Below are 174,872 nucleotides of genomic sequence, written 5' to 3'. Positions count from 1 at the left end.
GCGCCTTTTAAATCCGGTGTAATGTCCCGTTCGGTTCTGCCAGTGGCCACCGCGTACCTGAAAACCTGCCCCACGATCTGTAAAACCCTGTGCGCTGTCTCAATAGTGCCCCGATCTTCAACACGTCTTAAGCACTCCAATATGGCCATAGGATTAATATCGGTAATGGGTGTATTGCCAAGCCACGGGAAAATGTTCCGTTCTAACATGCGCTTTGATCGGTTGTTCTTATCCGCCCATGTATCAACTTTCTTCAATCCCCATTCACGGGCTATTACTTCAAAGCTGTTTGTTGCGCTGGCTGCTTTCGATGATTTAACGGCTTTCCGGTTCTCGCTTGGGTCTATACCGTCAGCAATTTGTTTTTTGACGGTATCAAGTTTTTCACGGGCTTGTTTTAAAGTAACGTCTGGATAGACACCCAAGGCCAATGTTTTTCGATTGCCGTCAAAGCGGTAATCCAGCCGAAAGTATTTTGATCCGTTCGGATGTACCAATAAATACATGCCGTTGTTATCTGTCAGTTTGTATTGTTTATCAGTGGGTTTAGCGTTCTTTATGGCGGTATCGGTTATGCTCATGACGGTATAAGGTTGTAGTGGGGGAGGTTGTACCGTCATTTATACCGTCAATAATATTGGATGTAAACGAATATCGTTGTACTTCATTGGACATAAAAAAACCCTTAAAGCCAGAAGCTGAAAGGGTTTTTGTACTTCGTTGAATCTCTTCGAATCTTCATTTGGTGGAGGCGGCGGGAATTGAACCCGCGTCCGCAAGCACTCTGCCACAAGGTCTACATGCTTATCTCGTTCTTTTAGTTTAACCGATGACTACCCGACGAGCCAAGAAAATCACCAGCGATTCCGTAAGGTTTTTGCGCATCCACACCGGACAGATTTCAGCGCGATCTTATGTATATGACCTCTGAGCGTTCCGCTACCCTAAGGCTTAAGAACTCCACCCGCATAAGCACAGATGGTCAAAGGAATGGTGCTGTGTTTAAGCAGCTAATGCCATTGAGTAGTTTTCGTCATTTGCGAATACTTTTTTTCTGTAGATTTTACGAGGTGTACAGTCCTCGGCATGCACTCAAGGTTTTGCTACCCACGTCGAAGCCATGTCGCCCCCTTGGGTTATGATTATAACCGAAAAATAATGACTGGCCATGATATTTCAAAATATTTTTGGCTACCCGCTAAAACACAATAATGCACACTAAGTTGTTTTGCTTTTCGGAATTACCTTAAAGAGCCACCGTGTCCCACTACATTGCAAAAATGTACCCACGGTTTTTTCAGGATAATAAACCTTACTCGATTGAATGACGTATCATGTTGGGCTAATTAACTGTGCCCAAACTCTATGTTTTCTCTCTATAGTTCCCATAAAACTGAAACGCTGTTGGCCAATTTAGTCACGGTAATTAAAGATCAGCCCTTATCATCACTTTTTGAAAAAGAAGTGTTCCTGGTTCAGCAGCCAAGTATGGAACGCTGGTTATCGCAACAACTGGCCAGCCAGTTGAAGGTATGGGGAAATTATCAGTTTTTAGTGGGTGATAAATTCTTTAATACGATGGTCCAAAAAATAAACAGCCGCTTAAATGATGCTGTATTTGATCGCGATGCCCTGTTGTGGCGTATTGAAAACCTATTACGTGATGATCTTCACGGAAGCCAATTTAACGCAATAACCCAGTATTTAGCTGGCGAAAATACCGCGTTAAAACGTTATCAATTGGCGCGTAAACTGGCACAGATTTTTGATCAATATCAAATATTGCGCCCGGATATGATGGCTGCATGGCAACAAAACCAATTGCTGTATGACAATGAAACCGAGCGCTGGCAAAAGGCGCTTTGGCAACGTATTTCGGTACAGCTAGGCGAGCAAGATAAAGGCATGTTATGGCGCAATGTTATCGCCAAGCTTAATGATGCTGAAGCAGGAAAATTTACTCCGCACTTACCGGAACGCATTTTTATTTTCGGCATTCATCATCTGGCACCGGTCATGCTGGATTTTTTTCAAGCCTTATCCCGTCATTGCCCGCTGCATTTTTTCTTGTTCAACCCAATGTCGAATGTAGCTGATCAAGCCCATAGTTTGCGGCATTTGCAACATCCTTTGTTAACTAGCTTGGGTCAGCAAGGTTATGAATTTCAGGAGATGTTGTTAGAACGGGGTTTGCTTAACAATGAGTTAGGCAATAGCACAAACACAGAAAGTACCAAAAATATTTTGCAGCAGTTACAAAACGATATTTTGAGCCCCGCGTACTGCGCACAAAAGCTCGCTAAAGATGATTCTATCTGTATTCATGCCTGCCATTCGCGGATGCGTGAAGTGGAGGTGTTAAAAAATCAGTTGCTTAAATGTTTGGAGCAAGATGCCGCCTTGGAGCTGCGTGACATTATTGTCATGTCGCCGGATATTAAGCACTATGCGCCGTTTATTTCTGCGGTATTTGGCGATATTCAACATATTGTCGCTGATAGCGCATCGTTAGCTCATCATGCGTTTAATGCCTTTATTGATTTTTTGCAGTTAAGTCAGGGTCGGTTTGGTTGGAAAGCTGTGCTGGATTTATTGGAGCGGCCCATAATTTATCCGGGCTTTGATCTATCTGATAGCGATCTGGACTTAATTAAGCACTGGTTGCAAGATACCCGCGTGCGTTGGGGGCAATCCGCTGAACACAAGCAGGAACTGGGCGTGTTCGCCTGTGCTGAAAACACCTGGCAGGCAACGTTGGATAGGTTGTTAATGGGCTATGCGCTGGGCGAGGACAGTGAATTTGTTGATGGAATATTGCCTTATAAAGACATTGAAGGCTCGTCGGCACAGGCTTTAGGTGGGCTGCATGATTTTTTACAGTTGCTGTTTGATGCCAGTAGTCAGCTTAAGCAGTCGATGGCATTGGCCGATTGGGGCGCTGTGTTGTATGGCTACGCTGATCAGTTATTGATGGCATCTGAAGTGAGTGAGCGTCAACCACTTAATGACTGTTTGCTGGAATTATCCGCACTGGCGAGCGTGCATCATGAATGCGTTGATGTGCAGGTGGTTATTGCCTGGTTGCAAGATCGCCTGAATACGCTGTCGCAGCGTGATGCAGGGAGCGGCTTTTTACGTGGACAACTAACGTTTTGTTCGTTGCAATCTATACGCGGCATTCCGTTTAAAGTGATGGCTTTGTTGGGTATGAATGAAGGTGATTTTCCCCGTATCGATCAGCGCCCCACCTTCGATTTAATCGCACAACACACCCGCAAAGGCGATAACTTACAGCGATCTGAGGATCGTTATCAATTTTTGGATATTATATTGTCGGCAAGGCAGCAGCTAATTATTACTTATGTTGGGCAATCGATTAAACACAATAATCGTATTGCACCGGCTATTGTCGTTAGCGAGTTACTGGAGGTGTTACGCGATAGTTATCAACTTGCTGATCTTGTTGTTGACCATCCTTTGCATGCGTTTTCGGCGCGCTATTTTAAAGGTGAGGGCGATGTATACAGTTTTTCAGAAGCCGATTGTGCTACAGCGCTTGCCTTGTCTCAGCCTAGAGCCGATCGTGCCGTATGGTGGCAAGGCGCATTAATAACCCCTGAAGAAAATGTCATTGAGCTGACTGATGTATTCCGGTTTTTTCAGCATCCACAGCGATTTTTTGTGCAACGGCAATTAGCTGTGCGTTTGAATGGCATCGAGTCTGAGCCGGAAGAAAGCGAGGATTTTGTACTGGATACGCTGGATAAATACGGCAGTTTGAATCAGGGTATAAAGCAAGGCCTGCAAGGCAAATTGTTATCGGTAACTAAGTTGCAAGCACAAGGGCGCTGGTTATCGGGTGTAATGGGTGAGTTGGAAGCGCAGCGGCAAGGCGATATTATCGATAAGTTTGTTGGGCGCATCAATGCGCTGCAACTGGGTGAAAAAGTCGATGATGTACCGGTTGACATTAATGTAGGCGATTATCGTCTAGTGGGTACACTGGGCAATGGCTACGAAAATGGCAGTTTGTTTTACCGCTACGCCGCCTTGAAAGGTAAAGATTTTATGGGCGCAGTCTTACATCATTTAATTATCAATCGATTGCAGCCACAAACCACGATTTTGCTCAGTGCCGATGACGATATTGTGTTGTTGCCCGAATATTGTCAAGACAGTTACTTAGAAGTGTTGATTGATCTTTATCAGCAAGGTCTGCAACGTCCTGATGTTTTTTTTGTAGAAGCGGCCTTAGCTTACGTACAGCAAGCCAGTAAATTCAGCGCTAATGCCGATGAGCAAGCGTTGGAAAAGGCTAAGGCGCAACTGGCTAAAGCCATTAATCAACCTCATGAGCTAGCACTTAAGCGTTTATATGGCGCGGTGACCGACCTAGATGCTCTTTTAGGCGCAGCATTTGAGCAATCTTGCAGAGTCGTTCTATTACCGTTATGGCAAGTTACGCATCAAAATGATTCATGAGTAGAGATGCAATATCTACGGAATAAATCAGGAAAACACTTCCGCCAAGAAATTTTGCATGGCCAACCAGGAGCGTCTATTAGCATTGGCCTGGAAATAAAAGCCACTGTCCCGGTCATTCAGTGCCGGATTAGTAAAGGCATGGCCGGTATTGCCATAGGCGTGTAATTGCCAATCAGCATCGGCTGCGGTCATTTCCTGTTCAAATGCGGTAACATCCTCACGGGGTGCAAGTGGGTCGTCATTGCCGTGTAGTACCAGGACTTTGGCTTTAATAGGCTGGGTTTTGATGTCATCCGGTGCGTGCAACATACCGTGAAAACTCACTACCCCTTTGATATCAATGCCGGAGCGAGCCAAATCCAGGGCGCATAAGCCGCCAAAACAAAATCCGATAGCGGCCATAGCGTGGCCATCTACCCATGGCATTATTTTTGCGTTGCGGTAGGCGGCCATGAGCCGTCGTTTCAGTAGCAATCTATCGTCTATAAAAGGTTGCATCAGCGCAGCGTTTTCTTCAGGGCTAGATCCTAAAACACCTTTACCATAGAGATCAACAGCAATGCCCACGTAACCCAGTTCGGCAATCTGTATGGCTTTTTTAGCGACAAAACCATCACGGCCAGACCAGGTAGGGTGGATTAGCACCGCAGGTCGGTAATCGGTCAAGGAATCATCGTAGGCAACAAGCGCCTCTAATAAGGTTTCGCCGTCGCGGTAATTTGCTGTAGTTGTAATGATTGCCATAGTGTTCTCTGTGCTCGCCGGAGGTGGATTTATTTTACACGAGTTGTTTTTTTTACGTGGGCTAAAAATCCCAAAGAAGCTGCTTCAATCATATCAAGGACTTTTTCAAAGCCGTATTTGCCGCCGTAGTAAGGGTCAGGCACTTCGCGCGTGCCCAATTGCGGTGCATAATCAAGAAAGTATTGGACTTTATTTTTATGAGGTTCTGGGCAAAGTGCCAGCAAATTAGCATGGTTTTCGGCATCCATTGCCAGAATAAAATCGAATTTTTCAAAATCATCTCGGTTGACTTTTCGGGCGCGCAAATGGCTTAGGATAACATCTCGATCACTGGCGGCTTTTTGGGAACGCAAATCCGGTGCATCCCCAATGTGGTAGGCATGTGTGCCTGCTGAATCAATCATAAAATGTTGGTCAACATGGTGGTCTTTAATGAGTTTGGCAAAGACACCTTCGGCGGTAGGGGATCTGCAAATATTACCCATGCAGACGAAAAGCACGTTAGTTGTTGTCATGTTATTTTAATGCTAAAAATAGCTAAGGTATCGAAGTAACGCATTGTAACGCCAGTGCATTAAAAATGGACAGTGCCGGCTCAGAAAAAATCAATATGTAATGTTTGTTATCGGTCGGCGTAAACTAGATGTTATTATTGGGCGTCGATTTTTAACCTTAATGTGAAATATATTATTATTGATCTATAATCATGTTTCTAATGTTAATTAATTTTTGGGTTGTAGTATGTCAGCCGTAATGGAAGAAAAAACGTTTCGTGGTTTACGCGAAGTTGCTGTGTTTGGTCTTGTGGCCGGCGCGGTGTTTTTTTTGATTTCTTTGGTCAGTTTTAATATTGAGGATGCCGGCTGGACACACAGTGGCAGCACGCAAATCGTTCGTAATGCGGGCGGAGTGTTGGGTGCGTGGCTGGCTGATTTTTGCCTTAGTTTTTTTGGATTGGTAGCGTATTTGTTTCCGGTGTTGTTTTTTTGGCATGGCTACCTGCTGTATAAGCAAAATAAAAAAACCAAGGGAAATATCTGGTTGGCATTGCCTTGGCTAGGATCGCTAATCTCGATTATCGCGGCAACCGCGTTGTTATCCTTGTATTTTCTGCGCATAGGTATAGAGCTACCTGACAGCACCGGCGGAATCATCGGACGTGAAGTTGGTGATGCCTTGTTAATTTTACTCGGCAACTCGGGTGCAACTTTACTGCTTATTGTCATATTGTTAGCCGGTGTGACCATGACGACAGGGTTATCCTGGGTTATGTTCATTGATTTTATTGGCCGATATTCTTTATCGGTGTGTCGTACCGGTGGTGGCGCCGCTAAAACGTTTTGGCAGCAGCATTTACAAATGCCTGTTCGTGCCACACCACCTCCGGTTAAACAAGAAAAACCGGCAAAAAAAGCCAGCCCAAAAATGTCAATACTGTCGACCATTACCCCGCCGCGTGTTGAGCAGTTTGTGGAAAAATTGGTCGCTAAATCGACAGCAGCCGTCGCAACAAAAGTGACCATAGAAAAAAACAGCGGTGTTAAGCCTTTAAAAAATCCGGTTCGGGCCAAATTTAATGATGGTCAGTCGGTATTGCCTTCCCTGGAGTTGCTGGACCATCGCGATACCCGCGTTAAAGGCTATACACAAGCTGAACTTGAGGATATGTCGCGTTTGGTTGAGGCTATTCTTGCCGATTTTAATGTAGCAGTAACCGTGGTGGGTTTTCATCCAGGACCTGTGATTACCCGGTTTGAATTACAGCCTGCCGCAGGCGTTAAGGTTAGTAGAATCAGTACCTTGTCTAAGGATTTGGCGCGGGCGTTGTTGGTAACCAGTGTACGTATCGTTGAGATTATTCCGGGCAAATCGGTTGTGGGTCTGGAAATCCCTAATCGCGAGCGGGAAATGGTGACTTTGCGCGAATTGTTGGTTTCTGCACCGTTTGAAAAAGCAAAATCGTTGTTAACGTTGGCGATGGGCAAAGATATTTCTGGTATACCGATGGTGGCTGATCTGAGCAAGATGCCCCATGCGCTGGTTGCCGGTACTACCGGTTCTGGTAAATCCGTCGCTATTAATACCATGATTTTGAGCTTGCTGTATAAGGCTACGCCAGAACAAGTGCGTATGATTATGATAGACCCGAAAATGTTGGAATTATCGGTGTATGAAGGTATTCCGCATTTGTTAACGCCTGTCGTTACTGATATGAAAGAGGCCAGTAATGCCTTGCGCTGGGCAGTGGGCGAAATGGAACGGCGTTATAAGCTGATGTCCAAAATGGGCGTTAGAAATCTGGCCGGTTTTAATGTTTTAATTGAAGAAGCGGCAGCACGCGGTGAAGCGATCCGCGATCCCATGTTTCAAATGGTTAACCCGTTAGAAGATGGCGAGGATTACCCTACTTTATCAACATTACCCAGCATTGTTATTGTCATCGACGAATTAGCCGATATGATGATGATTGTTGGTAAAAAAGTGGAAGAGCTGATTGCCCGTTTAGCGCAAAAGGCCAGAGCCGCCGGGATACATTTAATATTGGCCACACAGCGGCCATCAGTAGATGTGTTAACTGGCTTGATTAAAGCTAACGTACCAACGCGTATTTCCTTTCAGGTGTCATCGCGTATTGATTCACGTACTATTTTGGATCAGGGCGGTGCGGAAGCTTTATTGGGTAACGGTGATATGTTGTTTTTGCCTTCGGGGACGAGTATACCCATACGCGCGCATGGTGCGTTTGTTGATGACCATGAAGTTCACCGCGTGGTTGAGTTTTTAAAACAAACTGCGCCACCTAATTATCTGGAAGCTATTACCCGTGAAGCCTCTGACAGTAATGACGGTTTTAGTGCGGGTGGTAGTTTTAGCGGTGGTGGTTCGGAAGGCGAGTCGTTATATGATCAGGCGGTGGCTTTTGTTACCGAGACCCGTAAAGCGTCTATATCCAGTGTTCAACGCAAATTTAAAATTGGTTATAACCGTGCGGCGACCATGATTGAAGAAATGGAGGCGGCCGGTGTTGTCAGCGGTGCTGAGTCTAATGGTTCACGTGTGGTGCTGGCTCCAGCGCCGGTTAGGGATTAATGATTTAACATTATTCCTAAATGCGGCGATATAAGCTAATGAATGGCTACCAATTTAAGACGGGACATCCGTTCGCGCTTAGCTTGTCGAAGGGTTTGTTGTTCATGGTTCGACAATTTCACCACGAACGGCTTTTTAAAGTGTCCCGTCTTGGTAGCTAAAATAATTAGTTAAACTTAAACAAGGTATAAAAATTCTCAGTGGATAAATCCGCGATTTTATTCACTGTAGTGCCGCGTAGTTCTGCAATATGTTCAGCAACATAGCGCACATAGGTAGGATAGTTGGTTCTGCCTCGAAACGGTACAGGTGCCAAATACGGCGAGTCCGTTTCAATTAAAAAACGATCTGCCGGCATTCTTTTTGCCGTGTCTTTAATTTCTTTGGCATTGTTAAACGTGACAATACCGGAAAAAGAAATATAAAAATTCAAATCCATGGCTTTTTGGGCAAACGCCCAGTCTTCGGTAAAACAATGAATGATACCGCCCACTTCACCGGCATTTTCTTCAGCAAGAATTCTTAAGGTATCTTCTTTGGCTTCGCGGGTATGGATAATAAGCGGTTTTTTTAGTAGTTTAGCCGCACGGATATGGTTTCTAAAGCGTTGCTGTTGCCACTCTAAATCGCCCTCACTACGAAAATAATCCAGTCCGGTTTCTCCTATGCCAATCACCCGTTTATTTTGTCCTAAACCAACCAGCTCATCAACGCTAGGATCATGGCAATCCTGAGTATTAGGGTGTACGCCAACGGTTGCCGATATTTGCGGGAAACCGTCAATTAAATCCAGCATGGCGGGATAATTTTCAAGATCAATCGCAATGCACAGCAAGTGTTCAATTTTGCTGTGGGTGGCTTCGTCCATGAAGCATGAAAAATCATTTTGGTAAGGCGCCAGATCAATACGATCCAGATGGCAATGAGAGTCTATAAGCATTATAAGTTCAATAAGTTACATAGTGTGGGTGGAACGGTCGGAAGTCAGTGCGCCAGCCAAATAGTTTTCTATTTTATTACGCGCCATCCCTCCGTCTTGGTCGCTAAATTGGACGCCTACACCGCAGGCACGATAACTGCCTGAACCTACCGGTGTCTTCCAAATAATTTTACCGGCAATCGGTAAGCGTTCGGGTTCTTCCATGAGGTTAAGTAACATAAAGACCTCTTGGCCCATCTCATAGTCTCGGCTGGTGGGGATAAATAACCCGCCGTTGGCCACAAAAGGCATGTAAGCAGCGTATAGGGTGCTTTTGTCTTTTATTGCAAGGGATAGAATGCCTTGTCTGGGTGTTTGTTCTGCCATAGTTGCTTCTATTTAAGATTAAGATTTGACCAGCTGATTAAAATTTCTTCCAGCAGTAATTGTTTGTTAATTTGCGTAGTTATGCGTTGTTGGCTGAGAAGCAGCAAATCATATAAGCTATACAGACCTCTTAATTCTAGTTGTCCTGCAAGTTCTTGCAAGGCTTTACTTAAATCCGGATTGTATAAATATTCGGGTTGAACCGAATAAACGCATTTTATTAAGTCCATTACCCAGCTGATTAACCAAAATAATAACGCAGATTCCGGTGCACCAAGCCATTGTTCAGCAACGATTACCGGATGATTTTGGCGTTTTGCGATTGCTGTCCATTGCTTAAAGCATTCGCTGCGAATGGGAATATGTTGATCGGTAACAACCTGTTGCGCAAGTAATGGCGCACCTTTAGTCAAATTGCATAATACGTCAAGATCATCGTGGATGTTATTTTGTTTTAACCAGTCCAGCAGGGTGGATTTATCGGGCGCTGTAATAGTGAGTTTTTGACAGCGACTGATAATGGTGGCCGGTAAACGACTGGGCTTATCGGTAATCAAAATCATACAGGTACGCTCGTTAGGTTCTTCCAAACACTTCAGAAAGGCATTCGCGGCGGCGTTATTCATTGCATCAGCAGGGTTGATAATTACCATCCGATAGCGTTCAAATTGAGGTTTTAAACTCAGCTTGACTATTAAATTTCGAATCTGGGCAATGGTGATATTTTTTCCGGTTTCTTCAGGTACAACGTGCAAAAGATCAGGGTGTGTTCCCGCGTTAATCAATAAGCAACTTTGGCAGTGTCCGCAAGCGCGGCCATCATTGTCAGTTGTTTTGCACAGCAGAGCAGCAGCATATTGATCGGCTAATTGCTGCTTGCCAAGACCCTTATTACCCATAAACAGTAACGCTTGTGGGATGCGATTTTGCTGCACATAACGCTGTAAATGCGCCCAGTTTTGCTGTTGCCAAGGTAATATTGGCATTGATGTATTCATGTTGGTAGCAGTTCGTCAATTATTGTAATAAGTGCTTGTTGCACTGCTAATAACGATTGCTGTGCATCAATGATTTTGATACGTTTAGCATCTTGCTGGGCGCGTGTTAAGTAAGCTTGTCTCACCTGTTCAAAAAAATTGAGTTTTTCTGCTTCAAAACGATCTGCTTTTCCGCCTCTTTGCGCTGCACGCGTCATGCCGACTTCTACAGGAGCGTCAAATAATAACGTTAAATGCGGTCTTAATTCACCTTGTACACACTGTTCCAGCCAGGCGATGGTATCTGTGTTTATGCCACGTCCTCCGCCTTGATAAGCATAGCTGGCATCGGTAAAGCGATCACATAATACCCAGTGGCCTTGTGCTAAAGCGGGTTTGATAACGTGCGTGATATGCTGCGAGCGTGCGGCGAACATTAGCAATAACTCGGTGTGTTCGGAGAGGTTTTCACCCTCGGTATTAAGCAGTAACTGGCGTATTTTTTCCGCAAGTGGCGTGCCGCCGGGTTCACGGGTGCTGACAACCTTAATGTTACGGCGTTGTAGATAATCTTGTATAAAGGGAAGATTGGTGGTTTTACCGAGCCCTTCGCCGCCTTCAAAAGTGATAAATTTCCCAGGTAGCACAGTCAATTTTTGTTCCTTTGGTGAGTATCTACCGCTGAATTATGGTCTTTTAGCGATGCTGAAAAAATATGTGTACCTGAATTATCGCTACGCGCTACAAAATACAAACTGTCACCGGCTTCAGGGTGCAGAGCCGCCGCTATGGCATCACGACCAGGTAAAGCAATCGGCGTAGGCGGCAGGCCTTTTATGGTGTAGGTATTATAAAGCGTTGCGGTATGTAGGTCTTTAAGGGTTATATTACCTTTATAATTATCGCCCATACCGTAGATGACGGTTGGATCGGTTTGCAGCATCATACCTGTTTTAAGCCTGCGGGTAAAAACACCGGCAATCGTTGGTCTTTCAGTTTTTGCACCGGTTTCTTTTTCGACGATGGAGGCAAGAATCAGCGCTTCATACGGCGATTTTAGCGGCAAATCGGCTGCTTTATTATTCCATTCTTCAGCCAATACAATTTGCATTCTATCGTAAGCACGCTTGAGCAAAGCAATATCGGTGGTATTTTTTTCAAAGAAATAGGTATCAGGAAAAAATAATCCTTCAGGATGCTGGGTCGTCGCGCCTAATGTCGACATTAAGTTAGGGTAATCGATTGTGTTATCAGCCAAGGTGTGTTCAAGATTGGGGTTTTTAGCGATTTCCTGCAAAATTTCTTTAAATGCCCAACCTTCAGGGAACGTGATGGAATACTGCCGCGGTTTTCCTGTTACCAGTACGGCCAACAGTTCCGGTACTGTCATGCCACCTTTAAGGTCGTATTCACCGATTTTAATTTTTGTAGTCGCTTTTTGTTGCAAGGCAATAATTTTAAACCACAGGGGTGTAATATTGACATTTTTGGCGATTAATTTACGGGTTATCGTGTCAAAAGAATCACCTTTTTTTATTTCGATAGTGATTTGCTCACCTGGAATTACCTGCGCCTGCCTTGCATTTTGGTAGGTCGTCCAGGACCATGTACCCGTAATGGTTAACAGCAGTAATAGGCCCACTAAAATTTTATAACGCATGGTCGTCCTGTTGTTTTTTGAATTGATCCAGCCAAATTTGCAGTTGTTGGGTTAACGAACCTATTGGATAGGAATGTGTTTCAAGTTGTTTGACCGGCCATATACCGATGATGGAGTTGGTAATGAAAATTTCATCAGCTGACAATAACACCTCTGTAAAAAATAAATGTTCCGATATAGCAAGGTGGTTGCGGTGAGCCAGCTCAATAATAATGCCACGAATAATGCCAGCAATACCGGAATGACACAATATCGGCGTATGTAACGTCCCGTCTTTAACAAAGAAAATATTGCTCATGGTGCCTTCGATAATATGCCCGTTAATATCCAGCATAAAACCTTCCTGGATATCAGGATCGTGCCATTCGGCACGCGCCATCACCTGTTCCAGACGATTTAAGTGTTTAATACCTGCTAATAATGGATTTAAACCAACACGGGTTTGGCAAATACGCGCGCTAATACCTTGCTTGGCATAGTCTTGAGGGTAATGAGGCCAGGGATGCACGCTGATGATGCGGGTAGGTTCAATGCTGTCGGGTTGACGGTAGCCTCGTCCGCCAGAACCTCGGGTGATGATGATTTTAAGGATGCAGTCCCCCGTATTTTCCGGGGATGTGTTGAATTTGTTGCACAATGCTGTTATTTCAAAACGCAGAACTTCAAGGCTAGGGGCGGGGATGTGTAGCTTTAAACAGCCTTGATACAGGCGATTTATATGTTGGTCGAGAAATACGGCTTGTCCGCGCCTAACTTCTATGGTTTCAAATAATCCATCGCCATACTGAAAGCCACGATCGGTAACTGGAATATGTGTCTTGTATTCACCGTTTACCAGAATCATGGCGAGCAGAGGGGTTGAGCATTAGAGGTAACGTTTAAATATTAACGTTCCGTTAGTACCACCAAAGCCAAAGGAATTGGACATGGCAATATCTATTTTCATATTTCTGGCGACATTGGGTACATAGTCCAAATCGCATTCAGGATCTGGATTGTCCAAATTAATAGTCGGTGGTGCAACCTGGTCTTGAATACTTAATACCGACAATACTGCTTCAATACCACCCGCTGCGCCCAACATGTGGCCGAGCATGGATTTTGTTGAACTGACGGCAACTTTATAAGCGTGTTCACCTAAGGCCGCTTTCATGGCCTGTGTTTCGCCAATATCGCCAGCAGGTGTTGAGGTGCCGTGCGCATTGATGTAATCAATAGCGTCTGCATTGAGCCCCGCATCACGCAAGGCATTGCGCATACAACGTGCTGCACCTTCACCGCCTGGGGCAGGGCTGGTCATGTGGTAAGCATCGCCACTCATGGCGTAACCAATGACTTCGGCATAAATTTGTGCACCACGGGCTTTAGCATGCTCGAGTTCTTCTAGCACCACAACCCCTGCGCCATCACTTAATACAAAGCCATCCCGATCTTTATCCCAAGGCCTGCTTGCCGCTTGCGGATCATTATTACGGCGTGACAAGGCTTTGGCTGAGGCAAAACCACCCATTGCGGTAGGTGATGATGTGCAGCGTTCTGCGCCGCCTGCAACCATAACGTCGGCGTCGCCGTATTGGATCATGCGCATGGCATCGCCAATATTATGGGTTCCCGTTGCACAGGCAGTAACAATCGCGAAATTCGGGCCTTTTAAGCCGTATTTGATCGACAAATTACCCGAAATCATGTTGATAATATTGCCAGGTACAAAAAATGGGGAAATTCTGCGTGGGCCACCTTTTTCATAAGTGGCATAACATTCTTCAATGCCGGTAATGCCGCCAATACCTGCCCCTATAGCCACACCAATACGCTCGGCATTGGCTTCGGTGACTTCAATGCCGGAGTCGTCAATCGCCTGACAGCCTGCTGCAATACCGTAGTGGATAAAACCATCCATACGTTTGGCGTCTTTATCAGGAATGTATTGGTTAATATCCAGATTTCTGATAACACCACCAAAGGTGCTTGCGAAAGGAGAAATATCAAAGGAGTCTATTGCGCTTATTCCGCTTTTGCCATTGATAATACCATCCCAAGTTTCTGCAACCGTATTAGCCAGTGGGGTGATTGCCCCCAATCCAGTTATTACAACTCGACGTTTACTCAATGTAGTGTACCGTAGGAAAAACAAATAAAAGAGAATGATAAAGAGGGTGTTACATAATAGTGGATGAAAAAATTTCATCCACTACTAATTCAGCTTAAGAAACGTGAGCCTTTACGTAATCAATAGCTTCTTGAACTGTGGTTATCTTTTCAGCCTCGTCGTCTGGAATTTCACATTCAAATTCTTCTTCAAGAGCCATGACAAGTTCAACGGTATCCAGTGAATCAGCACCAAGATCGTCAACAAAAGAGGACTCATTAGACATTTCTTCTGGTTTTACGCCTAATTGCTCTGAAACAATCTTTTTTACTCGTTCTTCAACATTACTCATAATTATTATCCTCAAACAATGTAAGCTCAATCAGTGGTTAGCGTGATACTCACAAGGGTATTGTAATTAGTTTTACTAGAAACCCCGTCTCTGGCAATCCCAGGCGGCGGGGGAATTATACTTGATATTGCAATAATGTCACAATATTAAGCCATGAACATACCACCGTTTACATGCAGGGTTTCACCTGTTATGTAAGCAGCGCCTTCAGAGGCTAAAAAAGAAACCGCGTGGGCAATTTCTTGTGCCTGCCCCAATCGAGCCAACGGAATGGACGCTAACAGCGTGTTTTTAATGTCATCACTGAGCTCTTTGGTCATATCGGTATCAATAAACCCGGGTGCTACCGTATTGACAGTAATATTACGGGAGCCGACTTCTTTGGCCATGGATTTGCTAAAACCCACCATGCCGGCTTTAGCCGCTGCATAGTTAGCCTGACCTGCGTTGCCGGTTGCACCGACAACAGATGAAATATTAATAATTCGTCCGGTCTTGGCTTTCATCATGCCGCGCAGCACGGCTTTGCTCATACGGAACACCGATGTTAAATTGGTATTGATAATATCATCCCATTCATCGTCTTTCATGCGCAGGAGTAAGTTATCGCGGGTGATGCCGGCATTATTGACCAATACTGTCGGTGTACCAACGCTATCGGTAATGGTTTTGATGACTTGGGCAATCGATTCAGGATTTGAAACATCCAGCTTTAAACCGGTGCCGTTGTCGCCTAAATACGTTGAGATTGCCTCGGCGCCGCCGTCAGAAGTGGCGGTACCCACTACATAAAAACCGTCAGTGGCCAATTTTTCGGCGATTGCTCGGCCTATGCCACGGCTAGCGCCGGTTACTAAAGCGACTTGCTTAGTCATTAAGTTGCTCCATTACATTGTTTAAGGTGTCAGTATCATAAAAAGTGAAGTGTTCGGCTTCTTTGACGATGCGTTTATTAAGGCCAATCAACACTTTGCCAGGGCCACATTCAACAAAGCGGTTCACACCTTGTTCGGACATAAATTTAATGCTGTCAACCCAGCGAACCGGTTGATAAAGCTGTTGTTTTAATGCTAGGCGAATGCTTGCAGGGTCGCTGTGGGTAGCGACATCGACATTGTGTACCAACTGAATTTCAGGGGTACGAAAGGCGGTGTTTTGTAGATAGCTATCCAGCTTCTCTGCCGCAGGCAGCATTAAGGCACAATGCGACGGCACGCTCACGGGTAAAAGCACAGCACGTTTAGCGCCAGCAGCTTTAACGGCAAGCATGGCGCGTTCAACGGCGGCGACATTACCGGCAATAACCACTTGTCCGGGCGAATTAAAGTTAACGGCAGAAACCACTTCGTTTTCAGCGGCTATTACGCAAATTTCGATGACTTGTGTGTCATCCAGCCCTAAAATAGCCGCCATGGCACCGATGCCAGCGGGCACGGCTTCCTGCATCAACAATCCCCGTTGTGCAACCAGCTTGATGCCGTCTTCAAAAGACAGGGCGTTTGCACACACTAATGCCGTATATTCACCCAGGCTATGGCCTACAAACCAGGCGGGACGGAGTGTGCTTTGTTTGCACCAGACTTGCCATAGGGCAACGCCAGCCGCTAATAGGGCAGGTTGGGTGTTATGGGTTTGATTCAGTTCTTCCGCAGGGCCCTCTGAAACGAGTTGCCACAGATCTTTGCCTAAAACATCGGAGGCGACAGCAAAAAGCTGACGCACTTCAGGATGGCTATTGGCCAGCTCTGTTATCATGCCGACAGACTGGGATCCTTGGCCAGGGAAGAGGAAGGCTAGATTATTGAGTATTTGGGTCATGAGTTTGATTAATATCTGATTAGGGCGGAACCCCAGGTAAAACCTGCGCCAAAGGCTTCCAATAATACAATTTGCCCGCGTTGTATACGGCCATCACGCACGCCTTCGTCAAAGGCGAGCAGCACTGATGCAGACGAAGTGTTACCTTGGCCTTCAATCGTCACAATAACCTGATCCATCGACATGTTTAATTTTTTAGCGGTAGCAGCGAGAATACGAATATTTGCTTGGTGAGGCACTAACCAATCAACATCCGATTTTTGCAAATTATTGGCTTCCAATGTTTCATCCACAATACGACCTAAGGTGTTAACAGCCACTTTAAACACTTCGTTGCCGCGCATTTGAATAAAACCCGCTGCATCGGAATTTTCAGGGACTGCTGCTTGAGGATTTGGACAATAGAGTAGATCTTCATATTCACCGTCGGAATGAATATGAGTTGAAAGAATGCCGGGTTTATCAGTGGCTTCCAGCAAAACTGCGCCAGCACCATCACCGAATAAAATGCAAGTACCGCGATCTGTCCAGTCGGTAATCCGCGAGCACAGCTCAGTGCCGACCACCAGGATTTTTTGTGCGGCACCGGATTTAATATATTGGTCAGCAATGCTTAAGGCAAAGATAGCGCCAGAGCATGCCGCTTGTACATCAAAGGCAACACAGTTTTTAATGCCCAAGCGTTTTTGTAACAGGCATCCTGTACTCGGGTAAACACGATCGGGTGTGCCCGTGGTAACAATAATCATATCAATCTGTTCAGGATCGATTTGAGCGGCGGCAATCGCTTGTCTGGCAGCGGCTTCGGCCATGCTGGATGCTGTCTCATGGGATGCTGCAATCCGGCGGCTTTTGATGCCGGTGCGCTCAAAAATCCAGCTGTCAGAGGTGTCGACCATTTGCGAAATGTGCTCATTGGTGCGAACTTCTTCCGGCAAGTAACCCCCCGTGCCGATAACTCGTGCATAACGCTTCATGCGATTTTCCTTATCGCCAAGGTTTTTTCAATTTGTTCGCTAATTTTGCGTATCACGTCTTTTTTAATTTCAATTTCAGCTAGTTTTATGGCGGTTTTAAACGCCAAGCTGTCAGCGCCACCGTGGCTTTTAATCACCAACCCGCGCAAGCCTAGAAAACTGGCGCCATTGTATAGTCGTGGATCTATACGGTTTTTAAAAGATTTCAGCACAGGATAGGCAATTAATCCGACCAATTTGGTCAACAAGTTTTTTGAAAATGCCGCTTTCAATGCGGTACTGATCATTTTAGCGGCGCCTTCTATGGATTTAAGCGCAACATTGCCGACAAAGCCGTCAGCGACAATCAAGTCAACGGCAATAGTACCGGCGTTGAGAGAATTGCCTTCTACATAGCCGATATAATTTAAATGCGAGCCTTCCAGCAGTTTGGCGGCCGCTTTCACTTGCTCATTACCTTTGACATCTTCTTCGCCAATATTGAGCAAACCCACTTTTGGATTTTCAATATTTTCAACGGCCTTGACCAGTTCATTGCCCATGACGGCAAACTGAAACAAATGTTCGGCGGTGCAATCCACGTTGGCGCCTAGATCAAGGACATGGGTATGGCCTAAGGTAGACGGCAAGGTTGAAATAATCGCAGGGCGATCAACGCCGGGTATCATTTTTAAAACAAAACGGGCCGTAGCCATTAAAGCGCCGGTGTTACCTGCGCTGACACAGGCATCCGCCTGGCCGTCACGCACCAGATTGATAGCGACACGCATTGATGAATCTTTTTTGTTTTTTAACGCCTTAGAGGGCGACTCATCCATTTCCACGCGCTGGGAGGCATGCCGGATGATCAGCCGATCTTGATAGTCGTGGGGGAGTTGTGACAAATGTTGCTGGATAACTGTTTCATCACCCACCAAAATGAGCGTCAGTTCTGCGTTGTCTTTTAAGCAGTCCAGTGATGCGGGTATTGTCACTGCTGGGCCAAAATCCCCGCCCATTGCATCAATAGAAATTGTTAGGCTCACGCTTACGAATGACTCCTGAAGTATTTTAAAAACGCCGAATCAGTTAGATTCGGCTGTCCATCATTCTAAAGCTAAGGAATGATTGTTATTCGTCGTCAGTATTGTTGACGATTTGACGACCTTTGAAAAAACCATCCGGGGTCATGTGATGACGCAAATGTGTTTCACCGGTAATGGCATCCTGAGATAATGCTTTTGCGGTTAATGCATCGTGTGAACGACGTTGTCCACGTCTTGAACGTGATATTTTACTTTTTGGTACTGCCATTTAAATCTCCAGTATTTTTTAAGTTAGCTAAAATGGAAAAAGGGTTTTTTTTATGCGCTTGCCCCGTGTCTGTATCACTGTTTTTAATGTCTTTGTGTAAAGCCAAACAATCATAGGGGTGCTTAGGGTACGTAGGCAAAGTTAGCAATAATTCGTCTTCGATAATTTCTTTGAGAAATACAGTGTCAGTGGTAATTAACAAGGGTTCAAAGTCTTCGGGTAGTCTGTCCGCCTGCTCTATGGTCTTGACAATGCCGAGTTTTACGGTGTGTTTAACAGGCCAGGCTACAGCTTGTAAACAGTTTTGGCAACACAGGTTTAATTCTGTTTCCAGCGTACCTTCAATTTTGGGAAGGCGTCCTTCGCGGCCAAAAAAAAGCGCTACTGTCACAGAGCCGGTGTCGGCTATCAGCAGATCATTTAAGCGATCCAGTTCGCTTACGGGTATTTGTCCTTTTAGCTCGCCACGGTTATCGGCAAGTTGCAAAGGATCTATATATTCAGGTAATCGATATAACATAACTTGATAATGATATATGGAAACTGAACATGCGTCAAACCAACGAAGTACCCCGACGCTATAGTTAGTGGTAAAGTAGGCGATAAGTTTATTATTTTGGGTAATTTTTAGAGGTATAAACAGCCGTGAGCAGTAATATTAACGCGACAACCGCCGCGAAAAATGAGGGAGTGAAAGCCCTTATTAACACTTTGAATGACGCGCAGTGCCAGGCAGTGACTACACCATCACAGTCGGTACTGGTTTTGGCCGGTGCAGGTAGCGGTAAGACGCGGGTTTTGGTGCATCGTATTGCTTGGCAAATTCAAGTAATGGGAGTGTCAATGCACAGTATTTTGGCGGTGACTTTTACCAATAAAGCCGCCAAAGAGATGCGCGGCAGAATTGAAAACTTATTGCATGTCTCTTCACGCGCCATGTGGATAGGGACTTTTCATGGCATCGCGCATCGCTTATTGCGTAGCCATGCCAAACAGGCAAAATTGCCGGAAACTTTTCAGGTAATGGACAGCGCTGATCAGTTAAGGTTAATTAAACGCTTGCTGGCAACGTTAAATCTGGATGAAGACAAATGGCCGCCTCGGCAAGTGCAGTGGTATATCAATGCCCAGAAAGATGAAGGCATAAGAGCCAAAGATTGTGTTGCCGGTTATGATCTGTATGAGCAAAACCTGTTAAAGATTTATCAGGCTTATGAAGCGTTGTGCGAGCGTTCAGGGTTAGTTGATTTTGGCGAATTACTGCTGCGTGCCTATGAATTACTGCGTGATAATCCTGATGTGCTGAGATTTTATCAGCAACGTTTTAATCAGGTTCATGTTGATGAATTTCAAGATACCAATACCATACAATATGCGTGGTTGCGGCTATTAACGCAAGGTCAGGATAATATTTTTGTGGTCGGGGATGACGACCAATCTATTTACGGTTGGCGGGGTGCAAAAGTTGAAAATATCTATAGTTTTCAAAAGCACTATCCAGATCATCAAGTGGTCAAGCTGGAACAAAACTACCGTTCCACCGGCATGATTCTTAAGGCTGCGAATGCGGTAGTGGCTAACAACGAAGGCCGGATGGGTAAAGTGCTGTGGACGGCTTCGGCTGATGGTGATCCTATTGCTTTATACGCGGCATTTAATGAGCAGGATGAAGCTTATTTTGTGGTTGAACGTATCCGATCCTGGTTCAATGACGGGGGTAAATATAGCGATGTGGCTATTTTGTACCGTTCTAATGCGCAATCGCGCCAGTTTGAAGAACGCTTAATGACCGCCGCTATTCCTTACAGGGTTTATGGTGGTTTGCGATTTTTTGAGCGGGCGGAAATTAAAAATGCGCTGGCTTATTTACGCTTGATTGCCAATCGCCATGATGATGCGTCATTTGAGCGCGTTATCAATACCCCAACCCGTGGCATCGGTGCGAAAAGCCTGGAAGATATGCGCACTATAGCGCGGGAATTGGCTATATCAATGTGGTCGGCGATGTTGGTATTGCTGGATCAGGGGCATTTGGCAGCACGGGCAAACAATGCTTTGCTGACTTTTGCGCAGCTGATTAAAAACCTGGATCAACTGGCCGAAGGCTTGGAACTTTACGAAAAAGTGCAGTTGGTGATTGAAAAAACTGGCTTGATTGAATTCCATGAAAAAGAAAAAGCCGATAAGGGTGATGAAAAAGTAGAAAATTTAAAAGAATTGGTCAATGCAGCACGATTGTTTGATTTTGATAGTAATCTTGAGGGCATGGAAAACCTCAGTGAGCTGGATATGTTCCTGGCGTATGCGACCTTGGAATCTGGCGATATGCAGGCCGACGATTTTGATGAATGCGTACAATTGATGACCTTGCATTCAGCCAAAGGTCTGGAATTTAAACTGGTTTTTTTGGTGGGTTTGGAAGAAGGCTTGTTTCCGTCCCAGCAATCGCTTGATGATGTCGGGCGTTTACAGGAAGAGCGCCGCCTGTGTTATGTGGGCATTACCCGTGCGATGCAGTATTTGTACTTGAGTTATGCAGAATCCCGGCGGTTATACGGGCGCGAAAGCTACCCCAGGCCGTCACGGTTTTTACGTGAGATACCCGCTGAATGTATTCAGGAAGTGCGGCTACGTGCCGAGGTGAGTCGTCCGGTTACCGCTATTAAATCTCAATCTGCTAGTTTGCAAACAGCCGGCCAATACGGTTTAGGGCAGCGCGTAAGCCATATTAAATTTGGCGAAGGGGTGATATTGCAAACAGAAGGCACGGGTGATCAGGAACGGGTGCAGATTAATTTTAAGCAACTGGGTATTAAGTGGCTGATGCTGGCTTATGCCAAGCTGGATGCTTTGTAGCTGTTAAAAGACATTAAATGCTGAGGTTTATTTTATGCCGCAGCGTTAGTCATCCAAAAGATCAAAGTATGACTGCCGATCCAGTGGCATAAACCAATCGCCATTATCAAAATGCGAAACCAGCGTGGCGCTGGCATATTTGGAAAAACCGCTGTGTTGTAGTTCAAAGGTGCGAATTAAATCCAGCATCCAGTAAGGCACTTCACCGACCAGACACTTCAGTTCCAGCACTACGCTGGCATCGCCACTTTTCGTGTTGGTGGCATAAATAGTTTCGTTGTCATAATGGGTCATGCCGTAGGTGGTAAGAAGATTATAGTCATCCTGAACACGATATTTCATGTGGACATCCATGGTCACCCGTGAGTATTCGTCTATGGTAGAAAAAAAAGCCCGTCGACGGTAAGTAGTTAATATTTTCGGTTCAATGGCATAAGTGGTCGCTAAACGTAAAAATAGCTCTTTGTTGGTTTTTTCATCGTGAGCATCAGATTCAGGTGGCCGAAATGCAGGGTCAGTTAAGATACAAGGCCATTGATGTGCTTCTGCCGTAGCGCGGTATTTGGTGACCACGCCAGACGCGCCGGTGCGGTGTTTGACTTCCAGAAAATAAGGGCCTTTGTCGCCATCGCCGTAAAAACGGGTACGCATGTTAAAGCGTATTTCCTTGCCGCCTATGCGCTGCTTTAAAAACTCATAGCCCGGGGAGTCAAAGTACAAGCTACCCACTTTATAAAAATAATTATCTGCCTTGGTCTTAACGGAAAAAGCATCTAAATCGCAATACAGGCTGATGAAGTCACTGATGGGTTCAACATAAGACCAGGGAATTTGGTATTTCAGTTCATAACGTTCCAGTACCGGTGGCAGTAAATTAATCTTGGACATCGTCGATTTAACCCTGGGTACGTGGGCGAGGTGCTATTTTTTGGGGCGTCGCCGTTTGTAATGTGGGTATTTTGGCATGCAGCCAATTACGCAGTGGCTGTGCGGTTAATTGTCCGGCAATGGTCAGGTAGCTGACATAAAGCGTGAGTGCCTCCTGGTGTATATCCAATAATTCTTTAAGCTTTTTGGCGTGTTCAATATGTAAGGCCAGTGCCAATTGCGGGTTGGATTTCGCGTAGTCTTTTTCTAAACGGGCGTTGAGTTTATCCATTTGTTTTTGCGTTACTTGCCATTCTTCCAACAGCCATTTCATTTTGGTACGCTTTTCATCAAGGCCTTGTGCGGTCGTATACGTGCTGTCATGGAGCTTAAAATGGGCGTCATACATATCATGGCGGGTTTCAGTGGTTTGAAAATTTTCTGAGCCTAACGGAATATTCACGCCTACCAAAAAACCCAGTTTTAGGTCTTTTTTAGGGTCATCACTGTCATCCACCTGAAATCTAAGTAAATTTATGCCTAATTGCTGCGTGGATTTTTTATGTTGGTTTTCAGCTTTGGCTTGTTCCAAATTCAGGCGAGATTTAATAACCTCAGGAATCTGCTGGGGTTCAATGGCTTGAGACATGATGCCGTACATTTGTGGTACAGAAATTAGCCAATCCAGAGCATTGTTTGCCGTCATTAAGGTTTCTTTGCTGTCGGCTGGCATTTTTAATTGGCTTTGTAAATCATGCAACCGGCGCACATTTAAATCAACGAGGTCTTTGGTTTGCTCAAAAGCGATTTCAACATCCAATAGGTTTTCTTCATTAAATTCAGTGCTATTAACCAAGCTGCGATTCAATTGCACTTGCTTGTTCAATAAGGCATCCGATTCCAGTAAAAAATCCGTCTGGTTACGTTGTGCAATAAGTTCCAGTATCAGGTTGTAACGTCGGTTTAATTCGGTATTTAAGGATTCATTGTAAAGAGCATCTTCCTGGTGCGAGCGTAGTTGCAGAATTTTTTGTTCGGCATCCCGTTGCCCCCATGCTTTGGGCTTTACCCGAATGCCGTAAGTTTTGGTGTACACATCGGAGATGCCTTTGTTTAAGTCGGCAGGTTGGTTTTCATCAGCGACATTCACGCGAACCTGGGATTCTTCAATCCAGGAACTTAAGCCGTTGAGCTCAGGAATACCCTTGCGAGTGGCGTTAACATTGTCATATTCAGTCTGTGCCGCCAGTAGAAATGTGTTAATGGCAGGTAATTCGGTTGCAGATACAGGTGGGAGGGCACTGAAGAGTATCAGTGCAATCAAAAATAGCCTTAAATTCATGGTTACTGTGCAACACCGTCTAATGTAAGCTTTTGATATTTTGAAATGTTGTTTTTGCCTTCATCAAAGACGACAACAAGCGAGGTTGTATCAGGGCGATAGGTAATACCTTCAGCATTAACATCAGGAAAATGCGTCAGGTTTTTAAGGCTGTTGTCTTTAAGCATAACACGCCACAAATAGCTATTTTTTGCCGATGTCCGTGCCACACTTAACAAGAACAGCTTATCATCCACTAACACCATATCCGATAATTGTGTGGGCTCACCGGTGTTGGGATCTTTTAAGGCAATGGTTTGCCACACCTCGGCAGCTGTGTCTTTACCTGCAAAAATAGCTTCAACGTTATTCAGTTTAAGGATGACAGCGGAGGAGCCATCCATAAAAGGTGCTTTAAAACCCAGATACAGAGCATTATCTTTAACAAAATGCGATTCAATATCAATACTGTGGTCACTCATGGCTTGCGTTAAAAAAGTGGCTACTTTAGATTCGGGTTGCTGGTCTTTGATTGCGGTTAACACATCAAACAAATCAATTTCTTGTTGTGTGCTGACTTGGTTATGTTGATATTTAAAGCGCAATAGTTTTTTACGTTTGGATTTTAATTCATCATTTTTATTATAAGACAGTGAGCTACTGACGTAAATATACTCACCATCGGTGCTGATGCTTTCCAGGTCATCAATCGAGATGTCGTCTTGCATGACTAATTTGTCCGTTACCGCGGCATTTTTGTCTAATATAAAAATGCCAGGCTTATCTCCATCCTGCTCATCGCTAAGCAATAAATAATGGCTTTCTTTAGGATTCCACAGCAATGCGGAGGCTTCTATGTTTTTCATATTAATAGTAGGGTTGGCAGTAGTAAGTACATTTAAGGGTGTCGCCTTACGCGCATCTGGAGCTCCGGCATGAACCTTCCCAATTAAGGCTAACCATTGAAATGGCGCTTCCTTTTGGTTTAAAAAAATATCAACTTTTTCGCCAAAAAGCAGTGAGCTTTTGGTTGTGAGCCGTATCACGACTTCCCGGCCCCAAGCATTGATCAACGGATCTTTTTTAATGCGTTCCGGGTATTCGACAATACGGTTGCCTAAGCTTTCCACAACACCTTCAAGGGGGGGCTCATCGTGATTAAGTGTAATTGATTTTACCCAAACTGTTTGGCCTATGCGAACTTCGTTAAGAATATTTTCCTGAATAAAACCTTTGACATTGGTGGGTGTTGCGCTATTTACAGTCATAATTGGTTGAAATGCGGCCACCAGATCGCCGGGTTTAAAATGAATGCTGCCTATGCGGCCATTAAATTGGGCATTAACGGTTAGGCTTTTATTTTGCCGCTGCAATTCGGTTTTATTGCCTTGCAGCTCAGCAATTTGGGCATCGACCGGTCTGCGTGTTGCATTCAGTTGCCGGGTTAAATTATTAATTTCCGCTTGTATGGCTTCAGCCGCATAGTGACTTTTTTTGTGCAGATCGGCAATTTCAAGTGTTTCTGATGCGATCGTTTCTTGGGCTATACGTGTTCCAGAAATGCTTTCAGCAAGCATTTTATTGTGTTGTATCAGCTGTAATCGCGCCTCAACCTCATGAATTTTTTGATCTATATCTGCTAATGTGGATTGTTTGTTAGCAACTAAACTTTCAATTTGGCTGGTGATGGTCTGCTGTGCTTCATTTTTTTCCAGCTTAAGTTTTTTGATTTGCTCATCCAGAGTATTTTGGTTTGACACTAAATCATGGCGCTTGACTTCCAGTATAGACATGCCTTGGCTAACATCTTCACCTTCTAATGCGAGTGTCTGGATGATTTCAACAGGGTATTGAAAGCTGATATTTTGCTCGCGATTATCCGCGATACCGAAAAAATGCTCAGATTTACGGTTAAAGGCATCGGCTAATTCGAAGATGCCAATCATGGCTAAAATCCAAAATATAGGCAGTATTGCTTTTTTCATCCCAATTCCCTTATAAGTCAACAGTTGCTTCTTGCATCATCAAACTCAATCCTTGGAGTTCTTTAATGGTTTTCAGTTCGATCATAAAGTTGTCATAACTCATTTTTTTGCGTAATTTAATATGGTAGGCATAATCCAGGCGCTGGCCTTGGGCAATTTCTCTCAGGGTTACCAGTGCAAAAGCGCGGCAATATTTATCCAGCAAAATTTCTAGCTGTTTTTTGTCTTCATTGTGGGTGGTGGGTAAATTAAATCTGAGCATACCGTCAAAATAACTGTTAGGGCCTAGCGGCGAGTAGTACAAAATAATGGTAGCCAAGGCGAAACCTATTGTTCCGGTAATGGCAACCGGGAAGGCATAAGCGCCACAGGAAATCCCTTCAGCAAGTGATGCAAACATAAACAAAGTGTCGCGCGGATCTTTAAAATTGGTTCTAAACCGGATGATAGACATGGCGGCCATAATGCCTATACCACGTGACATGCTATCGCCCACCGACTGAATAACTACTGCGGCAATAATTGAAATTAATACAATCGATTGCACATAGTTACGCGAATACGATAAGCCTCTAAAGGTTTTTTGATAAACATACGCCAACAGTGTGGATAACACAAACGCCAATAGAATAGTAAATATTAACGTCCAAATGCTGGCATTTTCAGCCGCAGTTTGGACGGTTATGGCGTCAAACATAAAGATCCTTACATGATGGTTGTGATAAAAAATCTCAATAAAACTACTACGACACTAATATGCTTATAAAAAAGCATTGCCGCCGAGCGTTTGCAATTCTTGGATTTAAATGAGTTTTTACCAGCTTAGCCCCGCAATTACACTAAACAAGGTCGTTAATATGTGGAAGCTGGAATGGGCATCGGCGGTATTTTAGATGCGCTGTCATCATATTTTAATATTTCAATGGTAAAGCGCAAGCTATTTTTAATAATGTCAAATATATTTACAGCTATTTATTTATTATATTGGACATCAAGTAGATGTGTTAAGAAAATGGCTTGTGAATAACCTGTGTTTTGTAAAAAACAGACTATTTTGGATGTGCAAAAGTCGAAATCTGTACTTTTATGGGTGTTGTCAATGGCTTACTTATATCGGCATTTGTGCAATTTGATGAAAATGAATAAGGCCAATAATTTATGTAAGAATTTTTGAGTTTGAATCTGTGGGAAGCTAGTTGAAGCAAAATTGATATATATCAATTTAGGATTTAGCAAGAATGTGAGAATGATCACCAGCCGATAGAGGCTGTTGAGTCTACTTGTTATCTAAGCCAAGATTAAGAAGACAGATATTTAAATTATGCACGAGAGAATATTATGAAAACTATAAGCCAATTATTATTGTTATTGACCGCTGTTGTTAGCTTGGCAGCGTGTGTAGATGCCGATGCAGGTAAGATGCAAGGTGGGGCTCAGGCAGACAAGGTGACCGGTTATAAGCATACCCAAAATAATACAGCTGAATAACCCCATTATTAGGGCTTATGAGCGGTTGGTGAGAAGCAGCAAGGCTGTTTCTCACTGTGTTGGTCGCTTGTGAATGATTCTGTCAGGCAATAAAAGACAATTGATCATCAGGTAGACAAGGCTTAACAATGCCCTTGAGGGATGCCATATTGTTGATTTGAATGCCACGTTGCTTGACGGTAATAACGCCGTCTTTGTTTAACTCGGTAAATTGACGGCTCACTGTCTCGTTCGATAACCCCAGGAAATTAGCAATGTCCTGGCGGCTCATGGTTAAGTTAAATTCTGTGCTGGAAAAGCCCAGGCCTGCGTACCTGCGTGACAATAACAATAAAAATGTGGCGATTTTTTCTTTGGCTGTGCGATGGCTAAGCATGATTATTTTGTCATGGTCGGAAGTGATTTCTTTTCCTAAAACCCGCATCATTTGGTGTTGCAGGTTGGGTATTTGGCTGCACAGTTCATTGAGGCGGGATAATGGGAGTTCACAAACCGTGCTGGTTTCCAATGCAATAATAGTGCAGGTAGATCGGCCATGCTGCAATGCATCCAATCCCATTAATTCGCCAGGTAGATAAAAACCTATGGTTTGTTCGCTGCCATCGTCATCTGTTATAAAACTGCGAAAAGAACCCGATTTAACCGCATAGAGGTTTAAACACGCATCACCTTGAAGATAAAGGTATTCATTTGAGTGAATGGGGCGTTTGCTTTTAACGATGGTCGCCAGTTGCTGTACTTCCTTTTGTTGTAACCCGTAAGGCAAGCATAACTCAGACAGCCTGCAATCCGGGCAAGAAATCTTGTGTACGTTGGATTCCACTGTTTTTCCTTCTATTGACATAGATCAAGGTATCATCAAATCGCTACTATATAGTAGTCGCGCTATAAAGTGAATGAGGTATCGAAAAACGGGTAGCGCTGAGTTTGCTTGTATTCAATTCACCTGGATTTATATCAGATCATGAAAAACATAACATTTCATCAATGGATTTCGGAAACTGCTTATTACAGGGCAGAAGTCGCACATTTTGCCCACGATAAGGCGCTGGATGACGGGCAGATTGCTGAAAATGAATATGTGAAAACTCAAATTGCACGCTATCTATCTGCTGTTGAAGAAGATGGCACCATAACCCTTTTGGGTTTGCAGCAGTTGGCAAGGTCGGTTGGTGTTAAAGGCGCTGAAAATATCACCCTGGAAATAGACCTGGTTCAGGCCATTCAAAATATAACTTACCAGAACCCCTGCTTCCGCTCTGAGTATTTTACAAATTGTCATGAACGCGATGGTTGTCAATGGCGGGCTGAATGCCGGAAATTGATTGCGGAATGGTGTCGATGACCGGAGGGAAATTTACTAGATATTTTACGTTGTTAATAGTGTTAGTGGGAATCATGAATAAAATAAGCGAAGAAGAACGTCAACGTATTCTCGAAAGCTCACCTGTCGGTACGTTTGCGTTGATGGCGGCAGTTGTGGGTAGTATGGTTATCGGTTGGTTGTTTTTATACTTTGGCGTGTTTATTCCACGCGGCATAATCAATTAGGTTTAATCATGCAAACCGAAACGATTGTCAAAAAATGTCATGCCTTAACAGGCCAATGTACCGATTTTATTAAGGATTTTTATCTTCAATTGCGCTCGATCCATGTCGAACAGCTGGAGCGAAAATGGATCAATATCTCACTACTGGTTGTCAGCCTTTTGGTGGCTATCATTACCATTGATGCTTTTTTTCATGGGGTTAACCCACCCAGTAAGGTTGAAACCATTGATTCTGCCAAGCTGCATTTAAGCAAAGAGTTTGCAGAAAGCAATTTGGGCGTGCAACTTGACGCCAAGGGTGACATTGTCGTCCGCATGGTGGCAGGTCGGTATTCGTTTTTCCCTAAACATATTGCCGTTCCGGCAGAAACCAAAATAACGTTCCGCTGGGTGAGTATGGATGTATTACACGGCGTACATATCCCGATGACCAATATGAGTACCATGATTGTGCCGGGTTATGTCGCAGAAATAACCACCTCGTTTCCCAAACCCGGTGAATATCCGGTGTTATGTAATGAATATTGCGGCTTAGGACATAATCACATGTGGAGCAATATTTCTGTGGTTGCCAAAGAAGACTGGATTGTACCTTCGAATATTGCCGCTGCCAAAAAGGAATCAAACAATGAATGATGCAGCAGAGCGAAAGCTGGCATTAAGCCATTTATGGGTGGCTTTTATAGCCTTTATTGTGGCTTGTTTTATGGGCGAATATCAGGTGCTGGAACGCAGCGGTTTGATTCCCGCGCTCGATTCCCCCACTGTGTATTTTGCCTCGGTCAGTACCCACGGGGTGTTGATGGGCTTTGTATTAACCACTTTCTTTATTATGGGTTTCGGTTATTACACCGCTACCACCAGTTTAAAAGTACCGGTATGGAATAACACGCTGGCCTGGTCTGGCTTCTGGATTTCTTTATTGGGTACGGTGATGGCGGCTATTCCGCTACTGACGGGTAATGCGTCTGTTCTGTACACCTTTTATTTGCCGATTCAGGCGCATGTTGCGTTTTACTTTGGGGCGACATTACTGATTGTCGGCTCATGGATCTGGTGTGGCATCATGGTGGTGATGTTCAATCAATGGAAGCAAGCCCATCCTAAACAACCCGTGCCTTTGGCTATGTTTGCCACCACGGCTAATGCCTTATTGTGGTTGTGGGCGAGTGCAGGTGTTGCATTAGAAGTGTTGTTTCAGGCGATACCGCTGGCATTGGGCTGGATTGATACGGTTGATCCGGGCTTGGCCAGGACCTTATTTGCCTGGACGTTACATCCCATCGTGTATTTTTGGCTGATCCCTGCTTACACGGCCTTTTACGTGTTTGTTCCCAAACAAGCGGGTGGATTTTTGTTTAGTGATGAAGCGGCGAGAGGCGCGTTTATCGTGTTGGCGGTATTCTCTCTACCCATCGGCTTCCACCATCTGTATATGGATCCTGAGCAAGCGAAGGGCTGGAAATTATTGCACGGCATTGGCACGTTTGTCGTCTCCATTCCGACCTTGGTAACCGGCTTTACCGTGATTGCCTCTCTGGAGGTTGCCGGGCGCTTACGGGGCGGTAAAGGCTTGTTCGGCTGGATAGGGTGCTTGCCTTGGAGTAACCCGATGGTACTGGCGGTCATTTTGTCGTTGTTGATGCTGATTCTTGGTGGCTTTGGTGGGGTGATTAATGCCAGTTACGCCATGAATGCAATGATACACAATACCGCTTGGGTATCAGGCCATTTTCACCTGATTTTTGCCGGCACGACCGTCATCATGTACTTTGCGATTGCTTATTATTTATGGCCGATGCTTGTGCAAAAGCCGTTGTTTTCCAATTCAATGGCATTAATTCAGTTATGGACGTGGTTTATTGGCATGGGTATTTTAACCACGCCTTGGCATGTCCTGGGATTACTAGGACAACCACGGCGTATTTCCAGTGTGGTGTATAACACCTTGCTGACTTTGGCCTGGAAACCCTACGAACTGGCCATGATATTTGGAGGCTTAATTCTGTTGGGTTCGGCGTGTTTGTTTATCTACAACCTGGCCAAAACGCACATAGCTCCAGCACCCACAGGAGCATTTACACAACAAGTTGAATATGCCGAGCCTATCCATCCTGTTAAAGAGCTGCCCGAATATCTTAATGATTTTAAACTCTGGAATCGGGTGATTGCCGTATTGATGCTGATCAGTTTTGGTGTGCCTATCTTGCAGTTCTTTTTTATGGATACTTTTGGTTCACCGGGCTGGGGATATTGATGATGACACGAATGCTTGTATTACTGGCGGCACTGGCTGTTCCTGTTTTTGGGTTTGCTGTTGAATCGGGGTCGCAAGTTGCCTGGACGACGGAAGCCTTGAGCTTGGTCAAGCAAGGCAATGTTGAAAAAGGCAAGAGTCTGGCGGAGTCTTGTAAGTCTTGTCATGGTGAATTTGGGCAAGGTATGCCAGCCGAGGTTGTTGATGATGAAACTATCCCGGCAATCCCCGCATTAGCAGGTCAAGTGGCGAATTATACGTTTAAACAGTTGCGTGATTATTTTAACGGTGATCGTAGCAATGATTCGATGACTTCAATCGCCAAGGGTTTAACCGAGCAGGATGCTGCTGATTTGGCGGCGTGGTATGCGTGGTTGCCAGCACCGAAACAGAAAACGGCTAATAATGAGAAGCTTGCTATTGCCGAAAAAATGGCAAAAGAAGGTGATGGTAAGCGCATTTTGCCGCCTTGTTTTGTCTGCCATGGGGCTAATGGCCAAGGCGAAAAGATGGATATTCCAAGTTTGGCGGGGCAACACGCAGATTATTTTGAACGCACGCTAATGGCTTATAAAAACGATCAGCGTCACAATGATATTTACAGTCGTATGCGCTTAATTGCCAAGCAGCTCAAAGATAATGAAATTAAGGCGCTGGCGCGTTATTATCAAAATATTCAATAGCGGCTGTTATTTTTGTTCATAGAAAGTATGAAACGTTTGTTCTTCGTTCACGTTATGATCGATTTAGCCTGAAGATCAGCATGATAAGACGACCGAACCATTGGCGCACTGGCAACTTGCTTAAAGCCTAATGCGGTTGCCATTGCAGCGTAATCATCAAATTGTTGCGGCGTTATGTATTCTTTAACCGGTAAATGCACTTTACTGGGTTGCAAATACTGACCTAAAGTTAGCATAGATGCACCATGCGCCAGCAAATCTTTCATCACTTGATGGACTTCTTCGGGTTCTTCACCGACACCCAGCATTAATCCGGATTTAGTCGGTACATCTGGCAAAACTTGCTTATATTGGCGCAGTAAATCCAATGAACCCAAGTAATCAGACCCCGGACGCACTTGTTTATACAATCTGGGTACAGTTTCCAGATTGTGATTAAACACGTCACACGGTGCTTGCGCCAGAATATTAATGGCTTTTTCAATACGGCCACGAAAATCAGGCACTAAAACTTCTATTTTAGTTGCTGGGCTTTGTTGGCGAATCTTATTGATGCAGTCTGCAAAATGGCCCGCGCCGCCATCGCGTAAATCATCACGATCCACTGAAGTAATCACCACATATTTCAATGCCATTGCACTGATGGCATCGGCCAGATGTTGCGGTTCATTGGCATCTAAGGGCAACGGTTTGCCGTGCGCGACATCACAAAACGGGCAGCGCCGTGTACATAAATCACCCATAATCATAAAAGTCGCTGTACCGTGATTAAAACATTCAGCGAGATTAGGGCAGGCGGCTTCTTCGCAAACCGTGTGTAATTCGTATTGGCGTAGCAGTTGTTTTATGCGGGTAATTTCGCTGCTGGCCGAGACTTTTACGCGTATCCATTCGGGTTTACGTAACACGGTTTCCGGCTGTTCCACTTTAATGGGTATGCGCGACAGTTTTTCGCTATTACGCTGATGCGATTGCGGTGTAGAACGCGAGGGTGCTTGATAAGTCATGTGTTTAACGCCTTAATGAGTGCGTGGGCAACTTGGTTGGCAAGTTCGCCAGTATTTATAATTATACCTAGATCGGCCAGTTGCGTGACTTTTAGATCCGCATAGCCGCACGGGTTAATGCCAGAAAACGGGCGTAAATCCATATTGTTATTAAGGCTTAATCCATGATAACTACAGTTTTTTTTAATACGGATGCCAATGGAGCCGATTTTTTTAGCGCCGACATACACCCCGGGCGCATCGGCTCTGGCTTTGGAATCTATGTCGTAACTGCTTAAGACATCAATCATGGCTTGTTCTAACAGGCTAACCAGTTGGCGGATATTGAGTTTTAAACGGGTTAAATCCAACAGCGTATAGATAACGACTTGGCCTGGGCCGTGATAAGTGACTTGGCCGCCACGATCGCTTTGAATGATGGGAATGTTGCCGGTATTTAATAAGTGTTCGCGTTTGCCGCTCAGCCCTAGCGTGTAGACAGGTGGGTGTTCGACTATCCACAGTTCATCTTCGGTTTCAGGTGTGCGATTAACAGTGAATTGCTGCATGTCGCGCCAGATGGGTTCGTAGTCTTGGATGCCTAGATGGCGGATGGCAGTCATTGCTTAGGCGATACAGAAAGGGGCGCTACAAAACCATCAAAATATGCGGGTGGCCACTTAAATCTTGATAAATAGCATCCAATTGCGGCTTGCTGGTGGCGGTAACAGTAACGGTTATTGAAACATAAGTACCGTTTTTGCTGGGGCGTGTGTTTACACGGTCTTGCGTAACGCTATCAGTATGGCGACGGACAATATCCAGCACCAGTAAATCAAGTTCCACATCCGCTTTGCCCATTGCTTTAATGGGAAATTCGCACGGGAACACTAACAGCGTTTCTTCGCTCATGCTAATGATTGCTTGTAAGTTTGAAACAGTTGATTCATTTTGTGCCAGATAGGGCCAGGTTTACCATCGCCAACTTTTTGTTCGTCGCATTCAACTACAGGTATGATTTCACGGGTAGAACTGGTGATCCAAATCTCGCTGGCAGTTTGTAGCGCTGTCAAACTGAAACTCTCTTCTTTACAGGGAATACCATGTTCTCGCGCCAAATCCAAAATGACATCACGGGTAATGCCAGGCAATATTTCAGCGCTTTTGGGCGGCGTCATTAACACGCCATCAATGACTGCAAACACGTTACTGGCGGCACCTTCTGTAACATAGCCATCTTTTACTAACAAGGCTTCTGCGCAGTTTTGGTCAATGGCTTCTTGGCGGTGCAAAATATTGGCCAGCAAGGTAATGGCTTTGGTGTTGCACAGCTTCCATCGACTATCCGGCATAGTCAGTACTTTAACACCGGTATCGCGCTCTGCCATAGGTACTATAGGCGAACCCATGGCAAACACAGTAGGTACAGTGTTTTCCGGAAAGCCATGGTCTCTTTTAGGGGCAGTGCCTCTAGTGATTTGCAGGTAAACGTATTGATCCTGTGTGCCGATTAATAGCGGCGATAAAATTTTCAGCCATTTTTTATGGCTATTAGGATTGGCCAAACGTATGGCGGCAAGGCTATTATCCAGTCTCTCCATGTGCGCTTCGAAATGGAAGAAGCGTCCAAAATAAGAGGGAATGACTTCATAAATACCATCTCCAAACAAGAAGCCGCGATCCATAACCGATATTTTAGCGTCGCTTAAAGGAAGATAGTGCCCGTTTAGATAAACTGTATTATTTGTCATCTGATTTGTCCATCATTTGTAACATGCTGTCAGTAAGTCGTCTAAAAATGCTGCCTTTTTCCACGGCTTTCAGTGCGATTAAATCCTTGTTGGCAATGACTTCGCCTTTTAAAGTCACATTGACAGAACCAAATTTGTCGCCGGCTTTAACGGGAGCAAGAATTTTTTTGTCAACATTCACGGCGGCTTTTAAGTCTTGGTAATGGCGGCGTGGCACGGTGACATATAAATCTTCCGCTAACCCCAAGGGTAAGGTTTTTTCTTGGCCTTTCCATATTCTGGCTTCGTTTAAGGCTTTTTTGCCTTCGTATAAACGATGTGATTCGAAGAAGCGGAAGCCGTAATTCAGTAGTGTTTGATTTTCGACCGCTCTGGCCATTTGACTTTTGGTACCCATAACGATGGAAATAAGGCGCATGTCATCCCTGAGTGCAGAGGCAACCAGGCAATAGCCCGCTTCTTCGGTATGGCCCGTTTTAACGCCATCCACTGTACCGTCACGCGACAGCAATAAATTTCGGTTTTGTTGGGTAATTTTGTTGTAGGTAAACTCTTTTTGAGAAAACCATTTGTAATATTGCGGAAATTCTTTAATCAGAGCGCGAGTCAGAATGCTGAGATCACGTGCCGTGGTGTAATGATTTTCAGTTGGTAAACCGTCGCTGTTTTCAAAATGGGTGTTGATCATCCCCAGACGTTCGGCATTTTGGTTCATCATCTGGGCAAAGGTCGCTTCGTCACCCGCTACGTGTTCTGCGAGTGTAACACTGGCATCGTTACCGGATTGAATAATCACACCTTGCAGCAAATCCTCCACTTTGACACGGTCGTTAACCTGAACAAACATTTTGGAACCGCTGGTTTTCCAGGCTTTTTCACTAACGGTAGCGACATCATCTAAATGCAGGCGGCCACTTTCGATTTCTTTAAACACCACGTAGGTGGTCATAATCTTGGTCAGGCTAGCCGGAGCCAGTTTAGCATCGGCATTATTTTCTGCCATCACCTTGCCGGTGTGAAAGTCCAACAAGATATGGCTGGTGGCCGCTATGGTAGGTGACGAAGGCGTCATCACCTTGGCATCTTCTACTACAGCAGGGGGTGAGGCAATAGGTAGGGGTTTTGTATCTTCCGAAAGTGCCTGAATGGAAAAGCTCAGTAAGCTAATGCATAAAACAGGGTAAATACGGGTAAATTTTTTAGCAAGTATCATTAATTTTATAGGGAAAGTTCAAGTAAAACATTCCCTATATTGTAGCATGAGCTTTTACATTTGTTTGGCGTAAGCCATAAATTGTGTATTTTTGATGCCTATTTTTAACAGCTTGTTAGTCAGTTGGTCAGCGTGTTGTTCTGATTTTAAAGGACCGATTTGTACAGTATAAAACGTGGATTTTTTATAACTTGCTTGCTTGATGCTAGGTTTGGGCAAATGTTGCGCTGAAATTGTACTTTGCATAGCTTGTGCTGATTTTTGGCTAGGGAAGCTGCCTACTTTTACATAAATACTTTGTTCAGGCGTTGGGTCGGGTTGTTCGTTCTGTGCAATATGACGTGGGTTTCCTATGGCTTTAATTACCACAGAGCCGGCACCTTTACTGTGAATGCCGAGTTTTTTGGCAGCGGCATAAGACAAATCTAAAATTCTGTTGCCGTGAAAAGGGCCTCTGTCGTTGATGCGGACAATGACGCTACGGTGATTGGCAGGGTTGGTAATTTCGGCGTAAGACGATAAAGGCAAAGTTTTGTGCGCGGCGGTCATGGCGTACATATTAAAGCGTTCGCCGGTGGCGGTTTTTTTACCCTGAAATCCAGGGCCGTACCAGGAAGCTACGCCTTTTTTGATGTATCCAGTGAAGCGGGGGAAGAAACCGTCTTGGTCAGAAGAGCCGGTGGATTGAACATTGCCTGAAGAGGCGGGGGGAATTAGCGTACTATGGTAATCTTTTCGAGAGGCTTGAGCGGTTAGGCTGTGGGTGAAAATAAAACATAACAGAACACTGGTAACAACGGCTTTTAATTTGTTCACGGGAAAGAACCTTTTTTATTTAAGATAGATTCACTTAACTGAAAAACCGCCATGGCGTATAAGGGGCTGTGGTTATATCGGGTAATGACATAAAAATTGTTCAATCCCGCCCACAACTCGTTGCCCTGTGGCTGTTCAAAGCTAAGTAGCTTTACTTCGGTGTCTAAAGGTAATGGTCTCAATGGAGTCAAGTTGACCGATTCTAACTCAGCTATTCTTAAGTCGGGCTTAAGGCCTTTGGTAAGTTTGGCTTTATATTGCTCATCTTTGGCTGTTATCGGTATAGCAATAGGTTGATTGGCTTGCCAGTGATGTTTGGCCAAATAATTGGCAATACTGGCGATAGCGTCTTCTGGCGTGTGCCAAATGTCTGCATGTTTATCGTTATTAAAATCAATGGCATAAGATAAAAAGCTGCTGGGCATGAACTGCGGCATTCCCATAGCGCCCGCGTAAGAACCCGTTGGATTTAATGGGCTAATATTGTCTTTTTTGCACAGCACTAAAAATTTTTCTAATTCACCCACAAAAAATTGACTACGCGGCGGGTAGGCAAAGCTGAGTGTAGATAACGCATCAATCACGCGGTAGTTGCCGGTTTTTTGGCCATAAAGCGTTTCAACACCTAAAATAGCAATGATAATTTGTGCCGGTACACCGTATTGCTGTTCTGCTTTTGCTAAGGCCTGTGCGTTGTCCTGCCAGAATTTTACGCCTGCATTAATGCGGGCATCGGTCATAAATATTTTTCGGTATTTATACCAGGGCATGCCTTCGGCAGGTGATGATATTTTCTTGATGATCTCCTGCTTTATCTCAACATTTTGAAACAATGCCTCCAGTTCCGCTTTATTGAATTGATGACTTGTCGCCATGCGCTCAATAAAGTTAGTCATGGCATCAGGTTGTTTAGGCGAGTTGGCACAAGATGCCAGCATAAAATAGGTGCAACACAAGGCGCTACGAAAAACAAATTTTGATAGTTTCATTTTAACGAGGTAGAAGTTTTCTATGGGTGTGTATAGACATCAAAATGCCAAAACCACATTGCAAGGTAACGGCTGACGTGCCGCCGTAACTGATTAAAGGCAAAGGAACACCCACTACAGGCAGTATGCCGATAACCATGCCAATATTAACAAAAACGTAGACAAAAAAAGTAAAGGCCAAGCTACTGGCTAACAGTCGGCAGTAAACATCTTGTGCCTGCACTGAAATATACAGGCAGCGTCCGATAATAAACAAATACAGTGACAATAAGCCTAAGCAGCCAAAAAGCCCGAATTCTTCAGCAAACACGGCAAAAATGAAGTCGGTATGGCTTTCAGGTAAAAAATTGAGCTCGGATTGAGTGCTGCCCGTCCAACCTTTGCCATAAATGCCACCGGAGCCAATGGCGATTTTTGACTGAATAATATGATAACCCTTACCTAAAGGATCAGCTTCCGGATTTAGCAAGGTAATGACCCGTGCTTTCTGATACGGAATCATAAAATGCCAAATAATAGGTGCCAAAGCTGCCAGTACGCCAATAATGCTTAATATAAACCGCCAGGATAAACCCGCAAAAAATAATACCCCCGCGCCAGCGCTGGCCACTAATATGGCGGTGCCCAAATCCGGCTGTTTTGCGATTAATAAGGTGGGTATCATAATCAACAGGACAGCCGTAAATAAATGCTTGGATTTAGGCGGTAAAGGGTGTTCTGACAGATACCAGGCTATCATCATGGGCGTGGTGATTTTAATGATTTCTGAGGGTTGAAAGCGGAAAAAGCCTAAATCCAGCCAGCGTTGTGCGCCTTTGCCAATGGTACCCATAATTAATACGGCGAGCAGTAAAAAAATACCTAAACCAAATAATCCAGCGGAAAAACGTTTAAATTGATTGGGATTAATTTGTGCCAATAATATCATCAGGCTAAAAGCCATCAGCATACGCGTGGCTTGGCGGGATAATACCCCCATATCCTGCCCACCTGCGCTATAAAGGATGAAAAGACTTAATAACGAAGTAAGTACCAGAGCGATAAATAAGGGGATGTCGATATGCAGCCTTCTAAGGATATTGCCCATGAGCGAAGGTTGTCGAAAATGCTCATGGCGTGTTTCGGTTCTCACCATTGTCTCCTAAATATTGCTTGATAACTTTGGCTGCGATGGGAGCCGCCACTGAACCGCCGTGCCCACCGTGTTCGGCAATAACGGCAACGGCAATTTGGGGATTATCGGCTGGGGCAAATGAAATAAACAAGGCATGGTCATGCAGCTTAAAGCCTATGCTTCTTTCGTTATATTTTGCACCTTGTTTAATATTAAACACCTGGGCAGTACCGGTTTTTCCGGCAATATGATAGTTGATGCCGTGGCTGATGCCTTTTGCAGTCCCGCGCGCGCTGTGTACTACGTTAACCATGGCTGAAATAATATTATTGATGTTGTCAGGCTTGAGATTAATCACGTCTTTATGTATTTCCGGGCCTTTGGTGGTGGCGCTAGCGGATACAATTTTATCGACCAAAAAAGGCGTGACGACATGGCCTTTGTTAGCCAGCGTTGCGGTCGCTCTGGCCAGCTGTAAGGGCGTTACTAGGTTAAAACCTTGGCCAATGCCGGTAATTAAGGTTTCTCCAGGATACCAGCGTTGCTTTTTTTCTTTAAGCTTCCATTCTTTGGAAGGGAATACGCCCGCTTTTTCACCCATAAGATCAATGCCGGTTTTTTCACCAAAACCCATTTTTTGCATAAAATTATGCATACGTTCAATACCGAGCAGATTGGCCAGACGGTAAAAGTAAACATCGCACGATTGCGTAATCGCTTCGTTCATACCCACAGAGCCATGGCCGGATTTTTTCCAGTCGCGGAAACGATGTTTATCATTGGGTAATTGGTAAAATCCTGGGCAATGTAAGCGTTGTTGTTTACCAATGGCGTTGTACTCAAGCCCGGCCAAAGCAATAAACGGTTTAACCGTAGAACCTGGAGGATACAAGCCACGTAAAGCCCGATTATAAAGCGGTTGGTCATCTAATGAAGTTAATGCCTTATATTCGTCGCTCCCGATGCCGGAGACAAAAGGGTTGGGATCAAAGCCGGGCCTACTCACAAAGACAAGTACGCCGCCCGTTTTAATGTCTATGGCCACGACAGCGCCATTAAATTTGTCTAAGGCATCGTAAGCGGTTTTTTGTAAATCAATATCCAGGGTAAGGTAAAGATTTGCTCCCGCGATTGGATTGACTTCATTTAGCGTTTTAAGCTCGCGTGCCTGCACGTTAGTTTCCATTTCTGCATAACCGGTTTTGCCATGCAGGGTGGTTTCATACGAGCTTTCAATACCTAGTTTACCGATATAAGTGGAGCCACTGTATTCTGTCACCGGTAAGGATTTGAGGTCTTTTTCGTTAATGCGGCCTACGTAGCCAACCACATGGGCGGTTAAATCCTTGAAAGGATAGTTTCTGACCAAATGGGTTTTAATATCAACGCCTGGAAAATAAGGCCTGACCACAGCAAACTTCACCATGTCTTCATTGGTCATGTTGGTTAGCAATGTTGTGGGAGCAAAGCGTTTTTGCCGGATTTTAAGCTTATGGAACTGCGCAATTTTTTCGTCGGGAATGTTGAGTAGTTTTTGCAGTCGCAGTAAGGTGTCGTTGAGAGCTTCTGGATCGTCGCCCATTTTATCTGTGGTTATTTCCAGTTTAAACGTTTGGGTGTTTTCAGCCAGAACGCGCCCGTGGCGATCATAAATCATGCCGCGTGTAGGTACTAACGGTGTAATTTTAATACTGTTTTCTTTTGCCAGGGTTGCATAGTGAATGTGGCCGACAATTTGTAAATAGATCAGCCGCACTATTAATCCGGAAGTTAACACGGTAATGGCAATAAAAGCGCTCACTATCCGGTTAAGAAACAAACGTTCCTCCAGAAACTTATCCCTCATGGTGTATGAACGAGATGACATGGCTAATTTTTCACTTGTTGCTACGTAACAGTCGGATAAAACGCAGTGATTTGTACACAATAGGCCAGCACAGCGTACCGCTTACTACGGGTAGCCAGAAGCTGGCGCTCAGTTGCCCGGGCGTTTGCAGGTTTTTTATCCAAAAAAGCAAGAGCTGGGATAAAAGCAGAAATAGAAAAATGAACAATTCTTGTTGGATCAAAGGGAATGGACGAAGCCGTTTATGTAATTTTATGCACACATAACTGACTAGCGAGTAGGTTAGGGCATATTGTCCAAATGATCTGCCGGTTAACACATCGGTTAAGAGTCCAAATGTCCATGCGTGAAAAATGCCAACACGTTCCGGTATGGCAAGCGTCCAGTAGATTAGTGTCAGTAAAACCCAGTCTGGATTGATAGTAGCGATAAAATCTGGCCAGGGTGCTATTCTCAAAATCATAGCCATAATGATGGTGCTAATAATACGGCCAAACCTGTAGTAGTTATTCATCTTTAGGTTTTGCGGGTGCTGGTGTGCCTGGTGCTGGTGTCATTGATGTTGATGTGCTTGGTGTAGGTGGCATTGGCGGTGCGCTTAAGAGTACGGGACTGGATTTGCTCCACACGATCATCAGTTCTCTATTTCTATCCAGCATAGCTTTGGGTGTTGCGGTAATAGTTGGAAAAGGCTTGGTCGCGTCTGGGGTAAAGTTATCCACTACGCCAACCGGATAACCTGGAGGAAAAATGCCGCCCAGCCCTGATGTGATCAGCAGATCGCCAGGACGAATATCGGCATTATTGGGCAAGAAAGGCAGATTAAGCCGATTAATTTGGCCACTGCCTACCGCAATGGTTAGCAAGCCATTACGATTAACTTGTACAGGGATAGCATGGTTTAAATCAGTAATCAGCATTATTTCTGAGCTAAACGGTAACGCTCTAAAAACCTGTCCCACTACACCGTTGGTATCGAGCACGGGCTGCTGCGGATGCACACCAAAACGCGTGCCTTTGTTGACGACGACAATATGTTCGTAAGGCACCATTTTAATGGACAGCAACTCAGCGATTAACACCTGCTCACCGAGTTTGAAAGAATTCTCCAGTAGCGCCCTAAGATGAATGTTTTCTTTTTCTAGCGCATCAAACTTAAGCAGCTTGGATTTGGTTATAAACTGATCTTCACGCAATTTTTTATTTTCTTCTTTCAAGCTTGAATAAGAACTGACTGACTCTTTAGCATTGTTCAATGCCACAATAGGCGTATCAACCAGGTATTTTATGGGGTCAACCAAAACAGACAAGCTTGAACGCAATGCGTCCAGGCGTGGACTTTTTTGTTCAGTTACCAGTAAAGCGATAGACGCAATAAGGGCGACAATTAGGCGGGTGGTGATGGAGGGGCCGGTAGCAAATATAAGTTTTATAGCGGGTGATCTCGTATTTGGTTAACAAAGCCAAGCGGCCGGATTGAGTCATTTCGGCCGCTATCTGAATGTGCAGTTACTTTTTTCGACTACCAAATTAAGGTGGGACATTCGCTCGCCCTGAACTTGTCGAAGGGTTTGTTGTTCATGGTTCGACAAGCTCATATCACGAACGGCTTTTTTTAAATTGCCCCGTCTTAAGTTAGTAGCCCTTTTTTCTATTCTAAAGAAAATGCCGAAACGCCTTTTTTGTCCAGCATTTCTAAAACCATACCGCCGCCTCTGGCAACGCACGTCAGAGGATCATCGGCAATATAAACGGGCAGGCCGGTTTCTTCGGATATTAATCTGTCGATGTCTTTGAGTAAAGCACCGCCGCCGGTTAAATAAATACCCCGACTAGCAACGTCCGAGCCAAGTTCGGGCGGTGTTTGTTCCAGAGCCAGTTTTACCGCGCCCACAATGCCGGAAAGCGGTTCTTGCAGGGCTTCTAAAATCTCATTACTGTTTAAAGTAAAGCTGCGCGGTACACCTTCAGCCAGATTGCGTCCCCTGACTTCAATTTCCCTGACTTCACTGCCAGGGTAAGCCGCACCAATTTCAATTTTTATTTGTTCAGCAGTCGCTTCACCAATTAACGTGCCGTAGTTTCTGCGCACATAACTAATAATCGCTTCATCGAAACGGTCACCGCCAATACGTACCGAGGATGAATATACAATGCCATTAATTGAAATAATGGCCACTTCTGATGTACCGCCACCAATGTCCAGTACCATAGAACCAGAGGCTTCATCTACGGGCAAGCCAGCGCCGATAGCCGCAGACATAGGCTCTTCAATCAAATAGACTTCACGCGCACCCGCCATGGCGGCAGATTCACGGATAGCGCGGCGTTCAACTTGCGTTGATCCACACGGTACGCAAATTAGAATGCGTGGGCTGGGACGCAGCCATTTGTTCTCATGCACTTTATCGATAAAATAACGTAACATGCGCTCAGTCACTGCGAAGTCCGCGATAACGCCATCTTTTAAGGGGCGTATTGCCGTAATGTTGCCAGGAGTTCGGCCTAGCATTTGTTTGGCTTCAGCACCTACAGCAGCAATGGTTTTGTGACCTCGAATTCTATCCTCCTTAATGGCAACAACTGAGGGCTCATTGAGTACAATTCCTTGCCCTGGCATATAAATCAACGTGTTAGCGGTTCCTAAATCGATGGATAAATCGTTGGAAAATAAGCCACGAATTCTTTTGAACATTTCTACCGGTATCCTTTAGCTAAGGTATGAAAAATAGGGTTACTTTATCAATCAAGCGGGTATTTGAGCAAGATATAAAGTATCATATAGCTCAAATATGTGTAAAAACTTTGTCTGGAAGTAAAGTGCTTTTATTAAAAGACGGTGTAGGTGTTAAAAAATACTATTATCTTTCAATAAGTAGTTAGATGAGTGTAAAAGCAGAGTCTTAATGTGCTTTCTTAGGTAAAGCGATAATCCTAAATTAAAGCAAAAATCATGCCTTTTTTATACTGTGTTGAATATTAACAAGTTATGTTTTTTATTGCACATTGTTATCGATAGGAAATTTTTAAAAGGCAAAAAAGCTGACAATAAGCACGCTAATAAGGTGAAGTTTTTATACACTTTATCAGATAAGTCGCTACGGTTAAGTTTTGTATGATGAGTAACCTGTATTGATCAATAAATTTTGTTTCTTGATAGGAAAAAAAATGTCGTTAACGGCAAGTGATGTAAAGAAAATTGCGCATTTGGCGCGGCTAGGCATTGATGAGCTTGATATTGAAGCTTACACCCAAGATTTATCAGGCATGTTAAGTTTAATGGAGCAAATGAGCGACTTAAACACCGACGGTATAGAGCCTATGGCACATCCTATGGAACAGGGACAGCGCTTAAGGACAGATGAAGTCACCGAATACGATCAGCACCAACAATTTCAATCGATAGCCCCGCAAGTTGACGCTGGGTTGTATCTCGTCCCTAAGGTTATTGAGTAACAAGTCCCCTAAATATATGCACAGTAAAACCATTATTGAACTGGCGCAGGGTTTGCGTGCCGGTGAGTTTTCCAGCGTTGAGTTAACGCAATCCTACTTAAATAGAATTAAGCAGCACCAAGCACTGAATGCTTATATTACCGTCACCGAAGAACTGGCTTTGCAAACGGCCAAAACTGCCGATTTAAAACTGGCATCGGGCGACAGCAATCTACTCACTGGCATTCCCATTGCGCAAAAAGATATTTTTTGTACACAGGGCATTAAAACCAGTTGCGGCTCTAAAATGCTGGATAATTTTTTGGCACCCTATAACGCCACGGTAATAGACAAGTTTAATGCGGCAGGTGCGGTCATGCTAGGCAAGCTCAATATGGATGAGTTTGCGATGGGTTCATCTAATGAGAACAGCTATTACGGTGCGGTCAAAAATCCTTGGGATCTGAACGCTGTACCGGGCGGTTCATCCGGTGGTTCAGCGGCGGCGGTAGCGGCGGGATTGGCGGTATGCGCCACCGGTACCGATACAGGCGGTTCTATTCGTCAACCGGCTTCGCATTGCGGCATTACCGGTTTAAAACCTACTTACGGTCGCGTATCCCGTTACGGTATGATTGCCTATGCCTCCAGTTTGGACCAAGGCGGCCCGATGACGCGCAGCGCGGAAGATGCCGCTGTTGTGTTGCAAACGATGGCAGGATTTGATCCAAAAGACTCCACCAGCGTCGATAGCCCTGTGCCGGATTATCTGGCAGGGCTTAATAATAGCTTGCAAGGCCTAACCATCGGTTTGCCAAAAGAGTTTTTTGGGGAAGGCTTAGCCCCTGATGTCGCTGTGGTCATTGAAGCGGCGATTAATGAATATCAAAAGCTCGGCGCAACCATCAAGGAAATTTCCATTCCCAACTTAAATTTGGCGATTCCTGCCTATTACGTGATTGCCTCCGCCGAATGTTCCGCTAATTTGTCGCGTTTTGACGGCGTGCGCTTTGGCTATCGCTGCAAAGATCCGGTCGATTTAACCGATTTGTACGTGCGTTCACGCGGCGAGGCATTCGGCAAGGAAGTTAAGCGCCGTATCCTGATGGGGACTTATGCGTTATCTGCCGGTTACTATGATGCTTATTACTTAAAAGCCCAAAAAGTAAGGCGCTTAATCGCCGAAGACTTTAAACGCGCCCTGCAAGAAGTGGATGTGATTATGGGGCCGGTCGCGCCGTCGGTGGCGTTTGGTATTGGCGAAAAAATCAACAACCCGATTGAAATGTACCTGTCCGATATTTATACCATTGCCATTAATTTGGCAGGTTTGCCTGCGATGTCAGTTCCGGCGGGCTTTGCCCAAAACAAGCCGGTCGGCTTGCACATCATCGGTAATTATTTTGCCGAACAGCGTTTGTTAAATATTGCCCATCAGTACCAAAAAGTGACTGATTGGCATCAAAAAAGACCTAAAGGCTTCGAGTAGGGGATGAATATGGAAAATTGGGAAGTCGTAATAGGTCTGGAAATTCATACTCAGTTAGCAACAAAATCAAAGATTTTTTCGGGCGCAGCGACAGCATATGGCGCAGCGCCCAATACCCAAGCTTGTGCGGTTGACTTGGGTTTTCCAGGCGTATTGCCCGTATTAAATCAAGAAGCCGTGCGTATGGCGGTTATCTTTGGCATGGCGATTGAGGCGCATATTGCCCCGTATTCGGTGTTTGCCCGCAAAAATTATTTTTACCCTGATTTACCGAAAGGCTATCAAATCAGCCAGATGGATTTGCCCATTGTTGGCATAGGTCATCTGGATATTGAGGTCGACGGCGAAACCAAGCGCATCGGTATTACCCGCGCCCATTTAGAAGAAGATGCCGGCAAGTCGCTGCATGAAAACTTTCAGGGCTTGAGTGGCATTGATTTAAACCGTGCTGGCACGCCGTTGCTGGAGATCGTCTCCGAACCGGATATGCGCTCGGCCAAAGAAGCGGTGGCGTACATGCGCAAGCTGCACGAGCTGGTGCGTTACTTGGGGATATGTGACGGCAATATGCAGGAAGGCTCATTCCGCTGTGATGCCAATGTCTCGGTGCGCCCAAAAGGCCAGGCAGAATTTGGTACGCGTGCCGAAATCAAAAACATCAATTCCTTTAAGTTTGTCGAAAAAGCCATTAACCATGAAGTCGAGCGCCAAATCGAGTTGATCGAAAGCGGTGGCAGGGTGGTGCAGGAAACCCGTTTGTACGATTCGGTCAAAGATGAAACTCGTTCCATGCGCAGTAAGGAAGAAGCCAATGATTACCGGTATTTTCCCGATCCCGATTTGTTGCCGGTCATCATCAGCGAAGAGTTTAAAGCGCAGATTAAGGCGCAGTTGCCTGAATTGCCGGTAGCCAAAAAGCAGCGCTTTAAAGACAGCTATGGCTTGGATGAGGACAATGCCACGCAATTAACGTCATCTCGCCCGTTGGCGGATTATTTTGAAGCCACGGTTGCAACATCCGGTTGTGATGCTAAGCTGTGTGCCAACTGGATTACCGGCGAACTGTCTGCGGCGCTGAATAAGGCGGGCCTTGAAATTTCTGCTTCGCCAGTGGATTATCAAGGTTTGGCGGGGTTATTGCTGCGTATCAGCGACGATACCATTTCCGGAAAAATCGCCAAGCAGGTGTTTGAAGAAATGTGGCAGCATCCTGTCAGTGCTGATGAGGTTATTAGTGCTAAAGGCTTAAAACAGATCAGTGATAGCGGTGCGATAGAAGCTATTATTGATGGCATTATGGCTGCTAATATGGATCAGGTTGAACAATACCGCAGTGGTAAAGAGAAGGTATTTGGTTTCTTTGTAGGGCAGGTGATGCGGGAAATGCAGGGTAAGGCTAATCCGGCTGAAGTTAATAAAATGCTGATTGAAAAATTGAAATAGTGTTGCTGGATTAGTGCATCGTTCGGGAGTGTGCGTTCCCTATTTTCAGGGCTAATACGTTCATGGTGTGCGCGTATAGTTTAACTTAACATTAACAAACCTTGCCATGTCGCACGACAACAGCTATAAACTACTGTTTTCCCATCCAGAAATGGTTGCCGACCTGCTCAAGGGCTTTGTTAAAGAGGCGTGGGTAGAACAATGCGACTTTGCCACCCTGGAAAAAGTCAGCGGCAGTTATGTCACTGATGACCTGCGTGATCGGGAAGACGACCTGATCTGGCGGGTACGTTGGGGCGATGAGTGGCTGTACGTGTATTTGCTGCTGGAATTCCAGTCCACTGTCGACCACTTTATGGCCGTGCGTATTTTGGGCTATCTGGCACTGCTGTATCAGGACATTATCCGCACTGGCAACTTAACAAAAACAGATAAATTACCACCTGTGTTACCGGTAGTGCTCTACAACGGCGAGCGGCGCTGGCAAGCCCCGGTAGATCTGGATTTTCTAATCCATCCGGCACCGTCCGGTTTGGAAAAATACCGTCCGCAGGTCAGTTACTTATTACTGGATGAAGGCAGCTTTAGCAAAGATGAGTTAAGCAGCCTGCATAATTTGGTGGCGGCCTTGTTCCAACTGGAAAACAGCCGGACAGCCCAGGATATTCAAGGTGTATTATGGCGGTTGATTGACTGGTTGAAAGCGGCGGAACAAACCAGCCTGAGGCGTGCTTTTACAGTGTGGATTAACCGTGTGTTATTGCCAAGAAAAGCTCCCAATGCTGACATTAAAGAATTCAACGATCTTCAAGAGGTACATGACATGTTAGCTGAAACCGTTAAACAATGGACACAACAAGCAGAACAGGAAGGGCTGCAAAAAGGATTGGAAAAAGGACTGGAAAAAGGATTGCAAGAAGGACGACAAAAAGGGCGACAAGAGGGAATGCATCAAGGGCTACAAGAGGGCCGAAAACAAGAAGCGGCTAAGCTTTTTTTATTGTTGCTCGAATCCAAATTTGGCACGGTGAGCCAGTTGTTACAAGATAAGGTGCGCAGTGCCAGCCCTGAGCAAATTGAAGCCTGGACTAAACAGATTTTTCAGGCTAAAACCCCTGAAGAGTTACTGAACGGTTAGAGCCAGCATCGTTCGCCATTCCAGTTGTCGTGGTTTTCTGGCGCGGAATCACGAGTTGATTATTAATGATTGTTTCATCAAGGGTGTGTATTGTCAGATGAAAAAAATAATAATACGGATATTATTAAAGCCCACAAATATTCTTCAGGTCATCGCGATGAGATTGAAAAAAGTGCATAGGATGTGCTGAACGAAGTGAAGCGCATCGTTCGTGAGTGATGCGCCTCCTATCGTTGGCACATCCTATGGTTCTACTGCGCCATTCCGCGATGCATCTCAGCCATTTTCCGGTTAGAGGCGACGACTTTTTCATAATCATCAACCAGCCTTTGACAATGCGCCTTAAAATCTTCCGCCTGCCGACCGTAGAGATAGGCTTTTGATTCGTACTGGCTAAGCAGTTTCTTGTGTTCATCCACCTTAAGCTGCATTTCGTCCGCTACCTCATCATAGTGTTTCGCCAATGCGGCATGATCGGCTTTGGTTTCAGCATTTAGCACGGCTTGGCTCATATCCATTGGATGCGGGTTCATTTCGGCACAGGCGGTCAGTAAACCAAGCACCAAAAATGGGGTAATCAGTAATTTCGTTTTCATGGGTTTTCTCCAAGATAATTCAATAGGTTAGTGATATTGTTTTTCAGTTTGTTAATGTATCGTTCAGTTGTCTCCTTCATCGGGGTTGTTTATTGATGGAATATTGTTTGCACAGGGCATAAAGCGCCGGAATGACGATCAAGGTCAACAGCGTTGAAGACACCATGCCGCCCACCATCGGCGCGGCGATGCGGCGCATGACTTCCGAACCCGTGCCGGTGCTCCAAAGAATGGGCAAGAGACCAGCCATAATTGCGGTGACAGTCATTATTTTCGGTCGCAAACGTTCTGCCGCGCCGGTCATTAGCGCATCGTAAAGATCAGTCTCGGTGAAAGCCCGTTTTTCTTCCAGGCATTGCCGTTGCTTGTCAAGATACGCATGATCCAGATAAATCAGCATCACCACGCCAGTTTCTGCGGCGACTCCCGCCAAGGCGATAAAGCCAACACCGACCGCCACGCTAACGTTGTAATCCAGAAACCACAGTAGCCAAATGCCGCCAATCAGCGCGAAGGGCACGGACAACATGACAATCAGGGTTTCGGTCAAGCGCCCGAAATTGAGATACAGCAGGATGAAAATAATACACAGTGTAAGCGGAACAACCAGTTGCAGACGCTGTTTGGCGCGTTCCATGTACTCGAACTGGCCACTCCAGGCAATGTAGTAACCGGTAGGGAACTTGACCGCTTTTTGTACCGCCCGTTTGGCATCCTGCACATAACCGTCAATATCGCGGCCACGCATATCGACATAGATATAAGCGGACAACAAGGCATTTTCGGTACGTATTGACGGTGGGCCTTTGTCCAGGCTCAGATGCGCCAACTGCCCCAAGGGAACCATCGCCCCGCCGGATGTGGGGACAAGAACATGCTCGGCAATGGCTTGCGGGGTATCCCGCAGTTCGCGCGGGTAACGGACGGTGACGGCGAAACGTTCGCGTCCTTCCAACATTGTCGTGACGGTCTCGCCACCAATGGCGGTGGCAATGACATCTTGCACATCGCCAATTAACAGCCCATAACGCGCCAAAGCCTCGTAGTCCGGCGTGATGTTCAGATAAAAGCCGCTGGTGATGCGTTCGGCATAAGCACTGGTGGTGCCGTGGACAGTTTTAACGGCCTGTTCAATCTGTTGCGCCAGGCGTTCCATTTCCGCCAAGTCTTTGCCGAACAGCTTGATACCGATAGGTGTGCGGATACCGGTGGCCAACATATCAATACGGTTTTTGATCGGCATCGTCCAGGAGTTGCTGACACCGGGGATTTGCAGCGCCAGATCCATCTCTGCAATCAGCTTATCGACCGTCAGGCCAGGTCGCCAGCTGGATTCTGGTTTCAGGTTGACAATGGTTTCCGACATTTCCAACGGTGCCGGGTCGGTGGCAGTCAGGGCGCGTCCGGCTTTACCGAACACCGACTCAACTTCGGGAAAACTTTTGATAATGCGATCCTGGGTTTGCAGCAATTCGGCGGCCTTGGTCGGGGGCAAACCGGGTACCGTCAACGGCATGAACAACAGCGTGCCTTCATTCAGCGTCGGCATGAATTCACCACCCAGACGCGAGGCCGGATACCAACTTGCCGCCAGCATCAGCAGCGCGAAAGCGAGCGTCAGCTTTTTGTGGCGCATGACACCGGCGATGACTGGGCGGTAAATCCAGATCAAGACCCGGTTGATGGGATTGCGCTGTTCCGGCAGAATTTTTCCGCGTACAAACAGCCACATCAACACCGGCACCAGCGTCACCGACAGCAATGCCGCACCCGCCATTGCGAACGTCTTGGTGTAGGCCAAAGGATGAAACAAGCGGCCTTCCTGCGCTTCCAGCGCGAACACCGGCAGGAATGAGACAGTGATAATCAACAGGCTGAAAAACAGCGGCGGACCGACTTCCTTGCAGGCATTGAGCAATATTTCAAAACGCGGCAGGCGGCCGGAATCGCGCTCCAAATGTTTATGGGCGTTCTCGATCATGACAATGGCGGCATCCACCATCGCACCGATAGCGATGGCAATACCGCCCAGGCTCATAATGTTGGAATTCATCCCTAGCTCCTGCATGATGATGAAGGCAAAAAGTACGCCAACTGGCAGCATCAAAATCGCCACCAGGGCGCTACGCAAATGCAGCAGGAACACCACACAAACCACGGCGACCACCGCGCTTTCTTCCAGCAAGGTATGGCGCAAATTGTCAATGGCGCGATGGATCAGTTCGGAACGGTCATAAACCGTTTGTATACGAACACCGATTGGCAATCCGGCGCTGATTTCATGCAAGCGGTCTTTTATATTGCTGATGACTTCCAGGGCATTTTGGCCGTAACGCGCCAGCGCAATGCCGGAAACCGCCTCGCCTTCACCGTTCCATTCGGTGATGCCACGGCGTTCATCGGGAACCAGTTCCACGCGAGCCACATCACGCAGCAACACAGGGATACCACGCTCAGCTTTCAGAACCAAGCGTTCCAAGTCGGCCTGGCCGCGCAAATAACCGTGTCCACGTACCATGTACTCGGTTTCGGCCAATTCGATAATCCGTCCACCGACATCACGGTTACTGTTGCGGATGGTGTTGCTGAGCGTCGATAAAGCAATGCCGTAAGCTTGCAGCTTATGCGGATCGACGGTGACTTGATATTGCTGCACAAAACCGCCGATACTGGCGACCTCGGCCACACCTTTGGCTTTGGTCAATTGGTAACGTACAAACCAGTCTTGCAGGGTACGCAATTCTGCCAGCGAATAATCCTTTGCCAACAGCGCATATTGATAAACCCAGCCGACACCGGTGGCATCCGGCCCCAATTTCGGCGCCACGTTGGACGGCAAGCGTCCGCTGAGCGTGGTGAGATATTCCAGAACCCGTGAACGCGCCCAGTAAATATCGGTGCCGTCCTCAAAAATGACGTAAACAAAAGATGCACCGAAGAAGGAAAAGCCACGCACGACTTTTGAGCGTGGCACGCTCAGCATGGCGGTGGTCAAAGGATAGGTGACTTGATCCTCGACCACTTGCGGCGCTTGTCCTGGAAATTCGGTGTAAACGATCACTTGTGCATCGGACAGGTCGGGCAGCGCATCCAGCGGCATTCTCGACAACGCGTAAACCCCGCCAATTACGATAGCCAGCGTTGCCAGCAGCACCAGAAATACGTTGCGTAAAGACCAAACAATGACATGGTTCAACATGGCTAGTGGCCTCCGTGTTGTGTTTCGGTCATAACCCGATTCGCATCAGCACCAGGACTGTTAAAACTGTCCAAGGCCGACTTGAGGTTACTTTCGGCATCAATCAGGAAATTAGCCCGGGTCACGACTTCATCACCTGCTTTCAGCCCCGTCAATACTTGCCGGTATCCATCGGCCTGTAGCCCCAGTTTCACGGCACGCGGCTCGAACTGTCCATCACCCCGTTGTAGTAGCACAATCTGCCGAGTGCCACTGTCAATGACCGCCGAATCGGGAACCGCCAAAGGCGTATTTTTATTTTCCCGTGCGGTTAGCGTCACGCTGCCATACAGTCCAGGCTTCAGCAAACCTTCGCCATTAGGCAACTCGATACGCACTTTAACGGTGCGGGTTTCCGTTGCCAGCGTCGGATAAATAAAGCTAACCTTGCCGCTGAACACCCGATTAGGGTAAGCGTTGATGGCCACTTGCGCGGTTTGGCCTGGGCGCACTACGCCGCTGTCTTGCTCAAACACGTCCGCCAACAGCCACACCGTGCTTAAATCGGCAATACGAAACAACAACTCGCCGGGCATGAAACGCATCCCTTCAATGGCGGGTTTGTCCAGCACCACGCCATTGACCGGCGACAACAGCAGCAGCGTCTCCAGCGGTTGTTCCAGATGTTGTAAGCGCTGTAATTGAGTCTGGCCAATATCCCAATAATGCAAGCGCTGCAAGGCGTTGTCAGCCAAACGCGCCGCCGTATCTTGCGCCTGGTCGCTAGCCTGTTGCAGCGCCCGTTGTCCTTGCCGGGCGATGAGATATTCCTGTTGCGCGGTCATCAGTTCCGGGCTGTAGATGTCCAGCAGCGGCTGGCCGCGTTTTATGGTTTGTCCGGTTGCATTGGCATACAAATGCTGAATCCAACCTTCAAACTTCGGTGTCACGGCGTGGACACGCCGCTCGTCCACCTGAATGCTGCCCAACGCACGGATGCTGCGGGTCAGCGTTCGCTTTGCCACAGTTACTGTTGTTACGCCCAGTTTCTGGATTTTTTCAGGGCTGATCTGAATCTGCCCAGGTGCGAACTGTTCACCTTCATAAACCGGAAGATAGTCCATGCCCATTTCATCTTTTTTCGGCACAGGTGACGTGTCCGCCGCACCCATCGGATGCCGGTAATAGAGAATTTTTCCGGATTTTGGCGGTGGTGCGGTTGAGGCTGGCGGTTCTGCGTAAACCGCCACATAGTCCATCCCCATCTCGTCCTTGGCGGGCGTTTGTGAGGTGACTTTGGGATTCATCGGATGGCGGTAATACAGCGGCTTTTTTTCGCTGACGGCGTTAGCGTCCCAATTTAACGATAAACCTTGATGTCGTGCGGCCAAAAATCCAAGACCAGCGCCCAGCATCAAAATCAAACTTGCCAGAAAATATTTAATCATGGCCTACCTCTTCGCCCACTTCGGCGGACAGCTCAGCCAGGATTTGTTGCGTGTTGGTCAATGCTTGCCAATACTGGGTCTGGTATTGGAAAAAACTTAATTGCGTGCGGAGCAGGTCGGTAAAGTTGGTTTGGCTGACTTCATAACCCGCCAGAAGCGCATCCACGGTTTGCTGCGCCTGTGGGATGATTTCCTGTTCGAGCAACAGCAGCTTTTCTTTGGTCTGTTGGTACTCGGCGGCTTTGGCGGCGATCTCGGCCTGAATTTTGTGGTGGTCGTCCTGTAAGGCATATTGGGCTTGCAAGAGTTCGCCCTGGCGCTGAGCAACCGCCTTGGCTTGCTTGCGGTCGGCATAAATCGGCAGGTTCATGCTTAATTGGACACTGGCGAAATCGCTACGCGACTGGCCTGACGGCGTACTCTGCCGGACATCATAAAACGCACCCACGGTGAAGTCGGGGTAAAAAGCCTTTTTCGCCAGAGCAACCCTGTCCTTCGCCGCCCCAAGCATGTTGCGGTGTTGGGTAAATAAAGGCCGCATTTTTAGCGCCTTGTCTTGTAAAGCAGACCCGATAATGACCGGCAACTTGAACTCGACTTTCTCTGGAATCTGCACAAGCATTTCCGGTGTTCGATCCAGCAAGGCATTGATACGGGCGTTCTGGCCGTGGCGCATACTGGCCAGATCCAGTTTTTCATTTTTAAGTTTGGACAGCTCAAGCTGGGCTAGCAGCACATCTTGCTGTGTGCCTATGCCCACCTTGTATTTTTCCTGGGCGATGTCGATAAGCTGCTGGAAAAAGTGTTCGGCTTCGTCCAGTAGCGTCAAGGCATGGTCGTAATAAAACAGCCGCCACCAGCCCTGTTTTACATCACGCGTCAACCGCAACCGCGCTTCATCAATGGAATCAGCGGCGGCCAGTGCTTCCTGTTTGGCGATTTTTTCCCGCAATGCCAGTTTGCCTGGAAAAGGAATGTCCTGGCTGATGCCGACTTCCATCATCGTGAAATCATCCTGCCGAGGATTAAAGCTGCTGGTCGGCAGGTAAAGGGCACCGAACCTGAGCGTCGGATCGGGCAAAGTGCCTTCTTGGGAAGGTACGGCAGCCATCGCCTCGGCTCGCGCCCTGATTTCCGCCAGTCCGGGGTTGCCGGTGAGGGCGAGTTCAATCGCCTGGGTTAGTGTCAGGATGGATTCATCGTTGTTAGCGAGCCGGGTTTCGGCTACTGCCTCAGCCCAACTAACGCGGAATGTGCCAGTTGAAATATGAAAGACCAGGCCGGGCGAAAACAACGCCAGCCCAAAAAACACAGCCGTCCACGCCGAATAAGTGCGACGCAATGGCCACGGACAAATAACAAGAAACATTGAGTTTCCCTCTCAAATCAGAACAAAACAGGCTCCGCAGACGCAGAACTCCAGTATGCCAAACCGGTTTAAAGGTGTGGCACGGTGATTTAAAGGGTTGGCTAATTCAGCAGTCTGCAGAATCGATAAATGAGTGGAATCCGTCGCCAAAGCGGCGGATCAAATTTTTTACGAGGAATTTTTGTGGGTGGATAACTTAGAAATAAGCACAAAAACGTGCAAATGAGACTCAAAATAAAAACAGGTAGATCTGGCTTCTCCAGACGATTTAGATCGGTGAGCGAATCGGCTTGCGAGTCAAGGCAAGGCTTGAATGCACAATCTTGCATAGTATTGGATGTATGCTTAGGTGTGCCAGAATCCGAACATCCCGGCATATTATCGGGCATCGCCGACGATACCGTAAGCATTGGCATGGTACAGGTCGCCGAAATGGCAAAAGAAATCCAGCTCACCAACAGCAAGAACACTATCGTGTGCAGGTAAGGGCGGTTTCTTTTGGAATGCAACGCTGTTATCACAATGCCCCTCTGAGTTGAAAATCAATGCCCTTACAATCTAGCATACGAGAAACCGAACAGCAATTAAATGTACAATTCCGAGCCTTACCAAGCTCGATATTGCTGTGAAGGGGGCGATTGAGTTTATCGAATAGTTTGCCTAAATTTAGGTGTCCATTAGGCTGATAGCATCAATCTGTCAATTAGATTGAAAGAAATAATATTTTTTTGTGAATGACAACTTTTTTATGTAAAACAAAAACATCAACACCAAAATTTTTTGGGTAGGTTCGTAAATTTAAACTTTAACCCGCATTCGCAGTTGTCTTAACAAGCTCATCGTCAGCAGCGGTATTATCAATAATATGGATCAGGTTGAGCAATACCGCAGTGGTAAGGATAAGGTGTTCGGTTTCTTTGTTGGGCAGGTGATGCGGGAAATGTAGGGCAAGGCTAATTGGGCTGAGGTTAATTAAGATGCTAATTGCAAAATTAAAATAAATTGTGAAAGACATTGAATCCGTAGCATAGGTTAAACAGCTTACTAGTCTGCCTAAACTGTAGCTAAGCCCAATTTAAGCGGCGTTACAGATCCAGTGGTTCTATTGCAGAAGTTGATAACTCTATAAATTTAAGTTGCGTATTTCCAAAAACTGTCTATAATGGCTCAAATCAATCGCGGGGTGGAGCAGCTTGGTAGCTCGTCGGGCTCATAACCCGAAGGTCGTAGGTTCAAATCCTGCCCCCGCTACCAGATTTATAGTGTACGGATATGTAGTATAGGCAAAAAATGGAACTTGCCTGGAGACCCCTTTTAGGGGTTTTTTGTTTTCTGGCCTTTGGAAAAAAGGTTGGCATTGGGTATCAACGGAAGAGCCTTGGGCTCTTTTTTTATGTGCGGAAATAAGTGATAAAAAAATGAGACAGCCCCCAGAACATTTGAGTGCGTTGATTGAGCCAATTATTGTAGGTTTAGGGTATGAATGCGTAGGGATTGATTACAGCCCACATCCAAAACACGGCCTATTAAGAATTTATATCGACAGCGAAAATGGCATCTTGGTTGAAGACTGCACTAAAGTCAGTCATCAAATTAGCGGTGTTCTGGATGTTGAAGATCCCATTAAAGATGAATATCAGTTAGAAGTGTCGTCGCCAGGTGCGGACAGGCCGTTTTTTAAAGTCAGTCAATTTGAGCGCTTTATCGGCAGCAAGGTAGCAGTGCATCTATACAAGTCGATAGCGGGTCGTCGTAAAATAACTGCTGAGATTGTCGGTGTTCAAGGTGATGTGATACTGCTGAAAGATGCAGATCAGGTTTTTGAAATCCCGTTTGATGCCATGAGCAAAGCGCGTTTAATGCCTGAGTATTTAATTTAGAAAGGAGGATACAATGGCAAATAAAGAAATTTTGTTGGTAGCTGAAGTCTTTTCAAATGAGAAGGAGATTGACAAAGAAATTGTTTTTCAGGCAATTGAGTCAGCATTGGAAACGGCAACTGTAAAACGTCATGTTAACCAGATTAGAGCGCGGGTTTCTATTGATAGAAAAACCGGCGATTATTCAACCTATAGACAGTGGGAAGTGGTTGCTGCAGATGATCAGGTTGATGGCGATGTGGAATTTCCAACCACGCAAATTCTACTGGATGTGGCGCAATTTGATAACCCCGATGCCCAGATCGGCGATATAATCGAAGAAGAAATTGACTCTGTCGATTTTGGTCGTATTGCTGCGCAAACTGCTAAACAAGTTATTATCCATAAAGTTAGGGAAGCGGAACGCAAAAAAATTGTTGAAGCCTATCAATCGCGTGTTGGCGATTTGATAACCGGTATTGTTAAACGTATCGAAAAAGGCAGTGTCTATCTGGATTTAGGTGGCCATGTTGAAGCCTTTATTGCTAAAGAAGACATGATTCCCCGTGAGCCGGTTCGTATTGGTGATCGCATCAGAGGCTACCTGAAAGATGTTCGCTCTGAACCGCGTGGGCCACAACTGTTTGTTAGTCGTACTGCACCGGAATTATTGATAGCGCTGTTCCGTCTTGAAGTGCCCGAGGTAGGTGAGGGCATGATTTCAGTGATGGGTGCTGCGCGTGATCCAGGTTCCAGAGCCAAGATTGCCGTCAAAGGTAACGATCCAAGACTCGACCCCGTTGGTGCATGTGTAGGCATGCGAGGGTCTAGAGTGCAATCGGTAACTAATGAGTTATCCGGCGAGCGTATCGATATTATTTTATGGAATCCTAACGAAGCGCAATTTGTTATTAACGCCATGTCACCCGCTGAAATTCAATCTATTGTTGTCGATGAAGATAGGCACAGCATGGATTTGGCAGTGAGCACTGAAAACTTGTCTCAGGCGATAGGCCGTGGCGGCCAAAATGTAAGATTGGCCACTCAGTTAACCGGATGGGAATTAAATGTTATTGATGCGTCTAAGGCAGAGCAAAATAGCGAGGCTGAAGCTGAAAAAATTACTCAAATGTTCATTGAGCAATTGGATGTTAATGCCGATATTGCCGCCATTTTAGCTGAAGTAGGCTTTAATTCCGTTGAGGAAATTGCTTACGTTCCGGTCAGCGAAATGCTGGAAATTGAAGGTTTTGATGAAGAGTTGGTCAACGAGCTGAAAAGTCGAGCTAAAGATGCTTTGCTGATTATTGCTATTGCGGCAGAAGAAAAGATAGAAACAGCCACGCCGGCGCAAGATTTGCTGGAAATGGAAGGCATGGATAAAGATCTGGCTTATGATTTAGCCAGTGGCGGGGTTATTACGATGGAAGATTTAGCAGAACAGTCAATAGATGACGTGCTTAAGTTTTCCGGTATGACTGAAGAGCGGGCGGCACGGTTGATTATGAAAGCGCGTGAGCCTTGGTTTGCTGAGGCTAAAACGAAGTAGGGTAGGGGTGAACATGAGTGATAAAACAGTACGGCAATTGGCTGAGGTAGTGCGTATACCTCTGGAACGATTATTGGAACAGCTGAAAGAAGCGGGGTTATCTGCAAGTTCTCCTGATGATGTTATTTCCGAAGATGAAAAAATGCGCTTGCTCAGTCATCTGCGCAAACGGCATGGCAAGCTTGAAGTGGGTGGAGAAGATGCGCCTAAGCGAGTGACTTTAGAGCGTAAAAAGTTTATTGAAATTAAACAAACCCATGCGCCAGGCAGTGCACCAAAAACAATACAAGTTGAAGTGCGTAAAAAGAAAACTTACATAAAACGCGAACCGGATGAATTGAAAGAAACCGTTAATCCTATTGCTGAATCGGCAGTATCTGATGAAGTCGAATTGCCGCAAGAGCAAACGATAGCTGTTGAGGCGACAGTTGAAACGCTTACTGAAGCCGTAAAGTCCGTGCCAGAAAAATCGGTTCCCGATGACTTCCAGGATGAGGCGGTAACTGCAACTATTGATGCTGATCTTAAGCCTGAAATTGATCTAGAAGATAAATTTTTAGTTCAACCTATCAAGGGCGATACGAAAGTTAAAGTGCCTGTTAAACCCAAAGAGCTGGATGAAGTAAAAAAGAAGCAGGACGATAAAGATCGTCGCCTTCAGGAATCTATCAGTAGAAATCAGGAGAGGGTTAGACAGCAAGCCGAAGAAAAGCAAGCCGCTGCCCATAAAAAGAAACAACAAGATGAAAATAATCGTGGCGGCGGCGGTAGAGATACCAAAAAACTTAAGAAAAAAGGTAAGCAGCCACAGCGCGTAGCGCCCGTCTCTGATAGTAAGCATCAGTTTGAAATGCCAAGTGCGCCGATTGTTTATGATGTGACCATTCCTGAAATGATCATTGTGTCTGACCTCGCGCAGAAAATGAACATTAAAGCAGCATTAGTGATCAAGCATTTGATGAAGTTGGGCATTATGGCCACCATCAATCAAAGCATAGATCAAGACACAGCCGCCATTTTGGTGGAAGAAATGGGGCATAAAGTTATCATGCAAAGTGATGACGATCTTGAAAAAGAAATGCTGGCTGAAGCGCAAATAGAAGATGTCCGCGTTGCTTTGCCGCGTGCGCCGATTGTGACCATTATGGGTCACGTTGACCACGGTAAAACCTCGCTGCTGGATTATATCCGTAAAACGCGTGTTGCTGCTGGCGAAGCCGGTGGTATTACTCAGCATATCGGTGCGTATCAAGTTAAAACCGATCATGGTGCGGTCACCTTTTTAGATACTCCGGGCCATGCAGCGTTTACCGCTATGCGTGCTCGTGGCGCTGATATCACTGACGTGGTTATCGTGGTGGTTGCGGCTGACGATGGTGTGATGCCGCAAACCAAAGAAGCGGTTGAGCATGCGAAAGCAGCTAACGTGCCTATCATTATTGCCATGAACAAGATGGACAAGCCCGATGCCAATCCTGATAAGGTAATGCAAGAGCTGTCGGTTATTGGGGTTCTGGCAGAAGAGTGGGGCGGCGATGTACAGTTCCTGAAAATATCCGCCAAAACCGGCGCCGGTATTGATGAATTGATCGAAGCCCTGATTGTTCAAACTGAAATTCTGGAATTAACTGCGCCTGTTGAAGGTGTGGCTTCCGGTATTGTCATTGAATCACGTCTTGATAAAGGCCGTGGTGCAGTAGCCACGGTATTGATTCAAAAAGGCACGCTGGAAAATGGCCAAATGGTGTTGTGTGGTCATGAATATGGCCGTGTCCGCGCCATGTTTAATGAAAATGGCAAGCCGATTAAAGACGCTGGACCTTGTGTACCGGTGGAAATTTTAGGGCTTTCTGGCACACCGAATGCCGGTGATGAATTTTTGGTCGTGCAAAATGAGCGCATCGCCAAAGATTTGGCCAAGCATCGTGAAGACCGTAAAAAATTCACCCGTCATGCCGCACAACAAGCGTCTAAACTGGATGAAGTGTTCTCACGCATGACCACCGGTGAATTGGCCAGTGTTAATCTGGTGATTAAAACCGACGTACAAGGCAGCTTAGAAGCCTTACGCGGTTCATTGGTGAGCTTGTCTAACGAAGAAGTTGAAGTAAAGGTTATTTTTGGCGGTGTCGGCGGCATTAACGAAGGCGATGTCAATTTGGCATTGGCTTCTGGCGCTATCCTGATCGGCTTTAACGTGCGTGCTGATGCTACCGCTAGACGCCTGATTGAAGAAAAAGGCGTGGACCTGCATTACTACAGCGTCATTTACGATGCGATTGATGAAGTCAAGAAAGCCATCAGCGGTATGTTGGCACCTGAAATCCGCGAGCAAATTGTTGGCCTTGCGGCTGTCCGTGATGTATTTAAGTCACCGAAATTTGGCGCAGTTGCTGGCTGTATGGTCATCGATGGTTTTGTCAAACGCAACCTGCCGATCCGTGTTCTACGTGAAAACGTGGTCATCTATGAAGGCCAGTTGGAGTCACTGCGCCGCTTTAAAGACGATGCCGCTGAAGTCAAGATGGGCATGGAATGTGGTATTGGCGTTAAAAACTACAACGATGTTAGAGTAGGCGATCAAATCGAAGTCTTTGAGCGCACCGAAATCAAGCGGGTACTGTAGGCATTATGGCAAGAGAATTTGGCCGCAATGCCCGTGTGTCATCACAGATGCAAAAAGAGTTGGCAACCATTTTTCAACGCGATGTACGTGATGCACGACTGGGTTTTATTACCATCAATGAAGTCGTGGTGACCAAAGATTTGGCCTCGGCAAAGATTTATGTGACGGTGTTAAACGTCGATGAACAAGGCAAGCGCGACAATGTGAAGCGCTTGAATGAATTGTCGCCGATTATCCGCCACGAATTGGCCAAGCGTATGCGCCTGCGGCATATCTCGGAATTGCGGTTTTTTTACGATGATTCGTTTGATACCGGTATGCGCGTCGCTGAGCTGTTGCGCGATTAACTAGCGTCACTTTATGAGTAAACGCACTTCGGGACTCAATGTCCACGGCATTATCTTGTTGGATAAACGTTTAGGCGTGTCGTCCAACAAGGCGCTGCAAGAAGTGCGGCGCTTGTTTAATGCCAATAAAGCAGGGCATACCGGCAGTCTTGATCCTTTAGCCACCGGTTTATTACCGTTGTGTTTTGGTGAGGCCACCAAAGTGTCAGGCATGATGCTGGATGATGACAAGTGCTACCAAGTGTTGGTTCAGCTTGGCGTGATGACCGACACCGGCGATTTGGAAGGCGAGGTGATAGCCACCAAGCCTGTACCTGAATTGACGCTGGATGCTATTACCGCGTGTTTGGCAAAGTTTACCGGTGCGATTGATCAAGTGCCGCCGATGTATTCGGCCTTGAAACAAAATGGCAAAAAACTGTACGAACTGGCCAGAGCCGGTATCACCGTTGAGCGCAAAGCCCGTCGCATCACGATTTATGATATTCAGTTATTGGCGTTTACCCACAATGAGCTAAGCTTGGAAGTGGCGTGTTCTAAAGGCACGTATATTCGCTCATTAGCAGAAGACATCGGCCATGATTTGGGTTGTGGCGGCACAGTAAAAGCCTTGCGGCGTTTGCAGGCTGGGCAATTTAGCTTGAGCGATGCCTATACGATAGAGCAATTGATTGCGATGTCAGCAGCCGAATTATCCGAGTGCTTAATCGCCGCCGACAAGCCCTTAGCCGGATTGCCAGCGGTGCAGTTGTCGGAAGATCAGGCGCTGCGTATTAATTATGGCCAGAGCATTGACTGGCAAGACAGCTTTTTAGGCACGGTGCGTTTGTACCGTGACAGTGATTTTTTGGGGTTGGGAGAAATCCTTTTGGATGGTAAACTAGCGCCCACACGGTTGTTTAATTTAAATAAACCGTAGTACTCTGGTTTCTGCACCCTATTGTGGAAGCCAAGTTTTATCGGTCGTGACAACACGACTTTCAATTTTAATCTTAACTAAAAAATACTAGGGATTACCATGCCATTTACAGCAGAACAAAAAAAAGCGGTCGTTGAAGCCTATCGTTTAACCGAAACCGATACCGGATCACCAGAAGTGCAAGTTGCGTTATTGACTGCGCATATTTTGCATTTGACCCCGCATTTTGCGGCGCACAAAAAAGACAACCATTCCCGTCGTGGATTGCTGCGTATGGTTAACAGCCGTCGTAAATTGCTCGACTATCTTAAAAACAAAGACAGCGCCCGTTACCGTTCATTGATTGAACGCCTTGGTTTGCGTAAGTAAAATCCAACCCAACAGTCGGCCCTTGCAGCACACAGCTGCGCATAATCTTAGCAAAGGAACCTTATAGTGACTCCTATTAGGAAAGAATTTCAGTACGGCGATCAAAAAGTTACGCTAGAAACGGGTGAAATAGCGCGTCAAGCAGACGGCGCTGTTATGATTGATGTCAACGGCACGTCGATTTTAGTGACGGTAGTGGCTAAAAAGAAACCCAGTGACGGCGATTTTTTTCCATTAACCGTTAACTATCAAGAAAAAGCTTATGCAGCGGGTAAAATACCCGGTGGTTTTTTTAAGCGGGAAGGTCGTCCTAGCGAACAAGAAACTTTGACCTCGCGGTTAATTGATCGACCGATTCGCCCGTTGTTCCCTGATGGCTACACCCACGAAGTTCAGATTATTGCGACGGTTGTGTCGTTAAATCCGGCGGTTAATCCAGAAATCCCTGCTTTACTGGGCGCATCTGCGGCATTGGCGATTTCAGGCCTGCCGTTCAATGGCCCGTTGGGCGCAGCTACTGTCGGTTATAAAGACGGCGCGTATCTGTTAAACCCATCTCCAGCTGATTTAAAAGAATCGCAACTGGAATTAGTAGTTGCAGGTACAGCGCATGCGGTATTAATGGTTGAATCGCAAGCACAGGGCTTATCTGAAGAGATTATGCTGGGCGCGGTGTTGTTTGGCCACGAGCAAATGCAATTGGCGATTACCGCCATTAATGAATTTGCCGCTGCTGCGGGCACTGGCAGTGTTGAATGGACAGCACCTGCGGTTGATGCCACACTTAAGCAACTGGTTGTTGCAGAGCTTGAAGCAGATATTAAAACCTCGTATCAAATTGTTGAAAAACTGATCAGACAAGAGCGCTTAAACGGGCTTAGATCAGCCGCTGTTGAAAAGATCATGGCACTGGGTGAGTATTCTGAAAAGAACATCCGCGGCATTATCGAACATTTAGAATCTGACATCGTGCGTAATGCCATTTTGGATGAAGGCAAACGTATTGATGGCCGTGACGTGTTCACTATTCGCCCAATCAGCATTAAAACCGGTGTATTGCCAAGAACCCACGGTTCGGCATTGTTTACCCGTGGCGAAACCCAAGCTTTGGTAGTGGCGACATTAGGCACACAACGTGATGCACAGATTATTGATGCATTGGCCGGTGAATACAAAGAACCGTTCATGCTGCATTACAATTTCCCTCCGTATAGCGTGGGTGAAACCGGCTTTGTCGGTTCACCTAAGCGCCGTGAAATTGGTCATGGCCGTTTGGCCAAGCGCGGTGTGGCAGCCGTATTGCCGAATATGGAAGATTTTCCGTATACCATCCGCGTGGTGTCTGAAATTACTGAATCCAACGGTTCAAGCTCTATGGCTTCCGTGTGTGGCAGCAGCTTGGCACTGATGGATGCAGGTGTACCGCTTAGCGCACCGGTTGCAGGTATTGCAATGGGCCTGATTAAAGAAGGCGAGCGTTTTGCGGTGCTGTCTGACATTTTAGGTGATGAAGATCACTTGGGCGATATGGATTTTAAAGTCGCAGGCTCTGAGCATGGCATTACTGCATTGCAAATGGACATCAAGATTGATGGCATTACCGCAGAAATTATGAAAGTGGCTCTGGCTCAGGCCAAACAAGGCCGTTTGCATATTTTAGGCGAAATGAACAAAGCTTTGGCGGCGACTCGTGATGAAATGTCTGATTTTGCCCCGCGCATTATCACTTTCAAGATTGATCCGAGTAAAATTCGCGAAGTGATTGGCAAGGGCGGTGCAACTATCCGTAGCATTACTGAACAAACCGGTGCCAGTGTCGATTTGACTGATGACGGTGTTGTCAAAGTGGCATCGGTTGATAAAGCGGCCGGTGAAGAAGCGCGTCGTTTGATTGAAGAAATTACCGCTGAAGTTGAAGTGGGTAAGGTTTATGAAGGTAAAGTGGTTAGATTAATGGACTTTGGTGCATTTGTGACCATTCTTCCAGGTAAAGATGGCTTGGTGCATATCTCGCAAATCTCTGATGAGCACGTTGATAAAGTCAGTGATAGGCTGAACGAAGGCGATGTGGTTAGAGTGAAGGTACTGGAAATTGACCGTCAAGGTCGGGTTAGGCTGAGTATTAAAGAAGTTGATAAAGACTAAGTTTAGGTTTTATTAATGCTGTAGTAAAAAAGAGCCGTAAGGCTCTTTTTTTTAAGTGTAATTTTAACTGTTCAGTTAAATTGTTCATGCTAGGCCGCCTTGTCTTAGCCATCGTTGCTTTAAAATATTTTTGCTTATGCTTAGTTATAGGTAAGCTTGAATTCTGGTTATCCTGCTATTTTGTAATCTGAAGTAGGTAATTTTTAAAAACAAACCCATAACTGACGCTATACTTTCGACTGTTATTGACGCGTTATTGCCCATTGATCAAAAAATAACAATGCGCTCGCTTAACGTATCAATTTTAAGTCATACAGGTACGATATGAATTTCACAGAAAACTATGGTTTTTACAGTTATTTGATAGCAGCAATAACCTATCTGCTGTTGCTAATTTTGTTATTAAAAAAAATTAAAAATAACTACTACGTCGTCCCTTTTATACTTGCTATTGCCCTTTCCCTAGCGTGGTCTAGTTACACGGCATTTGCCATACCCAGTGAGAAATACTTTATTTCGGGGACATTATCCATTGAAACTTTACGGGATGGTGCATGGCTATTTTTACTGTCGGCATTGATTTCCAGGCAATACTCTAACAGTAACTACTTTTTTCTGGTTAAATTTAAGTCCAGTATTCTTATTATTTTGTTGATTGTGTTTGTTTTCGCAATCGAATTTTTTAATGATTTTCGCTACCAATTTCAGGAATTTTTAGGCCGGGATATTCGCCTTGTGGCGCATGTTATTTTTGCAATTTTAGGACTGATATTAGTTGAGCAGCTCTACCGTAATGCGTCTATAGAGTTGCGATGGGCCGTTAAGTTTTTGTGCATGGGTTTGGGTGGGTTGTTTTTTGTTGATTTCATTGTATACAGTAAATCGCTGCTGTTTTTCCGCCTGGATTCTCTGCTTTGGTATTCCAGAGGATTGATGAATGCAGTCGTTGCGCCTTTATTAGCCTTATCGATTTTGCGCTTGCAAGAAGAAAAGCCGCGTATCAGTTTTTCTAGAAAGTTGGTTTTTCATACCACGGTACTATTTTGTTCGGGTGTTTATCTGGTATTGATGTCCCTGGCGGGATTTTATATTCGGGATTATGGTGGTAATTGGGGTGAAATCGCCCAGATAGTTTTCATTTTTTTAGCTGTTTTGGTATTTTTGATTTTTTCGTTTTCGGGAAAAATGCGTGCACTTACCAAGGTTTTTTTAAATAAACACTTTTTTCATTACCGGTATGATTACCGAGATGAGTGGATTAAACTGAGTAAAACCATTTCGCAGCTAAATTCTATTGATGAATTGTCTGGTTTTATTATCAGGACCATGGCCGATTTGGTCGACAGTTCAGGGGGGGGCTTGTGGTTAAAAAATGACCAGGGCGATTTTTATCTGGCTGAAAATTATTATCTGGGTTTTGATGCGCCACCGGTGATTGGAGCGGAATCATCATTAATAAGTTTTATCAAAGCTAAGCGCTGGGTGATTGATTTTTTCGAGTTCTCTTATAAGCCGGAACTATATGAGGACGTCGATCTTTCAATTTGGGATGCAGAAAAAAATAATGTCTGGTTACTTATTCCATTGTTTCGTCAAAACGAAATCGCTGCGTTTGTGGTGCTGACTAAAGCACGGGTCATTCGAAGATTGAATTGGGAAGATCACGATTTGCTAAAAACGGTCGGTATGCAGTTGACCAATGCTCTGGCACTGAACCGAGCCAGTGATGAGTTAGCCCGTTCACGGCAGTTTGAGGCTTATAACCGCCTATCGGCTTATCTTGTTCACGATTTAAAAAATTTGGTTGCCCAGATAGCGCTTATTGTAAAAAATGCCGAAAAACATAGGCATAATCCAGAATTTATTGATGATTCTATTGAGACACTGAAAAATGTAGTGAATAAGATTGATTTTTTGTTGAGTCAGTTAAGGCAAGGTGAAATTAAAGATACCGGCAAAACTATCATTAATCTTGTTGATATTATGAGTGACGTCGCTATACAGCAGGCCGGTAACAAGCCGACATTGCAGTTGGTAGCTCATAAAAATCGTGTTGAAATCATGGCCGAAAAGGAAAAAATGGCCGCTATCTTAGGACATTTAGTGCAAAATGCACAAGATGCCACGGCTGATGATGGATTTGTTAAAATGGAGCTAAGTACAGATAAGCACCATGCCATTATTAAGGTGAGCGATAATGGCACTGGCATGGACAGCAAGTTTATTGCCGAACGCTTGTTTAAGCCGTTTGATACCACAAAAGGTAATGCCGGTATGGGAATTGGTGTGTATGAAGCAAGAGATTACATACTTAAACACACGGGGCAGATTACGGTTGATAGCGAATTGGGTAAAGGTACAATGTTTACCATTAAGTTGCCACTTGCGCCTAACAAATAGCGGTTTCGATTTGAATTAAAAAACCCATACAGGTTCAAAGCCTCTCATGTATCGATGCCATCATGCAGCATCCGCTACGCTATCTATAATTGTTATTAGTGTTTACGTTGTCAAAATCAAATAAAGCTAAAAAAAATACCCAAACTCAGCCGCTATTTATTAAAAACATGCTCAGAAACCTGGTTTTTTACGGTATGTTTATTGTTATTATTTCCTCGGTAGGTTCATGCGTGTTGCTGCGATGGCTACCTGCGCCCACTTCAATGTTTATGCTGTATCGGCATTATGAAGATTTGATAACCGGGCAAGGCTACAATTCAATTGATTACCGATGGGTTGCGGGCAAAAATATCTCTCCTAATGCCTCTGCCGCTGTTATTGCCGCAGAAGATCAACAGTTTTTTTTTCACGCTGGCTTTGATGTGCCTTCAATAGAAAGGTCGATTGACGTTTATTTGAATGGTGGCCGACTGCGAGGTGCGAGTACTATTTCGCAGCAAGTGGCTAAGAATCTGTTTTTAACACCGTCAAAAAGTTTTATCCGTAAAGGTTTGGAGGTATGGTTCACTTTCTTGATTGAGCGGCTCTGGAGTAAAGAGAGAATATTGGAAATGTACTTGAATATTGCCGAATTTGGCGATCATATTTTTGGCATAGAAGCTGCCAGCCAACGGCATTTTGGTATTTCTGCAAAACAGCTGAGTAAATCTCAAGCGGCGTTACTGGCCGCAACATTGCCCAATCCCATACGCTTTCAGGTTAGGCATCCCACCAGTTATATTTTGAAAAGACAACGCTGGATTTTAAGACAAATTCATAATATGGGCTACAATACGCACAGTATCCTTAAGTAATGCTTACGTTAAGATTCAGTTCAGCGTTGCAATGTATAATGTTTAAATAGGCTATCCACTTTTAAGGTGGGACAAAAGGTAATGTTACTGGTGTAGGTTGGGGTGACGCTAGGAACCCCAACACACCATGTGCCGTATGGTTGGGGTTTGTTACCTCACCCCAGCCTACAACGTGTCCCGTCTTAAATGGGTAGCCCTTTGTTTTGGTCAGAGTTGTGTTTAAGCATCGTGAACTGTAAATAACCCACTTATAAATTACCCTTATTATTGTTCCTTGAGAAATCTACTGTAATGAAAATTCGCAAATTACTCGCAGTTTCCGTTTTATTACCCTGTATAAGCGGGAATGTACAGGCTACAACATACCAACTGCCTGAAAACCCTAACGATACCGTTATTACGCAATACCCTAACAAAATGGCTTTGGAGCGCGCTGAGCTGGATGAAACCTTGTTAGATGTCGCATTGCGCAATACGCTTGGACAAAATGAAATCGTCCGGCTTAACCCAAAGTTAGATCGCTGGGAAATTAAAAAAGGCGAAATGGTTAAATTGGCCAACAAACGCATCTTGCCTGATACCCCGCATAAGGGTATCACTCTTAATATTTCTGAGTTTCGTATGTATCAATACCCCGCCAATCAGCCGGGTATGGTCATGTCTTATGCGCATGGTATTGGCCGGCAGGATTGGAAAACACCGCTTGGGGAAACCAAGATAGTCCGTAAAGTTAAAGACCCATCCTGGCATCCCCCTGAATCAATTAGGGCAGAACACGCCGCTAACGGTGATCCTTTGCCAGAAGTCGTTTTACCTGGGCCGCATAATCCTTTAGGTGCGCACGCTCTGTATTTAAACCTGCCGGGTGAATACCGGATACATGGTACAGATATCGACAAGATTTTTGGTATAGGCATGCAAATTACCCATGGCTGTGTGCGTATGTATCCTGAAGATATAGCACAGCTGTTCAATTCCGTGGATGTGGGTACTCCGGTTTATCTGGTTAAACAGCCTATTAAAGTGGGCTGGTTAGATAATACTTTGTATATTGAAGCGCATCCTGATTTACAAGGTGAAGAGATCAGCGATGATCAGCGTCATGAAGATGCTTTCAAATTAATACAAAAAGCCACTCAACAGGAAACGCCTGAAATCGACCAAAAAGCCTTAAGTCAGGCGCTCAAAGAATTAACCGGCGATCCTGTAGCGATTTATGAAGGTGTACCGCCTAGTTTAGAAACGACCACACCGGAAGCTTCTATATCAAGACCGGTAGAAGATATTCAGATACCTGATGAGACTTTAAAGCCAGAGCCTATGTCTGAGCCCGTTAGAAAAGGTTCACCGGATGGCTATTACCACGGTGGCTAGAGTTCAATGCCTTGTTGAGCTAGCCATGGCTTGATAAAAGACAAGAGTACTCCTGCTGAGGCACACGCTGCTATCACCGCAATAACCCCGACTTTATAGCGCAACAGTGCCAACAGCGCAGCAGCGAAAATCAGTAAGGCAGGATAGTCTGGCGTTCCAGCTAGGCCTGCTGGCCAAAATACATGCCAGGCAAAAAATACTGCCAGATTCAAAATAACACCCACCACGGCAGCGGTAATCGCTGTTAGTGGTGCGGTAAATTTTAGTTTTCCCTGCGTAGATTCTACTATCGGCCCACCTGCCAGAATAAAGACAAAGCTTGGAAGAAAGGTGAAATAGGTGGCCAGGCACGCGGCTATAGTCGCTCCGAGCAGCGATGCATTGTCTCCTAACGGCAGCTGAGTCCATCCGGACAAAAAACCGACAAAAGTGACAATCATGATTAAAGGCCCAGGTGTGGTTTCGCCAAGCGCCAAACCATCCATCATTTGTGTAGCGCTAAGCCAGTGATAATGCTCCACAGCACCTTGGTAAACATAAGGTAAGACAGCATAAGCGCCACCAAAAGTGAGTAACGCGGCTTTGGTAAAAAACCAGCTTATCTGGGTGAACGTGCCGTTCCATCCATAGTGCCAACATAAAAACCCTAACACGCTGCCCCACAATATTAAACCGACAAATACGATTATTAATAGGCGCGGCCAGCTAAAGTGTGCGTGATCTGGGGTTGGTGTATTATCATCAATAACAGCAGAGCCATAACTTTTTTGGGATGCGCTATGCCCACCGCCCGTAGCGAATTTTTCAGGCGCAAATCGCCCACCGATAGCCCCCACTAAAGCAGCCAGTAGTACAATCAACGGAAAGGGCAGGTGCAGTACAAAAATGGCCAGGAATGACGCACCCGCAATCCCCCACATAACACTGTTCTTTAATGCGCGTGAACTGATGCGATAGGCGGCAAATAATACAATCGCAGTCACAGCAGGTTTTATGCCGTACAGTACAGCGGCAACCTCAGGAATATGGCCAAAGCGCACATATAATCCGCTTAAAAATATTAACAAAAACAACGAGGGTAAAATAAAAAACAGCCCAGCAATAATGCCGCCCCAGGTACGGTGCATTAGCCAACCCAGATAGGTTGCTAATTGCTGTGCTTCAGGCCCTGGCAGTAACATGCAATAATTAAGTGCGTGTAAAAATCGCCGTTCGGATATCCAGCGTTTACGTTCTACCAACTCTTGGTGCATGACGGAAATTTGTCCGGCTGGCCCACCAAAACTAATAAACCCTAACTTAAACCAAAAAAGACAGGCGCTTAAAAAAGTGATTGTAGCGGGTGATGCGCTGCGGTTAGGAGTGTCAGCGAGTTGTTTTTTCATAAACCTGATATTAAAAGCCATTTGACATTAAAATGAACTTTGATTTTACTATAGACACCCTATTAGTAACGAGACAGTTTTAGTGGTAAATAATCATGGGTTAATTAACCTATGGTTTTTCTGTTTGACAAACCAGTCACTATAGGTATTTATACGGATTGTCAAAGTAAGGCTTTTATTCGACTATGGGCTTATATTTTTTTGTTTAGGGCTTCATAAACTCTACCGCAAACGAATTAAATGTTTGTGTTCTGCGCCCATTGATATAATTTGCCTGCCATTAATTACAGCTTAGGGCTGTTATAAGCGAATGAATTTGAAATGGATGATATGAAAAATAAATTTAGATTAACGTCAATACTTAGATTTTTACTGTACGCGCACCTTAGTTTATCAACGAGTTTTGCGATAAGTGCCGATAAGCCGCTAAAAGCGCCTGAGCCTGCATCGGTAACATGGTTACAGCAGGATTTGAAATTAAATGGTATTGGGGTCGGTGTTGAATGGGCGCATAAAAATGTGTTTTTCTCGTTGGGTAATGGTTTTGATAAGCCCGTCGACTATTACATGACCTTTAATTATAAATATGCCGATGCGGGCTATCAGTTTGCCATTAACGGCATTCCCGTTAGTAACGGTAGTCTCTTTCGATTTAAGCGTGTCAAATACGGGGCTAAAATTCCCATACAACGTTCTCGGAATGGTGTAGTGGAGGCGTATACTTTAATTTTCACCAACCTGCCTGTTTTACAGCTTAATGCAGCGAAAATTGTTGATGAGCCAAAGTCGCTAGGTAGTTTTCGATTGATGAGCCAGCGCTTTAAGCAAGATACCGGTGTGCTAAAAATGGGGGTTGAATTTCGCGGTGCAGGTACGCAATCCTATATTAAAAAATCGCTGGGCGTACAAATTGGTAAGGCAACGGACTGGACAAAAGCATCGGATATAAAATTACTAGATTTAAACAAGGATAATGACTGGATGTTGAATGCAGTCTATGTCGACACTTCTTTTTTTCGCGACCTGGTGAGCTATGATATTTTTCGGGCTATACGTCCTGGAGCTTATATTGATGCGCATGGCGTTGCCCGTGGACAGGCATCCCTAAGAGGTCATCTTATAGAAGTCATTAAGAATGGAATTTACGACGGGGTTTATTCTTTAAATGAAAAACCGAGTCGTAAAATGTATGACCTGCAAAAAATTACCGTACCTCTCGATACAAAGGGTCTGCCGCAGTGGCGTACAGTTAAATTTAGTGTTCCTGAAAATGGCAGTGTGTTTTATAAAGCGGCGGCTTTTGAGGATGTTTTTTATGATTCGGCATCTGTTAAAGCAAATTTTGATCAGGTTTATCCTAAGCCAAAAGATGTTGTAAGATGGAATCCACTTGTTGAATTTGCCAATTTCGTTGCAACGTCAACCGATCAGAAGTTTACTGCGGATATTGCCAAAAAGATTGATCTTGATAGCGTGGTGGATTGGTGGGCGCTGGTGTTGGCGTCACATGGTGAGGATAATATAAAACATAATTTTTCACTGGCTAAAAGTGGCTCGGGTAAATTTTATTTATTGGCGTGGGATCATGAAGGTTCTTTTGGGATTAATTGGTTCGCATTTGAACCCGATACCAATAATCTGATCAAAAGACTGACCAAGCTTCCGGCTACCCATTTTAATACTAAGTTAAAAGCGCGCTGGAAAGCATTGCGCCTTACTGAACTCAGTCAGGGCAAAATGGTAGCCCGCTTCCAGCAGTATTTAAATGAATCAAATAAGGGCGGTGCCAGGGCAAGAAATACCGCGCGTTGGCCTGAGAGAGGCGAGGAAAATATGGGTACGGCGAAATATATTAATGCTTATTTGGCACAGTGGTTGCCACAAGCCGATAAACTTATCGCGGGCTTACCTGAAAAGTAGCTAATACCGAGTGTTGTTTTGAACTTTTTTCCCGATATTTTTTCTAATTAGTTTGTAATGTCGCGGCATTCAACGCACGCAAATGCAACGCACTGTCCTCGAAAGACACGAAAGGTACAAAAAAATGGGTGGAGCATTTATACAAAAAATGCTCAAAAAACTTGAGTAAATTTTGTATACAGGATGTCGATGTGTTTGCATTTCTGCCCTGCGGCTACCATGCGAATGACTTCGCACCTACCGTTGTCAATTGTTTCATGCACGTTTATAAACACCGATGAACGCTCACTATTACTAAATAACCTTCACCTCTACTGACTTAATTGACAGCTCAAAACAACCCTAGATGTTAGCTATATTTGCCACAAAAACATAACGATATAAAAAATCCTCACGCTGTAATCCGTTTGGTTATTGCTTGCGAGTAAATCAAATTTAACCCGTAAATTGCACGTATGCCTGTTACTTAGCAAGTGCAGATAGTGTGTTTGGCCGTTAATTTTTTCACGTCTTTTGTGTAAATACTACACATAACATTAGTGTAACCGTTCAGCCCCCCTCTTTGAAAAAGAGGGGTTAGGGGAGATTTTTAAAATAAATCCCCCTTTTTCAAAGGGAGAGGTGAACGCATACACATTAGTTAGGATATTTACTAAGAAACTCACAATAAAGTAATGCATAAAAATCAATATCCATCTGTCCGCTTAAGAAATCTTAGGCTGCCCGCCTTTAGATCCTTCTGCGAATTATTCGCTTCGGCTTTAGCCTGGCGAATAGGAGTGTAAATGTGGGACGTTTATGGCGCCTTATCTCGTGTCAGCAAATTTTAAAAATATGCCCGACAAATAAACACTGACTAAATGCTAGGTTATTAGACAGTAGAAAAATCATCGAATTTAAGAGGAATGGTATGAAAAATAAATTCAGATTATTGTTAATACTCAGCTTGGGGCTTGGTGTGCTATTAACGTCATCGGCGGGTTTTTCAGCAGCTTTAGCTAATCCGTTAAAATATAAAATCCAGCAAGAATTAGCACCGCCTGTAAAATGGGCGCAGCATAATTTAAAGTTAAATAATATTGGCGTAGGGGTTGAATCAGTTCAAAAAATCTTGTTCGTCCCCCTGGGTAACGGTTTTAATACGCCCACTAATTATGATATGACCTTTACTTATAAACCGATTGATCCGGATTATCAGTTTACTATTAAAGGGACTGTTATTAACAATGGCAGTCGCTTTCGCTTTAAGGGCATTAGCTATGGGTCGATGATTCCATTGCAACGTTCTTTAAATGGAGTAGTGGAAACGTACACGTTACTTTTTACTAATCTGCCTGTTTTACAGCTTAATGCGGCGAAAATTATTGACGAACCAAAGTCGCCTGGTACTTTTCGTTTGATGAGCGGGCAATTTAAACAAGATACCGGTATTTTAAGGATGGGGATTGAATTTCGAGGCATGGGTACGCAAAAGTATGCTAAAAAATCGCTTGGTGTACAAATGGTTAAGGCAACTGCCCGGACGAAAAGTTTGAATGTTAAATTATTGGATCTGAACAATGATAGCGACTGGATTCTGGATGCCGTCTATGTTGACACCACTTTTTTTCGTAATGTGGTGAGCCAGGATATTTTTCGTGCTATTCATCCGGGTGCTTATAGTGATAAACAGGGCGTTGCTCATGGACAGGCAGCACTTAAAGGCCATCTGATTGAAGTCATTAAAAATGGTAGCTACGATGGCGTTTATTCTTTAAATGAAAAACCGAGCCGTAAGATGTATGAGCTGCAAAAGATTAACGTCCCTGTTGATGCAAAGGGCCTGCCGCAGTGGCATAAAGTTGATTTTACAAAACCCGAAAATGGCAGCGTATTGTATAAATCAGGTGTTTTTAAAAAAGTTTTTTTTGATGCGATATCTGTTAAAACTAACTTTGAACAGGTCTATCCAAAATTAAAAGATGCTGAAAGATGGTTGCCACTGATGAGATTGGCCAACTTTGTGGCGAAAGCCGATGATCAAAAATTTGCCACAGATATTGCTAAATGGATTGATATTGACAGTGTGGTGGACTGGTGGTCATTGGTATTAGCGTCACATGCCGAAGATAATATAAGGCATAATTTTATGCTGGCCAAAAGCGGTTCCGGCAAATTTTATCTATTGCCCTGGGATCATGAAGGTTCTTTCGGGGTAAAATGGTTTGCATTTAAACCCGATTCAAATAATCTTATTAAGAGGCTGCTCAAGCTTCCGGCCTTTAACGCCAAGTTAAAGGCACGTTGGGAAATATTGCGAGCTACTGAACTCAGTCAAAAAAAGATGGTTGCCCGCTTTACAGCGTATATTAATGAATCGAATAAAGGCGGAGCCAGGGGGAGAAATGTAGCCCATTGGCCTCAACACCCAACAGATGCCTATATGGGCACAGCAACCTATATCAACCGGTACTTAGCAAGTTGGTTACCTGAGGCCGATAAATTTATTCAGGCTTTGCCTGAGAAATAAAAGCCAAATTCAATGAGCTATTTTATAGGCTATTGAACTTTTACGAGGGTTAATGAATGAGTAGATTTAAGTTATCTTCAACGTTAAGTTGGGTTCTTTACGGCTTATTGATGTTATCTGCAAGTTTTACGGTAGCTGCTAATAAGCAACCCGAAAACGTAGCGCAATCAAAATCAGCTGCACCTGTAAAATGGTTGCAGCATGATTTGAAGTTAAATAATATTGGCGTGGGTGTCGAATCGGCGCATAAAATCTTGTTTGTTCCGCTAGGTAAAGGTTTTGATAAGCCTGCGAACTATGATGTGAAATTGAGTTATAAACAGGTGGCTGGTTATACGTTTGTCATCAAAGGAAAATCCATTAAAAATGGCAGTCGCTTCCGTCTTAACGGCATCAAATACGGTGCGAAAATTCCTTTGCAACGTTATCGAAATGGCCGGTTGCTGGATACTTACACCTTGCTGTTTACTAATCTGCCGGTCTTACAACTTACTGCGGCGAAAATTGTTGATGAGACAAAATCGCCTGGCACTTTTCGCTTATTGAGTGGACAATTTAAGCAAGATACCGGTGTCCATAAAATGGGCATAGAATTTCGGGGCAGTGAGCTTTCGCAAACCTTGCCGAAAAAATCACTGGATGTAGAAATCGCTAAAGCCACAAACTGGACCAAAGGCGATGATATTAAACTATTAGATTTGAACAAAGACAGTGACTGGATTCTGGATTGTGTCCATGATGCTGACAGTAGTTTTCATCGTAATTTGGTAAGCCATGATATTTTTCGCGCTATTCGTCCTGGTGCTTATCGGGATAAGTTGGGTGTTGCTCATGGCCAGGCATCCTTGCGCGGACATTTGACAGAGGTGATTAAGAACGGTGCTTATGATGGCGTTTATGTTTTAAATGAAAAACCAGGTCGTAAGATGTACGACCTGAAAAAAATTAGCGTTCCTGTCGATGCTAATGGTAAGCAACAGTGGGGAAAGGTTAATTTCAAAAACCTAGAAAATGGTAGCGTACTGTATAAAGCAAATATTGATGAGGATACCCTTTTTTTTGAATCACGCTCTGTTAAAAATAATTTTGTGCAGGTGTATCCCAAACCCAAAGACGTTAAAAGATTTGAGCCCTTAGTTGAATTTGCTGACTTCGTGGCCAAGGCCAATGATAAAACGTTTGCTACCGGTATCGCTAAGCGGATTGATCTTGACAGCGTTGTTGACTGGTGGGCACTGGTTTTAGTGTCGCATGCCGAGGACAATATTAGACATAATTTTATGCTTGCCAAAAGCGGTTCTGGCAAATTTTATATGCTGTCCTGGGATCATGACGGTTCTTTTGGGGTTAATTGGTTTGCATTTGAGCCAAATACCAATAATCTTATCCGGCGATTGACCAAAATTCCCGCCACCGGTTTTAACAAAAAACTAAAAGCACGGTGGAAAAAATTACGAGCCACCGAGTTCAGGCAAGCTAAAATGGTGAGTCGTTTTAAAGGCTATATTGATGAATCGAATAAAGCAGGGGCCAAGGCAAGAAATACAGCACGCTGGCGCTGGCCTGTCGATGAGGCGGGTGTTGCTATGGGCACAGCAAAATATATCAACAGTTATTTGGCGGGTTGGTTGCCGCAAGCCGATAAGATTATTCGTGACCTGCCTGAAAAATAAAAGCGTGTGATCAGTCGTGAGTGGTTAATATTTGTCAGCCCCCGCAACAGCAAAAATGACTAATCCCATTATAAGTACAGCGTATAAATTTCAACTTAATCAGGGTAAAAATCCAGGGACATAATCTGTTCATTTGACCAAGGGCAAATTTTAGGAAACACCTTGCGTGCAATCCCTGTTTCTTTTATCGCATCGTCCACTGCATCATCCCACACATCGGCTTGCCAATCGGCATCAGTCAACGATGTTTTTAAGCTGGGGGTTTATGAATGCGCCGCGCGATTCTTTCCCGTTGGGTATGGATGGTATCTTCAAAGCTGCTACCACGCCGTTCGGGTTGATATTCCCATTTTAAAAGGTGCGCCAACAACACCGACATGCGACTGGCCAGTTCGCGCTGTTCACTTTTACCCACGTCTTCGATCTCCTCAGCAATATGTTCAATGTCCAAAAGGGAAAATTGCCCCGAACGTAACAAGTTGGCTTGTTCTTGCGCCCAGGCAATTACATCATTGTCGTAATTGGTATTCATAGCCTGCCGTATTATTGGGTGGAGTGTGGGCTAATTATATATTTTGAGACTGGTCATGTAACGAGTTTTTAACGAAAAACTCGGTTTAGGTACAGTTTGCCCACCGTAACCAACATAAAATGTTTTGAAATCGGCAAGGCGTTGGTGCATAAATTAATCGATACGGACATTTTCCCTTACCCCATTTTTTTAGGACAGAGCTATCCCTACCCGAACCGAAACCGGCATACCCAGGTAGGTCATAATGTTCATCGCCGCGACAAATCGGCAATGCAATGATGGCAGTTTTTCAAGGGTCGAATCAAGCCCATATTTAGGGCGTGGATTTTTACTTTATACTCATTTGATGGGGCAATTTAGACTCTGGTCTGGGTATGTTTTCTGGAATCATTGTATTTATCTTAGGGTGAACTACATTTCTTAAATGAATGCCAGGCATTAATTAGCGCTTTAATGCAATATTGGCGGTAGACCACCAAAAAACCATTCACTAAGAGAAAATATGCACAACAATGTTTGCCGTAAACTCGCTACTTTTACCCTATTTTCGACCCTTATACCAACCATAGGTTTCGCTGCACCGCACGCCATGCTGGAAAAAGCTAAAACATATGCTTTAGACAGCCAAGTTAGAGCATTTCAAGTGCCAACAGTGGATAACACTGGCAAAATTAAATATTACGATATGACCATCAACCTAACCGTTAAAAATGACGGTTCGCCTAATCCTATTGCTAGTGTTGTTGCCAAGCCTTCACCCATTATTAACGCTAAAGCTATTGTAGCGGGTACTTATAAATCGGTTGTTGATGGCACAGTATGTAAAGCTATCAATATGACGCTGACCAATGGACGTATTCAAAGTTTCTTTACTTGCCCAGAGTTTGAATTTTCTTTAGCAACAGGCGGAGTAACAGCTACCCATCCTTATTTTCCTATATTAAATTCTAATGGTATCACTAAAAGATCAGACATAAATACCCAAGCATGGGGTAATGTTACAAGCATAACAAGCACGGATACCTATAGGCTCATCGATACCTTCCATATAGATCGTTGCAAATCTGGTTGGATAATCGGCGCAAAAACCGATGGCAAGACCCTTATATTATCTGCATACGGAAATGGTATTAATGGTGACGGCAGTTTTCAATGTACTGCTACCTTTACTAAACAGCCTTAATACATTGTGCGCTTTTACTTCACTAGTGAAATTTAATATATCACAAGTAAATTAAGGCACACTTTAAGCATTGCATAACACTAGGCCATCATCAAGAGAAAAAGATGCAAAAAAATTTTAATCGTAAACTTATTATCGTTACTCTATTATCGACATTTATCCCCGCTACGGGTTCTTCTACACCGCGTGTTATGTTAGAAAAAGCTCAGACATACGCTTTGGATAATCAAGTTAAGGGGTTTCAAGTACCTACAATTGATAACACTGGAAAAATTAAATATTACGATATATCCATTAAGCTAACTGTCAAAAATGACGGTTCGTTTAATCCTTTACCGAGTTTTACTGCCAAACCATCAATATCTATTAGTACTCGATCTATTTTGCCAGGGACTTATAAAGAAGTCGGTGGTGACGTGTGCAAAGTTACCAATATAATGCTCAGTAATGGTCGTGTTCAAAGTTTTTTTACTTGCCCATCATTTGAGTTTTCTTTAGCAACCGGACCAATAACAGTAGATCATCCAGACTTTGCCGCCTTAACTGCTGCTGAGATACAAAAAAAACCAGACGTAACTACCCAGACATGGGGTGCTATCACAAATGGACACTTTGACCTAACAACTTGTAGTCCCTACTCAGGAACAGGATTTTTGGATGTGGGTGGGCCAATAGGTGCAAAGACGGATGGTAAAACCCTTGTATTGTCTGCTTATTCTTCTCCTGCGTTCGCAAATAATTCTGGTTCATTTATTTGCAGCGCTACTTTTATTAAGCAGTCTTAATGTGTTGTATGTTTAAAGTTTACTTTTTTATTTAATTTTCAGGAATATTATGACCCTTGTGCCTTCCAATTTATATTCACCAATTCAAATAGTAAAAAAATCTAGTTGTTTGAGTAAAAGAAAATCTACCCTTAATTATGAAGTTGGAAAAAATTCACATGATGTTTTATTCGTTCGGATTAACAACTCTAATGGGGGTGGTAGTACCTTTAACAAATGGTTTGCGATCTGTGATTTGGCTCAACTATATGCTAATGGAACGGTAGTAGTATCTTCAAGCCTAGAGCCATTTGACCAAGTCGGCAATCCATTGCCACAACCAAAAAACAATAATACCAAGGCTTTTTTAAAAGCTGTTTTACATGATGTCATTAAATAAAGTCTTTGTTAATAAAAAGGTTCTCACTATGAAAAAAACTAACTTAATAATTTCAATATCATTATTAGCCGCATGTTTTTTGGTTAATGATGTCGCCATTGCACGAGGAAAGCTACCATTTATTGGCACAAAATCGTTTAATTTTTCCGGTGGAACAGGAACAGGGGAATCAATCACCATCAACAAAAATGGCAGCGCCATAATAAAACATTATGGAACAAGTGGGAGTTCAGTTTTATATAAGGGTAAATTTTCGAATCATATTAAATCAAAAGATGGTGAAGAATGGCTTTTAAAAGGTGACAAAATTTATTCATTAACTAACGGAAAAATAGATAAGGATTGCATGGGCGACGGCAAACCCTGTGTTTCAGATCTTTATGGCGATGATCCAACCCCACCAGTTGCATCTGACGCGGGTAAGCTTAAAAAAATGACTGTAACCGGTAAGATATTGTACGGGACACTTGATTCAGGTATCGAGGACATCAACGGTGGACCGGGCCTAACTTTTCTCTCTGATAGCAAAATGGCCGCCAAAATATTTAAAAAATGCCAACAGGACGATATATGCAAGATTTCTGGATTGGTAAAAGTTAGCTACGACGACGGGGGAGGAGTTTTAAGTAAACTTGTATCTGTGAAACTCATAAAGGACAACACACCAGCTTATTAAGACATCAGCTACTAAATGGCATTATAGCATCAAGCAATATCAGCATTTGGTAAAAAATAAATTTGGGAGAGGGATCTCCGAAAATATTTTTAAAGATGACGTGCACAGTTAAAGATGCGCAAATTTGTATTTAAGGAATTAGCGTAATGGTTGCAACTGTTTTTTCGGCAGAACTGTTTCTTTATTAGTCTAGCGCGGTAGGTAGCTTTTTTGTCTACCTACCGCGCTTTTTATCGGCACACAACTTTGCTTTAAAAACAGTGCGTTAAAGGTTGCAGTAAAACTTAGATATTCGAGATCAATAATTAATTCATAAACTGGGTTTTTATTAGCAAACTACCAAAAATCGGCTTCAAACTTAAGTCGGGACAGGTGAAGGTGTGCCGTTCGTGGTGAGCCATTCGACTAGCTCATGAGAGCCTTGTCGAACTATGAGCGGCAAACCTTCACCCCTTCGACAAGCTCAGGCCGAACGGCGTGCCTTATTGAGCGTCCCATCTTATGTGTGTAGCCCAAAAATCAAAGTTAATAAAGCCGGTTCCGACTTAAGATGTCCTGCATTTATGGAAATGTTGGCGTATCGAACTTTCTAGCTACTCACAGTTGTTATTGGTAGTCCAATGAACTACACTCTCGCTATGAATTTTGAATGGGATGAAAATAAAAGTGAGGCTTGCTTCGTACAACGGGGCTTTGATTTTGATTATGTGGTGCAAGCCTTCATTGATCAAAATCGCATTATTAAAAAAGATACCCGCTGGGATTACGGTGAAGAGCGTTATCAGCTTTTAGGCTTAATTGAGCAACGCACATTCGTTGTTGTTTACACACTGCGAGGCTCTACCATTCGAATTATTTCAGCACGAAAAGCTAACCAACGTGAGATAAAGCATTATGAAAACAATCAAAGTCAGTATTGACCCAAACAATCCAGCAACCCTCCCCAAAGGACGGATTGACCCTGAGCGTTTAAACGCTACTAGCGAACAGGACATCGCCGCGCATCAACACATCGACGAAACTATTGCTTTATTAGATGCGGCTCAATTTGCACGTCGGGTTCGTAAACGGCTTGGTTTAAGCCAAACAGAATTTTCTCATCGCATAGAGGTATCACTCGATACTATTCGAAACTGGGAACAAGGTAAACGTCGTCCGACAGGGGCAGCAAAAACCCTGTTAAAAATACTCGATAAAGCACCTGAAGCTGCTTTGGCAGCACTAAAATAATCAGTAAGATTGAGGCAGTTTGCTTATGTAGGAGGGTGAGGTAAAAAACGATACCTTACTTTGTTCTCTTCAAATTAAAATACCTTATCCACTAAAGTCATTGCAATTTCAAAGGCAATCAAGCCAATAATAATCAATTCTAAAATCGACGAATGCCGATGCTTTTGTTCATCCGCCAGCATCTCAAACAACTCATGTATGGTTTCCAGTTTTTTTGACAACACACTGGTGCGCGGCGCTACTTCCAGATATTTTGCCATGATGCTGTAGTAGTTTTCGTATTCGGGGTATTCCCAAAAGAAATCAGGTGTATCAAGTAAATCATAATTGAGAATAATATCGCTTTTGGTTAAAAACAATTGGCCACGAATTTGGGCGATTTTATGTCGGCTAAGATTGATTTTGCCTTTTTCCGCCAATGATTTAGGAATATAACGCGTGTTATTGATGGTGGTAATGGCATTGGTTTCAAAGGAAGCCAGTTTTATGGATTGCGCCAGACCTTGCGATAGCGAGAACAAGACAATAGGATCAGACGATTCAATTTCAATATAATCTTCAACTATGCGTGTGCTGGCACAATCCAGTTCAAAGGTGAAGTTATCTTCTTCGAGTGTGGTCAGCGGATTTTCGGCATGATTTAATAGCAGCTGATGTAATTTTCCTTGCTGCTCTGCACTGACATTCCAATGTACAACCGCGCCGTAAGAAAACACCACTGACCAAGCGAGCGTATCCTCAATCATTAATGCGCCTTTAATAATGCGAATTAACGTGGTCTCAGACAGCAATTTTGCTAACGCGCTAATATCAAAACTTTGCGCGAGACAAAAAGCGGTGCATTGCATGACAGCAGGTTGTTCAGACATAAATCACTCTTAAAGGTAATCAAGATAGTTATTTTAGGGGTGGGTATTTAATGTCCCAATTTCTTGTACTTTTTAAATGGGTTCGCCCGATAAGATTAGCTATGGCTTAGACTGGCAAGCAAGCTTTTAATTTCAATCTTTTTTGGGTTATGCGGGTAATAAATAGCATAAATCTTACGGCTAATTTCTGGATTACACAGGTAACGGCACTGCACATCGTCTGCATTTAAAGGCAAGCTGTACTCAGGCATTAACGCTACACCCATACTAGCGCGTACCAAATTAATAATCCAGTCTTCACTATTGCTACGGTAAGCCGCATAAAGGTTGATTTCCTGATCCTGACAAATAGCCCGCAAACTTTCTCTTAGTTCACAATTTAGCCGATCCAGATAAGGCTCTAACTGAATTTCTTTCAAATCGATTTTAGTCAGCTGATTAAAACGGTGGTTAGTGCTAAAGGCCACCACATAACGTTCCGTATACAATAATGTTGATTGATAAGGTGCGCTGAGTAATTGTAGCGGGGCGCTAATCACTAAATCCAGAAAATCAGCTTCCAGTTGGGTCAGCAAATTGGTTTCGGTGTCAATAATCAGTTCAAACTCAATATTGGGGAATTCTTGCTGGTACTGTGCAAAGACCGGGCTTAACCGCTGTGCGCCGATGGTTGCCATTAGGCCAATGCGTAAGGGAATGTTATTGAGATGGGTAAAGCGAATGGCATCCGCTTTGGTGGTGACTGTTGTCTTGTAAATTTTGCGAAAATTAGGTTCAACTACACGGCCAAGCGAGGTTAACAAACAACCGGAGCGGTCACGGGTGAACAATTCCCCGCCTAATTCATCTTCCAGTTTTTTGATGGCCTGGGTTAATGAGGGCTGGGAAATGTAACTAAATTGAGCAGCGCGGGTAAAACTGCCATGATCACACACCGCTAAAAAGTAACGGATTTGGTGCATCTCCATAAAACCAACCTGAACTTATATAGACAAAACCTATTCTTTCATAGAAAGTTAGTATTTTACAAGCCTTATAAATAGGTAATATGATGGCTCCCAACATAAACAAACCCTATGAAGAGGCTTTGCCATGAAAGAAGCAAAATTAATTGTCATGTACCCCACACCCACCGATCTTGAAACCTTTGAACGTCTGTATGAGCAAGAACACGTACCGATGGCCGTGGAAAAGTTGGCGGGTAAAACCCGCTTTGTCGCCTCTTTAATCACTTCAGCACCCGGTCAAGCGCAAGCGCCCTATCATCGTATTGCCGAAGTCTATTTTCCTTCCATGCAGGCATTGGAAACCTGCCTGAATTCACCCGGTGGACAAGAAACCGCTGGCCATGCGGTTAAAATTTCCAGCGGTGGCGCACCTTTGTTTATGACAGCTGACGTTGAGAGTTTTGATTTTTAAATCTGATCTTTAATTAATCTACGCTAGGTCGTTGCTATTCATCCGAGAGCTAAGACAGCTTAGCTCTCCAAATATGCAGGCAGAATTTGCCATCTTGGCAGTAGTTGCTCTTGGTTTTCGTGTTCTTTGTGCTTGTGGACAATGCATAACATCAGTTAGCATTCCAGTGGATATTTTCGTAACCCCGTATCTTTCGTTAAGGCTAACCCCATGAATACATTATTCCTGTATTTTTTCAGATTATTGATTGTCGCTTCGTTTGTTGTTTTTTTTGTGGGTTTATTCAAGACAGAATGGTTGCGTTTTCGTGGCAAACAAATGGAGGTCATGTCGGCGGTGGTATTATCTATAGCCTTGTTTATGATTGGGTTTACGGGCGCGAGCCGGACATATTATACCGTTGATGAGCATGTCACTGAGGCGGCTAAAGAAGGCATCGTTTTAAGTGAGGCAACTTACAGTAATGATGTGGCGACAGCGGGATGTCAGGCGGGATCAAAGTCAGGTAACGCGGGTGCCAGTGACGATGAAAAAACCGATGACGGTGTTTATTATTCCGTTAGAACGCCAGCTAATTATAACGACACCATCGCGCATCCTTTACTGATGGTCTACGCACCAGCCGGAAAAGATCGGAGCCAAACGGAAGATTTTACTTATCTTACTAAAGAAGCGACAGCGGCAGGATTTATTGTGGCCTATGCTGATCATCGTGCCTTGTCACCTGAAGCGGTGGTCCAATTGGCTAACATACCTAAGGTTGTTGAAGAAAAATGGTGCATCGATAAAAAAAGAATATTCATGACTGGTCATTCGGACGGTGGCACGATTGCTATGGGCATCGCTTTTTTTAACGGTACCAAGCATATTCCAACTGCCATCGCACCTAGCGCCGTGGGTATTACCGGCGAGGATCTGGCTGACCGTAACTGTGTGAAGCCTACGCCAGTTATGCTCATGCACAGCAGCCGCGATAAGCTATTTCCAAACTTTGGCAAACACGCGATTGAATGGTGGGCAAAATGCAATAAATGCGACACTAAAACTTATAAGGTAACTGATCGAAAGGCCATATCGGGGGCTGGCGGTTGGGAAAGCTATTATCAGCAAGAGCTGGCACAAAAAGCCGAAGATCTTAAAGCCGGAAAGCCTTTACCCCATACTACGCCAGTAGAGGGTGTTGAAGGTTGCGTTGCTTACAGTGGCTGTAAAAACGGCGTACAAACCTGGTACTGTGAAGGCACGGGGATGCATCCGGAATGGCCTGGAAAAAATAAAGATATTATTGGTTTTTTCAAGGCTGTGCAAACTAATTAAGTTCGGCTTTACGATGCAGAGACGCAAGATTTTGCGTCTCTGCATTTTATTTTCCTTAGGATTATTGGCTACACACATAAGACGGGACACTCAATAAGGCACACCGTTCGGCCTGAGCTTGTCGAAGGGTGTGCTGTGTGCCGCTCATGGTTCGACAAGGCTCTCATGAGCTAGTCGAATGGCTCACCACGAACGGCACACCTTCACCTGTCCCGCCTTAAGTTGGAAGCCGGATTATTTAGCTTTCTCATCCTGAAACTTGCGGTAATTAATCGATATTTTAAGCCCTGCAAACCGTCCCGCCATTCTTACCAGTTCGTGGCTTTTTTTATCGAAGGATAGCTTAACTTCACTTAATGCCCTGTCTTCATAGCCTTTGTCGATATGCGGCGTGTCCAGCAAAAACAGATAGGTATAAATTTCCTGGCCTTTATCCGGTTTAATTTCAAAAGGTTTACCCAATTTTGCGATTATCGTGTCTTTTTTAGGCAAATCGTCGGCAATTTTTTCTACTGCAGCGCTATTGCCCTGTAACTGCATCTCGGCTTTGTTGATTTCTGCACCCCCTAGCGAGCGCAAAGAAGCTTCCAGAAATTTCGGCGGTGCTATCTGTAAAAACAACGACGAAAATGTCCATGCAGTGAGTTGGTTTTGTTTGTTGAAGGTTAAGTCTGAATAAAATTTCACTTCGGGCGTAACGGGTTTTTTATAGCCGTTAACTTTACGAAACCAGTAACGCCATTTTTTGCCATCGGCTAAAGCGGTTTCTTCGCTGGCATGAAGTTTGGACAACGATACAAAATCTTCACTGAGCATAATTGGCTTTTTGAAGTGCAAACTGAAATCGTCGCTAACCACGACATCAAAATAACGGTCAAACTCGCTCATCTGCAAATAAACTTGATAGGCGCGCATCCAGTAAACACACGCCGACAAAGAACAGGCTATTAATATCAGGCAGATAAAACGCAGACTACGATGGGTAAGCGATGTCATGGTCATAATACCTCAGTGCCGTGTGGTAGAGGACTGTGCAAAGTCCTGCGAAGAAAAAAGCTTGGTAATATCTATGGCGTCAAAATGATAATTGGTGTTGCAGAATTCACAGCCAACTTCAACATTACCGCGCTCACGCAAAATACTATCCAGCTCTTCTTGTCCCAGATTTTTTAGTATGGTTTCGATTCTGGCCTTCGAACAAATACATTGAAAACTGACGGGCTCTGCCTCAAACAAGCGTATATTTTCTTCATGAAACAAACGATATAATATTTGCTGGCAATTTAGCGTCATTAATTCGTGTTCTTTAAGGGTGTTCGCCAGTATTTCGATATGTTCCCAATGGCTAGAATCGGTGTTGCCGGGCAATTGCTGTAATAAGAAACCTACGGCCTGAGTGTCATTGGCAAATAACCACAGACGGGTTTTAAGTTGCTCGGATTGGCTAAAATAACCTTCAAATGCCATTGCCAAATTTTGCCCCTGAAGCGCAATAATGCCTTGATAAGGATCGGCATGATCAGGCTTTATGGTCAAGACGAGATTACCTGATCCAAACATATCCTCCAGCGAGCCGGTGGGCACAAAAGCGTCGCTTCTTATCAGGCCTCTTATTTTTCGATCATGAGTCGCCTGCGCCACCAATGTTTTAATCGCGCCATCGCCTTGGGCTTGTAAAATTAACGAGCCTTCAAATTTAATGGTTGCCGATAACATGGCCACGGCGGCCAAGGCTTGGCCTAGCAGTTGTTGTGCTGGTTCAGGCCCCTGTTGGTTTTTTTTAATAGCCTGCCAGCTGTCAGTCAGTTGAATCCATTCGCCGCGAATACCCTGTTCTTCAAATAAAAATCGGTGTAAAAAATCTTGGTTGCTCATGCTGCTCCGATGAAAAGTTTCAAGCTTTGATTATGAATAGGAATCATAGTAACCTTTAGCTTAACACAGTGTTAATGGGCTCAAAAATTATGATTTTTTCGACAAAAAAAACCGTCATGCCCTCGCAAGACAGTGCTTTACCTGGGCGAGATGCACCTATGGTCATCACCAACCGGCATTTTGTAAACGGCAATCCGATAGTGCCGCCTTTCCCCGAATCTATCCAACAGGCCGTTTTTGGTTTAGGGTGTTTTTGGGGTGCTGAACGCAAGTTTTGGCAACTTCCCAATGTGTTCAGTACAGCGGTTGGCTATAGCGCCGGTTTTACACCTAACCCCACCTACGATGAGGTTTGTACAGGGCTTACAGGCCATAACGAAGTGGTATTGGTTAATTATGATCCGGCTTTGATTACTTACCAGCAACTATTGATATTATTTTGGCAAGCACACAATCCCACGCAAGGCATGGGGCAGGGCAACGATGTCGGCACACAATACCGATCGGGCATTTATACCTACGGCCAAGAACAATTTGATGAAGCTAATAGCTCAAAAGTACATTATCAGCAGTGCTTAACAGACGCTGGTTTTGGCGAAATTAGCACCGAAATTATGGCTGCCGACCCGTTTTATTATGCTGAAGATTATCATCAGCAATATCTGGCTAAAAATCCACAAGGCTATTGTGGTCTGGGCGGTTTAGGTGTTGGGTTCTGTTAGCAAAAGCTCGTTGTCATCATTGAATTCGGCGTTTTACCTGATTTTTTTCACTGTTGTGTTACTCCTAAATATTTTATGCTTTCACACGTTTCAGACTTATCGGAAGATGTTGTCCGTAAAAATTTAAAATGGCTGTTTATCCTCAGAAACTTGATGATACTCAGCGAAGCTATTTTGATTATTTTGTGCATTTACGGTCTTAATATTCGCATACCTGAACAGCAATTGTGGCTGGTTATGGTATCGATTATTATTGTCAATGTGTATACCTCAATGCGCATACAATCCGAAAAACCGGTGACCGATGTAGAGATTTTTTCGCATATCTCTATTGATGTCTTTGCCATTACCTCTTTGTTATACCTGACCGGCGGCGCATCAAACCCGATTACCTGGGTGTTTTTATTGCCGCTGATTATTACCGCAATCATGTTGCCGCAAGCTTACGCATGGTATATGGTGATTTTGACATCATCCATGTACACCATGCTTATTGCCTTTAATGTGCCGTTGCCCTCAATAGAACCGCACATGATTAATCCTGCCATGCTACATCCCGATATGGAGCATTTTGTAGAGTTGCAAATGACCCACGAAATGCGCGATATGGAATATTTTAATCTGCACATGTTCGGTATGTGGTCGGGTTTTGTGTTTAGTGCGGGTTTAGTTGCATTTTTTGTTGTTGAATTAGCAAGAACGCTAAAAAATCAGGAACGAAGCCTGGCAGAAGCGCGAGAAAATGCCTTAAGAGATGAGAAAATAGTCGCGTTGGGTACGCTGGCAGCCAGTGCGGCGCATGATATGGGCACGCCGTTAGGCACGATAGCCATTGTTGCCCATGAGTTGGAGCAAGATTTTCCGGTTCACCGGTTTCCTGATTTACATGAAAAAATTATTATTGTGCAGCAGCAAATCAGCCGCTGTAAGCAGGCGTTATCGCTAATGTCAGCTTCGGCAGGTGAAATGCGTGCGGAATCTGGGCGAATTATGTCGGTCATTGACTATATCGATGGAGTGCTGGAACAATGGCGCACCCATAAACCCGGTGCAAAACTCTGCCTTTTTATTAGCCCGGATATCGCCAGTGAAGCCAGTATTATTGCCGAAAGAACGCTGACTCATTCCATCATTAACGTGTTAAACAATGCTGCTGAGGCAACAAACCCTGAACAAGGTTTAGAATTTCATGCCGCTTGGGATATGCACTATATTCATCTTAAAATTCGCGATTTTGGTCCAGGGATGCCGCCAGAATTGGTTGAGTTTGCTGGAAAAACGCCTGTTATCAGCCAAAAACGGGGTTTGGGTGTCGGCTTGTTTTTAACTTATTCGACCATTAAGCGTTTAGGGGGGCAAATTAATTTCGGTAACCTGGATTCCGGAGGCGCATGTGTGGAAATAACGCTTCCACTTTTACAGACAGAGGAAAGTGATGATAGAGAATGAATTGGATAAGCCGCGCCTTTTACTGGTGGACGATGACGAAACTTTTTGCAATGTGTTAAAAAGTGCGCTGGAAAAGCGAAATTATGAAGTATTGGTTGCCAATAATGTAAAAAATGGTATTCTTTTGGCCGAACAGAACTTACCAGAATATGCGGTGATTGATTTACGCATTGGTCATGAATCTGGTTTGGAGTTGGTAAAAAAGCTTATTTCGCTGGATGAAAAAACTGTGTGTGTGATGCTGACGGGTTTTGCCAGTATTGCCACAGCGGTTGAAGCCATAAAGCTTGGCGCAACGCATTATTTAACCAAACCAGCAAATACTGAAGAAATTATTAATGCCTTGTATAAAAACGTAGGTGATTCGTCGGTGCTACCCAGGGAACAGCCATTTTCGGTAAAGCGCTTGGAATGGGAGCATTTGCAAAAAGTGCTATTGCAACACGAGGGTAATATAGCCGCGACAGCTAGAGCATTGAATATGCACCGGCGTACTTTGCAGAGAAAACTGGATAAAAGACCGGTAAAAGGATAGGGTGAAATCATCATTTGGGTTTGCGTGAAAGGCATGGCCTAGATAATGGGCGTGTTATAAAGAATGAGGTATGACTGAAATCATGAAAATTTTTCCATTATTTTTCAAGAGCCGAATAATCACTATTTTGCTTGGACTGATTGCTATGGTTAATCTGCCGGTTTTTGCTGATGAAAATTATGTGGGTATGGTGAAAACTTATCAGCCACCTGCGGCTGTCATCCATAACAGTGTTGAAGCCGCCATTAATATTGGCACTAAATTATATCTGGGTGATATCGTCGTGACTAAAGCGGATGCAGCGGTTGGCATTATTTTTATGGATGGCTCGGTTTTGTCGTTGGGGCCTGAAACCCACTTTGAGATTGTCGATTTTCTGTTTAAACCGGCTGAGCGTAATGTGTCATTTATCTCAAAAGTATCTCAAGGCACGGTTGCTTTTACCTCAGGCGCAATCGGCAGGATTTCTCCAGAATCAGTTAAGTTTATAACGCCGACATCAACGTTGGGTCTACACGGTACCAAGGTGTTGATCGAAGTAAAATAAGGCTCGCTCACTTTTGGGCATTCGGTAAGGATGTCGGGGGATGGAATGAAACGCAGCACAGTATTTTTTGCAATGTTTGGCTTTATGCTGGCAGGGTGTTCCGGCACAACCGTCGTTTTGGTTCCCGATGCCAGCGGTAAAGTGGGCAAGGTATCGGTAAAGACCAAAGCCGGAGAGCAACTGCTCAGTCAGGCGGGTGCAAGCACTTTTGCTGGGAAAGCCGATAAACTGCCAACCCAGGTAGAAGTTTTCGATAACACTAAAATTCAGGACATGTTTGGCACGGCGCTGGCGAATGAGCCAGCACCGCCCTTGCATTACACGCTTTTATTTCCTTCAGGTTCCGCCGAGTTACCGTCTGATGCCACAGCGCAATTAAAGACGGTCTACCAGTCAATACAGACCCGTAATTCCTGTGATACCAGCGTTATTGGCCACAGTGATCGCACCGGTGATAATAATACCAACAAGGGGATTTCTCTACAGCGTGCTGAATCTGTGGCCAACGTGCTGAAAATGGCGGGGCTTAAAGGTGATTGTTTAGATGTACGTTATTATGGCGAAAATGATCCTGCTGTACCCACTGCCGATGAGGTTGCCGAGCCGCGTAATCGACGTGTAGAAATAGAAGTGCGTTAACTAAGAATGCTGTATAAAACAAGTTGAACAACTGTAGCTGCTGAACAATTATTTCGGAGTAAACTTTGTACATTGTTTAACTTGATCCATTCATTTATGACCGATTTGCCCTTTAAGTCGCCGACGCGATTTGTCATTCCAGGACTTTTTTTAACAGGTTCTTTTATTACTGAGCTTTTTGGTATTGCGTTTATTATTGCCTCGTCATGTGGCCGCTTTACCGAAAACTTAGGCATCTGCTAAACAACAAAACTACTTTTAGTGCAGCCGCTGACTGCAATTATTGAAGCCGTCACCCGCTTTATTGATAGTGTGGGTGCTGATATTAATGTGCTGCAAAAAGAAGAGTTTGAAAAGCTTACCTTGAGCTACGAATGAAACCAGACATCATGAAAAAAAATCCCCGACTGATCAATATCTCTGGTATACGCTGACACAAGATGAAACTTGTTCGGCTTTAAATTGCACAGAACACGGCTTAAGCGCAAAAGAAGCCCAGCAGCGCTCAACGCAATACGGGCTTAATAAGCTAACATCGGTGGATAATCAAGGTGTTTCTGTCAATAGACTTTAGATCCTACAAGATGATGCTTATGACTGTAAGCCTTGATTTAGCAGAACTCTCTAAAGTCAAGAATTAAAAACTTGAACATCAAGTATATACTGTGTAATTAATCGAACTTACCTAGTTTTACACCAATATAAAAATGATATTCACATTTATCATCAATAGCATTATTGTCGGCATTGCCGTTTTGATTCATTTTGAGGCACTGAATGGTTTATCCATTTTGCTGCCTTGGCTTAACATAAAGCCTCGTTTGCGGGTCTTGGTCGGCGTTTTTGGCGCGTTATTTGCCCATGTTATCGAAATCTGGCTGTTTGCTTTTGCGTATTATTTTAAAATACGCTCAACTTACTTTGGCACATTAGAGGGACACTTTAATAATAGCTTGATGGATTGCAGTTATTTTTCCTTTACCACCTACACCTCGTTGGGCATAGGTGATATTAAACCAACCGGTGACCTTCGCTTTCTGGCAGGGCTGGAAGCATTAACCGGCTTGGTATTAATAAGCTGGACAGCTTCTTTTATGTTTTTGGAAATGCAAAAACAGTGGAAAGCCATGTAACCTTAGACTAACGCATTGACTTAAAAATTCTCAATAATGATCACGTTTTTATACACTGAATCAGGAGTTAAACATGCTTAGCTTTATGAAATCCAGCTTGAAATATTTTATCGTCGGTATTTTGGCGGTCATTCCGATTGTGATCGTCCTGCAAGTGCTGGCGTTTTTGGAAACCATCCTCAGGAACTTGTTTATTTACGTTTACGGCTACTCCAACAATATCTTTGTGACAGTTTTAGCCTTTACGCTGTCTTTTAGTGCCATCGCCTATATCGGCTATCGGGTCAGCAAATCTGAAAAACTCTGGTTATTGTCACAGATGGAAGTGTTCATTAACCGCATCCCCATGATTAAAACCATTTACCGCGTTAGCCAAAAGCTGGTCAATCTGCTCGGTAATCAGGAAAAAAGTCTCGCTAAAGAAATTGTGTTTCTTGAATACCCCAAGGATGGTTTATGGGTACCAGGTTATGTCACCAACAAAGCCGGTGAAATGCTGGTAGTTTACGTGCCCACTTCACCCAATCCGACATCCGGCTTCACCTTGGTTGTCCACCGCTCAAAAGTCGTTAAATCGAGCATGGATATTGAAGCCGTCACTAGCTTTATTGTCAGTGTCGGGGTGGATTTGCTGCAAAAAGAAGAGCTTGAAAAATTGGCTGACCTAAACCACGCAGGGGCATCGTCATGAAAAAAACCACCTCAACAGAGCGTAATCTGTGGCATACGCTGACACAAGATGAAACCTGTGCCGCTTTAAACTGCAATGAACAAGGCTTAAGCAGCCAAGAAGCCCAGCAGCGGTTAGCAAAATACGGCTTCAATAAACTGACTTCCGTTGGCAAACGGGGTGTTTTTAAACGCTTTATAAGCCAGTTCCATAATGTTTTGGTGTATGTATTGCTGGCGGCGGCTGGCGTAACGGCGGCCATTGGCCATTGGACGGACAGCGGCGTGATTATCTGCGTGGTGGTCATTAATGCGCTGATTGGTTTTATTCAGGAAGGCAAGGCAGAAAAAGCGCTGGATGCCATACGCAATATGCTCACCCCAACGGCCACCGTGTACCGTGACGGCCACTATTTTACCGTACCCGCCGAACAACTGGTGCCAGGCGATGTAGTCAGTCTGGAAAGTGGCGACAAAGTACCGGCCGATTTACGGTTGTTGCAGGTTAAAAATCTGCGCGTTGATGAATCCATGCTCACCGGCGAATCTTTACCGGTTGAAAAAAACATCGCCACTACCGACAGTGCAGCCCCCTTGGGTGACCGATTTTGTCTGGCTTACGCAGGCACTTTAATTACTTACGGCACGGCGGGTGGGCTGGTTATCAATACCGGCGACAACACCGAAATTGGCCGCATCAGCACTCTGTTACGTACCGTGTCAAACTTGACCACGCCGTTACTGCGGCAGATTGCCGGTTTTAGCACTTGGCTAACGGTGGCCATTTTGGTGGTGGCCTCGGCTACGTTCGCTTATGGCTGGTATTTTCAGCATTCGTCAGTCACAGACTTGTTTATGTCCGTGGTAGGTCTGGCCGTGGCTGCCATCCCAGAAGGCTTGCCTGCTGTGATGACCATTACCCTGGCGATGGGTGTACAGCGCATGGCCAAGCGTAAAGCCATTGTGAGACGTTTGCCCGCCGTAGAAGCATTAGGCTCAGTCACAGTGATCTGCTCGGATAAAACCGGTACACTCACCTGTAACGAAATGACGGCCAAATCGGTATTTGTCAACAATACGCTGTTTACCGTGTCCGGCGTGGGTTATGAACCCATCGGGGACTTTAAAATAGAGGAAAAAAGCACTGATGTCAGCACACAGCCCGCTTTACATGAGCTGCTGCGTGCCGCCGCCTTATGCAATAACGCACGCCTGGAGCAGCAAGCGGGCAATTGGCTGGTACACGGCGACCCTACCGAAGCGGCGTTAATCACCTTGGCGCACAAAGCCAGTATCAACACCGATTTGCTAAATCACGCCCTACCGCGTACCGACACATTGCCGTTCGAGTCCGAGCATCGCTACATGGCAACTTTACACCATGACCACAGCGGCGAAGCGTTTATGTTTGTAAAAGGGGCACCAGAACGGGTGCTGGCGATGTGTGCCTGGCAACGCTTAGCGGGCAAAGACCAGCCACTGGATAATGGTCATTGGCAGCAGATCATGATGCAAATGGCCAGTAACGGCCAACGCTTACTGGCCATTGCCGTTAAAACCCTACCCGCCACACAAAAGCACCTTACGTTTGGCGATGCTGACAACGGGCTGACCTTGCTGGGTATTATTGGCATGATTGATCCGCCGCGTGCTGAAGCGGTTAATGCGGTACGTAAGTGTCAAAACGCCGGTATCCGCGTCAAGATGATTACCGGCGACCATACCGTCACCGCCTCAGCCATTGCCACGCAGATCAATATTGGCGATGGCTCGGTACTGAGCGGCGAGCGGGTAGATCGCATGACTGACAGCGAACTTACAATCGCGCTTCGTACAGTGGATGTGTTTGCACGCACCAGCCCAGAAAACAAGTTGCGCTTAGTCTCCGCCCTGCAAGCCGATGGCCATACCGTCGCCATGACCGGTGATGGCGTTAATGATGCCCCTGCCTTAAAACGTGCCGATGTCGGCATATCGATGGGAAAAAAAGGCACGGAAGTGGCTAAAGAAAGCAGTGAAATCGTCTTGGCCGATGACAATTTTGCCTCCATCGCCGCTGCCGTTGAAGAAGGCCGTGGTATTTACGACAATTTGAAAAAGTCGATTATTTTTATCTTGCCGACCGGTGCGGGTGAAGCCTTTATTATCATTGCGGCGATTATTATGGGTGAAATATTGCCTATCACTGCCGTGCAAATACTGTGGGTGAACATGATTACCGCAGTGACGCTATCGCTCACCCTGGCGTTTGAACCGCCTGAGCGCAACATTATGAGCCGACCGCCCAGAAAACCGAATGAGCCATTGCTGTCCAAGTTTTTAGTATGGCGCATCGTGTTTGTCGCCTTCATTATGCTGATGGGTACTTTCGGGCTATTTCTCTGGGAACAATCACGCGGCGCGTCAATTGAGCAAGCACGGACAGTAACAGTGAATACACTGGTGCTGTTTGAAATATTTTATGTCTTCAACAGCCGCTATCTGCATCACTCTGTACTTAATATACAGGGCTTGTTTGGCAATCAGCTGATATGGCTGGCTGTTTTTGTGTTGCTGGACTTGCAAATGGCCTTTACTTATTGGCCGCCCATGCAGGTGTTATTCGGCACGGCGGCTATCGACGGTCTTGCGTGGCAAATGATTATCGCCGTGGCATCAAGCGTGTTTATACTGGTTGAAATTGAAAAATTTTTCATGCGTTTGTTTACACCTAGAGCATCTACCGAAAATAGCAAAAAATAAATCAGGGAATCGTATTTTCTTAATAGGGTTGCTGTAATTTAAAGGACTCTTTATACATAAATATTTGCAAAAAGGTGACGTTATGATAAATGCTAGTTTTGTCTTTAAATGAATAACTTTTCCGTTAAACCACCCATACGCTTGCTTATCCCTCTCATTTTATTAGCGGGTCTGTTACTGCTCAGTTTTATGGTTTTACGTGGGTTTTTAGTCTCCTTGATTTGGGCATTTATTATTAGTTATGTGGCCTGGCCGCTGTATATAAGGCTGAGACATTGGCTTAACGACAAGCCCACGCTCAGTGCAGCGCTGATGACGGCCATCATCGCGGCAGTAGTCATTTTAACGGTATATTGGCTGGCGGCCATGTTGCAAGCTGAAATCGTTATTGCCTATCAAACCTTGGTCGATAATGCAGCTGACGGGCCTTTTCGGCTACCCGAATTTCTCAGCCGTATCCCTTGGCTAGGCAACTATTTACAGCAGGGGCTAGATCGGCTGAACAGCGACCAGGCCGGGGTAAGCACGCAATTTGCCAATTGGGCAAAACAGTGGTTGGGGCAGTTCGCGCAATTTCTTGGCGGCATAGGCCGTTATGTGATGAACCTAGGCGTAATTTTAGTCACCGTGTTCTTTTGCTTTCGGGATGGCGACGAAGCCATCAAGCAATTGCGCTTAGGCCTCATTCATTTTCTTGGCAAGTACCAGGAGGTTTATCTGCAAGCGGCGGGAGACACCACCCGCGCCGTCGTCTACGGTTTGGTGCTAGCAGCATTGAGCCAGGGCATGTTAGCTGGCGTTGGCTATGCCGTAGCAGGGGTCAAAGCGCCAGTGCTGTTTGGGGCAATCACCGCGTTATTGGCATTGGTTCCTATGGGCGCGACGCTGGTGTGGTTGCCATTGGCTACCATGCTATTGCTTAATGGCCAGACTTGGCCTGGCGTAGGTTTATTGCTGTGGGGGTTTCTGGCGGTCAGCACTGTGGATAACGTGATCCGGCCTATCATCATCAGTGGTGCCAGTCGTGTGCCATTTTTAGTCGTGTTGTTTGGCGTACTGGGCGGACTTACTACATTTGGGGCAGTGGGTCTGTTTTTAGGACCAGTGATCCTGTCAGTATTACTATCGGTATGGCAGGCATGGATTAAGCAGCAGCAAGTTTAGGACAGTAGCCTTAGCAGCAGGCTCCGCAACCCAAATGGACTGGCTACGCTGCCCGCAGAACAAGCCCTGAAAAACCAGGCTTCTGAAATTGCCTTGGGTTTAAGCCAAACAAACGGAGGCCACACAGCATTTAAAACGCTACGGGCACATCAACTTGCCGAGAAACCGCCGCCTCCATCAACACAAGCCTTGTTTCATACCACAGCATTAACACAAACGGATGGGCTAATGACGACCGGTGTTACTGTGTCGATCATTATTTTTGAAGAGCTGCGCAAGTTGTTATTCAGGTAGTAAAATAAACGCCTTAAAAATTAACGTTTCCAGCCCATTCATTAGCTCAACACTAGGAACTTCGCCCATGGCTTCATTAGCAGCGTTGCTAGCTGAAATTCGCGGTTGCACCCTATGTGCGGCGCATTTGCCACACGGTGTTCGGCCGGTATTACAGATCCATTCAAAAGCGCGTGTGTTGGTGGTAGGCCAAGCACCGGGCAGAAAAGTCCACGAAACCGGCATACCTTTCAACGATGCCAGCGGTGATCGTCTGCGTGATTGGATGGGCGTAACACGCGAGGTTTTTTACGATCCGCAGCAGATCGCCCTGCTACCCATGGGGTTTTGTTATCCTGGTACGGGCAAATCTGGTGATCTTCCTCCACGGCCTGAATGTGCAAAGGCGTGGCGTCATCAGTTGTTGCCCCACTTGCAGCATCTTGAGTTGACCTTGCTTGTAGGGCAGTATGCGATTGGCTATCACTTGGACGATAAAAAACCTTCACTGACAGAAACGGTGCGAGCTTGGCAATCCTATTGGCCAGCCATTATTCCGTTACCGCATCCAAGTCCCCGCAATAATATTTGGCTGAGCCGAAACCCGTGGTTTGAGCAAGAGCTAGTCCCGATGCTTCGGCAGCGCGTGGCGCAAGCACTTACAGTTGAAAGCCATTATTTTTAGACAAGCTATGTCATTATTTTACAAATAAAAACAAGACACAGCTTTTAAATTCATAGTTTTGATGCACTAGGTATTTATACAGATTGCACTCTAAACGGTTTTATTTGATGATGCGTGTTATTAACGATAACCGTAACCGGTTCAGTCCCCCTCTTTGAAAAAGAGGGGTTAGGGGAGATTTTTTAAATAAATCCCCCTCCACCCCTCGTAAACTCTCCCCTTTTTAAAGGGGGAGGTGAACACATACCGATGACTTGACTGTCACGAATCTATAGCTGATAAACCGATCATAGTTCGACAGGCTCACTACGAACGGTCTAACCTGAAACTGTTCCGCTTAAAGTAGATAACCAAAAAATGAGCTCAATTGGATCAGGAAATTAATGTTTGTTTTTTTACGTAAACATATTGAACTTGAAAAACCTTTTGGCTTACTAACCACCAACACACGACAAGGAAATCGACTCATGAACCGCTTTAAAGTCACAAATAACCAGGCTTTTGAAATTATTCCATCCCCATTTTTGGCGATGAGATCAGATAAAGTAATAGATGGCCAAACGCAAAAAATAAAACACATCGGGCAAGCCGCCGGTTTAGTATTTTGTGTATTTTTGTCCGGTTGCGCCACCACTTCTCATCATTCCAATGATCCTCTGGAAGGCTGGAATAGGGGGGTGCAATCGTTTAATGATGAGTTTGATGATTATGTCATGAAGCCAGTCGCCAAAGGCTACAACTGGGTAATGCCCGAGTTTGCAAATCAAGGGGTATCCAATTTTTTCAGTAATCTTAACGATATTGGTGTCACTATCAATGATCTATTACAGTTTAAGCTAGCGCAAACCGGGCAAGATGGGTCGCGTTTTTTGCTTAACACCACAGCAGGATTAGGCGGCTTGTTTGATGTCGCCTCAATGGTCGATCTCCCCAAACATCAAGAAGATTTTGATCAAACACTGGGAGTTTGGGGTCTTCCAGCCAGCCCTTATATTGTGTTGCCTTTACTGGGGCCAAGTTCACCTAGAGGTATTACCGGTTTGATTGGCGATGCGGCATTAAACCCAGTAACCTACGTTGGCTTTGGCGCTTTTCCAGGGCTTGATAGCGCCGCTGAAACCGGCATTAGCCTGGGTTTATATGGGTTAAATGCTGTTGATAAACGTGCGGATAATATCGGGGCAGAAAAGGCGTTATCAGAAGCGGCATCAATAGATCGATATGAATTTATAAAAAATGCATATTTTCAAAGACGTAAATATCTGGTCAATGACGGCAATCTACCTGAAGGGGAAGATGATCCGCTTGGGAACCCTAAGGATGGAAAGTTAGCGCCTCTTGATCCGTATTAAGAATTTTGCCTATTGCACAATCGCATCTTGAAGTTAAGGGTATTGAGAGGAAAATAACATGAAAACCAGTCTATTTTTATTAATGGTGGGTATTGTTGCTACCTTTGCTGTAAACAGCTATGCAGCGGCAACCAGCCAACAAAGTACGGTGACATCAGCCGCTGAAAAGCTTTCTGTTGCCACTTTTGCAGGGGGCTGCTTTTGGTGCACCGAATCTGATTTTGAAAAACTGCCCGGCGTAGAAAAGGTTATTTCCGGCTATAGTGGTGGCCACGTCGTTAACCCCAGTTACGAGGATGTTTCTAATGGGGGCACGGGACATGTGGAAGCTGTGCAAGTGTATTATGATCCCAATAAAATCAGCTACGACAACTTGTTAAATGCTTTCTGGCGCATGATTAATCCTACTGATAATGGCGGCCAATTTGTTGACAGGGGGGAGCAATATCGTTCGCTGATTTTTTACCAAACTGAAGAAGAGAAAGCCAAAGCCGAGCATTCGCGCCAGTTACTGAATGAATCAAAACGTTATAAAGAGCCGGTTATTACCGAAATCAAAAAGTTTGAGGCTTTTTATCCCGCTGAAGACTATCATCAAGATTATTACAAAAACAATCCTGTGCGTTATAACTATTATCGCTACAGATCAGGCCGCGATCAATATCTGGAAAAAACCTGGGGCAAAGATTTGCATTTAAATCTAAACCAAGATCAAGGAAAAGCTGACGTTCAATACAGCAAACCCGCCGATGACGTGTTGCGCAAAACTTTAACGCCATTGCAATATCAGGTAACGCAAGAAGAAGCCACCGAGCCGCCCTTTAAAAATACTTATTGGGATGAAAAACACGATGGCATTTATGTGGATGTGGTTACCGGAGAGCCGCTGTTTTCATCTAAGGATAAGTATGATTCTGGTACGGGTTGGCCCAGTTTTTCGCGTCCTTTAGTGCCTGAAAACGTTACTGAGAAAAAGGATTTTCTTCATATTTTTCCGCGCACGGAAGTGCGTAGCCGTTATGGTGATTCGCATTTGGGACATGTTTTTACTGATGGCCCCAAACCAACGGGGCTGAGATATTGTATGAACTCTGCGGCGTTACGGTTTATTCCGGTGGAAGAAATGCAGGCGGCGGGCTATGGGGCGTTTTTGGCGGGGTTTAAAGCTGAAATTCACAAATAAAGCTTAGAAGGAGTCTGCTTTTAAATTTCGTTTGGCTCAAACCAAACCATTTACGAACCCAACGTGCAAATTGAGCCGCATCTAATAAAGCCACAGTTTGTTGGCCGTGTGTTGGGGATAAATGCGGTCATTGGTTTTCATGGCGAAACAGTCGTTGACTTGCGTTCTGATTTTGAGGCAGCCATTGATTTTATGTTGAATGATTGCAAAGTGCAGGGCGAAACTCCCGAAATACCGGCCAGCGGAAAATTGATGTTGCGCGTACCGCCGGAAATCCATTCTGCGGCATTGGTCGCGGCAAAAGTCGAGGGCAAAAGCCTCAACAAAATGGGCAGTAGATATCTTGGCTAAGGCGGTGCATAGCTGACTATGCCATAATAAGCGCATTTTTTATTGCCAATAAAGCCATCATGTCCAACAGAAAAATCCTCGTCACTAGCGCCTTACCGTATGCCAATGGCCCCATCCATTTAGGTCATTTAGTTGAATACATCCAGACCGATATCTGGGTGCGCTTCCAGAAACAACGCGGCCATCAATGTTACTTTGTTTGTGCCGACGACACCCATGGCACCCCCATCATGCTCAAAGCCGATAGCTTAGGCATTAGCCCAGAAGGCTTGATCGCCCAGGTCGGCAAAGAACATCTGGACGATTTCACCGCCTTTGATGTGGCGTTCGACAATTACCACAGCACGCATTCGGTAGAAAACAAAGATTTTTCGGCACTAATCTACACGCGTTTACGGGATGCAGGACATATCAGTTCGCGCACTATTACCCAAGCTTACGATCCCGTTAAAAACATGTTCTTGTCGGATCGCTTTATCAAAGGCGAATGCCCTAAGTGCGCTGCGTTAGACCAATACGGTGATGGCTGTGAAGTGTGTGGTGCGACTTACGCACCCACCGAATTGAAAAATGCGGTCTCCGCTATTTCTGGTGCAAAACCTGTTGAGAAAAATTCCGTGCATTACTTTTTCAATCTGGCCGATTTTGCCGACATGCTCAAAGATTGGACGACCGCCCCTGGCCATTTGCAGCCTGAAGTACGCAACAAAATGGGCGAATGGCTGGACGGCGGCTTGCAGCAATGGGATATTTCCAGGGATGCGCCGTATTTTGGCTTTGAAATCCCTGATGCGCCGGGCAAGTATTTTTACGTGTGGCTGGATGCACCGATAGGTTATATGGCCAGTTTTAAAAATCTGTGTGACAAGCAGGGCTTGAATTTTGATGCTTTCTGGGCTAAAGACAGTACTGCCGAGTTGTATCATTTCATCGGCAAGGACATTATTTATTTCCACGCCCTGTTCTGGCCAGCCATGTTATCCGGCGCGGAACTTAGAACGCCTAGCGCAGTGTTCGCACACGGCTTTCTAACTGTTAACGGCGAGAAGATGTCCAAGTCGCGCGGCACGTTTATTAAAGCGCGGACTTATCTCGACCATTTAAACCCCGAATACTTGCGCTATTATTTTGCTGCTAAATTAAGCGCTGGCGTGGATGATATCGACCTTAACTTCGATGATTTCAGTCAGCGGGTCAATTCGGATTTGGTCGGTAAAGTGGTGAATATCGCCAGCCGTTGCAGTGGCTTTATGGCTAAACGTTTTGCTAACCAACTCTCTACAACGTGTTCCGAGCCAGTGTTATTTCAAGACTTCATCGATGCCAACGTGCAAATTGCCGAGTTCTACGAAGCCCGCGAATTCGGTAAAGCCATGCGTGAAATTATGGCGCTGGCGGATAAAGCCAATCAGTATATTGACGAGAAAAAACCCTGGGTGATTGCGAAGGAAGAAGGCAGGGATACAGAATTGCAGGATGTCTGCACCATGGGTATCAACTTGTTCCGTTTGCTGGCGGTGTATTTAAAGCCGGTTACGCCGCGTTTGGCTGCCGGTGCCGAATTGTTTTTGAATGCTCCGATCACCGGGTGGGCTGCCGAACTACGGCCATTGTTAAACCATGCACTCAACGACTTTGTACCGTTAATGACCCGTGTAGATACCGATAAAATTGCGGCGATTATTGAAGATTCCAAAGAAAATCTGGAAAAAACCGTCGATAAACACGCGGCTGTTGTACCAGTCATTGAAAAGCAGTTTGAGCCGGTAGCGCCGACCATTGAATTTAACGACTTTGCCAAACTGGATTTACGCATTGCTAAAATCGTAAAGGCGGATTATGTTGAAGGTTCCGACAAGTTATTGCAACTTACAGTAGATATTGGCGATGAAACGCGTAATATCTTATCGGGCATCCGTTCGGCTTATCAACCTGCTGAGTTGGAAGGTAAGCTAACCTTGGTGGTTGCCAATTTAGCGCCCAGAAAAATGCGCTTTGGTGTCTCTGAAGGCATGGTATTAGCGGCTGGCCCCGGCGAAAAGGATATTTGGTTGTTAAGCCCTGATGATGGCGCGGTTGCAGGGCTTCGGGTTAACTAGCCCGTGAAGTTAGAGATGCAAGATTTGCGTCTTTAATAATATAAAGGTTATCCACGAAAGACACGAAATAATTACAGCGTTTTCCTATCTGGTCAGATGAATAACATTAATTATTTAGCAATGGAGTAAAAAACCTAGGTTTTTTACTCCAGCGCATATAACTAATCGATACTGAAAACGCTGGATACTGATACTAATCACTAAATGAGCAGGTACAGCTATGAATCAAGACAAAAAATGTCGTTGGGGAATTTTAGGCGCGGCACGCGTTAATGAGCGTTTACTACCTGCTATTGTTGAAGCCGGCAATTCAGAACTGGTCGCTATTGCCAGCAGACGACCGGGTGCTGCTGTCGAAACCTTGGCTAAATATTCCCCGCAATCCCAAAACGTGCGTACTTACGATAATCTGGATGCCTTATTGGATGATGCCAATGTCGATGCGGTTTATCTGCCGCTGGCAAATAACGAACATGCCGAATGGACATTAAAAGCCATCGCCAAAGGCAAGCACGTTTTATGTGAAAAACCGATGGCGCTAGCTGTTGCCGATATTGATGCGATTGAAGCCGCTGCCAAGCAACATAACGTAACTGTTATGGAAGGCTTTATGTACCGCTTTCATCCGCAACATGCACGGGTTTTGGAGTTGATTAGCTCAGGATTAATTGGCGAGATTAGAACGGTACGTGCCAGTTATTCTTTTATGATGCGCCCAGCCCGTATGTACCGCTTAACGGAAAACATTGAAAACGGCGGCGGCGCTTTGTGGGATATTGGTTGCTATGCTATTCATTCTGCAAGGATGTTTTTTAATCAGCCAGCGCTGGCAGTTACGATGATGTCCAGTTATACCGACAGCGGCGCTGATATGGGTAGTTCTGGGATTATTGATTATGGCAGTGGAAAATTCGCCCATTTTGATTTCAGTTTTGAACGGGCGCGGCGCTGTGAATATGAAGTTACCGGCACGAAAGGCGGCATAAAATGCCATGTGGTTTGGCAGTTGCCGGGTGATGCCCCCGTGATTTCCTGGTGGACAGAAGACGGTAGACAGGCTGAAGAACGCATGTCCGCACAAAATCATTTCACACTGGAAATTGAGCATTTTAGCGATTGTGTTTTAAACGGCAAAGCCCCCGCGTTATCCTTGCAAGATGCCAGAGACAATTGCAAGATTTTGGTGGCGGCGTTGCAGTCTTCTGCGCAAGGACAACGGATTAAAATAGCTTAAGCATAAAACCATCAACCTGAAAAGTTGTTTGAACAGCATTTTTTGATCACACAGGACTTATCATGACTGAAATTTACGGACAGCAGCATCGGCATCTGCAAGATAGTTTTGGCACGAGAAATTTGGCTGATCGTTTGGATCAAATCATTGTGGCCACGGAGATTGCCGAAGATCGCAAGGGCTTTATCGAAACGCGCGATATGTTTTTTTTAACGACTATTGACCACCGAGGTTTTCCTACTTGTTCTTATAAAGGCGGTAACCCTGGCTTTGTTAAGGTGCTGGATAATAAAACCCTGGCATTTCCCAGTTTTGATGGCAACGGCATGTTTTTGTCCATGGGTAATATTACGGCAAATAATAAAGTTGGCCTGCTATTTATTGATTTTGAAACCCCGCATCGCATCCGTGTACATGGCACTGCCAGTATTGATGTGGATGATCGCTTGCTTGATGAGTTTCATGGCGCACAATTAATAGTCCGCGTTGCGATCACTGAAATTTTTGTTAACTGCCCACGTTATATCCATAAATACCAGCGTGTAGATAACTCAAAATATGTCCCGCAAAAAAGCTGCGTTACCCCATCGGCGCAATGGAAACGCATTGATGCTGTGCAGGATGTGCTACCTGAGCAGGATAAAAATGTCGCCGAATTATGTGGTGGAATTATAACCCCGGATGAATATGGCGCTATGCTCATAAAGGGTGATGCTTAGCGCCCTATCTTGTTTTACAGAGAATGGGATTTATCTTTGACGATGAAATTTTGGTAACTTCTGGGCGGATGCCCCAATAAATGGGAAAACGCGGTGCTATCTGCCTCATTACCTGCATTGAGCATAGCCAGCGTATCGCTGCATAAAGGGCTGGCGGGGATAACATCGCCCATTAATGCGGTTAATTTTATTAAAATGCCAGGAATATAAACATGCACTGCTTCAGAATGATGCAGCTGTTTTCGGTAGCTATCTAGCATGCCGCGCATATCGGTGGCTTCTAACCCTACCGCAGAAACGGTTTGGCTTTGCGCGTGGTCATCTGCTATCCAACGGGTAACGGCTATGCAAATGTCATCAATATTAACAGGTTGCAAGCGTTGTTTGCCACCAGCAGGTAAACTATGTACAGGCAATTCTGCCAGAAACCGGAACAATTTTGCGCTGGCACCATCCTCGCCGTAAATAACCGACGGACGCAATATAAGATGACGTATGGCATGAGGCATGTTATTTAAAAACGCTTCTGGCGCGCGGCGTTTTTGAAAATAAGGCGTTTCTATGCCTTTATCAATACCTAATGCGGATATTTGCACGATACGTTTAACGCCGGCTTCCTCACAAGCTGAAAATAGTGCAATAGGGGTTTGTTCCAGCAGCAGAGCCATCGGTTGAGCGGCGCTATCACGCAATACGCCAACGGCATTGACTACTGCATCAATTCCAGCCAGTTTGGGTAACCAATCCTCCTTTATCGTATCTTTACAATAATCTACCGCAATGTCATCAGGGTGTGAGGGCTTACGCACACCCCGCACCACGGTATTGCCTGTGGCGCGTAAAGCGGAGGTTAAATGGCGGCCCACAAAGCCGGTTGCACCACAGACTAATATCTTCATGATTACTCTCCTAATTTACAAGTGTTGATTCAAATAGAACAGGGGTAAAACCGATTAGACGGGTTTAAGCGGATTTGTTACATTTTTTTGTAAATAGCCATTAAGTTTCTGTAATCTCTCAGCATACTTATTTTAAATCATTGATAGAACAACGGCCTTCGCTGCATAAGCGGCTGCGCTTTTCCGCGCGTTTTGCCATAAATTTCAGCGTAAGATCAAACAATTGCGGGACACCAAGTTTTGAAAGGGCATTTCTATGTTTAGCGATGAATGGATATAGCCAAATTCGAGTAATGGGCAGTCGCCAAATTTTAGCCACAAAATCCATACCTATGGTTTGATAGATCAGTTCAAACGCTGTTACGCCAATAAGCCATTTTCCTTGAGCATCTTGCACATGAAGGCGAATCATCATATCTTCCAAATTAATATTGTTGATTTTGCAAACGTTATCATCAAAATCCGGCGCAGAACAATCGATAAGTATTAATTGATTATTGATATCATGCAGCTTGATGTTTTGCATTTCGCTGTTGCATAAGCGGCATGAGGCATCGTAATAAACACTGAGGGGATAGGTGATTGCCATGATATTTCCAGTAATTATGGTTATTTATGTTTTAAGCCGACAAAGATAAATCTCAGTGTCAAGCAGTTGGAGCTTAAAAGCATTAGTGATGTTAAAACATCAGGAGGTTCATTAAAGCCTTAAAAGACGAGTTTGTAGGTGGTTTTATATTAGCAAGGTGTAAAATAATTCCATTAAAAATCCATTTGCAATCGGGGTAACACTATGTCGAAACACGACTTATCTAATTCCAAGCCATTATCACGTAACTTAATGATTTTGTATGGATTGCCGCATTTAACCCATGCAATCGTCATTTTGCCGTTGGCGCTTTTTATCCCTTCATTTTACGCAGATGAGTTAGGCTTACCCATGGCCAGTGTGGGGTTGGCGATAGCGGCATCGCGGTTTTTGGATATTTTGATAGATCCTATTGTCGGGGTAATGAGCGATAAGATGCGCACACGCTGGGGCAGACGTAAACCGTGGCTTGCTGTCGGTACACCTTTATTAATAGTGTGTGCGTGGATGGTTTTTGTTCCCGGCAAGGATGTGTCGATAACTTATTTATTTGTCTGGTCGAGTTTGCTTTATTTAGCTTATACCTTTGTTGATTTGCCTTACAAAGCTTGGGGTGCAGAGCTTTCCACCGATTACGCAGAGCGTTCGCGGGTAACGGCATGGCGCGAGGCATTCGGATTTTTTGGCCAGATGCTGTTTTTAGCCATTTTGATTGTGATGACAATAAAAGGCGTTACGGATGTGCGCTTGCAGCTCATGGCCATTGCTATATTGATTGTTGTCATCCAGCCGTTGTTAGTGATGGCAACACTTTGGAAAGTGCCGGAACGTGAACCGGAAATTTTAGCGACTGTTGATTTACAGCCCGTGGCAAACGAAGCTATCTTTAAGAAAACCTGGCAAGCGTTGAGGGTGATGGCGCAAAACCAGGCTTTTTTGCGTACTTTGGCGGCCGTTGTATTATTTGGCACAGCGGTATTAATGCAGGCAACTTTGCACCGTTTTGTGTTGAATCATGTGGTTAAAGCGCCGGATTTATTTGCGCCGATGATTATGGCGGAAAATTTTATTTCAATACTGTGTTTGCCGGTATGGATTTGGGTGTCTGACAAATTAGGTAAGCATCGGGCGATTTCTTTGTGTGCGCTTTGGATAGCGTTGTGGAGTGTTTTTCTGCCGTTGGTGGGGGAGGGCGATACGGTGTTGTATGTCGCTCTTATTTTGCTGCGTGGTAGCAGTTTGGCTTCTATTTTCTTTTTGTCCAGCTCCATTGGTGCCGATGTAGTGGATTTTGATACGGTAGCTTCAGGCAGGCAGCGCACAGGATTGTATTTTTCGATATGGGGTGTGGCGAGCAAGTTGGCTATCGGTTTGGGCGTTTTGTTGGGTACGTCTTTGCCGTCGCTGTTTGGCTTTGATCCGACACAAGCTATCCATACATCCTCGTCTATAACGGCATTGTTGGCTATTTATGGCTGGGTGCCCTGTGTGATTATGCTATTTGGTGTGCCGTTTTTGTGGAATTTTCCGATAGATAAACAGTTGCAGCAGGCGTTGCGACATAAAATTTCGGCTGGGGGTATTGCTGAGGATTTAAATGATATTGGTAAATAATGCGGGTTCACTATTTGTCAGGCCGTCCAAGTTTGTTCTGTCTTCCCTTGCGTATAATACGTAATTCTTCTTCTACAGAGGCAATACTACTGTCTTTGTGTAACCCAAAAAAGGCGTTCATTGCGGCTTCTTGTTCTTGGGTGTTGATAGTATGCGTAGCTGGATGCACAATGCCGAGTGTTTGGCCATGATAGGTGATTTCTACCATTTCGCCACGTTTAAGTGCCGCCACCAGTGCTTTATGCTTGGATTGTAGTTGGGAGATGGTAAGTTGCATTGCTTTAAAAGTAACTATTTTAAAATAGATATTTTAGTTTATTTTTGGGATAGAAGTATTGGAAATTTGTTTGAGTAAAACTTTCCGGAAAAATATAAATTCTTAAGATATTGTTTTTTAAATGATTAACGCTAATGTGCTCTGGTCAGTTGGTTGCGAAAGTTGAATAACTGATGGTATCCATTGTTAAAATCCAAGCTGATCTTTAAGTGCGTATTAATGAATTAATGAATTAACGGATGAGATATTACTGCCTGTTTGCAATTGGAGCGGATCGAAAACACCAGCTGGTAACCCTTAAACACCTAATTACTTTTTGAAATCAACAATAGTTACTGAGCGCAAAGAAGCAAAAATATCTTTAATATCTACATAAATAAAATAAAATACCGGCTGATCAAAAAGTAAAATTTCGTCATACCGGATTTGCGTTTTCTCGCAGGTTTTACTGCAATTGGTTTCGTCTAACGTGATGCAATACTTAACAATGGCTTCAACATCATCACCATTTTTGTTAATATCACTGACAATAAAATCATAAAAATGCGCGAAGAAATTATCAAATTTTTTTCGATTAAAATCTAAATCTGAAATGGCTGCTTGCTCGTTAATAGGCTTGAATACGTGAATGCCTCGCACTTCAAAAAACTTCCGAACAGTGGGTAAAATCAAATTTTTTTCGATTTCTGAATAATTTTTAACACCCAAGTAGCCGACAAAGTGGCTTCTAGCTTGTGATTTTATTTCAATCATGACTTAAATATGCTGCTTGGATTTCTAAAAAGTTAGCTTTAAATACCTTAATTTTATTTGCTAGAAGGCTTGAGTGTAATATTGCATTGTCCATAAAATTACCAATAGCATCTTCTAATTCATCGGGTTCAGCGTAAAACGAAGGAATCACAAAGTGATTTTCAATTGATGTGTCCGCTTGAGATTTTTTCAAACAGAGTTCATAGCAAAGCTGTTTTGTTATATCAACCTGTACTTTTTTATTAAAATGAATAAAACAATCTGCATCCATATATTTCCAATCAAGCAAAAGAACTCCGTGTGGTAATTTAGGTTGGGATCTATACATGTCTTTTATTTTATTTTTTTGTTTTTCAACTTCTGAATTACGATAGCACTTGAAACTATTCTCGCCTATAACTTTTGATCCTGGTGTCATTGCTGTTTTTAAGTTTGAACACAACAATTGATATAGTTTCACTTGTTTTTTATCGATTAGCTTCACATCAAAGTCAATTGCAATCCCATGATTATTTTTAATTATTATTTCTATTGCTTTGTTAAATATCCAATCACTTGCATTTTTCTTTTCATCTAATGATATACCGCGAACCAAATCAGGGCGCATCCAACGTTTGTTACCACGGAACTCAATAAAAAACGAGTCTGTAAAATTCTCTTTTTTATAAATCGGGTAATACCCTGCTGATGTTGTATTTGCAACACGGCATCCATTAAAAACAATATTTGTATCAGCATAAGCAATATCATTAAAATTTGCGAAGGCATAGGCACTACACATGTCTTCCCAAATGGATGAAAAGTTACTAATTCCCCAAAACGTGCCATCTTCGCGTGGACATTCCATATCTAACTCGCCATAAAGAAAAGTCTCTATTGCTTCGTAAAGCCGCCAATAATCATCGTCTTTATAGGTTGTATGCTTGTCAACATCGTCCAAAATGTCTTTCAATGTGCTGAGAGTAATTTCAAACGTTTCTTCATTAAACAAGGATTGTTCGTAACCTAAATGCTGTTCGCTAAAACGATGCGCTAATTCTTGCACACGAGTATCAGTTTCTTGCTCCAATTCATTTTGTAATTCCGATAAGATGAAACAAAATAAATCAATCAACGTTGCAGATTCATATTGTAATGTCTGCCTCGCCAAATCCATTTCGTCGATATAAATCACGTTATTCGGCAAATAAATCGCTTTGTGTAAATAGCGGTCAATTTTTGAATAATCTACTTTTTCGTCTGTACCAATTCGCCTTTCAATCACATCCAGTGCTAAATCATGGTAAGCCTCAAGCAAATTTTCTATTAACGCAATTTTGCTATATAACACAACATCGTTTTCCTCTTTATCTTTAAAACTATAGCCATTATTTTGTTTTTCAATGTTATCTTTACCTGATGCGTATTGATCTAAAATATCCCTTGTGCTGTCACGTTCAAATTTTTTAAACGTGCTATACATTCGGAAAAACAATTTTTTGGTTGCGTCAAAATTATCATCGGGAAATTGTTCAAAACCACGGGGCAAGCGAAACTCTAATCCATTACTCAGACCACGTCGAATGCCAACAAAAGAACTTAAATTGCTGGGATCTGCACGTTTATCCAGCGTTAACGTTTTAAAGTTAAGCATGCCTATAGAAGGTTGATTTTTTCGATGAAATTATTAACTTGTTTCGCAAAATCTCCAAACGTAATCAATTCGTCATGGTGTTTGCTGCTTTCACCAAATAACAAGGTGATTAGCGGCTTTTTATCGCGGTTAAAAACGCTATCCCACAAAAAAAACATTAATTTATTCTGTACACTGGATTTTTTAATTTCATCGTCAGTAATGAAGTAATGTCCGACCTGCTTGTCTTCGATACCACGAATGTATTTGTGATTACTTTTAATAAATATGTTCAACTTACCAACAAATGCTTTCCATTCCTCACGATTTCTAAACGCAACACCTTTTTCTGAAACAGTCGTGGAGTCGATGTCAATAAACTCCCATTCCCAACGGCGTTTAAATGCGCTATCCATGTAATAAATAGAACTATCGGAAGTATTCATACTGGCAACAATCGATAAATTGGGCGGAATTTTTACCGTTTGGTTGATTAAATCAAACTTCAAAAAGTTTAACTTGGTTTGCAACGTCGCCAAATTTTTTACGCTGTCATGTGGTTTTAAACGGTATTCATCAATTCTTTGATTTGAATCGTAGCTGAATGTTACGCCAATTAGCTCTAAAATTTTATGAAAAATAATCTCGTTCACGCTCACACAATAACTTGACCAACCGCCAGTATTTCTATCAAGCAATTGAAATGTGGTGCCGAAAATTGCCGCTGAATTGCCACGATTGATTTCGTCAATCACCAACACGACGTTTTCGATTTCTAAGCCTTCAATGCGATTACCATGTTTATCATGCGCGGCTATGATGTTTTTATAGGCTTGTCCGAGTGCTTTTAAAAAATGACCTTCGTAAAAATTGTATTCGACTTTACTGGAACGAGTTATCGGCATGAGTTTACCGACAAAATCGCCGTAAGTGTATTCAGGATGAAATACTGTTTTAATGATGTTTGCAGGAGTTTTTTCAACATCAATACTTAATTCGTAAGGAATAATCTCTTGGTCAATTAGATGGCTTTTACCTGTTCCAGGGCTACCGAACAGAATTTTTTGAAGGTATTTCATCTTAGATTTTTTCTTGTGATTTGGGTGAACTGCTAATGTAAAATGATTATTTCCAGAATTTTAGGCTAGAAAAGTTCATTGTTCGTGAAAGAGATGCGGTACACCAATTGTCTCACAAATATTCGGCTGTCAATATTCTATAAATTTATTAAGCGTATTCTGTGAAGGTGTAAAGTTTTTATTGCGAACTCAAAATTGTTTAAACCAAGGTTTTAGATGTTTTTTTCGAGAAGAAAAATCATGAGTATTATGACTATACGACTGGCGGATGATCACCACGAACGTTTTAAAATGCTGGCATCCCGCAAAGGCATCAGCCTTAACAAACTATTTAAAGAGTTTTCAACCCGAATATTAATGGAATCTGATGCTGAATCCCAGTTCCGACTGAGAGCAGCAATTCCAGACCCAACGCCAGCCAAACGTTGTTTATAAGCCTGTTTTTGTACGAGCACGTAAATGATCAAATACTGCGTTATCCGTCATTTTCAGACTGATCGAAAACAACAATACCCTGCCTGAATTCATCCATATCTTCATTTTCAACACGATCATAAATATCTGCAACCGAAAGCGTTAAGGCAATTGACTCAAAAGTAATTGAATCACCCAGAAAATAAAACTCATCTTTCCAATCCGTTTTTTTCCGAAAAACATGTATCTGAACAAAATCTTGCTCCACCACAACATATTCCAACAAAGACGGCAGATTAATATAGCGCAACAATTTTGTAGTCAGATCACGTTTTCGGGTCGATTTAGATAACACTTCAACAATAAGCAAAGGCGAGTTTGAAAAATAACTCTTACCCTCAATTTTAGAGCAATCAACCAATACATCGGGATACACATAATTATTTCCTGAAGATACCTTTAACGGCACTTTAATGTCGGACATAAATGTCACGCAGGGCGTACCTTTCAGATGGTTTCTGAATTCACCAAAGATATTGCCGGATAAAATATTGTGGTTGGCACTTCCGCCAGCCATAGCATAAAGTTGGCCGTTAATATATTCACGGCGCACCTCAGAGTCCGGCTCTGTGACCAGATATTCTGCTTCGGATAGGTAGGCATTTTCAGGTTCTGACTTTGCACTTAAGGCCATTGTGGTATTCCCTTGCTTATTGCTGGACATTTTGAATAGCTTAAACTTTTTCTGCCCCAACTGCCAAGCCTCACTTTTTTACTGAGTAAACAAGTGAGCACTGCAAATCAGCAAGAGAGCGAGCTATTTTAGTTATCGGTTTTTATCGCCTTAAAGCCAATATCCGTCCGGTAATAAATACCCTCCCAATCTATAGTTTTAGCTAATTCATAAGCTTTGGTTTGTGCTTCCAGAACAGTATCCCCCAACGCACACGCACACAACACACGCCCACCCGCAGTAACGACATCATTGCCGACCATCTTAGTGCCGGCATGAAACACCTTTCTATCCGCAGCTTCATCTGTCGTCAAACCCGAAATAACCGCTCCAGACTGGAAAGCATCAGGATAACCGCCAGCCGCTAAAACCACACCCACAGCAACTCGGTCATCCCAATCACTATCAATCTTGTCAAGTTTGCCAGCTAAAGCAAACTCACACAGCTCTACTATATCGCTGTTCATCCGCATCATAATGGGCTGGGTTTCAGGATCACCAAAACGGCAGTTATATTCCAACACTTTAATCGTGCCATCAGGACTAATCATCAAACCCGCATACAGAAAGCCAGTGTAAGGATTACCATCGGCCATCATGCCTTTTAAAGTCGGCATGATAATATCGCTCATTACCTTTTGGTGGATTTCTGGCGTAACCACCGGCGCAGGCGAATACGCACCCATGCCACCGGTATTAGGGCCTAAGTCGCCATTGTCACGCGCTTTGTGATCTTGCGAAGTGGCCATTGCCAGCGCATGTTTGCCATCGGCCATCACGATAAAACTGGCTTCTTCACCGGTCAAAAACTCTTCGACCACCACACGGCTACCGGCAGCACCAAACACATTGCCGGATAGCATGTCTTCAACGGCGGTAATAGCCTCCTGTTCAGTTTGAGCGACGATCACCCCTTTGCCCGCAGCAAGGCCATCGGCTTTAACGACAATCGGTGCACCTTCGGCTCTAATATAAGCGATAGCCAACCTTTTATCGGTAAAACTCCGGTATTTTGCGGTGGGGATTTTGTAGCGGATCATGAAGTCTTTACAATAGGTTTTTGAGCCTTCCAGTTGCGCCGCTTTGGCCGTAGGGCCAAAACATTTGAGTCCGGCTTGTTGAAATCTGTCGACAATGCCGCGCGTCAAAGGTATTTCAGGGCCAACGATGGTCAAATCAATCGCTTCACTTTTTGCAAATGCCAATAAGCCGGTAATATCATGGGCAGCGATGGCGACATTTTCAATAGCTGGCTCCAGTGCTGTGCCAGCATTACCGGGCGCAACAAATACGTGGCTAACTTTAGGTGATTGTTTGGCTTTCCATGCCAGAGCGTGTTCGCGGCCACCACCGCCGACTATGAGTATTTTCATGGAGATTCTCGTAAATGTGAGTTATGCAAAATTCGGTTATTGATAGAACACAGGATTATCCACGAAAAAACACGAACGTAGGGGGCAGTATCATAATGTTTAAATAAATAGTTTTTTGTATTTTCGTGTCTTTCGTGGACAAATAAAATCGCCTTAATGCCTAAAATGCCGCATACCGGTAAACACCATCGCAATATTGTGTTCATCCGCAGCGGCAATCACTTCGTTATCCCGCACCGAACCACCGGGCTGGATAATGGCTGTAATGCCAGCGGCAGCGGCAGAATCTATACCATCACGGAACGGGAAGAACGCATCCGATGCCATTGCAGAACCAGGCACTTCCAAGCCTTCATCCGCCGCTTTAATACCGGCAATTTTGGCCGAATACACGCGGCTCATTTGGCCTGCACCCACGCCGATGGTCTGGCCGTCTTTGACGTAAACAATAGCGTTGGATTTAACAAACTTGGCCACTTTCCAGGCAAACAGCAAGTCATCAATTTGCTGTTCGGTAGGGATGCGTTGACTGACTACCTTTAACTGGCTACGTTCAATCGTGCCATTGTCGTTATCTTGCACCAACAAGCCGCCGGTGACGCGTTTAAAATCCAGACTGTTTTGTTTGGCGGTGGCCCATGTCCCGCATTCCATCACGCGGATGTTTTGTTTGGCGCTCAACACGGCTTGGGCAGCGGCACTGATCGTTGGTGCAATAACCACTTCAACAAACTGGCGCTTGATGATCTCGCTGGCGGTTTGTTCATCCAGCTCTTGATTGAAAGCAATAATGCCGCCAAATGCTGAAGTGGGGTCGGTTTGATAGGCTTTGTCGTAAGCAGTCAAAAGAGTATCCGCTTCTGCCACACCACATGGGTTGGCATGTTTGACGATGACGCAAGTCGGTTTATCGGTAAAGGCTTTAACACATTCCAAAGCCGCATCGGCATCGGCGATATTGTTATAAGATAGCTCTTTGCCTTGCAGTTGTTTGGCAGCGGCAATAGTGCCGGATGCGGGCGTTTTCTCTTGGTAAAACGCCGCGTTTTGGTGCGGGTTTTCGCCGTAACGCAAATGGGTGTTGCGATAGAATTGCAGGTTCAGGGTATCCGGAAATTGTTTAGCATTGAGTTTACCTAAATAGCTCGCAATTGCTGTGTCGTAACTGGCCGTGTGTTCAAAGCTGGTCAGTGCCAGTTTAAAGCGGGTTTGTTGTGACAAGCTGGCGTTGTTGGCTTTCAGTTCAATGATAACATCGGCGTAATCGGCAGGGCTTACAATAACCGCCACATCGTTATGGTTTTTAGCCGCCGCACGGATCATGGTCGGGCCGCCAATATCGATGTTTTCGATGGCATCTTCAAAACTGCAATCGGCTTTGGCGATGGTTTGCTCAAACGGGTATAAATTGACCACGACCATATCTATTGGCTTGATGCCATTTTCGACCATCACTGCCTCATCAAGTCCGCGACGTGCCAAGATACCGCCGTGAATTTTCGGGTGCAGGGTTTTAACGCGGCCATCCATAATTTCCGGTGAGCCGGTATGTTCGGACACTTCGATAACGGGAATATTGTTCTCGGCCAATGCTTTGGCCGTACCGCCAGTGGATAAAATTTCGATGCCCAGTTGGTGCAGTTCGCGGCAAAAGTCTACAACGCCAGTTTTATCGGAAACACTGACCAGTGCCCGCGTGATTTTTTTTTGCATGATTACCTTTGTGACGGTGGTTTTAAATCGGTGGATAAATAGAACAATAATTCGGTGTGTAATTTCATTGAATTAAGTTGTCCACGAAAAACACGAAAAAGAGGGCTATTTAGTGCAGTAGTCTATAAATCAATATGTTATTGCGTTTCAGACGGGCTACTATGTCATGGATTAGTTGGCTGATATTTTTCGTGTTTTTCGTGGACAAGGCGTAATTATAATAATTATGAAATTTGATATTGATCAAGCTTTTTACGCAAGGTACTGCGACTTAAGCCCAAAGCTTTAGCCGCTTTGGTTTGGTTATGCCCCGTGTGCTCCAACACCGCTTCCAATAGCGGTTTTTCAACTTCGCTCATCACTATCTCGTATAAATCAACGGCATCGTAGCCATTGAGATGGGCAAAATAATGGTCTATGGCGATTTTAACATGGATAGACAGCGGCACGTCATCGGCGCGTCTGGGCTTAATTTCAACAATGTCGGCGTTTTTTTGGGATGCTTCCATCATGCGGCAATCTCACTCGTTAAATGGTTAAATACCATAGCAACCAACTGCGTTTGTTGGGTGGGTGTTTGCGCTTGGTTGATTGATTGTTTGCTGCTTTGGCTGATGCCGTCAAGGTGATTAAAATACCAACCGATGTGCTTGCGGGCTATTCTAACACCCATCACAGCACCGTAAAAACTATAGAGTTTTTCCAAATGCCCGGCCAGTACATTATGAATGTCAGCCAGCGACGGCCTAGCTAAAACTTTGCCGTAGCGCATAAAATGCTCGATTTCAGAAAACAGCCACGGATTACCTTGTGCAGCCCGACCGATCATAATGGCATCTGCGCCAGTGTGTTGCAAAACCTGCACGGCTTTTTCGGCGCTGTCAATATCTCCGTTGGCAATAATGGGTATGTTGACCGCTTGCTTAACAGCTTTAATGGTGTCGTACTCGGCATGGCCTTCAAACTTGCAAGCGCGGGTACGGCCATGTACCGTCAACGCGCTAACGCCTGCGTTTTCAGCAATTTTGGCGATATTTACCGCGTTACGGTTTTCCAAATCCCAGCCGGTACGGATTTTTAGCGTGACCGGAATATCCACCGCCCCCACAACCGCCTCCAAAATTTGCTGCACCAAAGGCTCGTCACGCAATAACGCCGAACCTGCGGCGACTGCACAGACTTTTTTGGCCGGGCAACCCATATTAATATCAATAATATGCGCGCCGCGCTCGGCGTTAAATCTGGCTGCATCCGCCATCTGCGCTGGGTTGGTGCCGACAATCTGCACCGAGCGCAGGCCGGTTTCGCCATCATGGTTAGTTCTTAACAAGGTCTTTTCATGTCGGCGTAAATCGGGATGGGAAGCCACCATTTCGGACACAGCCAAGCCTGCGCCAAACTGTTTGCACACGGCCCGAAATGGGCGGTCACTGACGCCAGCCATCGGCGCGACGATCAGCTTATTGCTGAGTTGATAAGATCCTATGCGCATGAGTGACCGGTTTACTTGTCTTGCTCGTCATTCCAGATGGGGTTGTCGCGGTCTTCTTTTTCTAGCTTAACGATGTCTTCGGGATAGATATGCCAGAAAGACTTATCAATCTTGGCGTCGCTATAGCCTTCTTTTTTCTCGTGGGTAAACGGACACCACCAATTTTCGACAATTTTTACCAAGTAGGCATGCCATTCAAATACAGCAACACTGACCGGACAATACCAAGTGCAATTGAGTATCCAAAATAATTTGTACTGCGATAAGCTGGCTTTAAATGAGCCATGCATAGTGATTTGATTTTTAAGTGTATAGCGATGACTGGCTCTATCAGGTAAAAAATCAGACAGTTTTTTAATGTTCTCGCCGCCGATTAAAATCAGGTGGTAATAGGTTAAATAGGCGCTGATAAACACAAACGGCAAAGTGACGATGGGTAAATACACCAGCACCATGCCAATTGCCCTTTTCCAGACAGGGACATTATTGTGGTGTTTGCCGATGACAGCACGGCCGTTACAAGAATCACAGGCTTTCATTGTTTTAGGAATCCTCTTTTTTATTATGAGTTGATGGTTTAGTGTTTGTCATAGCTATATTACTGTGCAGTAAACGATAAATACTGACACAGCCCCCGCAACAAAACAGCTGTTGGCCTTTGTCGGTAATCAGGGTAAAGCCTTCAATTTCGACAGGTTGGCCGCACAGGTCGCAAGGTTTTTTATATTCTACAGTGGCCATAACGATGCCTCAATAACTTTATAAGCTTGAAGAGACGGAGCAAAAAAATGTCTTTAAATATTCGGTTTCAGGTGCCGCAGGGTCAATCGGATGATCCGGTCCTTGGCCGCCACTGGCAAAAAATACCAGGTGCCGGTCGATGTGTTTACCTGATGACCTTAGCAATTCGTGCAGATTTTCGCGGCTTAAATGGTGCGAACACGAGGCCGACACCAAGATGCCATTTTTGGCCAACACTTGCAGCGCCAAATGGTTTAGCCGTCGGTAAGCTTCATAACCCAGTTTAAAATCTTTTTTGCGTTTAACCAGCGCCGGCGGGTCTAAGATAATAATGTCGTACAGTTCGTTGTCAAGCCGCGCTTGCTTCAAAAACTCAAACACATCGGAACGGATAAACTGCATATTATCCACTGTGTTATTGAGTTTGGCGTTTTCCAAGGCCAGATTCAGCGCAGCTTCCGAGCCATCGACACAGATCACATCCGTAGCACCGGCAAGCGCCGCAGGGACACCCCACGCGCCGGTATAAGAGAACAAATCCAGCACCCGCTGGCCTTTGGCAAAGCCTGCCACTACGGCGCGGCTGGCACGGTGATCATAAAACCAGCCGGTTTTTTGGCCGTTTAAAATATCAATCTTAAACTGTGCGCCGTTTTCTTCAATTATCACGTTATCTGGCAACGTGCCGTAGATGACTTCTGATTCCAGCCCTAAGCCTTCTTGGCTGCGATGGCTGTTGTCATTTTTAAGCACGATAGCAACCGGGCTTAGCAACTCCACCAAGGCGGCAACCAGGGTGTCTTTGCGCTGCTCTATACCCGCCGTAGTAATTTGCACCGACAACACGTCACCAAAACGGTCGATCACCAAGCCTGGCAGGCCGTCGCTTTCGCCAAAAATCAGCCGGTAGTAGGGTTTATCAAACAGCTTTTCACGCAGTTGCAAGGCGGTGGCGATGCGGTCTTTAAAAAAGTTAATGCCGCATTTTAAATTGGCTTTGCGCGACAGTAAACGTGCGCACACCAAGGTGTTGGGGTTGACGTAGGCCGTGCCCATGTTCTTGCCGTCACTGCTGATAATGTGTACCAAGTCACCGGCGGTAAAGCCCTCCAGTGGTGAGCGTTTGCTGTCCACTTCGTTGCTGAAAACCCAAAGATGGCCTTTGCGTAGGCGGATGTCTTCGTTTTTTTTAAGAAAAAGTTCGGGGTGCGCCATGTGTGGTCTGGAGTATGTTAGGGTTAATGTTTTGCACCCGACAAGCGGATCCAGTCTTCTTGTTGCACCAAAGGTTGCAGCGCGATGTGGCTTTGGTAGGCGGTGATAACAGCGTCGGCCTGTTCATGCAAAATGCCGGATAAAATCAACGTGCCGTTTGGTACCAGCAAGCTGGCGATCATCTCGGACATATCAATTAAGGGTTTGGCCAATATATTAGCCAGTACAATATCAGCTTGCAGCACAGGGAAATCGTTTGGCAGATAGCAGTGGATTTTGTCCTGCACATTGTTTTTTAAGGCATTGCTTTCGGTGGCGGTGATAGCTTGGGGGTCAATATCGACCGCATGGGCAATCTTTGCGCCTAATAACACCGCCGCTACCGCCAGTATTCCTGATCCACAGCCATAGTCAATCACGGTTTTGCCGGTCAGATCGTGGCTGGCCAACCATTCTAAACATAAAGCGGTGGTCGGGTGCGTGCCGGTGCCAAACGCCAAACCTGGGTCGAGTATCAAACACACGGTTTTTGGCTCGTGCTGTTGCTGGTCGGTGGGGCAGACCCAGAGTTTATCGGCAAACTTCATCGGCTTGTAAAATTCCATCCAGGCGCGTTCCCAGGCCTGGTCGCCAATTTCGTCGTATTGCCAGTTAAGTAAAGCTTGGCTTTGGAAATGTTCGATGACTTGGGCTTTAATAGCGTCTGGATCAGCGTCCAGTTCGTACAGGGCAATCACCTGGGTGTTGCTCCAGATTTTGGTTTCACCGATAGCCGGTTCGTACACCGGCTCGTCTTCAGCGTCCATGTAGGTGACCGAGACTGCGCCCAGGTCACTGAAAAAATCGGCAATAAGAGGTGCTGTGTGTTCGTCGCTGATAACAGAAAGTTGATGCCAGGCCATAGTGTCCTAGAAAACAGTGTCTTTAAAAAAACAACAGGGTGCATACACCCTGTTTTTGTGTGGGATTTAATCCCGTTGTAGACCGATGTGTAGGTTGGGGTGAGGCAACGAACCCCAACAGTTTGTGCATTGCAATGTTGGGGTTCCTAACGTCACCCCAACCTACAGGGTAGTTTTCCGTGGAAAATTATCAGGTAATACCCAATTTCTTTTCCAGATAATGAATGTTCTGGCTACCGGCGGCAAAGCCACTGTCATTCATAATGTCTTGCTGCAAGGGGATGTTGGTTTTAATGCCGTCGATAATCAATTCACTCAACGCCGTATTCATACGGGCGATGGCACTTTGGCGGTTTTCGCCATGGGCAATCAACTTACCGATCATTGAATCGTAATACGGCGGCACTTTGTAACCGTTGTAGATATGGGTTTCGCAGCGGATACCAGGGCCGCCCGGCATGTGGAACTGGTCAATCGTGCCAGGGCAGGGCATAAAGGTTTTGGGATCTTCTGCGTTCAACCGGCATTCAATCGCGTGGCCTTGCATTTTGACTTGATCCTGGGTGATCGACAGTTTTTCGCCGTAAGCAATGCGTAGCTGCTCTTTGACAATGTCAAAACCGGTGACCATTTCGGTGACTGGATGCTCGACCTGCACGCGAGTGTTCATTTCTATAAAGAAAAACTCGCCTTTTTCATATAAAAACTCAAACGTGCCTGCCCCTAAGTAGCCAATATCTACGCAAGCTTTGGCGCAACGTTCCCCAATAGCTTTACGCTGGGCTTCAGTAATGCCAGGTGCGGGCGCTTCTTCAACCACTTTTTGGTGGCGGCGCTGCATGGAGCAATCGCGTTCACCCAAATGAATGGCGTTGCCGTGCGAATCGGCCATGACCTGGAACTCAATATGGCGCGGATCTTCCAGAAACTTTTCCATGTACACGGTCGGGTTACCAAACGCACTGCCGGCTTCGGCTTTGGTCATGGCAATGGCATTGATTAACGCCGCTTCAGTATGCACGGTACGCATACCCCGACCGCCACCGCCACCAGCGGCTTTAATGATAACCGGATAACCGATTTCATGCGCCAGTTTCAAATTGGTTTTATTGTCATCGCCCAGCGGCGTGTTATCGCCAGGAACGCAAGGCACACCGGCGGCAATCATGGCTTTTTTGGCGGAGATTTTATCGCCCATCATGCGGATGGTGTCGGCATTGGGGCCTATGAACACAAAGCCGCTTTGCTTTACTTTTTCCGAAAAATCAGCATTTTCGGATAAAAATCCGTAGCCTGGATGAATGGCCTCGGCATCGGTCACTTCTGCCGCGCTGATAATGGCCGGAATATTCAGATAGCTGTCTATGGAGGATGCTGGGCCAATACACACCGACTCATCGGCCAGGCGCACATGTTTTAAGTCCCGGTCGGCTTCAGAATGCACCGCAACTACTTTTACACCTAATTCTCTGCATGCGCGAAGAATGCGCAAGGCAATCTCGCCTCGGTTGGCGATTACTATTTTGTCGAACATACGTTTCGTTTCCCTACCGGTTGAGTTATACGATGACGAACAAAGGCTGGCCGTATTCGACAGGCTCAGCGTTATCCACCAACACTTGGCTTACCGTGCCGCTTTTGTCAGCTTCAATCTGGTTGAGAATCTTCATGGCTTCAATGATGCACAAGGTATCACCGGCTTTAACCGCTTGGCCAATTTCGGCAAAGGTCTTAGAACCTGGCGATGCCGAGCGGTAGAACGTGCCGACCATTGGGGATTTGACGATATGTCCGGTGATTTTTTCTTCCGCCGGTGCAGCCGCTATGGCTAGTGCTGCGCCTTGCGGTGCGGGTGCGTAATTGATTGGCGCGGCCATCACAGTATTGGTCGAATACCGGCTGATGCGTATCGATTCTTCGCCTTCCTTCACTTCCAATTCGGCAATGCCGGATTCTTCTATGATTTCGATGAGTTTTTTTATTTTTCTAATATCCATGGGTTTTATCTCTCTGCTAATATCTGGTGTGCAGCCTGTAAGGCCAGTTCATATCCGGTTGCGCCTAATCCACAAATAACGCCTTTGGCAATATCTGAGAAATACGAGTGCTTTCTAAACGGCTCACGGGCGTGGACGTTTGATAAATGCACTTCTATAAAAGGTATTTTTGTTGCCAGCAGTGCATCACGTATAGCAACACTGGTGTGCGTAAAGGCAGCCGGGTTTATAATAATAAAGTCGACAGCGTTGGCGTAATCTTGATGTATCAGCTCAATGATTTCATGTTCGGCATTATTTTGATAAAAATGCAGTTGGTGATCAAGTAACGCTGCTTGTTTTTCGAGAGCGCCTTGAATCTCAGCAAGCGTTTTTACGCCGTAGTGCCCAGGTTCACGGAGCCCCAATAAATTTAAATTCGGGCCGTTGAGTACGGTTATAGCTGCCATTTCGTTATTTTTGTAGATTTAAACGCAATTTAACGCGCAATTGTGCCCAATTTGCTGAACTTTGTCCAGATATCGCGTATTTTTGCTATAACATTAAGGCTGAGTAATGCTTTTTAAATAGTTATGATTAATCGATTAAAATTATAACTATTTCTATAAAAATAAGCGCCTTATACAATGATAATTAATAATTACCGGGCAGATATTAACGCTACAATTAAAGTGAAAATCAGGTGGATTTCAATAGATTTATTTTCTTTTTAGCGATGCTTATCAGTTAAATCGATGTCAGTTATACTCATTTTTCTAACGGGGAAGTGCCTAGCTATTATTGGATGAGGCATTGTATGTTTACCGGTAAAATGTTTGTGTACAGGGCAGTTTTGAGGAGGTTAAAAATCTTACTGGATTATTGAGTGCTGTACTTGTTTATTGAGTTTTTAACCTCAGTTCCCTTATATTTAAGTTCAACATGTACAATTCAATTTGGGTGTATTTATGGCTATCAGTGTCTTCGAAATTTTTAAAATAGGCATCGGGCCATCCAGTTCGCATACCGTAGGCCCTATGCGGGCTGCCATGGAATTTGCAACGTATTTAGAACAATCGGGTCTAATAGAGCAAACCGAGCGCTTAAAGATTGAGTTGTTTGGTTCGTTGGGTGCTACCGGTAAAGGCCATGGTTCCGATAAGGCCGTAATGTTAGGACTTGAAGGCGAGGTTCCTGATCTTATCGATCCGTCTATCATCCCTGCAAGGCTAGAAGCCATAAGGCAAACTGGGCAAGTTAACGTTTTAAAAAGATACCCGGTTAGTTTCGCTGAAAAAACCGATTTACTGTTTCATCGCAAAGTGCTGCCTTACCATTCAAATGGCATGCGCTTTAGCGTTTTTGATAACACGGGAAGCGAACTGCTACATAAAGATTATTACTCGGTTGGCGGCGGTTTTGTCGTAACGGGGGATACAGCAGCGGCAGATCGTTTAACAGATGATGAAACCTGTTTGCCGTATCCGTTTAAATCTGCAAAAACCCTGTTAGAGCTGTGTTCCATACACAGCAAGCCGATTAGCGCATTAATGTTGGACAATGAAAAAGTCTGGCATACTGAAATGGAAATCCGTAGCAAGCTGCTGCATATTTGGCAGGTGATGCAAGATTGCGTTGAAAGAGGCTTTCATGGCGAAGGTGTTTTACCTGGGGGTATGAAAGTTAAACGTCGGGCCGCTAATCTATATCAGCAAATGACTGGCATTATTCCGCATCAAACACCGGGCGTACCGGTAGGTACATTAGATTGGGTTAATTTGTTTGCGCTGTCTGTCAGCGAGGAGAATGCCGCTGGTGGACGAGTGGTCACCGCGCCAACCAATGGAGCTGCAGGAATTATTCCGGCTGTGCTGCATTACTATTGGCGCTTTTGTGAAGGTGCTAATGAAGAAGGTGTTATCCGGTTTTTATTAACGGCTGCCGCTATTGCGATTTTGTACAAGGAAAACGCGTCGCTTTCTGGTGCAGAAGTGGGTTGTCAAGGTGAGGTCGGTGTGGCGTGTTCGATGGCGGCAGGTGCGTTGGCAGAAGTGTTGGGCGGATCGCCCGAGCAAGTCGAAAATGCTGCTGAAATTGGTATGGAACATAATCTGGGTTTAACCTGCGATCCCATAGGTGGGCTCGTGCAAGTACCTTGTATTGAGCGCAATGCCATGGGTTCGGTAAAGGCAATTAATGCAGCACGGATTGCTTTGCGTGGCGATGGCTCACATTTTGTATCGTTAGATAAGGTCATTAAAACGATGCGCGAAACCGGTGCGGATATGAAAACCAAGTATAAAGAAACGTCGCGCGGTGGTTTGGCGGTTAATTTAACGGAATGCTAAAAACTTGCTAAAAACTGAGTTTTTTGACTCTGAGAACGGAAAAAATAACTGGTTGGGGTGTTACCGACAGATTTGGGCAACACCCTAAATTACAAGGATATTATCTAGTATCTAGCTTTTTTTCTCTTGGGTATTCCCATTCTTTAACGGGATTATTTGCCCAGTTACCATAGATGGCAACTCGACCTTTACGGCCTTTAGGATACTTGACGCCGTGTACTTGATTATTGACTATTTTCACGCCAGTTGCGCTACCAAATCTTAAATCTGAATCTCTAACATCGTTACCGCTAAAGTCAGATTTATCTATTTTGGCGCCTTGCATTAGCGACCCAAGCATATTGTTGCGGATAAAACTGGTACGGTGAATCACGGTGTTTTTGTTAGCTTTAACAAGAATTACATTATTCACAAAAATACTATCGCGTACTATCGCATCGCGTAAGTTTAAAGGGATAGCATCAGCAATTTTTTCTTCCTTTGAGCCAAAGAGTACAGGCTGCTGTTTCAGGTTTCCTTCTACAACCACTCTACTCAATTTAGCGCCATTAAAATTGAGTGAGGCAATTTGATTGCCCCGAAAAACAACGCCATTTAAGACAGCGCCAGCAGACAAATCTACCGTGCCTAACCTACCATTTAAAAATACAACATTTGTTAACTCTACTGCCGCCAGCTTTCCAGTAAACGTTGGGTTAATGAACATTTTGTTTTCTAATCTTCCATCTTTTAGTTCGCCCCAATCAAAATGAGCATCGTGAACGACTTCACATTCGCCTTCTACCAAACAGGGTTCGGGCAAGGGTATTACTTCGGGCTCGGTTTTTTGTTGGGCTAAACTCAGGCTCGTTATGGTGACAGTGAGTAACACTGTTGCACCCAATAGATTAATGGTTTTCATGGCTTTTCTCTTTGCAGTTAGGATTGGATTTATGGCAATAGATACTTCGTTTGTTACTGTCCATGTAAACGTTGCGCATATTATCAATACTTTTACCAAACGGATAGGTTCAGCTGAAAAATAATTTCCTGAAAAATCATAACACATTGATTAGTAATTAAATAAAGTATTAAATATGTGTAAGATTTAACGCAGTCTTAGCATATTAATTTTTTAAAAATCAGCTTGTTATAAGTAGTTTTTTGTGTAAAATGCGAAAATTTTTGTGTAAGTCCATAAAAAATCGGTAGCCTGAAAGTTAAAAAGGTCTTTATTTCATGATGTTACAGTCAATATTTGTGCGTTAATGCCACTTTTAAAAGTGCTGGTGCCGAGTATTCAGCCGAAATGGGCATAGCGCATAAGCTGTACTTAATCTGTGATCCGATATGCAGATGGGTACAGGTTGATAGATTGGGTGAAGGTAATTAATGCGGCGCGGGTTGTTGTGCGATGTTTGCGCAGCATGAAAACCAAGTATAATGAAGCGCCGCGCAGCGGTTTGGCGGCTAATTTTATAGGATATTTAGTAGCTTATATACAGGCTTCGTTCTTACCTAATCTGAAGCGTATTTTTGGACACTGCCAGTAGGGGTTGAGAATATTGATCCTATCAGTATGTTAAAATGATCTTCCTGAGAGCATTTCTATTTATGTCCGCATAAGGCGGAGTCTAGTCATTTTAAGGCTAGTTTTTTAGTCTATCTGCGTTTTACAAAGCTAAAAACTTTAATGGCGGTTTTAGTGTTAAATATTTTTCGGTTTTATATGAAAATGAGTCATATTTAAGTTTAAAGCTAAGGTTTTTGTACTATATTTCAGGATTGCAAGGCCATTCTATCTACCCCTAAATGTACGAGCCGTGAGTTGTTACGTTTTTATTCTATAAACTTTAAAGGTTCTTAATGAAGCTAAAGACATTAATATTGGTGGAAACTCCACTTCAATTGTTATGCGCCTGTGAATATATGCGTGTCAATAATGGGGATTTCCGTCTATGTATGAGGAAAAGTTACGTAGGAATCAATGACCAACAAATGGATGCCATGGTCACTGAATTAGGAATGAAGGTCGATTGGATCTTTCGGGTTAAGCCGGGTGACAAGGTGGCTTATGCAAAAGCTTTAGTTGCTTTTATATTTTTGCGTTTTCCTGTTTACGACAAAGTCGTTATTGGCAGTTATTATTCGGGTTTGTTTAAGGTATTTTCTTCTATCGCAGTGAAGAAAGACCTGGTTTTGCTGGATGATGGTGTTGCATCTCTTTTAGCGGATAAGTTGATCAAAGAAAAAATGCCTAAAAAATATTCTGCATTCAGTATATTTTCGCTTGATCCAACGGCCTACAAAAACTATCAGCTGAACAGTTTTGATTCAATCGCGAGAGAATATGCCTGTGTTGAAAACCCTGAATACGCTGTTTTTTTTATAGGCCAGATGCAGCTAGTTGATAGAGGGATGATGGAGATGGATGCCTATATTAGGGTGCTTGAAGCCGTGGCCAAGGCAGCTGATGGACGGGTGGTTCATTACATTCCGCACCGTAATGAAAATCCTGAAAGTATCATGCGAATTAAAGCACTGGGAGGCATAGAGATTCTATGCGCGGATGTCGCGATTGAATATTTCATGCTACGCAACCGATGGTATCCACAAAAAATTTATTCTATTATTTCGACGGCACTTTTTACACTGGCAAGTCTTTTCCCTAAAGCTGACACAACGATGGTTCGTCCCAGTAGTTTAAAGACAGAAAGGTTTGTCCACTACGGTATGATAATTGATGCGTTAAAACAGCATGCATCAATGATTAAATTTTTGGATGTTAAGTGAATACTCTTGATTTTTAATAAGCTATCGAAACTGTTCTGGTTCGGCTCGGTATTTCTGGGCGCTATTGGATTTTCATTGGCCTTACTCGTTGCCCGGGTTTTTTTCAAAAATGCAGGCTTGGTCGAACTGGTGTCTCTACAGACAGATACTGCATTTATTGCCTTTGTGATTCAATCGGGCGCACGCGCCGGATTAAGAAAAGAATATCTGATAGGCCATATAAGATTGGTTCGGCTATTGGAGCTGTATCTACGGAGAGTCTGGATTTTTGTTTTTCCGCCTGTTTCGGTAGCTGCCGTGTATTTTTTTCAAGGTAGTTTCCTGCCGATAATTTACGGCTTGAATGCGATCATTACTTTATTAATTGGCTTGTCGTTGATAAGGCAGGATGTCAAAAGTGCAGGGATGTTTTCAACATTGCTGTTTTTGATGAATTTTGGATCCGGCATGATTTTAATCATGGCGGGTGCGTGGGGCTGGGATAACACTACCGCAGGCATGGCCATAGAAGGCATATCGTGTTTGCTGGGTGTGTTTTTTGTGTTCCATCGTGGGCAAGGCATCAGGTACAACCGCGGATTTCATCTGTTAATGGCTGTGCTTCGTAAGTATCTTGGATTGCAAATATCATCTTTTGTCATCATGTTTTCTGTGTATATATTCGCGCAGTTGGTGATAAGCGTAGCAAATTCTGGCGATGCACCACTGATAGTCATGTACTCAGATGCTATCCTGATTTCAGGGCTTTTAACGTTAGTGCTTTCGCGGGCATTGTTGCTTTTTGAGCAGAGACTGATCAAGACCGGCAAGGTAGAAATTTATCTCTGGCTCATCCATAGCGGTTTTTTTATCTTTATCGCATTAACAACAATGCTGCGCGGTGGCGCATATAGCGAAATGCTGATGTTTTTCTTGTTGCTAATGGGCTTGATTGGGCGCTTTTCAATTGCCCTGGTGTCAGGCTATATCGACGAAAAATGGCGCAAGGAGTTTATGGTAGGTGTGGCGTTATTGACGGGGATTCAGGGAGTGATGTTTGGACTCCAGAAAACCGAATTTTGGCAAAATGATTATTTGTATTATGCGGCAGCCATTAATATGTATGTACTGTCTTTTTTGATGATATTTGTTTACCGATACAGGCAAGGGGCTTATATTTCGAACAGGGGGGCAACCACTGAGCAAGTCTTGGATGCCACTGAGCTTGCAAAGCCTCGTTTTAGATATCCAAGTCTTAGCAGCGGATTAGCCGGTGTTCATGGCTATGTGTACGGGCGACTGCTTCAGCCCTTTCGCCATCTTCATTTTATGCTTACCCAGGAACATAAAATGAACACAGCCATAACGCCAGTGCAGGCAACAGACTCGGCAGCTTCCCTAAACTTGCCCCCTCAAAACCCAGGATTTATGACTTCTGGCGATTACTCAATGCCTGCCTGGCAACAAAGTTGTATGGGAGTTTGGGTGTCGTTTGGGGATTTTATGCTGACGTATATATTCCCATTGGTTTTTTATGGTTTTGCAGTTACCGAAGGTCGTGATATTTTTGTCTATCCAGAGATAACGGCACCGCTCTTGCTGGTATTTACGGTGGTTTTGCTGTTGTTTTTTACGGTAGTGCGACCGTTTTCGTTTTTATTTTCCAGTGTTATCTCTGGGTTTTATCGCATTATCCCGTTTTTGGGAAGAAGATTTCACACTTTGTTTGCCATTTCTTATATGGCGTTAGCGGCTGTGTACCTGCTCTCAAGCCTGAGTTTTAACAGATATGATTCGGTTGCAGCATCGGAAGAGTTAGGCAATACAGCAATCGTGGCTCTTGTGCTATTTTGTAAGGTTATTGCTAGTGCACAGATTTTTTACTTTCTTGTCCTGAGGCTGGACAAACATGTGTTTGGCCAATTTTATTGGTGGTGTATATTTTGTGCGTTAGTGCTCACTGTGGATGGCATGGCGCATATCATGCTCATTGGGTTGGTGCTATGGTTCTTGCTATCCACGCGAACGCTGTATAATTTTTTGAATTCAGGGCTTTTACAAAATTTATCTTACAAGCTGTATGCCACGGCTTTAGTGGCGTGCCTGTTTATTTTAGGGATGGCGTTCAAGGCTAAATCTATGGATGTATTTGCCGAGACCATTAGCGATACCAATTATTTTGTTACCAAACTTTACTGGCTGGTTGATCGTGTCGCTACCATCTATTTTTCGGCGGGGTATGCCATCAATCATTCGGTTATTGATCCGGAATTAAATGCACGTTCATGGGCAATAGTCATCAACGAAAGCAAATACAGGTGGTGTATGTTAACGACAGGATGGGATTGTGCACAGTACAGAGATGCTTATGGCTCTATGTCAAGATTCAATTTTGCTAACATTTCGGTAGTGGATCCGGAACGGGGCGGGGCTTCGCCGGGTGTGATTGGATCGGCAGCCTATCTTTTCCCCATTTATCTCTCCCCTTTAATAGCTATTCTCTACTACAGTCTCGTGTCTTCCTTTGTAGATACTGTGGTGGGTTATCAGGCTAAGGGGACTGCTCTTACGCTAGTTGGCATGATAATATATGGCTATCTGTTAAGAATAATATACCTTAACCCGGTCTCTCTATTAGATCCCATGTCTTCGCCATTTATAGGGCTGATGGGCTTTGTGTTTGTTTCAGCTCAATTTTACCATCTGAGGAGGGCTTCATGAGTATGTTGGACAACGTTTTGTCGAATAAATACCTACATGCGACAGGACTGGTGGTAGCGCATATTCTTAGTATTTTTAGGTCTAAAACTCAGGTTGATCCCCAGATACTGACGGCTTTAAATACTGAAGGTTACTGGATATTGCCGGATTTTTTTTCTGAAAGTATTTGCAATATGCTGGTTCAAAATTTCGATGAGCGCGAATCCATTGCAACCATAGTTGACAGTGACAGGCGCATATTTGGAATGGAAAAGGTGAGTGAGCTGCATCAACATTTGTTTGCGGACTCAGTATTCTTGAAGTCAATCGGCGATGTGCATGTGGGCATGCCACAAATACTGACAACTACAATGGCCGCCAAGTTGTATGCCGCTCCTGATAAATTAGGCTCTGGCGGTGGATGGCATCGGGATTCTTTTTTGCCTCAGTTTAAGGCAATCTGTTATCTCACGGATGTTTGTGAGGCCAACGGCCCATTTGAATATGTGCCGGGCTCACATCGATTAACGAACAAGCTAAAATTTGCGCTAAAAACGGCAACACGGACGCATTCAAATATTCCAAGATACACTCAGGCTTCAATAGACGAATATTGCCGTGTAATGGGTGTGGAATCCAAATTTTTTGTGGCCAAAAAGGGTACCGTGATTTTGTGTGACACCAGTGGCTTGCATAGAGGCAGGCCTATTATGGAAGGCATTAGATATGCCATGACAAATTATTACAGATCTCCGAGATTGTTTCTGGATCGGCGTGCCGGTAAAGGCAAGGTTTATGCCTAAATTGATGATACTATCCTCACCGTAATTGAAAAACAACTGTAGCAATAATGCGTTATAGATATTTCCTGAACCCGAACTGAGATCGATAAAATTTGAAAGTTTTGTATTTCCATCAACATTTTTCCACACCACAAGGTGCCGTGGGGACACGTTCTTATGAAATGATTAGCCGATTGGTAGCCCGTGGACATCACGTTGTTTTGGTGTGTGGCAGTTATGGGGGAGGTGAGACGGGCTTATCGTTACCTTTCAGCAATGGTCGCCGCCAGGGCAAAGTAGATGGTTTCGAGATCATTGAGTTTGATTTAGCCTATTCAAATAATGATGCCTTCCTGAAGCGGGCAATTACTTTTGTGAAGTTTGCGTTACGGAGTATAAGTTTATCGCTAACTGAACAATACGACTTGGTTTTTGCCACGACCACGCCGCTGACCGCCGGCATCCCAGGTATTTTTGCCCGCTGGTTGCGAGGCAAGCCGTTTGTATTTGAAGTACGTGACTTATGGCCAGAACTACCGAGAGTGATGGGGGTGATCCGTAATCCGTTAGTGTTGCAAGCCTTGTCAATATTAGAATGGGCGAGTTATCACTCGGCTCATCGATTAATTGGCCTGTCACCGGGTATCATAGAAGGTATTGCGCGTCGTGGTATACCGCAAGAACGTATTACCCTGATATCCAATGGCTGCGATTTGAATATCTTTGCGGATGAAGCCGTGCAGCCCTGGCGTCCAAAACAGGTAGGATCAGATGATTTTCTTGCCGTTTATGCTGGCACTCATGGTATGGCCAATGATCTGGATGCTATACTTGATGTTGCCGGAGAACTTAAGCGTCGTAATCGTGGTGATATAACGTTATTGCTGATCGGGCAGGGAAAATTAAAAGCCGAATTACAACAGCGGGCCAACACAGAGCAACTGCATAATGTCGTGTTTCATGATCCCGTTAACAAAGCGCGGCTTGCTGGGTTAATGGCCAGTGCAAATATTGGACTGCAAATATTGGCAGATGTACCGGCATTTTGTTATGGCACATCGCCCAATAAATTTTTTGATTACATTGCAGCAGGACTACCGGTTTTAATTAATTATTCCGGTTGGTTAGCGGAGCTGATCACTGAAAATCAATGTGGATTTGTAGTCCCTGCCAGTAATTCGGTTGCATTTGCTGACGCTCTGGAGCAAGCCGCGGATAATCGAGAATTACTTATAAAGATGGGAAGGCAAAGTCGTATTCTTGCTCGCAATCAGTTTGATCGTACCCAGCTAGCGGATAGCTTTGTGGATTGGCTGGAAGGAACGGCAACATGATTAAGCGTTTTTTCGATATATTAATTTCGACGATCGCACTGATGGTGTTTGGCTTTATTATTTTGGCGGTGGCTTATTCGATCCGTCAAAAATTGGGAACTCCGGTTTTTTTTCGGCAGCTCCGGCCAGGGCTTTATGGCAAGCCCTTTGAGATAATAAAGTTCCGTACGATGACTGATCAACGCGATGTCGATGGTAACCTTCTGGCGGATGATCAAAGGCTTTTATCTTTTGGACATTTTTTGCGATCTACGAGCCTTGATGAACTCCCGAGCCTTTGGAATGTGCTGAAAGGAGATATGAGTTTGGTGGGTCCGCGGCCATTATTGATGGAATATATGCCGCTGTATTCCCCAGAGCAGGGACGCCGCCATCTAGTAAAGCCCGGCATTACTGGCTGGGCGCAAGTAAATGGCCGTAATGCGATTAGCTGGGAAGAAAAGTTTAAGCTGGATACCTGGTATGTAGACAATCAATCGTTATGGTTGGATTTGAAGATTTTATTTCTGACCGTCAAAAAAGTGTTGATCCGGGATGGAATTAGTGCAGAAGGACATGTGACAGTTGAACAATTTAAAGGCAGCAGGTAATGAAAAGATTGGCGATTTTAGGGGCGAGTGGGCACGGTAAGGTGGTTGCTGAGATTGCCGAGCTTTGTGGCTGGAATGAAATTCATTTTTATGATGATAATTGGCCTGCTGTCAGTACTAATGGTCCGTGGAATGTGTTAGGAAATACAGAGGGTCTAGTTAAAAATTCCAATGCGTATAATGGCGTTATTGTTGCTATTGGCAGTAACTCAATACGTTATGATAAATCGATGTGCCTGATTTCACAGGGGTTTAATTTAACCACATTGATTCATCCATTTGCAACGGTAAGTGGCTATTCAGAAATTGGCCAAGGATGTGTCGTTATGGCGGGTGCTGTCATTAATCCTTTTGTAAAGATTGGTGCAGCGAGTATTGTGAATACCTCTGCTACGGTAGATCATGATTGCACGATAGGGCATGGGGTTCATATTGGCCCAGGAGTCAATGTCGCTGGTACTGTAATAATAGGAGCGTTAACTTGGTTAGGTATAGGTTCGAGCATAAAACAATGTATTTCAATTGGTTGTCAAGTAGTGGTTGGGGCTGGAGCAGTCGTTGTGAATAATATTTCCGATGGCCTGACTGTCGTTGGTATTCCAGCGAGAGCTGTTTAATTCAAATGATATGTTAAATACGAATTTTTCTCCGTGGCCCAGTTATTCAGTTGAAGAAGCCGATGCGGTTCGACAGGTTCTCTTGTCAAATAAGGTTAATTATTGGACAGGTAGTGAATGTCGCATATTTGAGAAAGAATTTGCAGCCTTTGCAGATTGTGCCTATGCGGTGGCTCTAGCAAATGGAACTGTCGCTTTGGATGTGGCTTTCAAAGCATTAGATATTGGTGCCGGTGACGAAGTGATTGTGACTTCCCGTACCTTTATAGCGTCGATATCCTCTATAGTAAATGCAGGTGCTAGCCCAGTATTTGCAGATATAGAGGCGGATTCGCAAAATATTTCAGCCAGTACCATTGCCAAAGTCATTACAAATCGAACCAAAGCCATTGTGTGTGTACATTTGGCTGGTTGGCCGTGTGAGATGGATGACATTATGGCGTTGGCAGACCAGCATAACTTGTATGTGATCGAAGATTGCGCTCAAGCGCATGGGGCAAAATACCGAGGAAAATCTGTTGGATCAATAGGCCATATTGGTGCGTGGTCATTTTGTCAGGATAAAATTATGACCACAGGTGGGGAAGGCGGCATGGTCACCACTAATAATAAAGCGCTGTGGTCAAAAATGTGGTCTTTCAAGGATCATGGAAAATCTTGGGAGTCTGTATACAGCACAGAGCACCCGGCAGGATTTAAATGGCTCCATGATAGCTTTGGTACTAACTGGCGAATGACAGAAATACAAGGCGTATTAGGTAGGCATCAGCTGTTGTGTATGCCTGACTGGACAGAAAAACGCCAAGCCAATGCTAACAGGATTTGGAATACTGCCCGTGAAATTACCGCGCTCAGGGTTCCTGTTTTGCCAGATTATATTGAACATGCAGCCTACAAGTGTTATGTATTTGTACGCTTGGAAGCGCTTGCAACGGGTTGGGATCGCGATCGTATTTTAAATGAAATTATTGCCAGTGATGTTCCATGTTATTCTGGATCTTGTTCTGAAGTTTATTTAGAAAAAGCATTTGAGAACACAACATGGCGGCCTGAAAAACGCTTGGCTGTAGCAAAAAAATTGGGAGAAACTAGCCTAATGTTTTTAGTGCATCCTACATTAACTGATTTTGAAGTCCAAAAAACATGTGATGCCATTGTTAAAGTAATGGCGAAAGCATCAAAATAATTACCCGTCCTTCATTGCAAATAGATTAATACTGGAGCTTTCGGGTTCAGCTATTGCGTGGTTGGCTATGGCCGGTACAACCGATGAATCGGTTATAATAAACCAGGTTATCAATAAGCAGTCGTTCTGGCGAATCTAAATATTTAGAGAATATATGGGATCACAATTGGCTCAATGGTTTGTAGAGCTTTCAAGGAGTACAAAAGCGCTGATATTAATTGGTGCTGATGTACTCCTCGCGTTACTTGCGCTTTGGGTTGCATTTTATTTGCGTCTGGGTGTTTTGTATACTCCGAAAGGCAGTGAGTGGTATTTATTTGCATTAGCACCGATTATTGCTGTGCCTATTTTTCTTAAATTAGGGCTTTATCGCGCCATTATCCGCTATATGGAAGTACGATCGCTATGGACAATTATCCAGGCGACAACCCTTTATGCGCTGGTGTTTAGTTTTGTATTTTTGCAAATAGACATAAAAAGCATCCCACACACACTTTTTCCCTTAAATTGGCTGGTTTTCATGGTATTGATTGCTGGCAGTCGCTTTATTGCGCGCTGGTATTTAGGTGAAATTCATTTTCGCAATGGAGAAAGTATTAATGTTCTGGAAGGCGGCAAAAAAAGCGTTATTATTTACGGTGCTGGCAGTGCCGGCGTGCAATTGGCGTCTGCATTAGTTTATGGACGAGAGTTCAGACCCGTTGCTTTTATTGATGATGATGATTTGTTGCATAAACAAAAAGTCAACGGTTTACGCATTTATCCACTAAGCTCTTTAAGTTACCTGATGAAAAGGCATGGTGTTTCGGATATTTTGTTGGCCATTCCTTCAGCACAACGTGCCCGAAAAAGCGAAATCATACGCTTGCTTGAGCCTTATGCGGTACATGTGATGTCAATGCCGGGATTATCTGATATTGCCCAAGGCAGAGTGACTTTCGATACACTTCAGGAAGTGGATATTGCCGATCTTCTTGGACGCGATCCTGTTGCGCCGGATCAATCATTATTGCATGCTAATATTGCTGATAAAGTGGTGATGATAACCGGGGCTGGAGGTTCAATTGGATCGGAGCTATGTCGGCAGATTATTCAGTTACAACCGGCGTCAGTAGTGCTTTTTGAGTTGTGTGAATTTGCGCTGTATGAAATTGAAAAAGAGTTGAATTATCTGCTGAAAAAAATAAAAAACGCCGCCAATATAGAAATTGTTTCTGTATTGGGGTCTGTCGTTAATGCAGATCGTATTGAAAAAGTCTGTCGGACTTTTAAGGTTCAAACTATCTATCATACCGCTGCTTACAAGCATGTACCGATGGTGGAAAAAAACCCTGGCGAAGCCATCTGGAATAATGTATTTGGCACATTGCATACTGCCCAGGCGGCCATGCAGGCTAATGTTGAAACGTTTGTATTAATTTCAACTGATAAAGCAGTTAGGCCAACCAATACTATGGGGGCCACCAAACGGTTTGCTGAATTGATTTTGCAAGCATTAAGTTTAGATGCCGGTATTAATCATCAGACACGTTTTACGATGGTGCGCTTTGGTAATGTGCTCGGTTCTTCCGGCTCTGTAGTACCCCTGTTTAGGGAGCAAATAGCCCGTGGCGGACCGGTTACGGTTACTGATGAACGGGTTATTCGTTATTTTATGACTATCCCTGAGGCGTCACAATTAGTTATACAAGCTGGGGCGATGGGGCAAGGCGGCGATGTGTTTGTGCTGGATATGGGCGAACCTATCCGCATTCTTGATTTAGCAAAACGCATGATCCATCTTAGCGGTTTGGAGATAAAAGAAGAGCACCATCCCAATGGTGAAATAGAAATCAGTTTTACCGGGCTTAGGCCAGGTGAAAAGTTATACGAGGAGCTATTAATCGGTGACAATGTTTCCGAGACCTCCCACAAACGAATCATGCGTGCAGAAGAGCATGTAATCCCCTGGACATCACTTGAAAAAATGCTCATTAAATTAAGACACGCCACCCGAGAAGACGACTTTGAATTGATTAGGTCGATCTTGATGGGTGCGGTTTCCGGTTTCGTACCGCCCTGTGAAATAGGGGATTTAATTTGGAAAGAGGAAAATAGGGATATATTAACCAGTACTCGATAGAATATGCTTTTTTGCAAAAATCATATCGCCAGTATACGTATAAATAAAAAATTGCAAGATGAGTTTATTAATCAATCCAGCTAAAAAATCTAATGCGGCCTCCCTTCAAGACCCTGCCCAGGCAGATTTGGTACGTTTTTCAGATGACCGCCCCGTCCGATACTTGGGCTATTGCATTATCCTGTTTGTTTTTGTATTTCTGGGCGGCTGGGCTTATTGGGCACCGCTAGGGAGTGCAGCCTTAGCGCCCGGTAGTATTAAAGTCGAAGGTGAGCATAAAACAGTACAGCATTTGGAAGGCGGTATTGTTAAAGCCATTCATATTCATAATGGCGATATGGTCAGCAAAGGCCAAATTCTGATAGAACTGGAAGACACTTCTTCTAAGGCGCAGTTGCAAACCTTGCGCGGCCAGTTTTTTTCTGCCTTAGCCCGTGAAGCACGGTTAATTTCCGAAAGAGATGGCAAAGCGGCCATTAACTATCCTGAAAGCCTAAAAAATGAAAACAAAGACGTGAGGGCGCAGGAAGCTATGCGCGTCCAGACCCAATCCTTTGTCGTGCGTAGGCAGTCACGCCAGGGTCAAATTGGAATACTAAAAGAACAACACCAGCAATTATTGGCTAAGATTGAAGGTATTAAATCTCAAAAATTTAGCCGTAATAATTTAGCCAACTCCTTGAATAAAGATTTGACAGATATGCGTGCCATGCTCGTTAAAGGTTACGTGGAAAGGCCCAAGGTCAGCGAACTGGAGCGCCGTCTTACGGAAGCGCAAGGCGACCATGGTAATTTTGTTGCTGATATTGCCACCGCACAAACGCAAATCAGTGAAATTGGTTTGAAAGTCTTGCAGATTGACAAAGATTTTCAGAAGGAAGTTATTGATGAGTTGAGTAAGGTTCAGACCGAGCTTTCTGAGTTGCGGGAAAAAATTGAATGGCTAAATGATACCGTTACCCGCACCCTTATCAAGGCGCCAGAAGCCGGTATGGTCATGAATCTTAAGATTTACACGGTAGGTGCGGTTATTGCGCCGGGTTCTCAGCCTGGCCAGCCGGGTGAAGGTGGAAATTTGCTGGATATTGTACCGCAACAGGAAAAATTAATTGTGGAAGCGCGGGTTTCACCTGTGGATATTGATCGGGTGCATATTGGCCAAAGTACTGAAGTTCGGTTTAGCGCATTTAAAAGTGCTAAAACACCGAAAGTTGATGGCCGTCTTATGAAGTTGTCTGCCGATATAATGCTGGATGAAAGAAATCAGCAGCAACCTAGCTATTATCTGGCCAAAGTAGAGGTGGATAAAGCTGGGCTGGAAGAATTGCGCAAGCGCGGATTGATTTTAATGCCCGGTATGCCTGCTGAAGTGCTGATTAATACGGGCGACCGTACTTTTTTTGAATATTTAGCACAACCGTTCAGTAATATATTTGCTCGCTCGTTAATTGAGGATTAGGCGCGTGCGACCATTTATTTATTTAGGAATGTTATTAGTTAGTCTGCCAGTGTGTGCTGATGATTTGTTGTCGCTTTATAAACGAGCTGTCTTGGCATCGCCTGAACTCAGTGGCAGTGAATTCGCTTTAGAGGTGGCTCGTGCCCAGGAAGATCAAGCTTTTGGTCAGTTATTGCCTAAAGTTAGTATTAGAGGCAACTATTCTTTGAATCGATTTCATTCGGAAGAAACTCGAAACCAACGTGGGCAAGTTATAAGGCCTGTCCAAGATGATCAATTTGAAGGTAACGTTGCCAGCATCAATGCCCGTCAGCCTTTGTTTGATGCAAAAGCGTATCTATTGATGAAAAGCCAAAAAGCCCAAACTTCGCAGAAAGAGGAAGAATTACAGGCAGCTCATCAAAAATTGATAGTCGATCTTGTTGACAGTTATATGGAAGCACTGGAAGCCAGTGATAAGCGCGAAATTATTGCTACTGAATTGGACTCTACTGTGAAACAGCTCGCACGCGTAGAGAGTCTGCAATCACGACAATTAGCTTTAATTACCGATCTTTACACAATACAGGCAAAAACTGAAACCTTACGTACCGAGTTAATCGACAGTGACAATGAGGCCAATATTGCCTTGGAAAAATTGCGCGAATTAACCGGTGACAAGGTAACCAGTGTTCAGTCGGTTCGTCTAAATTTTAACCAGACACCGCCTCAAAATAATGTTGCAACTTGGATAGATGATGCGGGAAAACTTAATCCTGATTTGAAAGCATTGAATTATGCTGTTGATTCTGCCAAACGCAGTATTACGGGTTATCAAGCGGGACATTTGCCGCGTGTTGAATTACAAGTAAGCGGTACCTACAACGATACGGCTTTTACCAGTAGTGGAAACTCATCTCCGGCTTTCGATATAGGTACTTTAGGTGTTGAAGCCACTATTCCACTCTACGAAGGCGGTATTACCAGCGCGACTGTAAAGGAAGCTCAAGGCCGAAAAGGACTTAATGAAGCCAGACGCGAACAAAAATTGCGTGAACTGGAACAAAAAACCCGTGCCGCTTATCTGGATATGACCTCTTCGCCAGCACGTAGCCTAGCGACTGATCGCCAGCTAGAGGCCAGTGAGAAATCCAGAGATGCCATGATAGAAGGCTATGAATTAGGGGTGGTTACTATTGTTGATTTGCTCAATGCCGAAAAGCAGCTTTCCGAGTCTCGTAAAATACAGCGTGAGGCGCGTTATCGCTACATTAAGGCATACAGCATGTTGTATTATCAGGCAGGGCGACTACTTGCTGATGAAGTTATTAAATTGAACAGCTGGTTGGTGGCAGGCACTACCCCTGAAAAATCTGACCTAGCTAAAAAGAATCCGACTAAATCAGCGCAGTAGCTCCCTCAGCCATTGGCTACTCAGGCTACCATTTAATCCGACTAATGTGGATGCAATAAGAATAAACCATTTAATAGCCGGTGATGCGACCCCCACTTGTTCAAATAAGTCGAATAAACTGTTCAAATCTATAGATAGGACGCTGTGATTAAAAAAACTGGCAACCATTAGCGCAATGTTGAAACTGGCAAGAATACCGCCTAATACGCTATGAATAAATCCCAAAGCAATAAAAAATGTTATAAAGTAGAGCATCAGAAATAGCTTATGATTTTCTGGAATTAAGAAAAACTTTAGGGTAAAAAACATAACCAGGGGCATGACAATAACATCTGCATTTAACGTGAAGGCAGACGAAAAAGTTGATCCTTGCAATACTTTAAAAATGATGGGCAGTAAAGCCGGTGAAGCAAATAACAGCATTTTAAGTGAATGGTGTTGCTCCAGTAAATGCGCTATTTTTATTGTTTTATCTGCGTTTACCATGCTTAAGCCTACAGCGAAAGACGCAAAAATAAACACAGTAATTTGAGCATTTTTTATAAATGAGTGACTGTTAATAGTTTGATATCGGGTCACTAAATTCCAGATAACAAACGAACCAAGAACGATTGTTACTATTGATTCTGTCATAATTTTAATCTCAACGGATAACCTTTTCTGCAATGCGGCAATCGCAAAACAAGCTTAAATCAATAAAAGTAATTTTTGAATGAGCTGCGCTCAGCCAAGGGTTCATTTATAAGTAATAATAGTTTTTTTATTGTACTTGTGTGATCTTAGCTTCAAATATTGTGATCTGTGTCACGTATTTGAAATTAATATAAGCCAGTATTAATAGTCAAAAATTAAAAGCTGACTAATAGTCAATCATGCTAGCCATTGCTGGCAGATATAAATATGGCTCACAACGAATTTTCATAAAAATCTACCAGTAAAGCAGGGCTTTTGCAGTCCACCACAAAAATATGAGAGCTTAACGCACGTTTGAGCTTGGAACTGGTCAGAGTTGTTGGGTACCTGATTTGCAAAAGCTATAGCTAAAGTGATTCATCCAGACAGTCATCTAATCATACTAAAAACGTGCCAAGTTTTGTTGACTCTACAAAATTAGCAGATAGGATTAAGTGCAGACTGGGAGAGCGCACGAGATTTTAGACCTATAGCGTTATTAGTCTAATGCGCGATGGTGTTATTCTAGCTACGGAAAATAAATTACCTTCCCGTTAGTTGCTACACAAAACAATGGTATTCAATAGATAAAGTAGCTATCTTAAGGGTTAAGCAAGTGATCCATGAGGATGTTGTATTTTTCATTAGCTGTGCAATAACATCAGTTCACATTATTCAGGTAAAATGAGTACCCAGTATTTGATTCCAGCGCTGCAAATGGCGCGTTAATTCTTTACATAATTTTTTGAGGCGTTGTATGCGAAAAAACCTTCTTGCCGTTATCGGCAGCACTGTGCTGCTTTTTGCACATTTAGAGGGTCAGGCCGCGACTGATTTACCTCCTTCCGCAAAGGTTGATATCACGTCGCCAGAGGATGTCTGTTCCAATTTTACCGATCCTGAATGGCGTAAAGCGCAAGTTATTGATGGCGTGGCCATACAGGAATCAAAACTCTGTAATCCAGATAATCCTGCTGATATTGCTGCTTTTGTTAAGGGCACTAACAATATTTCCATGGAAACATTAATGGAAACACAGTTAGCTGCTGATGCTATTACCATGTCCGATGATGTCGATGGTGATGGCGATCCAGATAAAATAATCATTAAACTGGAAGTTGTTGAGTTGAATGGTCGTTCGCCTGATGTTAAATCGCCTATCACAACATTTGATATTGCGCCTGGAATTCAGCCAACATTTTGGGTGTATGCACCAAAAACGCGTGATATGTCCACACTTAGCATTTATGAACCGATTGCCAACCCGTTATTGCGCGTACCGTCGCCGGTTATTCGGGTAGAGCAGGACGATACTATATGGATAGTTTTAGAAAATACCCATTATTTGCCGCATTCCATCCATTTACATGGAATCGACCATCCGTTTATGGACCGCGGTGGTAATGGCAATGACGGCGTGGGGCAAACCAGTAATATGGATACCATGCCCGGCGAAACCAAAACTTACGTGATTAAACCGCGCCAACCCGGCACCATGTATTACCATTGCCACGTCCAGCCGCACACGCATATCTCTATGGGATTGCAGGGTATATTTGTGGTTGAAGAAAATCGGCCTAATAATTGGGTACAAACCTTAAATGTCGGGGCAGGGCAAGTACGTCATCCTTCGGTAGCGGTTAGCGAAAAATACGCCAGTGAATACGATTTGCATTATCAATCGGCGGATAAAGAATTACACGAAGTGGTCGCTCGTTCAGCGAATGATCCCCGTTTAATTGCTAAACACATGAACATGGAATACGACATCACCGATTCGATAGATGATTATTACATGCTCAATGGCCGCTCGTGGCCTTATACAATCAGAGAATCACTGATTGAAATGGATAAAGATAAATTGGTCAAGTTGCGCGTACTGGGTGGCCACACTGAAAGTATGGCATTGCATTTTCATGGCCATAAACCCACGATTACCCATTACGATGGGGTAGACAACGGACCAAACTCCCATATCCAACGTGATGTCTTTGGAATGGAGCCAGCCCAACGTCTTGATTTGGAGTTAAGTGGGGTTGACGACGGGTTGCACAGCTTTGGACCCGGTGTCTGGATGTTTCATGATCACGTTGAAAAAGCCTTTACCACTAATGGTATAGGTGAGGGTGGTGATATTAGTCTGGTGGTTTATAAGGAATTTTTGGATGATAAAGGTATTCCTAATATACACGGTATGAGCTTAGCGCCTTATTTTAGTAAAGATCACTGGAAAGGCAAGTATCCTATTTGGCAAGATTATGATGCGTGGCGCAGTTTAGGCCTGCCTGATTTAAATGCAGAATATCAACCGTCTAAAGTAGCTGTTCCGCCAGCGGTAAAAACGCCCATGGGCGTTACACCTCCGGAACAGAGCTCTACAATAGGTAATTTGTTTTTTGGTTTAATCATGGGCTTGTTGGCTTATACCCTGATTACTAAAAGACAGGTACTTATTGATCATGCACGTAAATTAATAAAAAACCAACGCTAATCAGTTTAGGTTGAAGCTAGAGATGCAAGGTTTTGCGTTTCTAGCTTATTAAATACTCAAATTTTTATAACCATTCACCTCCCTCTTTTTCAAAGAGGGGGACTAAAGTAGTACAAATTTTTTATTTACTGATTAACGTTGTTGCCGCCAACGGTAATAAACTTTTCCATCATCACACAACCAGCTCGCTTCTTGGTTGCCATAAGCACTTTTTTGCAATTGGCAGTTGTGCTGGGTTTTAAATTCATTCCAGGTGTCATCATCAACGGTGACACTGGTATTCAAGCTGATGAGTTTGATAACTACGCCCGCCAATATTAAAAAAATTAGAATATCAAACATATTCCTACCTGTTAATGACGTTATTTTTGTTGATAGCTGTCTTAAATTCATAAATACCACGCGCTAGGTTTTGGTCAAAAGGAACTCGTTAATTATGGATATTCAAACCGTTAAGGCCACCGTTTTATCTTCCCCTGTATTTGTGCTGGATGCAACGGAAATCGTAGCTAACTTAAGGGTTTTGGCGAGTTTGCGTCAGCAATGTGGCGTAAAAATATTATATTCAATAAAGGCATTGCCAGCATCTGTAGTACTTGAAATAGCCAAGCCATTTGTTGATGGTTTTTCGGTGAGCTCTTTGTTTGAAGCGCGGTTGGCACATCATGTTATTGGCAGAAAAGGTCAGATTCATTTAACTACGCCCGGCATTAAGCCCGATGAAATTGCCGCATTAGCGGGAATAGTTACCCATATCAATTTTAATTCCTTAACGCAATACCAGCAGTTTGCTGATGCCGTTAAAGTCAGGTCATCCCTAGGTTTGCGCGTTAATCCCAAGTTATCCTTTGCGAATGATGCGCGATTTGATCCGTGTAGAAAGCACTCAAAGTTGGGCGTAGATATTGATACTTTATGGCTATCAAATAGTATTGACCAAGTACAAGGCTTGCATATCCATACGGTATTTTCGGCGCTTGATTTTATGCCGCTGCTTAAAACGGTAGCTAAGCTGCGTGAGTATATGAGTGATAAGCTGGCTAAGCTCAAGTGGATTAATTTAGGCGGCGGTTATCTTTTTTCTGCTATTAAAGATCATACAGCCTTTGTTGATTTGGTTTTGAAACTAAAACAAGATTTTGCTATCGATGTATATATTGAGCCCGGTAAAGCGGTAGTCGGCAATGCAGGTTATTTGCTGGCAACTGTGCTGGATAGTTTTGTGAGTGAGGGTAAAACTATTGCCATACTCGATACATCGGTCAATCATAACCCTGAGGTGTTTGAATACCAGCGACCGCCTGAATTGCACGAACATGATGAGCTAGGCAAATACGAGGTAGTTTTAGCGGGCTGTACGTGCCTTGCAGGTGATGTGTTTGGTGAATACCGTGTTAAGGAAGCCCTGAAGGTGGGCGATAAAGTGGTGTTTAAAAATGTCGGCGCTTATAGTTTGATTAAAGCCAATCGTTTTAATGGTTATGCGCTGCCCAGTATGGCAGTGTGGAATGGTGGTCGCTTTGATATTATAAAACAAGATAGCTATGAAGATTATTGTCAGCAATGGGTATCTGATAACGTGTTGCATGCCAGGGCTATTTGATTTAATGATTATTATAGTTTGGGGATCTTATGCTGACTTTGGTGATGCAGTTTCTGTTAGGTTTAGTGTATGCCAATGCAGGTGAGTGGTTTATGCATAAGTATATACTGCACGCATTGGGAAAAAATAGACACAGTTTCTGGGCGTATCACTGGTATGAGCACCATGCTATCTGTGCCAAAAATGCTATGCTCGATCTTGGTTATCAACATTTAAAGTTAAGCACCTGGAATACCCAAAGCAAGGAATTGGTCGTGCTGGCCGCTATTGTCTTAATGCATTGGCCAATGGCAGAATTGTTTCCTGCATTTGTCGCCGCAATCTATCTGTCTTTGGCGCTGTATTACTATAAACACCGCCGCGCACATCTTGATCCGGTTTGGGCGCGAAAACACCTGAGATGGCATTATGAGCATCATTTGGGTGGCAACTGTTCTGCAAACTGGTGTGTTACTTGGCCTTGGTTTGATTATTTACTAGGCACGCGCGTAAAAAATAACACGCTCGAATAGCTTCATTTTTTTACATTAAACTTAAAAGCAACAATCAATGAGTGAAATAAGCCAACACGAACTTGAAGACTTTATCAAAAGCTACCAGATGCTGATGGCATCACAGCAAACCCTGTTGCTTTCAACAGCTTCAGTAACCGGTAGTCCTGACATCAGCTACGCACCTTTTGTGTGTGACCCAGCCGGTGTGTTTTATATTTACATCAGCGAAATGGCTTGTCATACGGCTCATCTAATGGCTAACCCGCACGCTTCAATATTGTTTATCCGTTCGGAATCTGAAACGGCTAATCTTTTTGCACGGGAGCGGGTGGTGTTAAATTGCCGCGTTGAAGAAATAAGCCGAGATGAGATAATCTACTCGGACAGTCTAGACGCCATGCACGATAAGTTTGGTGAGGTGGTTAACGTGTTGCGTTCATTATCAGATTTCCATTTGTTTGCCTTGCGTCCAGAAACGGGGCGATACGTCGTTGGTTTTGGCAGAGCCTTTAAAATTGATGTTAATGATGGCTCTTTGCTGCATATTTAAAATCATGTAAAACTGGGCTTTATGGAAACGCCGCAGCCATGCTTTTACTTGATATAGTGCAGATTCATCATAGCCTCAATGAGGTCGGTTGCTCTCTCCTCTCAGGATTTTTTCAGCTTCTTCTCGCGGCAAATAATCCAAATCCCAATGACTGGTGTAACTCTCTTTGACACGCCTTCTGCCTTTATGCAGCTCTTTTGGCTCTTCAGGGCTAGGAACAGCGGCAGTGCTGATGGTTTTTTCAGGGAGATCAATGCTGGTTTTAGCATCCTGGGCGCTGTGTAAGGCGCGAGATATTTTTTCAAATAATTGATTCATATTGCCTCCTAAGCCAGAGCGGTCTCTAGCGATGTTAAAACTCAAATCAGCAACCATAGAATATTGATTTGAAGCTCTTTGAGATTACAGATTATCACGAATTACCTTTCCCGTTTAAACGGCAGATAAGAAGCGGTATCGGTTTTATAGCTCTGTAGTAATGCTTGTTCGCTCATCACGAATTGGTCAATAGCTTTTGCAAACCGCGTATCTTTAATCCAGTGTGCAGAATACGTGGTGATGGGCTCAAAGCCCCGGGCAATTTTATGCTCGCCTTGTGCGCCAGAATCAAAACGCTGTAGGCCATGTTCAATGCAATAATCCAAACCTTGGTAATAACAGGCTTCAAAATGCAAGCTGTTATAGTCTTCAAAACATCCCCAATAACGACCATATAAGGTATCTTCACCGACAAAACTTAACGCAGCTGCAATTGGGTTGCTGTCTTTAAACGCCAAAACGAGCAATAATTGCTCGCCCATTGTTGCTGCTATCTGCTGAAAAAACGCCAGATTTAAATAAGGCGATGAGCCTCTTTTTAAATACGTCATGGTGTAAAACTCAAAAAACACCTGCCACTGTTCAGCATTCACATCACTGCCAACAAAGCGTACTAATTGAACACCTTGTTCCTGCACGCGGCGACGTTCGCGCTTGATCATCTTGCGCTTGCTGGCGCTCATGGCTTGCAGGAAATCATTAAAATCTTGGTAACCGTGGTTAAACCAGTGGAATTGCACACCTCCACGAATGCTTAAACCCAGAGAGCGCAGTTGTACGACTTGTTGCTCAATTGGAAACAAACAATGCCACGATGAAATTCCTGCTTGTTCGGAAAGCTGTTTGATAAATTCCAGTAATAGCGGCATGACTTCAAGCGGATCCATACCGTCTTTAATCACCAGCCTTGCGCCCTGGCACGGCGTAAACGGAATGGCGGTTAGCCATTTTGGGTAATAATCAAGTCCTTGCTGCTGATAAGCTTTTGCCCATTGATGATCAAATACATATTCGCCCCAAGAATGTTGCTTTAAATACAGTGGCATGAGGGCAATTAATTGCTTGTCATCATCCATGACTAATAAATGCGCTGCTGACCATCCGGTATCTTCACAGATTGCACCACTTTGCTCCAGCGCCCATAAAAATTCATGGCGTATAAAAGGGTAAGCTACACCGGTCAGTCCATTCCAGTCCGTAGCGTCTACTTGGGTCATGCTTCTGATTTGTTTTACGTGCATTTTTAAACACAAGTGCCATTAAAATCGCAGCATAGCATCAATTAAACCCATCACTGGGCGTTTATAAGGTATTTTACCGAATAATTTAACCCGTAGAGATTTAAGTCTAGCGTCTGTATAAGCGTTTTCTAATGGTTTTAGGGCTATTATTTATCATCACCACCTAAATCTTTTTGCCCCGGGGAATAATCTGCAATAACTTCCTAATACGCCTTTCGGTAATAAAAGCCAGGAAAAAAAGCTGCAAAAAATTGTCCGCTTCGATGATATCCAAGCCAATTTTTTGCGGAACGACTTCCTGACGGGTACCAAACAGTTTATCCCAAAATGCCAGAACGATCCCATAGTTACTGTCGTGTTCACTGCGTAAAGTAGAGTGATGGGTACGGTGCAGTGACGGCGTAATAATAAATTCCGACAGCTGTTTTTCATTACTAAAGGTAAGGTTGGAATGATGAAAAAATATAAAAAACAATTGTATGGTTTCAATCACCAACACTATGTTGGCATCTACGCCAATAAGGATAACAAATAAGCACTTGTATAAGATTTCCAGGAACAAATCAAAAACATGAAAACGAAAACCGGTAGAGGTATTAAAGCTTTTGTCACTATGGTGAACCTTATGGAATCGCCATAAAAATTCATATTTATGGCTCAGAACATGCCAGGCGTAGATAGCTAAATCATAGAGTAATAAGCTAAACAGCCATTTAATAGGGTTGTTTCCCATGCCGCTCAACAGTCCGTGTGAGGAAAATTGCTGCGCTACAAAGAATAGCGAAGTGGCACGTAATGCAGTCAGAATGACATTATTAAATAAAAATGCGGTGGTGTTGGTGACAAAAGACGCTTTCCCTATAGTGTTGGTAAAGCGTCGGTAAGGTTTTAGTTTTTCCATAATCACTAAAGCGAAAAACCCAAGCATAGCAAAGCCAAACAATATTTGACTAGGAAGCATGTTAATTGTATCGGTTTGCATTTTTTTTCACCGGTGAGAAATTCACAAAAGAGTGTTTTACTGCATATCTAACAAAATTAATAAAGATCAGCCGCTGGTAACTTACTACCCAATAAACGGGTAAGCTCCTGAATTTCATTTTTGGCGTTTTCCTGATAGGTGACGTCATACTGAACACCCAGATAATAAATAACATTCCCTTTACGGTTAACAAGTGGCGTTATTTTTAAGCGGTTAAAAAATAATTCGCCGTTTTTTCGGTAATTTCTGAGCGTCACTTCAATTGGTTGATGATTTTTAACAGCATCAGCAATTTGGTAGCGGGCTTGCTGTTCTCGATCAATGCCTTGGAGAAAACGGCAGTTATGGCCGATAATTTCTTCTTGGGAATACCCCGTTAAATTTTCAAAAGCCTTATTAGCATAAATAATGGGCGTTCCTTCTAAATCCGGATCTGCTAAGGTTACGCCGTTAACACATTCGTCCAATATAGACGAAAGAATTTGCGGAATTAACCCGTTATCTTTTTCAACAACAAAACTCATATAAAACCCCTCGTTAAATTGGGTTTGAAGACCCGTCAGCCAATAAATTTTTAATATTTTCTACCGTATTTTCAGCGCCTTCTTCAATCGCCATGCGAATCAACTTTTCAAATGGCCGCATGAAGATATCTAGTTCCATCAGTTCAAAAGAAAATTCCAGGTCTGTTAAGTTCTGATCATCGCGTGCTGTAAAGCTATAGGTGTTTTTAAATTGGGCAGTAACCCCTACTAAAGTCATTTTTTTGGGCGATTCAAACTCCGCTACCTCAAAAATTGACTCTACTTTTTGCCCTTGTTCAAGGCGTACTTGGTGTGCCCTTGCCCCTACAAAAACATCCGTGCCCGTTAAAGGTTTAAATTCCGAAACTTCTACGGCCCATTTAGGGTAGTTATCAAAAAAATGTTCGCCTACAAAACAAAACACATAGGTTAGAGGCTTATTTATTTCAATACGGGCCTTACCTAATACCGGTCGGGAAATATCAAAAATGTTCATACAAAGTGTCTCCAGTCAAAAATAATTAGCTTTTCGCCAGTTCGAGCTACGAGACCTCTAAAAATTCAGTTTTATTCTATAAAATAGACAACTTTATTAATTTTTAAGCATCTTAAAGTGGTAAAGCTTATTTAAAAAACCAAACTATAAAAATTAACTTATCTTTTTTTAAGCGAATAGCAAATTCACATTAAAATTAAAGTTGTGAGAATTCTTGCCGCATATCTGCAAGATAATTTGTATTTTTGCAATTTACCGTTACAACTAACTCACTGTGAAAAAATCTAATTCAAGATTTAAAGAGTCCAGTAATATTGAGTACAGTTTGGTTTTTGGGTGGTCTAAGCTAAATATACTCCATAACGTTTCTCTCAAGGTGTTGCATAAGTGATAAAAAGAATTTTGTTGAATTACATTTACGTTGTTTTAATTAACTGTTTTTTAGGTGTTAGTAATGCAGGGGCTGAAAATAGTATGGCTAATAAATCAGAGGAGGCCATTTTTGCAGGTGGATGTTTTTGGTGTATGGAAGCTGTTTTCGAGCCCTTGCCTGGAATTATTAAAACTATATCTGGCTACACTGGCGGACATACTGAAAATCCTACTTATAAAGAAGTTTCAAATGGTAAAACAGGGCACTCGGAAGTTGTTAAAATTACCTATGACCCCTCTAAAATCAGCTATGAAACATTACTTGAAGTCTTTTGGCGTAATATAGATCCATTTGATAATAATGGTCAATTTTGTGATAAAGGCGATCAATACAAGGCGACCCTTTTTTATACCAATACCAAACAAAAGCAACTTGCTGAAGCATCAAAGGTAGCCATCCAGGAAAAATTTATGGGTAAACCTATTGTTACAGCCATTAAAGGTAGCGGAAAATTTTTTCCTGCTGAAGATTATCACCAGGATTATTACCTTAAAAATCCTTACATTTATAAATTTTATCGCTTTACCTGCGGTCGTGACCGTCGCCTTAGTAAAGTATGGGGTTAGAAAGTAATACGAAGAATCTCGTAAATTTTTTAAGTAATATAACGTTTTAATAAACAGGGCTCTGTGCGCTGGAGCACAGACAGTATTAAAATTATCTCTTAAATTAAGCTCTCAATGTAACCTGTGCTTACATTGGCAACTAAGTTTAGCCATGAACTAAAAATATCATGATTAAACCTATTTTAATCGCTTATTAAAGAGGTCATTTTATGAAATTATTAAAACTTTTGTTACCACTGGTATTAGCGTTAAGTGCAAATTTCAGCGTGTATGCGGCAGAGGATGATCATATCGATGAAGCACTGAAACATGCTAAAGAAGCTGCCGATGCGTCAACTCCAGCAGATATAATGAAGCATGTCGACATGTCCAAGAACCATGCTAAAACCGCCAGTGAGCATTTAAACATGGCGTTAACTAGTTTGGATAGTGCGGCAGAGCATGCAAAACTGGGCCATGCAGATATGGCTAAAGCAGCGGCCAAAGAAGCAGTTACCCATTTGAAAGCAGTGGATGATTAGCCTAGATTGAGTTGTTTCTAGCGTAACCGTTCAGTCCACCTCTTTGAAAAAGAGGGGTTAGGGGAGATTTTTTAAATAAATCCCCCTCCACCCCTCGTAAACTCTCCCTTCTTCATAGGGGGAGGTGGACGCATACCTAAAAGCCACCCGCTAAAGCAGGTGGCTTTTATTTTCTAGTTTGAGTACGCCATAAATTAACAATCTCATCCACATTCAGATCATCAATGCCATTTTGCCAATGAGTAAAGTAATCGACGTCGTTACTTTTAGGTTCTGGATTGGGTCTATAAATTTGTACACGCATGGGTAAAGGTGTCGCTTCACCCAATACCAAGGCTTCGCCTCTTCCTAACGAGGTGAGAATATCAGTCAAATCACCTTCGGCATCGGGTACCAATCCTCTAATATAAGCCTGATCTTCCGGGTTAGAAGTACGCAGACAAATAAAAGAACTGCACTGCGCCAGCATGGTTTCCGATAATTCGGTAGGGCGCTGGCTGACCACGCCAATGGAAACACCGTATTTACGGCCTTCTTTGGCAATACGTTCCATCATTTTTTTTGTGCCTTCAAACTGCCCGCCTTGTTCTCTCGGAATGTACGCATGGGCTTCTTCACAAATCAAGGTAATAGGAAATTCGCGGCGTTTAGGGTTCCAGTAATTGAATTCATAGACCAAACGACCAATTTGCGAACACACCGAGGGCCTAACGCCTACCGGTACCGAGCTTAAATCTACCACGGTAATATTAGCTTTATGGGCTCCGCCGCCAACAATCTGGCGCAAAATACCCGCCATGCTCTCGGAACTGGTGGATTTTTTGGGTTTTAATAAAAAATCATAACGCACATCGTTGAAGCGACTTTGCATTCTGATCATAAATTCGTCAAATTGCCCAAACAAGGCACCATGCACTTTACCAAACTCCTTCATTTCTTCATTGGCGGCCTTAAATTGCATATACAGTTCCATCAAGGAAAAATAGATGGGTGTATCGACGGTAACCGACATTAAACCGATGCGTTTGGCTTCTTTACGTTTGAGTTGCTGGATAATTTCACGCATATAGGATTTTTGCATACTGCTGCCGGGATCGTAGCGGTCAATAAACAAATCAACCAGCTCGGCGTAGGTCATCAACCAATACGGCATCTCCATTAATGTCGCATCAATATAATTCACCTGATCTTCTGCAAAAGCCGATTGCAGCTTGCCTTTGTTATCTCGCCAGCAATATTCGCCGTGTAAATCCAGCATGATGATATGCGCATGCGGCATAGCTTTAATGGCATTTTGGATAATGCTGGTGACTGTCCAGGATTTACCTGCGCCAGATTGGCCAATGATGGCAAAGTGGCGACCGAAAAATGTCCGGGGATCAAGACTGACGTGATATTCCTTGTGTGAAGCAAGTTGGCCGACAAAAAAACCGTAATCACTGAATTTGGAGAAAATGGCGTTAATTTCGTTAAGGCCAACGGCATAGACTTCTGCGCCGGGGGTTGGAAATTGGCGCACGCCGCGAATAAAGCGGTTGTCTGTGTCGATTTCGCCGACCGGAATCAGGGCGATAAAGCGTTCTGATTGACGCGTGCCATTGGTGAAGTGATCTTTTTCCCAAATTTTAGACACCAATGCCAATAGGCTAATGCGGGCTTGGCGGACAACGACGTAGCTGCCGATACCGCCGGCCAACATTTGGTCATTGCCTATAGTTAGCATGGGTAAGTTGGTGGTGTACTGTTCGGTGATTCTGGCATCCATGCCATCGCCGCGTACTTCACAGACGTAAGCGATTAAATTGGTGAGGTGGTTTTGAGACATAACGCAACTGAGCTTAAGTAAATAGTCATAAGCTTAGTCGATTTTTGGATTGTGAGTGGGTGCTTGATGGATTATGGGACGGTGCGGAAAGGGATCTTGCACAGTTGGGTAGGTTTTGGGATTTTGCTTTATAATCGGACTGAGTACATCAGAGGACCTACCATTGCTAGCCACCATTGAGCAAACAAGATTAAAAATATCAAAAAATACTCAGGCTGAACGAAAATCACAACTTGGTCAATTTTTTACACCTGCAAGAACGGCTCAGTTTATGGCCAGCTTATTTACAGCAAAAGATATTTTCGATTGTCGTTTGCTTGATGCCGGTGCAGGTATCGGCTCACTTTCAAGTGCCTTTCTTGAACGGTGTATTGCTGCGGAATTAAATTTTAAAAAAATAGAAATAACCGCCTTCGAATTGGACAACCTTATTCACGAAGCATTAAATAACTCGCTCTCCAGTTATAAGAACAGACTACCGCTTGCTTATGAAATACTGGGCGATGATTTTATTGAGCAGGCTGTCAACAGAATACAATTTAATTTTAGCAATGGATTCACCCATGCCATCTTGAATCCTCCCTATAAAAAAATTAGCAGCAACTCCCGCTATCGCCTATTGCTCCGAGAGGTAGGCATAGAAACGGTCAACCTCTATTCTGCTTTTGTTGCCTTGGCGCTGGCGATGATGGATCCGGGTGGGGAAATCGTTGCAATCATTCCTCGCAGCTTCTGCAATGGGCCATATTACCGACCTTTTCGTGATTTTATAGTGGAACGGGCTGCAATTCGGCATATACATTTGTTCGATTCGCGTAACAAGGCATTCAAGGATGATGATGTTCTGCAAGAGAATGTTATTTTGTTGCTTGAGCGTGATGGTCAACAAACTGACGTAACGGTGACCACATCGACTGATGACAGCTTCACTGATCTCGTAACGCATACACATCCATTCAACCGAATCATGTTTCCCGATGATTCCGAACGTTTCATTCATGTACCGACTTCGCCCGAGCGCAACATTATCGAACTTTCAACCGCAATTCACTGTTCATTAGAGGATGTTGGTATTAAGGTGTCGACAGGGCCCGTTGTCGATTTTAGAATGAAAGATCATCTTCGTGAAATGGCTGAATCTGGCACTGTGCCACTGCTCTATCCCGCTCACTTTACCGGGCTTAACATAGAATGGCCAAAACTTGGCATTAAGAAGCCAAATGCTATTCAGCGTAACTCTGAGACGGAAAAATGGCTTTATCCTAATGGTTTCTATTGTGTAGTGCGTCGTTTTTCATCAAAGGAAGAAAGGCGACGCATCGTTGCCAGCGTTGTGCAGCCAAGCACCTTTGGCGACGCTGAAATGCTGGGTATAGAGAATCACTTAAATATATACCATGAAAATAAACACGGTTTGCCAGAAGCACTTGCGCGAGGCTTAGCTATCTACCTAAATACAACAGGTGTTGATGAAAATTTTCGTCGTTCGAGTGGACATACCCAAGTCAATGCAACCGACCTTAAGATGATGAAGTATCCGAGTCGAAAAGCTCTAATTACGCTTGGAGAATGGGCTAAGTATAGCGACGATCCTACGCAGATAATTATCGATGAGCAATTGGAAAAACTGATCGCATGACGACCAATAACAATCATATCGACGAGGCGCATCAAATCCTCATTTCTCTGGGTTTGCCTCGTGGACAGCATAACGAGAGATCGGCTCTGTGTCTGTTAGCATTGTTGAATCTTACCCCTAGCAAGACGTGGGCGCAGGTTGAAAATCCACTTGTAGGCATTACGCCGATTATGGACTGGTCTCGTGAACACTACGGCAAGGAATATGCGCCAAACTCACGGGAGACGTTTCGGCGACAGACAATACACCAGTTCGTTGATGCGGGTATTGCGCTCTATAATCCTGACAAGCCAGATCGTTCAGTGAACAGCCCAAAGGCTGTTTATCAAATTGCCCCTGCTGTGCTGACTTTGTTACGCAGTTTCAACACCACAGAATGGCACGACAACCTGACGACTTATTTATCTTTAAATCAAACGCTAGCAGCAAAGTACGCAATGGAGCGTGATCAAAATCGTATACCCATGCAGATTGCACCAGGTAAGGAAATCACCCTCAGTCCAGGTGAACATAGCGAATTAATCCGCGCTATTGTAGAAGATTTTGGCCCTCGTTTTGCACCAGGCAGCCTGTTGGTCTATGCTGGTGATACAGGTGACAAATGGGGTTATTTCGATGCACCCTTACTGGTTAAGTTAGGTGTCGATGTTGATTCGCACGGTAAAATGCCTGATGTGGTTCTGTATTTCGTTGATAGAAACTGGCTATTGTTAATTGAGTCAGTCACCAGTCATGGCCCAGTTGACGGCAAACGACATGCCGAATTGGCCAAGTTGTTTGGCGGATTAACAGCCGGGTTGGTCTATGTGACTGCATTCCCGAATCGCTCCATCATGGGTCGGTATCTAGGTGAAATAGCATGGGAAACGGAAGTTTGGGTAGCAGATGCTCCATCGCATCTGATTCATTTTAACGGTGTGCGCTTTCTTGGGCCATACAATGAACCCTAATAAATCATGCTGAGCCGTTTAATAGAAAATAAACAATGGACACAAGCACAAGCCGCTGAACAACTGGGAGTCAAACAATCACGCATATCCGATTTAGTGAATGCCAAAATTGAAAAATTCACCATAGATGCGTTATTCGATATGTTGGACAAGCTTGGTTTTCAAGTAAGCTGGAATATGCCATCGTTACAAAAAGCTACAATGGTTATAACAGCGAAAGCAACTCAGTGAGTTTTTTTGATTTCTGCCAGCAATGTTTTTAAGCGCTGTTCAGCCACCTTCATGGCTTGCCGGTCAACATCACAGACTAATGTTAAAGCCTTCCCTTCAATACATACTAGGCCTATAATATAACCAACAAAAGTCTTGTAATACCTAAAAATTATGAATTCAATCAACCAACTACGTTTCGCCGTTAATGACAGCATCAATGATGTTGAAGTTAGTCCGTCACATGTCAGCTTGGCGTTACTGGGCGAATTTCAAAAAGACGTGAGCGAGTTTTTAAAAGGATCAAACCGTGATGTTGACCCATCTAAGGTTGTAATTTCCATAGAGAACGGCTCTTTAGCTTTTGTGGCGACTGGACTGCTGGCCGCAACTACCCTGTGGAGTGACCTTGCGCATTTAAAGTCAGAAGATTCACTCAATTTAATTGACTCGAAACGAGCCAGCATAGTGGAACGCTGGCAAGCATCAGCTCAAAAGAATCCGCATAGACGATATTTTATTGCAGACCCATCAACTAAAATATCTTTTGCAGTAGACTCAACATCCAACTTCCGAAAAACTGAAGATGCGTGGGTACATGTGGAAAAGTACTTACACGGCACTGTTGTTGATATGGGTGGAAGCACCAGAGTCAATGTCCATCTTAAAATAGAAACTGGCGCAACCCTGACAATCGATTCAACTCAGGATTTATTGGCACAAGGTGAACAAAACCGTTTATATCGTTCTGCGTTGCTCCATGTAACCGCAGAGGAAAATTTGCTTACCGGTGAATTGCGTCATTTAAGATTACTTGCTTTTGAAAACCATCAACCCAGCTACGATGATTATGAATTTAATCAAATGGTAGAACGAGGGACCCAAGCATGGGCGAATGTACCTGACACAACATCTTGGTTGGAGATGATACGTGGCAGCCAAGCATGACAGCATCTGTTTTGCTGGATACGAGTTTTTTAATTTCACTTGTTGACCGAAACCGAGCTAATCATACTATTGCAGCGCAGTATTATAAATTACTACTTGAACAACAGTTGCCCATCTATTTCTCCGCCATCGTGGCAGCAGAATTTGCTATCAAACAAGCAATTACTGACTTAACACTCAAAAATTTCCGATCGCTTCCATTCAATATTCCGCATTCAATAGAATCTGCACGTATCTGGAATCTACTTGATGGACGTGATAGTGGTGATAATCGGGTAGTGATTCGAGATGATATTAAAATAATAGCGCAAGCCCTGCATGAAAATATCCCCTTCATCCTGACAGATGACGCAAAGACTTTTTACAAATATTGCGAGCGATTGCGAAGTTCGCACAATTTGAACGTTAGAGCGATAAAATTAATCGACGGTTTTGATTCCAGTGCCTTGCGATTGGATGGCCAGAAGGGTCTTGACTGTTTTACGTAATTGAATAGGGCTTTATCATTCGCAGAGTTGGGCACAAAAAACCCATACTTTTGTGAAGAATACGGGCGATTAAAATTTTGCTTTGAATAAGCCATGTATTCGTTTTTGCCAACCAAACGTCTAGATTAACAAGTTCAATCACCTATACCAAATGTTTTTAAAAATATAAAAAAACCCGCAAGTTATAATGTCTGGGTAGGTTTTTTATTGCCAATGATATATAGACAGACTATATTTACGCCCAATGTTTAATATCGGAAACCTTTTTGTTTGTGGTAGAGTCCCAACAGCAAGGTTTTACCGCGGAATAACAAGGAGAACGTCATGAAACTTCCTATTACAGGGGGATGTTGTTGCAGTGCGGTACGTTATGAAATTTCTGCAGAACCGTTAAGCGGTTTTAATTGTCATTGCCGCACGTGCCAAAAGTCTGTAGGTGCGCCTTATTTGGCGGCCATGTTTGTTCTAGCGTCAGCGCTGCACATTACCGGAAACTACAAAGAATATGCCACGCCAGCGGCAAGCGGACATATTATGTATCGGGGCTTTTGTCCTGAGTGCGGCAGCTCTTTGTTTGGCAGAAATAATACATTTACCGAAGTGAGGCCTGTTGCGGCAGCTACTTTAGATGATCCGAGTATTTTTAAACCTAGTAAGGATATATGGGTATCAGAAGCGCAGCCCTGGGATTATATGGATCCGCTGTTACCTAAATTTAGCGGTAATTTTACTAACTGATAGCCTTTTTTAACTTGATAGCCGTATGGATAATTTATGGACGCAAAACTTAGCACAGTTAATATAGAACCTACCACAGCGCACACGCATTCAGTCATCTGGTTGCATGGCCTTGGAGCGGACGGGCACGATTTTGAAAGTATCGTTCCCAGTCTTCATTTGAATGAAGAAGCGGGTATACACTTTATTTTTCCTAATGCACCCAGTCAAGCGGTTACTATTAATGGTGGCGCAAACATGCCTGCCTGGTACGATATTTTGGAAATGTCCATGGAGCGTCAAGTTGATGTTGCAGGTATTTATCAATCTGTCGCTGCAATAGAACAACTTATCCGTGAAGAAATTACCAAAGGCATTCCTTCTGAAAATATTCTACTGGCTGGGTTTTCTCAAGGTGGCGTAGTTGCGCTGCATACGGGGTTAAAATATCCGCAAAAATTAGCGGGTATTATCGCCTTATCGACCTATTTGCCGACTATAGAACAACTAAAAATAGAACGCTCACCGGCCAATAACACCACGCCCATTTTTATGGCGCATGGTATTTTAGACACAGTTGTTGATGTTGAAATTGGTAAAAAAGCCGCTGATGGCTTGGTGGCCATGGGTTATGATGTCAGATGGCATGATTATGTTATCGAGCATTCTTTGTGCGTGGAAGAGGTTGATGATATTGCCGCCTTTATTAATGAGATTTTTGCCGGTTGATTTTATCTCTTCGTCCCAAACTCTCTCCTTATGCAGTTAAATAAATAGGAGAGAATAGAGCGCTTCTAATAATTTGGTCTTATCTTTCGCTAAAGGCCGGTTAACGCACCAAAAAGTGTGAGAAATATCCAAGTTTACAATCCCGTATGCTATCAATCGAACGATCCACCGGTATTGCCGTGTACATCGACCCATAAATACGGCAAGCCCAAGCTTTCTAACCAAGCGGGGCCCTGTTCTTCTTTGAGCATAGCAATGGTGGAGGCGCTGCCAGCGACCACACAAAAATCCCCTACCACGCTAACCGAGGCTAAGTGTCGTACTGGCCAACCCGTTTTGGGATTTAAGACGTGACCATAACGAATGCCATCGATTTCAATACAACGTTCATAATCGCCACTGCTGGCCAAGCCGCCTTTATGCAGGCTTATGGTTTGTATAATGGTATCTTTTTCACGGGGATGACGAATACCCACGCGCCACGGTTCGCCATCTGCGCGTGAGCCGATGATTTTAATATCACCGCCCAAGTTTATCACCCCGTGCCGTATGCCTGATGCCCAACAAAGGGCAGCAACACGATCAACTGCGTATTCTTTTACTACGCCGCCAAAATCGATTTCCATCCCAGCACTAGGGAAGGTGAGTACCGGTGATTTCCAGCGCAGTTTGTGCCAACCGACTCTATCCAGCAAGGCTTCAACCTCGTGAGCTTGTGGCACACAACCGGTATTAAAACGCCAGACTTTACGTAAGATGCCGGAAGTAATGTCAAACAAGCCATTGCTTTGCTTGTAACAGGCGGTGGCATAATTTAGCAGGCTGGCGGTTTCTTCATCAACAGTGATTGAACCACCCACCGCCGCAACGCGGTTAATGTCACTTAAAAAACTGTCGGGGCGATAGCGAGAATAGCGCTGCTCCAAACGCTGCACATCGGCAATGACAATGTTAGCGACGTGCAGTGCTTGTGCATGTGTGGCGGCAAAAAGCTGTATGTCGCAGGGCGAACCCATTGCGTTAAAGGCACGTTGGTAAAAGATCATTACCGAGCCGATGCTAATGACTTCAAAACTGTAACTCCAGGTTGCCAATAATACGGCATCGCGTTCTACTCGGTAACCGTTAACATGTACTGGAGTAAGCGCTCAAAACTTAAAAGAGGCTTTTGCATCGCGAGGGAATGGAGATATTATCACTCCCTCGTTTGTAAGAGGTGTTTACATTTGGTGATGCATATTCGCCATATTCAAGTTTTCCTCGGCAGCTTTTTCATACACATCAATCAGCCTTTGACAATGCATTTTAAGATCTTGCGCCTGTCTCCCATAGAGATAGCTTTTTGACTGATACTGACTAAGAAGCTTCTTGTGTTCTTCAACTTTACTCTGCATTTCTTTCGCTGCTTCTTCATAGTGTTTCGCCAGAGCCTCATGATCGGCTTTAGATTCAGCGTTTTGCACGGCCAGACTCATATCCATAGGATGCGGGTTCATTTCGCTGCAGGCGGCCAGTAAACCAAAAGTCAAAAGTAGAGTAATCAGCAATTTTATTTTCATGGGTTTTCTCCAAGTTAATTAACTAGGTGAACAGTATAGCAAATGCAGGGTGATATCGAGATATAGTATTACTCCAGACAAGCTATGGCAATATCAGCAACTTGTTCGGCTTGTCTGTGAGTGATAGCGAAAAGCTGTATATCACAGTACAAATTCATGGTGTTAAATGATCGACGGTAAAATATCATTCAATACGCGTATCCAAGTTACAATTACGTACAGATATTAAGTGCCTCAAAACATATAGCTCCAGGTTGCCGATAAGGCCGCGTCACGCTCTACCTGAAAACCGTTAACATCGGTATGCACGGGTTGCAACCATTCAAAACTCAGGCGGTTTCCTCGCAGATCCCCGCCGGGAATCATTGTACTCAAACCAAAACCAACGTCCCAAAAGCGTCCGCCGTAGTTGCCCGTATAATCCGCAGAGCCACCCCACGCGCGACCCTCAGCACCATCGCCAAAGTGGGGTCCATTAAACTCACCTTTGATTGTCCCCTGTACGGTATAAACACCACGTATCGAGGCAACCAGCCAGTTGGTCAGGTTATAGCCGCTCCAAGCGGTGGCCTGAAAAATATCGCCAAAGGCAAAGCCTGAAGAATTTTTGCTTTCCAGGCGCTTGGTGCCACTGGCTTGTGCGCCCCATGACCACCGATCCAGCTCGCCGGTGTAAGTAATCGCGGGCTTAAAATCCCAAGTGCCACTGCCCAACTGCATACCGTAATGAATGAAAAGATCACCTTGTTGATGCGTATCCCGCAGTTTTACACCCACATCGCCGGTAGGTGCGCTAACGCCTAAACTTAAATTGATGTGATGACCTGGTTTGTCGAATAATTTAGTAATGGCATACATGCCGGTATCACCGACACCGCCGGTGTTATGGCCACCTTGGTGTATATGCATGTTTGGATCAATGGGCGCATCCTTAAGCTGACGCATATCCATATTCATATCAACAAACTGCGGCATTAACATTAATGTTAACCAATCGGTGGGCGCATACATGAGATCAAGCATGTGCATGTGCATGGTCATGTAAGTGGGGGTTGTGCTACAGGAATTATTAGCACAGCCCTGCTTAAAAGTATCCGAATCCTTGGCGATACTGTCACCGTGCAAGGTATTGCCAGATTGATTGCCATACATATAACGATACCCCAGCATTATATAACCCGCTTTATGCAGAGCATGATCGAACATTACACCGGCAGGTGCATGGCTCCCGTGTCCACTGTGTCCCTCATGATGATCGGAGCGGCTATGGCCGTGTCCATTACTGGCTGTTACCAGTGCATCCAAATTAACCTTCATACCCGCATTGGCAACGTAATAATTAAAGTCTGCATAACTGCCTTCACCGCCACCGCCTAATTTTAACGAACCGGCATGGGTATAATATTCAAAGCCCACCTCAAAATTAACACCCTTAGCAAATTGCTTACTAAGGGTTACGCCGCCACTGAGCGCACCATAGCCTGACAAACGTTGATCGCTGGAGTAATTACTGGGTAAGGTGCGTGGATTTATGTCGCTGTAGTTTTTATCCGTTCCAAGACCGTCCGGGCCTAATACGGGCGATCCTGGTAAGCCTTGTTTGGATAGAAATACCGGCTGATAAAAATCAGCGGCGCTCTGTGAGTAATAGCGAAACTTAGGGGTAATCGTCCAACCGTTACCTAAAGGCTGTCCCCAATCTAGCTCAAAGGTATGAGCGTTAATGCCCCAGTCATCATGAAAAAACCGGTAGTCAACATGTAAAGCCGCATCCAGGGCATCAATATGTTGCACGTAGCGTAGGCTTTCCGTCCATTGATTACGCTCGTTCGGCCGCTGTTCAAGCAATGCGGCATAATTGCCATTGTAGTTACCATCAGGGCGCAAAATAGACTTTGGATCTACAAATATAAATGTCACTGCCTTGTAGGGATTTTCCATAAAACCACTGCTGTAGGTATAACCCAGATTGAAATTAACCAAAGCATTTTTATTTAAGATTTGAGTTAATCCTAAATGCGTTGCCCAATCTTCCCTATTGCCATCAATAACTCTATTTGAAGTTCCATTAGCGCCCGGAATCAAATGAGTTTCATTCTGGTACGGGTTAAGTTTGCCTTTTGTAAAAAAGTAAGGCTCTGCGTCGTGATCGACCATGGCATGGGTATGGCTGTTGGTATAACTGACTCCAGCGCTGACACTGGTGAGCTTTTGATTAAAATCCCAACGTCCGGCCAGATTGCCAAAGCGAGATTCATAATCGTTTTCGATAGAAATACCGCCGCCCATATCTACAGCAGCATTATCCCAATCATAACTTAATTTAAAATCACCTTGCTTACGGGTTTCTGGAGAGGCGAAAGATAAAGTATGCACTAGACGCGTATCTTTACCGATAACGTTAGCATCAATGGAACCTGGGGTGTCGACTTTAAGAGGATTAAAGTTTTTATCAAAAACGCCTGAAGTATTTCCAATATAAGGCGATGCTCCAGAATTAATGTCAGCGTTTTGCAAGCTATTGCCATCTCTAACTAGCGGCGCTGTGGTAATAGGCGTTGCACCCGACCAGGTATCTTGTGTGTAATTAAAGGCAAATCTAATGCGTTCGGCTAATTTTACTTTAGCACTGCCTTGCAGACTATCCACCTCAATCGGGTTAAGCTGGCTTTTTGAATCAAATAACTGGCGTTTGCCTTCCTGATAATGGCCATATTGAAAACTGACTTCTTCATCGGCCGCAAACGCTGGCATGGCTATTAATCCAGGTAACGCCAAGGCTGCGGCTGTTAATGCGTGTAGCGATGCACTTGCTGATCTTTTTGGTTTACATTTTGTTGTAATTTTTAGCTTAGTAACAGCCACACCCACCGCCTTCTGCACTATTTCCACCTGCCGAACCTTCACGGCTACTATAATTATGTTGAGTTAAGCTGCTGTGTAAAATATTAGCGTCTGCTGCCATGTGGGGCTTGGCCAGATTACCTCGTTCCCACGGCTGTACAGCAGTGCATCCCGATAGCCCTAAATACGTTACACACAATAATAATGGCAGACATTGTCTAGTTTTCATGGTTAGCCTCTTAGTACACGCTTTATTAATATCAGACGCTGGCTTTAACGTTCTGCCAATAATTGTTCAACCTTTTGTTGAAGATCAGCGGTTTCTCCGGGGCGAAAGCCTAAATGTACGTAGCGAATGACACCTTTTTTATCAATAAGAAACGTGGAAGGCATAGCCTCAACACCAAACCCCGTTGCACACTGTTTGCTAGCATCCGCCGCTACCGTAAATTGAGCCGGATGGCTAAGCAAAAATGTTTTAGCATCTTGGCTATTTTCATCGACATTGATGCCTACTACCTGTAAACCCTTATCTTTAAAGGTATCATTTAAGGTGTTTAAATACGGAAAAGATTTTGCGCACGATGCACACCAGGAAGCCCAAAAGTCGATATAAACGACTTTACCTTTGAGTTGTTGCAAATCGTAAGCTTGCCCTCCTTCAATCGGAGTTAACAGACAAGCGGGGGTTGGCTTATTGATTTCTTCTGCACTGATAGCGAACGATGCTGCTAGTGCTAAAGGAATACAGAACAAGGTTAATATCCGTGCAATCATAGCTTGCCTTCTTATGAGTTATTACAATATTGCCTAAGCTGACTCAAGTCAGATTAGCGTGGTTATCGGCATTATGATACCGATTAAACCACGCTAAACCAACCTACAACGACAGAACTAAATCAGCACGGTCGCTTTTATAATAATAACATTTACTGATTTTGAACTTGCACAGGCTCCGTTTGGCCGCTATGTGCACCGCTTGCGGTTTGGCAATGCGCCTCAAGCACGTAGTTTATTGGCCCAGTGCCACTTTTATCTACCAAAATAGTGTAGACACCTTCGCCGCCACTTTTAATGATGGCATCTGGGCTGTAAGCGGCATTACCGCCTAAAGCATCAGTAGTATGAGAAGCCAGCTTGCCTTTAGAAGCCTGGATACTCACTAAAACGCCCTTTGTTGCCGCTTTTACTTTGGTAAGAAACTTACCTGTTGCTCCTCCTGTTCCTTTTGAACACGTGGTTTGATACACATCAACCGAGCCTGCTCCAGCTTTCAATGCACCGTTTGCAGAGTGTGCAGAAGCCGTGCCGACATAACTTATGGCTGCTAAAAGTGCTGTTACGGTGACCATATTGTGTAAAACTGTTTTTTTCATGCTGTTCCTCATCACGTTAGAAAACTAACGATAAATTAAAAAATACCGATCATTTCATCCTGAAATCATCACTACAAACAAACGAAAGCTGTTGTTTTCGTTTGTTATTTCATTTCCGTTTCTCCAAAAAAGCTAACGGGAAAGCTTTTTTATTGAGCCTCCCGTTTTTAACGGCAGGCATTATGTCATGATTAGCGCGTATTTTCTGTGTTCAAGCTTTCAAGTTTTAACGCCGCTAAAGAACGCACAATCTCATCTTTGTCGTGCAATGCTTGTTGTAACAAGGCAGTATTATTGCGCGCACTGTCAACCGCCATAACCCGCACATCAACAGATTCATCTTGCAGGGCGGTTTGTAACGCGCTTTCTGTGCCTTCTTCATTACGGTGCGCAAAACTGGATATGGCCTGCGCCCTCACATCGGCATTGCTGTCGGATAATGCCGCTTCTAAGGTTGCTTTTATGGTGGGGTCGCCAGGTTTACCTTCAGCCAGCAAGCCACCAATCCCTTGTGAACGCTCAGCCGGATCTTTTGATTGTGCCAGTTTAAGCATGGCATCAGTTTGATCCAGACTGCTAGCGTCTGTGGGTTTTTGGTTGCGCATTGCCTGTAATTGATTTTGCTGTTGCAATAGTGTTGCTTCGCAGTCGGCTGAGCTTACCGCTGGCGAAATGGCATCAAATTTTGCGCCTAGCACCCAGACTTCTTCAAGTGCATTGTTTGGCGTATGCCACACGGTTTTATGGGGATAGCGGAAAATTAAATCTGCTTTGTGGTTCAGCACACATTCCAGAATCTGCCTTAAGGTCGCGCCCACACAAGTGGCAGTAACACGGCCTTCAGGTAAAACTGAATAATGGATAGATACGCCGGTAGTTTGGGTTATTTTATCTAGCACCTGCGCTAAAGGGGCTTGTCTGGCTTCTAGCTGCAATGCCGTTGTTATGTCCTTGGAGATAATTAAGCTGACGCTGGCGTCATCGGCTGAAACTATTCCAGAAAATATCCAAAACACAAACGCCCACCCAAGCATGCCTAATTTCATAGTAGCAGTGTTATTTTTGGGCGACAAAATCGATGGCTTATTTTTAATCAACATGGCTAAATTAAAGCATTAGTCATGCCATGTTTTTTAAATTGCAGTTTTATTGTAGATTTAAGTTATATTATTTTGAATATAATGGTATTTTTATAAAAAATATTATTCCCCCTTATTTTCAGTAGCGTTTTTTTATGTATTTTCTGTACTTTTATGTGATCAGAAAAGCCATAACAAAACCAGTTTGGCGTTATTTAACACATAAATATGTTAAATAACGCATCTATTAAGGGTGTTTAGCATTTTAAGTAATTGAAATTATTGTTTAAAATAAAAAATGTGTCATATCACGCATTAAAAGTGTGTTAAATAACATAGTTTAATTAATATCAAAAAAGGGCTGTCAACTTAAGACGGGACAGTTTTAAAAAGTCGTTCGCGGCGAAATAGAATTTAAACATACTGCCCCGCACACCAAGCCGATGACCACGCCCACTGAAAATTATAACCGCCTAACCAACCGGTAACATCCATCACTTCCCCAACAAAATAAAGATTAGGTATTGCTTTGCTGGCCATGGTTTTGGAAGAAATAGCATCACAATCAACGCCGCCCAAGGTTACCTCGGCGGTGCGATAACCTTCCGTGCCATTGGGTTTAAGTGACCATTGATGCAACTGCGTGGCAACCGCTGCAATATGTTTATCGGAACAATCCTGCAAAGACAGGCTCAGTAATTCTTCGCTAAATAAGCAACCGATTAGCCTTTTGGGTAAATAATTTTCCAAAATGGTTTTCAGAATATTCTTGGCCTTTTGCTGACGCTTGGTTTTTAACAGCTGTTCAATATCCAAATCGGGCAGTAAATCAACCATAACCGCTTCCCCCGATTGCCAATAAGATGACATCTGTAAAATGGCCGGGCCGCTTAAACCACGGTGCGTGAGTAGAATATTCTCATGGAAGCTTTGGCGTGCATTGCTGACTACACACGCTATAGCAATACCCGATAACGGTGAAAAAGTGTCTTTGTCATCCGGCTGCAAAGTAAAGGGCACCAAGCCTGCCCGCGTTGGCCACACTTTTATACCCAATTGCTCGGCAATTTTATAACCAAAAGGCGTAGCGCCCATTTTTGGAATCGACAATCCACCGGTAGCGATAACTAATGATGCGCAGCAATAACGATCTTGATGACTTGCCAATAAGAAAGCATCGCCACTGTGCTTGACTTCAGTAATAACGGTATTTAACTGAATGACAACGCCTGCTTTATGGCATTCGGCTAGCAGCATGTTAAGAATATCTTTAGCGCTGTCATTACAAAATAACTGACCATGTTCACGTTCATGAAAAGCAATCTGGTAGCTTTCAATTAACGCCAAAAAATCCCATTGTGTATATCGCGTTAAGGCAGATTTACAAAAATGCGGATTATTAGAGATAAAATTCTCCGGTTCAATGCTGTAATTGGTGAAATTGCAGCGCCCGCCACCGGACATTAAAATCTTTTTACCGGGCTTATTGGCATGGTCTAAAACCAGCACTTTGCGGCCGCGTTTGCCAGCTTCAATGGCACACATTAAACCTGATGCGCCCGCGCCAATGATGATAACGTCAGTTTCTGTCACAGCAACATCCTTAAAAATTGGCCACTATACAATAATCAGCTAGCGGCTTTTGTTAAATTTGATTTAAGAATTGAATGCTAAACTGTTATTAAACACAGCTTCAAAATGAACAGGCAGTGCTGGGATTAGATTTATTTAAAACACGGAGCCGTTATCAAAAAGAATGCCATTACAAGGCATCGCACTTAAAAACCATTGTTATCAAAATGTTATGTATAAGCGATTGATAGCTGGTTTACTAAAATAAACAGCATAACCACCTTTTTAAATGACTCGGCGTTTTTTACGAAATCGTAACCTGAGTAATAAATAACAGCATTCAATGTATGCGTTCACCTCCCCCTTTGAAAAAGAGGGGGACTGAACGGTTACCATTCAATTAAACCTTTTTGAGTAAACGCTACTGCATGAAAATTATGGATTTACCGCGCATGACCTTTTTTAAAATCACCTTATTGTGGGTATTGATGAGCTTTGTCGCGCCTTCAATTTGGGCTGAAAATACCCTCGCAGATACCAACAAAGATAGCGCCAACTTTGCTATTACTAAAGAGTCGTTGCGCGTCAAAGTAGATAATATAACCAATCGGCAAGATTTTGATGAAGCGCTAAAAACCAAATTACTCAAGTTTTACCATGCGGCAGAAGACAATGTTGATGCCGAAGAAGATTATAAAAAACGCACGCTAAGCTATAAGGAAGCCAGCAAAACTGCGCCAGGAGATATTAAAAAAACACAAAAAGAACTGGAACAGTTACAAGTAAAATCCAGTAAACCCAGCAGTGAAGATATTGACAATATTTCCATTGATGAGTTAGATCAGCGCCTGGTGATTGAAAAAAATAAAATTAATGGCTTAGATGAACAAATTAAACAGCTGGAAAATGATATTGCTATCCAGCAAGGTCGGCCACAACAAATTCATGAAGAGACGGTTCTTGCACAGCAGGAGATTGATGCGACTAGCAAAAAATTAGCAACCCCCAGTAATAATGGCGCGCCAAAACAAGAGAGTGAAGCACAACAAACCTATTTAAAAACCTTGAGCGATGCCCGGCTTGCCGATTTGAAAATGCTGGAGGCGGAAGCGCTCAGTAATCCCATCCGGGTAGAGTTACTGAAAACTAAATTGCAGTTAGCTAACAGTCAGAAAAAAGTACTGATGCCAGTGCTGGAAACCCTGGAATCTACTTTAACTGAGCGCCGCCAGCAAGAAGCTAAAAATGTTCAGGATGCACTGACGCAAGCGGAAAAATCCACGCAAGGCAAGCATCCATTGATTCAAGCCAGCACCCGGCAAAATATTCAACACAGCCGCGACTTACAGGCAATTACCACCAAAATCGAACAATATACCCAGCAAAAAAATAAGATTGACGCTAAAACTCAGGAAATAGAAGCGGACTTTAAAAGTGCAGAAAAAAAGATTCGTCTGGCGGGATTAAGTCCGGCGTTAGGCAAAATTTTACGCGAACAACGGCGCAATTTAACCAGCAAAGATGAATTTGAAATGCAATCGGAAGCGATGCAGAGTGAAACAGCATTCACTAGCCTGGAGCAGTTTAAAATTGAGGATCGCCTCAAACAATTGGCCGATATCGATGCCGAACTGAAAAATGTGATGGCTACTCAGGTTAAGCACGATTTGCCCAAAAATCAGCGCATGATGATTCAAGCTGAATTACGAGATTTATTAAATAACCAAAAGGATTTGTTAAACAAATTGTCTACGGCGTATTCAACTTATTTACGGGTGTTGGGTGATTTTGATTTTGCCCATCAACAAATGACTATCCAGGCCAAACATTTTGCGACTTATCTGGATGAACGCTTGTTATGGGTACCCAGTTCCGAGCCGATAAATTTACATTATGTCGTCGGTCTTTATGAGACGGTTCAGTGGTTTTTGTCGCCGTTTAATTGGACAAATTTGATTGTTAATACCTTAAAAAATGCGCTTTATAATCCTTTTTTAAGTTTTATTGCCTTGCTCAGCCTTGGGTTGCTATACACCAGTCATAAGTGGTCTAAAAAACAATTAGTTACCGTCAATGAAAAAGTTGAAAAAACCTATACGGATAGTATTGATAACACCCTCAACGCCTTGTCTTATAATTTGTTGCTGGTATTGCCCTTACCGGTCATCAGCCGTTATTTAGGATGGGTTATCAGCGGTTCTGTGCCTAGCTTTGAGTTTAACAAAGCCATAGGGGAGGGCTTAAAAGCTATTGCTCTGCCGTTGTTTTTTATACAATTTTTTTATATTGTGTTTGCGCCTTACGGTATCGCGCGCAAGCATTTTCAATGGCAGGCACATACGGCTGATTTATTGCGTTCTCAGCTAAGATGGTTACGTTTTGTTATTGTGCCGGGTGTATTTGTTATCAGTGTAACCGGCGCTGCCAACGTATCTACTTATAGCGATAGTTTGGGACGTTTAGCGTTAATTGTCACCATGACAGCGATTATGGTGTTCTTGGCGCGTTCATTGCACCCAACCAACGGCTTGCTTCAGGGTTATATTAAAAATGAACCGAATGGCTGGATAGCAAAATTACGTTACGTCTGGTATGGCGCGGCCATTTTAGCGCCCCTGATTATCATAGGTTTTGCAGTGGCGGGATTTTATTTGAGTGCCCTGGAGTTGCAACAAAAGTTAATTATTACCCTGCGCTTAACATTTATACTGGTTATTTTTCACGAACTGGCTATTCGCTGGATAACCTTGGTTAATCGGCAACTGGCTTTAAAAAATGCCAGACAACGACGAAAAGCCGCCGCCGCATTACATGACAAAATATCGGTAACAAGCACAGGCGGGGATGACCCCATATTACCGATTGATGAGCAGCAGCTGGATATTCCTAAAATTAACGCCCAAACCCTAAGAATCGTGCATGTGCTTATCAGCTTTAGCCTGATTGCCGGTGGCTGGTTGATTTGGAAAAATATTTTACCGGCATTTTCTTTCCTGGATCACATTGAGCTGTGGCAGCACTTGGTTAAAAAAGATAATCAGGAAAGCTATCAAGCCATTACCCTCACCAATCTGTTGTTAGCGGGCTGGTATTTTTTTATTACCGTGGTGTCTGTGCGTAACTTTTCAGGGGTAATGGAAATACTGGTGTTTAGGCGCGTATCCATTGAAGCCGGTGGGCGTTATGCCATCAACCAATTGGCAAAGTATGTGTTAATTGCTATTGGTTTTATTTCGGTGGCGAATGAGTTGGGAGGCAGTTGGTCACAAGTGCAATGGCTGGTGGCCGCGCTCAGTGTGGGCTTGGGTTTTGGGTTGCAAGAAATTTTTGCCAATTTGGTATCGGGTATTATTTTATTATTCGAGCGGCCCATACGGGTAGGCGATACGGTCACCATTGGCGCTGTTAGCGGTAAAGTAAGTCGCATTCAAATGCGGGCAACTACGCTGATCGATTTTGATCAAAAAGAACTTATTGTTCCCAATAAGACTTTTATAACCAGCCAACTGACTAACTGGACTTTAACCGATGCCACCACGCGTATTGTTATTCCTATTAGCATTGCTTATGGATCTGATGTAGAGCTTGCCCACAGCGTATTGTTGAAAACTACACAGGAGACCTCATTAATACTTAAAGAGCCACCGCCAAGCGTGATTTTTACGGGATTTGGCGAGAGCTCGTTAAATTTTTCCATTCGTATTTATGTCGGGGAATTGTCCAGTCGCCTGTCAGCGACTCATGATTTGCACATGCGCCTTGAAAAAGCACTACGGGAAAATAATATCAGCATTCCCTATCCGCAGCAGGATGTGCATATTCGTTCTTTTGTGCGAGATTTTGACGCACCCACGGAAGTGTCTACGTGTCATCCACTTTATTCGCCAGAGCCACCAGCTGGTTAACAATGCCAGCCAATTGTTCAGACGTTTTGGCGCGTGCGGTAGCATGGGCAACTTTGCGGCCTTTTCTTGGCGCTTTGTCATATAAATGCAGATGGGCTTGCGTAATGCTAAGGATTTCTGCGCTGTCTGGAAGGCCACCGATAAAATTAATCATTGCCGATTTTTCCACGGCCGCCGTGGAACCTAAAGGCAAGTTAACGATGGCGCGTAAATGATTTTCAAACTGGCTGGTTTCTGCGCCTTCAGTCGTCCAGTGGCCGGAGTTATGTACTCGTGGGGCAAATTCATTGGCCATGAGATGGCCATTGACTTCAAATAATTCTAACGCCAGCACACCGACATAATCCAAAGCTTCCAGCAAGCGCAACGCATAGGTTTCGGCTTGCTGTTGCATAGGATCGCCCTCGCGGCTTTGGGCAACGCGCAAAATACCGCCACGGTGTAAGTTTTCTGATAACGGATAAAAAACCACTTCTCCCTCGACATTACGAGCAGCAATAATCGAAATTTCCCGATTAAAAGCCACAAAAGCCTCAACAATAGCTGGCACACCGTCCAGTAACTGCCAAGCGGCGGGTAAATCAGCCATTGATTTAAGAACAGATTGACCTTTACCGTCATAACCCTGGGTGCGGCTTTTTAAAATTGCTGGCCAGCCAATAGTTGGCATCACAGCTTCTAAGGCTTCAAGGCTGTCTACCGGCGCATACAGCGGCGTAGGAATATCAATACTGTTAAAGAAAGTTTTTTCCACCAAACGATCTTGCGCTACCGCCAATGCTTTGGGGGAGGGATGCACTTGCGTATGCGAAGCCAAAAATGCAGCGACATCAGCGGGTACATTTTCAAACTCATAGGTGACCACGTCAGCGCGTTGCGCCAGTTGTTGCAGCAATTCCGGATCATCATAAGCGCCATGCAAATGCTCGCCCAAGCCCGTGGCGCAAGAATCTTTTGATGGATCAAGAAAAATAAATTTTAACCCTAAAGGATAACCCGCCAAAGCGATCATTCTGGCCAGTTGGCCGGCTCCCAATATACCAACTATCATAAAATAGTATCCCGTGGATCAGCGTGAGCGAGCACAGTTTCGGTTTGCGCCGTACGGAAGTTTTCTAACGCTGGGCGATATTGGATATGCTTATTGCAGATAATGGCGGTAGCTAGCAACGCGGCATTAATAGCCCCCGCCTTGCCTATGGCTAACGTACCTACCGGAATTCCGGCGGGCATTTGTACGATAGATAACAAAGAATCCATGCCGTTTAATGCTTTGGATTGCACCGGAACCCCTAAAACCGGCACGAGGGTTTTAGCAGCCGTCATCCCTGGTAAATGGGCAGCGCCACCGGCACCGGCAATGATCACCTCTAGGCCTTTACTTTGCGCTGTTTCGGCATAACGAAATAGTTTGTCAGGTGTGCGGTGTGCAGAAACGATTTCAACGTCATGCGGAATGCCCAGCTGTTCAAGGGTTTCTGCGGCAAAGCGCATGGTCTCCCAATCAGAAGTGGAGCCCATAATAATGCCAACCAGTGCTGTCATTTGTTAAGCCTTACGATAGCGGTTAAATTTACAAATTATCGCATAAATGACAAGTCATGTTTGTTAAGTTTTTAGCGTAACGACCAGTAAATACTTCAAATCTGTAGGCCTGGATGTTATTTTATGAATTGAATGGCGTACCGGTGTTCCGGTTGTAATACAATAGACCTTAGCTTTATTTTACAAATCTCATTACTACAATTCAGAAAAATTATGAATAAATTTATAAAAAAATCTTTGTTTGTTGCCTTAACGGGTGCAGTGATAGCCCTAGGTGTTAGCGGTTGTTCAGAAGATAAAACGCCAGCGCCCGCTAAAACAGCGGCATCAACAGCCGATTCTGTGCCTGAACCCGCTGCTAAAAAAGAATACGAAACCTTTGATGTCAAACCCGATAACGAAGTGACAGCAGTAGAACGTTTAAAGTTTGAACATGATTTTACGGCACAGTGTGTTGAACGCGAGTTGAAAAATTCTGTTAATAAAGAAGATGATGAAAAGCGTTTTACCGAACAGTGTGCCTGTATTACTAAGGAAGTCTCAAAAACCTTAACCGATGAAGAAGCAGAAAAGTTTGTTGGCGAGCATGAAGATCCACAGTCTTTAATTATTAAATTTAAAAGTGCTGCTTATACATGCGTACAAGAAAAGGCAAAGCCTATTGAACCTAATTTCTCGCGTAAAGAATAAAATAAATACCCGCTTTGGATGTAGAGACGCAAAATCTGCGTCTCTACGTATGCCATTAAGTTAACACTTGATAGCAAGGCGTGTATTTTTTGCCCGGCAATTTCATACGATGCTGGCTAACAAAAGAGCCTAATAAGGCATCCATTAATTGCATGATGTCTTTATCGCCGTTTATTTCAAAATGACCGTATTGTTCAATAGCGCGAATACCCGCATCTTTAACGTTACCGGCCACAATCCCTGAAAATGCACAGCGCAAATTAGCCGCCAGCAAATGCGCTTCCTGATTTTTATGTAGCGCCAGGTTTTTCATATTTTCGTGGGTCGGTATAAAAGGTTGCTGAAACGCACTGTCTATTTTTAATAGCCAATTAAAATAGTAAGCATCACCAGTTTGTTTTCTAAAATGCCGCACCTGTGCGATGCCTGCTTGCATTTCACGGGCAACTTGCACCGGATTATCAATAATAATCTGGTAGCGTTGCTGGGCTTTTTTGCCTAATGTTCCGGCTATAAAGTTGTCAATTTCCTCAAAGTAACTGGCTGAACTGGCAGGGCCTGAAAATATCAAAGGAAACGGCATGTCCTGATTATCAGGATGTAATAACACTCCCAGAATATAGAGGATTTCTTCAGCGGTACCTGCGCCGCCAGGAAATACCACAATGCCGTGTCCAGTACGTACAAAAGCTTCCAGGCGTTTTTCAATATCCGGCAGAATAACCAGTTGATTAACTATAGGGTTAGGCGATTCCGCCGCAATAATGCCAGGTTCGGTAATGCCAATATATTGACCATCTTTTATGCGTTGCTTGGCATGACCAATAGCCGCACCTTTCATGGGGCCTTTCATGGCACCGGGGCCACAGCCCGTGCAGATATTCAAGCCGCGTAAGCCCATTTCATGGCCGACCAGCTTGGTATATTCGTATTCTGTACGGTTGATGGAATGCCCGCCCCAGCACACCACCAGATTCGGGTTAGTCATGCTGTGCAAGCTATTGGCATTGCGCAGGATATGGAACACGGCATCGGTAATACCACGCGATGTCGCCATATCAAAGCGGGGGTTATCGTTGATTTCATCGCTGATGTAGATAATGTCGCGCAGTACGGCAAACAAATGTTCGTTAATGCCTTTGATCATTTTGCCGTCAACAAACGCATGAGCAGGCGCACCGATGACTTCCAGCTTAATGCCACGTTGTTCCTGCACAACACGGATTTCAAACGATTGATAACGTTCCAGTAGCTCCTTGCCGTTGTCGGTAGTGCTGCCGCAATTTAATACTGCCAGCGAACAATTACGAAATATTTGATATAAACCGCCCTGACTGGTATCAAGCAATTTACTGACTTCCGCTTTTGATAAAACATCAAGGCGACCTTCCGGGGTAATTTGTGCATCAATAACCTGTGATTTCATACTGTTCATTTTAATTGATTAGGTATCCGTTGATTAATTAATATAAAAATTCTTTTTTAATAATGGTTTTGTAAGTTGTAAAAAATTATTACTTATTATTTAATATAAAATATTCACCAAGATGAATGGCACCGGAATTATTCAAATGGTTGCTATCTTGATAGAGTATTTTTCCGTCTTTACTTGCCCAGCAATAATTTAAATCACAGAAAGCAGGTAAGCTATCAAAAACTTTAACGGTTGGGAATTGCTTCAGTACGTTTTTGATCATATTAATATATTTATGCCGACGCTTATCTACGTGGGAGCGTGGGATGGCACAGGGGATTTTAGTAGCCACGCCGCTAAGCCGCCACGGACGGCTGATGCACACCGCTGGTTCAAATTCCAAATCAGGTATATCAAGCACAAAAATAATTGTTTTATGGGTGTTTATTAAACGCTGCAAGGTGTTTTTCATGCCCTTTTTAAATAAGACATACGGATCATATTCTATGGTTGCTTCTGAATCTATATTGGGAAAAAATCCCAGGTGTTTTTTAGGTAGAAATGTTTGTTCATTAATGTCTGTTAAAGCCCGCCCCGCTAATATAATGGTTTTTACTGAAGGGTTTGCAACCGCTAATTCTAAAGCTTGGTTTACCAGTGGACGACATTTCTCATTAGGATAATTCGAGTTATCAAAAAAAGGAAAACAATCGCCCACGCCTAAATTCAAAAGATTTCCACCTGTTAATGCCGTATGTTTTATCAAGCCAGAGTACAGATGATGTGCATGGCTGTCGCCCACTAATAATGCTGTTGGTGGCATTTTATTATCTTGAATTAAGCAAAAATCGGCATTAGGAAATTTTGCTTGGCATTCTTTAAATAAAATTCCATTTTTTATTGTGATATCCGTATCTGGTGTTATTTGAGCAATGCTGCCATTATAATCTTTAAATCGACTCGGATAACCTTTTTGTTGTTGAACGATATATCCCAATGATCCTATTGAAATTAAAGCTATAAACAAATAAAGACTTATATTATTATTTTTATGAAAACGGATTTTTTTTTCAACAAAATAATACGTGGCCCAGGCTAAAATAATACTCATTAATATGAGCAGTAATTTTATTAATGGCTTAGGGTTTTCTATTTCAGTAATACGTATAAAACTCAATAACACCCAGTGCCATAAGTACAGAGGATAGCTAATTAAGCCAATACCAACGGCTATTTTACTGGCTAAAATATGCTTATTAAACCAGGCGTTTTCGCCGGCCATAATTAAACATGCCGCCCCGAGGGTTGGTATTAGCGCCCACCACGATGGGAAAAGTATTTTTTTGTTATCAAAAAAATACCAGGCACTAAAAATCGATAAAATACCAAACCAAGCTAATAAGTTGGCTAATGTGTGGCTGCTAATATTGTAAAAATTCAGACCCCTCTAAATTAAAAAATCACCACGTCGCCTAAAAAAATTGTACATTATCACCCATGAGACTAAGCGACCACGACCTGCTGCAAC

163 protein-coding genes, 1 tRNA gene, 1 other RNA gene and 2 pseudogenes are annotated in these 174,872 nt (G+C 44.1%); 83 read left to right on the top strand and 84 right to left on the bottom strand.

Features of this window, described 5'->3' with window-relative positions:
- Together ACHZC4_RS09955 and ssrA are read right to left on the bottom strand one after the other, a co-directional pair.
- A partial coding sequence (locus ACHZC4_RS09955; protein WP_394753684.1) for a tyrosine-type recombinase/integrase occupies nt 1–581 on the bottom strand: 581 nt, incomplete at its 3' end.
- A gap of 162 nt (nt 582–743) precedes the next feature.
- Nucleotides 744–1,131, bottom strand: a transfer-messenger RNA (tmRNA) gene (ssrA, locus tag ACHZC4_RS09950).
- Between the two features lie 234 nt (nt 1,132–1,365).
- Here ssrA and recC point away from each other — a divergent pair.
- On the top strand, nt 1,366–4,482 hold the full coding sequence (recC, locus tag ACHZC4_RS09945; RefSeq protein WP_394753683.1) for an exodeoxyribonuclease V subunit gamma: 3,117 nt from the start codon (nt 1,366–1,368) through the stop codon (nt 4,480–4,482).
- 27 nt (nt 4,483–4,509) lie between these two features.
- Here recC and ACHZC4_RS09940 read toward each other — a convergent pair whose 3' ends face one another.
- Entirely contained in the window at nt 4,510–5,229 is a 720-nt protein-coding gene (locus ACHZC4_RS09940) for a dienelactone hydrolase family protein (protein WP_394753682.1), read from the bottom strand.
- A 29-nt stretch (nt 5,230–5,258) separates the two neighbouring features.
- Complete coding sequence (locus ACHZC4_RS09935) at nt 5,259–5,744, bottom strand: low molecular weight protein-tyrosine-phosphatase (RefSeq protein WP_394753681.1); 486 nt, start codon at nt 5,742–5,744, stop codon at nt 5,259–5,261.
- A gap of 226 nt (nt 5,745–5,970) precedes the next feature.
- Here ACHZC4_RS09935 and ACHZC4_RS09930 point away from each other — a divergent pair, with 226 nt between their 5' ends.
- Nucleotides 5,971–8,319 carry a DNA translocase FtsK gene (locus ACHZC4_RS09930; protein WP_394753680.1) on the top strand — a complete coding sequence of 783 codons (2,349 nt, stop codon included), beginning with the start codon at nt 5,971–5,973 and terminating at the stop codon, nt 8,317–8,319.
- Between the two features lie 166 nt (nt 8,320–8,485).
- Here the strand turns inward: ACHZC4_RS09930 and ACHZC4_RS09925 are convergent, their stop codons facing one another.
- From ACHZC4_RS09925 to ACHZC4_RS09860, 14 genes are all read right to left on the bottom strand, one after another.
- Entirely contained in the window at nt 8,486–9,259 is a 774-nt protein-coding gene (locus ACHZC4_RS09925; protein ID WP_394753679.1) for a TatD family hydrolase, read from the bottom strand.
- Between the two features lie 15 nt (nt 9,260–9,274).
- The gene (locus ACHZC4_RS09920) at nt 9,275–9,625 is read right to left on the bottom strand and encodes a PilZ domain-containing protein (protein WP_394753678.1); all 351 of its coding nucleotides are present in this window, start codon (nt 9,623–9,625) and stop codon (nt 9,275–9,277) included.
- Nucleotides 9,626–9,633: 8 nt separating this feature from the next.
- The gene (locus tag ACHZC4_RS09915) at nt 9,634–10,623 is read right to left on the bottom strand and encodes a DNA polymerase III subunit delta' (RefSeq protein WP_394753677.1); all 990 of its coding nucleotides are present in this window, start codon (nt 10,621–10,623) and stop codon (nt 9,634–9,636) included.
- Nucleotides 10,620–11,249: a dTMP kinase gene (gene tmk / locus ACHZC4_RS09910; RefSeq protein ID WP_394753691.1), complete on the bottom strand. Its 630-nt coding sequence runs from the start codon at nt 11,247–11,249 to the stop codon at nt 10,620–10,622. Before tmk ends, ACHZC4_RS09915 begins: the two co-directional genes overlap by 4 nt.
- A gap of 2 nt (nt 11,250–11,251) precedes the next feature.
- Nucleotides 11,252–12,262, bottom strand: coding sequence for an endolytic transglycosylase MltG (gene mltG / locus ACHZC4_RS09905; RefSeq protein WP_394753676.1), 1,011 nt, complete (start codon nt 12,260–12,262; stop codon nt 11,252–11,254).
- Nucleotides 12,252–13,106, bottom strand: coding sequence for an aminodeoxychorismate lyase (gene pabC / locus ACHZC4_RS09900; RefSeq protein WP_394753675.1), 855 nt, complete (start codon nt 13,104–13,106; stop codon nt 12,252–12,254). Before pabC ends, mltG begins: the two co-directional genes overlap by 11 nt.
- A gap of 21 nt (nt 13,107–13,127) precedes the next feature.
- The gene (gene fabF / locus ACHZC4_RS09895; protein WP_394753674.1) at nt 13,128–14,372 is read right to left on the bottom strand and encodes a beta-ketoacyl-ACP synthase II; all 1,245 of its coding nucleotides are present in this window, start codon (nt 14,370–14,372) and stop codon (nt 13,128–13,130) included.
- A gap of 94 nt (nt 14,373–14,466) precedes the next feature.
- Nucleotides 14,467–14,703 (bottom strand): acyl carrier protein, encoded by a 237-nt coding sequence (acpP, locus tag ACHZC4_RS09890; RefSeq protein ID WP_394753673.1) that lies wholly within the window; start codon nt 14,701–14,703, stop codon nt 14,467–14,469.
- A gap of 146 nt (nt 14,704–14,849) precedes the next feature.
- Nucleotides 14,850–15,578 (bottom strand): 3-oxoacyl-ACP reductase FabG, encoded by a 729-nt coding sequence (fabG, locus tag ACHZC4_RS09885; RefSeq protein WP_394753672.1) that lies wholly within the window; start codon nt 15,576–15,578, stop codon nt 14,850–14,852.
- Complete coding sequence (fabD, locus tag ACHZC4_RS09880) at nt 15,571–16,521, bottom strand: ACP S-malonyltransferase (RefSeq protein WP_394753671.1); 951 nt, start codon at nt 16,519–16,521, stop codon at nt 15,571–15,573. Before fabD ends, fabG begins: the two co-directional genes overlap by 8 nt.
- An 8-nt stretch (nt 16,522–16,529) precedes the next feature.
- A complete protein-coding gene (locus tag ACHZC4_RS09875) occupies nt 16,530–17,498 on the bottom strand; it encodes a beta-ketoacyl-ACP synthase III (protein ID WP_394753670.1) in 969 nt (322 codons plus the stop codon).
- Nucleotides 17,495–18,523 carry a phosphate acyltransferase PlsX gene (gene plsX, locus ACHZC4_RS09870; RefSeq protein WP_394753669.1) on the bottom strand — a complete coding sequence of 343 codons (1,029 nt, stop codon included), beginning with the start codon at nt 18,521–18,523 and terminating at the stop codon, nt 17,495–17,497. Before plsX ends, ACHZC4_RS09875 begins: the two co-directional genes overlap by 4 nt.
- 85 nt (nt 18,524–18,608) lie before the next feature.
- Complete coding sequence (gene rpmF / locus ACHZC4_RS09865; protein ID WP_394753668.1) at nt 18,609–18,791, bottom strand: 50S ribosomal protein L32; 183 nt, start codon at nt 18,789–18,791, stop codon at nt 18,609–18,611.
- Nucleotides 18,772–19,311, bottom strand: a complete 540-nt coding sequence (locus ACHZC4_RS09860; RefSeq protein WP_394753667.1) for a YceD family protein — start codon at nt 19,309–19,311, stop codon at nt 18,772–18,774. Before ACHZC4_RS09860 ends, rpmF begins: the two co-directional genes overlap by 20 nt.
- Nucleotides 19,312–19,436: 125 nt before the next feature.
- On the opposite strand from ACHZC4_RS09860, the gene uvrD reads away from it, so the two are divergent.
- On the top strand, nt 19,437–21,647 hold the full coding sequence (gene uvrD / locus ACHZC4_RS09855) for a DNA helicase II (protein WP_394753666.1): 2,211 nt from the start codon (nt 19,437–19,439) through the stop codon (nt 21,645–21,647).
- Between the two features lie 45 nt (nt 21,648–21,692).
- Here uvrD and ACHZC4_RS09850 read toward each other — a convergent pair whose 3' ends face one another.
- From ACHZC4_RS09850 to ACHZC4_RS09835, 4 genes are read right to left on the bottom strand one after another with little or no spacing between them, the layout of a single operon-like run.
- Entirely contained in the window at nt 21,693–22,535 is an 843-nt protein-coding gene (locus ACHZC4_RS09850; RefSeq protein ID WP_394753665.1) for a VTC domain-containing protein, read from the bottom strand.
- A 7-nt stretch (nt 22,536–22,542) separates the two neighbouring features.
- Nucleotides 22,543–23,856, bottom strand: a complete 1,314-nt coding sequence (locus ACHZC4_RS09845; protein WP_394753664.1) for a hypothetical protein — start codon at nt 23,854–23,856, stop codon at nt 22,543–22,545.
- A gap of 2 nt (nt 23,857–23,858) precedes the next feature.
- On the bottom strand, nt 23,859–25,820 hold the full coding sequence (locus tag ACHZC4_RS09840) for an HlyD family secretion protein (protein ID WP_394753663.1): 1,962 nt from the start codon (nt 25,818–25,820) through the stop codon (nt 23,859–23,861).
- 10 nt (nt 25,821–25,830) lie between these two features.
- A complete protein-coding gene (locus ACHZC4_RS09835) occupies nt 25,831–26,517 on the bottom strand; it encodes a DUF4956 domain-containing protein (RefSeq protein WP_394753662.1) in 687 nt (228 codons plus the stop codon).
- 641 nt (nt 26,518–27,158) lie between these two features.
- Between ACHZC4_RS09835 and ACHZC4_RS09830 the strand changes: the two genes are divergently transcribed.
- Nucleotides 27,159–27,308 (top strand): hypothetical protein, encoded by a 150-nt coding sequence (locus ACHZC4_RS09830; RefSeq protein ID WP_394753661.1) that lies wholly within the window; start codon nt 27,159–27,161, stop codon nt 27,306–27,308.
- Between the two features lie 82 nt (nt 27,309–27,390).
- On the opposite strand, the gene fnr is transcribed toward ACHZC4_RS09830, so the two are convergent.
- Nucleotides 27,391–28,152 carry a fumarate/nitrate reduction transcriptional regulator Fnr gene (gene fnr, locus ACHZC4_RS09825; protein WP_394753660.1) on the bottom strand — a complete coding sequence of 254 codons (762 nt, stop codon included), beginning with the start codon at nt 28,150–28,152 and terminating at the stop codon, nt 27,391–27,393.
- 120 nt (nt 28,153–28,272) lie between these two features.
- On the opposite strand from fnr, the gene ACHZC4_RS09820 reads away from it, so the two are divergent.
- From ACHZC4_RS09820 to ACHZC4_RS09800, 5 genes are read left to right on the top strand one after another with little or no spacing between them, the layout of a single operon-like run.
- Complete coding sequence (locus tag ACHZC4_RS09820; protein WP_394753659.1) at nt 28,273–28,653, top strand: DUF2934 domain-containing protein; 381 nt, start codon at nt 28,273–28,275, stop codon at nt 28,651–28,653.
- A 53-nt stretch (nt 28,654–28,706) separates the two neighbouring features.
- A complete protein-coding gene (locus ACHZC4_RS09815) occupies nt 28,707–28,859 on the top strand; it encodes a hypothetical protein (RefSeq protein WP_179210091.1) in 153 nt (50 codons plus the stop codon).
- An 8-nt stretch (nt 28,860–28,867) separates the two neighbouring features.
- The gene (locus tag ACHZC4_RS09810) at nt 28,868–29,494 is read left to right on the top strand and encodes a cytochrome C oxidase subunit II (protein WP_394753658.1); all 627 of its coding nucleotides are present in this window, start codon (nt 28,868–28,870) and stop codon (nt 29,492–29,494) included.
- Nucleotides 29,487–31,115 (top strand): b(o/a)3-type cytochrome-c oxidase subunit 1, encoded by a 1,629-nt coding sequence (locus ACHZC4_RS09805; protein ID WP_394753657.1) that lies wholly within the window; start codon nt 29,487–29,489, stop codon nt 31,113–31,115. The genes ACHZC4_RS09810 and ACHZC4_RS09805 overlap by 8 nt, the downstream gene beginning before the upstream one ends.
- Nucleotides 31,115–31,798, top strand: a complete 684-nt coding sequence (locus tag ACHZC4_RS09800) for a c-type cytochrome (RefSeq protein ID WP_394753656.1) — start codon at nt 31,115–31,117, stop codon at nt 31,796–31,798. Before ACHZC4_RS09805 ends, ACHZC4_RS09800 begins: the two co-directional genes overlap by 1 nt.
- A 47-nt stretch (nt 31,799–31,845) precedes the next feature.
- Here the strand turns inward: ACHZC4_RS09800 and lipA are convergent, their stop codons facing one another.
- From lipA to ACHZC4_RS09740, 12 genes are all read right to left on the bottom strand, one after another.
- Nucleotides 31,846–32,805, bottom strand: coding sequence for a lipoyl synthase (gene lipA, locus ACHZC4_RS09795; protein WP_394753655.1), 960 nt, complete (start codon nt 32,803–32,805; stop codon nt 31,846–31,848).
- Nucleotides 32,802–33,407: a lipoyl(octanoyl) transferase LipB gene (gene lipB / locus ACHZC4_RS09790; RefSeq protein WP_394753654.1), complete on the bottom strand. Its 606-nt coding sequence runs from the start codon at nt 33,405–33,407 to the stop codon at nt 32,802–32,804. The genes lipA and lipB overlap by 4 nt, the downstream gene beginning before the upstream one ends.
- A gap of 25 nt (nt 33,408–33,432) precedes the next feature.
- Nucleotides 33,433–33,696, bottom strand: a complete 264-nt coding sequence (locus tag ACHZC4_RS09785; RefSeq protein WP_394753653.1) for a YbeD family protein — start codon at nt 33,694–33,696, stop codon at nt 33,433–33,435.
- Nucleotides 33,693–34,535 (bottom strand): D-amino acid aminotransferase, encoded by an 843-nt coding sequence (locus ACHZC4_RS09780; protein ID WP_394753651.1) that lies wholly within the window; start codon nt 34,533–34,535, stop codon nt 33,693–33,695. The genes ACHZC4_RS09785 and ACHZC4_RS09780 overlap by 4 nt, the downstream gene beginning before the upstream one ends.
- Nucleotides 34,525–35,748 carry a D-alanyl-D-alanine carboxypeptidase family protein gene (locus tag ACHZC4_RS09775; protein ID WP_394753650.1) on the bottom strand — a complete coding sequence of 408 codons (1,224 nt, stop codon included), beginning with the start codon at nt 35,746–35,748 and terminating at the stop codon, nt 34,525–34,527. Before ACHZC4_RS09775 ends, ACHZC4_RS09780 begins: the two co-directional genes overlap by 11 nt.
- A 54-nt stretch (nt 35,749–35,802) precedes the next feature.
- A complete protein-coding gene (locus ACHZC4_RS09770) occupies nt 35,803–36,564 on the bottom strand; it encodes a septal ring lytic transglycosylase RlpA family protein (protein ID WP_394753649.1) in 762 nt (253 codons plus the stop codon).
- Complete coding sequence (gene mltB / locus ACHZC4_RS09765) at nt 36,561–37,553, bottom strand: lytic murein transglycosylase B (RefSeq protein WP_394753648.1); 993 nt, start codon at nt 37,551–37,553, stop codon at nt 36,561–36,563. Before mltB ends, ACHZC4_RS09770 begins: the two co-directional genes overlap by 4 nt.
- 1 nt (nt 37,554) lies before the next feature.
- Entirely contained in the window at nt 37,555–38,685 is a 1,131-nt protein-coding gene (gene rodA, locus ACHZC4_RS09760) for a rod shape-determining protein RodA (protein ID WP_394753647.1), read from the bottom strand.
- Nucleotides 38,663–40,534, bottom strand: a complete 1,872-nt coding sequence (mrdA, locus tag ACHZC4_RS09755; RefSeq protein ID WP_394753646.1) for a penicillin-binding protein 2 — start codon at nt 40,532–40,534, stop codon at nt 38,663–38,665. Before mrdA ends, rodA begins: the two co-directional genes overlap by 23 nt.
- Nucleotides 40,535–40,544: 10 nt before the next feature.
- Nucleotides 40,545–41,027: a rod shape-determining protein MreD gene (gene mreD / locus ACHZC4_RS09750; protein ID WP_394753645.1), complete on the bottom strand. Its 483-nt coding sequence runs from the start codon at nt 41,025–41,027 to the stop codon at nt 40,545–40,547.
- A complete protein-coding gene (gene mreC, locus ACHZC4_RS09745) occupies nt 41,020–41,916 on the bottom strand; it encodes a rod shape-determining protein MreC (RefSeq protein ID WP_394753690.1) in 897 nt (298 codons plus the stop codon). The genes mreD and mreC overlap by 8 nt, the downstream gene beginning before the upstream one ends.
- A gap of 248 nt (nt 41,917–42,164) precedes the next feature.
- Nucleotides 42,165–43,208, bottom strand: coding sequence for a rod shape-determining protein (locus tag ACHZC4_RS09740; RefSeq protein WP_394753644.1), 1,044 nt, complete (start codon nt 43,206–43,208; stop codon nt 42,165–42,167).
- A gap of 473 nt (nt 43,209–43,681) precedes the next feature.
- Between ACHZC4_RS09740 and gatC the strand changes: the two genes are divergently transcribed.
- The 4 genes from gatC to ACHZC4_RS09720 all read left to right on the top strand — a co-directional run bounded on the left by gatC (nt 43,682) and on the right by ACHZC4_RS09720 (nt 48,018).
- A complete protein-coding gene (gene gatC / locus ACHZC4_RS09735) occupies nt 43,682–43,969 on the top strand; it encodes an Asp-tRNA(Asn)/Glu-tRNA(Gln) amidotransferase subunit GatC (protein WP_394753643.1) in 288 nt (95 codons plus the stop codon).
- A gap of 16 nt (nt 43,970–43,985) precedes the next feature.
- On the top strand, nt 43,986–45,437 hold the full coding sequence (gene gatA / locus ACHZC4_RS09730) for an Asp-tRNA(Asn)/Glu-tRNA(Gln) amidotransferase subunit GatA (protein ID WP_394753642.1): 1,452 nt from the start codon (nt 43,986–43,988) through the stop codon (nt 45,435–45,437).
- Between the two features lie 3 nt (nt 45,438–45,440).
- A complete protein-coding gene (gatB, locus tag ACHZC4_RS09725; RefSeq protein WP_394753641.1) occupies nt 45,441–46,880 on the top strand; it encodes an Asp-tRNA(Asn)/Glu-tRNA(Gln) amidotransferase subunit GatB in 1,440 nt (479 codons plus the stop codon).
- Between the two features lie 106 nt (nt 46,881–46,986).
- The gene (locus ACHZC4_RS09720) at nt 46,987–48,018 is read left to right on the top strand and encodes an Rpn family recombination-promoting nuclease/putative transposase (RefSeq protein WP_394753640.1); all 1,032 of its coding nucleotides are present in this window, start codon (nt 46,987–46,989) and stop codon (nt 48,016–48,018) included.
- 251 nt (nt 48,019–48,269) lie between these two features.
- On the opposite strand, the gene ACHZC4_RS09715 is transcribed toward ACHZC4_RS09720, so the two are convergent.
- The 4 genes from ACHZC4_RS09715 to ACHZC4_RS09700 form a co-directional block, all read right to left on the bottom strand.
- Complete coding sequence (locus ACHZC4_RS09715) at nt 48,270–48,614, bottom strand: hypothetical protein (RefSeq protein ID WP_394753639.1); 345 nt, start codon at nt 48,612–48,614, stop codon at nt 48,270–48,272.
- Between the two features lie 76 nt (nt 48,615–48,690).
- Nucleotides 48,691–51,813 (bottom strand): efflux RND transporter permease subunit, encoded by a 3,123-nt coding sequence (locus ACHZC4_RS09710; RefSeq protein ID WP_394753638.1) that lies wholly within the window; start codon nt 51,811–51,813, stop codon nt 48,691–48,693.
- 2 nt (nt 51,814–51,815) lie between these two features.
- A complete protein-coding gene (locus ACHZC4_RS09705; protein ID WP_394753637.1) occupies nt 51,816–53,240 on the bottom strand; it encodes an efflux RND transporter periplasmic adaptor subunit in 1,425 nt (474 codons plus the stop codon).
- Nucleotides 53,233–54,609: a TolC family protein gene (locus tag ACHZC4_RS09700; protein WP_394753636.1), complete on the bottom strand. Its 1,377-nt coding sequence runs from the start codon at nt 54,607–54,609 to the stop codon at nt 53,233–53,235. Before ACHZC4_RS09700 ends, ACHZC4_RS09705 begins: the two co-directional genes overlap by 8 nt.
- Before the next feature lie 276 nt (nt 54,610–54,885).
- On the opposite strand from ACHZC4_RS09700, the gene ACHZC4_RS09695 reads away from it, so the two are divergent.
- From ACHZC4_RS09695 to ACHZC4_RS09635, 13 genes and pseudogenes are all read left to right on the top strand, one after another.
- A complete protein-coding gene (locus ACHZC4_RS09695) occupies nt 54,886–55,095 on the top strand; it encodes a hypothetical protein (protein WP_394753635.1) in 210 nt (69 codons plus the stop codon).
- Between the two features lie 385 nt (nt 55,096–55,480).
- Nucleotides 55,481–55,555: pseudogene (locus tag ACHZC4_RS09690) on the top strand (hypothetical protein); the annotation flags it as partial.
- 231 nt (nt 55,556–55,786) lie between these two features.
- Nucleotides 55,787–55,863 (top strand) — tRNA-Met (locus ACHZC4_RS09685).
- A 164-nt stretch (nt 55,864–56,027) separates the two neighbouring features.
- Nucleotides 56,028–56,489, top strand: a complete 462-nt coding sequence (gene rimP, locus ACHZC4_RS09680) for a ribosome maturation factor RimP (protein WP_394753634.1) — start codon at nt 56,028–56,030, stop codon at nt 56,487–56,489.
- Nucleotides 56,490–56,502: 13 nt separating this feature from the next.
- The gene (gene nusA, locus ACHZC4_RS09675; RefSeq protein WP_394753633.1) at nt 56,503–58,017 is read left to right on the top strand and encodes a transcription termination factor NusA; all 1,515 of its coding nucleotides are present in this window, start codon (nt 56,503–56,505) and stop codon (nt 58,015–58,017) included.
- A 13-nt stretch (nt 58,018–58,030) separates the two neighbouring features.
- On the top strand, nt 58,031–60,643 hold the full coding sequence (gene infB, locus ACHZC4_RS09670) for a translation initiation factor IF-2 (RefSeq protein WP_394753632.1): 2,613 nt from the start codon (nt 58,031–58,033) through the stop codon (nt 60,641–60,643).
- 5 nt (nt 60,644–60,648) lie between these two features.
- Nucleotides 60,649–60,990 (top strand): 30S ribosome-binding factor RbfA, encoded by a 342-nt coding sequence (gene rbfA / locus ACHZC4_RS09665; protein WP_087146135.1) that lies wholly within the window; start codon nt 60,649–60,651, stop codon nt 60,988–60,990.
- A 13-nt stretch (nt 60,991–61,003) separates the two neighbouring features.
- Entirely contained in the window at nt 61,004–61,909 is a 906-nt protein-coding gene (gene truB / locus ACHZC4_RS09660; protein WP_394753631.1) for a tRNA pseudouridine(55) synthase TruB, read from the top strand.
- Nucleotides 61,910–62,008: 99 nt separating this feature from the next.
- Nucleotides 62,009–62,278 (top strand): 30S ribosomal protein S15, encoded by a 270-nt coding sequence (gene rpsO / locus ACHZC4_RS09655; protein ID WP_087144303.1) that lies wholly within the window; start codon nt 62,009–62,011, stop codon nt 62,276–62,278.
- Between the two features lie 66 nt (nt 62,279–62,344).
- Complete coding sequence (pnp, locus tag ACHZC4_RS09650) at nt 62,345–64,423, top strand: polyribonucleotide nucleotidyltransferase (protein WP_394753630.1); 2,079 nt, start codon at nt 62,345–62,347, stop codon at nt 64,421–64,423.
- Between the two features lie 324 nt (nt 64,424–64,747).
- Nucleotides 64,748–66,823 carry an XrtA/PEP-CTERM system histidine kinase PrsK gene (prsK, locus tag ACHZC4_RS09645; RefSeq protein ID WP_394753629.1) on the top strand — a complete coding sequence of 692 codons (2,076 nt, stop codon included), beginning with the start codon at nt 64,748–64,750 and terminating at the stop codon, nt 66,821–66,823.
- 98 nt (nt 66,824–66,921) lie between these two features.
- Nucleotides 66,922–67,677 (top strand): monofunctional biosynthetic peptidoglycan transglycosylase, encoded by a 756-nt coding sequence (gene mtgA, locus ACHZC4_RS09640; RefSeq protein ID WP_394753689.1) that lies wholly within the window; start codon nt 66,922–66,924, stop codon nt 67,675–67,677.
- Nucleotides 67,678–67,968: 291 nt separating this feature from the next.
- Complete coding sequence (locus ACHZC4_RS09635; protein WP_394753628.1) at nt 67,969–69,051, top strand: L,D-transpeptidase family protein; 1,083 nt, start codon at nt 67,969–67,971, stop codon at nt 69,049–69,051.
- Here the strand turns inward: ACHZC4_RS09635 and chrA are convergent.
- The gene (gene chrA / locus ACHZC4_RS09630) at nt 69,048–70,436 is read right to left on the bottom strand and encodes a chromate efflux transporter (RefSeq protein ID WP_394753627.1); all 1,389 of its coding nucleotides are present in this window, start codon (nt 70,434–70,436) and stop codon (nt 69,048–69,050) included. The two genes, ACHZC4_RS09635 and chrA, sit on opposite strands and share 4 nt — an antisense overlap.
- 330 nt (nt 70,437–70,766) lie before the next feature.
- Here chrA and ACHZC4_RS09625 point away from each other — a divergent pair, with 330 nt between their 5' ends.
- The 3 genes from ACHZC4_RS09625 (at nt 70,767) to ACHZC4_RS09615 (ending at nt 76,538) form a co-directional block, all read left to right on the top strand.
- The gene (locus ACHZC4_RS09625) at nt 70,767–72,356 is read left to right on the top strand and encodes a CotH kinase family protein (protein WP_394753626.1); all 1,590 of its coding nucleotides are present in this window, start codon (nt 70,767–70,769) and stop codon (nt 72,354–72,356) included.
- Between the two features lie 1,159 nt (nt 72,357–73,515).
- A complete protein-coding gene (locus ACHZC4_RS09620; protein ID WP_394753625.1) occupies nt 73,516–74,865 on the top strand; it encodes a CotH kinase family protein in 1,350 nt (449 codons plus the stop codon).
- 56 nt (nt 74,866–74,921) lie between these two features.
- Nucleotides 74,922–76,538, top strand: coding sequence for a CotH kinase family protein (locus tag ACHZC4_RS09615; RefSeq protein WP_394753624.1), 1,617 nt, complete (start codon nt 74,922–74,924; stop codon nt 76,536–76,538).
- A 95-nt stretch (nt 76,539–76,633) separates the two neighbouring features.
- On the opposite strand, the pseudogene ACHZC4_RS09610 reads toward ACHZC4_RS09615, so the two are convergent.
- Nucleotides 76,634–77,070 (bottom strand): annotated as a pseudogene (locus ACHZC4_RS09610) (DUF29 domain-containing protein).
- 502 nt (nt 77,071–77,572) lie between these two features.
- On the opposite strand from ACHZC4_RS09610, the gene ACHZC4_RS09605 reads away from it, so the two are divergent.
- From ACHZC4_RS09605 to ACHZC4_RS09580, 6 genes are all read left to right on the top strand, one after another.
- Nucleotides 77,573–78,253, top strand: a complete 681-nt coding sequence (locus ACHZC4_RS09605; RefSeq protein WP_394753623.1) for a hypothetical protein — start codon at nt 77,573–77,575, stop codon at nt 78,251–78,253.
- A gap of 104 nt (nt 78,254–78,357) precedes the next feature.
- Nucleotides 78,358–79,038: a hypothetical protein gene (locus ACHZC4_RS09600; RefSeq protein WP_394753622.1), complete on the top strand. Its 681-nt coding sequence runs from the start codon at nt 78,358–78,360 to the stop codon at nt 79,036–79,038.
- A 49-nt stretch (nt 79,039–79,087) separates the two neighbouring features.
- Nucleotides 79,088–79,417 (top strand): hypothetical protein, encoded by a 330-nt coding sequence (locus ACHZC4_RS09595; RefSeq protein ID WP_394753621.1) that lies wholly within the window; start codon nt 79,088–79,090, stop codon nt 79,415–79,417.
- A gap of 28 nt (nt 79,418–79,445) precedes the next feature.
- Entirely contained in the window at nt 79,446–80,093 is a 648-nt protein-coding gene (locus ACHZC4_RS09590) for a hypothetical protein (protein WP_394753620.1), read from the top strand.
- A gap of 638 nt (nt 80,094–80,731) precedes the next feature.
- A complete protein-coding gene (locus tag ACHZC4_RS09585) occupies nt 80,732–81,013 on the top strand; it encodes a BrnT family toxin (RefSeq protein ID WP_394753619.1) in 282 nt (93 codons plus the stop codon).
- On the top strand, nt 80,988–81,323 hold the full coding sequence (locus ACHZC4_RS09580; RefSeq protein ID WP_394753618.1) for a helix-turn-helix domain-containing protein: 336 nt from the start codon (nt 80,988–80,990) through the stop codon (nt 81,321–81,323). The genes ACHZC4_RS09585 and ACHZC4_RS09580 overlap by 26 nt, the downstream gene beginning before the upstream one ends.
- Before the next feature lie 74 nt (nt 81,324–81,397).
- Here ACHZC4_RS09580 and ACHZC4_RS09575 read toward each other — a convergent pair whose 3' ends face one another.
- Together ACHZC4_RS09575 and ACHZC4_RS09570 are read right to left on the bottom strand one after the other, a co-directional pair.
- Nucleotides 81,398–82,192 carry an RMD1 family protein gene (locus ACHZC4_RS09575; RefSeq protein ID WP_394753617.1) on the bottom strand — a complete coding sequence of 265 codons (795 nt, stop codon included), beginning with the start codon at nt 82,190–82,192 and terminating at the stop codon, nt 81,398–81,400.
- 95 nt (nt 82,193–82,287) lie between these two features.
- Entirely contained in the window at nt 82,288–83,160 is an 873-nt protein-coding gene (locus ACHZC4_RS09570) for a LysR family transcriptional regulator (protein WP_394753616.1), read from the bottom strand.
- Between the two features lie 124 nt (nt 83,161–83,284).
- Here ACHZC4_RS09570 and ACHZC4_RS09565 point away from each other — a divergent pair, with 124 nt between their 5' ends.
- Nucleotides 83,285–83,611, top strand: a complete 327-nt coding sequence (locus ACHZC4_RS09565; protein WP_394753615.1) for an EthD family reductase — start codon at nt 83,285–83,287, stop codon at nt 83,609–83,611.
- 210 nt (nt 83,612–83,821) lie between these two features.
- On the top strand, nt 83,822–84,928 hold the full coding sequence (locus ACHZC4_RS09560; protein WP_394753614.1) for a hypothetical protein: 1,107 nt from the start codon (nt 83,822–83,824) through the stop codon (nt 84,926–84,928).
- A 234-nt stretch (nt 84,929–85,162) separates the two neighbouring features.
- On the opposite strand, the gene ACHZC4_RS09555 is transcribed toward ACHZC4_RS09560, so the two are convergent.
- Nucleotides 85,163–85,924, bottom strand: coding sequence for a hypothetical protein (locus ACHZC4_RS09555; protein ID WP_394753613.1), 762 nt, complete (start codon nt 85,922–85,924; stop codon nt 85,163–85,165).
- Nucleotides 85,925–85,936: 12 nt separating this feature from the next.
- Nucleotides 85,937–86,803 carry an Hsp33 family molecular chaperone HslO gene (hslO, locus tag ACHZC4_RS09550; protein WP_394753612.1) on the bottom strand — a complete coding sequence of 289 codons (867 nt, stop codon included), beginning with the start codon at nt 86,801–86,803 and terminating at the stop codon, nt 85,937–85,939.
- 89 nt (nt 86,804–86,892) lie between these two features.
- Here hslO and msrA (ACHZC4_RS09545) point away from each other — a divergent pair, with 89 nt between their 5' ends.
- From msrA (ACHZC4_RS09545) to ACHZC4_RS09460, 18 genes are all read left to right on the top strand, one after another.
- Complete coding sequence (msrA, locus tag ACHZC4_RS09545) at nt 86,893–87,525, top strand: peptide-methionine (S)-S-oxide reductase MsrA (protein WP_394753688.1); 633 nt, start codon at nt 86,893–86,895, stop codon at nt 87,523–87,525.
- Between the two features lie 75 nt (nt 87,526–87,600).
- On the top strand, nt 87,601–88,974 hold the full coding sequence (locus tag ACHZC4_RS09540) for an ATP-binding protein (RefSeq protein WP_394753611.1): 1,374 nt from the start codon (nt 87,601–87,603) through the stop codon (nt 88,972–88,974).
- Nucleotides 88,961–89,509, top strand: coding sequence for a response regulator transcription factor (locus tag ACHZC4_RS09535; RefSeq protein WP_394753610.1), 549 nt, complete (start codon nt 88,961–88,963; stop codon nt 89,507–89,509). Before ACHZC4_RS09540 ends, ACHZC4_RS09535 begins: the two co-directional genes overlap by 14 nt.
- 70 nt (nt 89,510–89,579) lie before the next feature.
- On the top strand, nt 89,580–90,056 hold the full coding sequence (locus ACHZC4_RS09530) for a hypothetical protein (RefSeq protein ID WP_394753609.1): 477 nt from the start codon (nt 89,580–89,582) through the stop codon (nt 90,054–90,056).
- A gap of 45 nt (nt 90,057–90,101) precedes the next feature.
- Nucleotides 90,102–90,695, top strand: coding sequence for an OmpA family protein (locus ACHZC4_RS09525; protein WP_394753608.1), 594 nt, complete (start codon nt 90,102–90,104; stop codon nt 90,693–90,695).
- 96 nt (nt 90,696–90,791) lie between these two features.
- On the top strand, nt 90,792–90,938 hold the full coding sequence (locus ACHZC4_RS09520) for a hypothetical protein (RefSeq protein ID WP_394753607.1): 147 nt from the start codon (nt 90,792–90,794) through the stop codon (nt 90,936–90,938).
- 187 nt (nt 90,939–91,125) lie between these two features.
- Nucleotides 91,126–91,269 carry a cation-transporting P-type ATPase gene (locus ACHZC4_RS09515; protein ID WP_394753687.1) on the top strand — a complete coding sequence of 48 codons (144 nt, stop codon included), beginning with the start codon at nt 91,126–91,128 and terminating at the stop codon, nt 91,267–91,269.
- 133 nt (nt 91,270–91,402) lie between these two features.
- Nucleotides 91,403–91,828 carry an ion channel gene (locus tag ACHZC4_RS09510; RefSeq protein WP_394753606.1) on the top strand — a complete coding sequence of 142 codons (426 nt, stop codon included), beginning with the start codon at nt 91,403–91,405 and terminating at the stop codon, nt 91,826–91,828.
- Nucleotides 91,829–91,901: 73 nt separating this feature from the next.
- Nucleotides 91,902–92,519: a DUF502 domain-containing protein gene (locus ACHZC4_RS09505; protein WP_394753605.1), complete on the top strand. Its 618-nt coding sequence runs from the start codon at nt 91,902–91,904 to the stop codon at nt 92,517–92,519.
- On the top strand, nt 92,516–95,239 hold the full coding sequence (locus tag ACHZC4_RS09500; RefSeq protein ID WP_394753604.1) for a cation-transporting P-type ATPase: 2,724 nt from the start codon (nt 92,516–92,518) through the stop codon (nt 95,237–95,239). The genes ACHZC4_RS09505 and ACHZC4_RS09500 overlap by 4 nt, the downstream gene beginning before the upstream one ends.
- Nucleotides 95,240–95,347: 108 nt before the next feature.
- Complete coding sequence (locus ACHZC4_RS09495) at nt 95,348–96,403, top strand: AI-2E family transporter (RefSeq protein WP_394753603.1); 1,056 nt, start codon at nt 95,348–95,350, stop codon at nt 96,401–96,403.
- A 361-nt stretch (nt 96,404–96,764) separates the two neighbouring features.
- A complete protein-coding gene (locus ACHZC4_RS09490; protein ID WP_394753602.1) occupies nt 96,765–97,361 on the top strand; it encodes a uracil-DNA glycosylase family protein in 597 nt (198 codons plus the stop codon).
- 383 nt (nt 97,362–97,744) lie between these two features.
- Nucleotides 97,745–98,713: a VacJ family lipoprotein gene (locus ACHZC4_RS09485; RefSeq protein WP_394753601.1), complete on the top strand. Its 969-nt coding sequence runs from the start codon at nt 97,745–97,747 to the stop codon at nt 98,711–98,713.
- A 58-nt stretch (nt 98,714–98,771) separates the two neighbouring features.
- Complete coding sequence (gene msrB, locus ACHZC4_RS09480) at nt 98,772–99,896, top strand: peptide-methionine (R)-S-oxide reductase MsrB (protein ID WP_394753600.1); 1,125 nt, start codon at nt 98,772–98,774, stop codon at nt 99,894–99,896.
- A gap of 63 nt (nt 99,897–99,959) precedes the next feature.
- On the top strand, nt 99,960–100,247 hold the full coding sequence (locus tag ACHZC4_RS09475; RefSeq protein ID WP_394753599.1) for a type II toxin-antitoxin system HicB family antitoxin: 288 nt from the start codon (nt 99,960–99,962) through the stop codon (nt 100,245–100,247).
- 59 nt (nt 100,248–100,306) lie between these two features.
- A complete protein-coding gene (gene metG, locus ACHZC4_RS09470) occupies nt 100,307–102,346 on the top strand; it encodes a methionine--tRNA ligase (RefSeq protein WP_394753598.1) in 2,040 nt (679 codons plus the stop codon).
- 220 nt (nt 102,347–102,566) lie between these two features.
- Complete coding sequence (locus tag ACHZC4_RS09465; protein WP_394753597.1) at nt 102,567–103,580, top strand: Gfo/Idh/MocA family protein; 1,014 nt, start codon at nt 102,567–102,569, stop codon at nt 103,578–103,580.
- A gap of 62 nt (nt 103,581–103,642) precedes the next feature.
- Nucleotides 103,643–104,299 carry a pyridoxamine 5'-phosphate oxidase family protein gene (locus ACHZC4_RS09460; RefSeq protein ID WP_394753596.1) on the top strand — a complete coding sequence of 219 codons (657 nt, stop codon included), beginning with the start codon at nt 103,643–103,645 and terminating at the stop codon, nt 104,297–104,299.
- 14 nt (nt 104,300–104,313) lie between these two features.
- On the opposite strand, the gene ACHZC4_RS09455 is transcribed toward ACHZC4_RS09460, so the two are convergent.
- Nucleotides 104,314–105,198: an NAD(P)H-binding protein gene (locus ACHZC4_RS09455; protein WP_394753595.1), complete on the bottom strand. Its 885-nt coding sequence runs from the start codon at nt 105,196–105,198 to the stop codon at nt 104,314–104,316.
- A gap of 127 nt (nt 105,199–105,325) precedes the next feature.
- Nucleotides 105,326–105,787 carry a thiol-disulfide oxidoreductase DCC family protein gene (locus ACHZC4_RS09450; RefSeq protein ID WP_394753594.1) on the bottom strand — a complete coding sequence of 154 codons (462 nt, stop codon included), beginning with the start codon at nt 105,785–105,787 and terminating at the stop codon, nt 105,326–105,328.
- A gap of 204 nt (nt 105,788–105,991) precedes the next feature.
- On the opposite strand from ACHZC4_RS09450, the gene ACHZC4_RS09445 reads away from it, so the two are divergent.
- A complete protein-coding gene (locus tag ACHZC4_RS09445; protein WP_394753593.1) occupies nt 105,992–107,401 on the top strand; it encodes an MFS transporter in 1,410 nt (469 codons plus the stop codon).
- 10 nt (nt 107,402–107,411) lie between these two features.
- On the opposite strand, the gene ACHZC4_RS09440 is transcribed toward ACHZC4_RS09445, so the two are convergent.
- The 4 genes from ACHZC4_RS09440 to ACHZC4_RS09425 all read right to left on the bottom strand — a co-directional run bounded on the left by ACHZC4_RS09440 (nt 107,412) and on the right by ACHZC4_RS09425 (nt 111,122).
- Nucleotides 107,412–107,678: a hypothetical protein gene (locus tag ACHZC4_RS09440; protein ID WP_394753592.1), complete on the bottom strand. Its 267-nt coding sequence runs from the start codon at nt 107,676–107,678 to the stop codon at nt 107,412–107,414.
- 309 nt (nt 107,679–107,987) lie between these two features.
- Complete coding sequence (locus ACHZC4_RS09435) at nt 107,988–108,431, bottom strand: hypothetical protein (protein ID WP_394753591.1); 444 nt, start codon at nt 108,429–108,431, stop codon at nt 107,988–107,990.
- Nucleotides 108,424–110,064: a hypothetical protein gene (locus tag ACHZC4_RS09430; protein WP_394753590.1), complete on the bottom strand. Its 1,641-nt coding sequence runs from the start codon at nt 110,062–110,064 to the stop codon at nt 108,424–108,426. The genes ACHZC4_RS09435 and ACHZC4_RS09430 overlap by 8 nt, the downstream gene beginning before the upstream one ends.
- A gap of 2 nt (nt 110,065–110,066) precedes the next feature.
- Entirely contained in the window at nt 110,067–111,122 is a 1,056-nt protein-coding gene (locus ACHZC4_RS09425) for a hypothetical protein (RefSeq protein ID WP_394753589.1), read from the bottom strand.
- A gap of 240 nt (nt 111,123–111,362) precedes the next feature.
- Between ACHZC4_RS09425 and ACHZC4_RS09420 the strand changes: the two genes are divergently transcribed.
- Nucleotides 111,363–111,557, top strand: coding sequence for a toxin-antitoxin system HicB family antitoxin (locus ACHZC4_RS09420; protein WP_394753588.1), 195 nt, complete (start codon nt 111,363–111,365; stop codon nt 111,555–111,557).
- Between the two features lie 40 nt (nt 111,558–111,597).
- On the opposite strand, the gene ACHZC4_RS09415 is transcribed toward ACHZC4_RS09420, so the two are convergent.
- From ACHZC4_RS09415 to aroQ, 12 genes are all read right to left on the bottom strand, one after another.
- The gene (locus ACHZC4_RS09415; RefSeq protein WP_394753587.1) at nt 111,598–112,260 is read right to left on the bottom strand and encodes a Uma2 family endonuclease; all 663 of its coding nucleotides are present in this window, start codon (nt 112,258–112,260) and stop codon (nt 111,598–111,600) included.
- Nucleotides 112,261–112,358: 98 nt separating this feature from the next.
- On the bottom strand, nt 112,359–113,642 hold the full coding sequence (gene purD / locus ACHZC4_RS09410; protein ID WP_394753586.1) for a phosphoribosylamine--glycine ligase: 1,284 nt from the start codon (nt 113,640–113,642) through the stop codon (nt 112,359–112,361).
- Nucleotides 113,643–113,795: 153 nt separating this feature from the next.
- Nucleotides 113,796–115,355 carry a bifunctional phosphoribosylaminoimidazolecarboxamide formyltransferase/IMP cyclohydrolase gene (gene purH, locus ACHZC4_RS09405; protein ID WP_394753585.1) on the bottom strand — a complete coding sequence of 520 codons (1,560 nt, stop codon included), beginning with the start codon at nt 115,353–115,355 and terminating at the stop codon, nt 113,796–113,798.
- Between the two features lie 224 nt (nt 115,356–115,579).
- Nucleotides 115,580–115,867 carry a helix-turn-helix domain-containing protein gene (locus ACHZC4_RS09400; RefSeq protein WP_394753584.1) on the bottom strand — a complete coding sequence of 96 codons (288 nt, stop codon included), beginning with the start codon at nt 115,865–115,867 and terminating at the stop codon, nt 115,580–115,582.
- Nucleotides 115,864–116,847: a tRNA dihydrouridine synthase DusB gene (dusB, locus tag ACHZC4_RS09395; protein ID WP_394753583.1), complete on the bottom strand. Its 984-nt coding sequence runs from the start codon at nt 116,845–116,847 to the stop codon at nt 115,864–115,866. Before dusB ends, ACHZC4_RS09400 begins: the two co-directional genes overlap by 4 nt.
- 11 nt (nt 116,848–116,858) lie before the next feature.
- Entirely contained in the window at nt 116,859–117,386 is a 528-nt protein-coding gene (locus tag ACHZC4_RS09390) for a hypothetical protein (protein ID WP_394753582.1), read from the bottom strand.
- Nucleotides 117,387–117,390: 4 nt separating this feature from the next.
- Nucleotides 117,391–117,588 carry a metal-binding protein gene (locus ACHZC4_RS09385; RefSeq protein WP_394753581.1) on the bottom strand — a complete coding sequence of 66 codons (198 nt, stop codon included), beginning with the start codon at nt 117,586–117,588 and terminating at the stop codon, nt 117,391–117,393.
- 18 nt (nt 117,589–117,606) lie between these two features.
- Complete coding sequence (locus ACHZC4_RS09380) at nt 117,607–118,803, bottom strand: class I SAM-dependent rRNA methyltransferase (protein ID WP_394753580.1); 1,197 nt, start codon at nt 118,801–118,803, stop codon at nt 117,607–117,609.
- A gap of 23 nt (nt 118,804–118,826) precedes the next feature.
- The gene (prmA, locus tag ACHZC4_RS09375) at nt 118,827–119,705 is read right to left on the bottom strand and encodes a 50S ribosomal protein L11 methyltransferase (protein ID WP_394753579.1); all 879 of its coding nucleotides are present in this window, start codon (nt 119,703–119,705) and stop codon (nt 118,827–118,829) included.
- 190 nt (nt 119,706–119,895) lie between these two features.
- Nucleotides 119,896–121,239, bottom strand: a complete 1,344-nt coding sequence (accC, locus tag ACHZC4_RS09370; protein WP_394753578.1) for an acetyl-CoA carboxylase biotin carboxylase subunit — start codon at nt 121,237–121,239, stop codon at nt 119,896–119,898.
- A 25-nt stretch (nt 121,240–121,264) separates the two neighbouring features.
- A complete protein-coding gene (gene accB / locus ACHZC4_RS09365; protein ID WP_394753577.1) occupies nt 121,265–121,702 on the bottom strand; it encodes an acetyl-CoA carboxylase biotin carboxyl carrier protein in 438 nt (145 codons plus the stop codon).
- Nucleotides 121,703–121,707: 5 nt separating this feature from the next.
- Nucleotides 121,708–122,151, bottom strand: coding sequence for a type II 3-dehydroquinate dehydratase (gene aroQ / locus ACHZC4_RS09360; protein WP_394753576.1), 444 nt, complete (start codon nt 122,149–122,151; stop codon nt 121,708–121,710).
- A gap of 498 nt (nt 122,152–122,649) precedes the next feature.
- On the opposite strand from aroQ, the gene ACHZC4_RS09355 reads away from it, so the two are divergent.
- On the top strand, nt 122,650–124,029 hold the full coding sequence (locus ACHZC4_RS09355; protein WP_394753575.1) for an L-serine ammonia-lyase: 1,380 nt from the start codon (nt 122,650–122,652) through the stop codon (nt 124,027–124,029).
- Nucleotides 124,030–124,129: 100 nt separating this feature from the next.
- On the opposite strand, the gene ACHZC4_RS09350 is transcribed toward ACHZC4_RS09355, so the two are convergent.
- Nucleotides 124,130–124,930 carry a pentapeptide repeat-containing protein gene (locus tag ACHZC4_RS09350; protein ID WP_394753574.1) on the bottom strand — a complete coding sequence of 267 codons (801 nt, stop codon included), beginning with the start codon at nt 124,928–124,930 and terminating at the stop codon, nt 124,130–124,132.
- A 944-nt stretch (nt 124,931–125,874) separates the two neighbouring features.
- Between ACHZC4_RS09350 and ACHZC4_RS09345 the strand changes: the two genes are divergently transcribed.
- The 10 genes from ACHZC4_RS09345 (at nt 125,875) to ACHZC4_RS09300 (ending at nt 138,963) form a co-directional block, all read left to right on the top strand.
- Nucleotides 125,875–126,801 carry a hypothetical protein gene (locus ACHZC4_RS09345; protein WP_394753573.1) on the top strand — a complete coding sequence of 309 codons (927 nt, stop codon included), beginning with the start codon at nt 125,875–125,877 and terminating at the stop codon, nt 126,799–126,801.
- A gap of 6 nt (nt 126,802–126,807) precedes the next feature.
- Complete coding sequence (locus ACHZC4_RS09340) at nt 126,808–129,501, top strand: hypothetical protein (RefSeq protein WP_394753572.1); 2,694 nt, start codon at nt 126,808–126,810, stop codon at nt 129,499–129,501.
- Entirely contained in the window at nt 129,498–130,283 is a 786-nt protein-coding gene (locus ACHZC4_RS09335) for a phytanoyl-CoA dioxygenase family protein (protein WP_394753571.1), read from the top strand. Before ACHZC4_RS09340 ends, ACHZC4_RS09335 begins: the two co-directional genes overlap by 4 nt.
- A gap of 92 nt (nt 130,284–130,375) precedes the next feature.
- Nucleotides 130,376–131,596: a glycosyltransferase family 4 protein gene (locus tag ACHZC4_RS09330; RefSeq protein WP_394753569.1), complete on the top strand. Its 1,221-nt coding sequence runs from the start codon at nt 130,376–130,378 to the stop codon at nt 131,594–131,596.
- Nucleotides 131,593–132,186: a sugar transferase gene (locus ACHZC4_RS09325; RefSeq protein WP_394753568.1), complete on the top strand. Its 594-nt coding sequence runs from the start codon at nt 131,593–131,595 to the stop codon at nt 132,184–132,186. Before ACHZC4_RS09330 ends, ACHZC4_RS09325 begins: the two co-directional genes overlap by 4 nt.
- Complete coding sequence (locus ACHZC4_RS09320; RefSeq protein WP_394753567.1) at nt 132,186–132,803, top strand: acetyltransferase; 618 nt, start codon at nt 132,186–132,188, stop codon at nt 132,801–132,803. Before ACHZC4_RS09325 ends, ACHZC4_RS09320 begins: the two co-directional genes overlap by 1 nt.
- A gap of 10 nt (nt 132,804–132,813) precedes the next feature.
- On the top strand, nt 132,814–133,989 hold the full coding sequence (locus ACHZC4_RS09315; protein WP_394753566.1) for a DegT/DnrJ/EryC1/StrS family aminotransferase: 1,176 nt from the start codon (nt 132,814–132,816) through the stop codon (nt 133,987–133,989).
- A gap of 154 nt (nt 133,990–134,143) precedes the next feature.
- Nucleotides 134,144–136,111: a polysaccharide biosynthesis protein gene (locus ACHZC4_RS09310; RefSeq protein ID WP_394753565.1), complete on the top strand. Its 1,968-nt coding sequence runs from the start codon at nt 134,144–134,146 to the stop codon at nt 136,109–136,111.
- A gap of 58 nt (nt 136,112–136,169) precedes the next feature.
- Nucleotides 136,170–137,570 carry an HlyD family type I secretion periplasmic adaptor subunit gene (locus ACHZC4_RS09305; RefSeq protein ID WP_394753564.1) on the top strand — a complete coding sequence of 467 codons (1,401 nt, stop codon included), beginning with the start codon at nt 136,170–136,172 and terminating at the stop codon, nt 137,568–137,570.
- 4 nt (nt 137,571–137,574) lie between these two features.
- Nucleotides 137,575–138,963 carry a TolC family outer membrane protein gene (locus tag ACHZC4_RS09300; protein WP_394753563.1) on the top strand — a complete coding sequence of 463 codons (1,389 nt, stop codon included), beginning with the start codon at nt 137,575–137,577 and terminating at the stop codon, nt 138,961–138,963.
- Here ACHZC4_RS09300 and ACHZC4_RS09295 read toward each other — a convergent pair.
- Nucleotides 138,952–139,596, bottom strand: coding sequence for a hypothetical protein (locus tag ACHZC4_RS09295; protein ID WP_394753562.1), 645 nt, complete (start codon nt 139,594–139,596; stop codon nt 138,952–138,954). The two genes, ACHZC4_RS09300 and ACHZC4_RS09295, sit on opposite strands and share 12 nt — an antisense overlap.
- 796 nt (nt 139,597–140,392) lie before the next feature.
- On the opposite strand from ACHZC4_RS09295, the gene ACHZC4_RS09290 reads away from it, so the two are divergent.
- Complete coding sequence (locus ACHZC4_RS09290) at nt 140,393–142,126, top strand: multicopper oxidase domain-containing protein (protein WP_394753561.1); 1,734 nt, start codon at nt 140,393–140,395, stop codon at nt 142,124–142,126.
- Between the two features lie 132 nt (nt 142,127–142,258).
- Here the strand turns inward: ACHZC4_RS09290 and ACHZC4_RS09285 are convergent, their stop codons facing one another.
- Entirely contained in the window at nt 142,259–142,468 is a 210-nt protein-coding gene (locus tag ACHZC4_RS09285) for a hypothetical protein (protein ID WP_394753560.1), read from the bottom strand.
- Between the two features lie 94 nt (nt 142,469–142,562).
- Between ACHZC4_RS09285 and ACHZC4_RS09280 the strand changes: the two genes are divergently transcribed.
- From ACHZC4_RS09280 to ACHZC4_RS09270, 3 genes are read left to right on the top strand one after another with little or no spacing between them, the layout of a single operon-like run.
- Nucleotides 142,563–143,729, top strand: a complete 1,167-nt coding sequence (locus ACHZC4_RS09280; RefSeq protein ID WP_394753559.1) for a carboxynorspermidine decarboxylase — start codon at nt 142,563–142,565, stop codon at nt 143,727–143,729.
- Between the two features lie 29 nt (nt 143,730–143,758).
- The gene (locus ACHZC4_RS09275) at nt 143,759–144,241 is read left to right on the top strand and encodes a hypothetical protein (RefSeq protein WP_394753558.1); all 483 of its coding nucleotides are present in this window, start codon (nt 143,759–143,761) and stop codon (nt 144,239–144,241) included.
- A 37-nt stretch (nt 144,242–144,278) separates the two neighbouring features.
- Nucleotides 144,279–144,773: a HugZ family protein gene (locus tag ACHZC4_RS09270; RefSeq protein WP_394753557.1), complete on the top strand. Its 495-nt coding sequence runs from the start codon at nt 144,279–144,281 to the stop codon at nt 144,771–144,773.
- A gap of 75 nt (nt 144,774–144,848) precedes the next feature.
- Here the strand turns inward: ACHZC4_RS09270 and ACHZC4_RS09265 are convergent, their stop codons facing one another.
- From ACHZC4_RS09265 to ACHZC4_RS09245, 5 genes are all read right to left on the bottom strand, one after another.
- Nucleotides 144,849–145,091, bottom strand: coding sequence for a hypothetical protein (locus ACHZC4_RS09265; protein WP_394753556.1), 243 nt, complete (start codon nt 145,089–145,091; stop codon nt 144,849–144,851).
- A 101-nt stretch (nt 145,092–145,192) separates the two neighbouring features.
- Complete coding sequence (locus ACHZC4_RS09260; protein ID WP_394753555.1) at nt 145,193–146,332, bottom strand: GNAT family N-acetyltransferase; 1,140 nt, start codon at nt 146,330–146,332, stop codon at nt 145,193–145,195.
- A 163-nt stretch (nt 146,333–146,495) separates the two neighbouring features.
- Nucleotides 146,496–147,314, bottom strand: a complete 819-nt coding sequence (locus ACHZC4_RS09255; RefSeq protein ID WP_394753554.1) for a sterol desaturase family protein — start codon at nt 147,312–147,314, stop codon at nt 146,496–146,498.
- Between the two features lie 56 nt (nt 147,315–147,370).
- Entirely contained in the window at nt 147,371–147,838 is a 468-nt protein-coding gene (locus ACHZC4_RS09250; protein ID WP_394753553.1) for a PAS domain-containing protein, read from the bottom strand.
- A gap of 13 nt (nt 147,839–147,851) precedes the next feature.
- On the bottom strand, nt 147,852–148,334 hold the full coding sequence (locus tag ACHZC4_RS09245) for an SRPBCC family protein (protein WP_394753552.1): 483 nt from the start codon (nt 148,332–148,334) through the stop codon (nt 147,852–147,854).
- 387 nt (nt 148,335–148,721) lie between these two features.
- Between ACHZC4_RS09245 and msrA (ACHZC4_RS09240) the strand changes: the two genes are divergently transcribed.
- Nucleotides 148,722–149,333: a peptide-methionine (S)-S-oxide reductase MsrA gene (gene msrA / locus ACHZC4_RS09240; RefSeq protein ID WP_394753551.1), complete on the top strand. Its 612-nt coding sequence runs from the start codon at nt 148,722–148,724 to the stop codon at nt 149,331–149,333.
- A gap of 209 nt (nt 149,334–149,542) precedes the next feature.
- Nucleotides 149,543–149,854, top strand: coding sequence for a small metal-binding protein SmbP (smbP, locus tag ACHZC4_RS09235; RefSeq protein ID WP_394753550.1), 312 nt, complete (start codon nt 149,543–149,545; stop codon nt 149,852–149,854).
- A gap of 166 nt (nt 149,855–150,020) precedes the next feature.
- Here smbP and ACHZC4_RS09230 read toward each other — a convergent pair whose 3' ends face one another.
- The gene (locus tag ACHZC4_RS09230) at nt 150,021–151,679 is read right to left on the bottom strand and encodes an ATP-binding protein (protein WP_394753549.1); all 1,659 of its coding nucleotides are present in this window, start codon (nt 151,677–151,679) and stop codon (nt 150,021–150,023) included.
- Between the two features lie 163 nt (nt 151,680–151,842).
- Here ACHZC4_RS09230 and ACHZC4_RS09225 point away from each other — a divergent pair, with 163 nt between their 5' ends.
- From ACHZC4_RS09225 to ACHZC4_RS09195, 7 genes are all read left to right on the top strand, one after another.
- Nucleotides 151,843–153,318, top strand: a complete 1,476-nt coding sequence (locus tag ACHZC4_RS09225; RefSeq protein WP_394753548.1) for an Eco57I restriction-modification methylase domain-containing protein — start codon at nt 151,843–151,845, stop codon at nt 153,316–153,318.
- Nucleotides 153,315–154,268 carry a BsuBI/PstI family type II restriction endonuclease gene (locus ACHZC4_RS09220; protein WP_394753547.1) on the top strand — a complete coding sequence of 318 codons (954 nt, stop codon included), beginning with the start codon at nt 153,315–153,317 and terminating at the stop codon, nt 154,266–154,268. The genes ACHZC4_RS09225 and ACHZC4_RS09220 overlap by 4 nt, the downstream gene beginning before the upstream one ends.
- A gap of 6 nt (nt 154,269–154,274) precedes the next feature.
- Nucleotides 154,275–154,499 (top strand): helix-turn-helix domain-containing protein, encoded by a 225-nt coding sequence (locus ACHZC4_RS09215; RefSeq protein ID WP_394753546.1) that lies wholly within the window; start codon nt 154,275–154,277, stop codon nt 154,497–154,499.
- Between the two features lie 153 nt (nt 154,500–154,652).
- Nucleotides 154,653–155,426, top strand: a complete 774-nt coding sequence (locus ACHZC4_RS09210; protein ID WP_394753545.1) for a hypothetical protein — start codon at nt 154,653–154,655, stop codon at nt 155,424–155,426.
- A complete protein-coding gene (locus ACHZC4_RS09205) occupies nt 155,423–155,914 on the top strand; it encodes a type II toxin-antitoxin system VapC family toxin (RefSeq protein WP_394753544.1) in 492 nt (163 codons plus the stop codon). The genes ACHZC4_RS09210 and ACHZC4_RS09205 overlap by 4 nt, the downstream gene beginning before the upstream one ends.
- A 324-nt stretch (nt 155,915–156,238) precedes the next feature.
- Complete coding sequence (locus ACHZC4_RS09200) at nt 156,239–156,652, top strand: GFA family protein (protein WP_394753543.1); 414 nt, start codon at nt 156,239–156,241, stop codon at nt 156,650–156,652.
- 36 nt (nt 156,653–156,688) lie between these two features.
- A complete protein-coding gene (locus ACHZC4_RS09195; RefSeq protein ID WP_394753542.1) occupies nt 156,689–157,360 on the top strand; it encodes an alpha/beta hydrolase in 672 nt (223 codons plus the stop codon).
- Nucleotides 157,361–157,512: 152 nt separating this feature from the next.
- Here the strand turns inward: ACHZC4_RS09195 and ACHZC4_RS09190 are convergent, their stop codons facing one another.
- The 8 genes from ACHZC4_RS09190 to ACHZC4_RS09155 form a co-directional block, all read right to left on the bottom strand.
- The gene (locus tag ACHZC4_RS09190) at nt 157,513–158,406 is read right to left on the bottom strand and encodes an FAD:protein FMN transferase (RefSeq protein ID WP_394753686.1); all 894 of its coding nucleotides are present in this window, start codon (nt 158,404–158,406) and stop codon (nt 157,513–157,515) included.
- 174 nt (nt 158,407–158,580) lie between these two features.
- Entirely contained in the window at nt 158,581–158,919 is a 339-nt protein-coding gene (locus tag ACHZC4_RS09185) for a hypothetical protein (protein ID WP_394753540.1), read from the bottom strand.
- A 234-nt stretch (nt 158,920–159,153) separates the two neighbouring features.
- Nucleotides 159,154–161,784 (bottom strand): DUF3570 domain-containing protein, encoded by a 2,631-nt coding sequence (locus ACHZC4_RS09180; protein ID WP_394753539.1) that lies wholly within the window; start codon nt 161,782–161,784, stop codon nt 159,154–159,156.
- Complete coding sequence (locus ACHZC4_RS09175) at nt 161,771–161,992, bottom strand: DUF4266 domain-containing protein (protein ID WP_394753537.1); 222 nt, start codon at nt 161,990–161,992, stop codon at nt 161,771–161,773. Before ACHZC4_RS09175 ends, ACHZC4_RS09180 begins: the two co-directional genes overlap by 14 nt.
- A gap of 44 nt (nt 161,993–162,036) precedes the next feature.
- Nucleotides 162,037–162,540, bottom strand: a complete 504-nt coding sequence (locus ACHZC4_RS09170; protein WP_394753536.1) for a TlpA family protein disulfide reductase — start codon at nt 162,538–162,540, stop codon at nt 162,037–162,039.
- A 152-nt stretch (nt 162,541–162,692) separates the two neighbouring features.
- Nucleotides 162,693–163,139 (bottom strand): hypothetical protein, encoded by a 447-nt coding sequence (locus tag ACHZC4_RS09165; RefSeq protein WP_394753535.1) that lies wholly within the window; start codon nt 163,137–163,139, stop codon nt 162,693–162,695.
- A 191-nt stretch (nt 163,140–163,330) separates the two neighbouring features.
- Nucleotides 163,331–164,185 carry a HEAT repeat domain-containing protein gene (locus tag ACHZC4_RS09160; protein WP_394753534.1) on the bottom strand — a complete coding sequence of 285 codons (855 nt, stop codon included), beginning with the start codon at nt 164,183–164,185 and terminating at the stop codon, nt 163,331–163,333.
- Between the two features lie 447 nt (nt 164,186–164,632).
- Nucleotides 164,633–165,811 carry an NAD(P)/FAD-dependent oxidoreductase gene (locus ACHZC4_RS09155; protein ID WP_394753533.1) on the bottom strand — a complete coding sequence of 393 codons (1,179 nt, stop codon included), beginning with the start codon at nt 165,809–165,811 and terminating at the stop codon, nt 164,633–164,635.
- 407 nt (nt 165,812–166,218) lie between these two features.
- On the opposite strand from ACHZC4_RS09155, the gene ACHZC4_RS09150 reads away from it, so the two are divergent.
- A complete protein-coding gene (locus tag ACHZC4_RS09150; RefSeq protein WP_394753532.1) occupies nt 166,219–169,695 on the top strand; it encodes a mechanosensitive ion channel domain-containing protein in 3,477 nt (1,158 codons plus the stop codon).
- Here the strand turns inward: ACHZC4_RS09150 and ACHZC4_RS09145 are convergent.
- Nucleotides 169,652–170,746 carry a 5-(carboxyamino)imidazole ribonucleotide synthase gene (locus ACHZC4_RS09145; protein WP_394753531.1) on the bottom strand — a complete coding sequence of 365 codons (1,095 nt, stop codon included), beginning with the start codon at nt 170,744–170,746 and terminating at the stop codon, nt 169,652–169,654. The two genes, ACHZC4_RS09150 and ACHZC4_RS09145, sit on opposite strands and share 44 nt — an antisense overlap.
- Nucleotides 170,743–171,240, bottom strand: coding sequence for a 5-(carboxyamino)imidazole ribonucleotide mutase (gene purE / locus ACHZC4_RS09140; protein WP_394753529.1), 498 nt, complete (start codon nt 171,238–171,240; stop codon nt 170,743–170,745). The genes ACHZC4_RS09145 and purE overlap by 4 nt, the downstream gene beginning before the upstream one ends.
- Nucleotides 171,241–171,453: 213 nt before the next feature.
- Here purE and ACHZC4_RS09135 point away from each other — a divergent pair, with 213 nt between their 5' ends.
- Nucleotides 171,454–171,930 (top strand): hypothetical protein, encoded by a 477-nt coding sequence (locus ACHZC4_RS09135; protein ID WP_394753527.1) that lies wholly within the window; start codon nt 171,454–171,456, stop codon nt 171,928–171,930.
- A 55-nt stretch (nt 171,931–171,985) separates the two neighbouring features.
- Here the strand turns inward: ACHZC4_RS09135 and ppnN are convergent, their stop codons facing one another.
- Both ppnN and ACHZC4_RS09125 read right to left on the bottom strand, forming a co-directional pair.
- Nucleotides 171,986–173,356 (bottom strand): nucleotide 5'-monophosphate nucleosidase PpnN, encoded by a 1,371-nt coding sequence (gene ppnN / locus ACHZC4_RS09130; RefSeq protein WP_394753685.1) that lies wholly within the window; start codon nt 173,354–173,356, stop codon nt 171,986–171,988.
- A gap of 88 nt (nt 173,357–173,444) precedes the next feature.
- On the bottom strand, nt 173,445–174,626 hold the full coding sequence (locus ACHZC4_RS09125) for an acyltransferase family protein (protein ID WP_394753526.1): 1,182 nt from the start codon (nt 174,624–174,626) through the stop codon (nt 173,445–173,447).
- Nucleotides 174,627–174,872 lie beyond the last annotated feature (246 nt).

Source organism: Crenothrix sp., assembly GCF_043729335.1.
GTDB lineage: Bacteria > Pseudomonadota > Gammaproteobacteria > Methylococcales > Methylomonadaceae > Crenothrix.
Note: the sequence above shows the minus strand (reverse complement) of the source record. Positions and strands in the feature narration are given on the sequence as shown.

Bases quoted from the DNA above. Each gene is read 5' to 3' on its own strand.
- recC (WP_394753683.1), top strand. From the start codon at position 1,366: ATGTTTTCTCTCTATAGTTCCCATAAAACTGAAACGCTGTTGGCCAAT.
- ACHZC4_RS09940 (WP_394753682.1), bottom strand. From the start codon at position 5,229: ATGGCAATCATTACAACTACAGCAAATTACCGCGACGGCGAAACCTTA.
- ACHZC4_RS09935 (WP_394753681.1), bottom strand. From the start codon at position 5,744: ATGACAACAACTAACGTGCTTTTCGTCTGCATGGGTAATATTTGCAGA.
- ACHZC4_RS09930 (WP_394753680.1), top strand. From the start codon at position 5,971: ATGTCAGCCGTAATGGAAGAAAAAACGTTTCGTGGTTTACGCGAAGTT.
- ACHZC4_RS09925 (WP_394753679.1), bottom strand. From the start codon at position 9,259: ATGCTTATAGACTCTCATTGCCATCTGGATCGTATTGATCTGGCGCCT.
- ACHZC4_RS09920 (WP_394753678.1), bottom strand. From the start codon at position 9,625: ATGGCAGAACAAACACCCAGACAAGGCATTCTATCCCTTGCAATAAAA.
- ACHZC4_RS09915 (WP_394753677.1), bottom strand. From the start codon at position 10,623: ATGAATACATCAATGCCAATATTACCTTGGCAACAGCAAAACTGGGCG.
- mltG (WP_394753676.1), bottom strand. From the start codon at position 12,262: ATGCGTTATAAAATTTTAGTGGGCCTATTACTGCTGTTAACCATTACG.
- pabC (WP_394753675.1), bottom strand. From the start codon at position 13,106: ATGATTCTGGTAAACGGTGAATACAAGACACATATTCCAGTTACCGAT.
- acpP (WP_394753673.1), bottom strand. From the start codon at position 14,703: ATGAGTAATGTTGAAGAACGAGTAAAAAAGATTGTTTCAGAGCAATTA.
- fabG (WP_394753672.1), bottom strand. From the start codon at position 15,578: ATGACTAAGCAAGTCGCTTTAGTAACCGGCGCTAGCCGTGGCATAGGC.
- fabD (WP_394753671.1), bottom strand. From the start codon at position 16,521: ATGACCCAAATACTCAATAATCTAGCCTTCCTCTTCCCTGGCCAAGGA.
- ACHZC4_RS09875 (WP_394753670.1), bottom strand. From the start codon at position 17,498: ATGAAGCGTTATGCACGAGTTATCGGCACGGGGGGTTACTTGCCGGAA.
- rpmF (WP_394753668.1), bottom strand. From the start codon at position 18,791: ATGGCAGTACCAAAAAGTAAAATATCACGTTCAAGACGTGGACAACGT.
- ACHZC4_RS09860 (WP_394753667.1), bottom strand. From the start codon at position 19,311: ATGTTATATCGATTACCTGAATATATAGATCCTTTGCAACTTGCCGAT.
- ACHZC4_RS09850 (WP_394753665.1), bottom strand. From the start codon at position 22,535: ATGTCCAAGATTAATTTACTGCCACCGGTACTGGAACGTTATGAACTG.
- ACHZC4_RS09845 (WP_394753664.1), bottom strand. From the start codon at position 23,856: ATGAATTTAAGGCTATTTTTGATTGCACTGATACTCTTCAGTGCCCTC.
- ACHZC4_RS09840 (WP_394753663.1), bottom strand. From the start codon at position 25,820: ATGAAAAAAGCAATACTGCCTATATTTTGGATTTTAGCCATGATTGGC.
- ACHZC4_RS09835 (WP_394753662.1), bottom strand. From the start codon at position 26,517: ATGTTTGACGCCATAACCGTCCAAACTGCGGCTGAAAATGCCAGCATT.
- ACHZC4_RS09830 (WP_394753661.1), top strand. From the start codon at position 27,159: ATGAAAACTATAAGCCAATTATTATTGTTATTGACCGCTGTTGTTAGC.
- fnr (WP_394753660.1), bottom strand. From the start codon at position 28,152: ATGTCAATAGAAGGAAAAACAGTGGAATCCAACGTACACAAGATTTCT.
- ACHZC4_RS09820 (WP_394753659.1), top strand. From the start codon at position 28,273: ATGAAAAACATAACATTTCATCAATGGATTTCGGAAACTGCTTATTAC.
- ACHZC4_RS09815 (WP_179210091.1), top strand. From the start codon at position 28,707: ATGAATAAAATAAGCGAAGAAGAACGTCAACGTATTCTCGAAAGCTCA.
- ACHZC4_RS09810 (WP_394753658.1), top strand. From the start codon at position 28,868: ATGCAAACCGAAACGATTGTCAAAAAATGTCATGCCTTAACAGGCCAA.
- ACHZC4_RS09805 (WP_394753657.1), top strand. From the start codon at position 29,487: ATGAATGATGCAGCAGAGCGAAAGCTGGCATTAAGCCATTTATGGGTG.
- ACHZC4_RS09800 (WP_394753656.1), top strand. From the start codon at position 31,115: ATGATGACACGAATGCTTGTATTACTGGCGGCACTGGCTGTTCCTGTT.
- lipA (WP_394753655.1), bottom strand. From the start codon at position 32,805: ATGACTTATCAAGCACCCTCGCGTTCTACACCGCAATCGCATCAGCGT.
- lipB (WP_394753654.1), bottom strand. From the start codon at position 33,407: ATGACTGCCATCCGCCATCTAGGCATCCAAGACTACGAACCCATCTGG.
- ACHZC4_RS09785 (WP_394753653.1), bottom strand. From the start codon at position 33,696: ATGAGCGAAGAAACGCTGTTAGTGTTCCCGTGCGAATTTCCCATTAAA.
- ACHZC4_RS09780 (WP_394753651.1), bottom strand. From the start codon at position 34,535: ATGACAAATAATACAGTTTATCTAAACGGGCACTATCTTCCTTTAAGC.
- ACHZC4_RS09775 (WP_394753650.1), bottom strand. From the start codon at position 35,748: ATGATACTTGCTAAAAAATTTACCCGTATTTACCCTGTTTTATGCATT.
- mltB (WP_394753648.1), bottom strand. From the start codon at position 37,553: ATGAAACTATCAAAATTTGTTTTTCGTAGCGCCTTGTGTTGCACCTAT.
- mrdA (WP_394753646.1), bottom strand. From the start codon at position 40,534: ATGTCATCTCGTTCATACACCATGAGGGATAAGTTTCTGGAGGAACGT.
- mreD (WP_394753645.1), bottom strand. From the start codon at position 41,027: ATGAATAACTACTACAGGTTTGGCCGTATTATTAGCACCATCATTATG.
- ACHZC4_RS09740 (WP_394753644.1), bottom strand. From the start codon at position 43,208: ATGTTCAAAAGAATTCGTGGCTTATTTTCCAACGATTTATCCATCGAT.
- gatC (WP_394753643.1), top strand. From the start codon at position 43,682: ATGTCGTTAACGGCAAGTGATGTAAAGAAAATTGCGCATTTGGCGCGG.
- gatA (WP_394753642.1), top strand. From the start codon at position 43,986: ATGCACAGTAAAACCATTATTGAACTGGCGCAGGGTTTGCGTGCCGGT.
- gatB (WP_394753641.1), top strand. From the start codon at position 45,441: ATGAATATGGAAAATTGGGAAGTCGTAATAGGTCTGGAAATTCATACT.
- ACHZC4_RS09720 (WP_394753640.1), top strand. From the start codon at position 46,987: ATGTCGCACGACAACAGCTATAAACTACTGTTTTCCCATCCAGAAATG.
- ACHZC4_RS09715 (WP_394753639.1), bottom strand. From the start codon at position 48,614: ATGAAAACGAAATTACTGATTACCCCATTTTTGGTGCTTGGTTTACTG.
- ACHZC4_RS09710 (WP_394753638.1), bottom strand. From the start codon at position 51,813: ATGTTGAACCATGTCATTGTTTGGTCTTTACGCAACGTATTTCTGGTG.
- ACHZC4_RS09705 (WP_394753637.1), bottom strand. From the start codon at position 53,240: ATGATTAAATATTTTCTGGCAAGTTTGATTTTGATGCTGGGCGCTGGT.
- ACHZC4_RS09700 (WP_394753636.1), bottom strand. From the start codon at position 54,609: ATGTTTCTTGTTATTTGTCCGTGGCCATTGCGTCGCACTTATTCGGCG.
- rimP (WP_394753634.1), top strand. From the start codon at position 56,028: ATGAGACAGCCCCCAGAACATTTGAGTGCGTTGATTGAGCCAATTATT.
- nusA (WP_394753633.1), top strand. From the start codon at position 56,503: ATGGCAAATAAAGAAATTTTGTTGGTAGCTGAAGTCTTTTCAAATGAG.
- infB (WP_394753632.1), top strand. From the start codon at position 58,031: ATGAGTGATAAAACAGTACGGCAATTGGCTGAGGTAGTGCGTATACCT.
- rbfA (WP_087146135.1), top strand. From the start codon at position 60,649: ATGGCAAGAGAATTTGGCCGCAATGCCCGTGTGTCATCACAGATGCAA.
- truB (WP_394753631.1), top strand. From the start codon at position 61,004: ATGAGTAAACGCACTTCGGGACTCAATGTCCACGGCATTATCTTGTTG.
- rpsO (WP_087144303.1), top strand. From the start codon at position 62,009: ATGCCATTTACAGCAGAACAAAAAAAAGCGGTCGTTGAAGCCTATCGT.
- prsK (WP_394753629.1), top strand. From the start codon at position 64,748: ATGAATTTCACAGAAAACTATGGTTTTTACAGTTATTTGATAGCAGCA.
- ACHZC4_RS09635 (WP_394753628.1), top strand. From the start codon at position 67,969: ATGAAAATTCGCAAATTACTCGCAGTTTCCGTTTTATTACCCTGTATA.
- chrA (WP_394753627.1), bottom strand. From the start codon at position 70,436: ATGAAAAAACAACTCGCTGACACTCCTAACCGCAGCGCATCACCCGCT.
- ACHZC4_RS09625 (WP_394753626.1), top strand. From the start codon at position 70,767: ATGAAAAATAAATTTAGATTAACGTCAATACTTAGATTTTTACTGTAC.
- ACHZC4_RS09620 (WP_394753625.1), top strand. From the start codon at position 73,516: ATGACCTTTACTTATAAACCGATTGATCCGGATTATCAGTTTACTATT.
- ACHZC4_RS09615 (WP_394753624.1), top strand. From the start codon at position 74,922: ATGAGTAGATTTAAGTTATCTTCAACGTTAAGTTGGGTTCTTTACGGC.
- ACHZC4_RS09605 (WP_394753623.1), top strand. From the start codon at position 77,573: ATGCACAACAATGTTTGCCGTAAACTCGCTACTTTTACCCTATTTTCG.
- ACHZC4_RS09600 (WP_394753622.1), top strand. From the start codon at position 78,358: ATGCAAAAAAATTTTAATCGTAAACTTATTATCGTTACTCTATTATCG.
- ACHZC4_RS09595 (WP_394753621.1), top strand. From the start codon at position 79,088: ATGACCCTTGTGCCTTCCAATTTATATTCACCAATTCAAATAGTAAAA.
- ACHZC4_RS09590 (WP_394753620.1), top strand. From the start codon at position 79,446: ATGAAAAAAACTAACTTAATAATTTCAATATCATTATTAGCCGCATGT.
- ACHZC4_RS09585 (WP_394753619.1), top strand. From the start codon at position 80,732: ATGAATTTTGAATGGGATGAAAATAAAAGTGAGGCTTGCTTCGTACAA.
- ACHZC4_RS09580 (WP_394753618.1), top strand. From the start codon at position 80,988: ATGAAAACAATCAAAGTCAGTATTGACCCAAACAATCCAGCAACCCTC.
- ACHZC4_RS09575 (WP_394753617.1), bottom strand. From the start codon at position 82,192: ATGTCTGAACAACCTGCTGTCATGCAATGCACCGCTTTTTGTCTCGCG.
- ACHZC4_RS09570 (WP_394753616.1), bottom strand. From the start codon at position 83,160: ATGGAGATGCACCAAATCCGTTACTTTTTAGCGGTGTGTGATCATGGC.
- ACHZC4_RS09565 (WP_394753615.1), top strand. From the start codon at position 83,285: ATGAAAGAAGCAAAATTAATTGTCATGTACCCCACACCCACCGATCTT.
- ACHZC4_RS09560 (WP_394753614.1), top strand. From the start codon at position 83,822: ATGAATACATTATTCCTGTATTTTTTCAGATTATTGATTGTCGCTTCG.
- ACHZC4_RS09555 (WP_394753613.1), bottom strand. From the start codon at position 85,924: ATGACATCGCTTACCCATCGTAGTCTGCGTTTTATCTGCCTGATATTA.
- hslO (WP_394753612.1), bottom strand. From the start codon at position 86,803: ATGAGCAACCAAGATTTTTTACACCGATTTTTATTTGAAGAACAGGGT.
- msrA (WP_394753688.1), top strand. From the start codon at position 86,893: ATGATTTTTTCGACAAAAAAAACCGTCATGCCCTCGCAAGACAGTGCT.
- ACHZC4_RS09540 (WP_394753611.1), top strand. From the start codon at position 87,601: ATGCTTTCACACGTTTCAGACTTATCGGAAGATGTTGTCCGTAAAAAT.
- ACHZC4_RS09535 (WP_394753610.1), top strand. From the start codon at position 88,961: ATGATAGAGAATGAATTGGATAAGCCGCGCCTTTTACTGGTGGACGAT.
- ACHZC4_RS09530 (WP_394753609.1), top strand. From the start codon at position 89,580: ATGACTGAAATCATGAAAATTTTTCCATTATTTTTCAAGAGCCGAATA.
- ACHZC4_RS09525 (WP_394753608.1), top strand. From the start codon at position 90,102: ATGAAACGCAGCACAGTATTTTTTGCAATGTTTGGCTTTATGCTGGCA.
- ACHZC4_RS09520 (WP_394753607.1), top strand. From the start codon at position 90,792: ATGACCGATTTGCCCTTTAAGTCGCCGACGCGATTTGTCATTCCAGGA.
- ACHZC4_RS09510 (WP_394753606.1), top strand. From the start codon at position 91,403: ATGATATTCACATTTATCATCAATAGCATTATTGTCGGCATTGCCGTT.
- ACHZC4_RS09505 (WP_394753605.1), top strand. From the start codon at position 91,902: ATGCTTAGCTTTATGAAATCCAGCTTGAAATATTTTATCGTCGGTATT.
- ACHZC4_RS09500 (WP_394753604.1), top strand. From the start codon at position 92,516: ATGAAAAAAACCACCTCAACAGAGCGTAATCTGTGGCATACGCTGACA.
- ACHZC4_RS09495 (WP_394753603.1), top strand. From the start codon at position 95,348: ATGAATAACTTTTCCGTTAAACCACCCATACGCTTGCTTATCCCTCTC.
- ACHZC4_RS09490 (WP_394753602.1), top strand. From the start codon at position 96,765: ATGGCTTCATTAGCAGCGTTGCTAGCTGAAATTCGCGGTTGCACCCTA.
- ACHZC4_RS09485 (WP_394753601.1), top strand. From the start codon at position 97,745: ATGTTTGTTTTTTTACGTAAACATATTGAACTTGAAAAACCTTTTGGC.
- msrB (WP_394753600.1), top strand. From the start codon at position 98,772: ATGAAAACCAGTCTATTTTTATTAATGGTGGGTATTGTTGCTACCTTT.
- metG (WP_394753598.1), top strand. From the start codon at position 100,307: ATGTCCAACAGAAAAATCCTCGTCACTAGCGCCTTACCGTATGCCAAT.
- ACHZC4_RS09465 (WP_394753597.1), top strand. From the start codon at position 102,567: ATGAATCAAGACAAAAAATGTCGTTGGGGAATTTTAGGCGCGGCACGC.
- ACHZC4_RS09460 (WP_394753596.1), top strand. From the start codon at position 103,643: ATGACTGAAATTTACGGACAGCAGCATCGGCATCTGCAAGATAGTTTT.
- ACHZC4_RS09455 (WP_394753595.1), bottom strand. From the start codon at position 105,198: ATGAAGATATTAGTCTGTGGTGCAACCGGCTTTGTGGGCCGCCATTTA.
- ACHZC4_RS09450 (WP_394753594.1), bottom strand. From the start codon at position 105,787: ATGGCAATCACCTATCCCCTCAGTGTTTATTACGATGCCTCATGCCGC.
- ACHZC4_RS09445 (WP_394753593.1), top strand. From the start codon at position 105,992: ATGTCGAAACACGACTTATCTAATTCCAAGCCATTATCACGTAACTTA.
- ACHZC4_RS09440 (WP_394753592.1), bottom strand. From the start codon at position 107,678: ATGCAACTTACCATCTCCCAACTACAATCCAAGCATAAAGCACTGGTG.
- ACHZC4_RS09435 (WP_394753591.1), bottom strand. From the start codon at position 108,431: ATGATTGAAATAAAATCACAAGCTAGAAGCCACTTTGTCGGCTACTTG.
- ACHZC4_RS09430 (WP_394753590.1), bottom strand. From the start codon at position 110,064: ATGCTTAACTTTAAAACGTTAACGCTGGATAAACGTGCAGATCCCAGC.
- ACHZC4_RS09425 (WP_394753589.1), bottom strand. From the start codon at position 111,122: ATGAAATACCTTCAAAAAATTCTGTTCGGTAGCCCTGGAACAGGTAAA.
- ACHZC4_RS09420 (WP_394753588.1), top strand. From the start codon at position 111,363: ATGAGTATTATGACTATACGACTGGCGGATGATCACCACGAACGTTTT.
- ACHZC4_RS09415 (WP_394753587.1), bottom strand. From the start codon at position 112,260: ATGTCCAGCAATAAGCAAGGGAATACCACAATGGCCTTAAGTGCAAAG.
- purD (WP_394753586.1), bottom strand. From the start codon at position 113,642: ATGAAAATACTCATAGTCGGCGGTGGTGGCCGCGAACACGCTCTGGCA.
- purH (WP_394753585.1), bottom strand. From the start codon at position 115,355: ATGCAAAAAAAAATCACGCGGGCACTGGTCAGTGTTTCCGATAAAACT.
- ACHZC4_RS09400 (WP_394753584.1), bottom strand. From the start codon at position 115,867: ATGATGGAAGCATCCCAAAAAAACGCCGACATTGTTGAAATTAAGCCC.
- dusB (WP_394753583.1), bottom strand. From the start codon at position 116,847: ATGCGCATAGGATCTTATCAACTCAGCAATAAGCTGATCGTCGCGCCG.
- ACHZC4_RS09390 (WP_394753582.1), bottom strand. From the start codon at position 117,386: ATGAAAGCCTGTGATTCTTGTAACGGCCGTGCTGTCATCGGCAAACAC.
- ACHZC4_RS09385 (WP_394753581.1), bottom strand. From the start codon at position 117,588: ATGGCCACTGTAGAATATAAAAAACCTTGCGACCTGTGCGGCCAACCT.
- ACHZC4_RS09380 (WP_394753580.1), bottom strand. From the start codon at position 118,803: ATGGCGCACCCCGAACTTTTTCTTAAAAAAAACGAAGACATCCGCCTA.
- prmA (WP_394753579.1), bottom strand. From the start codon at position 119,705: ATGGCCTGGCATCAACTTTCTGTTATCAGCGACGAACACACAGCACCT.
- accC (WP_394753578.1), bottom strand. From the start codon at position 121,239: ATGTTCGACAAAATAGTAATCGCCAACCGAGGCGAGATTGCCTTGCGC.
- accB (WP_394753577.1), bottom strand. From the start codon at position 121,702: ATGGATATTAGAAAAATAAAAAAACTCATCGAAATCATAGAAGAATCC.
- aroQ (WP_394753576.1), bottom strand. From the start codon at position 122,151: ATGGCAGCTATAACCGTACTCAACGGCCCGAATTTAAATTTATTGGGG.
- ACHZC4_RS09355 (WP_394753575.1), top strand. From the start codon at position 122,650: ATGGCTATCAGTGTCTTCGAAATTTTTAAAATAGGCATCGGGCCATCC.
- ACHZC4_RS09350 (WP_394753574.1), bottom strand. From the start codon at position 124,930: ATGAAAACCATTAATCTATTGGGTGCAACAGTGTTACTCACTGTCACC.
- ACHZC4_RS09345 (WP_394753573.1), top strand. From the start codon at position 125,875: ATGAAGCTAAAGACATTAATATTGGTGGAAACTCCACTTCAATTGTTA.
- ACHZC4_RS09335 (WP_394753571.1), top strand. From the start codon at position 129,498: ATGAGTATGTTGGACAACGTTTTGTCGAATAAATACCTACATGCGACA.
- ACHZC4_RS09325 (WP_394753568.1), top strand. From the start codon at position 131,593: ATGATTAAGCGTTTTTTCGATATATTAATTTCGACGATCGCACTGATG.
- ACHZC4_RS09320 (WP_394753567.1), top strand. From the start codon at position 132,186: ATGAAAAGATTGGCGATTTTAGGGGCGAGTGGGCACGGTAAGGTGGTT.
- ACHZC4_RS09315 (WP_394753566.1), top strand. From the start codon at position 132,814: ATGTTAAATACGAATTTTTCTCCGTGGCCCAGTTATTCAGTTGAAGAA.
- ACHZC4_RS09310 (WP_394753565.1), top strand. From the start codon at position 134,144: ATGGGATCACAATTGGCTCAATGGTTTGTAGAGCTTTCAAGGAGTACA.
- ACHZC4_RS09305 (WP_394753564.1), top strand. From the start codon at position 136,170: ATGAGTTTATTAATCAATCCAGCTAAAAAATCTAATGCGGCCTCCCTT.
- ACHZC4_RS09295 (WP_394753562.1), bottom strand. From the start codon at position 139,596: ATGACAGAATCAATAGTAACAATCGTTCTTGGTTCGTTTGTTATCTGG.
- ACHZC4_RS09290 (WP_394753561.1), top strand. From the start codon at position 140,393: ATGCGAAAAAACCTTCTTGCCGTTATCGGCAGCACTGTGCTGCTTTTT.
- ACHZC4_RS09285 (WP_394753560.1), bottom strand. From the start codon at position 142,468: ATGTTTGATATTCTAATTTTTTTAATATTGGCGGGCGTAGTTATCAAA.
- ACHZC4_RS09280 (WP_394753559.1), top strand. From the start codon at position 142,563: ATGGATATTCAAACCGTTAAGGCCACCGTTTTATCTTCCCCTGTATTT.
- ACHZC4_RS09275 (WP_394753558.1), top strand. From the start codon at position 143,759: ATGCTGACTTTGGTGATGCAGTTTCTGTTAGGTTTAGTGTATGCCAAT.
- ACHZC4_RS09270 (WP_394753557.1), top strand. From the start codon at position 144,279: ATGAGTGAAATAAGCCAACACGAACTTGAAGACTTTATCAAAAGCTAC.
- ACHZC4_RS09265 (WP_394753556.1), bottom strand. From the start codon at position 145,091: ATGAATCAATTATTTGAAAAAATATCTCGCGCCTTACACAGCGCCCAG.
- ACHZC4_RS09260 (WP_394753555.1), bottom strand. From the start codon at position 146,332: ATGCACGTAAAACAAATCAGAAGCATGACCCAAGTAGACGCTACGGAC.
- ACHZC4_RS09255 (WP_394753554.1), bottom strand. From the start codon at position 147,314: ATGCAAACCGATACAATTAACATGCTTCCTAGTCAAATATTGTTTGGC.
- ACHZC4_RS09250 (WP_394753553.1), bottom strand. From the start codon at position 147,838: ATGAGTTTTGTTGTTGAAAAAGATAACGGGTTAATTCCGCAAATTCTT.
- ACHZC4_RS09245 (WP_394753552.1), bottom strand. From the start codon at position 148,334: ATGAACATTTTTGATATTTCCCGACCGGTATTAGGTAAGGCCCGTATT.
- smbP (WP_394753550.1), top strand. From the start codon at position 149,543: ATGAAATTATTAAAACTTTTGTTACCACTGGTATTAGCGTTAAGTGCA.
- ACHZC4_RS09230 (WP_394753549.1), bottom strand. From the start codon at position 151,679: ATGTCTCAAAACCACCTCACCAATTTAATCGCTTACGTCTGTGAAGTA.
- ACHZC4_RS09220 (WP_394753547.1), top strand. From the start codon at position 153,315: ATGACGACCAATAACAATCATATCGACGAGGCGCATCAAATCCTCATT.
- ACHZC4_RS09215 (WP_394753546.1), top strand. From the start codon at position 154,275: ATGCTGAGCCGTTTAATAGAAAATAAACAATGGACACAAGCACAAGCC.
- ACHZC4_RS09210 (WP_394753545.1), top strand. From the start codon at position 154,653: ATGAATTCAATCAACCAACTACGTTTCGCCGTTAATGACAGCATCAAT.
- ACHZC4_RS09205 (WP_394753544.1), top strand. From the start codon at position 155,423: ATGACAGCATCTGTTTTGCTGGATACGAGTTTTTTAATTTCACTTGTT.
- ACHZC4_RS09200 (WP_394753543.1), top strand. From the start codon at position 156,239: ATGAAACTTCCTATTACAGGGGGATGTTGTTGCAGTGCGGTACGTTAT.
- ACHZC4_RS09195 (WP_394753542.1), top strand. From the start codon at position 156,689: ATGGACGCAAAACTTAGCACAGTTAATATAGAACCTACCACAGCGCAC.
- ACHZC4_RS09190 (WP_394753686.1), bottom strand. From the start codon at position 158,406: ATGATCTTTTACCAACGTGCCTTTAACGCAATGGGTTCGCCCTGCGAC.
- ACHZC4_RS09185 (WP_394753540.1), bottom strand. From the start codon at position 158,919: ATGAAAATAAAATTGCTGATTACTCTACTTTTGACTTTTGGTTTACTG.
- ACHZC4_RS09175 (WP_394753537.1), bottom strand. From the start codon at position 161,992: ATGAAAACTAGACAATGTCTGCCATTATTATTGTGTGTAACGTATTTA.
- ACHZC4_RS09170 (WP_394753536.1), bottom strand. From the start codon at position 162,540: ATGATTGCACGGATATTAACCTTGTTCTGTATTCCTTTAGCACTAGCA.
- ACHZC4_RS09165 (WP_394753535.1), bottom strand. From the start codon at position 163,139: ATGAAAAAAACAGTTTTACACAATATGGTCACCGTAACAGCACTTTTA.
- ACHZC4_RS09160 (WP_394753534.1), bottom strand. From the start codon at position 164,185: ATGAAATTAGGCATGCTTGGGTGGGCGTTTGTGTTTTGGATATTTTCT.
- ACHZC4_RS09150 (WP_394753532.1), top strand. From the start codon at position 166,219: ATGAAAATTATGGATTTACCGCGCATGACCTTTTTTAAAATCACCTTA.
- ACHZC4_RS09145 (WP_394753531.1), bottom strand. From the start codon at position 170,746: ATGATAGTTGGTATATTGGGAGCCGGCCAACTGGCCAGAATGATCGCT.
- purE (WP_394753529.1), bottom strand. From the start codon at position 171,240: ATGACAGCACTGGTTGGCATTATTATGGGCTCCACTTCTGATTGGGAG.
- ACHZC4_RS09135 (WP_394753527.1), top strand. From the start codon at position 171,454: ATGAATAAATTTATAAAAAAATCTTTGTTTGTTGCCTTAACGGGTGCA.
- ppnN (WP_394753685.1), bottom strand. From the start codon at position 173,356: ATGAAATCACAGGTTATTGATGCACAAATTACCCCGGAAGGTCGCCTT.
- ACHZC4_RS09125 (WP_394753526.1), bottom strand. From the start codon at position 174,626: ATGGCCGGCGAAAACGCCTGGTTTAATAAGCATATTTTAGCCAGTAAA.